This window comes from Pseudomonas serboccidentalis (assembly GCF_028830055.1).
Taxonomy (GTDB): domain Bacteria; phylum Pseudomonadota; class Gammaproteobacteria; order Pseudomonadales; family Pseudomonadaceae; genus Aquipseudomonas; species Aquipseudomonas serboccidentalis.
The window spans coordinates 1,003,145-1,229,544 of the sequence record NZ_CP101655.1; the positions used below are offsets into that span (position 1 = coordinate 1,003,145).

General features: G+C 61.4%; 214 protein-coding genes, 1 other RNA gene and 1 riboswitch (2 of these 216 running past the window's edge). Of the genes, 95 read left to right on the forward strand and 120 right to left on the reverse strand.

Annotated elements, in window-relative coordinates:
* Positions 1-325, reverse strand: partial view of a putative bifunctional diguanylate cyclase/phosphodiesterase gene (locus NN484_RS04580; RefSeq protein ID WP_127647869.1) — the start only. The gene continues 1,799 nt to the left of window position 1, outside the view; the window shows 325 of its 2,124 coding nt (coding positions 1-325); the start codon lies at positions 323-325; its stop codon lies beyond the left edge, outside the window.
* A gap of 319 nt (positions 326-644) precedes the next feature.
* Between NN484_RS04580 and NN484_RS04585 the strand changes: the two genes are divergently transcribed.
* Positions 645-1,313, forward strand: a complete 669-nt coding sequence (locus NN484_RS04585; RefSeq protein WP_127647870.1) for a polysaccharide lyase family 7 protein — start codon at positions 645-647, stop codon at positions 1,311-1,313.
* A 335-nt stretch (positions 1,314-1,648) separates the two neighbouring features.
* Here NN484_RS04585 and fba read toward each other — a convergent pair whose 3' ends face one another.
* The 6 genes from fba to tkt form a co-directional block, all read right to left on the reverse strand.
* Positions 1,649-2,713 (reverse strand): class II fructose-bisphosphate aldolase, encoded by a 1,065-nt coding sequence (gene fba, locus NN484_RS04590; RefSeq protein WP_003229012.1) that lies wholly within the window; start codon positions 2,711-2,713, stop codon positions 1,649-1,651.
* A 269-nt stretch (positions 2,714-2,982) separates the two neighbouring features.
* On the reverse strand, positions 2,983-3,315 hold the full coding sequence (locus NN484_RS04595) for an MliC family protein (RefSeq protein ID WP_274658653.1): 333 nt from the start codon (positions 3,313-3,315) through the stop codon (positions 2,983-2,985).
* 57 nt (positions 3,316-3,372) lie between these two features.
* Positions 3,373-3,594 (reverse strand): hypothetical protein, encoded by a 222-nt coding sequence (locus NN484_RS04600; protein ID WP_274658654.1) that lies wholly within the window; start codon positions 3,592-3,594, stop codon positions 3,373-3,375.
* 34 nt (positions 3,595-3,628) lie between these two features.
* Positions 3,629-4,792: a phosphoglycerate kinase gene (locus NN484_RS04605; protein ID WP_007961877.1), complete on the reverse strand. Its 1,164-nt coding sequence runs from the start codon at positions 4,790-4,792 to the stop codon at positions 3,629-3,631.
* 26 nt (positions 4,793-4,818) lie between these two features.
* Positions 4,819-5,877, reverse strand: coding sequence for an erythrose-4-phosphate dehydrogenase (gene epd, locus NN484_RS04610; RefSeq protein ID WP_127647877.1), 1,059 nt, complete (start codon positions 5,875-5,877; stop codon positions 4,819-4,821).
* A gap of 110 nt (positions 5,878-5,987) precedes the next feature.
* Positions 5,988-7,985 carry a transketolase gene (gene tkt, locus NN484_RS04615; RefSeq protein WP_127647878.1) on the reverse strand — a complete coding sequence of 666 codons (1,998 nt, stop codon included), beginning with the start codon at positions 7,983-7,985 and terminating at the stop codon, positions 5,988-5,990.
* A 257-nt stretch (positions 7,986-8,242) separates the two neighbouring features.
* Between tkt and NN484_RS04620 the strand changes: the two genes are divergently transcribed.
* The 4 genes from NN484_RS04620 (at position 8,243) to NN484_RS04635 (ending at position 12,860) form a co-directional block, all read left to right on the forward strand.
* Positions 8,243-9,238: an ArsR/SmtB family transcription factor gene (locus NN484_RS04620; RefSeq protein ID WP_215500681.1), complete on the forward strand. Its 996-nt coding sequence runs from the start codon at positions 8,243-8,245 to the stop codon at positions 9,236-9,238.
* 18 nt (positions 9,239-9,256) lie between these two features.
* On the forward strand, positions 9,257-10,447 hold the full coding sequence (metK, locus tag NN484_RS04625) for a methionine adenosyltransferase (RefSeq protein WP_095187071.1): 1,191 nt from the start codon (positions 9,257-9,259) through the stop codon (positions 10,445-10,447).
* Positions 10,448-10,690: 243 nt separating this feature from the next.
* A complete protein-coding gene (gene ligB / locus NN484_RS04630) occupies positions 10,691-12,367 on the forward strand; it encodes an NAD-dependent DNA ligase LigB (protein WP_215500680.1) in 1,677 nt (558 codons plus the stop codon).
* 97 nt (positions 12,368-12,464) lie between these two features.
* Positions 12,465-12,860, forward strand: coding sequence for a DUF1090 domain-containing protein (locus tag NN484_RS04635; RefSeq protein WP_215500679.1), 396 nt, complete (start codon positions 12,465-12,467; stop codon positions 12,858-12,860).
* Positions 12,861-13,036: 176 nt separating this feature from the next.
* On the opposite strand, the gene NN484_RS04640 is transcribed toward NN484_RS04635, so the two are convergent.
* Complete coding sequence (locus tag NN484_RS04640; RefSeq protein ID WP_215500678.1) at positions 13,037-13,486, reverse strand: c-type cytochrome; 450 nt, start codon at positions 13,484-13,486, stop codon at positions 13,037-13,039.
* A gap of 128 nt (positions 13,487-13,614) precedes the next feature.
* Between NN484_RS04640 and mltA the strand changes: the two genes are divergently transcribed.
* Positions 13,615-14,787: a murein transglycosylase A gene (mltA, locus tag NN484_RS04645; RefSeq protein WP_215500677.1), complete on the forward strand. Its 1,173-nt coding sequence runs from the start codon at positions 13,615-13,617 to the stop codon at positions 14,785-14,787.
* Positions 14,788-14,884: 97 nt separating this feature from the next.
* Here mltA and NN484_RS04650 read toward each other — a convergent pair whose 3' ends face one another.
* Together NN484_RS04650 and NN484_RS04655 are read right to left on the reverse strand one after the other, a co-directional pair.
* Positions 14,885-15,268 carry an MAPEG family protein gene (locus NN484_RS04650; protein WP_127647884.1) on the reverse strand — a complete coding sequence of 128 codons (384 nt, stop codon included), beginning with the start codon at positions 15,266-15,268 and terminating at the stop codon, positions 14,885-14,887.
* Positions 15,269-15,307: 39 nt separating this feature from the next.
* A complete protein-coding gene (locus NN484_RS04655; protein WP_274658655.1) occupies positions 15,308-16,141 on the reverse strand; it encodes an EamA family transporter in 834 nt (277 codons plus the stop codon).
* Positions 16,142-16,297: 156 nt separating this feature from the next.
* Here NN484_RS04655 and NN484_RS04660 point away from each other — a divergent pair, with 156 nt between their 5' ends.
* The gene (locus tag NN484_RS04660; RefSeq protein ID WP_274658656.1) at positions 16,298-17,563 is read left to right on the forward strand and encodes a cation:proton antiporter; all 1,266 of its coding nucleotides are present in this window, start codon (positions 16,298-16,300) and stop codon (positions 17,561-17,563) included.
* Here the strand turns inward: NN484_RS04660 and NN484_RS04665 are convergent, their stop codons facing one another.
* Positions 17,564-18,469, reverse strand: coding sequence for a formate/nitrite transporter family protein (locus NN484_RS04665; RefSeq protein WP_127647887.1), 906 nt, complete (start codon positions 18,467-18,469; stop codon positions 17,564-17,566). It lies immediately after the preceding gene.
* Positions 18,470-18,586: 117 nt separating this feature from the next.
* Positions 18,587-18,994: an acyl-CoA thioesterase gene (locus NN484_RS04670; RefSeq protein WP_003229043.1), complete on the reverse strand. Its 408-nt coding sequence runs from the start codon at positions 18,992-18,994 to the stop codon at positions 18,587-18,589.
* A 196-nt stretch (positions 18,995-19,190) separates the two neighbouring features.
* A riboswitch (S-adenosyl-L-homocysteine riboswitch) is annotated at positions 19,191-19,289 on the forward strand.
* Between the two features lie 23 nt (positions 19,290-19,312).
* Here NN484_RS04670 and ahcY point away from each other — a divergent pair.
* The 4 genes from ahcY (at position 19,313) to rhlE2 (ending at position 24,825) form a co-directional block, all read left to right on the forward strand.
* Positions 19,313-20,722 (forward strand): adenosylhomocysteinase, encoded by a 1,410-nt coding sequence (gene ahcY, locus NN484_RS04675; protein ID WP_047297109.1) that lies wholly within the window; start codon positions 19,313-19,315, stop codon positions 20,720-20,722.
* 187 nt (positions 20,723-20,909) lie between these two features.
* A complete protein-coding gene (metF, locus tag NN484_RS04680; RefSeq protein ID WP_127648135.1) occupies positions 20,910-21,755 on the forward strand; it encodes a methylenetetrahydrofolate reductase [NAD(P)H] in 846 nt (281 codons plus the stop codon).
* Between the two features lie 169 nt (positions 21,756-21,924).
* Entirely contained in the window at positions 21,925-22,737 is an 813-nt protein-coding gene (locus NN484_RS04685; protein ID WP_127647888.1) for a substrate-binding periplasmic protein, read from the forward strand.
* Between the two features lie 222 nt (positions 22,738-22,959).
* Positions 22,960-24,825 (forward strand): RNA helicase RhlE2, encoded by a 1,866-nt coding sequence (rhlE2, locus tag NN484_RS04690; protein ID WP_274658657.1) that lies wholly within the window; start codon positions 22,960-22,962, stop codon positions 24,823-24,825.
* Between the two features lie 225 nt (positions 24,826-25,050).
* Here the strand turns inward: rhlE2 and NN484_RS04695 are convergent, their stop codons facing one another.
* Genes NN484_RS04695 through NN484_RS04710 form a run of 4 tightly spaced genes read right to left on the reverse strand, consistent with a single transcriptional unit; the run spans position 25,051 to position 28,360 of the window.
* Positions 25,051-25,644, reverse strand: coding sequence for a YceI family protein (locus NN484_RS04695; protein WP_047596554.1), 594 nt, complete (start codon positions 25,642-25,644; stop codon positions 25,051-25,053).
* 31 nt (positions 25,645-25,675) lie between these two features.
* Positions 25,676-26,227, reverse strand: a complete 552-nt coding sequence (locus tag NN484_RS04700; RefSeq protein ID WP_215500671.1) for a cytochrome b — start codon at positions 26,225-26,227, stop codon at positions 25,676-25,678.
* Between the two features lie 44 nt (positions 26,228-26,271).
* Positions 26,272-26,559 carry a hypothetical protein gene (locus tag NN484_RS04705; RefSeq protein ID WP_274658658.1) on the reverse strand — a complete coding sequence of 96 codons (288 nt, stop codon included), beginning with the start codon at positions 26,557-26,559 and terminating at the stop codon, positions 26,272-26,274.
* A gap of 13 nt (positions 26,560-26,572) precedes the next feature.
* The gene (locus NN484_RS04710) at positions 26,573-28,360 is read right to left on the reverse strand and encodes a flavin monoamine oxidase family protein (RefSeq protein ID WP_274658659.1); all 1,788 of its coding nucleotides are present in this window, start codon (positions 28,358-28,360) and stop codon (positions 26,573-26,575) included.
* Between the two features lie 223 nt (positions 28,361-28,583).
* On the opposite strand from NN484_RS04710, the gene NN484_RS04715 reads away from it, so the two are divergent.
* A complete protein-coding gene (locus NN484_RS04715; RefSeq protein WP_215500669.1) occupies positions 28,584-29,990 on the forward strand; it encodes an adenosylmethionine--8-amino-7-oxononanoate transaminase in 1,407 nt (468 codons plus the stop codon).
* A 217-nt stretch (positions 29,991-30,207) separates the two neighbouring features.
* Positions 30,208-30,927, forward strand: coding sequence for a 16S rRNA (uracil(1498)-N(3))-methyltransferase (locus NN484_RS04720; RefSeq protein WP_127647893.1), 720 nt, complete (start codon positions 30,208-30,210; stop codon positions 30,925-30,927).
* 93 nt (positions 30,928-31,020) lie between these two features.
* Here NN484_RS04720 and NN484_RS04725 read toward each other — a convergent pair whose 3' ends face one another.
* Positions 31,021-31,923, reverse strand: a complete 903-nt coding sequence (locus NN484_RS04725) for a transporter substrate-binding domain-containing protein (protein WP_215500668.1) — start codon at positions 31,921-31,923, stop codon at positions 31,021-31,023.
* Positions 31,924-31,970: 47 nt separating this feature from the next.
* The gene (locus NN484_RS04730) at positions 31,971-33,212 is read right to left on the reverse strand and encodes a D-amino acid dehydrogenase (protein WP_215500667.1); all 1,242 of its coding nucleotides are present in this window, start codon (positions 33,210-33,212) and stop codon (positions 31,971-31,973) included.
* Positions 33,213-33,321: 109 nt separating this feature from the next.
* Here NN484_RS04730 and NN484_RS04735 point away from each other — a divergent pair, with 109 nt between their 5' ends.
* Positions 33,322-34,233 (forward strand): LysR family transcriptional regulator, encoded by a 912-nt coding sequence (locus tag NN484_RS04735; RefSeq protein WP_274658660.1) that lies wholly within the window; start codon positions 33,322-33,324, stop codon positions 34,231-34,233.
* Positions 34,234-34,262: 29 nt separating this feature from the next.
* Here NN484_RS04735 and trhA read toward each other — a convergent pair whose 3' ends face one another.
* Entirely contained in the window at positions 34,263-34,880 is a 618-nt protein-coding gene (gene trhA / locus NN484_RS04740) for a PAQR family membrane homeostasis protein TrhA (protein WP_127647897.1), read from the reverse strand.
* A gap of 212 nt (positions 34,881-35,092) precedes the next feature.
* On the opposite strand from trhA, the gene NN484_RS04745 reads away from it, so the two are divergent.
* A complete protein-coding gene (locus NN484_RS04745; RefSeq protein WP_127647898.1) occupies positions 35,093-36,007 on the forward strand; it encodes a LysR family transcriptional regulator in 915 nt (304 codons plus the stop codon).
* Between the two features lie 151 nt (positions 36,008-36,158).
* Here NN484_RS04745 and madM read toward each other — a convergent pair whose 3' ends face one another.
* The 16 genes from madM to pilG form a co-directional block, all read right to left on the reverse strand.
* Positions 36,159-36,923: a malonate transporter subunit MadM gene (madM, locus tag NN484_RS04750; protein ID WP_127647899.1), complete on the reverse strand. Its 765-nt coding sequence runs from the start codon at positions 36,921-36,923 to the stop codon at positions 36,159-36,161.
* Position 36,924: 1 nt separating this feature from the next.
* The gene (madL, locus tag NN484_RS04755; RefSeq protein ID WP_003229065.1) at positions 36,925-37,341 is read right to left on the reverse strand and encodes a malonate transporter subunit MadL; all 417 of its coding nucleotides are present in this window, start codon (positions 37,339-37,341) and stop codon (positions 36,925-36,927) included.
* Between the two features lie 66 nt (positions 37,342-37,407).
* The gene (gene mdcH, locus NN484_RS04760) at positions 37,408-38,328 is read right to left on the reverse strand and encodes a malonate decarboxylase subunit epsilon (RefSeq protein ID WP_274658661.1); all 921 of its coding nucleotides are present in this window, start codon (positions 38,326-38,328) and stop codon (positions 37,408-37,410) included.
* Entirely contained in the window at positions 38,325-38,945 is a 621-nt protein-coding gene (locus tag NN484_RS04765; protein ID WP_274658662.1) for a malonate decarboxylase holo-ACP synthase, read from the reverse strand. The genes mdcH and NN484_RS04765 overlap by 4 nt, the downstream gene beginning before the upstream one ends.
* On the reverse strand, positions 38,939-39,724 hold the full coding sequence (gene mdcE, locus NN484_RS04770) for a biotin-independent malonate decarboxylase subunit gamma (RefSeq protein WP_274658663.1): 786 nt from the start codon (positions 39,722-39,724) through the stop codon (positions 38,939-38,941). The genes NN484_RS04765 and mdcE overlap by 7 nt, the downstream gene beginning before the upstream one ends.
* Complete coding sequence (locus NN484_RS04775) at positions 39,721-40,572, reverse strand: biotin-independent malonate decarboxylase subunit beta (RefSeq protein ID WP_274658664.1); 852 nt, start codon at positions 40,570-40,572, stop codon at positions 39,721-39,723. The genes mdcE and NN484_RS04775 overlap by 4 nt, the downstream gene beginning before the upstream one ends.
* Positions 40,565-40,864 carry a malonate decarboxylase subunit delta gene (locus NN484_RS04780; protein WP_003229075.1) on the reverse strand — a complete coding sequence of 100 codons (300 nt, stop codon included), beginning with the start codon at positions 40,862-40,864 and terminating at the stop codon, positions 40,565-40,567. Before NN484_RS04780 ends, NN484_RS04775 begins: the two co-directional genes overlap by 8 nt.
* Positions 40,864-41,736: a triphosphoribosyl-dephospho-CoA synthase gene (locus NN484_RS04785; protein ID WP_274658665.1), complete on the reverse strand. Its 873-nt coding sequence runs from the start codon at positions 41,734-41,736 to the stop codon at positions 40,864-40,866. The genes NN484_RS04780 and NN484_RS04785 overlap by 1 nt, the downstream gene beginning before the upstream one ends.
* Positions 41,736-43,406: a malonate decarboxylase subunit alpha gene (gene mdcA, locus NN484_RS04790; RefSeq protein ID WP_127647905.1), complete on the reverse strand. Its 1,671-nt coding sequence runs from the start codon at positions 43,404-43,406 to the stop codon at positions 41,736-41,738. Before mdcA ends, NN484_RS04785 begins: the two co-directional genes overlap by 1 nt.
* A gap of 201 nt (positions 43,407-43,607) precedes the next feature.
* Entirely contained in the window at positions 43,608-43,973 is a 366-nt protein-coding gene (locus NN484_RS04795) for a DUF6124 family protein (RefSeq protein WP_274658666.1), read from the reverse strand.
* Between the two features lie 506 nt (positions 43,974-44,479).
* The gene (locus NN484_RS04800; protein ID WP_127647908.1) at positions 44,480-44,950 is read right to left on the reverse strand and encodes a chemotaxis protein CheW; all 471 of its coding nucleotides are present in this window, start codon (positions 44,948-44,950) and stop codon (positions 44,480-44,482) included.
* Positions 44,943-50,855: a hybrid sensor histidine kinase/response regulator gene (locus tag NN484_RS04805; protein WP_274659276.1), complete on the reverse strand. Its 5,913-nt coding sequence runs from the start codon at positions 50,853-50,855 to the stop codon at positions 44,943-44,945. The genes NN484_RS04800 and NN484_RS04805 overlap by 8 nt, the downstream gene beginning before the upstream one ends.
* 11 nt (positions 50,856-50,866) lie before the next feature.
* Entirely contained in the window at positions 50,867-52,921 is a 2,055-nt protein-coding gene (locus NN484_RS04810) for a methyl-accepting chemotaxis protein (protein ID WP_274658667.1), read from the reverse strand.
* A gap of 144 nt (positions 52,922-53,065) precedes the next feature.
* Complete coding sequence (locus tag NN484_RS04815) at positions 53,066-53,605, reverse strand: chemotaxis protein CheW (RefSeq protein ID WP_127647910.1); 540 nt, start codon at positions 53,603-53,605, stop codon at positions 53,066-53,068.
* Positions 53,606-53,615: 10 nt separating this feature from the next.
* The gene (gene pilH / locus NN484_RS04820; RefSeq protein ID WP_025109154.1) at positions 53,616-53,981 is read right to left on the reverse strand and encodes a twitching motility response regulator PilH; all 366 of its coding nucleotides are present in this window, start codon (positions 53,979-53,981) and stop codon (positions 53,616-53,618) included.
* Between the two features lie 60 nt (positions 53,982-54,041).
* A complete protein-coding gene (gene pilG, locus NN484_RS04825; protein WP_007913673.1) occupies positions 54,042-54,446 on the reverse strand; it encodes a twitching motility response regulator PilG in 405 nt (134 codons plus the stop codon).
* A gap of 224 nt (positions 54,447-54,670) precedes the next feature.
* Between pilG and gshB the strand changes: the two genes are divergently transcribed.
* The 9 genes from gshB to NN484_RS04870 all read left to right on the forward strand — a co-directional run bounded on the left by gshB (position 54,671) and on the right by NN484_RS04870 (position 62,456).
* Positions 54,671-55,642, forward strand: a complete 972-nt coding sequence (gshB, locus tag NN484_RS04830) for a glutathione synthase (RefSeq protein ID WP_127647911.1) — start codon at positions 54,671-54,673, stop codon at positions 55,640-55,642.
* A 128-nt stretch (positions 55,643-55,770) separates the two neighbouring features.
* Positions 55,771-56,670, forward strand: coding sequence for an energy transducer TonB (locus NN484_RS04835; protein ID WP_127647912.1), 900 nt, complete (start codon positions 55,771-55,773; stop codon positions 56,668-56,670).
* A gap of 135 nt (positions 56,671-56,805) precedes the next feature.
* Positions 56,806-57,378 carry a YqgE/AlgH family protein gene (locus tag NN484_RS04840; protein WP_127647913.1) on the forward strand — a complete coding sequence of 191 codons (573 nt, stop codon included), beginning with the start codon at positions 56,806-56,808 and terminating at the stop codon, positions 57,376-57,378.
* On the forward strand, positions 57,378-57,815 hold the full coding sequence (ruvX, locus tag NN484_RS04845) for a Holliday junction resolvase RuvX (RefSeq protein WP_003229101.1): 438 nt from the start codon (positions 57,378-57,380) through the stop codon (positions 57,813-57,815). Before NN484_RS04840 ends, ruvX begins: the two co-directional genes overlap by 1 nt.
* Before the next feature lie 80 nt (positions 57,816-57,895).
* A complete protein-coding gene (gene pyrR, locus NN484_RS04850; protein ID WP_127647914.1) occupies positions 57,896-58,402 on the forward strand; it encodes a bifunctional pyr operon transcriptional regulator/uracil phosphoribosyltransferase PyrR in 507 nt (168 codons plus the stop codon).
* Between the two features lie 27 nt (positions 58,403-58,429).
* Positions 58,430-59,434: an aspartate carbamoyltransferase catalytic subunit gene (locus NN484_RS04855; protein ID WP_127647915.1), complete on the forward strand. Its 1,005-nt coding sequence runs from the start codon at positions 58,430-58,432 to the stop codon at positions 59,432-59,434.
* Positions 59,431-60,702, forward strand: coding sequence for a dihydroorotase (locus NN484_RS04860; RefSeq protein ID WP_215500655.1), 1,272 nt, complete (start codon positions 59,431-59,433; stop codon positions 60,700-60,702). The genes NN484_RS04855 and NN484_RS04860 overlap by 4 nt, the downstream gene beginning before the upstream one ends.
* Positions 60,703-61,024: 322 nt before the next feature.
* The gene (locus NN484_RS04865) at positions 61,025-62,011 is read left to right on the forward strand and encodes a lipid II-degrading bacteriocin (RefSeq protein WP_274658668.1); all 987 of its coding nucleotides are present in this window, start codon (positions 61,025-61,027) and stop codon (positions 62,009-62,011) included.
* Between the two features lie 40 nt (positions 62,012-62,051).
* On the forward strand, positions 62,052-62,456 hold the full coding sequence (locus NN484_RS04870; protein WP_215500653.1) for a hypothetical protein: 405 nt from the start codon (positions 62,052-62,054) through the stop codon (positions 62,454-62,456).
* Between the two features lie 79 nt (positions 62,457-62,535).
* Here NN484_RS04870 and NN484_RS04875 read toward each other — a convergent pair whose 3' ends face one another.
* On the reverse strand, positions 62,536-62,967 hold the full coding sequence (locus NN484_RS04875) for an NINE protein (RefSeq protein ID WP_127647919.1): 432 nt from the start codon (positions 62,965-62,967) through the stop codon (positions 62,536-62,538).
* Between the two features lie 250 nt (positions 62,968-63,217).
* Between NN484_RS04875 and NN484_RS04880 the strand changes: the two genes are divergently transcribed.
* Positions 63,218-63,844 carry a C40 family peptidase gene (locus NN484_RS04880; protein ID WP_127647920.1) on the forward strand — a complete coding sequence of 209 codons (627 nt, stop codon included), beginning with the start codon at positions 63,218-63,220 and terminating at the stop codon, positions 63,842-63,844.
* Positions 63,845-63,950: 106 nt separating this feature from the next.
* Here the strand turns inward: NN484_RS04880 and NN484_RS04885 are convergent, their stop codons facing one another.
* Positions 63,951-64,985, reverse strand: coding sequence for a type IV pilus twitching motility protein PilT (locus NN484_RS04885; protein WP_215500652.1), 1,035 nt, complete (start codon positions 64,983-64,985; stop codon positions 63,951-63,953).
* 56 nt (positions 64,986-65,041) lie between these two features.
* Between NN484_RS04885 and NN484_RS04890 the strand changes: the two genes are divergently transcribed.
* The 10 genes from NN484_RS04890 (at position 65,042) to NN484_RS04935 (ending at position 72,036) form a co-directional block, all read left to right on the forward strand.
* Positions 65,042-65,728, forward strand: coding sequence for a YggS family pyridoxal phosphate-dependent enzyme (locus NN484_RS04890; protein WP_274658669.1), 687 nt, complete (start codon positions 65,042-65,044; stop codon positions 65,726-65,728).
* Between the two features lie 33 nt (positions 65,729-65,761).
* On the forward strand, positions 65,762-66,580 hold the full coding sequence (gene proC, locus NN484_RS04895) for a pyrroline-5-carboxylate reductase (protein WP_127647923.1): 819 nt from the start codon (positions 65,762-65,764) through the stop codon (positions 66,578-66,580).
* A gap of 10 nt (positions 66,581-66,590) precedes the next feature.
* On the forward strand, positions 66,591-67,181 hold the full coding sequence (locus NN484_RS04900; RefSeq protein ID WP_064589644.1) for a YggT family protein: 591 nt from the start codon (positions 66,591-66,593) through the stop codon (positions 67,179-67,181).
* Positions 67,178-67,471 (forward strand): DUF167 domain-containing protein, encoded by a 294-nt coding sequence (locus NN484_RS04905; protein ID WP_127647924.1) that lies wholly within the window; start codon positions 67,178-67,180, stop codon positions 67,469-67,471. Before NN484_RS04900 ends, NN484_RS04905 begins: the two co-directional genes overlap by 4 nt.
* Positions 67,472-67,655: 184 nt before the next feature.
* Complete coding sequence (gene metX / locus NN484_RS04910) at positions 67,656-68,795, forward strand: homoserine O-succinyltransferase MetX (RefSeq protein ID WP_127647925.1); 1,140 nt, start codon at positions 67,656-67,658, stop codon at positions 68,793-68,795.
* Between the two features lie 7 nt (positions 68,796-68,802).
* Positions 68,803-69,423 (forward strand): methionine biosynthesis protein MetW, encoded by a 621-nt coding sequence (gene metW / locus NN484_RS04915; protein ID WP_127647926.1) that lies wholly within the window; start codon positions 68,803-68,805, stop codon positions 69,421-69,423.
* 26 nt (positions 69,424-69,449) lie between these two features.
* Positions 69,450-69,884 (forward strand): DUF4426 domain-containing protein, encoded by a 435-nt coding sequence (locus tag NN484_RS04920; protein WP_274658670.1) that lies wholly within the window; start codon positions 69,450-69,452, stop codon positions 69,882-69,884.
* Positions 69,881-70,477: an RdgB/HAM1 family non-canonical purine NTP pyrophosphatase gene (rdgB, locus tag NN484_RS04925; protein ID WP_215500648.1), complete on the forward strand. Its 597-nt coding sequence runs from the start codon at positions 69,881-69,883 to the stop codon at positions 70,475-70,477. The genes NN484_RS04920 and rdgB overlap by 4 nt, the downstream gene beginning before the upstream one ends.
* Positions 70,474-71,679: a radical SAM family heme chaperone HemW gene (gene hemW, locus NN484_RS04930; protein WP_252191509.1), complete on the forward strand. Its 1,206-nt coding sequence runs from the start codon at positions 70,474-70,476 to the stop codon at positions 71,677-71,679. Before rdgB ends, hemW begins: the two co-directional genes overlap by 4 nt.
* A 33-nt stretch (positions 71,680-71,712) precedes the next feature.
* The gene (locus NN484_RS04935) at positions 71,713-72,036 is read left to right on the forward strand and encodes a DUF3392 domain-containing protein (RefSeq protein WP_007913629.1); all 324 of its coding nucleotides are present in this window, start codon (positions 71,713-71,715) and stop codon (positions 72,034-72,036) included.
* 120 nt (positions 72,037-72,156) lie between these two features.
* On the opposite strand, the gene trmB is transcribed toward NN484_RS04935, so the two are convergent.
* The 4 genes from trmB to NN484_RS04955 form a co-directional block, all read right to left on the reverse strand.
* The gene (gene trmB, locus NN484_RS04940; protein WP_274658671.1) at positions 72,157-72,882 is read right to left on the reverse strand and encodes a tRNA (guanosine(46)-N7)-methyltransferase TrmB; all 726 of its coding nucleotides are present in this window, start codon (positions 72,880-72,882) and stop codon (positions 72,157-72,159) included.
* A 9-nt stretch (positions 72,883-72,891) separates the two neighbouring features.
* Complete coding sequence (locus NN484_RS04945) at positions 72,892-73,686, reverse strand: thiazole synthase (RefSeq protein ID WP_110644432.1); 795 nt, start codon at positions 73,684-73,686, stop codon at positions 72,892-72,894.
* 60 nt (positions 73,687-73,746) lie between these two features.
* Positions 73,747-73,947: a sulfur carrier protein ThiS gene (thiS, locus tag NN484_RS04950; protein ID WP_027610571.1), complete on the reverse strand. Its 201-nt coding sequence runs from the start codon at positions 73,945-73,947 to the stop codon at positions 73,747-73,749.
* Positions 73,948-74,126: 179 nt separating this feature from the next.
* Complete coding sequence (locus NN484_RS04955) at positions 74,127-74,498, reverse strand: DUF423 domain-containing protein (protein WP_127647931.1); 372 nt, start codon at positions 74,496-74,498, stop codon at positions 74,127-74,129.
* Positions 74,499-74,572: 74 nt separating this feature from the next.
* On the opposite strand from NN484_RS04955, the gene mtgA reads away from it, so the two are divergent.
* On the forward strand, positions 74,573-75,295 hold the full coding sequence (gene mtgA / locus NN484_RS04960; RefSeq protein ID WP_115985943.1) for a monofunctional biosynthetic peptidoglycan transglycosylase: 723 nt from the start codon (positions 74,573-74,575) through the stop codon (positions 75,293-75,295).
* A 150-nt stretch (positions 75,296-75,445) separates the two neighbouring features.
* Here mtgA and rpoH read toward each other — a convergent pair whose 3' ends face one another.
* From rpoH to ftsY, 4 genes are all read right to left on the reverse strand, one after another.
* On the reverse strand, positions 75,446-76,300 hold the full coding sequence (rpoH, locus tag NN484_RS04965) for an RNA polymerase sigma factor RpoH (protein WP_003229146.1): 855 nt from the start codon (positions 76,298-76,300) through the stop codon (positions 75,446-75,448).
* 115 nt (positions 76,301-76,415) lie between these two features.
* Entirely contained in the window at positions 76,416-77,441 is a 1,026-nt protein-coding gene (gene ftsX / locus NN484_RS04970; protein ID WP_127647932.1) for a permease-like cell division protein FtsX, read from the reverse strand.
* Entirely contained in the window at positions 77,438-78,109 is a 672-nt protein-coding gene (gene ftsE / locus NN484_RS04975; RefSeq protein ID WP_003229148.1) for a cell division ATP-binding protein FtsE, read from the reverse strand. The genes ftsX and ftsE overlap by 4 nt, the downstream gene beginning before the upstream one ends.
* On the reverse strand, positions 78,106-79,596 hold the full coding sequence (ftsY, locus tag NN484_RS04980) for a signal recognition particle-docking protein FtsY (RefSeq protein WP_274658672.1): 1,491 nt from the start codon (positions 79,594-79,596) through the stop codon (positions 78,106-78,108). Before ftsY ends, ftsE begins: the two co-directional genes overlap by 4 nt.
* A gap of 344 nt (positions 79,597-79,940) precedes the next feature.
* On the opposite strand from ftsY, the gene NN484_RS04985 reads away from it, so the two are divergent.
* From NN484_RS04985 to NN484_RS05005, 5 genes are all read left to right on the forward strand, one after another.
* Positions 79,941-81,296, forward strand: a complete 1,356-nt coding sequence (locus NN484_RS04985; protein WP_127647934.1) for a M16 family metallopeptidase — start codon at positions 79,941-79,943, stop codon at positions 81,294-81,296.
* Positions 81,289-82,776, forward strand: coding sequence for a M16 family metallopeptidase (locus NN484_RS04990; protein WP_274658673.1), 1,488 nt, complete (start codon positions 81,289-81,291; stop codon positions 82,774-82,776). The genes NN484_RS04985 and NN484_RS04990 overlap by 8 nt, the downstream gene beginning before the upstream one ends.
* Positions 82,776-83,387, forward strand: a complete 612-nt coding sequence (gene rsmD, locus NN484_RS04995; RefSeq protein ID WP_274658674.1) for a 16S rRNA (guanine(966)-N(2))-methyltransferase RsmD — start codon at positions 82,776-82,778, stop codon at positions 83,385-83,387. Before NN484_RS04990 ends, rsmD begins: the two co-directional genes overlap by 1 nt.
* Positions 83,388-83,549: 162 nt before the next feature.
* Complete coding sequence (locus tag NN484_RS05000; RefSeq protein ID WP_215500643.1) at positions 83,550-84,545, forward strand: hydrolase; 996 nt, start codon at positions 83,550-83,552, stop codon at positions 84,543-84,545.
* Positions 84,542-85,372 (forward strand): AraC family transcriptional regulator, encoded by an 831-nt coding sequence (locus NN484_RS05005; protein WP_274658675.1) that lies wholly within the window; start codon positions 84,542-84,544, stop codon positions 85,370-85,372. Before NN484_RS05000 ends, NN484_RS05005 begins: the two co-directional genes overlap by 4 nt.
* 78 nt (positions 85,373-85,450) lie before the next feature.
* On the opposite strand, the gene NN484_RS05010 is transcribed toward NN484_RS05005, so the two are convergent.
* Entirely contained in the window at positions 85,451-86,305 is an 855-nt protein-coding gene (locus tag NN484_RS05010; protein ID WP_127647938.1) for a sulfurtransferase, read from the reverse strand.
* Between the two features lie 31 nt (positions 86,306-86,336).
* Positions 86,337-87,008: a TetR/AcrR family transcriptional regulator gene (locus tag NN484_RS05015; protein ID WP_127647939.1), complete on the reverse strand. Its 672-nt coding sequence runs from the start codon at positions 87,006-87,008 to the stop codon at positions 86,337-86,339.
* A 145-nt stretch (positions 87,009-87,153) separates the two neighbouring features.
* Here NN484_RS05015 and NN484_RS05020 point away from each other — a divergent pair, with 145 nt between their 5' ends.
* The 5 genes from NN484_RS05020 (at position 87,154) to NN484_RS05040 (ending at position 91,858) form a co-directional block, all read left to right on the forward strand.
* Entirely contained in the window at positions 87,154-88,584 is a 1,431-nt protein-coding gene (locus NN484_RS05020) for a coniferyl aldehyde dehydrogenase (protein ID WP_274658676.1), read from the forward strand.
* Between the two features lie 28 nt (positions 88,585-88,612).
* Positions 88,613-89,158 carry a twin-arginine translocation pathway signal protein gene (locus NN484_RS05025; RefSeq protein ID WP_215500639.1) on the forward strand — a complete coding sequence of 182 codons (546 nt, stop codon included), beginning with the start codon at positions 88,613-88,615 and terminating at the stop codon, positions 89,156-89,158.
* A 111-nt stretch (positions 89,159-89,269) separates the two neighbouring features.
* Positions 89,270-90,865, forward strand: coding sequence for a GMC family oxidoreductase (locus NN484_RS05030; RefSeq protein WP_274658677.1), 1,596 nt, complete (start codon positions 89,270-89,272; stop codon positions 90,863-90,865).
* Positions 90,866-90,980: 115 nt separating this feature from the next.
* The gene (gene coaD, locus NN484_RS05035) at positions 90,981-91,460 is read left to right on the forward strand and encodes a pantetheine-phosphate adenylyltransferase (RefSeq protein WP_003229157.1); all 480 of its coding nucleotides are present in this window, start codon (positions 90,981-90,983) and stop codon (positions 91,458-91,460) included.
* Positions 91,461-91,606: 146 nt separating this feature from the next.
* Positions 91,607-91,858, forward strand: a complete 252-nt coding sequence (locus NN484_RS05040) for a YfhL family 4Fe-4S dicluster ferredoxin (RefSeq protein ID WP_003195146.1) — start codon at positions 91,607-91,609, stop codon at positions 91,856-91,858.
* A gap of 93 nt (positions 91,859-91,951) precedes the next feature.
* On the opposite strand, the gene NN484_RS05045 is transcribed toward NN484_RS05040, so the two are convergent.
* The 3 genes from NN484_RS05045 to NN484_RS05055 all read right to left on the reverse strand — a co-directional run bounded on the left by NN484_RS05045 (position 91,952) and on the right by NN484_RS05055 (position 93,982).
* A complete protein-coding gene (locus NN484_RS05045) occupies positions 91,952-92,275 on the reverse strand; it encodes a multidrug transporter (protein ID WP_274658678.1) in 324 nt (107 codons plus the stop codon).
* 69 nt (positions 92,276-92,344) lie between these two features.
* Positions 92,345-93,157 carry a bifunctional DNA-formamidopyrimidine glycosylase/DNA-(apurinic or apyrimidinic site) lyase gene (mutM, locus tag NN484_RS05050; RefSeq protein WP_003229159.1) on the reverse strand — a complete coding sequence of 271 codons (813 nt, stop codon included), beginning with the start codon at positions 93,155-93,157 and terminating at the stop codon, positions 92,345-92,347.
* Between the two features lie 12 nt (positions 93,158-93,169).
* Entirely contained in the window at positions 93,170-93,982 is an 813-nt protein-coding gene (locus tag NN484_RS05055; protein WP_174823755.1) for an HDOD domain-containing protein, read from the reverse strand.
* 228 nt (positions 93,983-94,210) lie between these two features.
* Here NN484_RS05055 and NN484_RS05060 point away from each other — a divergent pair, with 228 nt between their 5' ends.
* The 6 genes from NN484_RS05060 (at position 94,211) to ilvD (ending at position 101,933) form a co-directional block, all read left to right on the forward strand.
* On the forward strand, positions 94,211-94,750 hold the full coding sequence (locus NN484_RS05060) for a type 1 glutamine amidotransferase domain-containing protein (RefSeq protein WP_127647945.1): 540 nt from the start codon (positions 94,211-94,213) through the stop codon (positions 94,748-94,750).
* Between the two features lie 172 nt (positions 94,751-94,922).
* Entirely contained in the window at positions 94,923-96,119 is a 1,197-nt protein-coding gene (locus NN484_RS05065) for a class I SAM-dependent rRNA methyltransferase (protein WP_102358738.1), read from the forward strand.
* A gap of 442 nt (positions 96,120-96,561) precedes the next feature.
* Positions 96,562-97,635, forward strand: a complete 1,074-nt coding sequence (locus NN484_RS05070) for a SagB family peptide dehydrogenase (RefSeq protein WP_274658679.1) — start codon at positions 96,562-96,564, stop codon at positions 97,633-97,635.
* Positions 97,632-98,609, forward strand: a complete 978-nt coding sequence (locus NN484_RS05075) for a diiron oxygenase (RefSeq protein WP_215500637.1) — start codon at positions 97,632-97,634, stop codon at positions 98,607-98,609. The genes NN484_RS05070 and NN484_RS05075 overlap by 4 nt, the downstream gene beginning before the upstream one ends.
* Entirely contained in the window at positions 98,602-99,834 is a 1,233-nt protein-coding gene (locus NN484_RS05080) for a multidrug effflux MFS transporter (protein WP_274658680.1), read from the forward strand. The genes NN484_RS05075 and NN484_RS05080 overlap by 8 nt, the downstream gene beginning before the upstream one ends.
* 257 nt (positions 99,835-100,091) lie before the next feature.
* The gene (gene ilvD, locus NN484_RS05085; RefSeq protein ID WP_007964170.1) at positions 100,092-101,933 is read left to right on the forward strand and encodes a dihydroxy-acid dehydratase; all 1,842 of its coding nucleotides are present in this window, start codon (positions 100,092-100,094) and stop codon (positions 101,931-101,933) included.
* 168 nt (positions 101,934-102,101) lie between these two features.
* Here the strand turns inward: ilvD and NN484_RS05090 are convergent, their stop codons facing one another.
* Complete coding sequence (locus NN484_RS05090) at positions 102,102-103,163, reverse strand: HAD family hydrolase (RefSeq protein WP_127647950.1); 1,062 nt, start codon at positions 103,161-103,163, stop codon at positions 102,102-102,104.
* Positions 103,164-103,405: 242 nt separating this feature from the next.
* Between NN484_RS05090 and NN484_RS05095 the strand changes: the two genes are divergently transcribed.
* Positions 103,406-104,797, forward strand: coding sequence for an L-cystine transporter (locus tag NN484_RS05095; RefSeq protein ID WP_127647951.1), 1,392 nt, complete (start codon positions 103,406-103,408; stop codon positions 104,795-104,797).
* Between the two features lie 90 nt (positions 104,798-104,887).
* Here the strand turns inward: NN484_RS05095 and NN484_RS05100 are convergent, their stop codons facing one another.
* The gene (locus NN484_RS05100; protein WP_127647952.1) at positions 104,888-105,400 is read right to left on the reverse strand and encodes a dihydrofolate reductase; all 513 of its coding nucleotides are present in this window, start codon (positions 105,398-105,400) and stop codon (positions 104,888-104,890) included.
* A gap of 85 nt (positions 105,401-105,485) precedes the next feature.
* On the opposite strand from NN484_RS05100, the gene NN484_RS05105 reads away from it, so the two are divergent.
* Complete coding sequence (locus NN484_RS05105; RefSeq protein ID WP_215500634.1) at positions 105,486-106,859, forward strand: DUF2868 domain-containing protein; 1,374 nt, start codon at positions 105,486-105,488, stop codon at positions 106,857-106,859.
* Positions 106,852-108,228 (forward strand): GTPase/DUF3482 domain-containing protein, encoded by a 1,377-nt coding sequence (locus NN484_RS05110; protein ID WP_215500633.1) that lies wholly within the window; start codon positions 106,852-106,854, stop codon positions 108,226-108,228. The genes NN484_RS05105 and NN484_RS05110 overlap by 8 nt, the downstream gene beginning before the upstream one ends.
* A 103-nt stretch (positions 108,229-108,331) precedes the next feature.
* Here NN484_RS05110 and NN484_RS05115 read toward each other — a convergent pair whose 3' ends face one another.
* From NN484_RS05115 to NN484_RS05145, 7 genes are all read right to left on the reverse strand, one after another.
* Positions 108,332-108,889 carry a phosphonate degradation HD-domain oxygenase gene (locus NN484_RS05115; protein ID WP_274658681.1) on the reverse strand — a complete coding sequence of 186 codons (558 nt, stop codon included), beginning with the start codon at positions 108,887-108,889 and terminating at the stop codon, positions 108,332-108,334.
* Entirely contained in the window at positions 108,889-110,022 is a 1,134-nt protein-coding gene (locus NN484_RS05120) for a TIGR03364 family FAD-dependent oxidoreductase (protein WP_274658682.1), read from the reverse strand. The genes NN484_RS05115 and NN484_RS05120 overlap by 1 nt, the downstream gene beginning before the upstream one ends.
* A 118-nt stretch (positions 110,023-110,140) precedes the next feature.
* A complete protein-coding gene (locus NN484_RS05125) occupies positions 110,141-111,166 on the reverse strand; it encodes a putative 2-aminoethylphosphonate ABC transporter substrate-binding protein (RefSeq protein WP_127647957.1) in 1,026 nt (341 codons plus the stop codon).
* A gap of 47 nt (positions 111,167-111,213) precedes the next feature.
* Positions 111,214-112,938 (reverse strand): putative 2-aminoethylphosphonate ABC transporter permease subunit, encoded by a 1,725-nt coding sequence (locus NN484_RS05130; protein ID WP_274658683.1) that lies wholly within the window; start codon positions 112,936-112,938, stop codon positions 111,214-111,216.
* Positions 112,938-114,014 carry a putative 2-aminoethylphosphonate ABC transporter ATP-binding protein gene (locus NN484_RS05135; RefSeq protein ID WP_274658684.1) on the reverse strand — a complete coding sequence of 359 codons (1,077 nt, stop codon included), beginning with the start codon at positions 114,012-114,014 and terminating at the stop codon, positions 112,938-112,940. Before NN484_RS05135 ends, NN484_RS05130 begins: the two co-directional genes overlap by 1 nt.
* A gap of 193 nt (positions 114,015-114,207) precedes the next feature.
* Positions 114,208-115,071: a LysR family transcriptional regulator gene (locus NN484_RS05140; RefSeq protein ID WP_274659277.1), complete on the reverse strand. Its 864-nt coding sequence runs from the start codon at positions 115,069-115,071 to the stop codon at positions 114,208-114,210.
* A gap of 16 nt (positions 115,072-115,087) precedes the next feature.
* Entirely contained in the window at positions 115,088-117,355 is a 2,268-nt protein-coding gene (locus tag NN484_RS05145; RefSeq protein ID WP_274658685.1) for a heavy metal translocating P-type ATPase, read from the reverse strand.
* Between the two features lie 84 nt (positions 117,356-117,439).
* Here NN484_RS05145 and cadR point away from each other — a divergent pair, with 84 nt between their 5' ends.
* The gene (cadR, locus tag NN484_RS05150) at positions 117,440-117,889 is read left to right on the forward strand and encodes a Cd(II)/Pb(II)-responsive transcriptional regulator (RefSeq protein WP_127647961.1); all 450 of its coding nucleotides are present in this window, start codon (positions 117,440-117,442) and stop codon (positions 117,887-117,889) included.
* A gap of 120 nt (positions 117,890-118,009) precedes the next feature.
* On the opposite strand, the gene NN484_RS05155 is transcribed toward cadR, so the two are convergent.
* The 3 genes from NN484_RS05155 to NN484_RS05165 all read right to left on the reverse strand — a co-directional run bounded on the left by NN484_RS05155 (position 118,010) and on the right by NN484_RS05165 (position 120,723).
* On the reverse strand, positions 118,010-118,981 hold the full coding sequence (locus NN484_RS05155; RefSeq protein WP_274658686.1) for a thymidylate synthase: 972 nt from the start codon (positions 118,979-118,981) through the stop codon (positions 118,010-118,012).
* 50 nt (positions 118,982-119,031) lie between these two features.
* A complete protein-coding gene (lgt, locus tag NN484_RS05160; protein WP_127647963.1) occupies positions 119,032-119,847 on the reverse strand; it encodes a prolipoprotein diacylglyceryl transferase in 816 nt (271 codons plus the stop codon).
* 93 nt (positions 119,848-119,940) lie between these two features.
* A complete protein-coding gene (locus NN484_RS05165; RefSeq protein WP_127647964.1) occupies positions 119,941-120,723 on the reverse strand; it encodes a sulfite exporter TauE/SafE family protein in 783 nt (260 codons plus the stop codon).
* 130 nt (positions 120,724-120,853) lie between these two features.
* Here NN484_RS05165 and NN484_RS05170 point away from each other — a divergent pair, with 130 nt between their 5' ends.
* On the forward strand, positions 120,854-121,600 hold the full coding sequence (locus NN484_RS05170) for an NRDE family protein (protein ID WP_274658687.1): 747 nt from the start codon (positions 120,854-120,856) through the stop codon (positions 121,598-121,600).
* 137 nt (positions 121,601-121,737) lie between these two features.
* Here the strand turns inward: NN484_RS05170 and ptsP are convergent, their stop codons facing one another.
* Together ptsP and NN484_RS05180 are read right to left on the reverse strand one after the other, a co-directional pair.
* Positions 121,738-124,017 (reverse strand): phosphoenolpyruvate--protein phosphotransferase, encoded by a 2,280-nt coding sequence (gene ptsP / locus NN484_RS05175; protein ID WP_127647966.1) that lies wholly within the window; start codon positions 124,015-124,017, stop codon positions 121,738-121,740.
* 22 nt (positions 124,018-124,039) lie between these two features.
* Positions 124,040-124,519, reverse strand: coding sequence for an RNA pyrophosphohydrolase (locus tag NN484_RS05180; RefSeq protein WP_003229203.1), 480 nt, complete (start codon positions 124,517-124,519; stop codon positions 124,040-124,042).
* A 143-nt stretch (positions 124,520-124,662) separates the two neighbouring features.
* Here NN484_RS05180 and NN484_RS05185 point away from each other — a divergent pair, with 143 nt between their 5' ends.
* Entirely contained in the window at positions 124,663-125,319 is a 657-nt protein-coding gene (locus NN484_RS05185) for a histidinol-phosphatase (RefSeq protein ID WP_274658688.1), read from the forward strand.
* A gap of 111 nt (positions 125,320-125,430) precedes the next feature.
* Here NN484_RS05185 and NN484_RS05190 read toward each other — a convergent pair whose 3' ends face one another.
* Together NN484_RS05190 and ilvA are read right to left on the reverse strand one after the other, a co-directional pair.
* Positions 125,431-125,856: a DUF2269 domain-containing protein gene (locus NN484_RS05190; RefSeq protein WP_127647968.1), complete on the reverse strand. Its 426-nt coding sequence runs from the start codon at positions 125,854-125,856 to the stop codon at positions 125,431-125,433.
* Between the two features lie 39 nt (positions 125,857-125,895).
* Entirely contained in the window at positions 125,896-127,410 is a 1,515-nt protein-coding gene (gene ilvA, locus NN484_RS05195) for a threonine ammonia-lyase, biosynthetic (protein WP_027610533.1), read from the reverse strand.
* Positions 127,411-127,710: 300 nt separating this feature from the next.
* Here ilvA and rpiA point away from each other — a divergent pair, with 300 nt between their 5' ends.
* The gene (gene rpiA / locus NN484_RS05200; RefSeq protein ID WP_007965573.1) at positions 127,711-128,385 is read left to right on the forward strand and encodes a ribose-5-phosphate isomerase RpiA; all 675 of its coding nucleotides are present in this window, start codon (positions 127,711-127,713) and stop codon (positions 128,383-128,385) included.
* A gap of 149 nt (positions 128,386-128,534) precedes the next feature.
* Here rpiA and NN484_RS05205 read toward each other — a convergent pair whose 3' ends face one another.
* From NN484_RS05205 to NN484_RS05220, 4 genes are all read right to left on the reverse strand, one after another.
* Entirely contained in the window at positions 128,535-129,452 is a 918-nt protein-coding gene (locus NN484_RS05205; protein WP_274658689.1) for an SdiA-regulated domain-containing protein, read from the reverse strand.
* Between the two features lie 198 nt (positions 129,453-129,650).
* On the reverse strand, positions 129,651-130,574 hold the full coding sequence (locus tag NN484_RS05210; RefSeq protein WP_274658690.1) for an SdiA-regulated domain-containing protein: 924 nt from the start codon (positions 130,572-130,574) through the stop codon (positions 129,651-129,653).
* Positions 130,575-130,831: 257 nt separating this feature from the next.
* Positions 130,832-131,497, reverse strand: coding sequence for a fumarylacetoacetate hydrolase family protein (locus NN484_RS05215; protein WP_274658691.1), 666 nt, complete (start codon positions 131,495-131,497; stop codon positions 130,832-130,834).
* 39 nt (positions 131,498-131,536) lie between these two features.
* Positions 131,537-132,931 (reverse strand): FAD-binding oxidoreductase, encoded by a 1,395-nt coding sequence (locus NN484_RS05220; RefSeq protein WP_274658692.1) that lies wholly within the window; start codon positions 132,929-132,931, stop codon positions 131,537-131,539.
* Between the two features lie 206 nt (positions 132,932-133,137).
* Between NN484_RS05220 and serA the strand changes: the two genes are divergently transcribed.
* A complete protein-coding gene (gene serA / locus NN484_RS05225; protein WP_127647972.1) occupies positions 133,138-134,367 on the forward strand; it encodes a phosphoglycerate dehydrogenase in 1,230 nt (409 codons plus the stop codon).
* A gap of 105 nt (positions 134,368-134,472) precedes the next feature.
* On the opposite strand, the gene NN484_RS05230 is transcribed toward serA, so the two are convergent.
* Entirely contained in the window at positions 134,473-134,898 is a 426-nt protein-coding gene (locus tag NN484_RS05230) for a DUF4399 domain-containing protein (RefSeq protein WP_274658693.1), read from the reverse strand.
* A gap of 134 nt (positions 134,899-135,032) precedes the next feature.
* Between NN484_RS05230 and NN484_RS05235 the strand changes: the two genes are divergently transcribed.
* Positions 135,033-135,602 (forward strand): transporter substrate-binding domain-containing protein, encoded by a 570-nt coding sequence (locus NN484_RS05235; protein ID WP_215500620.1) that lies wholly within the window; start codon positions 135,033-135,035, stop codon positions 135,600-135,602.
* A gap of 119 nt (positions 135,603-135,721) precedes the next feature.
* On the opposite strand, the gene NN484_RS05240 is transcribed toward NN484_RS05235, so the two are convergent.
* A complete protein-coding gene (locus tag NN484_RS05240; RefSeq protein ID WP_127647975.1) occupies positions 135,722-136,207 on the reverse strand; it encodes a 2-thiouracil desulfurase family protein in 486 nt (161 codons plus the stop codon).
* Between the two features lies 1 nt (position 136,208).
* A complete protein-coding gene (locus tag NN484_RS05245; RefSeq protein ID WP_127647976.1) occupies positions 136,209-136,841 on the reverse strand; it encodes a 2OG-Fe(II) oxygenase in 633 nt (210 codons plus the stop codon).
* Positions 136,842-136,949: 108 nt separating this feature from the next.
* Between NN484_RS05245 and NN484_RS05250 the strand changes: the two genes are divergently transcribed.
* A complete protein-coding gene (locus NN484_RS05250) occupies positions 136,950-137,702 on the forward strand; it encodes a DUF2059 domain-containing protein (protein WP_215500618.1) in 753 nt (250 codons plus the stop codon).
* Positions 137,703-137,802: 100 nt separating this feature from the next.
* On the opposite strand, the gene bipL is transcribed toward NN484_RS05250, so the two are convergent.
* Positions 137,803-138,753: a phospholipase BipL gene (gene bipL / locus NN484_RS05255; protein ID WP_215500617.1), complete on the reverse strand. Its 951-nt coding sequence runs from the start codon at positions 138,751-138,753 to the stop codon at positions 137,803-137,805.
* A gap of 99 nt (positions 138,754-138,852) precedes the next feature.
* Between bipL and NN484_RS05260 the strand changes: the two genes are divergently transcribed.
* Positions 138,853-139,431 carry a DUF6436 domain-containing protein gene (locus NN484_RS05260; protein ID WP_127647979.1) on the forward strand — a complete coding sequence of 193 codons (579 nt, stop codon included), beginning with the start codon at positions 138,853-138,855 and terminating at the stop codon, positions 139,429-139,431.
* 102 nt (positions 139,432-139,533) lie between these two features.
* Positions 139,534-141,945: a penicillin acylase family protein gene (locus NN484_RS05265; RefSeq protein WP_215500616.1), complete on the forward strand. Its 2,412-nt coding sequence runs from the start codon at positions 139,534-139,536 to the stop codon at positions 141,943-141,945.
* 132 nt (positions 141,946-142,077) lie between these two features.
* Here the strand turns inward: NN484_RS05265 and NN484_RS05270 are convergent, their stop codons facing one another.
* Positions 142,078-143,043, reverse strand: a complete 966-nt coding sequence (locus tag NN484_RS05270) for a GlxA family transcriptional regulator (protein ID WP_215500615.1) — start codon at positions 143,041-143,043, stop codon at positions 142,078-142,080.
* 223 nt (positions 143,044-143,266) lie between these two features.
* Here NN484_RS05270 and NN484_RS05275 point away from each other — a divergent pair, with 223 nt between their 5' ends.
* Positions 143,267-143,908, forward strand: coding sequence for an HD domain-containing protein (locus NN484_RS05275; RefSeq protein ID WP_215500614.1), 642 nt, complete (start codon positions 143,267-143,269; stop codon positions 143,906-143,908).
* A gap of 91 nt (positions 143,909-143,999) precedes the next feature.
* On the opposite strand, the gene NN484_RS05280 is transcribed toward NN484_RS05275, so the two are convergent.
* The 7 genes from NN484_RS05280 to NN484_RS05310 form a co-directional block, all read right to left on the reverse strand.
* Positions 144,000-144,890 carry an ABC transporter permease subunit gene (locus tag NN484_RS05280; RefSeq protein WP_095137596.1) on the reverse strand — a complete coding sequence of 297 codons (891 nt, stop codon included), beginning with the start codon at positions 144,888-144,890 and terminating at the stop codon, positions 144,000-144,002.
* Entirely contained in the window at positions 144,887-145,768 is an 882-nt protein-coding gene (locus tag NN484_RS05285) for an ABC transporter permease subunit (RefSeq protein WP_215500771.1), read from the reverse strand. Before NN484_RS05285 ends, NN484_RS05280 begins: the two co-directional genes overlap by 4 nt.
* A gap of 35 nt (positions 145,769-145,803) precedes the next feature.
* On the reverse strand, positions 145,804-146,946 hold the full coding sequence (locus NN484_RS05290) for an ABC transporter ATP-binding protein (RefSeq protein WP_003229245.1): 1,143 nt from the start codon (positions 146,944-146,946) through the stop codon (positions 145,804-145,806).
* Between the two features lie 67 nt (positions 146,947-147,013).
* Positions 147,014-148,111 (reverse strand): polyamine ABC transporter substrate-binding protein, encoded by a 1,098-nt coding sequence (locus NN484_RS05295; protein WP_127647983.1) that lies wholly within the window; start codon positions 148,109-148,111, stop codon positions 147,014-147,016.
* A 187-nt stretch (positions 148,112-148,298) separates the two neighbouring features.
* Positions 148,299-149,408 (reverse strand): polyamine ABC transporter substrate-binding protein, encoded by a 1,110-nt coding sequence (locus NN484_RS05300; protein ID WP_166221641.1) that lies wholly within the window; start codon positions 149,406-149,408, stop codon positions 148,299-148,301.
* Between the two features lie 171 nt (positions 149,409-149,579).
* Entirely contained in the window at positions 149,580-150,944 is a 1,365-nt protein-coding gene (locus tag NN484_RS05305; protein ID WP_127647985.1) for an aspartate aminotransferase family protein, read from the reverse strand.
* Between the two features lie 56 nt (positions 150,945-151,000).
* Positions 151,001-152,359, reverse strand: coding sequence for a glutamine synthetase family protein (locus NN484_RS05310; protein ID WP_007967993.1), 1,359 nt, complete (start codon positions 152,357-152,359; stop codon positions 151,001-151,003).
* A 730-nt stretch (positions 152,360-153,089) separates the two neighbouring features.
* On the opposite strand from NN484_RS05310, the gene NN484_RS05315 reads away from it, so the two are divergent.
* Entirely contained in the window at positions 153,090-154,466 is a 1,377-nt protein-coding gene (locus NN484_RS05315; RefSeq protein ID WP_123454445.1) for a glutamine synthetase family protein, read from the forward strand.
* Positions 154,467-154,740: 274 nt separating this feature from the next.
* Positions 154,741-155,367 (forward strand): TetR/AcrR family transcriptional regulator, encoded by a 627-nt coding sequence (locus NN484_RS05320; RefSeq protein ID WP_102354876.1) that lies wholly within the window; start codon positions 154,741-154,743, stop codon positions 155,365-155,367.
* Between the two features lie 139 nt (positions 155,368-155,506).
* Here the strand turns inward: NN484_RS05320 and NN484_RS05325 are convergent, their stop codons facing one another.
* From NN484_RS05325 to NN484_RS05360, 8 genes are all read right to left on the reverse strand, one after another.
* Complete coding sequence (locus NN484_RS05325) at positions 155,507-155,722, reverse strand: TOBE domain-containing protein (protein WP_007967989.1); 216 nt, start codon at positions 155,720-155,722, stop codon at positions 155,507-155,509.
* A 106-nt stretch (positions 155,723-155,828) separates the two neighbouring features.
* On the reverse strand, positions 155,829-156,635 hold the full coding sequence (ssuB, locus tag NN484_RS05330; protein ID WP_215500613.1) for an aliphatic sulfonates ABC transporter ATP-binding protein: 807 nt from the start codon (positions 156,633-156,635) through the stop codon (positions 155,829-155,831).
* Positions 156,632-157,414 (reverse strand): aliphatic sulfonate ABC transporter permease SsuC, encoded by a 783-nt coding sequence (ssuC, locus tag NN484_RS05335; RefSeq protein ID WP_215500612.1) that lies wholly within the window; start codon positions 157,412-157,414, stop codon positions 156,632-156,634. The genes ssuB and ssuC overlap by 4 nt, the downstream gene beginning before the upstream one ends.
* Positions 157,415-157,422: 8 nt before the next feature.
* A complete protein-coding gene (gene ssuD, locus NN484_RS05340) occupies positions 157,423-158,571 on the reverse strand; it encodes an FMNH2-dependent alkanesulfonate monooxygenase (RefSeq protein WP_011336452.1) in 1,149 nt (382 codons plus the stop codon).
* Positions 158,572-158,596: 25 nt separating this feature from the next.
* Complete coding sequence (locus tag NN484_RS05345) at positions 158,597-159,586, reverse strand: sulfonate ABC transporter substrate-binding protein (RefSeq protein WP_215500611.1); 990 nt, start codon at positions 159,584-159,586, stop codon at positions 158,597-158,599.
* 101 nt (positions 159,587-159,687) lie between these two features.
* The gene (gene ssuE, locus NN484_RS05350) at positions 159,688-160,281 is read right to left on the reverse strand and encodes an NADPH-dependent FMN reductase (protein WP_027610508.1); all 594 of its coding nucleotides are present in this window, start codon (positions 160,279-160,281) and stop codon (positions 159,688-159,690) included.
* A 316-nt stretch (positions 160,282-160,597) separates the two neighbouring features.
* Positions 160,598-161,236 carry a peroxiredoxin gene (locus NN484_RS05355; RefSeq protein WP_274658694.1) on the reverse strand — a complete coding sequence of 213 codons (639 nt, stop codon included), beginning with the start codon at positions 161,234-161,236 and terminating at the stop codon, positions 160,598-160,600.
* Between the two features lie 295 nt (positions 161,237-161,531).
* Positions 161,532-162,857, reverse strand: coding sequence for an OprD family porin (locus NN484_RS05360; protein WP_215500609.1), 1,326 nt, complete (start codon positions 162,855-162,857; stop codon positions 161,532-161,534).
* Between the two features lie 363 nt (positions 162,858-163,220).
* On the opposite strand from NN484_RS05360, the gene tauA reads away from it, so the two are divergent.
* Positions 163,221-164,210: a taurine ABC transporter substrate-binding protein gene (gene tauA, locus NN484_RS05365; protein WP_215500770.1), complete on the forward strand. Its 990-nt coding sequence runs from the start codon at positions 163,221-163,223 to the stop codon at positions 164,208-164,210.
* Positions 164,211-164,323: 113 nt separating this feature from the next.
* On the opposite strand, the gene argA is transcribed toward tauA, so the two are convergent.
* Both argA and argE read right to left on the reverse strand, forming a co-directional pair.
* Positions 164,324-165,622, reverse strand: coding sequence for an amino-acid N-acetyltransferase (gene argA / locus NN484_RS05370; protein WP_215500608.1), 1,299 nt, complete (start codon positions 165,620-165,622; stop codon positions 164,324-164,326).
* 253 nt (positions 165,623-165,875) lie between these two features.
* The gene (argE, locus tag NN484_RS05375) at positions 165,876-167,021 is read right to left on the reverse strand and encodes an acetylornithine deacetylase (protein WP_215500607.1); all 1,146 of its coding nucleotides are present in this window, start codon (positions 167,019-167,021) and stop codon (positions 165,876-165,878) included.
* 156 nt (positions 167,022-167,177) lie between these two features.
* Here argE and NN484_RS05380 point away from each other — a divergent pair, with 156 nt between their 5' ends.
* Entirely contained in the window at positions 167,178-168,548 is a 1,371-nt protein-coding gene (locus NN484_RS05380) for a CYTH domain-containing protein (RefSeq protein WP_127647998.1), read from the forward strand.
* A gap of 88 nt (positions 168,549-168,636) precedes the next feature.
* On the opposite strand, the gene NN484_RS05385 is transcribed toward NN484_RS05380, so the two are convergent.
* Positions 168,637-169,107 carry an Lrp/AsnC family transcriptional regulator gene (locus NN484_RS05385; RefSeq protein WP_127647999.1) on the reverse strand — a complete coding sequence of 157 codons (471 nt, stop codon included), beginning with the start codon at positions 169,105-169,107 and terminating at the stop codon, positions 168,637-168,639.
* 126 nt (positions 169,108-169,233) lie between these two features.
* Between NN484_RS05385 and NN484_RS05390 the strand changes: the two genes are divergently transcribed.
* From NN484_RS05390 to NN484_RS05400, 3 genes are all read left to right on the forward strand, one after another.
* The gene (locus NN484_RS05390; protein ID WP_215500606.1) at positions 169,234-169,572 is read left to right on the forward strand and encodes a hypothetical protein; all 339 of its coding nucleotides are present in this window, start codon (positions 169,234-169,236) and stop codon (positions 169,570-169,572) included.
* Positions 169,573-169,662: 90 nt separating this feature from the next.
* Positions 169,663-171,447: a type IV pilus assembly ATPase TfpB gene (gene tfpB / locus NN484_RS05395; RefSeq protein WP_127648001.1), complete on the forward strand. Its 1,785-nt coding sequence runs from the start codon at positions 169,663-169,665 to the stop codon at positions 171,445-171,447.
* Between the two features lie 65 nt (positions 171,448-171,512).
* The gene (locus NN484_RS05400; protein ID WP_169843014.1) at positions 171,513-171,833 is read left to right on the forward strand and encodes a DUF2388 domain-containing protein; all 321 of its coding nucleotides are present in this window, start codon (positions 171,513-171,515) and stop codon (positions 171,831-171,833) included.
* A 188-nt stretch (positions 171,834-172,021) separates the two neighbouring features.
* Here the strand turns inward: NN484_RS05400 and gcvP are convergent, their stop codons facing one another.
* Positions 172,022-174,895 carry an aminomethyl-transferring glycine dehydrogenase gene (gcvP, locus tag NN484_RS05405; RefSeq protein ID WP_274658695.1) on the reverse strand — a complete coding sequence of 958 codons (2,874 nt, stop codon included), beginning with the start codon at positions 174,893-174,895 and terminating at the stop codon, positions 172,022-172,024.
* 156 nt (positions 174,896-175,051) lie between these two features.
* On the opposite strand from gcvP, the gene NN484_RS05410 reads away from it, so the two are divergent.
* Positions 175,052-176,191, forward strand: coding sequence for a DegT/DnrJ/EryC1/StrS family aminotransferase (locus NN484_RS05410; RefSeq protein ID WP_274658696.1), 1,140 nt, complete (start codon positions 175,052-175,054; stop codon positions 176,189-176,191).
* Positions 176,192-176,290: 99 nt separating this feature from the next.
* Here the strand turns inward: NN484_RS05410 and gcvH are convergent, their stop codons facing one another.
* The 8 genes from gcvH to NN484_RS05450 form a co-directional block, all read right to left on the reverse strand.
* Positions 176,291-176,674: a glycine cleavage system protein GcvH gene (gene gcvH, locus NN484_RS05415; protein ID WP_127648004.1), complete on the reverse strand. Its 384-nt coding sequence runs from the start codon at positions 176,672-176,674 to the stop codon at positions 176,291-176,293.
* Positions 176,675-176,722: 48 nt separating this feature from the next.
* The gene (gene gcvT / locus NN484_RS05420) at positions 176,723-177,805 is read right to left on the reverse strand and encodes a glycine cleavage system aminomethyltransferase GcvT (protein WP_215500602.1); all 1,083 of its coding nucleotides are present in this window, start codon (positions 177,803-177,805) and stop codon (positions 176,723-176,725) included.
* A 156-nt stretch (positions 177,806-177,961) separates the two neighbouring features.
* Positions 177,962-179,578 (reverse strand): ABC transporter permease, encoded by a 1,617-nt coding sequence (locus NN484_RS05425; protein ID WP_274658697.1) that lies wholly within the window; start codon positions 179,576-179,578, stop codon positions 177,962-177,964.
* Between the two features lie 133 nt (positions 179,579-179,711).
* A complete protein-coding gene (locus NN484_RS05430) occupies positions 179,712-180,716 on the reverse strand; it encodes an extracellular solute-binding protein (protein ID WP_274658698.1) in 1,005 nt (334 codons plus the stop codon).
* A 239-nt stretch (positions 180,717-180,955) separates the two neighbouring features.
* A complete protein-coding gene (locus NN484_RS05435; protein WP_164747829.1) occupies positions 180,956-182,173 on the reverse strand; it encodes a 2-octaprenyl-3-methyl-6-methoxy-1,4-benzoquinol hydroxylase in 1,218 nt (405 codons plus the stop codon).
* A 109-nt stretch (positions 182,174-182,282) separates the two neighbouring features.
* The gene (ubiH, locus tag NN484_RS05440) at positions 182,283-183,470 is read right to left on the reverse strand and encodes a 2-octaprenyl-6-methoxyphenyl hydroxylase (protein ID WP_127648009.1); all 1,188 of its coding nucleotides are present in this window, start codon (positions 183,468-183,470) and stop codon (positions 182,283-182,285) included.
* On the reverse strand, positions 183,467-184,801 hold the full coding sequence (gene pepP, locus NN484_RS05445) for a Xaa-Pro aminopeptidase (RefSeq protein WP_274658699.1): 1,335 nt from the start codon (positions 184,799-184,801) through the stop codon (positions 183,467-183,469). The genes ubiH and pepP overlap by 4 nt, the downstream gene beginning before the upstream one ends.
* Positions 184,802-184,828: 27 nt before the next feature.
* Positions 184,829-185,389, reverse strand: coding sequence for a YecA/YgfB family protein (locus tag NN484_RS05450; RefSeq protein ID WP_127648011.1), 561 nt, complete (start codon positions 185,387-185,389; stop codon positions 184,829-184,831).
* 125 nt (positions 185,390-185,514) lie between these two features.
* Here NN484_RS05450 and NN484_RS05455 point away from each other — a divergent pair, with 125 nt between their 5' ends.
* The 4 genes from NN484_RS05455 to NN484_RS05470 all read left to right on the forward strand — a co-directional run bounded on the left by NN484_RS05455 (position 185,515) and on the right by NN484_RS05470 (position 186,934).
* Positions 185,515-185,724: a TIGR02449 family protein gene (locus NN484_RS05455; RefSeq protein WP_025112001.1), complete on the forward strand. Its 210-nt coding sequence runs from the start codon at positions 185,515-185,517 to the stop codon at positions 185,722-185,724.
* Positions 185,721-186,038, forward strand: coding sequence for a cell division protein ZapA (locus NN484_RS05460; RefSeq protein WP_008055229.1), 318 nt, complete (start codon positions 185,721-185,723; stop codon positions 186,036-186,038). Before NN484_RS05455 ends, NN484_RS05460 begins: the two co-directional genes overlap by 4 nt.
* A 30-nt stretch (positions 186,039-186,068) precedes the next feature.
* Positions 186,069-186,247: non-coding RNA, 6S RNA (ssrS, locus tag NN484_RS05465), on the forward strand.
* Positions 186,248-186,328: 81 nt separating this feature from the next.
* A complete protein-coding gene (locus tag NN484_RS05470) occupies positions 186,329-186,934 on the forward strand; it encodes a 5-formyltetrahydrofolate cyclo-ligase (RefSeq protein ID WP_127648012.1) in 606 nt (201 codons plus the stop codon).
* Between the two features lie 35 nt (positions 186,935-186,969).
* On the opposite strand, the gene NN484_RS05475 is transcribed toward NN484_RS05470, so the two are convergent.
* Positions 186,970-187,125: a hypothetical protein gene (locus NN484_RS05475; RefSeq protein ID WP_003229308.1), complete on the reverse strand. Its 156-nt coding sequence runs from the start codon at positions 187,123-187,125 to the stop codon at positions 186,970-186,972.
* 197 nt (positions 187,126-187,322) lie between these two features.
* On the opposite strand from NN484_RS05475, the gene NN484_RS05480 reads away from it, so the two are divergent.
* The 4 genes from NN484_RS05480 to NN484_RS05495 all read left to right on the forward strand — a co-directional run bounded on the left by NN484_RS05480 (position 187,323) and on the right by NN484_RS05495 (position 192,704).
* The gene (locus NN484_RS05480; RefSeq protein WP_127648013.1) at positions 187,323-187,772 is read left to right on the forward strand and encodes an EVE domain-containing protein; all 450 of its coding nucleotides are present in this window, start codon (positions 187,323-187,325) and stop codon (positions 187,770-187,772) included.
* Between the two features lie 122 nt (positions 187,773-187,894).
* Entirely contained in the window at positions 187,895-188,860 is a 966-nt protein-coding gene (locus NN484_RS05485; RefSeq protein ID WP_127648014.1) for an HlyD family secretion protein, read from the forward strand.
* Positions 188,857-191,586 carry a ribosome-associated ATPase/putative transporter RbbA gene (rbbA, locus tag NN484_RS05490; RefSeq protein WP_274658700.1) on the forward strand — a complete coding sequence of 910 codons (2,730 nt, stop codon included), beginning with the start codon at positions 188,857-188,859 and terminating at the stop codon, positions 191,584-191,586. Before NN484_RS05485 ends, rbbA begins: the two co-directional genes overlap by 4 nt.
* The gene (locus tag NN484_RS05495; RefSeq protein ID WP_215500597.1) at positions 191,586-192,704 is read left to right on the forward strand and encodes an ABC transporter permease; all 1,119 of its coding nucleotides are present in this window, start codon (positions 191,586-191,588) and stop codon (positions 192,702-192,704) included. The genes rbbA and NN484_RS05495 overlap by 1 nt, the downstream gene beginning before the upstream one ends.
* A gap of 16 nt (positions 192,705-192,720) precedes the next feature.
* Here NN484_RS05495 and NN484_RS05500 read toward each other — a convergent pair whose 3' ends face one another.
* Positions 192,721-193,128 (reverse strand): flagellar basal body-associated protein FliL, encoded by a 408-nt coding sequence (locus tag NN484_RS05500; protein WP_025113295.1) that lies wholly within the window; start codon positions 193,126-193,128, stop codon positions 192,721-192,723.
* A gap of 150 nt (positions 193,129-193,278) precedes the next feature.
* On the opposite strand from NN484_RS05500, the gene NN484_RS05505 reads away from it, so the two are divergent.
* On the forward strand, positions 193,279-194,256 hold the full coding sequence (locus tag NN484_RS05505; RefSeq protein ID WP_215500596.1) for an NADPH:quinone oxidoreductase family protein: 978 nt from the start codon (positions 193,279-193,281) through the stop codon (positions 194,254-194,256).
* A gap of 14 nt (positions 194,257-194,270) precedes the next feature.
* Here NN484_RS05505 and NN484_RS05510 read toward each other — a convergent pair whose 3' ends face one another.
* A complete protein-coding gene (locus NN484_RS05510; RefSeq protein ID WP_215500595.1) occupies positions 194,271-194,900 on the reverse strand; it encodes a flagellar basal body-associated protein FliL in 630 nt (209 codons plus the stop codon).
* A 226-nt stretch (positions 194,901-195,126) separates the two neighbouring features.
* On the opposite strand from NN484_RS05510, the gene glpT reads away from it, so the two are divergent.
* On the forward strand, positions 195,127-196,476 hold the full coding sequence (gene glpT / locus NN484_RS05515; protein WP_047596691.1) for a glycerol-3-phosphate transporter: 1,350 nt from the start codon (positions 195,127-195,129) through the stop codon (positions 196,474-196,476).
* Here glpT and NN484_RS05520 read toward each other — a convergent pair.
* The 7 genes from NN484_RS05520 to NN484_RS05550 form a co-directional block, all read right to left on the reverse strand.
* The gene (locus NN484_RS05520) at positions 196,452-197,120 is read right to left on the reverse strand and encodes a gamma-glutamylcyclotransferase (RefSeq protein ID WP_127648019.1); all 669 of its coding nucleotides are present in this window, start codon (positions 197,118-197,120) and stop codon (positions 196,452-196,454) included. The genes glpT and NN484_RS05520 overlap by 25 nt on opposite strands.
* A gap of 196 nt (positions 197,121-197,316) precedes the next feature.
* Positions 197,317-198,285: a CDP-6-deoxy-delta-3,4-glucoseen reductase gene (locus tag NN484_RS05525; RefSeq protein ID WP_127648020.1), complete on the reverse strand. Its 969-nt coding sequence runs from the start codon at positions 198,283-198,285 to the stop codon at positions 197,317-197,319.
* Positions 198,285-199,751 (reverse strand): 4-hydroxy-3-polyprenylbenzoate decarboxylase, encoded by a 1,467-nt coding sequence (gene ubiD, locus NN484_RS05530; protein WP_003229330.1) that lies wholly within the window; start codon positions 199,749-199,751, stop codon positions 198,285-198,287. Before ubiD ends, NN484_RS05525 begins: the two co-directional genes overlap by 1 nt.
* Before the next feature lie 69 nt (positions 199,752-199,820).
* A complete protein-coding gene (locus NN484_RS05535; protein WP_215500592.1) occupies positions 199,821-201,821 on the reverse strand; it encodes an acyltransferase family protein in 2,001 nt (666 codons plus the stop codon).
* Positions 201,822-202,018: 197 nt separating this feature from the next.
* Positions 202,019-203,278 (reverse strand): transcription termination factor Rho, encoded by a 1,260-nt coding sequence (rho, locus tag NN484_RS05540; protein ID WP_003229334.1) that lies wholly within the window; start codon positions 203,276-203,278, stop codon positions 202,019-202,021.
* 247 nt (positions 203,279-203,525) lie between these two features.
* Positions 203,526-203,855: a thioredoxin TrxA gene (gene trxA, locus NN484_RS05545; RefSeq protein WP_003177349.1), complete on the reverse strand. Its 330-nt coding sequence runs from the start codon at positions 203,853-203,855 to the stop codon at positions 203,526-203,528.
* Between the two features lie 120 nt (positions 203,856-203,975).
* Positions 203,976-204,683, reverse strand: coding sequence for a FadR/GntR family transcriptional regulator (locus NN484_RS05550; protein ID WP_215500591.1), 708 nt, complete (start codon positions 204,681-204,683; stop codon positions 203,976-203,978).
* Between the two features lie 256 nt (positions 204,684-204,939).
* On the opposite strand from NN484_RS05550, the gene NN484_RS05555 reads away from it, so the two are divergent.
* The 5 genes from NN484_RS05555 (at position 204,940) to ppx (ending at position 209,497) form a co-directional block, all read left to right on the forward strand.
* Positions 204,940-205,725 carry a transporter substrate-binding domain-containing protein gene (locus tag NN484_RS05555; protein ID WP_064589752.1) on the forward strand — a complete coding sequence of 262 codons (786 nt, stop codon included), beginning with the start codon at positions 204,940-204,942 and terminating at the stop codon, positions 205,723-205,725.
* A gap of 22 nt (positions 205,726-205,747) precedes the next feature.
* The gene (locus tag NN484_RS05560; RefSeq protein ID WP_127648025.1) at positions 205,748-206,416 is read left to right on the forward strand and encodes an amino acid ABC transporter permease; all 669 of its coding nucleotides are present in this window, start codon (positions 205,748-205,750) and stop codon (positions 206,414-206,416) included.
* Positions 206,413-207,063: an amino acid ABC transporter permease gene (locus NN484_RS05565; protein ID WP_041072041.1), complete on the forward strand. Its 651-nt coding sequence runs from the start codon at positions 206,413-206,415 to the stop codon at positions 207,061-207,063. Before NN484_RS05560 ends, NN484_RS05565 begins: the two co-directional genes overlap by 4 nt.
* Positions 207,050-207,787 (forward strand): amino acid ABC transporter ATP-binding protein, encoded by a 738-nt coding sequence (locus NN484_RS05570; protein WP_095137640.1) that lies wholly within the window; start codon positions 207,050-207,052, stop codon positions 207,785-207,787. The genes NN484_RS05565 and NN484_RS05570 overlap by 14 nt, the downstream gene beginning before the upstream one ends.
* Before the next feature lie 207 nt (positions 207,788-207,994).
* Positions 207,995-209,497, forward strand: coding sequence for an exopolyphosphatase (gene ppx / locus NN484_RS05575; protein ID WP_274658701.1), 1,503 nt, complete (start codon positions 207,995-207,997; stop codon positions 209,495-209,497).
* Between the two features lie 140 nt (positions 209,498-209,637).
* On the opposite strand, the gene ppk1 is transcribed toward ppx, so the two are convergent.
* The gene (ppk1, locus tag NN484_RS05580) at positions 209,638-211,863 is read right to left on the reverse strand and encodes a polyphosphate kinase 1 (protein ID WP_127648027.1); all 2,226 of its coding nucleotides are present in this window, start codon (positions 211,861-211,863) and stop codon (positions 209,638-209,640) included.
* An 18-nt stretch (positions 211,864-211,881) separates the two neighbouring features.
* The gene (gene hemB, locus NN484_RS05585) at positions 211,882-212,895 is read right to left on the reverse strand and encodes a porphobilinogen synthase (RefSeq protein WP_215500589.1); all 1,014 of its coding nucleotides are present in this window, start codon (positions 212,893-212,895) and stop codon (positions 211,882-211,884) included.
* 208 nt (positions 212,896-213,103) lie between these two features.
* Here hemB and NN484_RS05590 point away from each other — a divergent pair, with 208 nt between their 5' ends.
* Positions 213,104-213,754: a DedA family protein gene (locus NN484_RS05590; RefSeq protein ID WP_127648029.1), complete on the forward strand. Its 651-nt coding sequence runs from the start codon at positions 213,104-213,106 to the stop codon at positions 213,752-213,754.
* Here NN484_RS05590 and NN484_RS05595 read toward each other — a convergent pair.
* Entirely contained in the window at positions 213,735-214,970 is a 1,236-nt protein-coding gene (locus NN484_RS05595; RefSeq protein ID WP_274658702.1) for a sterol desaturase family protein, read from the reverse strand. The genes NN484_RS05590 and NN484_RS05595 overlap by 20 nt on opposite strands.
* Positions 214,971-215,084: 114 nt before the next feature.
* Here NN484_RS05595 and elbB point away from each other — a divergent pair, with 114 nt between their 5' ends.
* Entirely contained in the window at positions 215,085-215,753 is a 669-nt protein-coding gene (elbB, locus tag NN484_RS05600) for an isoprenoid biosynthesis glyoxalase ElbB (protein WP_127648031.1), read from the forward strand.
* A gap of 117 nt (positions 215,754-215,870) precedes the next feature.
* Here the strand turns inward: elbB and NN484_RS05605 are convergent, their stop codons facing one another.
* Positions 215,871-216,326: a YaiI/YqxD family protein gene (locus NN484_RS05605; RefSeq protein ID WP_127648032.1), complete on the reverse strand. Its 456-nt coding sequence runs from the start codon at positions 216,324-216,326 to the stop codon at positions 215,871-215,873.
* 110 nt (positions 216,327-216,436) lie between these two features.
* On the reverse strand, positions 216,437-218,335 hold the full coding sequence (locus NN484_RS05610) for an FTR1 family protein (protein ID WP_274658703.1): 1,899 nt from the start codon (positions 218,333-218,335) through the stop codon (positions 216,437-216,439).
* Between the two features lie 307 nt (positions 218,336-218,642).
* Between NN484_RS05610 and NN484_RS05615 the strand changes: the two genes are divergently transcribed.
* The 5 genes from NN484_RS05615 to NN484_RS05635 all read left to right on the forward strand — a co-directional run bounded on the left by NN484_RS05615 (position 218,643) and on the right by NN484_RS05635 (position 223,417).
* A complete protein-coding gene (locus NN484_RS05615) occupies positions 218,643-220,022 on the forward strand; it encodes a COG3014 family protein (RefSeq protein ID WP_274658704.1) in 1,380 nt (459 codons plus the stop codon).
* Positions 220,023-220,261: 239 nt separating this feature from the next.
* A complete protein-coding gene (locus NN484_RS05620) occupies positions 220,262-221,656 on the forward strand; it encodes a COG3014 family protein (RefSeq protein WP_274658705.1) in 1,395 nt (464 codons plus the stop codon).
* Positions 221,657-221,671: 15 nt separating this feature from the next.
* Entirely contained in the window at positions 221,672-222,046 is a 375-nt protein-coding gene (locus NN484_RS05625; protein WP_025113270.1) for a YcfL family putative periplasmic lipoprotein, read from the forward strand.
* A 36-nt stretch (positions 222,047-222,082) separates the two neighbouring features.
* Positions 222,083-222,670, forward strand: coding sequence for a penicillin-binding protein activator LpoB (gene lpoB, locus NN484_RS05630; RefSeq protein WP_127648035.1), 588 nt, complete (start codon positions 222,083-222,085; stop codon positions 222,668-222,670).
* Between the two features lie 3 nt (positions 222,671-222,673).
* On the forward strand, positions 222,674-223,417 hold the full coding sequence (locus tag NN484_RS05635) for a penicillin-binding protein activator LpoB (RefSeq protein ID WP_215500583.1): 744 nt from the start codon (positions 222,674-222,676) through the stop codon (positions 223,415-223,417).
* 189 nt (positions 223,418-223,606) lie between these two features.
* Here NN484_RS05635 and rhtB read toward each other — a convergent pair whose 3' ends face one another.
* The 3 genes from rhtB to NN484_RS05650 all read right to left on the reverse strand — a co-directional run.
* A complete protein-coding gene (rhtB, locus tag NN484_RS05640) occupies positions 223,607-224,239 on the reverse strand; it encodes a homoserine/homoserine lactone efflux protein (protein WP_215500582.1) in 633 nt (210 codons plus the stop codon).
* A gap of 236 nt (positions 224,240-224,475) precedes the next feature.
* Positions 224,476-225,057 (reverse strand): mechanosensitive ion channel family protein, encoded by a 582-nt coding sequence (locus NN484_RS05645; protein WP_215500581.1) that lies wholly within the window; start codon positions 225,055-225,057, stop codon positions 224,476-224,478.
* Positions 225,057-226,400 carry the 3' portion of an ATP-binding cassette domain-containing protein gene (locus NN484_RS05650; protein WP_003229372.1) on the reverse strand. Its footprint extends 567 nt past the window's final position, so only the last 1,344 of its 1,911 coding nucleotides appear in the window; its start codon lies off the right edge, out of view; it ends in the stop codon at positions 225,057-225,059. Before NN484_RS05650 ends, NN484_RS05645 begins: the two co-directional genes overlap by 1 nt.

Genomic DNA, 226,400 nt, shown 5'->3' on the forward strand with positions numbered 1-226,400 from the left:
CACTGGCATAGCCCTTGATCACCGCATCCTGGGATTGCTCGTTGGCGGTCAGAAAGATAATCGGCGTCAGGCGCGTGCGCTGGCTACCGCGCATCAACCGCGCCACTTCAAAGCCGTCCATGCCCGGCATCTGCACATCCAGCAGCACCAGATCGACGTCGTGGGAAAGCAGAATATTGAGCGCTTCGAAACCGGAAGCCGCAGTGAGGACGTGCCAATCCTGGCGCTGCAGCAACGCGCGCATGCTGATCAGGTTTTCAGGGTAATCATCAACGATCAAAAGGACAGAGCTGCCTTCACCTGGCGGGGGTTGCGCGCATTCCATGCTGCTTCTCTTGTCGGGACTTCAGGGCGATTCCGGTAAAACCGTACACACATCGAGCCTTCACTCTAGTCGTGGATCCGAAAAAGCAGAAGCTGTCATCAGGCCATCATTTAACCAAAGCGTGAGTTTGCCGACTAACGGTCACCGCTGCAGCCCCCGGAAACCGGCAGAGATGGCATTTCGACAGGATGTTGACGTCAATCATCTGCCAAACGGGCATTAACAAAATATCCCTCTACGCTTATAAAGGCCGCCCCAAAAGGCGCGGGCTAGAGCTTCTGGCACCCGCGTTCAGGATGAACTGAGTGGAAGCACCGACATGATCGATCTCGCAACCTGGAACCTCAGCGTTCCCGTTGGCAGTCCGCCATACACCGTCGAAACCGAAAAACTGGTGAACGGCTTCAAAGATCAATACTTCCATTCCGACACCGGCACCCTGTTCTTCTGGTCGCCGGTCACCGGCTCCAAAACCGAAAACGCCATCTACCCGCGCACCGAACTGCGCGAAACCTACAGCAACGGCACCCTGCGCAACTGGTACTACCCGGACGCCGACAACCTGCTGCGTGCCACCCTTGCAGTGAACAAGGTGCCCAGCTCCGGCAAGATCGTCATCGGCCAGATCCACGCCTATGAAAGCCAGCGCCCGATGGTCAAGCTCGAATACCAATACAAGGAAGCAACCCAGACGGGCAACCTGGTAATCAAAGTCCGCATGCACCCCGATGACGCAGAAAGCCGCGTCATCACCCTCGCCACCGGGATCAAACTGAACAACGAATTCAACTACCTCATCCACTTGAGCCCCGGCGGTGCGTTGGGCGTGAGTGCGGCGGGTTATCAGTGGGATTCACAGATCAGCGCCACCTGGCGCGACAAGCCGTTGTACTTCAAGGCCGGGGTGTATGTGCAGGACAACACCGGGTACACCAGTGAGGGGGGGCAGGTGACCTTCTCCAAGCTCGACATCGATCACGACAAATAACCCGCATTCCCCTGTAGGAGCTGCCGAAGGCTCGGGCCGCGATCGGACGATCTTTTGATCTTGTTTTTGATTCTGAAAAGACAAAATCAAAAGATCGCAGCCTTCGGCAGCTCCTACTTTTAAACGGCGTTGTTTAGATCGATCGCCGGTTACTTCCGGATGCCTACAACAGCTTGCGTCGTTGCCTACCACTACGCCAGAATCCGCCGGCTTGTGCGCCTGGCGGGCCCTCGGCAACTTGATTCGCATCACTGATTTCCAGTGATCGGGTTTAAGCCACCCACAAAAAACCCGCCTCTCGGCGGGTTTCTTGAATCAGCGGTTAACGCTCAGGCTTAGTTAACCTTGGCGTTCAACTCACCCTTCAGATAACGCTGGAACATCGCTTCCAACGAGATCGGTTTGATCTTCGAAGCATTACCGGCAGTGCCGAACGCTTCATAACGAGCGATACACACGTCACGCATCGCGGTCACGGTGGCGCCGAAGAATTTACGTGGGTCGAATTCGCTCGGGTTGGTGGCCATCAGGCGACGCATCGCACCGGTGGATGCCAGGCGCAGGTCGGTGTCGATGTTGACCTTGCGCACGCCGTACTTGATGCCTTCGACGATTTCTTCAACCGGTACGCCGTAGGTTTCTTTGATGTCGCCGCCGTACTGGTTGATGATCGCCAGCCACTCTTGTGGCACGGACGAGGAACCGTGCATCACCAAGTGAGTGTTCGGGATGCGCTTGTGGATTTCCTTGATGCGGTCGATCGCCAGCACGTCGCCGGTAGGTGGCTTGGTGAATTTGTAGGCGCCGTGGCTGGTGCCGATGGCGATGGCCAGGGCATCAACTTGTGTCTTCTTGACGAAGTCTGCGGCTTCTTCCGGGTCGGTCAGCATCTGGCTGTGATCCAGAACGCCTTCAGCGCCGATGCCGTCTTCTTCACCGGCCATGCCGGTTTCCAGCGAACCCAGGCAGCCCAGCTCGCCTTCAACCGAAACGCCGCAGGCGTGAGCCATGGCGACGGTCTGCTGAGTCACACGGACGTTGTATTCGTAATCGGTCGGGGTTTTGCCGTCTTCGCCCAGGGAACCGTCCATCATCACCGAGCTGAAGCCCAGTTGGATGGAGCGCTGGCAGACGTCAGGGCTGGTGCCGTGGTCCTGGTGCATGCACACCGGGATGTGCGGGAATTCTTCGATCGCGGCCAGGATCAGGTGACGCAGGAACGGCGCACCAGCGTATTTACGGGCGCCGGCCGAAGCCTGGACGATCACCGGGGAGTCAGTCTTGTCAGCGGCTTCCATGATGGCGCGCATCTGCTCAAGGTTGTTGACGTTGAAGGCTGGAACGCCGTAGCCGAACTCGGCTGCGTGGTCCAACATCTGGCGCATGCTGATAAGTGCCATTGTGTGTGTCTCTCCCGGTTGAGGGTCGTTAATCGTGCCAGCCTGCCGGAGCGGCGGCGGCTATTCAAGTGATTGCAGATCGGGGGTCGAGGCCCGGTCTGGTGATTCGATAAAGCAGATTCTGTTTGTCACTGAAACTCTGTGGCGAGGGGGCTTGCCCCCGTTCGGCTGCGCAGCAGTCGTAAAAAAGCTTTGGGAGCGCTTCGCACTCCAACGGGGGCAAGCCCCCTCACCACAAAAAACCCACATCAGAGCTTTGGGTGTGTCAGTTACTGCGCCTTGCAGCCGCGGCCGATCAAATCATTGGTGGCGACCCAGTACACCAGGCCTTCCTCACCCTTGACGTGAAACGCCAGCATGCCGTCGCTGTACAGCGTGCCCGAAGCGCCCGGCTCTTCTTTCAGGCGATAGACCTGATCACCGCCGCCGAGTCGAACATCGACTTCCTTCTGGCCGGCATCGGTGTAGCGCCACAGCACTTTGGCCTGGCTGTCGCAGGTCCATGTCGTCCAGCTGTCCGCAGGGGCGGACGACTGAAACAGGTTCATCTGCGCGCAACCGCCCAACAATGCCAATGCCGCAATGGCGATCAAGCCTTTCATCCGTGTTCCTCGACTGACAGCCAACGCCGCCAGCCTTGAGTTAAAGAGTCAGACCGGTCAAGGACAACCATGTTCCTTGGCCGGGGTTTGCGTCTCGTATTTGTCCAGACCGTCCGGCCCCGAGCGCTTGTTCAGCACCGGGTTGGTTTCGGCCTGCCAGTCGGCCTGGTAGCAGCCTTTCTGCGCCGCATCCGGCGCAGGCGTCGCCTCGGCCTTCGGGTTACTCCCGCAGGCCGCCAGCGTACCGATCAGCAACAACAGCGCTAACGACTTGACCATGTGAACACTCCTTTGCCTGGCCAAACGGGCGGCCTCAGGCCTTGGCCCGGCTTTCCAGGACTTCAACGGCTGGCAGTACCTTGCCTTCGACGAATTCGAGGAACGCGCCACCACCGGTGGAAATGTAGGAGATTTGCTCGGCCACGCCATATTTATCGATGGCCGCCAGGGTGTCGCCACCGCCGGCGATGGAGAACGCGGCGCTGTCAGCGATGGCCTGGGCCAGCACTTTGGTGCCGTTGCCGAACTGGTCGAATTCGAACACGCCGACCGGACCGTTCCACAGAATGGTTTTCGACGATTTCAGCAGTTCGGCGAAGTTGGCAGCGGTTTGTGGGCCGATGTCCAGGATCATGTCGTCCGCTGCGACGTCAGCGATCAACTTGACGGTCGCTTCGGCGCTTTCGGCGAATTCCTTGGCTACCACGACGTCAACCGGCAGCGGCACGCTGACTTTGGCGGCGATGGCGCGCGCAGTATCCAGCAGGTCTGGCTCGTACAGCGACTTGCCGACCGGGTGACCGGCAGCCGCCAGGAAGGTGTTGGCGATGCCGCCGCCGACGATCAGTTGATCGCAGATCTGGCTCAGGCTGTTGAGTACGTCGAGTTTGGTCGAGACCTTGGAGCCGGCAACGATGGCCGCCATCGGCTTGGCCGGCGCACCCAGCGCCTTGCCCAGTGCGTCCAGTTCAGCGGCCAGCAGCGGGCCTGCAGCGGCGACTTTGGCGAACTTGGCCACGCCGTGGGTCGAACCTTCGGCGCGGTGAGCGGTGCCGAAAGCGTCCATCACGAACACGTCGCACAGGGCAGCGTATTGCTGGGCCAGTTCGTCGGCGTTCTTTTTCTCGCCCTTGTTGAAGCGCACGTTTTCGAACAGCACGATGTCGCCAGCCTTGACGTCAACGCCGCCCAGGTAATCGGCCACCAGCGGCACTTCACGGCCCAGGGCCTTGCTCAGGTAGTCAGCGACCGGCTTGAGGCTGTTCTCGGCGGAGAACTCGCCTTCGGTCGGACGGCCCAGGTGCGAGCAGACCATCACCGCCGCACCTTTTTCCAAGGCCAGCTTGATGGTCGGCAGCGAAGCCAGGATACGCGCATCGCTGGTGACAACACCGTCCTTGACTGGGACGTTGAGGTCTTCGCGGATCAATACGCGCTTACCTTGCAGATCGAGGTCGGACATCTTCAACACGGTCATGGGTCGCACTTCCTGAGTAACTGTTCTTAGAGAGCAGGTTTTTTTGAAATCGCTGTATGCAGATAGTGTTCTGCAACGTCCAGCATTCGGTTGGCAAAACCCCATTCGTTGTCGAACCAGGCCAGGATGTTCACCAGCTTGGGACCGGATACACGGGTCTGACTGGCATCGACGATGGCCGAATGTGGGTCATGGTTGAAATCACAGCTGGCGTGCGGCAACTCGGTGTAAGCCAGCAAGCCTTTGAGCGGGCCATTGGTGGCGGCCTCGCGCAGGATCCGGTTGACCTCGTTGGCGTCGGTCGCCGTGGCGGTCTGCATCGTGATGTCGAGGCAGGACACGTTGACCGTCGGCACGCGTACGGCTTTGGCCTGAATTCGCCCGGCAAGTTCCGGCAGCAGGCGCTCGATGCCTCGCGCCAGACCAGTGGACACCGGGATCACCGACTGGAACGCCGAACGGGTGCGGCGCAGGTCTTCGTGGTGATAGGCGTCGATCACCGGTTGATCGTTCATCGCCGAGTGAATCGTGGTGATCGACACGTAATCCAGGCCGATTGCCTTGTCCAGCAGGCGTAACAGCGGCACGCCGCAGTTGGTGGTGCAGGAGGCGTTGGACACCAGCAGCTCATCGCCGGTCAGGCAATCCTGATTGACGCCGTAGACGATGGTGGCGTCGACATCCGCCTCGCTGGCCATCGGCTGTGAAAACAGCACGCGTGGTGCGCCGGCGTCGAGGAAACGCTGGCCGTCTTCACGGGTGTTATAGGCACCGGAGCATTCGAGCACCAGATCGACGCCCAGCGACGCCCAATCGATGCCTTCGGGGGTGGCACTGCGCAGGACCTTCACGCAGTCGCCATTAATATGCAGACAATCGCCCTCGACCCGCACTTCGCCGGGAAAGCGGCCATGGGTGGAGTCAAAGCGTGTCAGGTATTCGATGCTGGCCATGTCCGCCAGATCGTTGATCGCGACAATTTCAAACCCGGCCTTCTCGCCACGCTCGAACAACGCACGCAAGACGCAACGACCAATCCGGCCGTAGCCGTTGAGTGCAACTTTGTAGGGACGCGGTTGAGGCATGGGGTTCTCGATAGTATTCGCTAACAACACAACCCCATGTAGGAGCGGCCCGAGCCTTCGGCAGCTCCTACAGGGGAACGCGGTAGCCGGGGCCACCGCATTCGTACTGCTTAGTCTTCCAGCAGCTCTTCAGCCTGACCCAGGATGTTTTCCAGGGTGAAGCCGAATTCTTCGAACAGTGCCGACGCCGGAGCCGATTCGCCGTAAGTGGTCATGCCGATCACGCGACCTTCCAGACCCACGTACTTGAACCAGAAGTCGGCGTGGGCCGCTTCGATCGCGATACGCGCGCTGACCTGCAACGGCAGAACCGATTGCTTGTAGCCAGCGTCCTGGGCATCGAACACGCTGGTGCAAGGCATGGAAACCACGCGCACCTTGCGGCCTTGTTCGGTCAGTTTGTCGTAGGCCTGAACGGCCAGACCGACTTCCGAACCGGTCGCGATCAGGATCAGCTCAGGCTCGCCTGCGCAGTCCTTCAACACGTAGCCACCGCGGCTGATATCGGCGATCTGGGCAGCGTCACGCTCTTGGTGCTGCAGGTTCTGACGCGAGAAGATCAGCGCCGACGGGCCGTCTTTACGCTCCAGCGCGTTTTTCCAGGCCACCGCCGATTCAACGGCATCGGCTGGACGCCAGGTGTCGAGGTTCGGCGTGGTACGCAGGCTGGTCAGTTGCTCGATTGGCTGGTGCGTCGGGCCGTCTTCACCCAGACCGATGGAGTCGTGGGTGTAGACGTGGATCACGCGCTGCTTCATCAGTGCGGACATGCGCACCGCGTTGCGAGCGTATTCCATGAACATCAGGAAGGTCGCGCCGTAAGGCACCAGGCCGCCGTGCAGGGTGACGCCGTTCATGATCGCGGTCATGCCGAATTCGCGCACACCGTAGTACATGTAGTTGCCGCTGGCGTCTTCAGCGTTGACGCCTTTGCAACCTTTCCACAGGGTCAGGTTGGAACCGGCCAGGTCAGCCGAACCGCCGAGCAGTTCCGGCAGCAGCGGGCCGAACGCGTTCAGGGTGTTCTGGCTGGCTTTACGGCTGGCGATGGTTTCGCCCTTGGCCGCCACTTCAGCGATGTAGGCCGAGGCTTTTTCCGCGAAGTCAGCCGGCAGCTCGCCGCTCAGACGACGGATCAGCTCGTTGGCTTCGGTCGGGAACGCGGCGGAGTAGGCAGCGAAACGCTGATCCCACTCGGCTTCGGCCGCGCGACCTTTTTCCTTGGCGTCCCACTCGGCATAAATGTCGGCCGGGATTTCGAACGGACCGTAGTTCCAGTTCAGCGCCTGACGGGTCAGGGCGATTTCCGCGTCACCCAGCGGGGCACCGTGGCAGTCTTCTTTGCCCTGCTTGTTCGGCGAACCGAAACCGATGGTGGTCTTGCAGCAGATCAGGGTCGGCAGCGGGCTCTTGCGCGCGGTTTCGATGGCGGTCTTGATCTCTTCCGGATCATGACCGTCGACGTTGCGAATCACCTGCCAGTTGTAGGCTTCGAAACGCTTCGGCGTGTCGTCGGTGAACCAGCCTTCGACTTCGCCATCGATGGAGATGCCGTTGTCATCGTAGAAGGCGATCAGCTTGCCCAGGCCCAGGGTACCGGCCAGGGAAGCGACTTCGTGGGAAATACCTTCCATCATGCAGCCATCACCCAGGAACACGTAGGTGTGGTGGTCGACGATGTTGTGGCCAGGACGGTTGAACTGCGCGCCCATGACTTTTTCTGCCAGCGCGAAACCCACGGCGTTGGCCAGACCCTGACCCAGTGGGCCGGTGGTGGTCTCGACGCCTGGGGTATAGCCGAATTCCGGGTGACCCGGGGTGCGGCTGTGCAGTTGACGGAACTGCTTGAGGTCTTCGATCGACAGGTCGTAACCGGTCAGGTGCAACAGCGAGTAGATCAACATCGAGCCATGGCCGTTGGACAGCACGAAGCGGTCACGGTCGGCGAACGATGGATTGCTCGGGTTGTGCTTGAGGTAGTCGCGCCAAAGCACTTCGGCGATATCTGCCATACCCATAGGGGCACCGGGATGGCCGCTGTTGGCTTTTTGCACGGCATCCATGCTGAGGGCACGAATGGCGTTGGCACGCTCACGACGGCTAGGCATCGCTGATCTCCTGGGTGTGAATAATTGAAACGGAAAAAAGGAGGGCATTTTCCCTCACCGGAGCGCCTCGGGGCAATGACAGATAGTCATACGGAGGCGTTTTTCCCATGGTTAACAGTGGATTCTATTGGTGAAACCTTTCCGCTGTTGGTTTGTAGAGTTAACCAGCCGGTGAGAAGTGCCATCTATCGAGCAATATCAAAACTTTTTGATATTGCCCTTGCAGCGATTTCCTACCGTCACTAGACTGCTGCCCCATGAACTTACGCGTGCCTTCCATTCGCCATGACGACTGCGACGAGCTGGCGGCCCTGTGCAAGGCCGGTGGCGACCCGCTGCGCCTGAATGTATTGCGCGCGCTGGCCAACGATTCGTTCGGTGTACTGGAACTGGCGCAGATTTTTGGCATCGGTCAGTCCGGCATGAGCCACCACCTCAAGGTGCTGGCCCAGGCCGATCTGGTGGCGACTCGGCGCGAAGGCAACGCGATTTTCTATCGCCGCGCCCTGCCCCACACCGAATTGCTGGGTGGCAAGTTGCACGCGGCACTGTTAGAAGAAGTCGACAATCTGGCGCTGCCGGACGACGTGCAGACCCGCATCGCCCAGGTACACGGACAACGTGAGGCGGCCAGCCAGGACTTTTTCGCCCGGGTTGCAGAGAAATTTCGCGCCCAGCAAGACTTGATCGCAGGCCTGCCGCAGTACCGTGACAGCGTGCTGGCCCTGCTCGATAAACTGAACTTCAATGGTGCTGCCACGGCCATTGAAGTCGGCCCCGGCGATGGTGCTTTTCTGCCGGAACTGGCCCGCCGCTTCGGCACCGTAACCGCGCTGGACAACAGCCCGGCGATGCTCGAACTGGCGCGGCAGGTATGTGAACGTGAACAGCTGGCTAACGTCAGCCTGCAATTGGCCGATGCATTGAATGGCACCAGCCTTCAGGCCGACTGCGTGGTACTGAACATGGTGTTGCACCATTTCGCCGCACCGGCCGAAGCGCTCAAGCACATGGCCGGCCTGCTGCAACCGGGCGGTAGCCTGCTCGTGACAGAGTTATGTAGCCACAACCAGAGTTGGGCCAGGGAGGCCTGCGGTGATCTGTGGTTGGGGTTTGAACAGGACGATTTGGCCCGTTGGGCCACCGCTGCGGGACTCGTTCCCGGGGACAGCCTCTATGTAGGCTTACGTAATGGTTTCCAGATCCAGGTTCGCCACTTTCAGCGACCGGCTGGCGACACTCACCATCGGTAAATTCAGGAAAACATCGAGATGAGCGAATACTCCCTCTTCACCTCCGAGTCCGTGTCTGAAGGACATCCGGACAAAATCGCCGACCAGATTTCCGATGCGGTGCTGGACGCCATTATTGCTGAAGACAAGTTCGCCCGTGTGGCGTGCGAGACTCTGGTAAAGACCGGCGTTGCAATCATTGCCGGTGAAGTGACCACGTCGGCCTGGGTCGATCTGGAAGAAATCGTGCGTAACGTCATTCTTGACATCGGCTACAACAGCTCCGATGTCGGCTTCGACGGCGCAACTTGCGGTGTGATGAACATCATCGGCAAGCAGTCCCCTGACATCAACCAGGGTGTTGACCGTGCCAAGCCTGAAGATCAGGGCGCCGGCGACCAGGGCCTGATGTTCGGCTACGCCAGCAACGAAACCGACGTTTTGATGCCAGCGCCAATTACCTTCTCGCACCAGCTGGTGCAGCGCCAGGCCGAAGCCCGTAAATCGGGTCTGCTGCCTTGGCTGCGCCCGGATGCCAAGTCGCAAGTGACTTGCCGCTACGAAGGCGGCAAGGTTGTCGGTATCGACGCTGTTGTTCTGTCGACCCAGCACAACCCTGAAGTGTCGTACAAAGACCTGCGCGAAGGCGTGATGGAGCTGATCGTCAAGCACGTACTGCCTGCCGAACTGCTGAGCAAGGACACCCAGTTCCACATCAACCCGACCGGCCAGTTCATCATTGGCGGCCCGGTAGGTGACTGCGGTCTGACCGGTCGCAAGATCATCGTCGACAGCTACGGCGGCATGGCCCGTCACGGCGGCGGCGCGTTCTCCGGCAAAGATCCATCGAAGGTTGACCGTTCGGCTGCCTACGCTGGCCGCTATGTTGCCAAGAACATCGTCGCCGCCGGCCTGGCCGAGCGTTGCGAGATCCAGGTGTCCTACGCGATCGGTGTCGCTCAGCCGACCTCGATCTCGCTGAACACCTTCGGCACTGGCAAGATCAGCGATGACAAGATCATCAAACTGGTGCGTGAAGTGTTCGACCTGCGTCCGTACGCAATCACCACCATGCTGGATCTGCTGCACCCGATGTACCAGGAAACTGCAGCCTACGGCCACTTCGGTCGTGCTCCGCAGACCAAGACTGTTGGCGAAGACACCTTCACCACCTTCACCTGGGAAAAAACCGACCGCGCCGACGCTCTGCGTTCCGCTGCTGGTCTGTAAGACGCCCTGGCGGTACAAAAAAGCCCCGCACGGTTCGCGCCGTGCGGGGCTTTTTCATGTTTGCAAAGATCAAAGGATCGCAGCCTTCGGCAGATCCTGCATGGGAATGCATTCTGTAGGAGCTGCCGAAGGCTGCGATCTTTTGACTTTAACGCTGCGCAACACCCCGCAAAACACCAAGGCTACCTGACCCGCCATCCTCACCTAGCCTTCAAGCATTCCCCCTGAGCAAGGACGCTCATCATGCTTGCCACGCTGCGCCTGTTTTCAGTTGTTCTGCTGAGTTTCATCCACCTGATCGCTTACGCCGCCTGCCCCGACTGGCCTGCCGCCACCGCGCAAAACGAAATCACCGCCCTGCAAAAACAGATCGACCAATGGGACGACGCCTATCACCGCGAAGGCCGCTCGCTGATTGCCGACGACCTCTATGATCAAGCCCGCTTGCGGCTCAACGAGTGGCGACAGTGTTTCCAGCAGCCAGCAGCGCCCCAACCTTTGCGCAGCGCATCGGGCCCCATCGCGCATCCAGTTGCACACACAGGTCTGGATAAACTTCATGAGGCAGCGGCGGTTCAAGCCTGGCTCCAGGACCGCCGGGACGTCTGGGTCCAACCCAAGGTCGATGGCGTGGCGGTGACGCTGATCTACCGTCGTGGCCTGTTGCAGCAAGCGATCAGTCGCGGTGACGGTATCAGCGGCCAGGACTGGACGGCGTCAGCGCAAAAGATCGCCGCCATTCCTCAACAACTGACGCAGCCCCTTGATCTGCTGGTGCAGGGCGAACTCTACTGGCGTCTGACTCAACATGTGCAGGCCCGCGCCGGCAGCGTCAATGCCCGCGCCACGGTTGCCGGACTGATGAGCCGGAAAACCCTGAGCGCCGAGCAGGCGGCCGGGATCGGTCTGTTCGTCTGGGATTGGCCACGGGGGCCGGCGAGTCTGCCCGAAAGAATAGCGACGCTGGCGACATTGGGTTTCGCCACGACAGCACCGTTCAGTCAGGCCATCGCCAACCTTGAGGACGCACAAAAGTGGCGTGAGCACTGGTATCGATCACCGCTGCCATTCGCCAGCGACGGCATTGTCCTGCGCCAAAGCCAGCGCCCACCGGCCGAGCGCTGGCAGGCGAGCGCGCCCTACTGGGCGGTGGCCTGGAAATACCCGTTTGCCCGGGCGCTGGCCGAGGTGCGCAAAGTGAATTTCAAGGTCGGCCGCACCGGCCGCATCACACCGGTGCTGGAGCTGACGCCGGTCATGCTCGATGACCGGGAGATCAAACGGGTCAGCGCCGGTTCGCTCAAGCGCTGGCAGACGCAGGACATCCGTCCCGGTGACCAGGTGGCAATCAGCCTGGCCGGGCTGACGATTCCACGGCTCGACAGCGTAGTACTGCGTACGACCGAGCGGGCCGCCATCGACATCCCCGACGCCAGTGATTTCCACGCCTTGAGTTGCTGGCAACCGACACCCGGCTGCGAAAGCCAGTTTCTCGCGCGCCTGACCTGGCTCAGCGGCAAACAAGGGCTGGCGATGCCCCATGTGGGCAAAGGCACTTGGGAGAAACTTCTGGAAACAGGCCGCCTGAACAACCTGCTGGATTGGTTGACCCTCGATGAGCCAGAGCTTGCTAACATTGCCGGCTTCGGCGAACGCAGCAGTGCGCGCCTGATACACAGTTTTCACAGCGCCCGCCAAAGACCGTTCACGCAGTGGCTCAAAGCGTTGGGCCTGCCGCCGACCGGTGCCGCCCAATTGGCTGATTCATGGCAGTCGCTGGCACAACGAAATACCGAACAATGGCAGGCTGAAGCCGGAATCGGCCCCGGACGCGCGGCGCAATTGAGTGCATTCTTTCGCGATCCGCAGGTGCTGGCCCTCAGCGAACAATTACACGCCGCCGGAATCGACGGTTTCTGAACATGCAATCCCGGTACGCCGGGGAACCCAACGGCCACCGAGGCGCTCCAACTGCGCAGCGCCCGACTGACCCGATTGCCTTTGCACTGGAGCTTTTATGAAACTTCTTTCACCGCTCGCCCTGCTGACACTTTGCGCCGTCATGGCCGCCCCCGTGATGGCCGACGAAGACGCCCCGGGCCTGACCGGTTGCGCCGCCAAGAAGCAGGGCATCATCAACCAGATCGAACAGGCCAGGTCCCGCGGCAACGCCGATCAACAAGCCGGTCTGCAAACGGCACTGGATGAAGTGACGAAAAACTGCACCGACGCCGGCCTGAAGAAAGAACGCGAGAACAAGGTGCTGGATGCCAAGCACGAAGTCAGCAAGCGTCAGGCCGATCTCGACAAGGCGATGAAAAAAGGCGATCCGGAGAAGATCAACAAACGCAAAGACAAACTGGCCGAGTCGCGCAAAGAGTTGCAGGACGCGCTGGACGAAATCGACAAGTAATCAGCAGAACCTTGTGGCGAGGGAGCTTACTCCCGCTCGACGGCGCAGCCGTTGCAACTCCGGCCGGTCGGTTCTTGCAGATACAACTCGGCTGAAGGGTTTCAGGGCTGCTGCGCAACCCAGCGGAAGCAAGCTCCCTCGCCACAGTTGCTCAGTTGCCCGGTAGCCTCAGACAATCAATGATCCCGAAATTCTTTATGGCAAGCGCTGCAGGCATCTTCAACCTTCTGCACCGCCGGCCCCAGGTTACTGGCCTTGTACGGCTGAACCTTGCTGGTGATCACCAGTTCACCGGTGGCCGCCTCAAGGTTGCGGGCCAGTTCCTGAAAGCGCGCCTGGCGCAGCCAGACATCATCTTTGGCACTGGTGTGATCTTCTTCGCGCACCTGCGGAAAATGCTTCCATGGCTCATGGGACAACGCATCGAGCTTCACCGCACCGTCGGCGAATTTCGGCCCGTCGAACGGAATGCGTCCACGCAACATACCGCCCAGGTCTTCGCCGGTCTTGAGCATCTGCTTGAAGATCGCCTTGCGTTGACCCAGCGGGGAATTCGGGTCGACACCGCCACAGGCGGACAAGGTCAGACAGGCCAGCAATACAACAGAAATTCTTTTAAGAGTCATGGTGGCTTCAGGTCACGGAATTCGGCGGCCAGTATCCTCGCGCCACCGACAAACACCAATAGCCCTATTAAAATTACGGGTTGCCGGAGCGCATGGAGCACTCAGGCAACCGGCACAGGAATCACTCCATGAACAGCCGTTTCAAGGCCTGGCGTCACCCACTGATCGCAACTCTGCCACTGCTGGCAATCCTTGCCGGCTGCACCGGCGGCGACACTGCCAAACCGAAAACCCACGCCTTGGCCACGTATTCCAGCGCCAACTGGGAAGCCTTGCCAGCCGTGTCCGACAGCGATCTGGTCGCCGGTTTCGGCTCGTGGCGCAGCGCCTGCACCCGGCTCAAGGCTGACCCGATCTGGGGCGGCACCTGCGCCGCGGCAGCCAACGTGCCGCAGAGCGCCAACGAGATCCGTGCATTCCTCAAGCAGAATCTCGATGTGTTCGGCCTGCGCGCCGAGCACGACAATCCGAACGGTCTGATCACCGGTTACTACGAACCGGTCTATCCCGGCAGCCTGACGCCCACCGACGCGGCCAACGTGCCGGTGTACGGCGTTCCTGAAGACATGATCATCGTGTCGCTGGACAGCATTTACCCGGAGCTCAAGGGCAAGCGCCTGCGTGGCCGCCTCGAAGGTCGGGTGCTCAAGCCTTACGACGACGCGGCGACCATCGAATCCAAAGGCGTAAAAGCGCCTGTGGTGGCGTACCTGACCGATCCGATGAACCTGCAGTTCCTGCAGATCCAGGGCTCCGGGCGGATTCAGACGGCAGACGGCAAACAATTGCGCATCGCCTACGCCGACCAGAACGGCCACCCGTACCGACCGATCGGTCGCTGGCTGGTGGAACAGGGCGAGCTGAAGAAAGAAGACGTGACCATGAGCGCGATCAGCAACTGGGCCAAGGCCAACCCGTCACGCATTCCGGAACTGCTGGGCAGTAACCCGAGCTATGTGTTTTTCACCCGCAATCCCGACAGCAACGAAGGCCCGCGTGGCTCGCTGAACGTACCGCTGACTGCTGGCTATAGCGCGGCGGTGGACCGCAAGGTGATTCCGCTGGGTAGCTTGCTGTGGCTGTCGACCACCCGCCCCGATGGCACGGCACTGGTACGTCCGGTTGCGGCGCAGGACACCGGTGGTGCGATTGCCGGCGAGGTTCGTGCGGATCTGTTCTGGGGCACTGGCGATGCGGCCGGACAACTGGCCGGGGACATGAAACAGCAGGGGCAGATCTGGATGCTCTGGCCCAAGGGAGCGGCGCTGCCGCAAGTGCCGCAGGTGGCTGACAAACCTTAAAAAGCAAAAAGATCGCAGCCTTCGGCAGCTCCTACAGGGGACATGTATCAACCCTGTAGGAGCTGCCGAAGGCTGCGATCTTTTGATCTTGCTTTATCTATACCGACACAAAGAAGAACGAAGCAATCAACCCCATCCCGACAAACCACACCAGCGACCGCAGAATCGCCCAGTCCGCCAGGTAGCAGATGATGTACAGCAGGCGACTGGTGATAAACAGCACCGCCAGCACATTCACCGTCACCAGCTCTGCCGTGCCCACCAGGTGAGCAACAATCACCGCGATAGCGAACGCCGGCATCACCTCGAAACTGTTCAACTGCGCGGCATGCGCGCGGCGGGCCACGCCGTTCAGGCTTTCCAGAAAGTCCCGGGGATCATGGTTGTCGCTCAGTCGGAAACCACCCACTGCCTTGGCCACGACTGTGCAGACATAGGGCAGGAAAATCGCGATCAACACGCACCACAGAGCTACCGTCATAAAGCCGTCCTTCTTCGAGTTATAGGAAATTGCGGGCGGTCAGAACTTCATCACCAGCATGCCGATCAGCACCAACCCACAGGCTAAGAGCCGCGGTCTGCCGAAAGGTTCTTTCAGGTAACGCATGCCGAACAGCACCACCAGGATCACGCTGATCTCACGCAATGCCGCCGCCTCGGCAATCGATCCCAGCTGCATCGCCCACAGCACCAGAGCGTAGCTGAACAACACGCAGAACCCGACCGCCAGCCCCAGCTTCCATTGCTCGCGCCAGAACACCAGGAACGCCGGGCGTTTGGCCACCCATGCCAGCAACGGAAACGGCCAGGCGCTGAGCAGCGTGACCCAGACCAGGTAATCCAGCGGATGTGACCAGCGCCGCAACGCCTGGCCGTCGATGTAGGTGTAACAACCGATGCACAGCCCGATCAGCGCCACCACCGGCAGCATCGACCACGGCAAATGCTTCCCGCCGCCGCCCTGCCAGAGCAGGCAGGCCATGCCCAGCGGAATCAGCATGATCCCGAAGATCTGCTGCGCCGTGAGCACCTCGCCCGCGAAGATCAGGGTCAGCGCCAGCACCACCAGCGGCGACAAGCCGCGCATCAGCGGATAGACCAGCCCAAGGTCGCCGACCCGATAGGCCTGAATCAGCAGATAGCGATACAGCAGCTCGAATGCCGCCGAAGCGAGAATCCACGGCCAGATGTCCAGCGGCGGCAAGCTGATGAAGGGCGACGCCAGCGCCACGAACAACAGCGCCACCGTGTCCATGCACGCCACCACCAGCAGCCGTTCGGCGCTGAATTTGATCAGGGTATTCCACGCTGCATGCAACAGCGCCGCCACCAACACCAGAACTGTCGCCAGCACGTTCCACTCCTTGGTTTTTATTGTTGACCCTACACCAATGTCTGCGGCCGACCAACCGAGTGGACATCATTGTGTCCCCGCCCCGGATCCGCCCATCCAACCTTTGCGCCGAAGAATCGGGGCGCTGTCTTTCCACCCCCATCCAAAGGAGCCCGGATGCTTGAACTCGTAGCCGCTTTTATCTGCCTCACCACCCTCCTCACCTTCGTCAATTACCGCTTCATCGGCCTGCCGCCGACCATCGGTGTGATGGTCACCGCGCTGATGTTTTCCCTGTTGCTGCAGGGCCTGAGCGTGCTCGGCTACCCCGGCCTTGAAGAACGCGTGCAGCAACTGATCGGCCAGATCGACTTCGGCGATCTGCTGATGAACTGGATGCTGTCGTTCCTGCTGTTCGCCGGCGCTTTGCACGTCAACCTGAACGACCTGCGCAGCTATCGCTGGCCCATCGGCCTGCTGGCGACCTTCGGCGTGCTGATCGCCACCGCCGTGATCGGCAGCCTCGCCTATTACATTTTTGCCCTGTTCGGCTGGCACGTGAGCTTTCTGTACTGCCTGCTGTTCGGCGCGCTGATTTCGCCGACCGACCCGATCGCGGTGCTCGGCGTATTGCGTACGGCCAATGCTTCGAAACCGTTGAAAACCACCATCGTCGGCGAGTCGCTGTTCAACGACGGTACTGCGGTGGTGGTGTTTACCGTGTTGCTGGGCATCGCCCAATTGGGTGAGACGCCGACGATCAGCGCCACGGCCATGCTGTTCGTTCACGAGGCCGTAGGCGGCGTGCTGTTCGGCGGGCTGATCGGTTATCTGGTGTACCGGATGATCAAGAGCGTTCAGCAGCATCAGATCACCGTAATGCTGACCCTGGCGCTGGTAATCGGCGGTTCGGCGATGGCCACCGAGCTGCACGTCTCGGCGCCGATTGCGATGGTGGTGGCCGGTCTGATCATCGGTAACCTGGGGCGCAACCTGGCGATGAACGACATGACCCGCAAGTACCTCGACGGCTTCTGGGAGCTGCTCGATGACATGCTCAACGCCCTGTTGTTCGCGCTGATCGGCTTGGAGCTGTTGCTGCTGCCGTTCAATTGGGCGCACGTAGCGGCGGCCAGCTTGCTGGCGCTGGCGATTCTGCTGTCGCGCCTGCTCACCGTGGCTCCGGCCATCGTCCTGCTGCGCCGCTGGCGCACGGTGCCGCGCGGCACCATCCGCATCCTGACCTGGGGCGGTTTGCGCGGCGGTGTGTCGGTGGCGCTGGCGCTGGCCCTGCCGTTGGGCCCGGAGCGCGATCTGCTGCTGAGCATCACCTACATCGTGGTGCTGTCGTCGATCCTGTTGCAGGGGCTGACCATCGGCAGACTGGTCAAGCACGCCACCCGTGACGAGCCGGCCACAGCTCCAGAGCCTGCGCACCACTGATCATTTCTTGATCTGCTGCGGATCGGGCTTTTCGGCCTGATCCGCAGATCCTTTCGATTTGCCTGACGCCTTTGGAGCACCGCTCTCACTGCGGATCTGCGCATGGCTGATCAGGGCGAAAATGAAACTGCCGCCGATGATGTTCCCCGCCAGCGTGGGCCCGGCAAACACCATCCAGAAATCACTCCACGGCAGCTCGCCGGCAAACACCAGATACGAGACTTCCGCCGAACCGACCACGATGTGGGTGAAGTCACCCAACGCCATCAGGTACGTGATGAGGATGATGATCCACATCTTGGCGCTCTCCATGGACGGAATCATCCAGACCATAGTGGCGATCATCCAGCCGGAGACGATGCCCTTGGCGAACATCTGACTGGCGTGGTTCTCCATGACCTTGCGGCCGATTTCGAGGAAGGCGTGATCGGTCTCGGTGTCGAAAATCGGCAATTCGAGCATCACGTACGCCACCAGAATCGTGCCGCACAAATTGCCGAACAGCACCACGCCCCACAAGCGGATCAGCCGGCCGAAATTCGCCAGAGTCGGTTTGGTCATCACCGGGAGGACGGCGGTCAGGGTGTTTTCCGTGAACAGTTGCTGGCGGGCGAGGATCACCGCGAGAAAACCTGCGCAGTAGCCAAAACTGGCAATCACCTTGAATTCATCGCCCTCGGGCAGGCGCGAATTGAGCAGGCCCATGCCCATCAGCGACAGGCCCATGGTCAGCCCGGCGGCGAGCGCCGACCACCACAATGCGGCGATGCTGCGCTCCAGTTCCTGATCGCCCTGGGTACGGATGATTTCATGCAGAACCGCCGCGCGGGGCGGCTGGCTTTTCTCGACTTCGTGTTGTTCATCGGTCGAGAGGTCGGGGGTCTTGCCGTCTGTTGGCGTGGTCATGGCGTGGGAACCGGTGGGGGCTTTTAGCTACGACCCCCGCCACTTGGCATACGTTCTATAGGATCCAGAGTGAACCCTGTGGGAGCTAACCTGCTAGCGATGGCCATACCACTGACGTCATTTGGTGACCAGTTCATCCTCCTTGAACTGGTCTTTGACGTACTTGATCTCGGTCCGACCGTGCGGTGCCGGCAGGCCGTCTTCGCCGAGGTTGACGAAGACCATCTTCTCGACGGTCAGGATGCTCTTGCGGGTGATCTTGTTGCGCACTTCGCAGGTCAGGGTGATCGAGGTGCGGCCGAACTCGGTAGCGGTGATACCCAGTTCGATGATGTCGCCCTGGCGCGAGGCGCTGACGAAGTTGATCTCGGAAATGTATTTGGTCACCACGCGCTGATTGCCCAGCTGGACGATGGCGTAAATCGCCGCTTCCTCGTCGATCCAGCGCAGCAGGCTGCCGCCGAACAGGGTGCCGTTGGGGTTCAGGTCTTCGGGTTTTACCCATTTGCGGGTGTGGAAATTCATGTTCACTCCTGAGCGTTTGCCGAAAGATGACGCCATCTTGGCAGACCGAGCGGTCAGGCTCCATGAGCCTTCTACTATGGTCGCTATTAGCGATCTTCATTTGGCCGACAGAAACCCTTTGGAAGATCAGTCCAGACGGCTATAATCGCCCCCGTTTCAAAACGGTAACGTTCACTTGCTACCGTTTTCCCGCCACCTGTCCGAGGGGCGCTGCAGCAGGTTCAACCTGTCAGGCTCGGATGGGGCGTTGACTGGCTCACGCCAGACACTAAACGCACAACGGCGCCCATTCGCATACATTACGAATGGAGGCTCTTCATGAGCGCTGTTATCACGCCTGCCGATTTTAACGATTACAAAGTTGCCGACATGTCCCTGGCTGCCTGGGGCCGTCGCGAAACCATCATCGCCGAATCGGAAATGCCTGCCCTGATGGGTCTGCGCCGCAAGTACGCTTCCGAGCAGCCGCTCAAGGGCGCGAAAATCCTCGGCTGCATCCACATGACCATTCAGACTGCCGTGCTGATCGAAACCCTGGTTGCCCTGGGTGCCGAAGTACGCTGGTCGTCCTGCAACATCTTCTCGACTCAGGATCAGGCCGCTGCGTCCATCGCCGCTGCCGGCATCCCGGTGTTCGCCTGGAAAGGCGAAACTGAAGAAGAGTACGAGTGGTGCCTGGAGCAGACCATCCTCAAGGATGGCCAGCCATGGGACGCCAACATGATCCTCGACGACGGCGGCGACCTGACCGAGCTGCTGCACAAGAAATACCCACAAGTGCTGGACCGCGTTCACGGCGTGACCGAAGAAACCACCACCGGCGTACACCGCCTGCTGGACATGCTGGCCAAGGGCGAGCTGAAGATCCCTGCGATCAACGTCAACGACTCGGTGACCAAGTCCAAGAACGACAACAAGTACGGCTGCCGTCACAGCCTGAACGATGCAATCAAGCGCGGTACCGACCACCTGCTGTCCGGCAAGCAAGCGCTGGTCATCGGTTACGGTGACGTGGGCAAGGGCTCGGCTCAGTCCCTGCGTCAGGAAGGCATGATCGTCAAAGTCTCCGAAGTTGACCCGATCTGCGCCATGCAAGCCTGCATGGACGGTTTCGAACTGGTTTCGCCGTTCATCGACGGCATCAACAACGGCACCGAAGCGAGCATCGACAAAGCGCTGCTGGGCAAGATCGACCTGATCGTGACCACCACCGGTAACGTCAACGTTTGCGACGCCAACATGCTCAAAGCGCTGAAGAAGCGTGCTGTTGTCTGCAACATCGGTCACTTCGACAACGAAATCGACACCGCTTTCATGCGCAAGAACTGGGCATGGGAAGAAGTGAAGCCACAGGTACACAAGATCCACCGTACCGGCCCGGGCGCTTTCGACGCACAGAACGACGACTACCTGATCCTGCTGGCCGAAGGCCGTCTGGTGAACCTGGGCAACGCCACCGGTCACCCGAGCCGCATCATGGACGGTTCGTTCGCCAACCAGGTGCTGGCGCAGATCTTCCTGTTCGGCCAGAAGTACGCCGACCTGTCGCCAGCCCAGAAAGCCGAGCGTCTGACCGTTGAAGTACTGCCGAAGAAACTCGACGAAGAAGTGGCCCTGGAAATGGTTCGCGGCTTCGGCGGCGTGGTCACTCAACTGACCAAGCAACAGGCTGACTACATCGGCGTGACCGTCGAAGGCCCGTTCAAGCCGCACGCTTACCGCTACTAAGTAACCGGCTGCTTTATTTGTCGGACTGGCTTGTTGTGGCGAGGGAGCTTGCTCCCGCTGGGCTGCGAAGCGGCCCCAAGATTTTGGGAGCGCTGCGCGCTCCAGCGGGAGCAAGCTCCCTCGCCACATAAGCACGCTCCGACAGATGAAACATACCGTAGGCTTTCGTGTTTCCAAGGGTATGACCATGTCCCAAGACCGTCGCTACAGCTTCGAGTTCTTCCCGACCAAGACCGATGCTGGGCAAGAAAAACTGCTCGCCACTGCCCGTCAGTTGGCCACTTACAACCCCGACTTCTTTTCCTGCACCTATGGCGCTGGTGGTTCGACCCGTGATCGCACCCTCAACACCGTTCTGCAACTGGAAAGCGAAGTCAAAGTACCGGCCGCACCGCACCTGTCGTGCGTCGGCGACAGCAAGGACGACCTGCGCGGCCTGCTGAACGAGTACAAGGCTGCCGGTATCAAGCGCATCGTTGCCCTGCGCGGTGACCTGCCGTCCGGCATGGGCATGACCAGCGGCGAGCTGCGTCACGCCAATGAACTGGTGGAATTCATTCGTGAAGAAACCGGTGATCATTTCCACATCGAAGTCGCCGCCTACCCGGAGATGCATCCGCAAGCGCGCAACTACGAAGACGATCTCGCCAACTTCGTGCGCAAGGCCCGCGCCGGCGCCGACAGCGCGATCACCCAGTACTTCTTCAACGCCGACAGCTACTTCTATTTCGTCGACCGTTTGCAGGCGCTGGGCGTGGACATTCCGGTCGTGCCGGGAATCATGCCGATCACCAACTACAGCAAGCTGGCGCGTTTTTCCGATGCCTGCGGTGCGGAAATCCCGCGCTGGATCCGCAAGCAACTGGAAGCCTACGGCGATGACAGCCAAAGCATTCAGCGCTTTGGCGAGCAGGTCGTCAGCGAAATGTGCGAACGCCTGCTGCAGGGTGGCGCACCGGGGCTGCACTTCTATTCCATGAACCAGGCCGAACCGAGTCTGGCGATCTGGAATAATTTGAAGCTGCCGCGTTGAAGCAGCTGCAAGCTTCAAGCTGAAAGCGACAAGCAACATCAAAAGATCGCAGCCTTCGGCAGCTCCTACAGGGGTGTCGCAGCTGCGATTTTTTGCTTTTGAACCCCCGAATTAGAGCTTGTGCCGCCACTTTCTGGCTCTTTCTCGCTTCTCGTCGTAATCTCAAGCCATGCCTTTGATCGCGCAACTATTCACGCTGCTGGTTTTTGCTTGCCTGAGCTTTGCCGCTCGGGGCGAGAAGTTGCGCATTGTCACCGAGCCGTGGGCGCCTTACGTCTACGAAGAGGGCGGCAAGAACCTCGGGCTGGACTACGAAACCACCGCCATCGTGTTCCAGCGCCTGGGCATCGAGGTCGAGTGGCAGTTTCTGCCGTGGAAGCGCTGCCTGTCGATGCTCGAGACCGGTCAGGCTGACGGCGCACTGGACATCTTTCACAGCGACGAACGCGACGCCACCCTGCTCTACCCCAGCGAACCGCTGTCGGAGGTCGAGTTCGTGATGTTCTACGCCAACGACCGTCCCCATCCGTTTCATAAGCTCGAAGACCTCAAAGGCCTGACCATCGGCACCTCGCCGGGGTATCTGTACAGCCCAGACTTCAGCGAATCGACGCTGTTCACCCGCGAACCGGCACCGACCCACGAGGCCAACTTCGGCAAACTGCTGCGCGGGCGTATCGACCTGCTGATCACCGATCGCCGCGTAGGTCAGCATTTGCTCGATCAGTTGAATATCCGCGATCAGATCACCGAAAACCCTGCCGTCATTAGTCGTCAGAGCCAATATCTGGCGGTTCGACGCAATGCCGGGATGGATCTGCTGGTGCAGCGTTTCGGCGCCGAACTCAAGCGTTTCAAACGCGAACCGGCCTATGCCGAGCTCAGCGCACGCTACGGCGCAGCCCCGATCGACGTCGCGCCGCTGGGTAACGTCTCGGCCCGCAGCAAAACCGTTGAGCAGCAGGAAAGCAGCGCGCACTGATTGCTCTGTTATACTCCGGCGTTCCCGCCAGGCTCACGCCCGGACGCCCGGAACCGTAACAGGCCTCTAGACCCGCTACAGCGCAGCTTTTCAGCCCGCGCGAGCGCTCCTGACGTGCCTTCGAGACCGCAGCAGGACCGGACGGGATCGCGTCCTCTTAAACGCGATTCGCGCCAGGCAAGACTCCCATTGGGCCAAGCCCTAACTAAAACAGGATTACTCATGTCCTTTGCTTCCCTCGGTCTCTCCGAGGCTTTAGTCCGCGCCATCGAAGATGCGGGCTATACCGAGCCTACTCCGGTGCAACAGCGGGCCATTCCCGCCGTGTTGCAAGGTCGCGACCTGATGGTTGCGGCACAGACAGGTACCGGTAAAACCGGCGGTTTCGCCCTTCCGATCCTGGAGCGGTTGTTCCCCAACGGTCACCCGGACAAATCCCAGCGTCATGGCCCGCGCCAACCGCGCGTACTGGTCCTGACCCCGACCCGCGAACTCGCGGCCCAGGTTCACGAGAGCTTCAAGATCTACGCCCGTGACCTGAAATTCGTCAGCGCCTGCATCTTCGGCGGCGTCGGCATGAACCCTCAAGTCCAGGCCATGTCCCGTGGTGTTGACGTACTCGTCGCCTGCCCGGGTCGCCTGCTCGACCTCGCCGGCCAGGGCAGCGTCGATCTGTCCCACGTCGAAATCCTCGTGCTCGACGAAGCCGACCGCATGCTCGACATGGGTTTTGTGCACGACGTGAAGAAAGTCCTCGCACGTCTGCCGGCCAAGCGTCAGAACCTGCTGTTCTCGGCGACTTTCTCCAAAGACATCACCGATCTCGCCGGCAAGCTGCTGCACAACCCGGAACGCATCGAAGTCACGCCGCCGAACACCACAGTCGAGCGCATCGAACAACGCGTCTTCCGTCTGCCGGCCAGCCACAAGCGTGCCCTGCTGGCGCACCTGATCACCGCCGGCGCCTGGGAACAGGTGCTGGTGTTCACCCGCACCAAGCACGGCGCCAACCGTCTGGCCGAGTACCTGGACAAACACGGCCTGCCAGCCGTCGCGATCCACGGCAACAAGAGCCAGAACGCCCGCACCAAAGCCCTGGCCGATTTCAAGGCCGGTGAAGTGCGCATCCTGGTGGCCACCGACATCGCCGCTCGCGGCCTGGACATCGACCAGTTGCCACACGTGGTCAACTTCGAACTGCCGAACGTCGATGAAGACTACGTGCACCGTATCGGCCGTACTGGCCGCGCCGGTCGTTCGGGCGAGGCCATCTCGCTGGTGGCTCCGGACGAAGAAAAACTGCTGAAAAGCATCGAACGCATGACCAAGCAGAAAATCGCCGACGGCGATCTGATGGGCTTCGATGCCAGCACCATCGAGGCCGAGAAGCCTGAAGTGCGTGAGCGTCCGGACATGCGCAACCCGCGCAATTCCCGTGGCCCGCGTGGTGATGGTCCGAATGGCGGCGGCGGTGGCGGCGGTCGCAAGGACAAAGGCAAGGACAAGGGCAAGGAAAAACCCGCCGGTGAACGCGGCGAGCGCCCTGCCCGTCAGCAGAAACCACGTGAAGGCACGCCGGCCCGCGAACAGCGTCCGAGCCAGCCGCCACGTGCCGCGGCGGATCGTGCACCGGACGAGTTCCTCGACGACGATATCGATAACTTCGGTAACCGCGTCGACTACGTGCCGGAAGCCGCTCCGGCCGGTGGCCGTGGTCGCCGTCCAGGCGCGCCAGGTCAAGGCGTCGGTTCGGGCGCACCCCGTGGAGGTCAACCGCAGGGTCGCCAGAACGGTCCGCGCAACAGCAACGGTTCGAGCACCGGCACTCCACCGGCCAAGCGCAACGGTCCACGTAATGGTGCCCCGCGTGACGGCCAGGGCCGTCGTGACGAGTCCTCGCGCAACCGCCGCCCGGCTCGCGACGATCAGCAACGCGCCGAACCGGCCGTGCAGAACCCGCGCAGCACCGGGCCGAAGATCATGCACAAGGAGTCCAAGGCCGACCGCTTTCCGACACCTGAGCAGCTCGATCAACTGCCGACCCGTCCGCGCGGCGAAAAACCAGCCTTGCTGACCCGCAATCGCTGAGTTATCGCTGCAATGAAAAATGCCCCGACTCGAAAGAGCCGGGGCATTTTTTATGGAAGCCCCCTGTAGGAGCTGCCGCAGGCTGCGATCTTTTGATCTTGATCTGCAAAAAACAACAGCAAAAGATCGCAGCCTGCGGCAGCTCCTACAGGGGATGTGTGTATAGCAGACAATAAAAAACGCCCCCGGCCTTGCGACCGGGGGCGTTTTGCATGGCGGCGAAAATTATTTCGCTTTCACACCTTCGAACGAGATGTACAGGTCGACGTTGTCGGACTGTGGACCCAGGTCCATCATCTTGCCGAAATCAGAGCGCTTGATGCTGGTGGTGCCTTCGAAGCCGGCACGGTAGCCGCCCCATGGATCCTTGCCTTCACCCAGGAACACAGCCTTGACCACGATCGGCTTGGTTACGCCGTGCAGGGTCAGGTCGCCGGTCACGTCAGCCGTGTCTTTGCCAGCAGCGTTCTTGCCAGTGGATTTGACGCTGGTGGAGACGAACTTGGCGTCAGCGTATTTGCCCACGTCCAGGAAGTCCTTGCTGGAGATGTGCTTGTCGCGCTCGGCGTGGTTGGTGAACACGCTGGCGGTTTTCACGTTGAATTCGATTTTGCTGTCTTCAGGCTTGGCAGCGTCAAAGCTGAACTTGCCGTCGATGTCCTTGAAGGTACCGGTGATGTAGCTGTAGCCCAGGTGGCTGATCTTGAAGTCGACGAAAGCGTGCTGGCCTTCCTTGTCGACGGTGTAATCAGCAGCCATCACGTTCGCGGACAGTACGGCCGAACCGATTGCCAGAGCGGCCAGAGTCTTTTTCAACATGCTTTCTTTTCCTTTGAGTCGAGGTTGAATTTCAGGCTTTGCGACCGAGCATTCGCGTCAGGGTCGCATCACGATCAATAAAGTGGTGCTTCAATGCTGCCAACGCATGGAGACCGGAAAAAATTACCAGCGCCCACGCCAGCCAGAGATGAATCACCCCAGCGGTATCTGCCTGATCCGGTAGCCCGGAGACCAGTGCAGGAACTTCAAACAGGCCAAACACCGGGATCCCGACACCGTCTGCGGTGGAAATCAGGTAACCGGCAATCATCACAGAGAAGAGCCCGAGATACAGAAACCCGTGGCCGAATTTGGCGCCGATGCGGGTCATCCGGCTGTAGCTTTGCAGTGTTGGCGGCGGTGGGCTGATAAAGCGCCAGAGCACCCGCAACACCATCACACCCAACAACACCAGACCGATGCTCTTGTGCAGATCCGGCGCGTCTTTGCGCCAGCTGCTGTAGTAATCCAGCCCCACCATCCACAGACCCAGCGCGAACAGCCCGAAGACCGCCAGCGCCACGCCCCAGTGCATGAAGATGCTGACCCAACCATAGCGTGAAGAAGAGTTACGTAGCTGCATTGCCCAAATCCTGTGAGAACTGCGAACCAAGACTAGCGAGTTATCTATCGAATTAAAGCGGAAAAATTTGCTTTGAAATATCGAGAAATACGATCAAGAGTCTTGAGCATGGTGGTTAAGGAAAGATTAAAGGGGGAAAGTGCGGGGCAGGATACTGGGTACAGATCCAGATTTTGTGCTGCCTGAACCGGCCTCTTCGCGAGCAGGCTCGCTCCCACAGGGGATTGCATTCCAGCTGAGGGACCATTGTCGAATAATGTGGGAACGAGCTTGCTCGCGAAGGCGGTTTGGCAGGCAAAAAAAAGCGCGGCCTGCAAGCCGCGCTTTTTCATTCACCGCAAAGCCTTACTGCGCTTTGCTGTCGGTGCTTGCTGCCGGAGCCGGAGCGGCCGCCGGTTTAGCCGCTGGCTTCTTCGCCGGTTCAGCCTTTTTCGCCGCTGGTTTGGCCGCAGTTTTTTTCGTTTCGGCTTTCGCAGCGGGCTTCTTCGCCGCAGGCTTGGCCGCCGCTTTCTTCGCCGGCTCGGCTTTCACCGGAGCGGCTGGCTTCGGCGCTTCCACCGGGGCTGGCGCAGGGGCTGGAGCCGGAGCAGGCGCTGGGGCCGCCGGAGCTGGAGCTGGCTCAGGTGCCTTCACAGGCTCTGGCTTCTTCTCGTCATCCGAGCCGCCGAACAGGTTGGTGAAGAAATTGCCCTTCTTCGCTGCCGCGGCACCCGCCGCGCCTGCCGCTGCTGCGGCCGGAACCACTTTGACCGGTTCAAACGACTTGCCGGCTGCCAGGTCTTCAACCTGACTGGCCGCACGCTGACCGGTGCGCAGCGCGCCTTCCAGAGTGCCCGGGTACAGGGTGTCGGTGTGTTCGCCGGCAAACGTTACGCGTTGCAGCGGGCGCTCCCACAGGCGCCAGAACTTGCTGATCTGGCCCGGGCCGTAAGCCAGGTAGGCGCCGCCCATCGACGGGTCGGTGCTGTAACGACGGATTTCATAACCGGTGAACGAGCCACGGGCCTGTGGATAAAACGCGTGCAGACGGATCAGCACCTGGTCGACCATCTGCTTGTCGCCAAACGCCTGCATCACGCGAGCGTTATCGCCGGACAGGTTGATCACCACGTTGGCGCCGCCCTTCAGTGCCGGTTCGATCCAGAGCATGCCGAGGCCGGCGTTGCTGTAGATCTCGCCGGACATGCGCGCCTTGCTTTCCCACACGGGCGTCTTGAACTTGAGCATGATCTGGTCGCGCCAGCCGTAGTTGGTGCCCTTGATCGCTGCCAGGTGCTGAGCATCCAGTGCCGGAGTCAGGGCAATCTTGTTCAGCGCGCGCAGTGGCACGGCCAGCACCACGTAGTCCGCCTGGTAGCCAACACTGCCGACCTTGACGGTCACGCCGTCCTTGTCCTGAATGATCGCGGAAACCGGCGAGTTGGTCTTGATCGTCTTGATCTGCTTGACGAAGGCCTGGGCCAGCACCTGGCTGCCGCCGACCAGACGCGAGGCGCGCAGGTCACGGTCGGAGACGCCGCGATACACGCGGTTCTGCTGGGCGAAATACAGCAGCGACAGACGCGACGGCTCGTCGTAGTGGGTGCGGATGTCCTGGTTGATCAACTGACGCGCCGTGGCGGGCAGGTTCTGCTTGTCGAGCCAGCTCGACACGTTGATCTGATCCAGTGCGTGCAGGGTGCTGGTCGCCGCCGGGTTCTGCGGGTCGTCGATCGAGCGCGCCAGATCGTCGAGGGTTTTCTGGTAGCGCTTCAAGGCGTCGGCGGTGGCTGGCTGCCTGGTCGCCAGATCGGCAGCGGAAAAATACTCGCCGTCGATCAGATAACCCGGTGTACGCACGAATTCAGGGGCTGGCGTGGTGCCCAGCTTGAAGGTCGAGACATACTTGTTCAGCACTGGCTGCGTCTTGTCGTTGCCGATCCACTCGCTGGTGGCCATGCCCGAGCGCCCACCCAGGCTCGGCTTGGCTTCCAGCAGGGTGACCTGCCAGCCTTTGTTTTGCAGTTCATAAGCGGCAGTCAGGCCCGACAGGCCGCCGCCGATCACGATTGCGGTTTTATCCTTGGCCAGCGCCGTAACGCTGAACAGCCCCAACATCACCAGCGCACAGGCGCGCAGCCAACCGACAGACATTCAGCGAACTCCGGAAATACACGTAGGAAAAAGCAGTTTTGCGGGTCAGACGACCCAAAGAACCGCGAAGAATACGTCAGCCATCAAAACGCCGCCAGCGACGTCTATCGGCCTATACAAAGTAGCTCAATCGACACAATGGGTTGTCCCGGCGCGATGCATCTCATAGGCTTGCGCGATTGTTTGCCCGCGCCTGACGCGAGCCGCCTCGAGGAGACTGTAAATGGGCCTGAATAACCAGTGGATGCAACGCGACCTCGCGGTGCTGTGGCATCCCTGCACCCAGATGAAAGACCACGAACAGCTGCCGCTGATCCCGATCAAACGCGGTGAAGGCGTCTGGCTCGAAGACTTCGAAGGCAAGCGCTACCTCGACGCGGTCAGCTCCTGGTGGGTCAACGTGTTCGGCCATGCCAACCCGCGCATCAACCAGCGCATCAAGGATCAGGTCGATCAGCTGGAACACGTGATCCTCGCCGGTTTCAGCCATCAACCGGTGATCGAGCTGTCCGAGCGTCTGGTGAAGATGACCCCGGAAGGCCTGAACCGGGTGTTCTACGCCGATAACGGTTCGTCCTGCATCGAAGTCGCGCTGAAAATGAGCTTTCACTACTGGCTCAATCGCGGTCAACCGAACAAGAAGCGCTTCGTCACCCTGACCAACAGCTACCACGGCGAAACCATGGCGGCGATGGCGGTCGGCGACGTGCCGCTGTTCACCGAAACCTATAAAGCCCTGCTGATGGACACCATCAAGGTGCCAAGCCCGGATTGCTACTTGCGCCCCGAAGGCATGAGCTGGGAGGAACATTCGCGCAACATGTTCGCGGCCATGGAACAGACCTTGGCCGAGAACCATGACAGCGTCGCGGCAGTGATCGTCGAACCGCTGATTCAGGGCGCCGGCGGCATGCGCATGTATCACCCGGTGTACCTCAAACTGCTGCGCGAGGCCTGCGACCGCTACGGCGTGCACCTGATCCACGACGAAATCGCCGTCGGCTTCGGTCGCACCGGGACCATGTTTGCCTGCGAGCAGGCCGGCATCCGCCCGGACTTCCTCTGCCTGTCCAAGGCCCTGACCGGCGGCTACCTGCCGCTGGCGGCGTGCCTGACCACCGACGAGGTCTACAGCGCGTTCTACGACGACTACCCGACCCTGCGCGCCTTCCTCCATTCGCACAGCTACACCGGCAACCCGCTGGCCTGTGCAGCGGCGCTGGCGACGCTGGATATCTTCGAACAGGACAACGTGATCGAGAACAACAAGGCCCTGGCCCAGCGCATGGCCTCGGCCACCGCGCACCTGGTCGATCACCCGAACGTGTCCGAGGTGCGCCAGACCGGCATGGTGCTGGCAATCGAGATGGTCAAGGATAAAGCCACGAAAGAGGCCTACCCTTGGCAGGAGCGACGCGGCCTGAAGGTGTTCCAGCATGCGCTGGAGCGCGGCGCCTTGCTGCGGCCGCTGGGCAGCGTGGTGTATTTCCTGCCGCCGTACGTGATCACTCCGGAGCAGATCGACTTCCTCGCCGAAGTCGCCAGCGAAGGCATCGACATCGCCACCCGTGACAGCGTCAGCGTGGCGGTGCCGAAGGATTTCCACCCGGGGTTCCGTGATCCGGGCTGACAGGTCACCATAGAACTATTGTGGCGAGGGGCTTGTGTGGCGAGGGGGCTTGCCCCCGTTGGGGCGCGCAGCGGCCCCCAAAAACCCGAATCGAAAAACATCTGTCAAAGCCAGTTCAGCGAATTTGCGACTGCTTCGCAGCCGAACGGGGGCAAGCCCCCTCGCCACAAAAAGCCTAGCCACAGCACTGCATGCACCCATTTTTTAGAGACCCGAAATGAGACTGTCCCGCTTCTTTATCGACGCCCCCCTGAGCACCGGTGAACACGAACTGCCGGAAGCCCAGGCGCATTACATCAGCCGCGTGCTGCGCATGGCCGAGGGCGATGCGGTGCAGTTGTTCGACGGCTCCGGCCATGAGTTCCGTGGCTCCCTGGTGGAAGTGGGCAAGAAACGCGTGGTGGTGCAGATCGACGAGCAACTGGCCGGCCAGGTCGAATCGCCGTTGCAGATCCACCTCGGCCAGGGCCTGTCCCGGGGCGAGCGCATGGACTGGGCGATCCAGAAAGCCACCGAGCTGGGCGTGACCGAAATCACCCCGATCTTCAGCGAGCGCTGCGAAGTCCGCCTCAAGGACGAACGCGCCGACAAACGCCTGCTGCACTGGCGTCAGGTGGCGATCAGCGCCTGTGAGCAGTGCGGTCGTTCGCGGGTGCCGGTGATTCATCCGCCGGTGCTGCTGGCTGACTGGCTGAAGCAGACGCAGGCCGAGCTGAAACTGGTGCTGCATCCAGTGGCGGAGCCGCTGGTGAGTCATGCCAAACCGGCGACCCTGGCGTTCCTGATCGGGCCGGAGGGTGGGTTATCGGATGCTGAGGTCGAGCAGGCCAAGGGCAATGGTTTCCACGCGGCTCGGCTTGGGCCGCGGGTGTTGCGTACCGAGACCGCTCCGGTCGTGGCGTTGGCGGTGGCTCAGCAACTTTGGGGCGACTTCTAAGCCCCTATCGCGAGCAGGCTCACTCCTACACATTGGAATGCGTTCCCCTGTAGGAGTGAGCCTGCTCGCGATCGCTTCACCTCGGTGTAACGGTCACTCCACCGGATCACTCACGGGCTTGGCAATAATCGCCTTCAGCTCGCTGGTCATCGGAAACTCCAGGTTCAAGCCCTTCGGCGGGATCGGCTGCTCAAACCAGCGCTTGTAAATCCCATTGATCTCCCCCGAGCGATACAGATCAGCCAACGCCCCGTTGACCAGCGCGAGGAACTGCGGATCGTCCTTGCGCACCATGCAGCTGTAAATCTCCCGCGACTGCTCCTTCCCGACCACCACCCAGTGATGCGGATCGCGCGCCTTGGCCCGTTCGCCGTACAGCAGCGCATCGTCCATGTAGAACGCCGCTGCACGCCCCGACTCCAGCATCTGGAATGCCTCGCCATGATCCTTGGCGCTGATCACGGACATATCGAGCTTGTGATCGTGGTTGTAGCTCTTGAGGTAGCGCTCGTTAGTGGTGCCGGCGGTGGTCACCACGTTTTTCCCGCGCAGGTCTTCGAAGCTGTTGATCCCGCTGTCCTTGGCCGTCAGCAACTGGCCTTTGACGTAGATGAAGCCGTAGGAGAACGCCACCTGCTTCTGCCGTTCGGCGGTGACACCGGTGGAGCCGCACTCCAGGTCCACGGTGCCGTTCTGCACCAACGGAATACGTGTCTGCGAGGTGACGAGGTTGTACTTCACCTTCAGCTCCGGCAGCGCCAGTTGCTGCTTGATCCGCTCGACAATCTTGCCCGCCAGATCTACTGAGTAGCCCATCGGCTGCCCCGTGTGATCGCCCACGTAGGAGAACGGTACCGAGGCATCGCGATAGCCCAGCGTGATGCTGCTGGCGCTGGCGATTTTTCCGAGAGTGCCGGTCAGCGGCGCCTCACTGGCCTGAGCCTGACTGCCGATCAGCAGCCCCAAAGTACAGGCAAGCAACGTGATTTTTTGCATTGTTATTCTCCGTTGTGGGCATTGTTGTTTGAGCGGTGAAGCATCAATCACGCTGCACGGGGGTTGAAGCCGTGCAGGTCGATGGAAGTGCGTTGCTGGCCGATCAGTTCGCTGAGCAACTGCCCGCTGCCACAGGCCAGGGTAAAACCCAGTGCGCCATGGCCGAGGTTGAGCCACAGATTGCGATACGCCGTGGCGCCCAACAGCGGCACGCCGGTGGGCGTCGCCGGGCGCATGCCGGCCCACTCCACGGCGGCGTCATAGTTGCCGGCATCGGGGAAAGTGTCACGGGCCTGACGCTTGATCAACGCCAGCCGCTGGGGATCGACCGCCGGATCGAAACCAACAATGTCGACCATCGCCGCTACCCGCAATTGCTCGCCGATGCGCGCGTAGACGATCTTGCGGTCATAGTCGGTGATGCTCACGTCCGGCGCCCGATGTTCAGCACCGATCGGCACCGTCAGGCTGTAGCCCTTGAGCGGATACAGCGGCAAATGCAGGCCGGGCAACGCCAGCAAAGGGCTGCGATGACCGGCGGCGATCACCAGTTGTTCGACCGGCAGCACGTCGCTGCCCAGTTCGACAGCGCTGACTGCGCCGTTGCTGTGGCGAATCCCGCTCACTGCCTGACCAAGGCGAAACTCGCAGCGCCCGGAGGCGCGCAAACGCGCGGCCAGTTGCTGGCAAAACCCGTGGCAGTCGCCCACTTCTTCGTCCGGCGTGTAGATCGCCCCGACAAACGCGGCGTCGGCCAGTGCGGGTTCCAGCTGCGCGCACTCAGCGGCGGACAAGACCTGCTGTTGCTGCGGGTCGGCCAGACCCTTGCGCGCATGTGCAAAACTGCCGGCGCTGCGGAAGGTCACCAGTTTGCCGTTGCGCCGCCAGTGGAATCCGCTCAGGCCATCGTCCTCGCGCCAGTGCTTCAACGTGCGCTGGCTGAGCAGTGCCAAACGCAACAGATGCGCCGCGTTCTCGCGGTTGACCGAGGTGCGGCAGGCGGCGAGGAACGCGGCCATCCAGCGCCACTGCGCCGGATCCAGACGCGGGCGCAGCTTGAGCGGTGAGTCGCCGCGCAGCATCCAGCCCAGCGCCTGCAACGGCACCCCGGCATCGGCCAGCGGCGCGACATAGCGATAGGACAACTGGCCGCCGTTGGCGAAACTGGTTTCGACGCCGAGCGAATCCCGCGCCTCGATCACCGTCACCTCAAAGCCGTCGCGCACCAGCGCATACGCCGTTGCCAGACCGATCACCCCACCACCGATGATGCATACACGCTGAGCCATGTCTGTCCCTGAAACCGTTGTGAAGACGAGGCCGAGGTTAGGGCCAGGTGACAGGCGCCGAACAATGAATAAAGATGTTCCCCCCATAAACAAAGGTTATGGACTCATCATGCGCTTGCGTCACATCGAGATTTTCCAGGCCATCCGCCAGACCGGTTCGATCAGCGCGGCCGCGCAGTTGCTGCACGTCTCGCAACCGGCGGTGACCAAGGTCTTGCAGCACGCCGAGCAGCAACTGGGCTTTCCGTTGTTTTTACGGGTGCGCGGCAAGTTGCAGGCCACCCCGGAAGCACTGGAGCTGGAGCGCGAAGTCGATAAAGTCACGGAGAGCCTGCAAGGGGTGCGACGTCTGGCCCAGAGCCTGCGCCGCGAGCCGGGGCACAGCCTGCGCATCGGCGCGACCCCGGCGCTGGCCTTGTCGTTGCTGCCGCCGGCGATTCATGAGTGGACCAGGCGCTATCCGGACAGCGCCTGCGAGCTGTCCAGCGCCCACAGCCGCGAGTTGATGCAGAACCTGCTGATGCGCGAAGTGGACGTGGCCCTGACCCTGCAACTGCCGGATCACCCGGGGCTGCAAGCGCAGCCGTTGGCGGCGGGTGTGCTGGTGGCGTTGGCGCCGAAGGATTTCTGGCCGCTGGCAGACGTCGGCAAACCGCTGCCCCTGATGGCGCTTGCGGGTGCGCCGCTGATTGGTTTGTCCAGTGCCGATCCATTGGCGGCAAGGCTGGACAGTTACCTGGAAGCGGTCGAACCGCCACCCCGGGTGCGGATTGCCGTGCAGACCTATTCGCTGGCGCGGGCGATGGTCGAGTCCGGCGCCGGCGTCGCGGTGATCGACCCGTTCACGGCGTTGGGTGCCTCATCGGCCACCACCACGATCCGCCCCCTCGCCCCGCCGCTGCCGATCACGCTTTACGCCGTGACCCGCGCCACTGAGCCACCGCCGCATACCTTGAATGACTTGCTGCAGATCTTCAGCCTGCGCGCTCAGGAACAACTCAATGCCCTCGTCCCTTTGTAGGCCTTCGCCTGCTCGCGATAGCGGTGTAGCTACAGGACATAAAACAGAATCGCCACAAAGTGCAGCAGGCTCCCGGCGATCACGAACAAATGCCAGATCCCATGCGCATGCCGCAACCGGTGGTCCAGCGCAAAAAAGATAATCCCCACCGTGTACAACACACCGCCCGAGGCCAACCAGGCAAACCCGGTCGTGCCCAGTGCCGCAATCAACGGTTTGACCGCCACCAGCACAATCCAGCCCATCACCGCGTAGATCACGATCGACAGAATCCGCGCCTCCGAGCGTGGTTTGATCTCCTGCAAAATGCCGATCAGCGCCAGCCCCCAGACAATCCCGAACAACGTCCAGCCCCACGGCCCCCGCAGCGTCACCAGGCAAAACGGCGTGTAACTGCCGGCGATCAGCAGGTAGATCGAAAAGTGATCGACCTTCTTCATGATCGCCTTCTTGCGCCCGCGCACGCTGTGGTACACGGTCGAGGCGCTGTAGAGCACCAGCAAGGTAAACGCGTAGATCGCCACGCTGACAATCTTCCACGGACTGCCGTCCATGCTGGCAATCACCAGCATCCACACACCACCGATAAACGCTGCCACTGCCCCGACCAGATGTGTCCAGGCGTTGAGTCTTTCCCCGTGATACATGTGTCGCTCACCTCAAGATTCGTTACTGCAGCGCGCAAGGCTCGGGCCTTGAGCGTAAAAGCGCAATGTTTCCATTCAACACGATCCCTGTAGGAGCTGCCGAAGGCTGCGATCTTTGCTTTTCAAGATCAAAAGATCGCAGCCTTCGGCAGCTCCTACAAAGAGCGGTGCACACCGTGCACAATCGGTCGATACCAAAAAGAGTCCGCGCCATGCTGATCGACGAAGAATTGACCCTGAAAAAACTCGAGGTGTTCCTCGCCTTCATGCGTACCGGCAATCTGGCGCGCGCTGCTGCCGAGCTGCAGACCAGCAATGTCAGCGTGCACCGGGCGATCCATTCGCTGGAAAGCGCCCTGCGCTGCCCGTTGTTCAAGCACGAAGGCCGCAACCTGACGCCGCTGGAAAGCGCCTATGTGCTCGAAGAGCGGGCGCAGAAGCTGATTCAGGACGTGGTCGAAAGCGTACGCCTGACCCGCGAAGCCGCCGGGTTCTCGGCTGAACGCTTCAAGCTCGGCTCGCTGTATTCGCTGACCGTGAAGACCGTGCCGCAGCTGATCATGGGCCTGAAGATTCGTCGCAGCGAGCTCAACATCGACCTGATCCTTGGCTCCAACATCGACCTGCTCTACAAGCTGAAGAACATGGAAGTCGACGCGATCCTGGTGTCGCTGGACGACAGCGTCAGCGACCCGGACTGCGAGCAGATTCCACTGTTCTCCGACGACATTTTCCTCGCCACGCCGGCGGATTCAAGATTCGCCCAGCGCCAGGAAGTCGATCTGGCCGAGGTCCGCGATGAAACGTTCATCACCCTGACCCAGGGCTTCGCCACCCATCAGGACGGCAACCGGGTGTTCAAGCAGGCAGGATTCGAGCCGAAGGTGGCGATGCAGGTCAACGACATCTTCACCCTGCTGAGCATGGTCAGCTCCGGGGTGGGTTATGCGTTGCTGCCGGGGCGGATTGCGGCGGTGTACGAGAATCGGGTGAAGCTGATTCCGTTGCAGGAGAAGTACCGCTTGCAGCAGCACATTGGCGTGGTGTTCTTGAAGGCCAAGGAGCGCGATCCGAACTTGTTGGCGTTGCTGGCGGAGTGTCGGATGTATGCCAATCGCCAAGCCTGAAACCGTGTGGCGAGGGAGCTTGCTCCCGCTCGGGTGCGCAGCGCCCGCAAATCAGGCCACCGGGTCTATCTGATACACCTCGGTGGTAGAGGTTGGGGATGCTGCGCAGTCCAGCGGGAGCAAGCTCCCTCGCCACAAAAGCACTCAGCGATCAGCCAACAATCCCGCGAACAATGAAGAACAGCAACGAAGGCCCAAGCAGGCACCCAAGCCCGGTGTGGAACGTCGCCGTCAACGCCCCATAAGGCACCAACCGCCGATCCGTCGCCGCCAGCCCGGCGGTCACCCCACTCACCGTCCCGGCCAGACCACCAAACACCATCGCCGAACGCGGGTTATCCAGGCCCATCCAGCGTGCTGCGACCGGCGTGCCGACCATCACCAGAATCGCCTTGATCAACCCGGTGGCAATCGACAGCGCCATTACATCCGAGGTCGCGCCAATCGCCGCACCGGTCACCGGGCCGACGATGTAAGTCACCGCGCCCGCGCCAATGGTGGTCATGCTCACTGCATCGCGATAGCCGAAGGCCCAGGCCATGCTCGCGCCGACAATGAACGGCAGGATCGTGCCCAGCAGCAGCGCGATTACGCCGATCAAACCGGCCTTCTTCGCTTCGGTCGCCTGCACTTCGAACGCGGTGGCGACGATCGCGAAATCACGCAGCATCGCCCCACCCATCAGGCCGATACCGGAGAACAACGACAGGTCCGCCAGGCCCTTCTGTCCGCCGGTCATGGTACCGCCGACCCAGGCCAGCACCAGGCCGATGACGATGGCAATCGCCGAGCCGTGAATGCGCCCGAACGTCAGGCGTTTGGAGAGAATCACCGAGACCCACATGATCACACCGACGAAAGCGAAGGCCGTGACCAGACCGTTATGTTCCAGACCGTTTTCAATGAGTGCCCACATGTCAGCGACCTCCTACTGGCGTGCCGACAGGAGTGACTTCCACCGGTTCATCGGGTAACGGTTCGCCCTTGTGGGTTCGGCTGATCAAGGCAATCGTGCAGCCACACACCACTACGGAGCCAATTGCCGCCAGTACCGCCACCGGGCCGCCGTGCAGGGCGGTGACGACGTTCTGTTGCGCGGCCATCGCCACCACCACCGGAATGTACATCGCGCCCCAGAAGCCGACGCCCATCTCGCAATCCTTGGTCATGCCACCGCGTTTCTGCATCCACAACCGCGCGCAGATCAACAGGATCATGGCGATGCCGACCCCGCCGACGTTGGATTTGACGCCCAGTAACACACCGAGCATGTCACCCATGATCACCCCTGCCAGCGTACAGATCGCCAACAGCGCCACACCGTAAATAATCATTGTTGTAGTCCTCAAAGTGCATCGTCGAATGTTGTTTTTGTTGTTCGAAGCCTGAGTCGCGGCGGTTTATGGTCGGCGGCCACCCTCCTCTCGCAACAGCGCCTGCAGAGTGTCGAGCCGCGCACTGTCGAAGGCAGTGACAGTGCCTGATTCGAACACCCGGCGCGCCAGCCCGGTCAGCACCGCACCGGGCGGCAGTTCGATCTGTAACCGTACGCCGCGCTCATAAGCGCTTTGCACGGTGCCACGCCAGTCCACCACGCGGCACATGTTGAAGGCGAGGTCGTCGCGCAGGGCCTCAGGCTTGATCACCGGACGCGCGCGACTGCCGCTCAGGTAAGCGATTTTCGGAGTCTTCAATTCAACCTTGGCGAAGACCTCGGCGAGGGTTTGCGCGGGCGCCTCCAGCAGCGGACAGTGCGACGGCACACTCACCGCCAGGCGTTTCGCCAGACCGGCGCCCCGACTGCGCGCCAGTTCGGCCACCGCTTGCATGGCCTTGTCGCTGCCGGCAATCACCACCTGGTTATCGGCGTTGATGTTGGCCAGATAAACCGGCGACTCCGCGCTGTGCACCTGCGCCAGCAGCGTTTCGACGGTGGATAATTGCAGACCGATGATTGCGGTCATGCCAAAGCCCTGTGGATAAGCCTGCTGCATCAACTCGCCGCGCAGGCTGACCAGATGCAGCGCATCGCTGAAGTTCAAGGCCCCGGCGACCACCGCGGCCGGGTAGGCACCGATGGACAGGCCGGCGACGTAATCCGCCATCAGACCGTCCTGCAGCAATTGTCGTGAGGCTGCGACCCCGGCGATCAACAGGCACAGCTGAACGGCTCGGGTGGTGCGCAACGCTTCGGACGAATCGAGCAGCGACACATCTTCACCGAGCACATCGCTGGCCTCGATCAACGTTTCCCGTGGCAAACGCTGAAGCATGCCCGCTTGCTGCGCGCCCTGGCCGGGGAACACCAACAGGCTGCTCACGCTGCCTGCTCCTGTGGGGTCCACGGATCAGCCACCAGACAGGCCTGATGCTGGTTTTTCAGCAGCACGCGTGCAGACCCGCTGGCCCATTCGCGCAATGCGACGGCACCGAATGGCGTCTGCAATTGCATGTCGACCCGGCACACGGCCTGATCGAACAGTGCGACCAGTTTGCGTGCCTGATGACGGGTGATCCGTTGCGGTGTACGCAGAATCAGGTCGAGATCGCTGGCCCCGTGCATCGCTTCAAAGCCACTGGCCAATTCAAATCCGACACTGCCGCTGACGCCCCAGATCCAACCGCAATCATCGAGCCCAGGTCGCAGTTGTTTAAGTGCCTGCATCACCGGTAAATCACGCTCGCAATCGACATGACACAGCGCCTCTGGACTGACCCGACAGGCAATCGAATCGACCGGCATAAACACCGCCAGCCGCTGCTCACGCAACACACCGCGCACGCCCACCGCCACCAAACCTTCAGCGCTCACCGCCCGCCGCATCACCACCGGCTGCCCGGCCGCCAGCGACTCAACCGCCCACTGCGGCGCATCCGCCGGCAGCTGCGCAGGCGTCATGCCCCACAGCAGGTCGTGGGCCAGTGGCATGTTCACCACTGCGCCCTCAGCAGTTCGCGCACGCGGCTGGACGCTTCGCGATTTTTCGCGCCGAGACGATTGCTCAAGTCAGTCGCGGTGATATCGCCGATGGCTTGCTTCAGGCATTCGCTGACCCGCGCCAGATCCTCCGCTGTTGGCTGCTCGATCTGCTGCACCGACAAGGTTTCCCATAGCAGCCCGAGACTCGCATAACTGTCGATGTCATAAGCCATCGGCGGCACGCTGGCGGCCAGTGCTTCCAGCTCTTCAACGCTGCGCAAGGTCACCCGCGCCGCCGAAGCCTTACCCATCGCATGCACCATCACGCCGGGGTCGCGCAGAGCGATCAAGCGATTGGCCTGGTAACCGTGAGCGAGAAACGCCCCGGACATCGCCTTACCCACCAGCAGCGCAATCACCGGATGCCCCGCCAGCCGGGCGCGGGCATAGCTGTCCGCCGCACCGGCCAAAGCCTGATGAATGCCGAGCGCTTCTTCGCGGCGGCCATAAGCCTGGCTCGGTACATCGACGATGGCGATGATCGGGCGCTTCTGTGCTTTGTCGCGGTCAGCGCTGATCGCGTCATCCACAGCCTTGGCCAGACCCCAACCTTCGAGCAGCCCGACTTCGCCGTTGCGAGCGCGTGGAAAACGGTTGTCCGGGTCAGCCACCACAGCGATAAACCGCCCGAGCTCGCCATCGGCCACCTGCAGCGACGGTGGCAGCCCTTCGACCGCTTGCGCACCCGCGCTCAAGGCGTTGAACCAGTTCAAACCGCGCACGGAATAACCGCTCATGAGCGCTCTCCTTGATACAGATCGCGAACCACCGAAGGCTCGATTTGCTTGTCAGTGTTCAGGCTCGCCAGACGTTGCAGGAACCATGCGGCACGCTGACTGCGCGGCTGTGCTGGCAAACCCTGTTGCAGCAACTCGCCCACCTGTTGACGAATCTGCGCCACATCATCGGCGACATAACGATCCACCAGACCACTGGCGAAACGTTGCTCGCCACCGGTCAGGCTCCAGATGAAGGGCCGATCTCGTGAGTCGTATTCTTCGATCCCGGCTTCTTGCTCGATCACCTGCGGGCCGTTCAAGCCGAGGCGCGCTTCCTGGGTCACCAGCAAATAGCTGCACAGCGCAGCGGCAATCGACATGCCGCCGAAACAGCCAACGCTGCCCGCCACCACACCGACCACCGGTTGGTACTGCTGCAAATCGACAATCGCCGCATGAATATCGGCAATCGCCGCCAGCCCGAGGTTGGCTTCCTGCAAGCGCACGCCACCGGTTTCCAGCAGCAACACGGCGCGGGTCGGGATGCCCTTGCGGTTGTCTTCAGCGGCCAGTTCCAGCGCGCCGGCAATCTTCGCCCCGCCGACTTCGCCGAGGCTGCCGCCCTGGAACGCGCCTTCAATCGCCGCGATCACCACCGGCACACCGTCGAGGCTGCCCTTGGCGATCACCACGCCGTCATCGGCTTGCGGCACCACACCCTGGCGTTCGAGCCACGGCGACATGACGCGCTGAAACGGGTCGAGCAGTTCACGAAAGGACCCGGCATCGAGCAAGGCTTTCGCCCGTTGCCGCGCACCGAGTTCGACGAAGCTGTGTTTGTTGAGCAGCGCTGCGCTGTCAGTCATGGCCGATCTCCTCGAAACCCTGTTCCAGACGTAAACGCACTACCCCCGGCGTCGCGCCGAAGTCGTGGATATCGATCGCCATCGCCGGCGGCGTGGTGCCGTCGAACATCCGCGCAAACAGATGCTGCCAGCGCTGCTGCGCACCGTTGACCGAGGTCTGCACATTGATCGTCAGCTTGCCGGCCAGCCCCGGTTCGATCAGCACTTCCAGATCACCCGAACCGACACAACCGACCAGTGCGCGACCGCGTGGCGGCTGCCCGGCGGGGAATTCAAACGATAGGGTTTCCATCAAAACGCTCCCTGAAGGATGCCGTCGCGCTCGATGCGATCGAGCAGCAGCGTGGCGGCGAACAAGTCGGCGGCGCCACCGGGCGAGGCATTCAATGCGATGAGTTGTTGATCCAGTTCGTGCAGGCGCCGACGCCCGCCGAGGCTGGCGCTGCCACCGGCGTCGAGCACGGCTTGCGCGCCGCTTTGCATGGCGTGCAGACCCTGTTCACCGGCGCGGTAGAGCACGCAGGTATCAGCGAGGTCAGTCATGATCGCCAGCAAGGCGTCGAGTCGGGCGTTCTGTTCGCCGTGGCTGTTGGCTCGGCTGCGTTTGAGCTGCGGCAAACCGCGTTGCAGCACGGACGGGAAGCCGAGTTGCGCTTGTTCGCGAGCACCGCGTGCGCCGTAACGCAAAGCGACCTGGGCGCCATGGCTGAGTGGGCGCGGTGCGTAGCGGTCGTCGAGCAATGCCAGACGCGCAGCACGCACAGAGACGGCGCTGGAGCCGCTGGATTGCGGTTCCAGTGCCGCGGCGGTGATCAAAAGCCCCAAGGCCCAGATCGCCCCGCGATGGGTGTTCACGCCGTTGGTGGTCGAGAGCATCGCTTGCTCGCCTTCACGGCCGATGCGGCCAATGGCTTCGCGCAGTGGTAAACCGGCCTCTCCGATTTCAACCGCCGCTTCAGCCATTTCCTTGAACGCCGGCCACAACGACAACGCCGACGCGTGCATCAGGCCCAGGTGCAAATCGGTGTGCGCGCCATTGCCACGCCGGTCGACCAGCGCCGGTTTCGGCGACAGATCGGCTTCGTCGATCAGCGCATCCACCGCCAGATCGGCCAGGCGTTCGCTCAGGCTGAGGGGTTTCGCTTGCAGGTTGAGTGCGTGCATTACCAGCTCCTGAACTTGGCGGGCGGGTTGTACAGGCCGCCGGACCACTCGACCAGATCAGCCACGCTTTTCGCCGCCAGCAGTTCGCGGGTGGCGTCGGTGCGGCGGATGCCGAGGTCTTCGGGCAAGGCGATCAGGCCTTCGCGGCGCATGCGTTCGGTGTCTTTCGGGTTGTGGCGCAGGCCGATGGCGGTGACACCCGCGACGGCAGCGATCATCGCCTGACGTTCTTCCAGCGAGCGCGCCTTGTACAGGTAGGCGATGCCCTCTTCGGTGAGCAGATGAGTGACGTCGTCGCCGTAGATCATGATTGGCGCCAGCGGCATGCCGCTTTTCTTCGCCACTTCCACCGCGTCGAGGGTTTCGACAAAGGTCGGTTTGCCGCCCTCCTGGAAGGTCTCGACCATTTGCACCACGAGTTTCTTGCCGCGTTCGAGCATCGGTTGCTGCGAGTCGTCGTGACGCATGTCGAGCCACGCCGGGGTGCCGTGACGCCGGCCACGCGGGTCGTGGCCCATGTTCGGCGCACCGCCGAACCCGGCGAGGCGACCACGGGTTACGGTGGAGGAATGGCCATCGCCATCGACCTGCAACGTCGCGCCGATAAACAGATCCACCGCGTACTGCCCCGCCAGTTGGCAGAACATCCGGTTGGAACGCAGCGAGCCGTCGCGCCCGGTAAAGAACACGTCGGGGCGTGCGGCGATGTAGTTTTCCATGCCCAGTTCGGTGCCGAAGCAATGCACGCTTTCAACCCAACCGCTCTCGATCGCCGGGATCAATGTTGGGTGCGGGTTGAGCGTCCAGTTGCGGCAAATCTTGCCTTTGAGGCCGAGGGACTCGCCGTAGGTCGGCAGGATCAGCTCGATGGCGGCGGTGTTGAAACCGATGCCGTGGTTGAGCGACTGCACATTGTGTTTTTCGTAGATGCCACGGATCGCCATCATCGCCATCAACACGTGCACAGGCTTGATGTGCCGTGGGTCGCGGGTGAACAGCGGTTCGATGTAGAACGGCTTGTCGGCCACTACGACAAAATCGACCCACGAGGCGGGAATGTCCACGCGGGGCAGTTCGCTGACGTCGTCGACCAACTGATTGACCTGGACGATGACGATGCCGTCGCTGAACGCCGCCGGTTCGATCAGCGCGGGAGTGTCTTCGGTGCTCGGACCGGTGTAGATATTGCCGGCGCGGTCAGCCATGAAACCGGCCGAGAGCACGACGTTGGGGATCAGATCCACCACCAGCCGTGCGTAGAGTTCGATGTAGGTGTGGATCGCGCCGACTTCCAGCAGGCCGTCTTCGAGCAACTGGCTGATGCGCAGGCTCTGGGTGCCGGCGAAAGAGAAATCGAGCTTGCGGGCGATGCCGCGCTCGAACAGGTCCAGATGCTCGGAGCGGCCGACACTGGGCATGATCATGTGCAGGTCGTGGAGCTTGGCCGGGTCAGCCTTGGCCAGCGAACGGGAAAGGAAATCCGCCTGCTTCTGGTTGTTGCCCTCCAACACCACGCGGTCGCCGGGATGGATCAGCGCTTCGAGCGCGGCGACGATCTTGTCGGTGGGCAACACCACACCGTCGGCCAGCCCGCGCACCTTGTCGAGGCGCCGCTGCTTCTCGTCACGCCGCCGCGTCCAGCGCGAGTCGGGGGAAATTGTTGTTGTCATGCTCACTCCACGGGGTTCGCTGTCGTGGAGCCAAGGTAGGCGTGTGGGTGAGGCGCATCAATCAAGCGCGGCGGTGAATCATTACGCTGAGCGTAACGGTTTAGATAGCTATCGCGAGCAGGCTCACTCCTACAAGGGAACGCATTCCAAATGTAGGAGTGAGCCTGCTCGCGATGGCGTCAGAGGCCTCACCGCAATTCTTCAGTCCGTGGGCACCAACTTGTCCAACACCCGGTTGACCGCCATCTCCGCCACCATCACCACCTGAGCAATGCCTTGCAGGGTCTTACGGTGCGTGCCTTGTACCAGCGCCGCATGGTTGTTGAGCATGACCGTGGCCGAGCCGAGTGATTCACTGGCGTCGGCCAGCAGGGATTCGCTGTCGGCTTCGGGGTTAACCATGTAGAGCGTGTTGGGGGTGTAGGGCGCGGCCATGAGGTCGGGTGACGGCGGGCCGAGGTAGTGGTCGAGGGCGCGTTCGGCGGCTTCGTGGAATTTCTTGGAGTCGGGGGCTTCGTAGGGGGAGGCCGCATCTGTTGGCGGCGGACTTGGTGTCGGTTTAATCATTTTCAGGTTCCGAAATAAAGCTGGAACCGCTTCTCTGCTAAAAGAAGGGGTGGCAGCTGAACGCAGGTTAGCAGACCGGGGAACCTAAGGAAGCCGGCGCGCCGAAGCGCCCTGCGCACAGCCGCCATCGAATGCAGGCACTGAGCCCGACGATGATGTATGTGCACCCTTAGATTATCCACGAGCTGCTAAACCCGATCACTGGGAATCAGTGACGGGATCAAGTTACGCAGCCTGCCGAGGGCGCACAAGCCGGCGGATTCTGGTGCATGCGTAGGCAGCGGCGCAAGGATTTGTAGGCTGGTGAGCCGTAACACTGAGTGTCTTTAAACGGGTGTACTGGAAGGTGTTTATTGCGCGACGGGAATTGAGGATTTGTCTGTCGGATTCTAGGTGATGCATAGGACGCTATCGCGAGCAGGCTCACTCCTACAGGGGGAACGCATTCCAATTGTAGGAGTGAGCCTGCTCGCGATGAGGCCAGTCAGGCCACTGAAGATTCCGGATCAGTGAATAAGGCCAGCCTCCACCAACAACTGCTCCAACCCCAACAAATCCGGCACCTTCGCCACCTGTTCCCCGACCTGCACCGCCGCCTGCTCCAGCGCACACAGCGGCACATCGACATAACTCAACTGACTGTCGAGCTTGTACGAACGCGGAATTCCCTGCACCAGCAGCGCAATGAATTTCAGCTGCGGCAACCCTCCGAGGGCGTTGAGGATGACGATCCGTGCACGCTCGCCGATGACGACTTTCTGCCCGCAGGCCGACTCGAAACTCAGCAGCGGAATCTGCCGCTCACGCCAGCTCACCCGCCCCAAATACCACGGCGGTGTGTCGAGGTCGAAGGCGCTGGCCTGGTAGTCGATCAGCTCGGCCACCGCGACGTTGGGCAGGATCAGGTTGCGGTCGGCCAGCGGCAGCAGCAGGCCGGTGAGTTGGCTGGTGCGCGCGTTGTGGCGGCGCTCATGCATGTTTCTTGCTCCAGTGGGCAATGCTTTCGAGCAGCACCGACTCCTGATACGGCTTGCCGAGGTAGTCGTTGACGCCGATGGCCATCGCGCGGTCGCGGTGTTTCTGCCCGGTGCGCGAGGTGATCATGATGATCGGCAGGTGTTGCAGGCGTTCGTCGTGGCGCACCTGAGTGGCGACTTCGAAGCCGTCCATGCGCGGCATTTCGATGTCGAGCAGCATCAGGTCGGGCATGTGTTCTTCGAGCAGCAACATCGCATCGACGCCGTCCTTGGCGGTCAGCACGTTCATGCCGTGGCGTTCGAGCAAACGGCTGGTGACCTTGCGCACGGTGACCGAGTCGTCGACCACCAGCACCAGCAGCGGCTTCTGTGGCTCGCTGTCGATTTCCGCATGGGCCGGACGCTGCGCGACCCGCGCCTGCATCGCGCGGATCGGCGCCAGCAGGTCGAGAATCAGCACCACCCGGCCATCGCCGAGAATCGTCGCCCCGGACACGCCCTGCACCGCCGCGAACTGCGGGCCGAGGCTCTTGACCACGATCTCGCGGGTGCCGGCCATCGCGTCGACCTGCACCGCGATGTGCCGGTCATTGCACTGCACCAGCAGCACCGGCAATGGCAGGCTCTGGCCGAGCAGTTTCGGCCGTGGCGCGGTTTTCAGCAGCTCACCCAGGTAGCACAACTCATAGCGTTGCCCGCCGTAGTGGTAGCTCGGCGGATCGTTGCGAAAGTGCCCTTCCAGATCATTCGGCAGGACGCGCACGATGCCTTCGATGGTGTTCAGCGGAATCGCGTATTGATCCTCGCCGCACTGCACCATCAACGCCCGATTGACCGACACGGTGAATGGCAAGCGAATGCGGAAATGCACGCCCTGCCCCGGCACCGAGTCGATGCTCATGGTGCCGCCGAGCTGGCGGACTTCTTCGTGGACCACGTCCATGCCGACGCCGCGCCCGGAAATCTGGGTGATTTTTTCAGCGGTGGAAAAGCCCGGCTGCAGGATGAACTGCAGCACATCGCGGTCACTGATCTCGGCGTCCGGCGCCAGCAAACCGCGCTTGATCGCCTTGCGCCGCACCGCATCCAGCGGCACCCCGGCGCCGTCGTCGCGGATATCGAAAACGATGTCGCCCCCCTCTCGCAAGAGGTCCAGGCTGATCGTGCCTTGCGCCGGTTTGCCCGCCGCCAGCCGCACCTCGGCGGACTCCAGGCCATGATCGACGGCGTTGCGCAGCATGTGTTCCAGCGGCGCGGCCATGCGCTCCAGCACGTTGCGATCCATCTCGCCTTCGGCGTTGTCGATGATGAACGCGACGTCCTTGTTCAGCTCTTCGGCGACCTGACGCACGATGCGTTTGAGCCGTGGCAGCATGCGATCGAACGGCACCATGCGCGTGCGCATCAGGCCTTCCTGCAACTCGGTGTTGATCCGCCCTTGTTGCTGCAACAGGTTCTCGGCGTCGTGGTTGCGGCGGTCGAGGGTTTCCTTGAGGTCGAGCAGGTCCGAGGCGGATTCGAACAGCGCCCGCGACAGTTGCTGCAACTGCGAATGGCGGTCCATTTCCAGCGGGTCGAATTCTTCGTAACCGAGGCGTTCGGCATCGACTTGCTGGCGGCTGAGAATCTGCCCCTGGGTTTCGGTGTCGAGCCGGCGCAATTGATCGCGCATGCGCTCGATGGTGGTTTCCATCTCGTTCAGCGCAACCTGCGCATCGTTGACCTGCTGTTCGATACGGCCACGGAAAATCGAGGTTTCCCCGGCCAGGTTGACCAGTTCATCGAGCAGTTCGGCTGAGACCTTGACCATGTCCGCGCCGGCATCGGCGGCCGGTGCGGCGGGTTCGGTCTTGACCGCCAGCGGCACCGGCGGCGGTGTGTCGGGGGTCGCCGGGTGACTGAAATTCTGGATCGCGCTGATCAGCCGATCCGCAGGCGGGCACGGCTGCCCGGCGCGCACGCCGTCGAGCATTTGCGCCAGGCGGTCATGCCCGCGTTGCACCAGCGCAAACAGTTCGGCGGACGGTTGCAGCACGCCGGTGGCGAGGCTTTCGTAAAGGTACTCCAGCTCATGGGCCAGGTCGCCGATCGGGCCGATCTCGACCATCCGCGCGCCGCCCTTGAGGGTGTGCAGGTCGCGCAGCAGGGTTTCCACTTCCTGCCGATTGCCCGGCTCGGCCTGCCAGCGCAGCAACGCCGCGCCAGAGTTTTCGATGATGTCGAAACCTTCTTCGAGGAAGATCTCCAGCAGCTCCGGGTCATGTGCGGCGCTGTCGTGTTCGGCGGTCGGCTGCGCCGTTTCGGCAGTGCCGGAGGCGCCCTGACGGAACTGGCGGATCGCCTCGATCAGATCCAGCGCCGGGGTCAGCGGTTGACGCGCCTGCAACTGCTCCAGCAACAACGCCAAGCGGTCATGGCTCTTGTGCAGTAAATGCCCCAGGGTCTCGCTGTGACTGTAGCGACGGTCCACCAGCCCTTCGTAAAGACCTTCCAGTTCATGCGCCAGATCGCCGATGGCATCGACCTCGGCCATCCGCGCGCCACCCTTGAGCGTGTGCAAGTCGCGCTGCAACGACGACAGTGGCGCGGCGTTGTCCGGGTCGCTCAACCAGCGCTGCAAGGCCTGGCCGGCACTGTCGAGAATGTCCACCGCCTCTTCGAGGAAGATCTCGACGATCTCGTCGTCCGGTGCGGTTGCGCTATTGGCTTGAGCGAGTTCGGCGGTCGCGGCGCCCAGTTCATGGATGCTCAAGGTGCGGCTGCCGTCGCTGCGGATCAGCCCCATGGACGTCGGGTCGAGGCTTTCGTCGAGCAGTTCGTGCAGGGCACGAATACGCTGCGGCTGCGGCGTGACTTCCTGGCCGGCAGCCAGTTCGTCGAGCATGTTGATCAGCGCTTCGTGGGCGTTCTGCGCCTCCTGGAAAAACCGCTCGCTGACCGCCAGGCTGCTTTCCTCCACCGCGCCGTAGAGGTCGAGCAAGGCTTCGCACAACACGTCCACCGGCAGCAGATCGGCCAGATGCGCGCCTTCGCCGAGGGTGGTCAGTTCATCCAGCAGCGCGCTGAGTTCCTGGCGCTCGCCGGGGTGCTGCTGCCAACGCTGCAGCAGGCTTTCGGCATCGAGCAGGATGTCCATGCCCTGGGCGAGGAAGTTGTTGATCAGTTGCGGATCGCGCTTGACCCGCAGGCCTGTATTCGGCGAATTGAGGATGGCTTCCAGACGTTCGGCGAGTAGCGCACCGGTGCGTTTGATCAGCGACTGCGCACCGACGATCGGCGCCAGCGGATCGTGCTTGAGCTGACGCAGGCCAACCCTGAACAGGCCCTCGGCTTCGAGCAGCAGTTCCACTTCGTCCAGGTCGAGCGGCAACTGATGCGCCTTGAACTCGCGGGCCAGTTGATCCAGCGGCGCCGCCAGTTCGGCAATCGGCAGCACACCGGCCATCGACGCACTGCCCTTGAGGGTGTGCAAGGCGCGCTGCAATTCGTCGCTGGCCTGCAGCGGTACATGCTCGGCGGCCTGATCGAGGAACCGGTTGAGGCTGGCGAGGTGGGTTTCGGCCTCGTTGCGGAAAATCTCCAGCAACAGCGGATCCAGCGCGGCAACGTCGGCGACGTCTTCATCGGCCAATGCCGCGTCACCTTTGGCCAGTGCGTGAGCGCGGGCCGCAAGTTGATCGACGTCACTGCGCTGACGCTGGCGCTGAGTGGCGAATTCGTTGATCAGCTCCGGCAGCAACAGCACGCTGTCCTGGAGCAACTGCTGTACCTGCGGGCCGGGTTCGACGCTGTGTTCCAGCACGCGGTTGAGCAGGTTTTCCACCGCCCACGCCAGCTCACCCAGGATCAAGGCACGAACCATACGCCCGCTGCCCTTCAGGGTGTGAAAGGCGCGACGCAGTTCGGTCAGTGCGGCGCGGTCATGGGTGTCGGCCGTCCAGCGCGGCAGGTATTCGTGCAGAACCTCGAGCACTTCGTCGGTCTCTTCGAGGAACACTTCGCGCAGTTCATCGTCCACCGGTTCTTCATCGGCGGGCGGCGGCATCAGGCTGCCGGGGGTGATCAGGGCCGGCGGGTTGACCGCCGAGACCGGGCTGGCCAGTACATCGGCCAGCGACTGCACGGTCTCGGGATCATCCAGCGCTTGCAGGTCCTGCATCACCCGCGCTTCGCTGGGGCTGAGCACGTCGTCGAGCAGCGGCACGTATGGTTCGTTGGGCTGTTCGTCTGGAAAGAACCCAAGGCTGGCGAGGCTCTTCTGCGCGACGTCCAGCAGTTGCTCATTCGGCGCTTGCGGGTCGTCGCCGAGGCGTTCGAGGTAATACTCAAGGCTGGTGATGACGTCGGCCAGATTATCCAGTTGCTGCCAGCCCGGCTCGTGGGGATCAAGCAGCAAATGCTCGCGGATGAAGCTGTTGCAGGCCTCGACCAGACTGGCCGCCCGGCTCAGCGGAATCATCGCCAGCGCGCCGCGCACCTGGGTCAGCAGCTCCGGCAACGGTTGCAGGTGCTGGCGATCCCAGTCGGCGTCGATGTAGTCGACGATCATGTCCTTGGCCTGTTGCAGGCAGATGCGCGCTTCCTTGATCACGATCTGGTGGATCTGCGTCAGGTCGGTAGTCGGCAAGCGCGAGTCTTCGGGGCTTTCCGGCTCCACCGTGCCGACCATCCCGGCCAGGTTCGCTTCGACGTAGAGCAAGGCGCCGGCGACGTCCATCAGCGTCGCGTCGTTCGGTTCGCGCTGGCCCTGGGCGAGGCTGAGGACCACCGCCAGTTGATCGATGATAACCTTGCGCGGCTGGCCGAAACCGAGCACCGCCAGGGTGTCGGCGATCTGCCGCAGCGGCGCCAGCAGGCTTTCCAGATCGGCGATGTGCTGACGGTCGCTGCGCACGAACAGGTCGAGGCGTTCCTTGACCCGCACCAGTTCTTCGCACAACGCCGCCAGCACCGAGCGCATCGCATCGCGGTCGGGGCCGGCCAGGCGCACGCGTTCTTCGTCGACCATCGCGCTGTCGGGCAACGCGTCGTCCAGGGAGTAGCGATCTTTCATGGTCAGCATCTGCCCGGTGGGATGTTCGGCTTTGGCAATATAGAACAGCAGGCTTTTCAGCAGCTCCGCAGGGGGCGGCTGATTGAGGCCGCGCATGCCCTGTTCGAGCAGGCGCTTGAGTTCCTTGTCGGCGTCCTTGAACAGGCTGCGCAGCGCCGGGCTGTGGGCGATGGCGCCTTCGCGCATGCCTTCGACCAGCGCCGATGCCACTTGCCACAACGGGCTCAACGGCGCGTCGCCGCTGAGCGCTTCGAGGCGAGTGAAGACTTTCGCCAGGTACTCCAGATGCGTCTGGTCATCCTGCTCGCGCAACAGCCCGACCAGCGCCATTTGCAGCATCTGGCGCAACTTGCGCAGCACGTTCGGCAGATCTGGCGGCTCCAGTGTCGCCAGCGCTTCATCGCTGAGCGGCGGCAGCTCGGGCAATTGCGGGCTGAACAAGCTGGTTTCCGAGAGCAGGCTTTCGCCCCGGGCGCTGCGCAGGTCGTTGATCAGCGGCAGCACCACCAGTGGCAGGTCGCGGCGGGCGTTCTGTACGCGGTCGAGGTAGATCGGCAATTGCCCGAGGGCTTGCAGCAGCAGGTGCAGGGCTTCGTCGCGATGGCTGACGCGTTCATGTTGCAAGGCCTCGACCAGATGCTCCATCTCTTCGGCGAGCAACGCTGCGCCGTAGAACTCGACCATCTGCAGACTGCCGTGGACCTGATGGATGTAATCCAGGCACTCGTCCAGCCCGGGAAAGGCCTGCGGATCATCGAGCACGGCTTCAATCGCCTGATGCGCCTGTTTCAGCGTTTCGGCAATTTCGCCCTTGACCCATTCGAGGGCCACGTAGTCGTGCCGGTCACCCATAACCACTCCACTCACGCCTTGTCCGTCGCGGATGCCGACGGCAAGGTGAAACCGGATACCGAACGGCGCAGCTGACTGGCCATCTTCGCCAGGTTGCCGATGCTTTCGGCGGTGGCGGTGGAGCCGGACGAGGTCTGCGTGGTGATCTGCTGGATCACGTTCATCGTCAGGGAAATCTGCCCGGCCGACGAGGTCTGTTGCTGCGCCGCGTTGGAAATGCTCTGGATCAGGGCCGCGAGGGTCTTCGATACGCCTTCGATTTCTTCCAGGGCCACACCGGCATCCTGCGCCAGCCGCGCGCCGCGTACCACCTCGGTGGTGGTCTGTTCCATGGAGATCACCGCTTCGTTGGTGTCGGTCTGGATCGCCCGCACCAGGGTTTCGATCTGCCGGGTGGCGGCGGACGAGCGTTCGGCCAGACGCTGCACTTCGTCGGCAACCACCGCGAAACCGCGCCCGGCATCCCCGGCCATCGAGGCCTGAATCGCTGCGTTGAGGGCGAGTATGTTGGTCTGGTCGGCAATGTCGTCGATCAGGCTGACGATGTCGCCAATCTCCTGAGAGGACTCGCCCAGACGCTTGATGCGCTTGGCGGTGTCCTGAATCTGTTCGCGGATGTTGTCCATGCCGTGGATGGTGTTGTGCACCACCTCGTTGCCCTTGTTGGCGATCTCCACCGAACGCTCGGCCACCGCCGAGGATTCAGCGGCGTTGGCCGACACCTGATCGATCGACTGGGCCATGTCGCTGATCGCCGTGGAGGCTTCGGAAATCTGCTGCGCCTGATGCTCCGAGGCCTGGGCCAGGTGCATCGCGGTGGCCTGGGTTTCCTGCACGGCGGCGGCGACCTGGCCGGCGGTGAGGTTGATGGTCGCCACCAGATCGCGCAGTTGGTCGACGGAATAGTTGATTGAGTCGGCGATGGTCCCGGTGAAGTCTTCGGTCACCGAGGCGGTCACGGTGAGGTCGCCATCAGCAAGGTCTTCGATCTCGTCGAGCAGACGCATGATCGCGTTCTGGTTGCGCTCGTTCTTCTCGGCGGTCTCGCGCAACTGGCGATTGGTTTCGCGAACCATGACCATGCCGATCAGGATGATCGAGGCCAGCGCCAGCAACCCGAGCACGTAGCCGCCGATGGTGTCGGTATTGCGCCCGCCAGCGAGGTTTTCGAAACCGGTGGCCAGGTGCGAGGCTTCGTCGAGCAGAGTTTGTGACAGGTTGAAGATGTTGCCGGCCGACTCACGAACCTTGAACAGTTCCGGCGAGGTTTCGAGGATTTCATCCACGGAGCCGGAGACGAACTGGAACAGCTCGGAAATTTCACTCAGGCGCGCACGGGCATCGCGGTCTTCGACCTGGCTGATTTTCAGCGTCGGGTTGCCCTGCAGCATGCCGTTGAGCACCTGGCCAAAACGCGTGGCATCGCGACCGAAGGCATCGGCGGCCTGCTGCGAATTCTCGTCACCGGCCAGCACAGTGTTGACCGCGCCGAGGATACGTTCGGCCAGCAACGATTGGCGCTGGGCCATCGCCACTTGCGCCGCCGGTGCGCCACGTTGCAGGAGAATCTCGACGACTTTTTCGTATTCGATCTGCAACTGCGGCACGGTTTCGGCCAGCGTCGCGGCGACCTGATGCAGCGACAGCACGGTCTGCTCGCTGGAGAGAATCGCGTCGGTGTTTTTCAGCAGGCGTTCCCAGTCCAACTGCACGGCGCGCATTTCCGGGCGCACGGTGGCCGGGGCAGGTGGCAGGCCGGTGGTCGGGTCGCCCTTCTTCAGGTAGCCCCAGCGCTGGGCAAAATCGTTGCGCGCATCGCTCAGCAGCTTGAACGCGGCAGCCTTGCCGGCGGCGGCTTCGGTGGCGTTCTTGGCGATGCGTTGCGACAGCACGCGCAGCTCACCGGCGTGGCCGATGTACTGTTTGTCGTAGTTGGCCTGGGTGTTGAGGTACGCGAAGTTGGCGAACAGCAGCATGATGAACACGATCAGTGCGATGAACAGCACGATGATCTGCGAGCGACTGCGCGACCCTTCTGCCGACTTGCCTGTTTTTGCTTTTGTCATCGGTCCTCGCCTGTTTGAAGCTCACCCGTAGAACCTGTAGGAGTGAGCCTGCTCGCGATTGAACGATAACGCGGTGTGTTTGATACACCGCGGTGCCTGAATCGCGAGCAGGCTCACTCCTACAAGGGATCTTTGTTGTTACGGTTATATCGCGACGCTCATGAACACCGGCGATTTGGCCAGTGCAAAAAGGCTGAACACCCGCCAGTTCTGCTCGCGCCGGAAATAGCCTTTGACGAACTCGGCCTTGGAGCCCTGGCGCTTGCTGATCGAGATCGGCTCGAAGCTGTCCTGCTCGAAGTGCTGCAAGCCGAACACCTCATCAACCAGCAGCCCGGCGAACACGTCCTGATGCTCCACCACCAACACCCGTCGGTGTTTGCGCAGCGGCGACAGTTCGTGACCGAAGAATCCGCACAGATCCATGATCGGCAGCAGGCGCCCACGCAGGTTAGCCACCCCTTTGACCCACGGTTTGACCCCGGGCAACTGAGTGAAGCGCGGCTCGTGCAGCACTTCGCTGACTTCGCCCATCGGCGTCACGTACCAGTGCTCGCCAAGGCGAAAACCGATGCCGCTCCAGCGATCCTGGCGACCGGGCTGCGACGGCAGGTCCGCCGCCAGCAGGCGACAGCGCTGGTCGATCTGCCACAGCAGTTCGAACGCGGTCAGCGATTCGCTCATGGCCGCACGATCAACCGGCCAGCACGTTGTTCAGGGTCTTGATCAGCATGTCTTCTTCGACCGGTTTGGTCAGGTAATCCTTCGCGCCCTGACGGGTGCCCCAGACCTTGTCGGTTTCCTGATCCTTGGTGGTGATGATGATCACCGGGATATGGCTGGTCTCGGCATCCTTGGTCAGTTGCCGGGTGGCCTGGAAGCCGTTGAGGCCGGGCATGACGATGTCCATCAGCACGGCGTCGGGTTTTTCCTGACGGGCCAGGGCCACGCCGTCGGCACCGTTTTCGGCCTTGAGCACTTCATGACCGTGCTTTTCCAGCATGCCGGTGAGTTTGTACATTTCAGTCGGCGAATCATCGACGATCAGGATACGTGCCATGGTCTTCCCCATTTTTCTTGTCGACATCCGGCCCGCTGGCCGAGCGTCACTGTACGTGTCTTACTGCGGCAAAACGGCAGCGAAGCCCGGAACGTGGGCCTGAATCGCGTTGAGCAGTTCTTCCTTGCTGAAAGGCTTGGTCAAAAATTGATCAGAACCGACAATCCGTCCCTTGGCCTTGTCGAACAGCCCGTCCCGCGACGACAGCATGATCACCGGCGTGGCCTTGAACGCACTGTTGTTTTTGATTAAAGCGCAGGTCTGATAACCATCCAGACGCGGCATCATGATGTCGACAAAAATGATTCCGGGGTGGTTGTCGGCGATCTTGGCCAGGGCGTCGAAACCGTCGATGGCCGTGATGACCTCGCAGCCCACATTCTTCAACAGCGTTTCGGCGGTGCGACGAATCGTTTTCGAGTCATCGATCACCATGACCTTCAAGGCGCTGGACTGCTGTTCCATAAGGGGCTCTACCGTCGCCTTTGCGAATCAAATTGTCCGTTTTGCGATGAGTAATGGCTGGAAACCCTTGATACTCAAGGGCCAGCACGCTATGCCAGCCTTTTTAGCACAGTCTCCAGATGCAATCTATCGACGGGTTTTTCCTTGACCGAAAACCCGCCCGGCGCCACTCTGGCGGCACTTTTTCAATACCGATCCGGTAGCCAATTTTCGAGGAAAATCCAATGAGCGTTCGCGTCGGGATTGTCATGGACCCTATCGCCAGCATTTCCTATAAAAAGGATAGCTCGCTGGCCATGCTGCTGGCCGCGCAGAAACGTGGCTGGGAACTGTTCTACATGGAACAGCGCGACCTGTATCAGGCCGAAGGTCAGGCCCGGGCGCGCATGAAGCCGCTGAAAGTCTTCGCCAACCCGGAAAAATGGTTCGAACTGGACGCCGAGCAGGACAACCTGCTGAGTGATCTGGACGTGATCCTGATGCGCAAGGATCCGCCGTTCGACATGGAGTTCGTCTACTCCACCTACCTGCTGGAACAGGCCGAAGCCGCTGGCGTGCTGGTGGTCAACAAGCCGCAGAGCCTGCGCGACTGCAACGAAAAGCTGTTCGCCACGCTGTTCCCGCAGTGCACGCCGCCGACCATCGTCAGCCGTCGCCCGGACGTGCTGCGCGAATTCGCCGATCACCACGGTGACGTGATCCTCAAGCCGCTGGACGGCATGGGCGGTTCGTCGATCTTCCGTCACACCGCCGGTCACCCGAACCTGTCGGTGATCCTCGAAACCCTGACGCTGCACGGCAAGCAGCAGATCATGATTCAGGGTTACCTGCCGGCCATCGTCGATGGTGACAAGCGCATCCTGATGATCGACGGCGAACCGGTGGATTACTGCCTGGCGCGGATTCCGGCCCAGGGCGAAACCCGTGGCAACCTCGCCGCCGGTGGTCGTGGTGAAGCGCGTCCGCTGACCGACAAGGATCGCTGGATCGCCGCGCAAGTCGGCCCGACCCTGCGCGAGAAAGGCCTGCTGTTCGTGGGTCTGGACGTGATTGGCGAGCACCTGACCGAAATCAACGTCACCAGCCCGACCTGCATCCGCGAAATCGACAACGCGTTCGGCACCGACATCGGCGGCATGCTGATGGACGCGATCGAAAAGAAGCTGCAAGCTTTAAGCTCCAAGCCGCAAGCTTGAAGCCGGCCCGCGTCAGCTTGAAGCTTGAAGCTTGCGGCTCGTCGCTTGTTTCTATGTAGCTTGCAGCTAAAAACCAACATTGCGTTATCATGCCGAGCCCGTAAAAACGCGATGTTGGTTTTTCTGTCATGACCCTCCCGTCCGATCTGCCCGTTGAACTCGCCCATCGTGGCGTGCGCCCGGCCGATCGCCTCGGATTTACCCTGTTTCTCGCGGCGCTGATTCATTTGGCGCTGCTGCTGGGCGTCGGCTTCACCATGGTCGAGCCCAAGCAGATCAGCAAAACCCTGGAAATCACCCTCGCCACCTTCAAGAGCGAAACCAAGCCGAAAAAGGCCGATTTCCTCGCTCAGGAAAACCAGGAAGGCAGCGGCACCCTGGACAAGAAGGCGATCCCCAAGACCACCGAGGTCGCGCCGTTCCAGGACAATCAGGTCAAGAAGGTCACCCCGCCTCCGGCCGCCAAGCCGGAAGTCCGCGAAGCGGCGCCCAAGGCTGCGGTGACCACGGTGGCGCCGAAACAGCAAAAGGCGCCGACCAAGAAAGAAGAAACCAAAACCGAGACCAAGCCAGCGGTCAACGCACCGACGTTCGACAGCTCGCAGCTGTCCAGCGACATCGCCAGCCTCGAAGCGGAACTGGCCAACGAACAACAGCTGTACGCCAAGCGCCCGCGCATTCACCGCCTGAGCGCCGCCTCGACCATGCGCGACAAGGGCGCCTGGTACAAGGATGAGTGGCGCAAGAAGGTCGAGCGCATCGGCAACCTCAACTACCCGGAAGAAGCCCGACGCAAGCAGATTTACGGCAACCTGCGCCTGATGGTTTCGATCAACCGCGACGGCTCGCTGTATGAAGTGCTGGTGCTCGAATCCTCCGGCCAGCCGCTGCTGGATCAGGCGGCGCAGCGCATCGTCCGGCTGGCGGCGCCATTTGCACCGTTTACCGGTGATCTGTCGGACATTGATCGACTGGAAATCATCCGCACCTGGAAATTCGCCCGGGGCGACAAACTGTCCAGCAATTAAAGGCAAGATCAAAAGATCGCAGCCTTCGGCAGCTCCTACAGGGGAATGCAGGTCAAGTGTAGGAGCTGCCGAAGGCTGCGATCTTTTGGCGGCTTCAGCTTGTCAGTTCGCCCCCTGAACGCCACACTATCGCTCATGAAAAACGTCAGCCCCAGCTACCTCAAGCATCACTTCCTGATCGCCATGCCGCACATGGCCGACCCGAACTTTGCCCACACCTTGACCTACATCGTCGAGCACACGGCCAGTGGCGCCATGGGGCTGGTGGTCAATCGACCGCAAGAGCTGAATCTGGCTGACATTCTCGAACAACTGCGCCCGGACATCGACCCGCCAGCACTGTGCCAGCATGTGCCGATCTTCATTGGCGGTCCGGTGCAGACCGATCGCGGTTTCGTCCTGCACCCGGCGGGCAAGACCTTTCAGGCCACCGTCGAGCTGGACGGTGATCTGGCGCTGTCCACCTCGCAGGACGTGCTGTTCGCCATCGCCGACGGCGTGGGCCCGGCGAAAAGCCTGATCACCCTCGGCTACGCCGGTTGGGAAGCCGGGCAACTGGAGGCTGAACTGGCCGACAACGCCTGGCTGACCTGCCCGTACGACGCCGATATCCTGTTCAACACCAGCAGCGAACTGCGTCTGGAAGCGGCGGCACGGCACCTGGGGATCAACCTCAGCCTGCTGACCAGCCAGGCGGGGCACGCCTGATGGCCCTGCGCCTGATTCTCGGCTTCGACTACGGCACCAAACAGATCGGCGTTGCGGTCGGCCAGGTGATTACCGGCCAGGCCCGCGAGCTGTGCACCCTGAAAGCGCAGAACGGGGTGCCGGACTGGAACCAGGTCGAAGCCCTGTTCAAGGAATGGAAACCCGATGCTGTGGTGGTCGGCCTGCCGCTGAATATGGACGGCACGCCCAGCGAAATGTGCCTGCGCGCCGAGAAATTCGCCCGGCGCCTCAACGGCCGCTTCAATGTGCCCTTCTATACCCACGACGAACGCCTGACCACCTTTGAAGCCAAGGGTGAACGCCTGGTGCGTGGCGGGCAGAAAGGCAGTTACCGCGATAACCCGGTGGACGCCATCGCCGCCGCCCTGCTGCTGCAGGGCTGGCTCGATGAAAACACTGCATTGTTTGAATCCTGACAAGCGCTTCGGCGCTTTTCTTTTGAGCTACGACCCGAGCCGCGTCCAAGGACCCGGCTCGACCCCAAGAAGGAGCAACCATGAGCCTGCCAAATCCCGCCGATCTGATCAGCCAGATGGCAATCCGCCTCAAGGCGCATCTGGCCCAGCGCGGCATCAGCGAACCGCGCTACATCGGCATCCGCACCGGCGGTATCTGGGTGGCGCAGGCCCTGCTCAAGGAGCTGGGCAGCGATGCGCCGCTGGGCACGCTGGATGTTTCCTTCTACCGCGACGACTTCAGCCAGAACGGCCTGCACCCGCAAGTGCGCCCCTCGGCCCTGCCCTTCGAGATCGAAGGCCAGCATCTGGTGCTGATCGACGACGTACTGATGAGCGGTCGCACCATCCGCGCCGCCATGAACGAACTGTTCGACTACGGCCGTCCGGCCAGCGTGACCCTGGTCTGCCTGCTGGACCTGGACGCTGGCGAACTGCCGATCCGCCCGAACGTGGTCGGTGCGACGCTGTCGCTGGCCGCCCACGAGCGGGTCAAGCTGTCCGGCCCTGAGCCGTTGGCGCTCGAACTGCAAGACCTGAACCCTTAATCCGCCCTATTGAGAGTCCCCCTCGCGATGACGCCTCTAGATACCAAGCGCCCGCTGCAGCTCAATGATCAGGGCCAGCTGCGCCACTTCCTCTCGCTCGACGGCCTGCGCCGCGAGTTGCTGACGGAAATCCTCGACACTGCCGACTCGTTCCTCGAAGTCGGTGCCCGGGCGGTGAAGAAGGTCCCGTTGCTGCGCGGCAAGACCGTGTGCAACGTGTTCTTCGAAAACTCCACGCGCACCCGCACCACCTTCGAACTGGCGGCCCAGCGGCTGTCGGCGGACGTGATCACCCTGAACGTGTCGACCTCCTCGGCCAGTAAGGGTGAAACCCTGCTCGACACCCTGCGCAACCTCGAAGCCATGGCCGCCGACATGTTCGTCGTGCGCCACGGCGATTCCGGCGCCGCGCACTTCATCGCCGAGCATGTCTGCCCGCAAGTGGCGATCATCAACGGCGGCGACGGCCGGCACGCGCACCCGACCCAGGGCATGCTCGACATGCTGACCATCCGTCGGCACAAGGGCGGTTTCGAAAACCTCTCGGTAGCGATTGTCGGCGACATCCTGCACTCGCGGGTGGCGCGCTCGAACATGCTCGCCCTGAAGACCCTCGGCTGCCAGGACATCCGCGTGATCGCGCCGAAGACCCTGCTGCCGATCGGCATCGAGCAGTACGGCGTCAAGGTCTACACCGACATGAACGAAGGCCTGAAAGACGTCGACGTGGTGATCATGCTGCGCCTGCAACGTGAGCGCATGACCGGCGGCCTGCTGCCCAGCGAAGGCGAGTTTTACCGCTTGTTCGGCCTGACCACCGCGCGTCTGGCCGGCGCCAAACCCGATTGCATCGTCATGCACCCGGGGCCGATCAACCGGGGTGTAGAGATCGAATCGGCAGTGGCCGACGGCCCGCATTCGGTGATCCTCAATCAAGTTACCTACGGCATCGCGATCCGTATGGCCGTGCTGTCGATGGCCATGAGCGGACAAACAGCCCAGCGCCAATTCGAGCAGGAGAACGCCCAGTGAAGCTCAGCATTCTCGGCGCCCGCGTCATCGATCCAAGCAGCGGCCTGGATCAAATCACCGATATCCACGTTGAAGCCTGCAAGATCGTCGCCCTCGGCGCCGCGCCGGCCGGTTTCACTGCCGTTGAAACCATCGACGCCCAAGGCCTGGTCGCTGCGCCAGGGCTGGTCGATCTGAACGTCGCCCTGCGCGAGCCGGGCTACAGCCGCAAAGGCAGCATTGCCAGCGAAACCCGCGCGGCGGCGGCCGGTGGCGTGACCAGCCTGTGCTGCCCGCCGAAGACCAAACCGGTGCTCGACACCTCTGCAGTGGCCGAACTGATCCTCGACCGTGCCCGCGAAGCCGGCAACACCAAGGTGTTCCCGATTGGCGCGCTGAGCAAAGGGCTGGACGGTGAACAGCTTGCAGAGCTCGTTGCTCTGCGTGACGCCGGGTGCGTGGCATTCGGCAATGGTCTGGAGAGTTTCCGCAACACCCGCACCCTGTGCCGGGCGCTGGACTACGCGGCCACCTTCGACCTGACAGTGATTTTCAATTCGCAGGATCACGATCTGGCCGATGGCGGCCTGGCCCACGAAGGCGCGGTCGCCAGCTTCCTCGGTCTGCCGGGCATTCCGGAAACCGCAGAGACCGTGGCCCTGGCCCGCGATCTGCTGCTGGTCGAGCAGACCGGCGTGCGTGCGCACTTCAGTCAACTGACCAGCGCTCGCGGTGTGGCCCTGATCGCCCAGGCCCAGGCCCGTGGCTTGAAGGTCACGGCGGATGTCGCGCTGTACCAGTTGATCCTCACCGATGAAGCGCTGATCGACTTCAGCAGCCTGTATCACGTGCAACCGCCGCTGCGCACCCGCGCCGACCGCGATGGCCTGCGCGAGGCGGTGAAGTCCGGCGTGGTGTCGGCGATCTCCAGCCATCACCAGCCGCACGAACGCGACGCCAAACTGGCGCCATTCGGCGCAACCGAGCCGGGCATCAGCAGTGTTGAACTGCTGCTGCCGCTGGCGATGACGCTGGTCGAGGATGGTCTCCTGGACCTGCCAACCCTGCTCGCGCGCCTGAGCGCCGGCCCTGCGGATGCGCTGCGTCTGCCGGCGGGCAAACTGGCGGTGGGCGGTGCGGCGGATATCGTGCTGTTCGATCCGAAAGCGTCCACCGTGGCCGGTGAAGGCTGGCTGTCGAAGGGCGAGAACTGCCCGTTCCTCGGTCACAGCCTGCCGGGCGTAGTGCGTTACACCCTGGTGGATGGGCGGATCAGCCACCAGGCCTGAAGATCAGAGATAGCAGGCTGTAGTGGCCTGCTATCTCTTGATAGTTTGTTCGATAGCGACAAACATCCTTACTGGGAAATTTCGCTTAAATTCATTGTTCGCAATATCCATCTCCCTCTAGCCACTTCAGCCGTTAAATCTACACCAAGCGGCGTAGGAAAGCGGCCGCCTGCCATAAAGAAATATCCGACGCTTTACACGCCCGTAAAAACAGCTTCGACACAATCAGAAATAGCCTACAAAGTTCTCGTAGGCGAAACTTTCGCACAGCCATTAATATAAAACTGCTAGAGGGATAACCAACACCCACAAGGATGAACATATGAAAAATGGACTTACGCTCCCCCCTATTATCACCAGAGGCACAACAGGAAACTCTGGCGGCTTTACAGTCGACTCCGGTTTCAGATGGGGGACCTACGCAACAGCAGATTGGCAGGGCGCAGGAGAGGCCATCGTAACCAATGACGGTCAAACCTATTCACTACCACTGAGCAATGGCCCAGCAATAACCTCAGCAGAAATGGATATGTTTCATGCCTGGCTTGAAATGAAATCCGGAATTAAAGCCTTCACCTATGAACTGCAAATGGTGAACAAAGCAATTAATAACGACGCCCTAGGTGGAATTCGTGACCTCTGGAGAATCACAGAAAGCGACAACTATTTACTAAGCAACTCCGCCACTATCAGCCATGGTTATTTCAAGAACAAAGTCATCAACTTCAGTTTGGCTGATTCATTTGCGGCGCAGCAAAAACTTAGCGCCATAGAAGCATTGATCAAAGTTTCCGCGACTGCTCCGTACAATCTGAATTACGAAACACTCACAACCGAGCTTTCTGGAGGTACTTTCAGCCCGATCAAAGCCTTTGCTCATTACCTCTGGGGAAATGGTGAGAGGATGAGGGTCAACATCAACAATATTGGCCTGAGTGTCAGGGCCAACAAACTGCCCTTACTTGCAAGCTCTATCGCGAGCACTCGAGAAGCCGGCACTTATTACTTATCTGACCCGAAGATCCCTTACGCCACCATTAATGACAGCAATGTCACCGGAGCTTATCTAGGAAGAATAACGTTAAAGATGGACGGAAACTTCACGCGGGACAAAACAGGATCCTGGGTTTTCGATGGCGTTATCAGAGCCTATACTGATACTTACGACTTCGACGCAAGCAACAGATCAACTGCCCTTGAGTTATTAACGACAGCAGGCAGAGTATTTTCCGGAACACATTATGAAATCGACATTTTCGGCGAGCATAAAATAAGGCTAAGCGGAACTGGATTTCACCCTACCCCGTGACCATCAATAACTCTACAGACATCTGCACAACGGAGAGCGAATGAGAAGAACTTACAGACTAATAAGTTATTTGTACCCGATCGTTCTCGCACTTACATCTGGCGCAGGAGTACTCATACTAATAAAAAATCTCAAAGCAGGAACATATGACGTAAGCCAGGATTCAATCGGCCTGCCCATTGGTGTAACGCTGATGGTTTTTCTGATACTGGCACTAACGCACCTACTGCAGATTCTCTTATTACGCTGGGCATGCGCCAACTCGTTTGCGGCTTTATTACTGAAAATATCAGCATACTTGATTGCAACAGTATCGCTACTGATTTTGGTGGACAGGATTGTGTATTGGTCCATACCCAATCACGCCGTCATCGCAATACTTTATGGCGTCACTGCCATTACATTTGTCGTTTTCCAAATGCAAACCATCGCACAATTGAAATAACATAAATGCAAGACAGGATGTCGAGGGGGTTGCCTGCCAGCGCGCGAAGTGCGTCGACGATCTGCCCCCTCGCCATCGCTTACTGAAAGGCGCCGCGCCCTTCGGCGTTACGCACCGAGACCTGATCGTTCAGCGTCCAGAAGTCATACAACACGCCGATAAAGAACAAGCCGCCGGTCAGCAGATACAGCAAACCGCTGATCCACTTGCCCTGGTACATCCGGTGCACACCGAACACCCCCAGAAACGTCAGCAGAATCCACGCCACGTTGTACTCGATCGGTCCTGCGGTGAAACGCAGATCCGCCTCGCGATCCATCGCCGGGATCAGAAACACGTCGATCAGCCAGCCAATGCCCAGCAAACCGAAGGTGAAAAACCAGATCGTCCCGGTCACCGGCTTGCCGTAATAAAAACGGTGAGCGCCGGTAAAGCCGAAAATCCACAGCAGATAACCGATCACTTTGCTGTGCGTATCCTGGGGTTGAGCAACCTGCTGATAGCGGTTCATGAATGGCCTCTTTAGCGTCGATAGATAAATTTTTTCTGCATCTGTGTGACTTTTTTGTGTCGAGCCGACAAGTGGTTCGCGGGCGTTACACCTTGCTCAAAGCCTTGTGGGGCCTGGGTTCTGTCCGACAATTGCACCTGATTGCTGCTTGTTGGGCGAAATTGACCCCCGGGTTGAATCGACAAACGGCCTCGGAAGGGACAAAAAAGCTGTTATAAAGTTGCGCGCTACCACCTAAGAGCCACGCCTAATGCGACCATTTTTCAAGACATGGCTAACTATTTGCCTATTAATGCCACTGGCCGCCCACGCCACCAATCGTGAGCAACGTCTTCCCAACGTTAACGGTTTTACCCCTAAATCCCATGCTTCGGCTCCTTCGAGCAAGAGCAGCAAACAAACGAAACACACCACGCTCGCCAGCAACAATCACGGCAAGCTGGTTCCGCCGATGGCGAACAAGGAAAGCAGCAACGTCCTGAGCCGTGCGGTGAACGTCCTCGGTACTCCTTATCGTTGGGGCGGCAGCAGCCCAAGTAAAGGCTTCGACTGCAGCGGCCTGGTGAAATATGCGTTCAACGACGCCACCTTCGACCTGCCGCGCACCTCCAACGCCATGGCCAGCGGTCATGGCGAGAAAGTCGAGCGCAAGGATCTGAAGCCGGGCGACCTGATTTTCTTCAACATCAAGAGCCGTCGGGTCAACCACGTTGCCATCTACCTGGGCAACGACCGCTTCATCCATGCACCGCGTCGTGGCAAAGCGGTGAGCATCGATACGCTGAACAAGCCGTATTGGGAGCAGCACTACGTGGTTGCCAAGCGTGTGTTGCCGAAAGAGCCTGGCGGCAAGCAGATGCGCGTGGTTCAACGTTAAGCTTTCGAAGCAAGATCAAAAGATCGCAGCGTTCGGCAGCTCCTACATTGGGATCAGCATTTCCCTGTAGGAGCTGCCGAAGGCTGCGATCTTTTGCTTTTGGCATTTAGAAATTATCCGGTGTACGCGCCTTCTCCCGCGCATGCTCGCGACTGATCAAGCCCTTGGTCACCAGCTCCTTCAGGCACATGTCGAGTGTCTGCATCCCCAACGACCCACCGGTCTGAATCGCCGAATACATCTGCGCCACCTTGTCCTCGCGGATCAGGTTACGGATCGCCGACGTTCCCAGCATGATCTCGTGCGCCGCCACCCGCCCACCGCCGATCTTCTTGATCAGGGTCTGCGAGACCACCGCCAGCAACGATTCCGACAGCATCGAACGCACCATCGACTTCTCGTCCCCCGGGAACACATCCACCACCCGGTCGATGGTTTTCGCCGCCGAGGTGGTGTGCAGGGTGCCGAACACCAGGTGCCCCGTCTCGGCGGCGGTCAGGGCCAGGCGAATGGTTTCCAGGTCGCGCATCTCGCCCACCAGAATCACGTCCGGGTCTTCGCGCAGCGCCGAACGCAACGCAGTGGCGAAGCTGCGGGTGTCGCGGTGCACCTCGCGCTGGTTGATCAGGCATTTGCGCGATTCGTGAACGAACTCGATCGGGTCTTCGATGGTGAGGATATGGTGATGCCGATGGGTGTTGAGGTAATCGATCATCGCCGCCAGCGTGGTCGACTTGCCGGAACCGGTCGGCCCGGTCACCAGCACCAGCCCGCGCGGCGCGTCGGTGATCTTGCGAAAGACATCGCCCATGGCGAGGTCTTCCATGCTCAGCACTTTCGAGGGAATGGTGCGGAACACCGCGCCGGCGCCGCGGTTCTGGTTGAACGCATTGACCCGAAAGCGCGCCACACCGGGGACTTCGAACGAGAAATCCGTTTCCAGGTGTTTCTCGAAGTCGACCCGCTGGATGTCGTTCATGATGTCGTAGATCAATTCATGCACTTGCTTGTGATCCAGCGCCGGCAGATTGATCCGCCGCACATCACCGTCGACGCGGATCATCGGCGGCAGGCCGGCCGACAGGTGCAGGTCGGAAGCGCCCTGTTTGGCGCTGAACGCCAGCAGTTCAGTGATATCCATTGCGTCCCTCAATTCCAGTAGAATGCCGCGAACCTTCAGACCGCCGGCGCCTCTTGATGTCCACGATAGCAGACAACATCCTTCAGGTTAGTTCGCGTATCCAGGCAGCGGCCAAAGCTGCAAACCGCGATCAACACAGCATCCAGTTGCTGGCCGTCAGCAAGACCAAACCGGCGCAGGCCCTGCGTGAAGCCTACGCCGCCGGCCTGCGTGATTTCGGCGAGAACTATCTGCAGGAAGCCCTGGGCAAACAGCTCGAACTGGCCGACCTGCCCTTGATCTGGCACTTCATCGGCCCCATTCAATCGAACAAGACTCGCGCCATTGCCGAGCATTTCGACTGGGTGCACTCCGTGGATCGCCTGAAAATTGCCCAACGCCTGTCCGAACAGCGCCCGGCCGAGCTGCCGCCGTTGAACATCTGCATTCAGGTCAACGTCAGCGGTGAAGCCAGCAAGTCCGGCTGCACCCCGGCCGACCTGCCGGCGCTGGCCGAGGCCATCAGCGCCCTGCCCCGACTGAAATTGCGCGGGCTGATGGCGATTCCCGAGCCGACCGAAGATCGCGCCGAACAGGACGCCGCTTTCGCTGCCGTGCAACGTTTGCAGGCCAGCCTGAATCTGCCGCTCGACACACTTTCCATGGGCATGAGCCACGACCTCGAGTCGGCCATCGCCCAAGGCGCCACCTGGGTGCGGATCGGTACCGCCCTGTTTGGTGCTCGCGACTACGGCCAGCCATGACATGGCTGACATATCTCTGAATAAGGACCTGACATGAGCAACACACGTATTGCCTTTATCGGTGCCGGCAACATGGCCGCCAGCCTGATCGGCGGCCTGCGCGCCAAGGGTCTGCAAGCCAGCCACATCCGCGCCAGCGATCCGGGCGAAGAGACCCGCAAACGCGTCAGCGCCGAACACGGCATCGAAACCTTCGCCGACAATGCTCAGGCCATCGATGGCGTCGACGTGATCGTGCTGGCGGTCAAGCCACAGGCCATGAAAGCCGTGTGCGAAGCCATCCGCCCAAGCCTGAAACCGCATCAGTTGGTGGTCTCGATCGCTGCCGGCATCACCTGCGCGAGCATGACCGCCTGGCTCGGCGAGCAGCCGATCGTGCGCTGCATGCCGAACACCCCGGCGCTGCTGCGTCAGGGCGTCAGTGGCCTGTACGCCACCAGCGAAGTGACCGCCGAGCAGCGTCAGCAGGCCGAAGAGCTGCTGTCCGCCGTGGGCATCGCGCTGTGGCTGAACGAAGAACAGCAACTCGATGCGGTCACCGCCGTCTCCGGTTCCGGCCCGGCGTATTTCTTCCTGCTGATCGAAGCGATGACCGCCGCTGGCGTCAAACTCGGCCTGCCGAAGGAAATCGCTGAGCAACTGACCCTGCAAACGGCTCTGGGCGCCGCGCACATGGCGGTCTCCAGCGATGTAGACGCTGCCGAGCTGCGCCGCCGCGTGACTTCGCCAAATGGCACCACAGAGGCCGCAATCAAATCGTTCCAGGCCGGCGGCTTCGAAGCCCTGGTCGAAACAGCACTCGGCGCCGCCGCGCACCGCTCGGCCGAAATGGCCGAACAACTGGGCAAATAAGGAGCCTTACATGATTGGATTGAACACCGCAGCGGTTTACGTGCTGCAAACCCTCGGCAGCCTGTACCTGCTGATCGTGCTGCTGCGCTTCGTCCTGCAACTGGTGCGGGCGAACTTCTACAACCCGCTGTGCCAGTTCGTGGTCAAGGCCACCCAGCCGCTGCTCAAGCCACTGCGCCGGATCATCCCGAGCCTGTTCGGCCTGGACATGTCGTCGCTGGTCCTGGCGATTCTGGTGCAACTGGCACTGATGGCCCTGACCCTGCTGCTGACCTACGGCACCACCGGCAACCCGCTGCAGCTGTTTATCTGGGCGATCATCGGCGTGACCGCGCTGTTCCTGAAGATCTTCTTCTTCGCCCTGATCATCAGCGTGATCCTGTCGTGGGTCGCCCCGGGCAGCCACAATCCGGGCGCAGAACTGGTGAACCAGATCTGCGAGCCGGCGCTGGCACCGTTCCGCAAGATTCTGCCTAACCTCGGCGGTCTGGACCTGTCGCCGATCTTCGCGTTTCTGGCGCTGAAGCTGATCGACATGCTGGTGATCAATAACCTCGCGGCGATGACGATGATGCCGGAAATCCTGCGCCTGCTGATGTGAGCTGGTTTCGCTGGGACGGGGACGACCTGATCCTCGAATGTCATCTGCAACCGGCAGCCCGCAGCGATGATTTCGCCGGGCTGCACGGTGATCGCCTGAAGATCCGCCTCACCGCGCCGCCGGTCGAGGGCAAGGCCAATGCTTATCTGATGGGCTTTCTGGCCAAGGCGTTTGGGGTGTCCAAGAGCCAGGTCAGTTTGCTCAGCGGCGAGCTGAACCGGCAGAAACGGGTGAAGATCTGCTCGCCGAAGAAGCTGCCGGATTTGCCGGGGCTGGCGCGTCCGGTCTGATCCACCCAGTCGCCCCATTCGCGAGCAAGCTCGCTCCCACAGGGGATCGCATTCCAATGGGGGAGCGAGCTTGCTCGCGAAGGCTTCACCTCGGTCTCGCTGAATGAAATCAGGCCCGATCGTTGCTTGCCGCTAACCCCACCGGTCTTTAGACTTACGCCTCATTTCAACGAGAGCAGGGTCGATGCCAGCTGCCTTTCCCCCCGATTCTGTTGGTCTGGTGACGCCGCAAACGGCGCACTTCAGTGAACCCCTGGCCTTGGCCTGTGGCCGTTCGCTGCCCGCCTACGACCTGATCTACGAAACCTACGGCACGCTGAACGCACAGGCGAGCAACGCCGTGCTGATCTGCCACGCCTTGTCCGGGCATCACCATGCCGCCGGCTATCACAGCCCCGACGACCGCAAGCCCGGTTGGTGGGACAGCTGCATCGGCCCGGGCAAACCGATCGACACCCACAAATTCTTTGTGGTCAGCCTGAACAATCTGGGCGGCTGCAACGGCTCTACCGGCCCAAGCAGCATCAACCCGGACACCGGCAAGCCGTTCGGTGCCGACTTCCCGGTGCTCACCGTGGAAGACTGGGTGCACAGCCAGGCACGTCTGGCTGACCTGCTCGGCATCCGCCAGTTCGCCGCGGTGATCGGCGGCAGCCTCGGTGGCATGCAGGCCCTGCAGTGGACCATCACCTACCCGGATCGCGTGCGGCACTGCCTGGCCATCGCCTCGGCGCCAAAACTGTCGGCGCAGAACATCGCCTTCAACGAGGTGGCGCGCCAGGCCATCCTCACCGACCCGGAATTCCATGGCGGCTCGTTCCAGGAACACGGTGTGATCCCCAAGCGCGGGCTGATGCTGGCGCGGATGGTCGGGCACATCACCTACCTGTCCGACGACTCCATGGGCGAGAAATTCGGTCGCGGCCTGAAGAGCGAAAAGCTCAACTACGATTTCCACAGCGTCGAGTTCCAGGTCGAAAGCTACCTGCGTTATCAGGGCGAAGAGTTCTCCGGCCGTTTCGACGCCAACACCTATCTGTTGATGACCAAGGCGCTGGATTACTTCGATCCGGCGGCGAACTTCGACGATAACCTGGCGAAAACCTTCGAGAACGCCACGGCCAGGTTCTGCGTGATGTCGTTCACCACCGACTGGCGCTTCTCCCCGGCCCGCTCGCGGGAGCTGGTGGACGCGTTGATGGCGGCACGCAAAGACGTCAGCTATCTGGAAATCGACGCCCCGCAGGGCCACGACGCCTTCCTGATTCCGATCCCGCGCTATTTGCAGGCGTTCGGCAATTACATGAACCGAATTACGGTGTGAACAAGCCATGAGAGCTGATCTGGAAATCATCCAGGAATGGATCCCCGCCGGCAGCCGCGTGCTCGACCTCGGTTGCGGCGACGGCGAACTGTTGACCTGGCTGCGCGACCACAAGCAGGTCACCGGTTATGGCCTGGAAAACGACGCGGACAACATCGCCGAGTGCGTGGCCAAAGGCGTCAATGTCATCGAGCAGGACCTGGACAAGGGCCTTGGCAACTTCGCCAGCAACAGCTTCGACATCGTGGTGATGACCCAGGCGCTGCAGGCCGTGCATTACCCGGACAAGATCCTCGACGAAATGCTGCGGGTCGGTCGCCAGTGCATCATCACCTTCCCCAACTTCGGTCACTGGCGCTGCCGCTGGTACCTGGCGAGCAAGGGCCGCATGCCGGTGTCGGAGTTTCTGCCGTACACCTGGTACAACACGCCGAATATCCACTTCTGCACCTTCGAAGACTTTGAAGAACTTTGTCGCGAACGTGATGCGAAGGTCATTGATCGGCTTGCCGTGGATCAACAGCACCGGCACGGGTGGGCCAGTAAGCTATGGCCTAATCTGTTAGGTGAGATTGGTATCTACCGCGTCAGCAGCCCGGTGCTTGCAGATCATCGGGTCGCGGTCTGAACCACGACAATTCGAGGAGAACGATCATGGGTCGCTTGATTACTGTGCTATTGGCCGCCTGCCTGAGTCTGTCGGCGGTGGCCGCCGATGCCATCAAGGGCGAACGCAAGGAAGTGTTCGGTGACGTTACCGTGCACTACAACACCTTCAATTCCACCTTCCTGACGCCCGACATCGCCAAGGCGGCGGAACTTGTCCGCAGCAAGAACCAGGGCGTGATCAACGTCTCGGTGATCAAGGACGGCAAACCGTTGAGCGCCACCGTTACCGGCACGGTCAAAGACCTGACCAGCCAGAGCGTGCCGCTGAACTTCCGCCAGGTCACCGAACAGGGCGCGATCTACTACATCGCCCAGTACCCGGTGGAGCAGCAGGAAACCCGCACCTTTGAAATCAAGGTGCAGAACGGCGACAAGATCAACACCATCAATTTCAACCAAGAGCTTTTCCCCGGCGAATGATGAACCTCAAGCAACTCGTACTGGCCAGCCATAACGCCGGCAAACTCAAGGAACTCCAGGCCATGCTCGGCGATTCGGTGCAACTGCGCTCGATCGGCGAATGGAGCAAGGTCGAGCCGGAAGAAACCGGCCTGTCGTTCGTCGAGAACGCGATCCTCAAGGCCCGCAATGCCTCGCGCATCTCCGGGTTGCCGGCGCTGGCCGACGATTCCGGTCTGGCGGTGGATTTCCTTGGCGGTGCACCGGGCATCTATTCGGCGCGCTACGCCGACGGCAAGGGCGATGCGGCGAACAACGCCAAACTGCTCGACGCCCTCAAAGACGTGCCGCAAGCCGAGCGCGGCGCGCAGTTTGTCTGCGTGCTGGCACTGGTGCGGCATGCCGACGATCCGCTGCCGATCCTTTGCGAAGGCCTGTGGCACGGGCGCATCCTGACCGCGGCCAGCGGCGAGCACGGTTTCGGCTATGACCCGTTGTTCTGGGTGCCGGAGCGTGAGGTGTCCAGCGCCGAACTGAGCCCGGTCGACAAGAACCAGATCAGCCACCGCGCCCGTGCAATGGATCTGCTGCGCCAGCGTCTGGGCCTGAAATGACCGACAGCCCCTCTGCGTCGTCGCTGATCATCGGCGGCGCCGCCTCTTCGCCTCGGGCGCCGCTGCCAACGTTGCCGCCCCTGGCGCTGTATATCCACATCCCGTGGTGTGTGCGCAAATGCCCGTATTGCGATTTCAACTCGCACACCGCCAGCCCCGTACTGCCGGAACAGGAATACGTCGACGCGTTGCTGGCCGATCTCGATCAGGACCTGCACGCCGTTTACGGCCGTGAAATCAGCTCGATTTTCTTCGGGGGCGGCACGCCGAGCCTGTTCAGTGCCGAGGCGCTTGGGCGTTTGCTCAAAGGCGTCGAGCAACGCATTCCGTTCGCCCACGACATCGAGATCACCCTGGAAGCCAACCCCGGCACCTTCGAACAAGAGAAGTTCGTCGCGTATCGCAAACTGGGGATCAATCGCCTGTCGATCGGCATCCAGAGTTTTCAGCAGCAGAAACTTGAAGCCCTTGGGCGCATTCACAACGGTGACGAAGCCGTGCGCGCGGCCGGCATGGCGCGACAGGCCGGGTTCGATAACTTCAACCTCGACTTGATGCATGGCTTGCCCGATCAGTCGCTGGAAGACGCCTTGAGCGACCTGCGCCAGGCCATCGAGCTGAAACCGACGCACATTTCCTGGTATCAGCTGACACTGGAGCCGAACACGGTGTTCTGGAACCAGCCGCCGGTACTGCCGGAAGACGACACGCTGTGGGACATTCAGGAAGCCGGGCAGGCGTTGTTAGCCGAGCACGGTTACGCGCAATACGAAGTATCCGCCTACGCCCAGCCCGGACGCCCGGCGCGGCATAACCTCAATTACTGGAGTTTCGGCGACTTCATCGGCATCGGTGCCGGCGCTCACGGCAAGCTCAGCCACCCGGACGGGCGCATTGTGCGCACCTGGAAGACGCGCCTGCCGAAGGACTATCTCAACCCGGCCAAGAGCTTCCAGGCCGGCGAAAAAGCCCTGAACAATGACGAGATGCCGTTCGAGTTCCTGATGAATGCCCTGCGCCTGACCGCCGGGGTGGAATCGCACCTGTATCCGGAGCGCACCGGCCTGCCACTGGAAAGTCTCGCTGAACACCGCCGCGAGGCCGAACAAAGCGGCCTGATGCAGGTCGAACCGTCACGTCTGGCGGCCACCGAGCGCGGACAACTGTTCCTCAACGACTTGCTGCAGAAATTTCTGAGCTGAGCCCACCTCAACGGCTGCCCTAAGGAAAAACGCATGGATTTGATACTCGACCTGCTCGCCACCGTGTCCCGCTGGAGCCGCAGCAACCTCTCGGAAATCGCCCTGGCCCTGGTGGGCTGCCTGCTGGTGCTGTTCGGCGCCGACTTCAAAGGCTGGGTCGAGCAACGCCTGGGCAGCATCGCCGGCGCCCTGCGCGTACCGCTGATGGCGCTGCTGTGCGTGATCGGCAGCGGCGCAGCGCTGATTTACGCCACGCCGTGGGTTATCAAGGGTTTGAGCCAGTTCAACAACTACAGCCTGGCGCCGGTGTTGTTGGTGGTGCTCGTCCTGATCGGCGTCGTAGCCGACCGCCGCTGATCTTTCGGCCTACCCAAAACAACTGTAGGAGCTGCGGCACGCTGCGATCTTTTGATCTTAACAATCAAGATCAAAAGATCGCAGCGTGCCGCAGCTCCTACATTGGAAAGTCCGCGGGACTCAGGACAGTTTTTCGAACTTCAGATCCCACACGCCATGCCCAAGACGTTCGCCGCGGCGTTCGAACTTGGTGATCGGGCGTTCGGCCGGGCGTGGCACGCACTTGCCGTCTTCGGCGAGGTTGCGGTAGCCCGGGGCGACGTTCATCACTTCCAGCATGTATTCGGCGTACGGTTCCCAGTCGGTGGCCATGTGCAGGATGCCGCCAACCTTCAGTTTGCTGCGCACCAGTTCGGCGAAGGACGCCTGAACGATACGCCGCTTGTGGTGACGACTCTTGTGCCACGGGTCCGGGAAGAACAGCATCAGGCGATCGAGGCTGTTGTCGGCGATGCAACGGTTTAGCACTTCGATCGCGTCGCAATCGTAGACCCGCAGGTTGGTCAGGCCTTGGGTCAGCACGCCATTGAGCAGCGCGCCGACACCCGGACGGTGAACCTCAACGCCGATGAAATCCTGCTCTGGCGCGGCCGCAGCCATTTCCAGCAGCGAGTGGCCCATGCCGAAACCGATCTCCAGCGAGCGCGGCGCCGAACGGCCGAACACTTGATCGTAATCCACCGGCGCGTCGGCCAGCGGCAGCACGTACAGCGGCGCGCCTTGGTCCAGACCACGCTGCTGGCCTTCGGTCATGCGCCCGGCGCGCATCACGAAACTCTTGATGCGGCGGTGTTGGCGCTCGTCGCCTTCTTCCGTCTGGATAGGCGTGTCGTTCGATTCAGTCATCAATGGCTCTTACTTGATCAGACCATCCAGCGGCGAAGAGGCGCTGGCATAGAGTTTTTTCGGCATGCGCCCGGCGAGGTAGGCCAGACGGCCCGCGACGATCGCGTGTTGCATGGCTTGGGCCATCATCACCGGCTGCTGAGCGTGGGCGATGGCCGAGTTCATCAGCACCGCATCACAGCCCAGTTCCATGGCGATGGTGGCGTCGGAAGCCGTCCCGACACCGGCATCCACCAGCACCGGGATCTTGGCTTCTTCAAGGATGATCTGCAGGTTGTACGGGTTGCAGATCCCCAGGCCGGAACCGATCAGACCGGCCAGCGGCATGACCGCGATGCAGCCGATTTCCGCCAGTTGACGGGCAATGATCGGGTCATCGCTGGTGTAAACCATCACGTCGAAGCCTTCCTTGACCAGTGTTTCCGCGGCCTTGAGGGTTTCGATCACGTTGGGGAACAGGGTTTTCTGGTCGGCCAGCACTTCCAGCTTCACCAGGTTGTGGCCGTCGAGCAGCTCACGGGCCAGGCGGCAGGTGCGCACGGCTTCGATGGCGTCGTAGCAACCGGCGGTGTTCGGCAGGAAGGTGTAGCGCTCCGGCGACAGTACTTCGAGCAGGTTCGGCTCGCCTTCGATCTGGCCCAGGTTGGTGCGGCGCACAGCGAAGGTAACGATCTCGGCACCCGAGGCTTCGATGGCCTGGCGGGTTTCTTCCATGTCACGGTACTTGCCGGTACCGACCAGCAAACGCGACTGGTAAGTACGACCGGCCAGGACGAAAGGCTTGTCGCTACGAACGATGCTCATGGGGAATCCTCTTTAGGGGTGAGGGTCTTGCAGAATTCTGTGCCCTTGCGAACCGGGCGACTAGCCGCCGCCGATGGCGTGCACCACTTCGACGTTATCGCCGTCGTTGAGAACGGTGTCGGCATGCTGGCTGCGCGGGACGATATCCAGATTGAGTTCGACTGCCACCCGGCGACCGGTCAGGTCCATACGGGCGATCAGGGCCGCAACGGTTTCACCGTCGGGCAGTTCAAGGGATTCGCCGTTCAACTGAATGCGCATGCGCTAGGCCGCCATCATTTTTAGGGGGTGGCATTCTAGCCCGATCAGTCAGGCTGACCCAAGCCATTCGTCTTGAAACCGGTCCCCGTAGGAGCTGCCGAAGGCTGCGATCTTTTGATCTTGAAAGACAACGGCAAAAGATCGCAGCCTGCGGCAGCTCCTACAAGTTGGTGCCAGGCTCAGGTCAGGCGCCAGGCGGCCAGCCCCAGGCACAGCCAACCGATCAAGAACGCCAGACCGCCGAACGGCGTGATGATACCGAGCTTGCTGATACCGGTCATGGTCAGCACGTACAGGCTGCCGGAGAACAGCAGAATGCCCACTGCGAAGGAAAAGCCGGCCCACGCGACCAGTCGCCCCTGAATTTGCGTGGCCAGCAGCGCCACACCGAACAAGGCCAAGGTGTGCACCAGTTGATAGGTCACGCCGGTGTGGAAGATCGCCAGGTACTCGGGGGTCAGGCGGTTTTTCAGGCCGTGGGCGGCGAATGCGCCAAGCGCAACACCGGTAAAACCAAAGAAAGCGGCCAGCATCAGAAAGCCACGCAGCATGTGGAACTCCAGTCAGACTCGTTCGGCAGGGTCTGTATAATGGCCCGCTCTATCGGTTCGGCCAAGCCATCTCTATGCTGCGTTCACTTTTGCGTCGTCTCACGAAGGCCCTGCTCTGGTTCGCGGGCGGCAGCGTATTGCTGGTCTTGCTGTTTCGTTTTGTGCCGCCACCGGGGACGGCGCTGATGGTCGAGCGCAAGATCGAGTCCTGGGTCGACGGCGAACCGATCGACCTGCAGCGCACCTGGAAACCATGGGACGAGATTTCCGACGACCTCAAGGTCGCGGTCATGGCCGGTGAAGATCAGAAGTTTCCCGAACACTGGGGCTTTGACTTCGGTGCGATCCAGGCTGCGCTGGCTCACAACGAACTCGGCGGCTCGATTCGCGGCGCCAGCACTTTGAGTCAGCAAGTGTCGAAAAACCTGTTCCTGTGGTCGGGCCGCAGCTATCTGCGCAAAGGCCTGGAAGCCTGGTTTACCGCACTGATCGAGGTGCTCTGGCCCAAGCAGCGGATTCTTGAGGTGTACCTGAACAGCGTCGAGTGGGACGACGGTGTGTTTGGCGCCGAAGCGGCCGCGCGCCATCACTTCGGCGTGAGCGCCAAATCGCTGTCGCGTCAGCAGGCGAGTTATCTGGCGGCAGTCTTGCCTAATCCTCGGGTATGGAGCGCCAGCCATCCGACGGCGTATGTGTCGCGTCGGGCCGGGTGGATTCGGCAGCAGATGAGCCAGCTGGGTGGGACCAGTTATTTGCTGGGGCTGGATGATTCGCGTCGGGCGCCTTGGGCGCAGTGATTAAAAGCAAAAGATCGCAGCCTTCGGCAGCTCCTACAGGTGAAATGCAATCCCATGTAGGAGCTGCCGAAGGCTGCGATCTTTTGATCTTCTAAATGAAAACGCCCCGATCATCGCTGATCGGGGCGTTTTTTGTTGCCTGAGCGCCGGTTATGCGGCGATCGACAACTTGAGCTTGTTCATCGCGCTCTTCTCGAGCTGACGGATCCGCTCGGCCGACACGTTGTACTTCTGCGCCAGGTCGTGCAGCGTGGCTTTCTCTTCTGCCAGCCAGCGCTGGTAGAGGATGTCGCGGCTACGTTCGTCCAGCACTTCCAGCGCTTCGTGCAGGTTGTGGTTGGAGTTGTCGCTCCAGTCGGCATCTTCCAGTTGACGCGCCGGGTCGTACCGGTGGTCTTCCAGGTAGTTGGCCGGCGACTGGAAAGCACTGTCGTCGTCCGCTTCCGCGGCCGGGTCGAAGGCCATGTCATGGCCGGTCAGGCGACTTTCCATCTCGCGCACTTCCCGCGGCTCGACGCCGAGGCTTTCCGCCACACGGTGGACTTCCTCGTTGTTCAACCATGCCAGACGTTTTTTCTGGCTGCGCAGGTTGAAGAACAGCTTGCGCTGGGCCTTGGTGGTCGCGACTTTCACAATGCGCCAGTTGCGCAGGATGAACTCGTGGATTTCCGCCTTGATCCAGTGCACGGCGAACGACACCAGACGCACACCCATTTCCGGGTTGAAGCGCTTCACGGCCTTCATCAGGCCGACGTTACCTTCCTGGATCAGGTCAGCCTGAGCCAGGCCGTAGCCGGAATAGCTACGGGCAATGTGAACAACAAATCGCAGGTGGGCGAGCACCATCTGCCGAGCCGCCCCCAAATCCTGCTCATAGTAGAGACTCTCGGCCAGTTCACGCTCCTGCTCCGGCGTCAGCAATGGAATGCTGTTGACGGTGTGCACATAGGCTTCCAGGTTCGCACCCGGAACCAACGCGTACGCAGGTTGCAAAGAATTGGTCATGCGAAAAAACCTCCCACTTACATACTCGTGCCTCTCGGCACTGCGAAAAATTGACCGGGAATTCAAGTACAAGTTCCCAAAAAAACCGCAAGGTCAATCACGCGCAAAAAAGATTCTACTTCGGCGCCAGCTCCCTGAGATGACGTGCGACTGCAATCCATGCACCGATATAACCCAACAGCACCGCGCCAAGCAAGAGCGACAGACCGTCGGCAACTGGCACTCCGGCCAGCGCGAAATCACTGCCGTACAAGCCGGCCAGTCCAACCACCGCATCGTTCAGCCAGTTCAGGCCGAACGCCAGCACACCCCAGGACAGAACCCCCGCACCGAAACCATACAACGCGCCCATATAAAGGAAGGGACGACGCACATAACTGTCGGTGCCGCCGACGAGTTTAATCACTTCTATCTCTGTGCGGCGGTTTTCAATATGAAGACGAATGGTATTGCCTATCACCAAAAGTAATGCAGAAACCAAAAGCACCGTCAGACCGAAGACAAACCGGTCACCGAGCTTGAGGATGGCAGCCAGACGCTCGACCCAGACTAGATCAAGTTGCGCCTGTTGTACCTTGGGCAGCTCGGAAAGTTTTTGTCTTAATGCTTCCAGGGTCGGCTTGTCGACTTCGTTAGGAGTCACCAGCACCACACCCGGCAGCGGGTTCTCCGGCAGTTCGCGCAGGGCTTCGCCCAGACCCGACTGCTGCTGGAACTCTTCCAGCGCCTGATCGCGACCGACATATTCAGCCTCAGCCACGCCGGGCATGCCTTTGATCTGCTCGCGCAACGACTCGCCCTGCTCCGGCGTGGCGTCCAGTTGCAGATACAGCGAAATCTGCGCCGCACGCTGCCACGAACCGCCGAGACGCTCGACGTTGTTGATCAGCAGCGACAGCCCCATTGGCAGGCTCAACGCCACGGCCATCACCATGCAGGTGAAGAAGCTGCCGATCGGCTGCTTGCCGAGGCGACGCAGGCTGTCGAGCAAGCTGGCGCGGTGACTTTCGATCCACGAATGCAACAGCGTGGAAAAGTCCGGGCCGTCGTCATCGTCGTGTTTTTTCTTCTTCGGCGGTTGCGGGTCGGCGGCCTTCGGGGCCACGCGCTCGGAAACCTTCGGACTGCGTGTCGCACTCATACGCCGGCCTCCCCGTCGCCGATCAAGCGGCCGCGTTGCAGGGTCAGCATGCGGTGACGCATGCGCGCAATCAGGGCCAGGTCGTGACTGGCGATCAGCACGCTGGTGCCCAGCCGGTTGATATCTTCGAACACGCCCATGATCTCGGCCGCCAGACGCGGGTCGAGGTTACCGGTCGGTTCGTCCGCCAGCAGCAGGGCCGGACGGTGAACGATGGCGCGGGCAATGCCGACGCGCTGTTGCTGACCGGTGGACAGGTCGCCCGGGTACAAATCGGTTTTATCCGACAGCGCCACGCGCTCCAGCGCCGAATCGACGCGCTTGGCGATCTCGGCCTTGGACAGCCCGAGAATCTGCAGCGGCAGCGCGACGTTGTTGAACACCGTGCGATCGAACAGCAACTGGTGGTTCTGGAACACCACGCCGATCTGCCGGCGCAGGAACGGGATCTGGGCGTTGCTGATGGTGCTCAGATCCTGTCCGGCCAGCAGCAATTTGCCGCTGGTCGGACGCTCCATCGCCAGCAACAGGCGCAATAGCGTGGATTTACCGGCACCGGAGTGACCGGTGACAAACAGAAACTCGCCACGACGGACTCGAAAGCTCAGCTCATGCAAGCCGACGTGACCGTTCGGGTAGCGTTTACCGACCTGTTCGAAACGAATCATGAACGCTCCCGCTCGGCAAACAGTGCCTGGACAAAGGGTTCGGCTTCAAAGGTACGCAGATCGTCGATGCCCTCACCGACGCCGATGTAGCGGATCGGCAGGCCAAACTGCTTGGCCAGGGCGAAAATCACCCCGCCCTTGGCGGTGCCGTCGAGCTTGGTCAGCGCCAGGCCGGTCAGTTCGACGGTCTGGTTGAATTGCTTGGCCTGGTTGATGGCGTTCTGACCGGTGCCAGCGTCGAGCACCAGCAGCACTTCGTGCGGCGCGTCGGCGTCGAGCTTGCCGATTACCCGGCGAACCTTCTTCAGTTCTTCCATCAGGTTGTCTTTGGTGTGCAGACGACCGGCGGTGTCGGCGATCAGCACGTCGATGCCACGGGCCTTGGCGGCCTGCACGGCGTCGAAGATCACCGAAGCGGAGTCGGCACCGGTGTGCTGGGCGATCACCGGGATCTTGTTGCGCTCGCCCCAGACCTGCAGCTGCTCGACGGCAGCGGCGCGGAAGGTGTCACCGGCAGCCAGCATGACTTTCTTGCCTTCCAGTTGCAGCTTCTTCGCCAGTTTGCCGATGGTGGTGGTCTTGCCGGCGCCGTTGACGCCCACCACCAGAATCACGAACGGCTTGTTCTGCGAGGCGATTTTCAGCGGTTGTTCGACCGGTTTGAGCATCGCGGCCAGCTCGGCCTGCAACGATTTGTACAGCGCGTCAGAGTCCGCCAGCTCCTTGCGCGCAACCTTCTGGGTCAGGCGCTGGATGATTTGCGTAGTGGCTTCGACGCCAACGTCAGCGGTCAGCAGACGGGTTTCCAGATCATCGAGCAGCTCGTCATCGATGGCTTTCTTGCCGAGGAACAGGCTGGCCATGCCCTCGCCAATGCTGGCGCTGGTTTTCGACAAGCCTTGCTTGAGGCGGGCAAAGAAGCCGGCCTTGGTTTCTTCGGTGCGCGGGGCCTCGACCGGGGTTTCAGCGACCACGGCAACCGGCGCGACTGGAGCAGCGACAACCGGTGCTGGGGCAGGCTGCGGAGCAACCGGAGCAACGAATACCGGCGCAGCGGGTTCAGGGATAACCGGCGCTGGCTCGACAACCGGTTCCACCAACGGCGCCGGAGCGACTTCAGGGACGAACGCAGCAGGCGCTGGAATCGGCGGCGTCACGTGCGGCGCGGCCTCTTCGACCAATGCCACCGGCTCTTCCGCCACTGGCAAAGTCAGCCACGGCTGGGCAGCCGGGGTCAGTGGCAACTCGGCAGCCAACGGGATTTCAGGCTCAGGCTCGACCGCCGGTTGCAGCACGGGCTCGGCAATCGGCAGAACGATCGGCGCCGGCTCTTCTTCCAGGGCTGGCGCCGGCGCAGGGGCTGGCTCAGGCATCGCGAGCGGCTGTTCGACGACGGGTTCCTGCGGTTTCTTACGCAGCCATCCGAACAGGCTTTTCTTCTCGCCAGCCGCAGCTGGGGTCTTCTTGTCGTCGTTGGAACCAAACATGGAGGACGGCTATCTCACGGTAGCGAAGCGCCATAAGGGCGCCCCGGCAAATAAATATTCGATGCAGAACAGACTGTGTTTCATCCAGCTTGTTCACGCGCAACATTTTGTCGAGGCGCCAGCGGCACCTCAAAGATTCGTAGTAACGAAGGACTAAACCGGAAAAATCGGCGAAAAAGCGAAGTCTAGTCGATAAACCGCAGCTTTCTGCCGCCAACCTATACAGCCGTATCGGGCCTGAAAACCTGATAGGCGTGGTCGCCGGTAAAACGGATCAGTATCCTAGCACCTCCTCGCCCGCCTAGGCTAAGACCAAGCGGGCAGCCCAACAGGTTAAAAAACGAATGAATGCTCTAGCCCGCCGCGCTGCAGGCCTGCTGCTCAGCACAGTCTGCCTGCCCCTTTCGGCCCTGGCGGCCGACCCGCAACCGACCCACGAATTCACCCTCGACAACGGCCTCAAGGTCGTCGTGCGCGAAGATCATCGCGCGCCAGTGGTGGTGTCGCAGGTCTGGTACAAGGTCGGTTCCAGTTACGAAACCCCGGGCCAGACCGGTCTGTCCCACGCGCTTGAGCACATGATGTTCAAGGGCAGTGAGAAAGTCGGCCCCGGCGAAGCCTCGTTGATCCTGCGTGACCTGGGCGCCGAAGAGAACGCTTTCACCAGCGACGATTACACCGCTTATTACCAGGTGCTGGCCCGCGATCGTCTGGGCGTAGCGTTTGAACTGGAAGCCGACCGCATGGCCAATCTGCGCCTGCCGGCCGACGAGTTCGCCAAGGAAATCGAAGTCATCAAGGAAGAGCGCCGCCTGCGCACCGACGACAAGCCGATGTCCAAGGCCTACGAGCGCTACAAGGCAATGGCTTACCCGGCCAGCGGCTACCACACGCCGACCATCGGCTGGATGGCGGACCTGGACCGGATGAAGGTCGAGGAGCTGCGGCATTGGTATCAGTCCTGGTATGTGCCGAACAATGCCACATTGGTGGTGGTCGGCGACGTCACCCCGGACGAAGTGAAGGCCCTCGCCCAGCGCTATTTCGGGCCGATTGCCAAACGCGACGTACCTGCGGCGAAGAAGCCGCTGGAACTGGCCGAACCCGGCGAACGCCAGATCACTCTGCATGTGCAGACCCAACTGCCCAGCTTGATGCTCGGTTTCAACGTGCCAAGCATCGCCACCGCTGAAGACAAGCGCTCGGTCAACGCCCTGCGTCTGATCTCGGCGTTGCTCGACGGCGGCTACAGCGGGCGCATCCCGACGCAACTGGAGCGCGGCGAAGAGCTGGTGTCCGGCGGCTCGTCGAGCTACGACGCCTACACCCGTGGCGACAGCCTGTTCACCCTGTCGGCGACGCCGAATACCCAGAAGAAAAAGACCATGGCGCAAGCTGAAGCCGGTCTGTGGAAACTGCTGGAACAGCTGAAAACCACCGCACCGTCCGCCGAAGAGCTGGAGCGCGTGCGGGCACAGGTCATCGCCGGCCTGGTGTTCGAGCGTGACTCGATCACCAGCCAGGCCACCGCCATCGGCCAGTTGGAGACCGTCGGTCTGTCGTGGAAATTGATGGACACCGAACTGGCCGATCTGGAAAGCGTGACCCCGCAAGACATCCAGAACGCCGCCAAGCTGTATTTCACCCGCGAACGTCTCAGCGTCGCCCACGTCCTGCCACTGGAGACGACTCATGAGTGAGCGCAAATCCCCACGCCTGCTGCTCGGCCTGATCGCCGTGGCGGTGATCGGCTCCGCCGCGTTTTATCTGATGCCCGGCGCCAAAACCGGCGCCAGCGAAGCGCTGGATAACGCCAAGACCACCCAAAAGCTGCAATCGCTGGCCGAACTCGACGGCAAGGCCCCGGCCAGCCGCAAGCTCGACGTGCAGACCTGGAACACCGCCGAAGGCGCCAAGGTGCTGTTCGTCGAAGCCCATGAGCTGCCGATGTTCGACATGCGCCTGATCTTCGCCGCCGGCAGCAGCCAGGACGGCAACGCGCCGGGCCTGGCGATCCTGACCAATGCCATGCTCAACGAAGGCGTGGCCGGCAAGGACGTCGGCGCCATCGCCCAAGGCTTCGAAAGCCTCGGTGCGGACTTCGGCAACGGCGCCTACAAGGACATGGCGCTGGCTTCGCTGCGCAGCCTGAGTGCCGCCGAGCAACGTGAGCCGGCGCTCAAGCTGTTCTGCGAAGTGGTGGGCAAACCGACGTTCCCGGCCGATTCCTTTGCGCGCATCAAAAACCAGATACTCGCCGGTTTCGAATACCAGAAACAGAACCCCGGCAAACTCGCCAGCCTCGAGCTGATGAAGCGTTTGTACGGCGACCACCCGTATGCGCACTCCAGCGACGGCAATGCGCAAAGCGTGCCGAAGATCACCCTGGCGCAACTGCGTGAGTTCCACACCAAGGCTTATGCAGCCGGCAACGTGGTGATCGCGCTGGTCGGCGACCTGTCTCGCGCCGAGGCCGAGGCGATTGCCAATCAGGTCTCCGGCGCCCTGCCCAAAGGCCCCGCGCTGGCGAAGATCGCCCAGCCGCAGGAACCCAAGGCGAGCATCGGCCACATCGAGTTCCCGTCCAAGCAGACCAACCTGTTGCTCGCGCAATTGGGTATCGACCGGGACGACCCCGATTACGCAGCGCTGTCGATGGGCAACCAGATCCTCGGTGGCGGTGGCTTCGGCACCCGTCTGATGAGCGAAGTGCGCGAGAAGCGCGGCCTGACCTATGGCGTGTACTCCGGGTTCAGCCCGATGCAGGCCCGTGGCCCGTTCATGATCAACCTGCAGACCCGCGCAGAAATGAGCGAAGGCACCCTGAAACTGGTGCAGGACGTGCTCGCCGACTACCTCAAGACCGGCCCGACCCAGAAAGAACTCGACGACGCCAAACGCGAACTGGCCGGCAGCTTCCCGCTGTCCACCGCGAGTAACGCCGATATCGTCGGCCAACTGGGCGCCATGGGCTTCTATAATCTGCCGCTGAGCTATCTGGATGACTTCATGCGTCAGTCCCAGAGCCTGACCGTCGAGCAGGTCAAGGACGCGATGAACAAACACCTGAGCACGGACAAAATGGTCATCGTCAGCGCTGGCCCGACCGTGCCGCAAAAGCCGTTACCGGCCCCATCTGATAAACCTGCCGAGCAACCGCTCGGGGTACCGGAGCATTAATGGCTACTCGTCCTAAAAAAACTGCGCAGAACGTCCACAACGGTGTGAACCAGCTGCGCATCATCGGCGGCGAATGGCGCAGCCGCAAACTGAGCTTCCCCGATGCGCCGGGCCTGCGCCCGACGCCGGACCGCGTGCGTGAAACCCTGTTCAACTGGCTCGCACCCTATGTGGCCGGGGCCAAGGTACTCGACCCGTTCGCCGGCAGCGGCGCGCTGTTTCTGGAGGCATTGTCCCGTGGCGCGGCCATGGGTCAGGCGCTGGATGCCAGCCACGTCGCCGTGTCGAGCCTGAAGGAACACCTCGGCACCCTGCGCTGCACCAACGGTCAGGTGCAAACCGCTGACGCGCTGCGTTATCTGGAAACCCAGGTCGCCACGCCGTTCGATCTGGTGTTTCTCGATCCACCGTTCAACCAGAACCTGCTGCCGGCCGTCTGCACCTTGCTGGAAGAACGCCAATGGCTCGCACCCGATTCGTGGATCTACACTGAAAGCGAGACCGCGCCTTCGACGCTGGGCTTGCCGGGCAACTGGCGCCTGCACCGTGAGCAGAAATCCGGGCGGGTGTACTACGCGCTATGGCAACGTATGGCAGAGATCGCCGGTTAACTGAAAGTTTGCGCTAAATCTGTGGCGAGGGAGCTTGCTCCCGCTGGGTCGCGAAGCGGCCCCTTTTGCAGAAGCGAGGCCTGCTGCGCAGTCCAGCGGGAGCAAGCTCCCTCGCCACAAAAGCGTGCGTACTCTGCCCCCAAAGCTGCATCGAGAACCATCGTGCCCGCTTCTTCAGAACGCTTCACCCCCGCCTTCGGCCTGGGCAATCCGCACCTGCAAACCTTGTGGGGGCCGCTGTGGCGCAAAACCGTACACCTTGATCGCCAACGCGAGCGCCTGTGGCTGGACGACGGTGACTTCCTCGATCTCGACTGGCATGGCCCGCACAGCGCCGAGGCACCTTTGGTGCTGGTGCTGCATGGGCTGACCGGTTCATCCAATTCGCCCTACGTCGCCGGGATCCAGGCCGCGCTCGCCGCACAGGGCTGGGCCAGTGTCGCGCTGAACTGGCGCGGCTGCTCCGGTGAACCGAATCTGCTGCCGCGCAGTTACCACTCCGGTGCCAGCGAAGACCTCGCCGAAGCCATCAGACACCTGCGCGCCAAGCGACCACTGGCGCCGCTGTATGCGGTCGGTTATTCCCTCGGTGGCAACGTGTTGCTCAAGCATCTGGGGGAAACCGGCAGCGACAGCGGCGTGCTCGGCGCGGTGGCGGTCTCGGTGCCGTTTCGCCTTGATCAATGCGCCGACCGGATCGGCCAGGGGTTCTCCAAGGTCTATCAGGCGCACTTCATGCGCGAGATGGTCGCCTACATCAAGAACAAGCAACGTCAGTTCCAGCATGACGGGCGCGAAGATGGCCTGGCGGCACTGGCAGCGCTCGGTTCGCTGGAGAACATGCGCACCTTCTGGGACTTCGATGGCCGGATCACCGCGCCGTTGCATGGTTTCACCGATGCCGAGGATTACTATCGGCGGGCGTCGAGTCGCTATTTTCTCGGCGAAATCCGTACGCCGACCCTGATCATTCAAGCCGCTGACGATCCGTTCGTATTCCCCCACAGTCTGCCGACGGCCGAAGAACTGTCCGCTACCACACAGTTCGAGCTGCAGGCCAAGGGTGGGCATGTCGGTTTTGTCGATGGCACGTTTCACCAGCCCGGTTATTACCTGGAACGACGTATCCCGCACTGGCTGGCCGGCGTGAAGTCATGAGTGATCAGGGCGAGTCGATCCGCTTCTGGCAAACCGCGCCACTGGCCGGAATCGAGTTGCTGTCGGCGCGCTACATCGACCATTGCTTCGCCCCGCATGTCCACGACGGGTATGTGATCGGTATGATCATGGCCGGCGCCCAGCGTTACCGTTATCGCGGCGTCGAACACCTGGCGGGCAGCGGCACCCTGGTGCTGATCAACCCGGACGAATTGCACAACGGCCACAAAGGCACTGAGGACGGCTGGCGGTACCGGGCGTTTTACCCCGATACCGCGCAAATCGTTTCGCTGCTGGATGAACTGGAACTGTCCACCACGAACCTGCCGGCGTTCGGCGCCACGCTGTATCGCGATGCGGATCTGGTCAACGGGTTTTCCCAGTTGCACCGTTTGCTCGAAAGCCCGGCTACCGCGCTGCAACAGCAGACGGTGTGGCGCGAGATGATGTTGCGGCTGTTGCAGCGCCACGCGGCAGTGCCGGTGCCCGGACGAGCCGGCAAGGAACACCGCGCGGTGCTGTTGGGCAAAGAACTGTTGCACGCACAACTGGCAGCGCCACCGTCACTGGAAGAACTGGCGGCGGCGGTCAATCTGTCGCCGTTCCATTTCGCCCGGGTGTTTCGCCGCGCTACTGGTATGCCGCCGCACACCTGGCTGATGCAACAGCGCATCGCCCAGGCTCGCGCACTCCTGCAGCACGGCGGCTTGCCGGTGGAAGTCGCCACGCAACTGGGGTTCGCCGATCAGAGCCATTTGAGCCGGCAGTTCAAGCAGGCTTATGGTGTCGGACCCGCCGCCTACCGTAGCGCCCGGATGGAAAGCTAAAAGATCGCAGCCTTCGGTAGCTCCGACAGGGAAATGCATTCCAATGCAGGAGCTGCCGAAGGCTGCGATCTTTTGATCTTATTCGCCGGTGGCGATACCGCGCGAAGGCTCGTTGATCCACTCACTCCACGACCCGGCATACAGCGACCCCAGCGGATACCCCGCCAGACACAGCGCAAACAGGTTGTGACACGCCGTCACCCCGGAACCGCAATACGCGACCAGGTCCGCTGGCGCACGATCACCGAGCTTCGCGGCAAAACGCTGTTTGAGCTGATCGGCCGGCAGGAAGCGTCCGTCGCTGCCGAGGTTCTCGGTAAACGCCGCGCATTGCGCGCCGGGAATGTGCCCGGCAATCGGGTCGATCGGCTCCACCTCCCCCTTGAAGCGCGGCAAGGCCCGGGCGTCGAGCAATGTCAGCGATGGCTGAGCGAGGCGTTTCTGCAGTTGTTCGGCGCTCAGCAGCAGTTTCATGTCCGGTTGCCCGCTGAAGTTGCCCCGGCTGACCGATGGCGCATCCAGGCTCAGCGGGAGGCCGGCCGCGTGCCAGGCCTTGAGCCCGCCGTCGAGAATGAACACACCGTCGCGCTTGCCCAGCCACGCCAGCAGCCACCAGGCGCGGGCCGCATAGGCACCGGGGCCATCGTCGTAGAGAACCACATCGCTGTCGGCATTGATGCCCCACGCTTGCAGGCGTTCGATCAACGCCGCCGGCTCCGGCAGCGGATGACGCCCGGTCACGCCTTTGATCACCTTGCCACTGAGGTCACGCTCAAGGTCGGCGAAACGGGCACCGGCAATGTGCCCTTCGGCGTAGCTGCGCTGCCCGTAGTCCGGGTCTTCGAGGGCAAAACGACAATCGAGAATCACCAGCCCCGGTTGCTCCTTGCGGGCATCCAGTGCGTTCGGGCTGATCAGTTGCGCAATCGGCATAACGGACTCCTGTGAGCGACTTCGAAAATGATTAATGCCCTTCCTCCAGGGCCTGGGCCAGCGGCACGTAGAATTCGTCGAACAAGGCATTCACCTCTTCGCGGGCCTGATCGGTGACGAACCCGGCTTCCAGCACCAGCACCTGATACACGCCACGCTTGATGGCCTGCTCGCTGAGGTGGTTGGAGTTTTCCCGGGTGGTGCACAGAAAGCGCACCCAGGAAGTGAGGATGATCCAGGCATTGATCGTCAGGGATTCGATTTGCACCCGATCCATCTTGAGAATGCCGGCCGCGACGAACCCCTCGTAGATCGCCATGCCCTGGATCACGCAGCGCTGGGAGAAACGCCGGTAGCGCGCGGCGAGGTCCGGGTCGCTGTCGAGCAGATGTTCCAGATCGCGATGCAAAAAGCGGTAGCCCCACATCGCCGACAGCAGTTCCTTGAGGTAATAGCGCTTGTCTTCAACCGTGGCGGCACGACCCTGCGGCGGGCGCAGAAAGCTGTCCACAAGGCTTTCGTACTCACTGAACAGCACGGCGATGATCGCCTGCTTGTTGGGGAAGTGGTAGTACAGGTTGCCCGGAGAAATCTCCATGTGCGCGGCAATGTGGTTGGTGCTGATGCTGCGCTCGCCCTGCTGATTGAACAGTTCGAGGCTGTTCTGCACGATGCGCTCGCTGGTTTTTATTCGTGGGGCCATGGCTTGAGCTTTAATTCAGAGTGCGGTGAGGGGCATCTTACGACCTAACCGGAAATGGATAAAACAAAGCTGTGTCGGGAAGTCATTTGACTTTCTAGAGCATAGACTCTAAAAAGTCCTCACTATAATAAATCCGGAGCAGACGATGACTGCCGACATTGCTTACCTGCAAACGCTGCAACAGCCACTGGATGAGCTTGATCGGTTGTTCGCGGCACAGCGCGCCGCCTATGCCGCCAACCCGATGCCACCGGCGGCGCAGCGTCAGCAATGGCTCAAGGCGTTGCGCAACTTGCTCAGCGATGAGCGTCAGGCCTTGATCGACGCTATCAGTGCGGATTTCAGTCATCGCAGCGCCGATGAAACCCTGCTCGCCGAACTGATGCCCAGCCTGCACGGCATTCATTACGCCAGCCGGCATCTCAAGGGCTGGATGAAGTCCTCGCGGCGCAAAGTCGGCATGGCCTTTCAGCCGGCGTCGGCGAAAGTGGTGTATCAGCCGCTCGGCGTGGTCGGCATCATCGTCCCGTGGAACTACCCGTTGTATCTGGCCATCGGCCCGCTGGTCGGCGCACTGGCGGCAGGCAACCGGGTAATGCTCAAGCTCAGTGAATCGACCCCCGCCACCGGGCTGCTGCTCAAAGCCTTGCTGGCGCGAATTTTCCCCGAAGACCTGGTGTGCGTAGTGCTCGGCGAGTCGGACGTCGGCGTGGCGTTTTCCCGTCTGCGCTTTGATCACCTGCTGTTCACCGGCGCCACCAGCATCGGCAAACATGTGATGCGCGCCGCCGCGGAAAACCTGACCCCGGTGACCCTCGAACTGGGCGGAAAATCCCCGGCCATCGTCTCCCGCGACGTGCCGCTCAAGGACGCCGCCGAGCGTATCGCTTTCGGTAAAACCCTGAATGCCGGGCAGACCTGCGTCGCACCCGACTATGTGCTGGTGCCGCAAGACCGCGTCGGCGCGTTCGTCGAAGCCTATCGTCAGGTGGTCAACAGTTTCTATCCGACCCTCGCCGACAACCCGGACTACACCGCGATCATCAACGAGCGCCAACTGGCCCGGCTCAACAGTTATGTCAGCGACGCCACCAGCAAGGGCGCGCTGCTGATCCCGCTGTTCGAACAGGGTCAGGGCCGGCGCATGCCACACAGCCTGCTACTGAACGTCAGTGACGAGATGATCGTGATGCAGGACGAAATCTTCGGCCCGCTGCTGCCGATCGTGCCGTATCAGGACCTCGATCAGGCGTTTGCCTACATCAATCAGCGGCCTCGTCCTCTGGCCCTTTACTACTTCGGCTACGACAAGCGCGAACAGAACCGCGTGCTGCACGAAACCCACTCCGGCGGTGTGTGCCTGAACGACACCCTGCTGCATGTGGCGCAGGACGACATGCCGTTCGGCGGCATCGGCCCGTCGGGCATGGGCCACTATCACGGCCACGAAGGCTTCCTGACCTTCAGCAAGGCCAAAGGCGTGCTGATCAAGCAACGCTTCAACGCGGCGAAGCTGATCTACCCGCCGTACGGCAAATCGATTCAGAAACTGATCCAGAAGCTGTTCATCCGCTAATCGTTGTCACCGCCGGGTAATAACAACAATGCACCCAAGCCTGACCGAAACACCTGCCCTGTCGCGCCGTGGCCTGCTGAAATTCAGCCTCGGCGCCACCGCGTTCCTCGCCACTGCCGGCCTTGGCGCCAGCCTCAGTGGCTGTTCATCGAGTGTCGCGGCCAACGGCTTCGTCACCTTGCGCGACGGCGACCTGTTATTCCTGCGCGCGTTGATTCCGATCATGCTCGACGGCGCCGTGGCAGCTGAAAAAATGCCTGGTGCCGTCGATGGCACGCTCAAGTCGCTGGACTACAGCCTCGATCACTTGTCGCCGGAGATGCTCAAACTCACCCGGCAACTGTTCGACGTGCTCGGCATGGCCGTCACGCGCGGGCCGCTCACCGGCATCTGGGGCAGTTGGGAAAACGCCAGTCCCGAGGCCATGCGCCACTTCCTCGAACGCTGGCAGAACAGCTCATTGAGCCTGTTGCGCATGGGCCACAGCTCCCTGCAGCAAATGGTGATGATGGCCTGGTACACCCGGGCCGAGTCCTGGGCGCACTGCGGCTACCCCGGCCCGCCTACCGTTTGAAACCGAGGCTCGCTCCCACAAGGGAATGCATTTCAATGTGGAAGCGAGCTTGCTCGCGAAGGCGCCATCCGCCTCACCACCACACCCAGAATAATAAAGAGAACCTGATCGATGCCCGTACCCGACCCGTTCCGCGAAGGCCTCGCCCGTGGCTGGAAAACCTATAACGGCGCACAACTGACCGACGACCTGACGCTGCAAGCCGACGTCGCCATCATCGGCAGCGGCGCCGGTGGCGGCACCACGGCGGAAATCCTCAGCGCCGCCGGCTACAAAGTGCTGCTGATCGAAGAAGGCCCGCTCAAGACCAGTTCCGACTTCAAGATGCTCGAAGACCAGGCCTACAGCAGCCTCTATCAGGAAGGCATCGGCCGCATGAGCAAGGACGGCGCGATCACCATCCTGCAGGGCCGTGCAGTGGGCGGCACCACCCTGATCAACTGGACATCGAGCTTCCGCACCCCGGAGCCGACCCTTGAACACTGGGCCAAAGAACACAACGTCAAAGGTCACAGCCCGGCCGAGATGGCGCCATGGTTCGAGAAAATGGAGCAGCGCCTGGGCGTCGCGCCATGGATGGTCCCGCCCAATGCCAACAATGACGTAATCCGCAAGGGCTGCGAGCGGCTCGGCTACAGCTGGCACGTGATCCCGCGCAACGTGCGCGGCTGCTGGAACCTCGGTTACTGCGGCATGGGCTGCCCGACCAACGCCAAACAGTCGATGATGGTCACCACCATCCCGGCAACCCTGGAAAAGGGCGGCGAACTGCTCTATCTGGCCCGCGCGGAAAAACTGCTGATCAACGGCGACAAGATCTCCGGCCTGCAGTGCGTGGCGATGGATCAGCGCTGCGTCGCACCGACCGGGCGCACGATTACGGTCAAGGCGCGGCATTACGTGCTGGCCGGCGGCGGCATCAACAGCCCGGCCCTGCTCTTGCGGTCGGACGCGCCAGACCCGCATCAGCGTCTTGGCAAACGTACGTTCCTGCACCTGGTGAACATGTCCGCCGGGCGCTTCGACGAAGTGATCAACCCGTTCTACGGCGCACCGCAGTCCATCTACTCGGATTATTTCCAGTGGAAGGACGGCACCAGCGGACCGATGGGCTACAAACTCGAAGTGCCACCGCTGCACCCGGCGCTGGCGGCAACGCTGCTGGGCGGCTTCGGCACGCAGAACGCCGAACATATGGCTGATCTGCCGCACACCCACGCGATGCTGGCGCTGCTGCGCGACGGTTTCCACCCGGACAGCCCCGGCGGCAGTGTCGAGTTGCGCGGCGATGGCTCGCCGGTGCTCGACTACCAGGTCTCGCCTTACGCCTGGGAAGGCTTGCGCCGAGCCTTTCACAGCATGGCCGAGATCCAGTTTGCCGGCGGCGCGAAATCGGTGATGCCGATGCACGCCGATGCGCGTTACGTGAAAACCCTGACCGAAGCCCGCACGCTGATCGACGATCTGAGCCTTGAGCTGTATCGCACGCGCCTGGGCAGTGCCCACGTGATGGGCGGTTGTGCGATGGGCGAAGACCCGAAAAACGCGGTCACCGACAGCCTCGGCCGGCACCATCAACTGAGCAATCTGTCGATTCACGACGGCTCGCTGTTCCCCACCAGCATTGGCGCCAACCCGCAATTGTCGGTGTACGGGCTGACCGCACAGTTGGCAACTGCCCTCGCCGATCGGCTGAGAAATCCGTGAAAAAAACGATTAATCGCGTCGTCTATAGTGCTTTCTTACCCAACAGGCGACTTGGCCGACCGGGACGGCTGCGATACCATCCGACTCCCCAACGGACTCCCGCCAGGACGACGCGATGAACCGAGTGTTGTACCCAGGTACCTTCGACCCTATTACCAAGGGCCATGGCGATCTGGTCGAACGCGCCTCGCGCCTGTTCGATCACGTGATCATTGCGGTCGCCGCCAGCCCGAAGAAAAACCCGCTGTTCCCGCTGGAACAACGGGTCGAACTGGCTCGCGAGGTCACCAAACACCTGCCGAACGTGGAAGTGGTCGGCTTCTCGACGCTGCTGGCGCATTTCGCCAAAGAGCAGAACGCCAATGTGTTCCTGCGTGGTCTGCGTGCGGTGTCGGACTTCGAATACGAATTCCAGCTGGCCAACATGAACCGCCAGTTGGCCCCGGACGTAGAGAGCCTGTTTCTCACCCCGTCCGAGCGTTATTCGTTCATTTCCTCGACCCTGGTGCGGGAAATCGCGGCACTGGGCGGCGATATCAGCAAGTTCGTGCACCCAGCCGTGGCCGATGCCCTGACCCTGCGCTTCAAAAAGTAGGAGCTGCCGCAGGCTGCGATCTTTTGCTTTTAAAGATTGCAGTCTCGTGCCCTTGATCGCAGCCGCGTGCACTGCGCTCGCCAATGCGGCACAATTGCGCGCATTGATTTATTGCGCCCGGGCCTGCCGCCCCGGCTGGAGTTAGCATGTCCCTGATCATCACCGACGATTGCATCAACTGCGACGTCTGCGAACCCGAGTGCCCGAACGCCGCGATTTCCCAAGGCGAAGAGATCTACGTGATCGACCCGAACCTGTGCACCCAGTGCGTCGGCCACTACGACGAGCCGCAGTGCCAGCAGGTCTGCCCGGTGGATTGCATTCCACTGGACGAAGCCCATCCGGAGACTGAAGAACAGTTGATGGAGAAATACCGCAAGATTACCGGCAAGGCCTGACTCGCTAAAAAAGATCGCAGCCTTCGGCAGCTCTACATGGATCGCATTCCTCTGTAGGAGCTGCCGAAGGCTGCGATCTTTTGATCTTGCCCTTCACTCGCGCTGCTCAAACCCTTCCCCCGTACACCCCAGACAGCGCACGAACGCCGCTTTCGCCGGGTCGACCACCAACGCCTGCCCCGCATCGCCCACCCCGCCACCCAGCGCGGTAAACGGCAACGACACCATAAACACCCCGGCACCCAACACCGTCGCCACCACCAGCAACGGGCGGGCGATCAGCAAGTCACCGATCATGGCGTAGGCGGGTGGATTCTGGATGGTGTAGCGCGGATCGCCGCTGCCGCTTTCCGTGGCCTGAACCGCCAGACTGGAACACAGCAACAGCGCGAAAACGAGGACTTGCAGGGATTTCATGGCACGATCCTTCGGGCTGAACAGTGAGACAACTCACTATAGACCGTAGGACTTTTTCAGCCTTTTGCTTCAGGTCTGGCAGCGCGGGCAGAACACACTGGCCCGCTGACCGAGCTTCACTTCGCGCAGACCGGTGCCGCAGACCTTGCAGTGTTCACCGCCACGGCCATAGACAAACAGTTCCTGCTGGAAATATCCCGGCTGCCCGTCACCGCCGATGAAATCGCGCAACGTGGTGCCGCCACGTTCGATGGCGGCGGCGAGGATGCGTTTGATCTCGATCGCCAGCTTCAGATAACGCGCCCGGGAAATGCTCTTGGCCTCGCGGCGCGGATCGATTCCGGCGGCGAACAGCGCTTCGGTCGCATAAATGTTACCGACGCCGACCACCACCGCGTTGTCCATGATGAACGGCTTGACCGCCATCGAGCGCCCGCGCGACAGCTGGAACAGGCGCTCGCCGTCGAACAGATCGGTCAACGGTTCCGGCCCGAGACGAATCAACAGTTCGTGATTGAGCGGATCGGTGCTCCACAACATCGCGCCAAAGCGACGCGGATCGGTGTAGCGCAGGGCCAGCCCGGATTCCAGCTCGATATCGACGTGCTCGTGCTTCAACGCCGGCAGCCCGACCTCCACCAGACGCAGGTTGCCCGACATCCCCAGGTGACTGATCAGCGTGCCGACCTCGGCGTTGATCAACAGGTACTTGGCCCGCCGTTCGACCAGCACGATGCGCTGCCCGGACAGACGCACATCAAGGTCTTCGGGGATCGGCCAGCGCAGCCGGCGATCACGCACGATTACCCGGCTGACGCGCTGGCCTTCCAGGTGTGGGGCAATGCCCCGGCGGGTGGTTTCGACTTCCGGCAGTTCAGGCATGGCGTCCTCGAATCAATGCGCGCCGAGGTCGCGGATCGTTTGTTTGAGGGTTTCGAAATCGTAGTCCGACAGGCCCACGTAATCGAGAATCAGCGCCCCGATGCTGTTCCACTCATGGTCTTCGGTCTGATTGCCCAAGACCCGATAAGACGCACAGATGTGTTCGGACATCTTGAGAATCGCCAGCAGATTCTTCATCTGGCTGTTACGCGAGGACTCGTCGCTGAAAATCGCCAGCGCGTTGTGGTGATTGGCGATGGCGGCGCTGACGTGTTCCGGCAGGCGCCACGACTTGGCGGTGTAGTAACCGACCACCGAGTGGTTGGTGTTGAACTCGGCGTTCTCGGTGTCCACCACCCGGCACTCGGCGCTGGCATTGGCGTAAGCCGTTTCCAGCACCGACATGTAGTTGGGGAACCGTTGCAGCATCAACGGCACGCCACAATCGTGGAACAGGCCCAGTGCATAAGCTTCGTCGCCAGCCTGGGTGCCGATGCGCTTGGCCAGGGTCAGACAGGTCATCGCCACGTCCTGGGCGGTGTCCCAGAAACGGTTGAGGGTGACGATGGTGTCGTCGTTCATCTCGCCCTTGATCGACTGCGCATTGATCAGGTTGATGATCGAACGGCTGCCCAACAGATTCACCGCACGCTGGATCGAAGTGATCTTGTTGCTCAGGCCGTAATAAGGCGAATTGACGATTTTCAGCAGAGAACCGGACAGGCCGGGATCCTGGGAGATCAGCTTGGCGATCACCTCCAGGTCCGGGTCGGGCATGTACTGCTCCATTTGCAGATCCACCATGATCTGCGGCTGCGCGGGCACGCTGATGCCCTGCAGGGATTGTTGAATCTGTTCGGTGGTCAGCTCTTGGGACATAAGTACACACTCTGGGACAGGCGGCGATTCTAACCTCTAAAAACCGCACGACGACACACCAGTGGGCAATTGTCAGGAACTTTCATTCACGCCCTGGCTTCGGATTTTGTAATGCCGATCGGACAATCGAGCACCGGCTCGGCGGCAAATTCCCACAGACTCAGGAGCTTATCGATGGCCACTCCCCTCAACGGCAAACGCGTCGCCATTTTGGTAACAGACGGTTTCGAACAGGTCGAATTGACCGGTCCCAAGCAAGCACTGGAGCAGGCCGGCGCCCAGGTCGACATTCTTTCCGCCGAGGCCGGTAAGGTCAAAGGCTGGAACCACGACAAACCGGCGGACGACTTCAAGGTCGACCAGACCTTTCAAGGCGCCAGCAGCGAGCAGTACGACGCGATCGTCCTGCCGGGCGGCGTGCAGAACTCCGACACCATCCGCATCGACCAGGACGCCCAGCATCTGGTCAAGACCGGCGCCTCTGCCGGCAAACCGATTGCGGTGATCTGCCACGGCGGCTGGTTGCTGATTTCCGCCGGGCTGGTCAACGGCAAGACCATCACCAGTTACAAGACGCTCAAGGATGACCTGGTGAATGCCGGGGCCAACTGGGTCGATAAAGAAGTGGTCAAGGACGGTATCCTGATCAGCAGCCGTCAGCCGGATGATATACCGGCATTCAACAAGGAGTTGATCGACGCGCTGTCTGCGTAGTTCTCAGGACTGCCTTCGCGAGCAAGCTCGCTCCCACACTGGTCTGTGCCGGTCACAAATCCCCTGTGGGAGCGAGCTTGCACGCGAAGAGGCCATCTGCGTTTCATCGCACTCCAATCCCGGCACCAGCCCCAACACGGTATACTCCCGCTCTTTTTTCCGGAGCGACGTCATGTCCCTGCCTAGCCTGCGCCTCAAAGCCAATGCCGACCGTCGCCTGCGCAACGGCCACTTGTGGGTCTACAGCAACGAAATCGATGTGGCCGCCACGCCACTGCACGGCTTCAAGGCCGGCGATCAGGCGATCCTCGAAGCTGCTGGCGGCAAGCCGCTGGGCATCGTCGCCATGAGCCCGAACAACCTGATCTGCGCTCGCCTGCTGTCACGCGACATCAAACTGCCGCTGGACAAATCGCTGCTGGTGCATCGCCTGAACGTCGCCCTGTCGCTGCGCGAACGCCTGTTCGACAAGCCGTTCTACCGCCTGGTCTACGGCGACTCCGACCTGCTGCCGGGTCTGGTGGTCGACCGTTTCGGCGACATCCTCGTGGTCCAGATCGCCTCGGCGACCATGGAAGCGCATAAAGATGACGTGATCGCCGCTCTGACCCAAGTGCTCAAGCCAAGCGGCATTCTGTTCAAGAACGATTCCGCTGCCCGTGATGCCGAAGGCCTCAACCGCTACGTCGAAACCGTGTTCGGCCTGGTGCCGGAGTGGGTCGCCCTGGAAGAAAACGGCGTGAAGTTCGAAGCGCCAGTGATCGAAGGCCAGAAAACCGGCTGGTTCTACGACCACCGCATGAACCGCGCCCGCCTGGCTCCGTACGCCAAAGGCAAACGCGTCCTTGACCTCTATAGCTACATCGGTGGCTGGGGCGTGCAGGCGGCGGCGTTCGGCGCCAGTGAAGTGTTCTGCGTCGACGCGTCGGGCTTCGCCCTCGACGGCGTTGAGCGCAACGCTGCGCTGAACGGCTTCGCCGACAAGATGACCTGCATCGAAGGCGACGTGTTCGAAGCCCTGAAAGAGCTCAAGGCCAGCGAAGAACGTTTCGACGTGATCGTCGCCGACCCACCGGCGTTCATCAAGCGCAAGAAAGACATGAAAAACGGTGAAGGCGCCTACCGTCGTCTGAACGAGCAAGCCATGCGCCTGCTCACCAAGGACGGCATCCTGGTCAGTGCTTCGTGCTCGATGCACCTGCCGGAAGACGATCTGCAGAACATCCTGCTGACCAGCGCCCGCCACCTGGACCGCAACATCCAGATGCTCGAGCGCGGCGGTCAGGGCCCGGACCACCCGGTCCACCCGGCCATCGCCGAAACCCGCTACATCAAGAGCATCACCTGCCGCCTGCTGCCTAACAGCTGATTGGCAAACAAAACGGGGAGCCCAAGGGCTCCCCGCTTGCTGTCTGGCGATGCAACGTCGCCGAATATCTGCTCTCTCTATGCCGTCCTACCTATAACTTCCCAAACAAGTGAAGGAAATTTCCCTGCGCACTTGATTTACCACCCTATAACTTACAAATATTCTTTAGTCGTGCGACCACTCCGACAAAATTACTGGAATTTTCCTACTTAATAATCACTTGCCAATAACTCATTACAAACTATGATTAAGTTGTCACCACGAGGTGGCACTCACTATCACTGAACATGGAGTTCACACTATGAAAGCAATTACTCTGGAAGCTAACAAAATCGCAAACCTGGCTTTTCTGGTTGCCCCTAAAACCCGCTAAGTAAGGTGGACGCTGGGGAGTGCCGGCACCCCAGCGTCCTTTCGACTTTGTCCAGAGCGAAGAGCTAACATGCACATCAATCCTTATTTATTCATACTGCCGCGCACGCCCGGACTTATTGTCTGGAACTACAAAGAACACATTCAATATGAGCTCGATATCGACTACTCATCGAGACTCGCCAAACTTATTCACGACCCGAACCAGTTTGACAGCCGGAACACCATAGACATACAACTATTAAACACCAACATACTGACCATTACTAAAATAGACAGTCCCGAATGGGGCTGGGATGAACTATCGAAGATTTATCATATCGGCACACAGAACATTCCCTGTGAACAAGTGCCGCAGAATATCCATGAGTGGTCCCGACAATACCTGGATCACTGCAACGAAGTACTGGCCGCAGAAGCGCCTGACACGGAGCGCCCGGCTCAGAGCGTCGAACGGCGCATCATGCTGCCTGCCCCCATCACATTGACCGAAAGCAGCCTGGGCAATGCACTGCTGCAGCGAAAGACCTGCCGCTCCTTTACCGGTGAAGCCATCACCCTCGAAACCGTTGCCACGTTGCTGTACCTCTCGCTCGGTTATCTCGACGAACGGGAAAATGATCGCGATGCGAGCATCGTCCCAGGCCTCGGCGCCCGGCGTAGCAGCCCCTCGGGTGGCGGGTTGAACGCCTGCGAAGGTTTTGTTCTGGCGCAGAACGTCAGCGGCCTGGAACCCGGCATTTACGCCTATCACCCGGCCGAGCATGCCTTGACGCCGGTCGGCCCTCTGCCCGAGCCGGCGCTGGGTCATCTGCTGGCCGGGCAACACTTCATCAACAACTTGCCGTTGGGGCTGTTCATCACAGCGCGCTTCGACAAGCTCTGGTGGAAGTACCAACACTCGCGGGCCTACCGCATGGCCTTCGTCGAAGCCGGCCACCTTTCACAGTCATTCCAGCTGGTGGCCACGGCCCTGGGCCTCAACACCTGGCTGACAGGGGCATTCGGTGATCATCAGGTCGAAACCCTGCTGGGTATCGAAGGCAGCGCCGAACAACCGCTGTTCTTTGTCGGCTGTGGCGCGAGCGAAGGCCAGGCGATGTGTCAGGAAATGCAGGATCTGCTCCGGGAGACGCAAGCATGACGGCACCACTGGCAGATCCATCTCCGGCACCCGTTTCCTGGGCGCACCGATTTACCCTCGGCGACTGGAACAGCCACGCCTCGGTACGCGCCAGCCACCACGACTACCTGTTGCCACCCGACGTGCAGCAACAGCTGCAAACCCGTTTCTGGTTCCCGCCGGCCTTTCTGCCGTACTTGGCGCACCCTGCCATCCAGGCCGCAGGTGCAACTGTCATGCACCGCCTGACCGCTAATCATCTGGTGCATTTTCTCGACTACACCACCCTGCTCGAACACCGCATCGTCAACCGGGCGGTGGAAACCATCGTCCACGGCGAATTGCCTGTCTACGTCCCGCCACGGATGAAAACTGCAGCGCTGCAGCTCTATACGGATGAGGGCTACCACGCACTGTTTTCTGATCGACTCGCCAGCCAGATCGCTGACTTGCACGGTTTCAGCGCACGTCCGGTGATGCCTTTGCGAATCACCCGAATGAACGCCCTGATTGCCCGCACTGCCGAAAACAACCGCCCGCTGGCATGGTTTCTGCTCGGCTTCGTCTCGGAAACCATCATCGCCCGGGAGCTGCTGGAGGTCTGCCGCGAAACGCTGGTCACCAGCGTGAACGACATGCTGCGCGATCACCTGAGTGATGAGGCCCGCCACAGTCGCTACTTTTGCGAGGTGTTCCATTATCTGTGGCTGACCCTGAACAGCCGCCAGCGCACCTTCACCGCCCGAACCCTGGTGGATGTCATCGGGATTTTCTTCGAAGTCGATGAACGCTGGCTGCGGCAGAGCCTGCGGGACGCCGGCATTGCCGACGTCGACGTGGCGCAGATCGTCGGCGGTCTGGCGACCGCGCAGGCCAACCGGCAACGAGCACGATCAGGTGCCGGCGCCACGCTGCAGGCACTGGAGAAGGCAGGTTTCTTTGCGCTGCCACATAACCGCAAACTTTTTGCCAAGGCAGGACTGATCGATGAATAACCGAGCGCACACAGGCAATGCCCGACAACGCCGCGGCGCCGTCAGTCTGCTGCTGGCCATGGTCCTGCTTGGGGTGTTCCCGCTGGACGTGCTGCTGCCCTCGTTCCCTGCATTGGCCGAACACTTTCGCAGCACCCCGTCGGACATTGCGCTGTCGATCAGCCTGTTCGCCGTGGGGATTGCGTTTGCACAGCTGTTGATCGGGCCACTCTCCGATGTGATCGGGCGCAAAGGCCTGCTGCTCGCAGGCATGGGGGTGTCGATGCTGGGAGCACTCGGCTGCACCATGACCCGCGACTACACCCTGTTCCTGGCCTTCAGGTTGTTGCAGGCACTGGGTTGCGGCTGCTTCGTGCTGTCTCAGGCGCTGGTCCAGGACCTGTTCGACGGCGAGGAGCGCGATCGCTTGCGCATCCTGATGGTGACCGCGACGGGGATCTTCATTTCAGTGTCGCCGCTGGCCGGCACCTTTCTGCAGGCCACTCTCGGCTGGCGTGGCAGTTTCTGGGTGTTCACCGCACTGGCAGCGGCGGTGCTGATCAAGGCCTGGTTTTTTCTGGATGACAGTCATCGCGTCGTCCGCAACACGCCCCTGAACTTCCTCAATGCGTATCGCCGGGTGCTGGGCGATTTCGAGTTCGTCGGTTACTGGCTCATTTCCGCGTTTGCGTTTGCCTGCCACTTCTCCTTCATCGTCATCTCACCGCTGATTTTCATGGATCAACTGCAGCTGTCGGCCTATGAGTTCTCGCTGATTCTGCTGGTCTATGGTGCGGCCTATATCGTTGGCGGTATTGCCGCTGCGCTGTTGAGCCGACGTATCAGCTCCGTGCAACAGATCGTCGCGGGGTTGAGCCTGATCCTGCTGGCGGGGCTGGTGATGCTGTTCATGACACAGCACTTCGCGCTCTCGCCAGCCACGGTGCTGATTCCGATGCTGATCTGTACCGCCGGCACCACTATTGCGCGGCCGGCCGCCACCTCTCGAGCCATGGGCCTGTTCCCGGAAAACGCCGGTACTTGCGCCTCGGCCGGCAGCACGATCATTTTCATCTGCGGCGGATTGATCAGCGCGCTGATCAGCCTGAGCCCGAGCAACCTGCAAGCGACCCTCGGGTACTGCTTTGTCCTGCTCAGTTGCATCGCACTGGCCTTGAACAAGCGAATCAGCCAGCGCGCCAGAGTCCTCGAAAGCAGCGCCAACGCCACCACGACCGGCGATTGAGCCTGCCGGTCGTCATGCCACACGCACCGTCGGCACTGGAACAATGCTTTGCGCCATTCCCTCCAGACGCCAGCGGTGTAGAATCGGCTGATTCATCGCCATTCATCCCCCGGCGGGTTTATGAGCTCAGGCTGAGGCAAGCGGCGATCCCGCAAAGTCATCGGCCACTTCCGGACACACGGCCATTTCTGAGTGTTCCAGACGTCAATAGAAGCTCACTTCCCTTTTGATACCTGATTAGCCGCCCGGAGTGCTCCATGCCAGATTACCGTTCGAAAACATCCACCCACGGCCGCAACATGGCCGGCGCCCGCGCACTGTGGCGCGCCACCGGGATGAAAGATGACGACTTCAAGAAGCCGATCATCGCCATTGCCAACTCCTTCACCCAGTTCGTTCCGGGCCACGTGCACCTCAAAGACCTCGGTCAACTGGTGGCCCGTGAAATCGAACGCGCCGGTGGCGTCGCGAAAGAATTCAACACCATTGCCGTGGACGACGGCATCGCCATGGGCCACGACGGCATGCTCTATTCGCTGCCGAGCCGCGAGATCATCGCCGACTCCGTCGAGTACATGGTCAACGCCCACTGCGCCGACGCCATCGTCTGCATTTCCAACTGCGACAAGATCACCCCGGGCATGCTGATGGCGGCTCTGCGCCTGAATATTCCGGTGATCTTCGTGTCCGGCGGTCCGATGGAAGCCGGCAAGACCAAACTCGCTTCCCACGGCCTCGACCTCGTCGACGCCATGGTGATCGCCGCCGACTCCAGCGCTTCTGACGAGAAAGTCGCCGAGTACGAGCGCAGCGCCTGCCCGACCTGCGGTTCGTGCTCCGGCATGTTCACCGCCAACTCGATGAACTGCCTGACCGAAGCCCTGGGCCTCGCCCTGCCAGGCAACGGTTCGACCCTGGCCACCCACAGCGACCGCGAACAGCTGTTCCTGCAGGCCGGCCGCACCATCGTCGAGCTGTGCAAGCGTTACTACGGCGAGAACGACGAATCGGTGCTGCCACGCAACATCGCCAACTTCAAGGCGTTCGAAAACGCGATGATGCTCGACATCGCCATGGGCGGTTCGACCAACACCATCCTGCACTTGCTGGCTGCCGCCCAGGAAGCCGAGATCGATTTCGACCTGCGCGACATCGACCGTCTTTCGCGCAGCGTGCCGCAACTGTGCAAGGTCGCGCCGAACATCCAGAAGTACCACATGGAAGACGTGCACCGCGCCGGCGGCATCTTCAGCATTCTCGGTTCGCTGGCCCGTGGCGGCCTGCTGCACACCGACCTGCCGACCGTGCACAGCCGCAGCATGGAAGAAGCCATCGCCAAGTGGGACATCACCCAGACTACCGATGAAGCGGTGCACCACTTCTTCAAGGCAGGCCCTGCCGGCATCCCGACCCAGACGGCGTTCAGCCAGTCGACCCGTTGGGAAACCCTGGACGATGACCGTGAAAACGGCTGCATCCGCAGCTTCGAACACGCTTACTCGAAAGAAGGTGGCCTGGCCGTGCTGTACGGCAACATCGCCCTCGACGGCTGCGTGGTGAAAACCGCCGGCGTCGACGAGTCGATCCACGTCTTCGAAGGCAACGCGAAGATCTTCGAAAGCCAGGACAGCGCCGTGCGCGGCATCCTCGCCGACGAAGTGAAGGAAGGCGACATCGTCATCATTCGCTACGAGGGTCCGAAAGGCGGCCCGGGCATGCAGGAAATGCTCTACCCGACGTCGTACCTGAAATCCAAAGGTCTGGGCAAAGCTTGCGCACTGCTCACCGACGGTCGTTTCTCCGGCGGTACTTCGGGCCTGTCCATCGGTCACGCTTCGCCAGAGGCTGCGGCCGGCGGCGCAATCGGTCTGGTGCAGGACGGCGACAAAGTGCTGATCGACATTCCGAACCGCTCGATCAACCTGTTGGTCAGCGATGAAGAACTGGCTGCACGCCGGGTCGAGCAGGACAAGAAAGGCTGGAAACCGGTCGAGCAGCGTCCACGCAAAGTGACCACCGCCCTCAAGGCCTACGCCCTGCTGGCGACCAGCGCCGACAAGGGTGCCGTGCGTAACAAGGCGATGCTCGACGGGCTGTAAGCCTTAAGCGTCGAACACAAAAATGCCCCGCCAATGTGCGGGGCATTTTTTTGCCTGATGATTGAAACTCAATCCCCTGTAGGAGCTGCCGAAGGCTGCGATCTTTTGATCTTGATCTGTAAAGGCAAAAGATCGCAGCCTTCGGCAGCTCCTACAGGGATGGGGGTGTTACTGAATCTCTTCAGGCTTGACGATCACCCAGTTCTTGTCCGCCGTCACCGGCAAACCTTCCTTGGCCTGCGCCGCCGCGTGCTTGGCCATCATGCCGTTGAGCTGAGTCATGTATTTGTCCTTGCGGTTGACCCACAAGTGAATACCGCCCTTGGCCACATCCACATCGTGGAACAGCATGTAACCGTCGCTGCTCGGGGTGTCGCCGCCCACCAGTACCGGTTTTTTCCACTCGTCGATGTAGGTCAGGATCGCCGCGTGCTTGCCAGCCATCCAGGTCGCCGGGGTCCACAGGTACGGGGTCAGTTCGAGGCCGAGGTTGGCCTTCTCGTCATACTTGCCCGCCGTGATCTGCTTGCGCGCAGTGGTCAGCTCGCCGGTTTCGCGGTTCTTCAGCAACGTGGTCACGCCGATCACGTTTTGCGGTTTGACGTTGTAGCCGTACTTCGGATCAGCCGCGACCATGCGCACCAGCTCTTCGGAGGCGGCGGTCATCACGTAGACCTCGATGCCGTTCTCCATCAGCTTGTTGTACAGCTCGGCCTGGCCGGTGAAGACTTTCGGTGGCTGCACGTCGAGATTCTTCACCACATCGCCATCGTAATAAGTCGCCGGCACCGGTTTACCCGACGCCATCAACTCATCGACGTAGCCTTTGAGTTCCTTGAGGGTGAAGCCGGAGAACACCTGCGCCACCCACGGGTAGCAGACCATGTCGTCGACTTCACACAGGCGATAGTAGTAGCTGAACAGGCTTTCCTTGTGGTCGGCGGTGTCCTTGAATGGCATCAGTTTCAGGGAGGGATCGAGCTTGTCGCGGGTGATCAGACCCTTGTTTTCCATGAACGGCAGCAACGACTCTTCGAGGTCGTAGCGGTAACTGGTGTTGTCCATGTCGAACACCGCGTAGTTACCCTTGTTGGCGTTGGCCGCGATCATCGCGTCCAGTGCCTTGGCCTGATCCGCCGGCCAGTGTTTCAGGTCGGTGGCGAACGCCTGACCCGCCAGACCCAACCCTAACGTCAGTGCGACAGCGAGAAACTTCGGTGCAAACTTCATTGGCGCTTTCTCCCCTGATGTAAAGACATCGACGCTAACAAATAAGTGTGACAGTCCTCGTCTGTCAGCGACCGCTCGCGTCCCTATCGCGCCATTTGCATTCCTGAGAACGACTCGCGCTTATTCCAAAAGCGACTATCACCATGCGTTTTCGGTATTAATTCATTGGAAATCAAGCTGTTAGGCTTACCGGTTCGCAGTTGCCCCAGAAGGCGACTGGCACAAGTCTTATCGGAGTGTTCATGAATCTGCCGCTGATCCTCAATCTGCTGGTGTTCCTTGCCCTGCTCTTCGGTCTGGCGCAAACCCGCCACACCACCTGGAGCCTGGCGAAAAAAGTCCTGCTCGCGCTGGGTCTGGGCGTGGCGTTCGGTGTGGCCCTGCACAGCATCTATGGTGCCGGCAATCCGGTACTGAAAGCCTCGATCGGCTGGTTCGATCTGGTCGGCAACGGCTACGTGCAATTACTGCAAATGATCGTCATCCCGCTGGTGTTCGCCTCGATCCTCAGCGCGGTCGCGCGCCTGCACAATGCCTCGTCGCTGGGCAAGATCAGCTTCCTGACCATCGGCACCCTGCTGTTCACCACTGCGATTGCGGCGCTGATCGGCATCGGCCTGACCAACCTGTTCGGCCTGACCGCCGAAGGCCTGGTCGCCGGCACTCAGGAAATGGCCCGCCTGCAAACCATTCAGACCGACTACGCCGGCAAGGTCGCCGACCTGAATGTGCCGCAGCTGCTGCTGTCGTTCATCCCGCAGAACCCGTTTGCTGACCTGGCCCGGGCCAAACCGACCTCGATCATCAGCGTGGTGATTTTCGCCGCGTTCCTGGGGGTTGCTGCGCTGCAGCTGCTCAAGGATGACGTCGAAAAAGGTCAGAAAGTGATCAACGCCATCGACACCCTGCAAGCCTGGGTGATGCGTCTGGTGCGTCTGGTGATGAAGCTGACCCCGTACGGCGTGCTGGCACTGATGACCAAAGTGGTCGCCGGTTCCAACCTGCAGGACATCATCAAGCTTGGCAGTTTCGTCGTGGTCTCGTACCTCGGCCTGGGCCTGATGTTCGTGGTGCATGGCCTGCTGGTGTCGGTGGCCGGGATCAACCCGCTGCGTTTCTTCCGCAAGATCTGGCCGGTGCTGACCTTCGCGTTCACCAGCCGCTCCAGCGCGGCGAGCATTCCGCTGAGCATCGAAGCGCAGACCCGTCGGCTGGGGATTCCGCAGTCGGTGGCGAGTTTCGCCGCTTCGTTCGGCGCGACTATCGGACAAAACGGCTGCGCCGGCCTGTACCCGGCGATGTTGGCGGTGATGGTTGCGCCAACGGTGGGCATCAACCCGCTGGATCCGCTGTGGATCGCGACGCTGGTGGCGATTGTGACCTTGAGTTCGGCCGGTGTGGCCGGTGTCGGTGGCGGCGCGACGTTTGCCGCACTGATCGTACTGCCGGCGATGGGTTTGCCGGTGTCACTGGTGGCGTTGCTGATTTCGGTGGAGCCGCTGATCGACATGGGTCGTACGGCGTTGAACGTGAGTGGTTCGATCACGGCGGGCGCGATTACCAGTCAAGTGATGCAGCAGACGGATAAAGAACTGCTGGATGCGGATGAGCATGCGGAGCTTGCTCAGGCTTGATGTAAAGCAAGATCAAAAGATCGCAGGCTTCGCCAGCTCCTACAGGGGAAATGCGTAAACCTTGTAGGAGCTGCCGCAGGCTGCGATCTTTTAAGCTTTTTCCCAGACTTCGAAGTTGTACGCAGGCTTGTCGCCCTCAGCCGGATTCGGCACGTTCGACACCAGTTTCCACTGGTTCAGATCAAACTCCGGAAACCACGCATCGCCCTCCGGGCTCAGCGCCACACGAGTCAGGTACAGACGATCGGCCTGCGCCAGCCCTTGCGCATACAACTGCGCGCCACCAATCAGCATCAGCTCATCGACACCCTGCGCTTTCGCCCATTCCTCGGCGCGAATCACGGCGGCTTCCAGTGACGGATACACCTGCGCCCCTTCCAGCACCAGGTCTGGCTGACGGCTGACCACGATGTTCAAACGGCCCGGCAACGGACGACCGAGGGAATCCCAGGTCTTGCGGCCCATGATGATCGGCTTGCCGAGGGTCGTGGCCTTGAAGTATTTGAAGTCCCCCGGCAGGTGCCAGGGCATGCTGTTGTCGACGCCGATCACCCGGTTTTCACCGAGGGCTGCGATCAGGCTGAGGGGGAGTGATTTAGTCATGCCGGCGAGGATACCAGAGCCTCGCTTGACCCGATAAGCGCCACAGCGGTTATGCTCACGGCTCAATTGAGCAACGGAATAGCGCGTGACTGAACTGACTCCACTGCAAAACCTCTGGCTGACCGAAACCATTCGCCTGCGCGAAGAACACGCCGGGCCGCTGGAGGACCTGGAAGCCAATCGTCTGGCCCGCGCGGCCGGCGGCGATCTGCCGAGCCGCATTCAACGCCGGGCGACATGGCTGGCCGAGCGCGACGGACTGAGCGCTGCGCTGACTCACTGGCTCCAAGGCGCACGTCTGGCGCTGGTGCTGCTGATGGCCTTCGCGGTACTGAGCGGCGCCGGACTGGCCTTCGCCGCACTGAGTCAGACACCGGTCAATGTGTTCTGGGCCTTGGGCAGCCTGCTCGGGCTGAATCTGATTCTGCTGCTGAGCTGGGCGCTGGGACTGATCTTCGCCGGCGAACACGGCGCCACTCTTGGCCGCTTGTGGCTGTGGCTCAGCGAAAAATTCGCCCGTGACACCAAAGCCGCACAACTGGCACCGACCCTGCTGTTGATGCTGCAACGCAAAAAACTCAACCGCTGGGCGCTCGGCACACTGGTCAACGGTTTGTGGCTGCTGGCGATGCTCAGCGCGCTGGTGTTGCTGCTGACGCTGATGGCGACCCGGCGCTACGGCTTCGTCTGGGAAACCACCATTCTCAGCGCCGACACCTTCATCAACATGACCCAGGCCCTCGGCACGTTGCCGACGCTGCTCGGGTTCAACGTGCCGACTGTGGAGATGATCCGCGCCAGTGGCGACGCCGCGCTGGGCATCGAAAGTGCGCGTCAGGCCTGGGCGACCTGGCTGGTCGGCGTGCTGGTGGTCTACGGCGTATTGCCGCGCCTGCTGCTGGCCGTGTTGTGTTTCTGGCGCTGGCGTCGCGGCAAAGCCGCGCTGAGCCTGGACCTGAACCTGCCCGGCTACGCCCAGTTGCGCGAACGACTGATGCCGACCAGCGAACGCCTCGGCATCAACGACGCGGCGCCGGAACAGTTGCATCGAGTCGAAAGCCACGTCAGCGAACATGCGAGCGACGGCGCCCTGCTGGTGGCCATCGAACTCGACGACCAGCGCCCATGGCCACCGGCCCTGCCGAAAACCGTGAGCAACGCCGGGATTCTCGACAGCCGCGAATCGCGCAACAAACTGCTCGAACAACTCAGCCGCTTCCCTGCGGCGCGCCTGTTGATCGCCTGCGATCCTCGGCGCTCGCCGGATCGCGGCAGCCTCGCGCTGATCGCCGAACTGGCGCGCAACGCCAGCGCCACCCGTGTCTGGCTGCTGCAAGCGCCGCCCGGTGAAGCGCTGGACAGCGCCCGCCTCGGCGACTGGCATGTGGCGCTGCAACAGCTTGAGCTGGAGTTTGCCGATTGCGCGCCGTTGAACTGGCTGGAGAGCGGTCATGACTGATGCCCGTAAAGCGCCGCTGAAACTTGCGGTGGTCGGCCACACCAACGTCGGCAAGACCTCGCTGCTGCGCACCCTGACCCGCGATGTCGGTTTCGGCGAAGTCTCGCATCGCCCGAGCACCACCCGGCATGTCGAGGGTGCGCGATTGTCGGTGGACGGCGAGCCGTTGCTCGATCTCTACGACACGCCCGGGCTGGAAGACGCCATCGCTCTGCTGGATTTCCTGGAGCGTCTGGAGCGCCCCGGCGAACGCCTCGACGGCCCGGCGCGACTGGCACGGTTTCTCGACGGCAGCGAGGCGCGCCAGCGTTTCGAACAGGAAGCGAAAGTGCTGCGGCAACTGCTCGCCTCTGACGCCGGACTCTATGTGATCGACGCCCGCGAACCGGTGCTGGCCAAGTACCGCGACGAACTCGAAGTGCTCGCCAGTTGCGGTAAACCACTGCTGCCGGTGCTCAATTTTGTCAGCAGCGCCAGCCATCGCGAACCGGATTGGCGCGAAGCGTTGGCGCGGCTCGGCCTGCATGCGCTGGTGCGCTTCGACAGCGTTGCACCGCCGGAGGACGGCGAGCGGCGCCTGTACGAAAGCCTCGCGTTGCTGCTGGAAAACGCCCGGCCGCAACTGGAGCGGCTGATCGCCGATCAACAGGCCCAGCGTCTGGCGCGCCAGCAAAGTGCGGCACGCTTGATCGCCGAACTGCTGATCGATTGCGCCGCGTGCCGGCGCAGTGTGGTCAGCGACGCCGAACAGGAACAGCAAGCAATCAGCGAACTGCGCAAAGCCGTGCGTCAACGTGAACAGAAATGCGTCGAGGCATTGCTCAAGCTCTATGCGTTTCGCCCGCAAGATGCGGCAGCCAGTGATCTGCCGTTGCTCGACGGGCGTTGGGGCGATGATTTGTTCAACCCGGAGACCTTGAAGCAACTGGGAGTGCGCGTCGGCGGCGGGATTGCGGCAGGCGCCGCCGCCGGGGCTGGCGTGGATTTGCTGGTGGGCGGCATTACCCTCGGCGCTGCGGCTTTGGCCGGTGCAATCGCTGGCGGCGCGCTGCAGACCGCGCGCAGTTATGGCAGCCGCTTGCTGGGCAAGATCAAGGGCCAGCGGGAATTGACCGTAGATGACGGCGTGTTGCGGTTGTTGGCATTGCGTCAGCGGCAGCTGTTACTGGCGCTCGATCAGCGCGGGCATGCGGCGATGGACGCGGTTCAGGTGGCAACACCGCAGGACAAGACCTGGCGCGAGGGCAAGTTGCCGGATGCGCTGAGCAAGGCGCGGGCGCATCCGCAGTGGTCTTCGCTCAATCCGCATGCGAAGTTGAATCAGGCGGAGCGGCAGGAGCAGATTGATTTGCTGGCAGCAGATTTGTAGCGTCTGATCTGGCGCCATCGCGAGCAGGCTCACTCCTACAATGGATCGCGTTCACCTTGTAGGAGTGAGCCTGCTCGCGATAGCCGTAACTCGGTCCAGAGACTCAAACTACCAGCAGCCGCGCCGCTTTCTCCTTCAATACCCCAAGATCCATCACCGGCACCCCCATCTCCTTGGCCAACTCATCCCACTGCCGCATACGCAAACTCACGGCACAAAGCGGATCACGCTCAAACGCATCCGCCTCGGCCTCAGTCATCACCCCGCCCTGATACTCCAGCGTGCGACGACTGGCTTCACTCAACCGCTCAAAGTACCCAGGCTCGCGCAAGGTCAGATAGCGCTTGGCCTGCACGTGATATTCCACCAGCCGCGCCAGGCGCTCGCTGAAACCCGCCTCACGCAAATAATCCGCCCCCAGCCGCTCATGGCTGACCACGCCATAACCGCCCATGTTCTGCGCGCCCTCGGCACACAAATGGCCGATGTCATGGAAGAACGCCGCCAGTACCACTTCGTCGTCGAAGCCTTCGGCGATCGCCAGTTCGGCGGCCTGGGACATGTGTTCGATCTGCGACACCGGTTCGCCGATGTAATCGCGGGTGCCGAAGCGCTCATACAACCCGAATACCCAGGCGACGACTTGTTGGTGATCTGCCATCAGATTTCCTCCAGCAGCTGCGCGATGTTGCGCTCGGCCAGCGCCGGGCCGACGCTCATGCCGACGCCGGTGTGCATCAACGCCACACTCAGCCCCGGCGCCGGGCGTAGGAACGAAAACGGCCCCGGCCCCCGTGCACCATAGACGCCCTGCCAGCGCTCGAGCACTTGCACCTTGCAGCCCAATGTCTGCTCGGCCAGTTCCAGCATCCAGTTGTCGACCTGCTCTGCATTGAACGGTGACGGATCGCTGCCGTAATGGTGCGAGTCGCCGATGATCAGTTCGCCATAAGGCGTCGGGCTGATCAGCAAGTGAATGCCATTGTCATGCAGGTGCGGTTGCTCGCGCAGGATCTGCGCCTGCACCGCCGCCGCTTCCGGCAAATCGGCAAAGGCGCCGTAGTGCACGCAGCTCAAACCGGTGAGCAAGGCGTGTTGCAGATTCAGCTCGACTTGCGGTTTGGCGCGGAGCATTTGCAGGCGGCAGATCTGCGGGTCGAGCGCGGCAATCGGCTCGGCCAGCAGGGTCTGATAATCGTGGCCCGAGCAGACGATGATCTGCTGAGCCGTGAAGCTGCCGGCGGTACTGTGCAGACGCCCCGGTTCAACGTCGCGCACCAGCGTCGAGAAGTGAAATTCGACGCCGAGGTCGCGGCGCAGATAGTCGATCAGCGCCGGGATGGCTTCGCGCGAGTACAGCTGTTGATCGTCCATACCGTGCAACGCAGCGCGGTGGTGGCCGAACTGGCCGTGGTACAGATCACACAGGGCAGCGCCGCGCAGCAGCTGGATGTTGTAACCGTGTTCCACGGCGCGACCATTGCAGAAGGCTTCCAGCAGATGCTCTTCAGCTTCGGTGCGGGCGAACAGGTAGGAACCGTTGCGCTTGATCTGCAAACCGGCGAGTTGCGCCCAGTCGCCCCAGATGTCGCGGCTGGCCTTCGCCAGTTCGAGCATCGGGCCGGGTGGCTGACCGGTGACCAGCGCCTGACCGAAGTTACGCACCGAGGCGCCGAGGGGCGTGGCGGTGCGTTCGAATACGCTGACCGTGAGGCCGCGCCTGGCGGCGGCGTAAGCGTGGGACAGGCCGAGGATGCCGGCGCCGACGATGAGCAGGTCTTTGTGTTGGGTCATCTGGATTTTTCCTGAATTCAGAACCGCCATCGCGAGCAGGCTCACTCCTACAGGGGAACGCATTCCAATTGTAGGAGTGAGCCTGCTCGCGATGAGGCCCTGTCAGTCGATAGAGATCTTACTTGGCGGCGACCTTCTCGGACTTGCCGTCATAACGCTTGCGCCACTCGGTCAGGATCTCGTCGCGGTTCTTCGAGGCCCAGGCAAAGTCGTTCTTGATCAGGCGCTGCTCGTAGTCGGCCGGCAGTTCGGTCTGCGGCTTGGCGATGCCCGGCTGGGCGAGGACGGCGAAGTTTTCCTTGTACAGGTCCATCGCCTCGGCGCTGGCAGAGAAGTCCGCGAGTTTCTTCGCCGCTTCTTCATGCGGCGTGCCTTTGATCACGGCAGTGGCTTCGATCTCCCAGCCCAGGCCTTCCTTCGGCAGGATGATGTCCAGCGGCGCGCCCTGGCGTTTGAGCTGTACAGCCGGGTATTCGAAGGAAATGCCAATCGGGAACTCGCCCGCAGCGGCCAGTTTGCAAGGCTTGGAACCGGAGTGAACGTACTGGCCGATGTTCTGATGCAAGCCATCCATGTAGGCCCAGCCCTGCTTCTCGCCAAAGGTTTGCAGCCAGGCGCTGACGTCGAGGAAACCGGTGCCGGACGACGCCGGGTTGGGCATGACGATCTTGCCTTTGTACTCAGGCTTGGTCAGGTCCTGCCAGCTCACGGGTTTGCTCAGGCCCTGCTTCTCGGCCTCGACGGTGTTGAAGCAAATGGTCGCGGCCCACACGTCCATGCCGACCCAGGCTGGCGGGTTGGCGGCGTCGCGGTAGTTCGCGCCGATCTTGCCCAGATCCTTCGGCGCGTAGCTTTGCAGCATGCCCTGCTGATCGAGGATCGCCAGGCTCGATGCGGCCAGGCCCCACACCGCGTCAGCCTGCGGACGCGCCTTCTCGGCCAGCAGTTTGGCGGTGATGATCCCGGTGGAATCGCGCACCCACTTGATCTCGACATCCGGGTTGGCCTTCTCGAAAGCGGCCTTGTAAGCGGTCAGTTGCTCGGCTTCGAGGGCGGTGTACACCGTCAACTCGGTTTTTGCCGCAAAGGCATTCAGGCTGAAAGTAGCGAGCACAGCAGCGGCCAGGGCCATAGGCTTGAACATGATCGTTTTCCTGTAGGTGAGTTGAGGCTGTGGGGATAAGTCGTCAATCAGTGACCGGGCGCGGTTTGCCGCCAGGCCTGGGAACGGCGCAGCAAGCCGCGCGAAGCCCACGCCAGCAGCAAGGACACGCCTGCCGAGGTGAACAGAATCAGGGTCGACATCGCTGCCGCGCCGCCGACGTTGCCGGCGTCATCCATGTTCAGCACCGCCACCGCCGCGAGGATGGTGTCGGGGCTGTAGAGGAAAATCGCCGCCGACACCGTGGTCATCGCCGAGACGAACAGGTAGCGCACGATGTCCAGCAGCGCCGGCAGGCAGATCGGCACGGTGACGCGCAGGTAGTGCCGGTACAGCGGCGCCTTGAGCGACAGCGCGGCGGCTTCGAACTCGGCGTCGAGCTGGCGCAGCGCGGTGGTCGCGGTCATTTGCGCAGTAGTCAGGTAGTGCGCAATGGTGCAGACAATCAGCAGGGTCATCGTGCCGTAGAGCACGTGCAGCGGGTTGCCGGTGAGGTTGAAGAAGAAGACGTAACCCAAGCCGAGCACCAGCCCCGGCACCGCCATCGGGATGAAACTGAGCATGCGCAATGTCAGATTGAGGCCGCGTTGCGTGCGGGTCTTTTCCATCAGATACGCGCCAGTGAAGATCAGCACACTGCCGATCAGCGCCGTGCCCAGCGCCATCTTCAAGCTGTTGCCGTAGGCCAGCCAGCCGCCGCCGGCGGTTTCGTTGAACTGGTAATGGTTGAGCGACAGCGCCAGGTTGTACGGCCAGAACTTCACCAGCGAGGAGAACACCGCCATGCCGAACACCAGAATCAACGCGGCGCTGATCAGCAGGACAATTGCCAGATAGCAGGCATCACGCCGCTTCGACGGCGTCGGTTTGAACACCTGGGCGCGACCACTCATGGAGTCGCCGTGACGCCGACGCAACCAGGCATCGACAGCGAAGCTGAACAGCGCCGGCAGCAACAGCACCATGCCGATCAGCGCCCCACGACCGAATTGCTGCTGGCCGACCACGGCTTTGTAGGCCTCCAGCGCCAGCACCTGATAGTCGCCACCGACCACCACTGGCACGCCAAAATCGGTGATGGTCAGGGTGAACACCAGACAGAACGCGGCGAACACCGCCTGCCGGGTCGCCGGCCAGGTGATGCTGCGAAAGGCTTTCGCCGGACTCGCGCCCATGCTCGACGCGGCATCAAACAGGCGCGCATCCGCCAGCGACAGCGCCGACAGCAGAATCATCAACGCATGCGGAAAGGTGTAGATCACCTCACCGAGCACAATCCCCCAAAACCCGTAGATGTTGTCCGACAGCAGCCCACGCAACATGCCCTGGTTGCCGAACAGATAGACCAGCGCAATCCCCGGCAGCATCGATGGCGCCATCAATGGCAGCAGGGAAATCCCGCGCCAGATGCCCTTGGCCGGGATCAGTGTGCGTTGCAGGGCGTAGGCAAACAGGTAGGCCAGCGGTACGACGATGGCCGCGACGCTGAGGGAAACTTTCAGGCTGTTGCCGAGCAGCCAGTGGAAATTGTCACTGGTCACCAGCTCTTTCGCCGCTAGCCAGCCACCGCCCTGCCCGGCCTCGCTGCTGAAGCCGCGCCAGAAGATCGCCAGCAAGGGCAACAGCACCGCGACACCGAGCAGCAATAGCAGCAGGAGTTTGCCGCCGAGGACGAAGATCCGGTCACCGACCTCGGCACCGGACACCTGCCGCGCCTGCTTGTGCGGTAGCGGCAGTGCGATGTTCGCGCTCATCAGGCGAATACCTGCAGGCTGCGCGGTGGCAAGGCGACCATGATCTGCTGGGCGCCAAGGCGCGGCATGGCTTCCGGCGCCAGTTCGGCGAGCAGTGCGTGGCCCGGCAGTTGATCGAGTTCGAAGCTCATGCGGCAGCGGTTGCCGAGGAAGGTGATCTCGCGAACCTTGGCCGGGAACAGGTTCTCTTCGTGCACCACGGGATTGACGTTGATCGCTTCCGGGCGGCAGAACAAACGGCCCGAGGCGCTGTGTACGCTGCCATCGGCCAGGCGCAGGTTCATCCCGCCGACCTGTGCATGGCTGGCGCTGCTGCGCTGGAACGGCAGCCAGTTGCCCTGACCGACGAACTCGGCCACGAACGGCGTGGCCGGGCGGTTGTAGATTTCCTGCGGGGTGGCGTACTGCTCGACCCGGCCGTTGTTCATCACGGCGATGCGGTCGGCCATCAGCATGGCTTCGTCCTGATTGTGGGTGACCATCAGGGTGGTGATGCCGAGGTTGCGCTGCAGTTGGCGCAGCTCGGTGCACAGATGCTCCCGCACCCGGGCATCGAGGGCCGACATCGGCTCATCGAGCAACAACAGCGACGGCGCCGGGGCCAGGGCGCGAGCCAGTGCGACTCGCTGCTGCTGGCCGCCGGACAACTGGCCCGGGTACTTTTTCTCACTGCCGGTGAGGCCGACCAGCTCCAGCATCTGACCGACACGACGGCGCACTTCGTCGCGACCACTGCCGGCGAGTCCGTAGGCGATGTTCGCCTCGACCGTCAGATTGGGGAACAGCGCGTAGGACTGAAACAGAATGCCGTAGTCCCGGGCCTGCGGCGCCAGGTGCGAAACGTCGCGATCACCGAGGTACAACTCGCCACTGTCCTGCTTCTCCAGCCCGGCGATGCAACGCAGCAGCGTGGTCTTGCCGCAGCCCGACGGGCCGAGCAGGCACACCAGCTCACCGGCCGCGACATCGAGGGAGACGTTATCCAGCGCGGTGAACGCGCCGAAGCGCTTCTGCACGCCGCGCACTTTCATCGGCGCACCGGGGTTGGTCAGGGCAGTTGCGATGGCAGGATTCATGGACAGACCTCATCAAGCAGATGGGGCCAATCCTAGAGTTGTAATGCGTCCGTCATGTGGCAGTGAGGCAAAAACGGCCGATAGTGGTATTCGGGGATTTTGGTTGGAGATCAAAAGATCGCAGCCTTCGGCAGCTCCGACATTGGAATGCGTCCCCCTGTAGGAGCTGCCGAAGGCTGCGATCTTTTGGTCTTCAAGCCGGAGACATTTCCTGGGCCAACCCCAGAAACGCCGCCGGCAACCGCGCGCCCTTGCGCTCCTTGAGGCAATACAGATACTCGGGAATCTGCGGCGCGTTCTCGATGGTCAGCACCCGCAATTGCGGATCGTGCGGCACTTCCTGACGGGCAATGATGCTGATGCCGATGTTGCGCAGCACTGCCTCACGGATCGACTCGCGGCTGCCGATCTCCAGCAATGGGCCGAAACTGACCCCGGCGCTGGCCAGCAACGCCTCGGTCAGACGCCGGGTGGTCGAGCCGGTTTCACGCATCAGCAAGGTATGCCCGGCCAATGCGCTCAACGCCACATGCTCCTGGGCCGCCAGCGGGTGGTTGCGATGCACCGCCAGCACCAGCGGGTCCGTGCCCAGCACCCGGCGAATCAGCCGCGCATCCTCAAGCAACTGCGACGACGCCGCAACGTCCACCCGGTAATCTTCCAGCGCTTCGAGTACCTGTTGCGAGTTGCCGATTTCCACCGACACTTCCACCTGCGGCAGGCGCTCGCGGAAGGTCTTCACCAGATCGAGAATGTAATACGGCGCAGTGGCGGCGATGCGCAACGTGCCCTGCACCTGCCCGCTGTTGCGCAGGAAGAACTCGATGTCCGCCTCCTGCTGCAACAGCGCCTTGACCATCGGCAGCAACCGCGCGCCTTCGTCGCTGACACTCAGACGCCGACCGCCACGGTAGAACAGTTCCACCGAATACTGGCTTTCCAGATTGCGGATCTGCGTGGTCACGGTCGGTTGGCTGAGGCCGAGCTTTTTCGCCGCCAGCGTAATGCTGCCCAGACGGGCGACCATATAAAACGCTTTCAGCTCGGCACTCAGCACAACCACCCCTCATCGTTTACTTGCGCAACAGGCGCAAGCCGTTGAACACCACCAACAGGCTCACGCCCATGTCGGCGAACACCGCCATCCACATGGTGGCGAGCCCGGCGAAGGTTACCCCAAGAAAGATAGCCTTGATCACCAGGGCCAACGCGATGTTCTGTTTCAGGATGCTGGCGGTGTTGCGCGACAGGCTGATGAACGCAGGAATCTTGCGCAGATCGTCGTCCATCAGGGCGACATCGGCGGTTTCAATCGCGGTGTCGGTGCCGGCCGCCGCCATGGCGAAACCGATCTCGGCGCGGGCCAGTGCCGGGGCGTCATTGATGCCGTCGCCGACCATGCCCACGCGATGCCCCTGTGCATAAAGCTCTTCGATGGCTTGCAGTTTGTCGGTAGGGAGCAAGTCGCCCTTGGCCTGGTCGATACCGACCTGCGCGGCAATCGCCTGCGCGGTGTGTACGTTGTCGCCGGTGAGCATCAGGGTTTTCACGCCCAAGGCATGCAACTGGCGGATCGCTTCGCGGCTGGTTTCCTTGACCGTGTCGGCCACAGCAAACAGCGCCAACGGGCCAGAGCTGTCGAGCAGCAGCACCACGGACTTGCCCTGCTTCTCCAGGGCGAACAGTTTTTCTTCCAGTTGCGCCGAGCACAGACCCAGCTCTTCAACCAGACGGTGATTACCCAAGTGATAGGTCTGGCCGTTGACTTGCCCCTTCACGCCACGCCCGGCCAGTGCTTCGAAGTTATCCACACTCAGCACGGCGAGGTTTTTATCCACAGCCGCATTGGCGATCGCCAGCGACACCGGGTGATCGGAACGCCCGGCCAGCGCGGCGGCAATCGCCGGAGCCATGGCATCGGCGGTCGGGTCCAGCGACAGGTAATCGGTCTGCACCGGTTTGCCGTGGGTGATGGTCCCGGTCTTGTCCAGCGCCAGATAGTCGAGCTTGAAACCGCCCTCCAGGTACACGCCGCCCTTGACCAGAATGCCTTTGCGCGCCGCTGCCGCGAGGCCGCTGACGATGGTCACCGGGGTGGAAATCACCAGTGCACACGGGCACGCGACCACCAGCAGCACCAGCGCACGGTAGATCCAGTCGAACCACACCGCGCCCATGAACAGCGGCGGGATGATCGCCACGGCCAGCGCCAGGACAAACACCACCGGGGTGTAGATTTTCGAGAACTGATCGACGAAGCGTTGGGTCGGAGCGCGAGCACCCTGAGCCTGCTCGACGGCGTGGATAATCCGCGCCAGGGTCGAGTTGTTCGCTGCGGCGGTCACAGTGTATTCCAGCGAACCTGCCTGGTTGATGGTGCCGGCGAAGACTTTGTCACCGACGGTCTTCTCCACCGGTAGACTTTCGCCAGTGATCGGTGCCTGGTCGATGGTCGAACTGCCGCTGACCACTTCGCCGTCCAGCGCGATACGCTCGCCGGGTTTTACCCGCACGCGGGCGCCGAGTTCAACGCTTTTAACCTCTTGTTCGATCCAGTTGCCGTCGGCTTGCTGCACGGTGGCCTGTTCCGGGGTCATCTGCATCAGGCCGCTGATCGCGTTACGGGCGCGATCCAGCGAGCGCGCCTCGATCAGCTCGGCCACGGTGAACAGGAACATCACCATCGCCGCTTCCGGCCACTGTCCGATCAACACCGCACCGGTTACAGCGATGCTCATCAGCGCGTTGATGTTGAGGTTGCGGTTCTTCAGGGCGATCCAGCCCTTTTTATAGGTGGTCAGGCCACCGCTGAGGATCGAGATCAGCGCAATGATCGCCACCACCCAGGTTGGCGCGGCGTTAGTGAAGTGGATCACTTCGGCGGCGAGCGCACCGACACCGGACAGCGCCAGCGGCCACCAGTGTTTTTTCACTGGCGCCGGGGCTGGCGCTTCGACGCCCGCCTCCAGCGGTTCGGCGTGCATGCCCAGGGACGTGATCGCTTCGGTGATCGGCGCGGTGTCCGGCAGATTGTGGGTGACGCCGAGCACGCGGTTGATCAGGTTGAATTCCAGTTGCTGCACGCCGGCCAGTTTGCCGAGCTTGTTCTGGATCAGCGTCTGCTCGGTCGGGCAGTCCATCGCTTCGATGCGGAAGCTGCTCAACCGGGCGTCAGCGCTGGTCTTTTCGCTCAGTTGCACCAACGCAGGCGCAGCGGCTTTAGACGAGCAGCAGGAGTCGCCGCCATGTGAATGCTTATGCACAGGCTGCAATTTGTGGCTGTGATCGTGCCCGTCGCCCGGCTTGTGGGAGTGGGGGTGGTTGTGCTGGGAATCGCTCATTGGTCGCGTCCATGAAGGTGCCTGTTGCCAAGTAAAGACCCTGTAGCCACTATAGGGTCAAGCACCCTTTTGGAGATTGCCGTCATGAAGATCGGAGAACTGGCCAAGCTGACCGATTGCGCCGTGGAAACCATCCGCTACTACGAGCGCGAGAACCTGCTGCCGGAACCGGCGCGCAGCGACGGCAACTACCGCGTCTACACCCAGGCCCACGCCGAACGCCTGACCTTTATCCGCAACTGCCGCACCCTCGACATGACCCTCGAAGAGATCCGCAGCCTGCTGACCTTGCGCGACAGCCCGCAGGATCAATGCGAAAGCGTCAATGCGCTGATCGACGAACACATCCAGCATGTGAAGGCGCGAATCGACGGGTTACTGGCCTTGCAGACACAACTGCTCGACCTGCGCCAACGTTGTAGCGAAGGGCCGGGGGCGGATCAGTGCGGGATCTTGCAGCGGCTGGAGGTGAGTGGCGGGGTTGTGGCGACGGAGGTGGAACATTCACATGTGGGCCGTAGCCACGGCCATTGAGAACACCCCAAACCTAATGTAGGAGCTGCCGAAGGCTGCGATCTTTTGATCTTGCTGTTTATAAGATCAAAAGATCGCAGCCTTCGGCAGCTCATACATAGGGGTACTGCGTATTGCTTGTCAGACCGCCATCGGCGCGGTCATTGGCGCATGGTGCTCGTAACCTTCCAGCGAGAAATCGCTTGGCTCCACCAGCTCCAGCCATTCCGGCTGATACACACCCGTCTTGGCAAACTCCGGCACGCGGTCGGAGATTTTCAGCTTCGGCATGGCGAACGGCTCGCGCTTGAGCTGTTCGTTGAGCATGTCCAGGTGGTTCTCGTAGACGTGCGCATCACCGATGAAATAGGTGAACCAGCGCGGCGTGTAGCCGGTCAGGCGACCGATCAGGCTCAGCAGCGCAGCGCCTTCGGTGAGGTTGAACGGCGTACCCAGACCCAGATCGTTGGAACGGATGTAGAGGGTCAGGGAGATCTCTTTGGTCTCGACATTCGGGTGGAACTGGTACAGCAGGTGGCACGGCGGCAACGCCATTTCATCGAGCTGGGCGACGTTCCAGCCGTGGAACAGAATACGGCGGCTGCCCGGGTCCTTGATGATCGTGTCGACGCACTGGCGCACCTGATCGATGGCTTTGTACAGCACCACGTAGGCCTGGCCATCTTCTTCGCCCTGGGCGATCTGCTTGTAGCCGTTGCTCAAGGTTTGTTCGATGGCCGCCAGGTTGCTCAGCGGGATCTGCTTGTACGCCGGCCACTTGCGCCATTGCACGCCGTAGATTTCGCCGAGGTCGTCCTCGCCCTGACGGAACGGGTTGGCCAGCCACTGCGCGTTTTCGTTGGCGTTCTGGTCCCAGACCTTGCAGCCCAGCGCACGGAATTCAGCGGCGTTGTTCACGCCCCGCAGAAACCCGCACATCTCACCGATGGCTGATTTGAAGGCCATTTTGCGGGTGGTGATCGCCGGGAAACCTTCCTGCAGATCGAAACGCAGCATCGCCCCCGGGAAACTGATGGTGTTGATGCCGGTACGGTTGGCCTGTTTGGTGCCGTTCTGGATGACGTGCGAGACCAGTTCGAGATATTGCTTCATGAGTTACCTGTGTCCTTTGAGCCCCGGCGTCGCGCGCCGGGGTTCGTAGTTTAAGCGGTCGGCGCAACCGGCGCTGCCGGCGCACGACGATAGGCCAGCCAGATCAGGAACAGTCCGCCGACGATCATCGGCACGCACAGCACTTGCCCCATGGTCAGCCAGTTCCAGGCCAGATAGCCCAGTTGCGCGTCCGGTACACGGACGAACTCGACGATGAAACGGAAGATGCCGTAGAACAGCGCGAACATGCCCGATACCGCCATGGTCGGACGCGGCTTGCGCGAGAACAACCACAGGATCAGGAACAGCGCGACGCCTTCGAGCGCGAACTGATACAGCTGCGAGGGGTGACGCGGCAGCTGCGCCGGATCGCTGAACGGCGGGAAGACCATGGCCCACGGCACGTCGGTGGCTTTACCCCACAACTCGGCGTTGATGAAGTTACCGATGCGCCCGGCGCCCAGGCCAATCGGCACCATCGGCGCAACGAAGTCCATCAGTTGGAAGAACGACTTGCCGTTACGCTTGCCGAACCACAACGCGGCCAGCATCACGCCGATGAATCCGCCGTGGAACGACATGCCGCCCTTCCACACCTCGAAAATCAGCGTCGGGTTGGCGATGTAGGCGCTCAGGTCATAGAACAGCACGTAACCCAGACGTCCACCGACAATCACCCCCATCGACAGCCAGAACACCAGGTCGGAGAGTTTCTCCCTGGTCCAGGTCGGGTCGAAACGGTTGAGCCGGCTCGACGCCAGCAGCCATGCGCCGCCGATGCCGACGAGGTACATCAGGCCGTACCAGTGGATTTTCAGCGGACCGATGGCCAGAGCCACCGGGTCGATCTGCGGGTAAGGCAGCATTGCGACTCCTCGTTAGAGTTGAAACCAAAATTCCCGGGCGACGCTGCCACCTCAGGATTAAGCCAGGATTGCGGCCCGTTCCGACCCAGAAAATCAGAGCAGGAAATTCAGGCCCACGCAGAACAGCAAAGCGGCGAACAGCCGTTTCAGCAAGCGCGGTGACAACTTGTGCGCCAGACGCGCGCCGAGGCGGGCGAAGACCATGCTGGTCAGGGCGATGCCCAGCAGCGCCGGTAAATAGACAAAACCGAGACTATGCGGTGGCAACAACGGATCATGCCAGCCCAGAATCATGAAACTTGATGCACTGGCCACGGCAATCGGCAAGCCGCAGGCCGACGAGGTCGCCACTGCTTGCTGCATCGGCACGCTGCGCCAGGTCAGGAACGGCACGGTCAGCGAACCGCCGCCAATCCCGAAAATCGCCGAGGCCCAGCCAATCACACTGCCGGCCACGGTCAGACCGAGTTTACCCGGCACCGTTCGACTGGCCTTGGGTTTGACCTCCAGCGCCAGCTGCACGGCGATCACCAGGGCGAACACACCGATGATCTTCTGCAGGTGGGGCCCGGAGATCGCCTCAGCCGTCAGCGCACCGAAACCGGCGCCGAGCAGAATGCCCACGGTCATCCACATGAAAATCGGCCAGCGCACCGCACCGCGTCGATGGTGCTCGCGCACGGCATTGACCGAAGTGAAGATGATGGTGGCCAGCGATGTCCCTACCGCCAGGTGCGTGAGGATCGACTGATCGAATCCCTGCAAGGTAAAACTGAACACCAGCACCGGGACAATGATGATCCCGCCGCCAACCCCGAACAGCCCGGCCAGCACGCCCGCACAGGCGCCCAACGCCAGATAGAGCAGAAATTCCATGACCGTCTCCCAGACGCATCCCCAAAACCGGAGCGGCATGGTAACGGATGCATGCCCTCCGGCGGAACTGGCGATGGATGCACGGGCGACGACTGCGTAGAGTGAGCAGAAAACACACAAGGATCACCTTATGTGCCTGATTGTTTTTGCCTGGCGCCCGGGCCATGCCCAGCCGCTGATCGTCGCGGCCAACCGTGACGAGTTCTATGCCCGGCCCAGCCTGCCGCTGGCGCAATGGCCGCAAGCGCCGCACGTGCACGCCGGTCGCGATCTGGAAGCGGGCGGCACGTGGCTGGGGATCGGCGCCAACGGGCGTTTTGCCGCGCTGACCAATATCCGCGATCCGCACCAGCCGCCGGCGCGCAAGTCGCGGGGAGAATTGGTGGCGCGGTTTCTCGCGGGCAATGCGTCACTGGATGATTATTTGCGCGATGTGGTCGATCGATCACCGGAGTACGCCGGGTTCAACCTGCTGCTGGGCAATGCCCACGAGCTGTGGCACTTCAATGCGCGCACGTCCGAGCCGGTAATGCTGGCGTCCGGGGTCTACGGGCTATCGAATGCCGGGCTGGACACACCGTGGCCGAAACTGCTCAAGGCGAAGGCGGCGCTAAGCGCGGTGCTGGATGATCCGCAGCCGGCGCGACTGCTGGAGTTACTGGGCGATGCGCAGACCGCGCCGTTTGCCGAGCTGCCGGACACCGGGGTCGGGCTGGCGACTGAATCACTGTTGTCGAGTGTGTTTATTGCCAGCCAGAGTTACGGGACGCGGGCGAGTACGGCGTTGATCGTACAGGCGGACGGGACGCGGCGGATGGTTGAGCGCAGCTTTGGGCCGTATGGCGGGCATTTGGGGGAAGTTGAGATCAATACCTGAAGCGACAACCCATGTGGCGAGGGTGCGAAGCAGCCGCATCCAGCCAATGCGATTTCTCTGAAGAACCTCATTGACCGAATTGGGAGCGCTCCGCGCCCAGCGGGAGCAAGCTCCCTCGCCACAGGGCCTGCAGCCTTTTAGAGAGCCTTGTTGACCGCTGGCGGATTCATCTTCGTCAACCCGAGATTCTTCAGCGCCAGTTGCAGCGAGCTGTGGATAACTTGCGGGTTATCGATGGTCATCAGTTCCGCCAGCAGATCCTTGGCCTTGCTCAGGTTGATCTGACGCAACATCCACTTGACCTTCGGCAAGTTGGTGGCGTTCATCGACAGGCTGTCGAAGCCCATTGCCATCAACAGCACCGCCGCCGCAGGATCACCGGCCATTTCACCGCAGATGCTCACCGGTTTGCCTTCGGCATGCGCATCGCGCACCACGGTTTGCAGGGCTTGCAGCACCGCCGGGTGCAAGTAGTCGTAGAGATCGGCTACCCGCGGGTTGTTGCGGTCTACCGCCAGCAGGTACTGGGTCAGGTCGTTGGAGCCGACCGACAGGAAGTCCACCTGCCGCGCCAGTTCCTTGGTCTGGTACACCGCTGCCGGAATCTCGATCATCACGCCGATGGGCGGCATCGGAACGTCGGTGCCCTCGTCGCGCACTTCGCCCCAGGCCCGGTGGATCAGGTGCAGGGCTTCTTCGAGTTCGTGGGTGCCGGAGATCATCGGCAGCAGGATCCGCAGGTTGTTCAAGCCTTCACTGGCCTTGAGCATGGCGCGGGTCTGCACCAGGAAGATTTCCGGGTGGTCGAGGGTCACGCGAATCCCGCGCCAGCCGAGGAACGGGTTGTCTTCCTTGATCGGGAAGTACGACAGCGACTTGTCACCGCCGATGTCCAGGCTGCGCATGGTTACCGGTTGCGGGTGGAAAGCGGCGAGCTGCTCGCGGTAGATCGCCAGTTGTTCCTTTTCGCTCGGGAAGCGCTGGTTGATCATGAACGGCACTTCGGTGCGGTACAGGCCGACACCTTCGGCGCCGCGCTTCTGTGCGCGCGCCACATCGGCCAGCAGGCCGGTGTTGACCCACAGCGGCATGCGGTGACCGTCGAGGGTCACGCACGGCAGATCGCGCAGGGAGTCGAGACCCAGCGCCAGTTGTTTCTCTTCTTCCACCACCTCGGCGAACTGCTTGCGCAGCACGTCGCTGGGGTTGGTGTAGACCTCGCCGCGATGCCCGTCGACGATCATCTCGATGCCGTCGACCTTGGCGTACGGCAGGTCGACCAGGCCCATCACCGTCGGGATGCCCATGGCCCGGGCCAGGATCGCGACGTGGGAGTTACCCGAACCGAGTACCGAAACCAGACCGACCAGCGTGCCTTCCGGCACCTCGCCGAGCATCGCCGGCGTCAGCTCTTCGCTGACCAGAATGGTTTTTTCCGGGTAGACCAGGTTCTGCTGCCGCTCTTCCTGCAGGTACGCCAAGAGGCGGCGGCCGAGGTCTTTGACGTCTGACGCACGTTCGCGCAGGTAGGCGTCGTCCATCAGTTCGAAACGATTGACGTGATCGGTAACCACTTGGCGCAGCGCGCCCTGGGCCCATTGGCCGGTCTTGATCACGGTGGTGACTTCGCTGCCCAGCGAGGCATCGTCGAGCATCATCAGGTAAACGTCGAACAGCGCGCGCTCTTCCGGGCGCAGCTGGGTCGCCAGTTTGGCCGACAACGCGCGCATATCGGCACGCACGCCTTCGATGGCAGTCTTGAACAGCGCCAGTTCGGCGTCGATGTCGGTGATGTGCTTGTCCGGGACGACGTCCAGGTCCGCCGGCGGCAACATCACCACCGCCGTACCGACGGCGGCACCCGGCGAACCCGGCACACCGACGAACTTGGCCTCCTGAATGCCCTTGCCCTGACGGCCCAGGCCACGGATCGAACCGGTGGCCTCGGCATGGGCGATAACCCCGGCAAGCTGCGCACTCATGGTCACGAGGAAGGCTTCTTCACCTTCATCGAACTGGCGGCGTTCTTTCTGCTGGATGACCAACACGCCGACGACGCGGCGATGGTGAATGATCGGCGCCCCGAGGAAGGAGGCGTAGCGCTCCTCACCGGTCTCGGCGAAGTAGCGGTAGCGCGGGTGATCCGCGGCGTTTTCGAGGTTCAGGGGTTCTTCACGCGTGCCGACCAGACCCACCAGACCTTCGTTGGGTGCCATGCTGACCTTGCCGATCGAGCGCTTGTTCAAGCCCTCGGTGGCCATCAGGACGAAGCGGTTGGTCTCGGGATCAAGCAGGTAGACCGAGCAGACCTGGCTGCCCATGGCCTCTTTGACGCGCAACACAATAATCCCCAACGCCGCCTTGAGATCCTTGGCGGAGTTAACTTCCTGGACGATCTTGCGCAGCGTATTGAGCATGGCTCGGGGTCGAACTCCGTCGTCAGTCGCGCGCTAAAAGGCGCGGGGCAAGCTCTTTGAGGGCGCGTCGATACACCTCGCGCTTGAATGTCACCACCTGGCCCAACGGATACCAATAACTGACCCAGCGCCAGCCATCGAACTCCGGTTTACCGGTCAAATCCATCCGCACCCGCTGCTCGTTGGAGATCAGGCGCAGGAGAAACCATTTCTGCTTCTGGCCGATGCACAGCGGTTGGCTGTGAGTACGCACCAGACGTTGCGGCAAACGATAGCGCAACCAGCCCCGGGTACAGGCCAGTATTTCAACATCTTCACGTTCCAGGCCAACTTCTTCGTTCAGCTCGCGGTACAAGGCGTCTTCCGGCGTCTCCTCGGGATTGATTCCCCCCTGCGGAAACTGCCAGGCATCTTGATTGATACGGCGAGCCCATAGCACCTGGCCGGCGTCATTCGTCAGAATGATCCCGACATTGGGGCGGAAACCATCGGGGTCGATCACGGCAACAACCTCGCAAACGCATGTCGCCGCATTGTTCCACAAAGGTTGATAAGGCGGCAACGAAGGTTCCTACCTTATGTGCACTCTTGTGAAAAGACCGTATTCTTGTCGCCTTTTTACTGACTTTTCAGCGGGTAACTGCAATGCGCCTGGCTCTATTCGATTTGGACAACACCCTTCTGGGCGGCGACAGTGATCACGCCTGGGGCGATTATCTGTGCGAACGCGGCTTCCTCGATCCGGTGGCGTACAAGGCGCGCAACGACGAGTTCTACCAGGATTACCTGGCCGGCAAGCTGGATAACGCCGCGTACCTGAACTTCTGCCTGGAAATCCTCGGCCGCACCGAAATGGCCGTGCTCGATCAGTGGCACAACGATTACATGCGCGACTGCATCGAGCCGATCGTGCTGCCCAAGGCCCTGGACCTGCTGAAACAGCACCGTGACGCCGGCGACAAACTGGTGATCATCACCGCCACCAACCGCTTCGTGACGGGACCGATTGCCATGCGTCTGGGCGTCGAAACCCTGATCGCCACCGAATGCGAAATGATCGACGGCCGCTACAGTGGGCGCAGCACCGACATTCCGTGCTTCCGCGAAGGCAAGGTGACACGCCTCAATCGCTGGCTGGATGAGACCGGGCATTCGCTGGATGACAGCTATTTCTACAGCGATTCGATGAATGACCTGCCGCTGCTGGAGCAGGTGGCGAACCCGGTCGCTGTCGATCCGGACCCGAATCTGCGCGCTGAAGCCGAGAAGCGTGGCTGGCCGGTTATCTCGCTGCGGAGCTGATATCGCTATCGCGAGCAGGCTCACTCCGACAATTGACCGAGTTCCAACTCTGGAATGCGGTCACTGCAGGAGTGAGCCTGCTCGCGAATGGGGTCAACGCGGTCTCCAGCCTTAAACAGGCTTGGCCCCCATCAACCCGGCAATGGCGATAAAGCAGACAAAACTGAACAACGCCAAGGCAAAGCTGAACCGCCCCACCCCACCCGGCGCCTTGCGCAGGCGATTCAAACGCACCAGCAGCCAGAACCACGCCAGCGCCGCCACGGTGTACAGCACGCTGGAGGCCAGCAGCCAGGTCTGCCCCAGCGGCCAGCCCACCAGATGCACCATCCCCCAGCCGGTGAACGGCATGCTCAACAGCGCCAGCCCCATCAACAGCCAGATGAACACCCGGGGCCGTTGCAAGGTACGGCTTCCCGCTGTTGCATCACCTTTGCGCTTCGCCAGAAAAACCCAGATCCCCAGACCCAGTGCACTGGCCAGCAACACCACCGTCGCCACCATGTGCGCCACTTTCAGGGCGGTTAACGTTTCCATTGTTCGATTTCCTTATGGCCTGCCCATCAGCGTAGCCGCTCAGCCAAGAAACAGCTGATAGGCCGGGTTCTCGCTTTCATCCCAGTACGGGTAGCCGATTTCTTCAAGCGCCGCCGGTACCAGATGACGCTCGTCGTGCGGTACTTGCAGACCGGCAACCACCCGGCCATCCGCCGCGCCGTGGTTACGGTAATGGAACATCGAAATGTTCCAGCGCCCGCCGAGTTTGTTGAGGAAGTTGAACAGCGCACCCGGGCGCTCCGGGAACTCGAAACGGAACACCACTTCATCGATGACATGCGCCGCATGCCCGCCGACCATGTGCCGAATGTGCAATTTGGCCAACTCGTTGTCGGTCAGATCGAGCACCGGGAAACCTTGCTCGGTCAGGCTTGCCAGCAACGCGCTGCGCGGGTCGTTTTCCGGGTGAGTCTGCACACCGACGAAGATGTGCGCTTCGCTGCCGGTGTTGTAGCGGTAGTTGAATTCGGTGATCTGGCGTTTGCCAATGGCTTCGCAGAACGCCTTGAAGCTGCCGGCCTGCTCAGGAATGGTCACAGCGATGATCGCTTCGCGGCCCTCGCCCAGCTCGGCGCGTTCGGCGACGTGGCGCAAACGGTCAAAATTGACGTTGGCCCCGGAGTCGATGGCCACGAAAGTCTGGCCGCTGACACCGCGCAACTCGACGTACTTCTTGATCCCGGCTACGCCCAAGGCGCCGGCAGGTTCGGTGATCGAGCGGGTATCGTCGTAGATATCCTTGATTGCCGCGCAGATCTCGTCAGTGCTGACGGTGATCACTTCGTCGACGTAGTCCTTACAGATGTCGAAGGTGTGCTGGCCGATCTGCGCCACTGCCACGCCGTCGGCAAAGATGCCCACGGTTGGCAGCACCACGCGCTCACCGGCAGCCATGGCCGCTTGCAGGCAGTTGGAGTCGTCCGGCTCGACGCCGATGACCTTGATGTCCGGGCGCAGGTATTTCACATACGCCGCGATACCGGCAATCAGACCGCCGCCACCGACCGGCACGAAGATCGCGTCCAGCGGTTGCGGGTGCTGACGCAGAATTTCCATCGCCACGGTGCCCTGCCCGGCAATGGTGTGCGGATCATCGTACGGGTGGATGTAGACGTAGCCCTTTTCATCGACCAGTTTCAGCGAGTAGGCCAGCGCTTCCGGGAACGAATCGCCGTGCAGTACCACTTTGCCGCCGCGCGAACGCACGCCCTCGACCTTGATCTCCGGGGTGGTCTTGGGCATCACGATGGTCGCTTTCACGCCCAGCACTTTCGCCGCCAGCGCCAGCCCCTGCGCATGGTTGCCCGCCGACGCGGTGACCACGCCACGGGCGCGCTCTTCGTCGGTCAGTTGGGTCAACTTGTTGTAGGCGCCACGAATCTTGAACGAGAACACCGGCTGCAAGTCTTCACGCTTGAGCCAGATGTCATTGCCCAGCCGCTCGGAGAGCTGGCGAGCGTTCTGCAGCGGGGTTTCTACGGCAACGTCATAAACGCGCGAGGTGAGGATCTTTTTGACGTACTGTTCGAGCATCGGAAAGCATCACTGAGCGGTTGGGCAGGGCCAAGGAGTCTAACCCGGCTTTCAGCCGGACGACCACACTAAACAGGTGGTTTTAGCCCGTGGAACGCCATTGTGGCGAGGGAGCTTGCTCCCGCTCGGCTGCGCAGCAGTCGTAAACCTGAGCATGGGATGTGCCTGGAAGAATGCAAAGGACCGCTTCGCGCTCCAACGGGGGCAAGCCCCCTCACCACAGGGTGTTTCCCCCTGCACTGCTGCGCGGCCTATAATGCCGGCCTTTCGTTCCCCCCTCTTCGGCACCTCGGAGCCCGCATGACCCAGGATCAACTCAAACAGGCAGTGGCTCAGGCCGCCGTCGACTTCATCCTTCCGAAACTCGACGACAAGAGCATCGTCGGGGTCGGCACCGGCTCCACCGCCAACTGCTTCATCGATGCACTGGCCCAGCACAAGGGCGCGTTCGATGGCGCGGTCGCCAGCTCCGAAGCCACCGCTGCGCGCCTCAAGGGCCACGGCATTCCGGTGTATGAACTGAACACCGTCAGCGACCTGGAGTTCTACGTCGACGGCGCCGATGAAAGCGATGAGCACCTGAACCTGATCAAGGGCGGCGGCGCGGCCCTGACCCGCGAGAAGATCGTCGCGGCGGTGGCCAAGACCTTCATCTGCATCGCCGACGCCAGCAAACTGGTACCGGTGTTGGGCGAATTCCCCCTGCCGGTCGAAGTGATCCCGATGGCCCGCAGCCACGTGGCCCGTCAGCTGGTGAAACTGGGCGGCGACCCGGTGTACCGCGAAGGCGTGCTGACCGACAACGGCAACATCATCCTCGACGTGCACAACCTGCAGATCACCAACCCGGTGGAACTGGAAGCGCAGATCAACGCGATCGTCGGCGTGGTCACCAACGGCCTGTTCGCGGCGCGTCCGGCGGATCTGCTGTTGCTGGGCACCAGCGAAGGCGTGAAAACCCTTAAGGCTGAGTAAGCCAAGACTGCCCCCACCTTATGGGCAGATGAAATCCCCCCTGTAGGCGTGAGCCTGCTCGCGATAGCGGCCTGTCAGTTGATATTGATGTCGACTGACACACCGCTATCGCGAGCAGGCACACGCCTACATTGGTTTTTGGGTGCTGGTTAGTTTTGCGCAGGCTTCTTGAAGACGTAAAACAGGTTCGGCTCACTCACCAGATACAGCGTCCCGTCATCATCCATTGCAATGCCCTCAGCCTGCGGCACGCGTTTCTGCAAGCCCTGCCGACCCTTGTTCAGGGACAAGGTACTCAGCGGGCGCCCGTCCACGTCCAGTTCCAGAATCAGCCCCGACTCGTCAGACAGCGCCAGCAAATGACCGCTGCGCTCGTCGTATTGCAGGCTCGACAGATCGCGCACGAACATCCCGGCATCGCGCTTGGGGTTGTTGATCACGTGTACCGCGTAGGACTTTTCCGGATTGAAGTGCGGGAAACCGTGCACTTCATAAATCAGCATCGGGTCACGCTCCTTGGCCACGAACAGACGCTTGCCCACCGAATCATACGCCAGGCCTTCGAAGCCCTTGTTGCCGCTCATGTGCACGCCGAGGGTCATTTGCTCAGCGTCCGCCGCATCGAGGAAAGCGGTGTCCTGCTCCAGATGGACCTTGATCAGACGTTGCTGGCGCTCGTCGGTGATCACGTATGTGTCGGCGCTGATGAACTCCACCGCTTCCGGATCGCCGAAACCGATCAGCGCGATACGCCGCAGGATCTTGCCTTCGAGCGACAGTTCGACCAGTTCGGCATTCTTGTTGGTCACGGTGAACAAGCTGTGGCGCACCGGGTCGTAGGTCAGCGCCGAGACATCGTCGTTCAGACCATCGATGACCCTGGCTTCGACCTCAACCCGGTACTGATCCAGGCCGATGGCCTGGCTGCTCAACGGCTGCCACAGGGTGTGCAAATTGAACCAGGCGCGCTCGAACAGGCGCAGGCATTGGCCGATCGCGATCAACGCGATCAGGGCCATCACTGACAGGATGACAAACAGGGGCTTGGGACGGGCAAGTCGACGCATTCGGGCAGGCTCGGGATCAAAACAGGCGGATGAAATATCACGCCTGTCTGAACTGAAGCTTAATGGCCACTTGCCCTTCGCCACAACAGAACCGTGTAGGAGCTGCCGAAGGCTGCGATCTTTTGACGTTGATTCTAAAAACAAAATCAAAAGATCGCAGCCTGCGGCAGCTCCTACATGAGGACCGGTGAAAGGCTTTTATTTCTGCTTTTCGAAGCGGTAGAACAGGTTCGGCTCGCTGACCATGTACAGCGTACCTGCGTCGTCCATGGTCACGCCTTCGGCGCGGGGAATGGTGCTCTTCAAACCATTGAAGCCGCCGAGCAGGGTCATGAAGCTGACCTGATCGCCCTTCTCGTCCAGCTCCAGCAGCAGGTGCGAGTCGGCGGACAGCACCAGGGTGTGGCCCGTACGCGGGTCGATTGCCAGCGCCGAGAGGTTGCGGATATCCAGTTCATCACTGGCCAGCTTCTGCTTGTCGCCCTTGAGCGTCTGGCTGCCGTCGCTTTTCCAGGTGAACAGTGCCGGGGGCCGCTCTTCGCCCAGCAGCAACTGCTGGTTAAGCGGATCCCAAGTGATCGCTTCGAACGCCTTGTTCTGGTTCTTCGACGGGCCGAGGTCGTATTTGGGGAAGTCGGCGATATTCAGTTCACGGGTGTTGGCATCGACCTTGACGATGGTCAGCAGGTGTTCGCGCTCATCGACGATCGCCAGCAGGCCATTTTCCATCACGGTCACGCCTTCCGGGTTGCTCCAGCCCACCAGCGGCATCTTGCGCAGCACATCACCCTGGAGGGTCAGCTCGACCAGGAACGGATTCTTGCCCATCACTGAAAACAGGGTTTTGGTCTGCGGGTTGTAGGACAGGTCCGAAGCCTCGTCCTTTTCCATGCCCGGCAGCAATTTGCCGTCGATGACCGCCCGATAATCCGGCAACCAGATGCTCGCCTTCTGCTCGGTCTGGCTCTCGAAACGCTCACGCACCCAGAGCAGGCCACGGTCATCCCAATGCATGGCAAACGCCAGGCCATAAGCGGCGGCGAGCACCAGCAACAGCCAGACATACCAGCGCAGGGCAAAACGTGAGCGACGAGGAGGATTGAGCTGAGTTTGAGCTGACATCAGGGACGCGTTCCGAAAATTCAGGCTATGGGTAATAGCACAAAGAGGCCGGCTCAGACGCCAGAATGAGAGGAATTATCCGGACAGGATGTGAAAAAAACGGCAAATGGCGGGATTGTCGTGCGGCTTTGCGAGCCGCGACACAGAACAACTGCAGGAGTGAGCCTGCTCGCGATGGCGTCGGGTCAGTCGACATTTTCGTTGACTGACAGACCGCTATCGCGAGCAGGCTCACTCCTACAGGGGTATTACGTGAATCAGCGTACGCTGCTGGTGAAGCTGCTCGCGCCAACCAGTTCGAGGACGATGTCATCGCCCACGTTCAGCGGCCCGACGCCCACCGGCGTACCGGTGAGGATCACGTCGCCGGCCTGCAGCGAGAAGCAGCCGGCCATGTGCTGGATCATCGGCACGATCGGGTTGAGCATCGCGCTGCTGTTGCCGTCCTGACGCACTTCGCCGTTGATGGTCAGGCGGATACCAATGTCGGCCAGGTCGGCGAAGGTGCTGCCGACCACGAACGGTGCAATCACCGCCGCGCCGTCGAACGATTTGGCGATTTCCCACGGCAGGCCCTTGGACTTGAGCTCGGCCTGTTTGTCGCGCAGGGTCAGGTCCAGCGCCGGGGCAAAACCGGAGATCGCGTCCAGCACTTCTTCGCGGCTCGGCTTGGTCGACAGTGGCTTGCCGATCAATACGGCGATTTCCGCCTCGTAATGCACCGAACCGCGCGCGGTCGGAATGCTGAAACCACCTTCCAGCGGCACCACACAACTGCCCGGTTTGATGAACAGCAACGGCTCGGTAGGCACCGGATTGTCCAGTTCCTTGGCGTGTTCGGCGTAATTACGGCCAATGCACACCACTTTCCCGATCGGGAAGTGAATGCGCGTGCCGTCGACATACTGGTGCTGATAGCTCATTTACCGACTCCTGCCTTCATTGATTCAAGTGATTGCCAATCAAACCGCGAAAATCTTGCCCGGGTTCATGATGCCGTTCGGGTCGAACACCGCTTTGACGGCTTTCATGTATTCGATCTCGACCGGCGAGCGGCTGTAGGTCAAGTAATCGCGCTTGGTCATGCCCACGCCATGCTCGGCGGAGATCGAACCGTTGTACTTCTCGACGGTTTCGAACACCCACTTGTTGACGGTCGCGCACTTGGCGAAGAACTCGTCCTTGCTCAGGTTATCCGGCTTGAGGATGTTCAAGTGCAGGTTGCCGTCGCCAATGTGGCCGAACCAGACAATTTCGAAGTCTGGATAGTATTCGCCGACGATCGCGTCGATTTCCTGCAGGAATGCTGGCACTTTCGACACGGTGACCGAGATGTCGTTCTTGTACGGTGTCCAGTGCGAGATGGTTTCGGAGATGTACTCGCGCAGCTTCCACAGGTTCTGCAGCTGGGTTTCGCTCTGGCTCATCACACCGTCCAGCACCCAGCCCTGCTCGACGCAGTGCTCGAAGGTTTCCAAGGCGCTGTTGGCCACTTCTTCGGTGGTCGCTTCGAACTCCAGCAGCGCGTAGAACGGGCAGTCGGTTTCGAACGGCGCCGGCACATCGCCACGGCCCAGCACTTTGGCCAGGGCCTTGTCGGAGAAGAATTCGAACGCGGTCAGGTCGAGCTTGCCCTGGAACGCATGCAGCACCGGCATGATCGAGTCGAAATCGGTGGTGCCGAGGACCATCGCAGTGAGGTTTTTCGGTGCGCGATCAAGACGCATGGTCGCTTCAACCACGAAACCGAGGGTGCCTTCGGCGCCGATGAACAACTGGCGCAAGTCGTAACCGGTGGCGTTCTTGATCAGGTCCTTGTTCAATTCCAGCACATCGCCCTTGCCGGTGACCACTTTCATGCCGGCCACCCAGTTACGGGTCATGCCGTAGCGAATCACCTTGATTCCGCCGGCATTGGTGCCGATATTGCCGCCAATCTGGCTGGAACCGGCCGAAGCGAAATCCACCGGGTAGTACAGGCCGTTTTCCTCGGCGACGTTCTGCAAGTGCTCGGTGACCACACCCGGCTGACAAACGGCGGTGCGGTCGGTGAGGTTAACGTCGAGAATCTGGTTCATGTAGTCGAACGACACCACCACTTCGCCATTGGCGGCCACGGCGGCGGCAGAAAGCCCGGTTCGCCCGCCGGATGGCACCAGCGCCACCTTGTGGGTGTTGGCCCAACGGACGATGGCCTGCACCTGTTCGATGGTCTTGGGAAACACGATGGCGCTCGGCGCGGGGGCGAAGTGCTTGGTCCAATCCTTGCCGTACGCATTCAGGGAGTCGGCGTCGGTCAGGACCTTGCCAGGCTCGACCAGGGTCTTCAGTTCATCAATCAGGACAGGATTGGTCATCGACAGAACTCTCGAACTATTCATGGTCATCCTGAAGACGCTTCACGTCGCAGGAATGAGTGTTTCGCGGGGTGGCTATGCTAGCATACCGACCCCGCAGGCCAGTGCCCAAGGCCAGTTCTGCGGTGACGACATTCTTGTCGTCCGGGTCAGCTCCAGGCTGCTCCCCTCCCTGCCATTTTTCTCCGGGATACAGGTTTACGCAGATGAGCAAGACTTCTCTCGATAAGAGCAAGATCAAGTTCCTTCTTCTCGAAGGCGTCCACCAATCGGCTGTCGACGTCCTCAAGGCGGCGGGCTACACCAGCATCGAATACCTGACAGGCTCCCTGCCGGAAGCCCAGCTCAAGGAAAAGATCGCTGACGCTCACTTCATCGGCATTCGATCGCGCACCCAACTGACCGAAGAGATCTTCGATCACGCGAAGAAGCTGGTAGCGGTCGGTTGTTTCTGCATCGGCACCAACCAGGTTGACCTGAGTGCTGCCCGCGAGCGCGGTATCGCCGTGTTCAACGCGCCGTACTCCAACACCCGTTCCGTAGCGGAACTGGTGCTGGCCGAAGCCATCCTGCTGCTGCGCGGCATCCCTGAGAAAAACGCTTCCTGCCACCGTGGCGGCTGGATCAAGTCCGCAGCCAACTCCTTCGAGATCCGTGGCAAGAAACTGGGCATCGTCGGCTACGGCTCGATCGGTACGCAGCTGTCGGTTCTGGCTGAAGGCCTGGGCATGCAGGTGTTCTTCTATGACACCGTGACCAAGCTGCCGCTGGGCAACGCCACTCAGGTCGGCAACCTGCACGAGCTGCTGGCCATGTCCGACATCGTTACCCTGCACGTTCCGGAAACCGCTGCCACTCAGTGGATGATCGGCGAGAAGGAAATCCGCGCCATCAAGAAGGGCGGCATCCTGATCAACGCCGCGCGCGGTACCGTGGTCGAGCTGGACGCCCTGGCGGACGCGATCAAGGACAAGCACCTGATCGGCGCGGCCATCGACGTGTTCCCGGTGGAGCCACGCTCCAACGACGAAGAGTTCGAAAGCCCGCTGCGTGGCCTGGACAACGTGATCCTGACCCCGCACATCGGTGGCTCGACCGCCGAAGCGCAAGCCAACATCGGTCTGGAAGTGGCGGAAAAACTGGTCAAGTACAGCGACAACGGTACCTCCGTTTCGTCGGTGAACTTCCCGGAAGTGGCCCTGCCGGCTCACCCTGGCAAGCACCGCCTGCTGCACATCCACGAGAACATCCCGGGTGTGATGAGCGAGATCAACAAGGTCTTCGCCGAAAACGGAATCAACATCTCCGGTCAGTTCCTGCAGACCAACGAGAAAGTCGGTTACGTGGTGATCGACGTCGACGCCGAGTACTCGGAGCTGGCGCAAGAGAAGCTGCAACACGTCAACGGTACTATCCGTAGCCGTGTACTCTTCTAAGAGCAGCTACAAGCCTCAAGTTACTAGCGGCAAGTGTTTAACTTGAGGCTGGCAGCTTGAAGCTTGCAGCGATAAAAAAGGGAGCCCCGAAAGGGCTCCCTTTTTTTATTCGACGTTGACGGTGACTTTCTTCGAGACGATTGGCGGATCGAACGGCATGTGACCACTGTCGCCCAGCTCCAGCTGCAGGGTGTGCTTGCCCGGTGCCAGTTTGATCGTGGCCTCGGTCTGCGCCTTGCCGAAGTGCATGTGGTTCGCGTCATTCGGGATCGGCGCACTCGCCGCCGGCAGCTTGTCGACGTCGATCAGCAAGTGGTGGTGGCCGGTGTTTTTGGTGACATCACCGGCCGGTGCCAGCGCGATGTCCTTGACGCCGAACTTGACCTTGAACTCCTGAGACACCGTGGCCCCATCCTCGGGAGAAACGATGAACACTTCGGCGCCTTTCGGGGCCGGTGTGGCGGCACTGGCCAACACCGAAACACCCATCAGCACACCCGCCAACGCTGCACGTGACATAAAGCTTTTCATTTTCTTCTCCAGTTTTTCCGTAAAATCCGCGTGGTCATGACAACTTCATGACCATTCGTTGTCGAAGGCACTCGTCAACCATAGCAAAGCGCGCCAGAAAAACCGGCCGCCATAATGATTTCAAAGGAGTGACCATGCGTTTTCTGCCTGGCCTGATCTGCCTGCTACCCCTTTTGAGCCCTTTGGCTCACGCCGAACTGATTGATGACGTCAACGACCGTGGCGAGTTGCGCATTGCCCTTGAGGCTAATACACCGCCCTTCAATTTCAAGGATGGCGACACACTCACGGGGTTCGAGGTCGAGCTGGGGCAACAATTGGCCAACGAACTGGATGTGCGTGCCGACTTCATCGTCACTGACGAAGCAGACTTGCTCCAGGGCGTTGAAAGCGGCAAGTACGACGTTGCGCTCAATCACATAGCACTGACACCTGAACTCAAGGATCGTTTCGATTTCAGCGAGGCGTACGGCAAGGTCGACTCACAGCTGCTGGCGAAAAAGGACGAGCAGCCACGACCTATGGTGCTGGTGCAGGCGTTGACGCAAGAGAAGCCGAAAGAGAGTACGCCAGTGGAGTTGGCGATTCCGTTTCAGAAGGGTAATCCGGCGTTTCAGGCCAGCCTTGCGGGTGCGTTGCAGCGGATCAAGGCCGACGGACGCCTGGCGGCGTTGTCGGAGAAGTGGCTCACCAAACCCGAGTGAACTCAACACCTGTAGGAGTGAGCCTGCTCGCGATGGCGTCAGGTCAGTCGACATAATCGTTAACTGACACACCGCCATCGCGAGCAGGCTCACTCCTACATGAGATTTGCGGTGGGCTTTTAGTCGAGTTGCGTCAGGGCCCGTGCGGCTTGCAGTAACTCCAGTTCGCTGAAGACTTGCACCCCATGGCGTTTGAGCAGCGCCGCCGTCACGCCCTCACCGGAGACCTTCACCCCACTGAACGTCCCGTCATAGGTCAACAAATTCCCGCAAGAGGGACTGTTGGCCTTGAGCACCGCAACCCGAATGCCGTGCTTCTGCACCAACGCCAGCGCCTGCCGCGCGCCATCGAGAAACTGTGCGCTGACGTCTTCACCCTCGGTGGTGATCACCGCTGCCTTGCCATCAAGCACTTCAGCGCCCTGCCCGCCCGGGATTTCCGCCGCTGCACGTGGGGTTGGCAGACCACCGGCGACTTCCGGGCACAGCGGCACCACGCGCCCTTCGCCGATCCACTGTTCGAGCAGATCGAACGGCCCGCTGGCCCCGCCGTCGTAACGCACGCGGTGGCCCAGCAGGCAGCGGCTGACCAGAATCTTCTGCATCTCAGAACGGCTCGTTGCCACGGCGACGGAACCAGCCGGTCAGCGACAGGCGTTCGCGGTTCGCCGGCAGCACTTCATGCGGCACTTCGCCAGAGAGGAACACCACCAGACAGCCGCCGGTGGGTTGCACGTCATGGACCCGGTCTTCGCCCAGATACATGCGCAACTGGCCACCGTCTTCCGGCAGCCAGCCGTCATTGAGGTAGATCACCGCCGAGACCATGCGCCGATCGTCGTCGCGGAAGCGGTCGACGTGTTTGCGGTAAAACGCGCCCGGCGGATAGAGGGCGAAATGGCACTCGAAATCCTCAAGCCCCAGGAACAACCCGCGATTGAGCGCCTCGCGCAGGCTGTCCATGAGGTTCAGATAACGGTCGCTGGCTTCGGCCTGCCCCGGGTCGATCCACTGGATGTGGTCGCCACGAATCCCCTCGCGAATCTCCGAAAACGGCCCACGGCCCACCGCCGCCGGTGCCAGCTCACCCTCGGCCTCACGTTTGCGGCACTCGGCCGCCAGCTCACGGGTCAAACCCGCGGGCAGGAAAATGTTCTGCTGCGACCAGCCATGTTCGGCCAGGTCGTCGACGATGCGTAACAGCAGCGGGTGTTCAGAGGATATTTGCATGGCGCGCATAGTATGCCCGCGGCAAGAAATCCGACAGAGCCACGCAGCGGCTTGCTACGAATTCTCGACAAGTACCGGCACCGCACGGAGAATAGTCCGCTGCTGACAGGAGTCCCTATGCGCCGTTTGCTTTTTTCACTGTTGATGTTCTGCGTTTTGCCCGCCTGGGCGGACGGCCACGATCAGCTGTACAAGATCGCCGGCTGGCCAGATCAACGTGCGCATTTCAATGATGCCCTGAGCGCCGCGCAACAGCGCTACCAGAACAACCTGCCGCCTGCGGTGTTTCAAGCCCTGGTCAACAACAGCAACCAGCGCTTCGCCCCCCAGGCCATGGATCAGCGTGCCGAAGCGCAGCTGCGCCAGCACCTTGCCGATCCACAACCGGCGCTGACCTTCTTCCAGTCACCGCTGGGCCGCAAGATCGTCGCTGCCGAGCTGCTGGCAACCCGGCGCGATCAGTTGGCGAAAAACGCCAAAGGCCTGCCGAAGATGCAAGCCAGCGACAGCCGCCTGCTGATCATCGGCCATCTGGCGCAAGCGCTGCCGGCGCGCGAGGCCGGCGCCGAAGTCAGCCTGGCGATTGCCGGCGTGGCGGCGGACAGTTTGAGTTCGATGATTCCCGGCCTGCTCGGCGGTGGTCAGGCGCAAGGCATGCTGAACGGTCAGCGTCAGCGCCTGATGGATCAGATCGGCGCTGACATGAACAACACTTTGCTCTACGTTTATCGTGATCTGTCGGATGACGAACTCGAGCAGTTCGCGACATTTGCCGAGTCCACCGAGGGCAAGGCTTATTATCAGGCGGCGCTGGCGGCGATTCGGGCGGGACTGGCGGTGGGGCAAAGCTCTTCGAGCCTGGGTCAGTGATCTTTATCGCCTGACAGGGCCCTATCGCGAGCAGGCTCACTCCTACATTTGATCGCGGTCTCCTGTGGGCGCGAGCTTGCTCGCGAAGAGGCCCTCGGAATCACTGAAGATTCCGCCCTCTGATCCGCTTGTTCAGAAACTCGAAATACTCTTCACGCATCTCCAGCGTCTCGTTCGCCAGATGATGTCGCGCCTGCGGCAGCAACAGAATCTGTGGCCGGTCGAACTTCCATTTCATCACCTGCAAATTGTGCTGCCAGTCCACGGTCATGTCCGCCTGCCCCTGAATGATCAGTGGCCGTCGCGGACTTTTTTTCGCGTGTTCCACACGGATGATCCACCGCGACAGTGCGCCGACCCACGCCGTCGGCAAGCGTTTGGGCTGCAACGGATCGGCCTGCAGGAACGGCAGGAAGGCCGGGTCGTTGGAGTTTTCGCTGAAGCGCCGGGTGACGCCCCGCACGAAAGGTCTCAGCAGGTAATAACTGAGCTGCGACCAACCCCACGCACGCGGACGCACCAGCGGCGCCAACAGAATCAAATGACCTTGCGCCGGACTGTGCTCGCCATGGTTGAGCACATGGTCGACAACGATCGCACCACCGGTGCTTTGCCCGCACAGGTGCCAGGGTTGCGGCAGGGCAATCGAGTTGGCCTCGGCGAACAACGCCTGCAGCGCGTCCTGATATTCGGAGAAATCGCGAATGCTCGCCCGCGCTCCGCTCGACAGGCCATGCCCCGGCAAATCGCAGGCGATCACGGCAAAATCCTGATCCAGCGCCCACTCGATCACATGCCGATAGAGCCCGGTATGGTCGTAAAAACCGTGCAGCAGAAACAGTGTGCCCTTGACCTTTTCCGGCCACCAGCAATGGCTGACCAGTTCATAACCGTCCACCTCGAAACGGCCCATGCCGCGCCAGACATCACGCTCGGGGAAGTCGGTCTGGTAGAACCGCTGATACGCCTTCGCCTCGTCCGACAACGGCTGCCACTGGGCCAAAGGCTTGAGGCTGGCGCGTAAATGATCGGCATCGAAAGTGTCAGGCATGCGGGTATTCCAGAGCGGTAAACAGACTTTATCGGTCTGCGATATTCATCTGTTGCGGCAAGCATGGCAAGCTAGCCCACCTCTTCGGGATCGAAAACCATGCGCTCGCCCTACCGCACCGCACTGTTTGCCAGCCTGCTCGCGCTTGTGTGTGCCGGGGTGCTGTGGGCGGCGTACGACTGGTTTCAAGGGCGTTATCTGCGCGCGTTCAGTCAGCACACGGCGGTGTTTTCCGGTGATCCGTTGCGCCTGCCCGATGAACTGGCCGGCCCTGGCAAAATCCGTCTCGTGCACTTCTGGGACCCGGCCTGCCCGTGCAACGTCGGCAATCAACAGCACCTGACGGAAATGGTCGAGCAGTTCGGCCCGCGCGGCGTGGAATTCTTCGCGGTGCAAAGGGCTGGCAGCCACGGCCAGTTGCCCGCCCCCCTGAGCAACCTGAAAACCATCGCCGTGCTGCCTGGCGCCGAGCAAGTGCCGGCGAGCCCCGCCGTGGCGATCTGGGACCGCAGCGGCAAACTGGCGTACTTCGGCCCCTACAGCGAAGGCCTGACCTGTAACTCCAGCAACAGTTTTATCGAACCGATCCTCAACGCGCTGATGGATGATCGCCCGGTCAACGCCACGCACACCCTGGCGGTCGGTTGCTATTGTCCGTGGCCGGTGGTGGTGCAGTAAGGCATTCCAGACTTTTCAAGGACAGCGATGCACGGCACGCAAAGTCTGTGCTAATTGTTTGCAGCCCGACGGGCGGCAATCCCGCATGCACAAGGAGTCACCATGAAACGCGTCTTCACCGTTCTTGCCTTGCTCATCGTTGTCCTGCTCGCTGGCGTCGGCTGGTACGTCTACAGCAAACAGCCAACGCGTCAGGGCCAGGTGGAGCTGCGCAACCTGCAAGGTTCGGTGACCGTGCGTTACGACGAGCGTGGCGTACCGCACATTCGCGCCGAAAACGAAACCGACCTCTATCGCGCCCTGGGCTACGTGCATGCCCAGGACCGCCTGTTCCAGATGGAAGCCATGCGCCGTCTCGCGCGCGGCGAACTGGCCGAAGTGCTCGGGCCGAAGCTGCTCGACACCGACAAACTGTTCCGCAGCCTGCGCATCCGCGAACGCGCCGTCAGTTATGTCGCCAGTCTCGATAAGCAGTCACCGGCGTGGAAGGCCCTGCAAGCCTATCTGGACGGCATCAACCAATATCAGGACAGCCACGCTGCACCGGTCGAGTTCGACGTGCTGGGCATCCCCAAGCGGCCGTTCACGGCTGAGGACAGCATCAGCGTCGCCGGTTACATGGCCTACAGCTTTGCCGCCGCGTTTCGCACCGAACCGCTGCTGACCTACGTGCGTGATCAACTCGGTGCCGATTACCTCAACGTCTTCGACCTCGACTGGCAGCCCAAGGGCGTGCTCGCCAAAGGTCGCGCCAACCCGACACCAGCCCTCGCCGCCGGCGACTGGAAAGACCTCAACGCCCTCGCCCGCCTCAGCGAGCAGGCGCTGATCGAAAACGGCCTGCCGCAATTCGAAGGCAGCAACGCCTGGGTGATCGCCGGCAGCCGCAGCCAGAGCGGCAAACCGTTGCTGGCCGGCGACCCGCACATTCGCTTCTCGGTGCCTTCGGTGTGGTACGAGGCGCAACTGTCGGCGCCGGGCTTTGAACTGTACGGCCACCATCAGGCGCTGGTGCCATTCGCATTTCTCGGGCACAACCTGGATTTCGGCTGGAGCCTGACCATGTTCCAGAACGACGATCTGGATCTGATCGCCGAGAAGGTCAACCCGGACAACCCCAATCAGGTCTGGTACCACGGCCAGTGGACCGATCTGGTCAGCACCGAGCAGCAGATCGCGGTGAAGGGCCAGGCACCGGTGACACTCACCCTGCGCCAGTCGCCCCACGGCCCGATCGTCAACGACGCGCTGGGCACCGCTGCCGGCAAAACACCGATCGCGATGTGGTGGGCGTTCCTCGAAACGCCGAACCCGATCCTCGAAGGTTTCTATCAGCTCAACCGCGCCGACACGCTGGCCAAGGCCCGCGCGGCAGCGGCCAAGGTGCAGGCACCGGGGCTGAACATCGTCTACGCCAATGCCAAGGGCGACATCGCCTGGTGGGCCTCGGCGTTGCTGCCCAAACGCCCTGCCGGGGTGAAGCCGGCCTTCATTCTCGACGGCAGCAGCAATCAGGCGGACAAGGACGGCTACTACCCGTTCAGCGCCAACCCGCAGGAAGAAAACCCGGCGCGCGGCTACATCGTCTCAGCCAACTTCCAGCCGCTGTCGCCGACCGGGATGGAGATTCCCGGTTACTACAACCTGGCCGATCGCGGTCAGCAGCTCAACCGCCAGCTCAGCGACAAGAATGTGAAGTGGAGCAACGAGGCCAACCAGAAGCTGCAACTGGGCACCACCACCGCTTACGGCCCGCGCACGCTGGCGCCGTTGCTGCCGGTGCTACGGGAAGTGGTGAGCGATCCGGCACAACTGAAACTGGTCGAGCAACTGGCACAGTGGCAAGGCGACTATCCGCTGGATTCGGTCAGCGCCACAGTGTTCAACCAGTTCCTCTACGACCTCGCCGATGCGGCCATGCGCGATGAGCTGGGCAACGACTTCTTCGAAACGCTACTGCCGACCCGGGTGATCGATGCCGCCCTGCCGCGCCTGGCAGCGAACGCCGATTCGCCGTGGTGGGACAACCGCGACACACCGAACAAGGAGACCCGTGCCGACATCGTCAAAGCGGCGTGGCAGGCAAGCATGACGCACCTGAAACAGACCCTCGGTGACACCCCGTCCGCCTGGCAATGGGGCACGGCGCACACCCTGACCCACGGTCATCCACTGGGGCAACAGAAGCCACTGGACCGCATCGTCAACGTCGGGCCATTCGCCGCGCCAGGCAGCCATGAAGTACCGAACAACCTCTCGGCCAAGCTCGGCCCGGCGCCATGGCCGGTGACTTACGGACCTTCGACGCGGCGCCTGGTGGACTTCGCCGACCCGGCGCACAGCCTGACCATCAACCCGGTCGGCCAGAGCGGCGTGCCGTTCGACAGCCACTATGACGATCAGGCCGAGGCGTACGTCGAGGGGATGTATGTGCAGGCGCACTTCAGCGAGGAAGAAGTGACGGCCAACACCCGCAGTACCTTGAAGCTGTTGCCGGCAAGGGCTGCCCAGTAGTTTTGTGCTGGCCGGTCTGGCCCTATCGCGAGCAGGCTCGCTCCTACAGTTGATCGCATTTTTTCAGAGGGAACGCGGTTAATTGTAGGAGTGAGCCTGCTCGCGATGAGGCCCTTCAACCCAATACATCTCTCAGAGCACCAGCGCAAAATTCAGCCGAAACTGCTGCGGTGTCACGCCCAGCCGGCGGTTGAACACACTGCGCATGTGCTGCGCATCACGAAACCCGCACTGATACGCCACGGTCTTCAACGGCGCCGTGGTGCTTTCAAGCATCACCCGCGCCGCATCCACCCGCGCCTGTTCGACGAACTCCGCCGGAGTGACCCGGGCTTCGCGGGCAAACACCCGGGAGAAGTTACGCGCGCTCATGTTCGCCGCATTCGCCAGATCGGCAATCGCCAGATCGCCGGTGAGATTGGCCAACACGTACAACTGCACCATCGCCACCGCCGACGTCGGCTCCGCATGCGGCGTGAGGAACGGGCTGAACTGCGACTGCCCGCCCGAGCGCTGAGTGAACACCACCAGGCGCCTGGCCACGCTCAGCGCCACCTCGGCGCCGTGATCACAGGCCAGCAGGTACAGCGACAGATCGATCCCCGCCGTGACCCCGGCCGAGGTGTAGAGCGCGCCGTCCTCGACATACAAGCGATCGACCTCGACCCGGGTTGATGGACACAACTGCGCCAAGGCTTCGGCATCATTCCAGTGGGTGGTGACGGTGCGCCCTTCCAGCAGCCCCGCCCGCGCCAGCATGAACGCACCGTTGCAGATCGAACCGAAACGCCGCGCACGGGCGCTGGCTTCGCGCAGCCAGGCATCGAACACGCGGCCAAAATCCATGAACGGCAACTGCGACCCACCGGCCACCAACAGCAAGTCCCAGGCGTCGAGCGCCTCGCTGAAATGCCGATGGGCACTGAGGTTCAAACCGTTGGAACAGGCCATCGGGCCCTGCTCGACACCAATCACCTCCAGCCGATAGTGATCCTCGGGCGGCAGAAACCGATTGGCCTCGGCGAACACATCCATCGGCCCACTGACATCCAGCGCCTGCACGCCGGGGAACACCACGATGGCGACGGTTTTGTTCATGACTGTGGATTCCCTTTCAAGAGCAAAAGATCGCAGCCTGCGGCTCCTACAGGGGAATGTGGACAACTGTAGGAGCTGTCGAAGGCTGCGATCTTTTTAGCTTGGCACGATTTGCAGGTCGATTGGCAAGGATCGCAGCCATGCGTTGATTGTCCGCTTACGGCCTCGGGGAACAGACTTTGTCCATCGGCGCCACAACGGCGTTTTCGACGAGGACTCTCAGATGAGCACGACCATTGCCGGCATCAAAATTCCTGACAGCGCGTTGGCCCGGGCTACCACCGAGTACATTCGCGACATCGAATCCGACCTGCTCTACCACCACTCGCGCCGGGTGTTTCTGTTCGGTGCGTTGAGCGGCGAGCGCCAGCAACTGGCCTACAACCCGGAGTTGCTGTACGTCGGCGCGATGTTCCACGACCTCGGGCTGGTCGAAGGCTATCGCAGCGCTGACGAGCGTTTTGAAGTGGATGGCGCCAATGCGGCAGCGGCGTTCCTCAAGCCGTACGGTTTGAGCGATGACGATATCGAACAGGTCTGGCTGTCGATTGCCCTGCACACTACGCCGGGGGTGCCCAAGCATCTGCGGCCGACCGTAGCGCTGGTGACTGCCGGGGTCGAGATGGACGTGCTGGGCATGGACTACGCGGCGTTCAGCAGCACCCAGCGCGAGGCGGTGGTGCATGCACATCCACGCGGGGAAGGTTTCAAGGAATGCATCATCTGCGCGTTTGCCGACGGCTTGCGCCATCGCCCGCACACGACGTTCGGCAATGTGAAGGCCGATGTGCTGGTGGATCAGGAGCCGGGGTTCAAGCCGATGAACTTCGTTGAGGTCATCCGTAAATCTCCGTGGATTTCCTGAGCCCAAAAGCAAAAGATCGCAGCCTGCGGCAGCTCCTACATTGGAATGCAATCCCTGTAGGAGCTGCCGCAGGCTGCGATCTTTTTGCCTGTTAAGCCGCTTCCGGCGCAGGCGCGCGGCGCACGTCCGGTTGCTTCCACGAATCGGCAGCGCCTTCTTCGATGGCTTGCTGGATGGCTTTCTTGCGCGCTTCTTCGGCACGGCGGCTGAAGAACCACACCAGGAACGTCACCAGCGATACCGCCAGCAAAATCAGACTGGCCACGGCGTTGATCTCCGGCTTCACGCCCAGACGCACCGCCGAGAACACCTCCATCGGCAGGGTGGTAGAACCCGGGCCGGAGACGAAGCTCGCCAGCACCAGGTCGTCCAGCGACAGGGCGAACGACATCATGCCGCCCGCTGCCAGCGATGGCGCGATCATCGGGATGGTGATCAGGAAGAACACCTTCCACGGCCGTGCACCGAGGTCCATGGCTGCCTCTTCGATCGACAGGTCCAGCTCACGCAGACGCGCCGACACCACCACGGCCACATACGCGGCACAGAACGTCGTGTGGGCGATCCAGATGGTGACGATGCCACGTTCCTGCGGCCAGCCGATCATCTGCGCCATCGCCACGAACAGCAGCAACAGCGACAGACCGGTGATCACCTCAGGCATGACCAGCGGCGCGGTGACCAGACCACCGAATAGCGTGCGGCCCTTGAAGTGGGTGATGCGGGTCAGCACGAAGGCTGCCAGCGTACCCAGCGCCACCGCCGCGACAGCGGTGTAGCAGGCGATTTCCAGCGAGCGCAGCACCGAGCCCATCAGTTGCGTGTTGTCGAGCAGGCCGACGTACCACTTGATCGACCAGCCGCCCCACACCGTCACCAGTTTCGAGGCGTTGAACGAGTAGATCACCAGGATCAGCATCGGCGCGTAGATGAACAACAGACCCAGTACCAGCATCAGGCTGGAGAAACGGAAGTTCTTCATTCTTTGCCCTCCATTTCCTTGGCCTGACTGCGGTTGAACAGAATGATCGGCACAATCAGGATCGCCAGCATCACCACCGCCAGGGCGGACGCTACCGGCCAGTCGCGGTTGTTGAAGAACTCTTGCCAGAGCACTTTACCGATCATCAGGGTTTCCGGACCGCCGAGCAGTTCCGGGATCACGAACTCGCCCACCACCGGGATGAACACCAGCATGCAGCCGGCAATGATCCCGTTCTTGGACAGCGGAATGGTGATTTTCCAGAAGCTGTTGAAGGTGCTCGACCCGAGGTCGGAAGCGGCTTCCAGCAGGCTGTGGTCGTGCTTCACCAGGTTGGCGTACAACGGCAGGATCATGAACGGCAGGTACGAATAGACCACGCCGATATAGACCGCCAGGTTGGTGTTGAGGATCTGCAGCGGCTCATCGATAAAGCCCATGCTCATCAGGAAACCATTGAGCAGGCCGTTGTTGCTGAGGATGCCCATCCACGCATACACGCGGATCAGGATTGCAGTCCAGGTCGGCATCATGATCAGCAGCACCAGCACCGTCTGCAGCTCTTTGCGGGCGCTGGCGATGGCGTAGGCCATCGGGTAGCCGATCAGCAGGCACAACAGCGTGCTGAAAAAGGCCATCTTCAGCGAGCCGAGGTACGCGGCGATGTACAACTCGTCGTCGCCCAGCATCGCGTAGTTGCCGAGGTTCAGCAGCAGTTGCAGCTTCTGCTCGGCAAAGGTGTAGATCTCGGTGTACGGCGGGATGGCCACGTCGGCTTCGGCAAAGCTGATCTTCAGGACGATGAAGAACGGCAGCATGAAGAACAGGAACAGCCAGATGAAGGGAACACCGATGACCATCTGGCGGCCACCGGGAATTATTCGATTGAGGCGGCGTTTGAATTTGCGCATGTTCATGAGCGAAGTACCACGCCGCTGTCGTCTTCCCACCACACGTAAACCTGGTCGCCCCAGGTCGGACGCTGGCCGCGACGCTCGGCGTTGGCGACGAACGACTGCACCAGCTTGCCGCTCGGCAGTTCAACGTAGAACACCGAGTGACCGCCGAGGTAGGCGATGTCATGCACCTTGCCGCTCGACCAGTTGTACTCGCAGGTCGGCATTTCGGCGGTGACCAGCAGCTTCTCCGGGCGAATCGCGTAGGTGACCGACTTGTCCTGCACCGAGGTGCTGATGCCGTGGCCGACGTAGATCTGCCGGTCGAGGTCTTTGCAGGTGATGGTCGCGTGACCTTCGGCATCGTCGATCACTTCGCCTTCGAAGATGTTCACGTTACCGATGAATTCGCAGACCAGACGACTGGTCGGGGTTTCGTAGATGTCGATCGGGCTGCCGATCTGGGCGATCCAGCCCAGGTGCATGATCGCGATGCGCTCGGCCATGGTCATGGCCTCTTCCTGGTCGTGGGTCACCATCACGCAGGTCACGCCGACGCGCTCGATGATCTCTACCAGCTCAAGTTGCATCTGCGAACGCAGTTTCTTGTCCAGTGCGCCCATCGGTTCGTCGAGCAGCAGCAGTTTCGGCCGCTTGGCCAGCGAACGCGCCAGTGCCACACGCTGACGCTGACCGCCCGACAGTTGATGCGGCTTGCGCTTGGCGTACTGGCTCATCTGTACCAGTTTGAGCATCTCGGCCACGCGGGCGTCGATCTCGGCGTTGGGGATCTTGTCCTGTTTGAGGCCGAAGGCGATGTTCTGCGCCACGGTCATGTGCGGGAACAAGGCGTACGACTGGAACATCATGTTGATCGGTCGCTCGTACGGCGGCATGTCGGTGATGTCGACGCCGTCGAGGAAAATGCGCCCCTCCGTGGGCCGTTCGAACCCTGCCAGCATCCGCAGCAGCGTGGATTTGCCCGATCCCGAACCGCCGAGCAGGGCGAAGATCTCGCCTTTCTTGATTTCCAGGGACACATCGTCCACGGCAATCGTCTCGTCGAACTTCTTCGTGACCCGGTCGATTTTGACCAACACCTGTTTAGGTGTCTGGTCGCCCTCGAGGGCTTTCTTATAGGCGCCGGAGGCAACTGCCATTTACGAAACTCCCAGAAAAAAAGAGTGCAGTTCGCCCAACGCGGACGAACCCAGGATAGTTTGTGCCTTACTTGCCCGACTTGACCTTGGTCCAGCTACGGGTCATCAAACGCTGAATATTGGCTGGCAACTCGACCGACACGTATGTCTTGTCGAGGACTGCCTGCGGCGGATAAACCGCTTCATCGGTGCGGATGGACTGTTCCATCAGCTTGTCCGAACCCGGGTTGGGGTTGGCGTAACCGACGTAATCACTGACCTGGGCGATCACCTCAGGTTTCAGCAAATAGTTGATAAAGGCGTGGGCTTCCTTGACGTTGGACGAGTCTTTCGGAATCGCCAGCATGTCGAACCACAGCGCGCCGCCCTCTTTCGGAATCGAGTAGGCGATGTTCACGCCTTTCTTGGCTTCTTCGGCACGGTGCTTGGCCTGGAAGATGTCACCGGAGAAACCGATGGCCACGCAGATGTCGCCGTTGGCCAGATCGCCGATGTATTTCGAGGAGTGGAAGTAGGTCACGTAAGGGCGCACGGCAAGCAGTTTGTCGGTGGCCTTGGCGTAGTCCTTGGGATTGGTGCTGTTGGCGTTCAGGCCCATGTAGTTGAGCACGGTCGGCATCATTTCATCCGCCGAGTCGAGGAACGCTACGCCGCAGCTGTGCAGCTTCTTGATGTTTTCAGGCTCGAACAACACGCTCCAGGAATCGATCTTGTCGATACCGAGCACGGCTTTGACCTTGTCGACGTTGTAGCCGATGCCGTTGGTGCCCCACAGGTACGGCACGGCGTAGAGGTTGCCCGGGTCGTTCTGCTCCAGGCGCTTGAGCAGCACCGGATCGAGATTCGAATAGTTCGGCAACTGCGCCTTGTCGAGCTTCTGGAACGCGCCCGCCTTGATCTGCTTGCCGAGGAAGTGGTTCGACGGCACGACCACGTCGTAACCGGTACGCCCGGCCAGCAGCTTGCCTTCCAGGGTTTCGTTGGAATCGAACACGTCGTAAACCGGTTTGATCCCGGTTTCTTTCTGGAAGTCGGCCAGGGTGGTCTCGCCGATGTAATCCGACCAGTTATAAATATGCACCGTACCGGCGGCCTGGGCTCCGACAGCGATCGTCAGGCCGGCAGTGGCCAGCAGGGCTTTGCGCAAAGAAGAAAAAATAGGCAAGTGGAGGTCCTCTAAATTAGTTGGGCCCAAGTTGCCCCGCGTTACATGACAGCCATGGCTGCCCGGCAACAAAACCGGCGCGCAACTTACCCTCGAAAAACCGTTCCTGCAAAACTTCCTGACATTTAATTGATCCGCTGGCCGCCTTCGCGGGGACGACGGCCAGCGGTTGCTGCTTCAAACCGGCTTATTTACCGGATTTGATCTTGGTCCAGCTGCGGGTCATTTCACGCTGGGTAGCCGCTGGCAGATCGGCGATGGCATACAGCTTGGCCTGCACGTCGGCTGGCGGGTAGATGCCTGGATCGCTGGTGATGTCTTTCTCTACCAGAGGTGTTGCAGCGGCGTTACCGTTCGGGAAGCGTACGGCGTTGGTGATGCCGGCCATGACTTCAGGCTTCTGCAGGAAGGTCATGAACTTGTAGGCGCCTTCAACGTTTTCGGCATCTTTAGGGATGGCGACCATGTCGAAGAAGCTGCCAGCGCCTTCTTTCGGAATGGCGTAGCTGACTTTGACCTTGTCACCAGCCTCGGCGGCACGGGACTTGGCCTGCTGCACGTCACCCGAGTAGCCGACCGCTACGCAGATGTTGCCGTTGGCCAGGTCCGAGATGTACTTGGAGGAGTGGAAGTAGGTGATCGAAGGACGAATCTTGAGGAACAGCTCCTCGGCTTTCTTGATGTCTTCTTTCTTCTGGCTGTCGGTAGGCAGGCCCAGGTAATGCAGCGCGACCGGGAGCATTTCGGTCGGCGAATCGAGGAAGCTCACGCCGCAGCCCTTGAGCTTGGCGATGTTTTCCGGCTTGAGCAGCACGTCCCACGAGTCGATGGTGTCGACGCCCAGCGCAGCCTTGACCTTCTCCGGGTTGTAACCGATGCCGATCGAGCCCCACATGTACGGGAAGGCGTGCTTGTTGCCCGGGTCGCTGACCGACACGGCCTTGAGCAGGTCCTGGTTCAGGTTCTTCCAGTTAGGCAGCTTGGACTGGTCCAGCTCCTGGTAAACGCCAGCCTTGATCTGCTTGGCCAGGAAGTTGTTCGACGGCACAACGACGTCGTAACCGGACTTGCCCGCCAGCAGTTTGGCTTCCAGGGTTTCGTTGCTGTCGAATACGTCGTAGACGACTTTGATCCCGGACTCTTTCTCGAAGTTGGCGATGGTGTCCGGCGCGATGTAGTCGGACCAGTTGTAAACGTGCAGCACTTTGTCATCCGCGTGAACCGCACCCGCCATCATGCCCGCTACGGACAGCGCGAGAAGAGTCTTGCCAGCAAGCTTTTTACCTAATGCCTTCATGCGTCATGCTCCAAATTTTTCTTTTTTGAACCACTTTGTTCAGCGGCCGAACCCCGACAACTGGAACCGCGGCTAGTCTGGCAAGATCGGAGGCGGTCTTTCAAGAAAAGGCCCACCTTTCTGACACCTTCGAGCGAGAGCGCCGCAGCTTCCCCGCTCGAAGCCTAGCACTTAGGCCTGCAACGCACTGAGAGTCAGATCCAGACACTTGCGTGCCTTTGTAACCAGCTCATCAATCTCCGCCTTGCTGATCACCAGCGGCGGCGCAATGATCATGGTGTCGCCCACGGCGCGCATGATCAGGCCGTTATCGAAGCAGAACTGCCGGCAGATCATGCCCACACCCCGGCCTTCGTAACGCTTGCGAGTGGCCTTGTCCTGCACCAGCTCGATCGCCCCCAGCAGACCGACTCCGCGTACTTCACCCACCAACGGGTGATCGTTGAGTTCGCGCAGACGTTTCTGCAAATACGGTGCCGTTTCGTTGCGTACGTTCTCGATAATTTTCTCGTCGCGCAGAATCCGGATGTTTTCCAGACCCACCGCCGCCGCCACCGGGTGCCCCGAGTAGGTGAAGCCGTGGTTGAAGTCGCCGCCTTCATTGAGCACTTTCACCACTTCGTCGCGCACGATCAGGCCACCCATCGGGATGTAGCCGGACGTCAGGCCTTTGGCGATGGTCATCATGTCTGGCTTCAGATCGTAGAAATCCGAACCGAACCATTGACCGGTACGGCCGAAACCACAGATCACTTCGTCCGCCACGAACAGGATGTCGTACTTGGCGAGGATTTCCTTGATGCGCGGCCAGTAGGTGTCTGGCGGAATGATCACGCCGCCGGCGCCCTGGATCGGCTCGGCAATGAAGGCGCCGACGTTATCCACGCCGACTTCGAGAATCTTCTCTTCCAGCTGATTGGCCGCCCAGATGCCGAACTCTTCCGGCGACATGTCGCCGCCCTCGGCGAACCAGTACGGCTGCGCGATGTGAACGATGCCCGGAATCGGCAAATCGCCCTGTTCGTGCATATAAGTCATGCCGCCCAGGCTCGCGCCGGCCACGGTGGAACCGTGATAACCGTTCTTGCGGCTGATGATGACTTTCTTGTTCGGCTGGCCCTTGATCGCCCAGTAGTGACGAACCATGCGCAGCATGGTGTCGTTGCCTTCGGAGCCGGAGCCGGTGAAGAACACGTGGTTCATGCCTTGCGGCGCTACGTCGGCGATGGCCTTGGCCAGTTCCAGTGCCGGCGGGTGCGCGGTCTGGAAGAACAGGTTGTAGTAAGGCAGTTCGCGCATTTGCTTCGCGGCTGCGTCAGCCAGTTCATCGCGGCCATAACCGATCGCCACGCACCACAGACCCGCCATGCCATCGAGGATCTTGTTGCCTTCGCTGTCCCACAGGTACACGCCCTTGGCGTTGGTGATGATCCGTGGGCCCTTCTCTTTCAGCTGCTTGAAGTCGCTGAACGGGGCCAGGTGGTGATCGCTGCTCAGGGCTTGCCACTCACGGGTTTGCGGGTTGTTGCTGGTCATGCCAATTCTCCTTGTTATCGGTGAAGGCACGGCTGCTGCCAGCCGCGCCCGGCGTATCAGACGGCGAAGAGCAGGTACTCACGCTCCCAGGAACTGATCACGCGCTTGAAGTTTTCATGCTCGGCCCGTTTTACCGCGACGTAGCCGGTGATGAAGGTCTTGCCCAGGTATTTCTCGATGGTCGCGCTGTTTTCCATGCGCTCCAGTGCGTCCTCGATGGTCAGCGGCAGGCGCAGATTGCGACGTTCATAGCCACGGCCAACGACCGGCGCGCTCGGGTTGAGGCCCTCGACCATGCCGATGTAGCCGCAGAGCAGGCTCGCGGCAATCGCCAGGTACGGGTTGGCGTCGGCGCCCGGCAGGCGGTTTTCCACGCGACGGTTCTGCGGGCCGGCATCCGGTACACGCAGGCCCACGGTGCGGTTCTCTTCGCCCCACTCCACGTTCACCGGCGCCGAGGTGTCCGGCAGGAAGCGGCGGAACGAGTTGACGTTCGGCGCGAACAGCGGCAGCAGTTCGGGGATCAGTTTCTGCAGGCCACCAATGTGGTGCAGGAACAGCTGGCTCATGGTCCCGTCTTCATTGGAGAACACGTTCTTGCCGGTCTCGATGTCGATGATGCTCTGGTGCAGGTGCATGGCGCTGCCCGGCTCACCGGTCATCGGCTTGGCCATGAAGGTCGCAGCCACGTCGTGCTTGAGCGCCGCCTCACGCATGGTGCGCTTGAACACCAGGATCTGGTCGGCCAGCGACAGTGCGTCGCCGTGACGGAAGTTGATCTCCATCTGCGCCGTGCCGTCTTCGTGGATCAGCGTGTCGAGGTCCAGTTCCTGCAGTTCGCACCAGTCGTAGACGTCTTCGAACAACGGGTCGAATTCGTTCGCCGCTTCGATGGAGAACGACTGACGACCGATTTCCGGACGGCCCGAGCGACCAATCGGCGGCTGCAACGGATAGTCAGGGTCGTCACTGCGCTTGGTCAGGTAGAACTCCATTTCCGGCGCCACGATCGGCTGCCAGCCCTTGTCGGCATAGAGTTTCAGGACTTTCTTGAGCACGTTGCGTGGCGACAGCTCGATCGGGTTGCCTTGCTTGTCGTAGGTGTCGTGAATCACCTGGGCGGTCGGCTCGATGGCCCACGGCACCAGATACACGGCGTTCTGGTCGGGGCGGCAGATCATGTCGATGTCGGCCGGGTCGAGCAGTTCGTAATAGATGTCGTCTTCGACGTAATCGCCAGTCACGGTCTGCAGCAGCACACTCTCTGGCAGGCGCATGCCCTTTTCGGCGATGAACTTGTTGGTCGGCGAGATCTTGCCCCGGGTGATACCGGTCAAGTCGCCGATCATGCATTCGACTTCTGTGATCTTGTGGTCTTTCAACCAATCGGTGAGCTGGTCGAGGTTGTTACTCATAAATGCCTCTGGGCTGAGTCTCCTGACATCGTGTCAGGCAAAGTTTGACGCCGTGGCGTCGCGTTAAAGGGGGCTTGCTTGCGCGCAGTGCCGGCTTACGCCCGGCACCGCGCATCGACAATGAAAGAGGAGCTTACCTGCCCTTTACGCTGGCGTTGCATTTCCTGTGCACATTCAAGGCGTGCAGAATCATGAGCACGGCTTGGGAAGCGGCACAGGCTTTGAGACTCAAAGAGATCTATATTGGAAGGAGACGCCATAAACAGGATGCTTGGCCGTACGTCCAGAATAACGGACGCTGCCGTTCTGGCTGCTGCCGACGAGAACCTTGTCGACAGACCGCGAGCCTTGTTGGCTGCGCTACGGACGGATTTGTCGCCACTGATGTGTTGAGCATGCAGACCGGACTGTTGCGAGCAGTCGGTGATGCCGATTAACGGCAGGCGAGACATGAAGCACCCCGGTATTATTGCTGTTATGGGTTTGATCCGAGCTTAGCCTTGTTCATTTTTTTACACAACACCCCCGTAAAAAATACAACACGGCCTGCTCAAGCCCGCGGGTGCCAAGCGTCCCAAGGACAAAAAATCGCCCCAAAGTGCCCCATAAATGCCCTCGTAGCGCTTTTTTAGGGCAAAAAAGGCCTCGCTTGACTTCGGCATGCCGTTCGGGTTGACTGAAACCAGAAAAGATCAATGATTGATATTTTTAACAACAAAGGTGTTGCATCATGTCGGTACCCCCGCGTGCCGTTCAGCTTAACGAAGCGAACGCGTTCCTTAAGGAACATCCTGAGGTTCTGTACGTTGACCTTCTGATTGCGGATATGAATGGTGTGGTGCGCGGCAAGCGCATCGAACGCACCAGCCTCCACAAGGTTTACGAGAAAGGCATCAACCTGCCGGCCTCTCTATTTGCTCTGGATATCAATGGCTCTACGGTGGAAAGCACCGGCCTGGGTCTGGACATCGGCGACGCCGACCGGATCTGCTATCCAATCCCCGATACCCTGTGCAACGAGCCATGGCAGAAGCGCCCGACCGCGCAACTGTTGATGACCATGCACGAACTCGAAGGTGACCCGTTTTTCGCCGATCCACGCGAAGTGCTCCGTCAAGTTGTTGCAAAGTTTGACGAGCTGGGCTTGACCATCTGCGCAGCCTTCGAGCTGGAGTTCTACCTGATCGACCAGGAGAACGTGAACGGCCGTCCACAGCCGCCACGCTCGCCGATCTCCGGCAAACGCCCGCACTCGACTCAGGTCTACCTGATCGACGACCTCGACGAATACGTCGACTGCCTCCAGGACATTCTGGAAGGCGCCAAAGAGCAAGGCATCCCGGCCGACGCCATCGTCAAGGAAAGTGCCCCGGCGCAGTTCGAAGTGAACCTGCACCACGTCGCCGACCCGATCAAGGCGTGCGACTACGCGGTCCTGCTCAAGCGTCTGATCAAGAACATCGCCTACGACCATGAAATGGACACCACCTTCATGGCCAAGCCTTATCCAGGCCAGGCAGGCAACGGTTTGCACGTACACATTTCGATCCTGGACAAGGCCGGCAAGAATATCTTTGCCAGCGAGGATCCCGAGCAGAACGCCGCATTGCGTCACGCGATCGGCGGTGTGCTCGAGACCCTGCCCGCCCAAATGGCGTTCCTGTGCCCTAACGTCAACTCGTACCGTCGTTTCGGCGCACAGTTCTACGTGCCGAACTCGCCATGCTGGGGCCTGGACAACCGCACCGTGGCGATCCGCGTACCGACCGGCTCTGCCGATGCCGTGCGTATCGAACACCGCGTGGCCGGCGCCGACGCCAACCCGTACCTGCTGATGGCTTCGGTTCTGGCGGGCGTGCATCACGGCCTGACCAACAAGATCGAGCCGGGCGCTCCGGTCGAAGGCAACAGCTACGAGCAGAACGAACAAAGCCTGCCGAACAACTTGCGCGATGCCCTGCGCGAGCTGGACGACAGCGAGGTGATGGCCAAGTACATCGATCCGAAATACATCGATATCTTCGTCGCCTGTAAAGAGAGCGAGCTGGAGGAGTTCGAACACTCCATCTCCGACCTCGAGTACAACTGGTACCTGCATACCGTTTAAGCGGTTGCAGCGCCAAAAGGAACGCCGTTGGCTCTCGCAGCCAGCGGCGTTTTTTTATGGCCGAACATAATCCCCTTGTGGCGAGGGAGCTTGCTCCCGCTGGGTTGCGCAGCAGCCCCAAGCCCCTGCGACTCGGTATGTCAGGAAAAACAGGTCGTCTGGTTTTACGACTGCTGCGCAGCCGAGCGGGAGCAAGCTCCCTCGCCACAAGGACTGTGTTGCACTCGGGGCAGGCGCTCCGCGTACAATGCCCGCTGCCCCGCAGGAGACTTCCATGACGCGTCCCGCCCCCGTCCGCAAACCCCGTGCCCGCAGCCAGGCGCGAATCGATTCGATACTCGATGCCGCACGCACGCTGCTGGCCGCCGAGGGTGTGGCCAGCCTGTCGATTTACAGTGTGGCCGAACGCGCGCAGATTCCGCCCTCCTCCGTGTACCACTTCTTCGCCAGCGTGCCGGCGCTGCTCGAAGCGCTGACCGCCGATGTGCACGCGGCCTTTCGCGCCTGCCTGCAAGCACCGATCGACCACGATGCCCTGCGCGACTGGCGCGACCTGTCACGACTGGTCGAGGAGCGGATGCTGGAGATCTACGACGAAGACGCCGCCGCCCGCCAGTTGATTCTCGCTCAGCACGGCCTGACCGAAGTGACCCAGGCCGACCGTCAGCACGACATCGAACTGGGCGACCTGATGCACAAGCTGTTCGACCACCACTTCGAATTGCCGCGACTGCCGAGCGATGTCGACGTGTTTGCCCTGGCGATGGAACTGGGCGACCGCGTGTATGCGCGCTCGGTGCAGCAGCATGGGCAGATTACGCCGCGCATGGCCGAGGAAGGAATGCGGGTGTTTGATGCCTATATCGGCCTGTATCTGCCGCCTTATCTGCCTAAACGCTAAAAGATCGCAGCCTCCGGCAGTTCCTACAGGAGCACGCACTCCCTTGTAGGAGCTACACCGAAGGCTGCGATCTTTTGATCTTCAAAAAGAAAAACCCCGAAGGGCTCACGCCTTTCGGGGTTGTTTTTTACTCACTGACTTACAACTTGGCGATCGACACCTCGGTGGATTTCACGAAGGCGATCACCTCGCTGCCCACCGCCAGTTCCAGCTCCTTGACCGAACGGGTGGTGATCACTGAAGTGACAATGCCGGAGGCGGTCTGCACGTCGATTTCCGACAGCACGTCGCCGAGAACGATCTCCTTGATCGAGCCTTTGAACTGGTTGCGCACGTTGATGGCTTTGATAGTCATGATATTTCTCCTGGGGTCGAAATAAGCTGCAAGTTGCGAGTTTCAAGCGGCAAGCAAAAGCACAGCGCTTTTACTTGAGGCTTGTAGCTTGCCGCTTGAAGCTGCTTCATTGCGCCCAACGCAATTGCGTAGGCAGGGGTGAAACGGGTTCCGGCTCCGGCGGTTCGCCGGGCAGGGAGAGAACACGGTTGAGCACTTCGGTTTCCAGCGTCGCCAGTCGATGCGAACCACGCACCCGAGGTCGCGGCAACTCCACTTGCAGATCGAGACCGACTTCGCCGTCCTCGATCAGAATCACTCGGTCGGCAATCGCTACCGCCTCGCTGACGTCGTGGGTCACCAGCAGCACCGTGAAGCCGTGCTGCTGCCACAGGCGTTCGATCAGTTGCTGCATCTCGATCCGGGTCAGGGCGTCCAGCGCACCGAGCGGCTCGTCGAGCAGCAGCAGGCGCGGTTGGTGGATCAGCGCCCGGGCCAGAGCTACACGCTGCTTCTGGCCGCCGGACAAGGCGGCCGGCCACTCGTTGGCGCGATCGGCCAGACCGACCGCTTCCAGCGCTGCCAGTGCCTGTGGGCGCCAGTTGCCCTTGAGGCCAAGACCGACGTTGTCGATGATCTTTTTCCACGGCAGCAGCCGTGCTTCCTGAAACATCAGCCGGGTGTCTTCGCGCGCATCGCTCAGCGGTGCGGCGCCGGCCAGCAGCTCGCCGCCAGTCGGTTGATCGAGGCCGGCGAGCAAGCGCAGCAAGGTGCTCTTGCCGCAACCGCTGCGCCCGACCACGGCGACGAATTGCCCCGCCGGAATGTGCAGGTCGATGTCGCGCAGCACCTGCCGCGCACCGAAGGTTTTCTGCAGGTTGCGCACCACCAGCGGAATCCCGCGCAGCAGGCGTGGAGGCTGTTGAGCGGTCATGCCGCACCTCCCTTGGCAACCTGATAGGCCGGATGCCAGCGCAGCCACACGCGCTCAAGTCCACGGGCAGCGAGGTCGGCCAGTTTGCCGAGCACCGCGTAAAGCAGGATCGCCAGCACCACCACGTCGGTCTGCAAAAACTCGCGGGCATTCATCGCCAGATAGCCGATGCCGGAGCTGGCGGAAATGGTTTCCGCCACGATCAGCGTCAGCCACATGAAGCCCAGCGCGAAGCGCACACCGACCAGAATCGACGGCAGCGCCCCCGGCAGAATTACCTGCCAGAACAGGCTGAAACCGCTCAAACCATAACTGCGCGCCATCTCCACCAGCGCCGGATCGACGTTGCGGATGCCGTGGTAGGTGTTGAGGTAAATCGGGAACAACGTGCCCAACGCCACCAGGAAAATCTTCGCCGACTCGTCGATGCCGAACCACAGGATCACCAGCGGAATCAGCGCCAGGTGCGGCACGTTGCGGATCATCTGTACCGAACTATCGAGCAGGCGTTCGCCCCACTGCGACAGGCCGGTGATAAAGCCCAGTACCAGACCGATGCTGCCGCCGATGGTGAAGCCCAGCGCCGCACGCCAGCCGCTGATTGCCAGGTGGGTCCAGATCTCGCCGCTGCGTACCAGACTGACGCCGGCCTCGATCACCGCCACCGGCGCCGGCAGGATCCGCGTCGACAACCAACCGGCCGACACCGACAACTGCCACACCGCCAGCAAGAGCACCGGCAACGCCCAGGGTGCGAGGCTGTGGATGAGTTTCTTCATGGCGCGCCTCAGCTCTGCGACGCGGCTTTGGGAAGAATGTCGTTGGCGACCATCTCGCCAAACGGGCTGACGTACCCGGCGCTTTTCGGCAGTTCCGGGCGCTCGACGTCGAGGTGCGGGAACAGCAGTTCGGCGACACGGTACGACTCTTCGAGATGTGGATAACCAGAGAAGATAAAGGTGTCGATACCCAGATCCGCGTACTCCTTCACCCGCGCCGCCACGGTCGGGCCGTCGCCGACCAGCGCAGTACCGGCCCCACCGCGCACCAGTCCGACGCCGGCCCACAGATTCGGGCTGACTTCGAGGTTGTCGCGACTGCCACCGTGCAGCGCGGCCATGCGTTGCTGACCAACCGAATCGAAACGCGCCAGCGAGGCCTGCGCACGTTTGATGGTGTCGTCGTCCAGATGGGAGATCAGGCGGTCTGCCGCTTGCCAGGCTTCAGCGTTGGTTTCCCGCACGATCACGTGCAGACGAATGCCGAAGCGCACGGTGCGTCCGAGCTTGGCGGCTTTGGCGCGCACTTGTTCGATCTTCTCGGCCACCGCTGCTGGTGGCTCGCCCCAGGTCAGGACCATCTCGACCTGTTCGGCGGCCAGGTCCTGCGCCGCTTCCGACGAACCACCAAAGTACAGCGGCGGGCGCGGTTGCTGGATCGGCGGATAGAGCAATTTCGCGCCTTTCACGCTGATGTGTTCGCCGTCGTAATCGACGGTTTCACCTTCCAGCACCCGACGCCAGATGCGGGTGAACTCCACCGAGGCCTGATAGCGCGCCTCGTGATCGAGGAACAGCCCGTCGCCGGCCAACTCTTCCGGGTCACCACCGGTCACCAGGTTGAACAGCGCACGACCGCCAGACAAGCGATCCAGCGTGGCTGCCTGCCGCGCCGCGACCGTCGGGGAAATGATCCCGGGGCGCAGGGCGACCAGGAACTTCAGGCGCTGAGTCACCGGGATCAGCGACGCGGCCACCAGCCACGAGTCTTCGCAGGAGCGGCCGGTGGGAATCAGCACGCCGCCAAAACCCAGGCGATCCGCCGCTTGCGCAACCTGTTGCAAATAACCGTGATCAACGGCGCGGGCGCCTTCGGCGGTGCCAAGGTAATGGCCGTCGCCGTGAGTAGGCAGGAACCAGAAGATGTTGAGGCTCATGGAGTGGTCTCCTTGGGGATTCGAATTACCGGGCTTGGGAGCTTTGGGCCACAGCGGCCGGTGGTGTCCAGATCACATTCTGGATGCTCAACGGCTTGGGAATCAGCTTGAGCTGGTAGAAGGTGTCGGCGATTTTCTGCTGCGCGGCGACCACTTCCGGGGTCAGGAACAGCGCACCGTAGCCCTGGCGTTTCACCGAGGTCAGGGTGATGTCCGCCGGCAGACCGAGCAGCGGCGCGACTTGTTGAGTCACGTCTTCAGGGTTGGCTTTGGACCACTCGCCGACAGCGCGCACTTCTTCAACGAGGGTCTTGATCACCTCGGGATTTTTCTGGGCGTAAGGCTTGGTCGCGAGATAGAACTGGTGGTTGTCGACAATGCCTTTGCCGTCACGCAGGGTGTGCGCTTGCAACTGCTTCTCGGCAGCGGCCTGGTACGGATCCCAGATGACCCAGGCGTCGACGCTGCCACGTTCGAACGCAGCGCGGGCATCGGCCGGCGGCAGAAATACGGTCTGAATGTCGGAGTATCTGAGGCCGGCGTCTTCCAGCGCGCGCACCAACAGGTAGTGCACGTTGGAACCTTTGTTCAGCACGACTTTCTTGCCCTTGAGATCGGCCACCGATTTGATCGGCGAGTCCTTCGGCACGAGGATCGCTTCGCTGTTCGGCGCCGGTGGCTCGTAGGCCACGTAGAGCAAATCAGCACCAGCCGCCTGGGCGAACACCGGTGGGGTTTCGCCGGTCACGCCGAAGTCGATCGAGCCGACGTTCAGGCCTTCGAGCAGTTGCGGGCCACCGGGGAACTCAGTCCATTGCACGTCCACGCCTTGAGCGGCCAGACGCTTTTCCAGCGTGCCTTTGGCTTTGAGCAGCACCAGCGTGCCGTACTTCTGATAACCGATCCGAAGCACGCCTTCATGGGTAGAAAGCGCCTGAGCTTGAGTGATAGCGCCGAAGGACACAGCCGCAGCAAACAGAGCGACCAGACCACGACGCAAAAATACAGTGCGCATCGCGCTCTCCTTTTTGCTGTTGGGTGTTGGCTGCACCTGCTTGGCCGTTGACGGCTGAGTAAGGTGAGTACTTCAAATTCCGATGTGCCTGGAGCGCAGGCTTAAATGCTCCAGCGAGCACTCAACAAACGTTCATTCAACAAGCCTGGCTCCAGCGGTTTCGGCCGGCGGGCCATGGCACTGACAAACTGATCCAGCGCTTCATGCAGACGCTGCTCCAGCGCCGGCGCCAGTTGCGCCTGGGCACTGCCTTCGCCGTAAGCGATCTGGCTGTCCTCGGCGAAAATCCCTTGCAGCATTTCCTGGGCCTTCAACGCCGACAGCACTGGCTTGAGTGCGTAATCGACCACCAGCATGTGGGCGATGCTGCCGCCGGTGGCCATCGGCAGAACAATCTTGTGATTCAGGGCGCGCTCCGGCAGCAGATCCAGCACGGTCTTCAGGGCGCCGGAAAACGACGCTTTGTAGACCGGCGTGGCGATGAGCAGGCCGTCGGCGTTTTCAATCTGCGCCAGCAGGTCGAGCACCTTCGGGCTGTCGAAGCGGGCGTGGAGCAGGTCTTCGGCCGGGAAGTCCCGCACCTGATAACTCACCACTTCCACCCCTTGCTCCTGCAACCAGCGTTGCGAGCGCTCCAGCAACACCCCGGAGCGGGAGCGTTGGCTGGGACTGCCACCGAGTGAGACGACCAGCATTCAGACGATTCCTTGCGCGTTACAGGCGATTCGCGGGTTGCGATCTCGCGTCGATGGAGTGACCTTACCAGCTGATTTATATATCCATAAATCATATTTATTCATTTGGTTATGCGTTTAAGAGATATACGTTTCGGCGAACTGCGGACGAAAAAAAGGCCGTCGAAACGGCCTGAAATCCCCTGCTTTGTGGTTCCATGGTGACTGGACTAACGCCATCGCGAGCAGGCTCACTCCTACAGGGGGAATGCATTCCAAATGTAGGAGTGAGCCTGCTCGCGATGGCGGTGGCGGCCACACCGCAAATCTCACTGACTCACTTGTTCGGCTGCGGCGTCAGGCGCAGGTACGGCTTCACCGTGCGATAGCCTTTCGGGAAGCGCCGCTTGATCTCGTCTTCATCCTTGAGCGACGGCACGATCACCACATCTTCACCGTCCTGCCAGTTGGCCGGGGTGGCCACCTTGTAGTTATCGGTGAGTTGCAGCGAATCGATCACCCGCAGGATCTCGTGGAAGTTGCGCCCGGTGCTCGCCGGGTAGGTGATGGTCAGACGAATCTTTTTGTTCGGATCGATCACGAACAGCGAACGCACGGTCAGCGTGTCGCTGGCGTTCGGGTGGATCAGATCATAGAGATCGGAGACCTTGCGATCGGCATCGGCCAGGATCGGGAAATTGACGATCGTGTTCTGGGTTTCGTTGATGTCTTCGATCCACTTGTGGTGCGAGTCCACCGGGTCGACCGACAGCGCGATGGCTTTGACACCGCGCTTGCTGAACTCATCCTTGAGCTTGGCGGTGAAGCCCAGCTCGGTGGTGCACACCGGGGTGAAGTCGGCCGGGTGGGAGAACAGCACGCCCCAGCTATCGCCCAGCCACTCGTGAAAACGAATCTTGCCGGCGCTGGAGTCCTGTTCGAAATCGGGGGCGATGTCGCCGAGTCTGAGGCTCATGGTGCTGCTCCTGATGAGTTGTTCGAGACCTCAACTGTAGCTCGGGATTCGCAATCATGAAAAAGAATAAATAACTAGATATCTAGAATCTAAAGGAATATTAAACATCGTTCACTGGACGCTCGCCGACAACGCGACGAACATCGCCCTCAAGGTTCGAGAAGGCCTTGAGTAGCTGCAAAAGAGGGGAATTTCGGGAAGGGCTTACGGGGGTGAGTCTGACTCGAAATGCAAAAGCCCCGTCCGGCACGGTGCCGGACGGGGCTTTTTTTACATCAGCCGCTTGAGCGCGCTATTACAGCAGCGGGATCGAGTAGCTGACGATCAGGCGGTTTTCGTCCTGGGAACGGGTGTTCGCCAGGTCGGTACGCCACATCGCGTTTTTCCAGGCAACGCCGAGGTTTTTCAGCGGGCCTTCCGGAATCACATAACCGATGGTCAGGTCACGTTCCCACTCGGTTTTTTCGCCCAGTGGAGTGTCGATGTTGTTACCACGCAGGTAGATCAGGTTGGCGGTCAGGCCAGGAACGCCGATCTTGGCGAAATCGTAGCCGTAGCGAGCCTGCCAGGTACGCTCGCCAGCACGGGCGAACTTCTGGATCTGCATGTCGGTGATGGTGCTGTTGGACGAGCCGTCACCCTGGTTCAGCCAAGGGAAGTCGCTGTCGCCTTTGGTGTACTGGTAGCCGGCACCGAAGGTGTGACCTTCAACCGAGTACAGCGCCAGGTAGCTGTACAGATCGTTGTCGACCTTGCCCTTGACGGTTTTGCCACCGTAGTAACCGCTGGTGTAGTAGGCAGCGGTATCGCCGTTGGCACCGTTGTCACGGCTGCGGTAGTAACGCAGGTCGCTTTTCAGTACGCCCGGGCCGATGCCCCAGTTGTGTACCAGACCCAGGAAGTTCTGCGAGTAGAAGTCTTTCAGCTCGCCGTAGTAGTACGAAGCGGTCAGGTCTTTAGTGACCTTGTAGTCTGCACCACCGTAGTAGAACTTGTTGCTGAACACGCCCTTGTCGTAGTTCGAACCGGCGTTCGCACCGGCAATCGACATGTTCTCGTTGTTGCTGGAGTTACGACCCTTGACGGCCTCAACCTGACCGGCAGTCAGCGTCAGATCCTTGAACTCGTTCGAGGTGATCGCTTCGCCCTGGAAGGTTTGTGGCAGCAGGCGACCGTCGTTGTACTTGATGACCGGGTTGTTCGGCATCAGGGTACCGACCTTCAGTTCGGTCTGGGAGATCTTGACCTTGCCGGTCACGCCCAGGCTGGCGAAGTCATGCACGGCACGGTTGCCATCGCTTGGGAACACGGTGCCGCCGGAAGCGGTACCGGAGGAGTTGCCGCTGGTGGCCGGGCTGGAGTCCAGACGCACGCCGTACAGGCCGATCGCGTCAACACCGAACTGCACGGTGCCTTGGGTGTAGCCGGAGATGAAACGCAGATCGAAGCCTTGGCCCCACTCTTCGTTCTTGTTCGCGCCAGCGCCATCACGGTTGTCGGTGTTGATGTAGAAGTTGCGCAGACCCAGAGTGGCCTTGCTGTCTTCGATGAAACCGGCGGCGCCTGCCTGCTGCGCCAAAACCCCTACGGCCACAGCCAGGGCCAAGGTGGACTTGTTCATGTAAAGCTCCTCTCGTTTCTAATTCTTGTGTTCCTGGTCCTGGTCGAATGCCCGGATCCGTAGGTTCGCGATTAGCGCCAGAGCGTGACTGACAAGTCAATCGTAACCTTGTGTGTCTACGACCAAGGTCTAATCGCAGTATTTGGGTCCCTGCACAGTACTGACTTTCCTGATAACCCCAAAAAGAATTATTTCATTCTTTTTTATACCATTCAGGCATATGGCTAATTAATGGCCGCCTGCAGCGCAACACAGGGTATCGGCTACTAAGCTAATTACTAAATGGTATTTGTTTGCCTTTTTTTAGATCGATTAGCGTTGACGCATCTAAAACACGTCAAACCCTATCCAAAAGGCGACGCCATCATGGTCAAACGTGCACTATCTAGTCAAATTGTTACAGTTTGTGTGTCAGCAATAATTTCTTTCTCCGCCCACGCCGCCAACCTCACCATCGGCTACCAAACCGGTATCGACCCGAGCAAAGTCCCCCAGGCCGATGGCACCTACGAGAGCACCATCGGCCAGCCCATCGACTGGCGCCGCTTCAACAGTGGTCCGGAAGTTGTGACAGCCATCGCATCAGGCGATGTGCAGATCGGCAACCTTGGCTCCAGCCCTTTGGCAGCAGCCGCCTCGCGCAATCTGCCGATCGTCGCATTCATCGTTTCAGCGCAGATCAATGCCGCCGAGGCGCTGGTCGTGCGCAACGGTAGCGGGATCAACACTCCGCAGGACCTGGTCGGCAAGACCATCGCCACGCCCTTCGTTTCCACCTCCCACTACAGCCTGCTCGGCGCACTCAAGCACTGGGGCCTGGACACCAGCAAAGTCAAAGTGGTGAACCTGCAGCCAGCGGAAATCGCTGCCGCGTGGAAGCGCGGAGACATCGACGGTGCGTTTGTCTGGTCGCCGGCGCTGGGAGAAATCCGCAAGACCGGCAAAACCCTGACCGATGCCGCACAAGTCGGCCAATGGGGCGCGCCGACCTTCGAAGTCTGGGTCGCCCGCAAGGACTACGCCGAGAAGCACCCTGAAGTGGTGGCCAAGTTTGCCAAGGTCACTCTAGACGCGTTTGCCGATTACGCCAGCCATAAAGACAGCTGGACGGCCGACTCGGTGCCGGTACAGAAAATCGCCAAATTGACCGGTGCCAATGCGGCCGACGTTCCGGAGCTGCTCGCAGGTTCAGCCTTCCCGGATGCCAAGGCACAGCAAACCACCGCGCTGCTGGACGGCGGCACGGCCAAGGCGATTGGTGAGACGGCGAAGTTTTTGAAGGAACAGGGCAAGGTTGAAACGGTGCTGCCGGACTATTCGCCTTACGTCAGCGCGAAGTACATCACTGAGTAATCACAAAACCCTGTAAGAGCTGCCGCGGGCTGCGATCTTTTGATTCACTGAAAACAAGATCAAAGGATCGCAGCCTGCGGCAGCTCCTACAGGGAGCTCATGCAGCCCCAGAGTTACAGGGTTTTTTCGAAGATCTTCGAGTTGCGCTGATAGTTGTACAGCGACGCCCGTGCCGCCGGCAGGCGCTCGACGCTGCTGGGCTCGAAACCGCGTTCGCGGAACCAGTGCGCGGTACGGGTGGTGAGGACGAACAGGGTTTTCAGGCCTTGTTCCCGGGCGCGGGTCTCGATGCGCTCCAGCAGCTCATCACCGCGACCGCCGTGACGGTACTCGGGGTTCACCGCCAGGCACGCCAGCTCACCGGCATCCGAATCGGCGATCTGATACAGCGCCGCGCAGGCGATGATCATGCCTTCACGCTCGACCACGCTGAACTGTTCGATCTCGCGCTCCAGCACTTCACGCGAGCGACGCACCAGAATCCCCTGCTCTTCCAGCGGACTGATCAGGTCGAGCAAACCGCCGACGTCTTCAATCGCCGCCTCGCGCACCAGTTCGAATTGCTCCTGGGCCACCAGCGTACCGCCACCGTCACGGGTGAACAGCTCGGTCAGCAGCGCGCCGTCTTCGGCGTAACTGACGATATGACTGCGCGCGACACCGCCACGGCAGGCTTCGGCAGCGGCATCCAGCAGTTCGGCCTGATAGTTGTTGCCCAGACGCGCCAGATGCGCCGGCACCTGCTGCGGACGCAGTTCGCGCACCAGTTTGCCGCTTTCGTCGATCAGACCCAGGTCAGCGCCGAACAGCAGCAGTTTGTCTGCGCCCAGGTCGATGGCGGCGCGAGTGGCGACGTCTTCGCAAGCCAGGTTGAAGATTTCACCGGTCGGCGAGTAGCCCAGCGGCGACAGCAGCACGATGGAGCGCTCGTCGAGCAGACGATTGATGCCCTTGCGGTCGACCCGGCGCACTTCACCAGTGTGGTGATAATCAACGCCTTCGAGCACGCCGATCGGCCGCGCGGTAACAAGGTTGCCGCTGGCCACCCGCAGACGCGAGCCCTGCATCGGCGACGAAGCCATGTCCATCGACAGCCGCGCTTCGATGGCGATGCGTAACTGACCGACCGCGTCGATCACGCACTCCAGCGTTGCCGCATCGGTGATGCGCATGCCGTGGTGGTAGTGCGGGGTCAGGCCGCGGGCGGCGAGACGGGTTTCAATTTGCGGGCGCGAACCGTGGACCAGCACCAGACGTACGCCGAGGCTGTGCAGCAGCACGAGGTCGTGAACGATGTTGCCGAAGTTCGGATGCTCCACGCCGTCGCCGGGCAGCATGACGACGAAGGTGCAATCGCGGTGGGCATTGATGTAAGGGGACGCGTGGCGAAGCCAATTGACGTATTCGGGCATGAACCTGGGCCTGTAATAAATAGCAGCCAGAAAAAAGGGCGAAACGAAAAACGCACAGCGGGCTGATGGTTATCGTCGGAACAGGCTTGGCGACACGCGCGCTCTCCTCATGAATACGGGGTGGATTACCACTAATTTAACGGCTCACCCCTGTAGGAGCTGCCGCAGGCTGCGATCTTTTGATCTTCAAAACAAAATCAAAAGATCGTCCGATCGCGGCCCGAGCCTTCGGCAGCTCCTACAAGGGATGCGTTCAACTCTTCAGGCAGTAATGTTCAATCAACTGCCGTAATAGATGCACGGTAGGCTGCAAACGTGACATTTCAAGGTACTCGCCGGGCTGGTGCGCACAGGCGATGTCGCCGGGGCCGAGCACGATGGTTTCGCAGCCAAGGCGCTGAAGATAAGGCGCTTCGGTGCCGAACGCTACTGCTTCGGCACTGTGACCGGTGAGCTTCTCGGCGATGCGCACCAGTTCGGCGTCTTCGGCCTGCTCGAACGGCGGCACTTCCGGGAACAGCGGCTTGTAGTCGATCTTAACCTGATGCCGCTCGGCCACCGGATTGAGCTTGCGCAGAATCTCCGCACGCAGGACTTTCGGGTCCATGCCCGGCAGCGGGCGCAGGTCGAACTCCAGCGAACACTGGCCGCAAATGCGGTTGGGGTTGTCACCACCATGGATGCAGCCGAAGTTCATGGTCGGTTGCGGCACGCTGAACTGCGGGTTACTGAATTCGCGCTGCCACAACAGGCGCAAGCCGCGTAGCTCGCCGATGGCGTCGTGCATCGCTTCGAGGGCGCTGTGGCCCAGACGCGGATCCGACGAGTGGCCGCTCTGCCCGAGGATGTCGATGCGCTCCATCATGATGCCTTTGTGCATGCGGATCGGTTTGAGCCCGGTCGGCTCGCCGATCACCGCCGCGCGCCCGATGGGACGCCCGGCCTCGGCCAGCGCCCGGGCGCCGGACATCGAGCTTTCTTCATCACAAGTGGCGAGAATCAGCAGCGGTTGCTTGAACGGTTGATCGAGCAGCGGTTGCACGGCTTCTATGATCAGGGCGAAAAAGCCCTTCATGTCACAGCTGCCAAGCCCGACCCAGCGGCCGTCGACTTCGGTGAGTTTCAGCGGATCGGTCTGCCACAACGCCTCGTCGTAAGGCACCGTGTCGCTGTGCCCGGCCAGGACCAGGCCACCGGGGCCGCTGCCGAAACTGGCGAGCAGGTTGAATTTACCAGGGCTGACCTGTTGGATATCGCAACTGAAGCCCAGATCACCCAGCCATCCGGCGAGCAAGTCGATCACCGCCCGGTTGGACTGATCCAGGCTCGGTTGGGTGCAACTGACCGATGGTGCGGCGATCAGTGCAGCGAACTGGTCTTGCATGGACGGCAAAGGCATCGCTGACTCCAACTCCCGGTTTGAAGTCCATCATAGAGCCATCCGGCGCCAGGAATAAACCGCCGCAGGGCGTAGGACGTATCAGTCCTGTACACTGCACGGCCTTGGCAGCCACACATTCCCCCGGCTGCGCTCCCGATCCTGGATTTTCCGGCCATGCAGAAAGAAACCGAAATCAAACTCCGCGTCAGCCGCGAAACCCTCGCCGCCCTGCGCGAGCACCCGCTACTGAAAAAACGCAACAAAAATGGCTGGGAACGCCGTGAGTTGATGAACCAGTACTTCGACACCCCCGAGCGCGATCTGGCCCAGGCCAAAGTCGCCCTGCGCCTGCGCAAGGACGGTGACGAAGTGATTCAGACCCTCAAGACCCGCGGCCAGAGCGTTGCCGGTCTGTCCGAGCGTAACGAGTACGACTGGAAGTTGCCCAAAGCCAAGCTCGACGTGAAGAAACTCGACGGCGAATGCTGGCCCGAGTCGCTGGCCGAGCTGGACAAGAAAACCCTGAAGCCGATCTTCACCACCGATTTCGTCCGCGAGCGCGCAGAAATCGCCTGGGGCCGCGGCAAGGCCAAAGTGGTCATCGAAGCCGCACTGGACCTCGGTCACGTGGTGGTCGGCAAGCAGAAAGAAGAGATCTGCGAGCTGGAACTGGAACTGCGCGAAGGCGAGCCGGCCGCGCTGCTGGAACTGGCTGCCGAACTGGCCGAGACCCTGGCCCTGATGCCGTGCGACATCAGCAAGGCTGAACGCGGCTACCGTCTGTACGACGCCAACAGCTACTCGCTGAGCCTGCCGGCGCCACAACTGACCCCGGAAACTCAACTGGACGATGCTTTCGCCGCCCTTGGCTGGCACTTGCTCGGCAGCAGTCAGCGTCTGGCTGAACAGTACCGTTTCAACGGTCACTGGCGCCTGCTGCAGGACTGGGTCGAAAACCTCGCGGAAATGCGCGCCCTGCTCAGCAGCCTCGGCCAGGCCGCACCGCGTCCGGCGACTCACGACTTGCGCGTGGCACTCGATGCATTGCTCGAAGACTGGCGCCCGCTGGTTCAGGTCGGCATCGAGGACGAAGACGTGCGCAAAGCTGCGCCGGAGCAATTCCTCGAAGAGCTGGAAGATCCACGCTGGGGCCTGTTCTCGCTGACCGCGTCGCGCTGGCTGCTGGCCCGCACCTGGACCGCCGAGCGCAACACCCGCGGCAATCGCCAGGGCGCCGCGCAGCTGCACAGCTGGTTGCCGCGGCTGTTGGGCGAAGAAGCCACGTCCCTGCAATTGCAGCGCTATCAGCAGCAACCGGAAGATCTGGCCGAGCAACTGCCACGCATCGAACGCATCCAGGTCTGGCTGCACCACGCGCGCAACGTGCTGGAGATCCCGGAAATGGACCGCCTGTACGGCGAGCTGAACAAACTGGCGCAACTGGCCAACGAACCGACGATCACTGACGAACTGCTCGATGCACGCAAGCAGCAGGCGATTGCGGTTTACCAGAACCGTGCCTGGAAAATGCTCCTGCGTATGTAATACCGCTAAAAGATCGCAGCCTTCGGCAGCTCCTGCAGGGTGTACGCCTGTCTCATGTAGGCGCTGCCGAAGGCTGCGATCTTTTGCTTTAGCGCATGACCGGCAAACTGGTCGTGGATTTGATCTCCGACAACGCCACAATCGAGTTCACTTCCTGAATCCCCGGCACCAGCGACAGCTTCTCGAAGAAGAATCGCTCATACGCCTCGATGTCCGCCGCGACAATGCGCAACAGAAAGTCCACCGCGCCCATCAGCACATAACACTCCAGCACCTCCGGAAAGCCGCGAATCGCCTCGGTGAATTCGGTGAAATTCGAACGCCCGTGGGCGTTGAGTTTGATTTCGGCGAAGATCTGCGTGTTCAGGCCGATCTTCTTGCGATCGAGCAAGGTCACCTGACCACGAATGATCCCCTCCTCCTTCATCCGCTGAATTCGCCGCCAGCACGGCGATTGCGACAAACCCACCTGCTCGGCGATCTGTGCGCTGGACAGCGATGCGTCCTCTTGCAGCAGGGCGAGTATCCTGCGGTCGTAGGCGTCCAGTTCGCTATGCATAGAAAAACCTCAAATATAAGATCCTGCGAATTGTTCCAGTCGATCAACCGCCAATAACACCGATCTTAGCCAAGAAATGCCCGACACCGAATGTAAAAATTTCTCCAGTGATTTTGGAGACTTGCCATGCCGCACCTTGAAGCCGTGAACAGCGCCCCGACCCGCGCCGATGTCTGGAACGTCAGCAACGCCCATTGCCTGGCGCAGTATCAGATTCTTGCCGAAGCTGAACCGGATCTGTTGGTGCGGGTGTTGAACCTGTTCGCCTTGCAGTTCCTCACACCGGAGCAGGTCAATGCGCAACGGCTCGACGATCTGCTGTCGATCGACATTGTCATGGGTGGCCTGAGCTGGCATCGCGCCCAGGTGATCGCGGAAAAACTTCGTAACCTGATCAGCGTCTGCTCGGTAACTCTGCAAAACGCCGACGCGGCGTGGGATGCGCCCGCGCAAGCGGCTGGCTGACAAATCCGGCAACGGCTTCGTCGGGTAGTGGCCCAACGGTCTGCGGGGCCACGACTATCCTTTGCGAACTGTCGTTCAAAAGGAGCCCGCATGTCCGTTCAACTCGCCACTCAGGACCGCTGGCTGGATCTCAACGATGTGTTGCGTGAACTGGTCGCCCAGGGCTTCATCAGCCAGGACTCGGCGGAGCAGGCGCTCAACGCCCGCCGCCGCCACGCGACCCACGGCCAGCAGCATCCGCTGGAGTTCATCGCCAGCCAGCAACTGGACGACCTCAGCCGTCCGGGCAAACACCTGGACCTGGAAAGCCTGACCCTGTGGCTGGCCCAGCAGGCCGGCCAGCCGTACCTGCGCATCGACCCGTTGAAGATCAACGTCGCCGCGATCACTCCGCTGATGTCTTACGCCTTTGCCCAGCGGCACAAGATTCTCGCAGTGGCGGTCGACCGCGACGCCGTGGTCGTGGCCAGCGCCCAGCCCTACGTCACCGGTTGGGAGGCTGACCTGACCCATGTGCTCAAGCTGCCGATCAAACGAGTCGTCGCCAACCCGGTGGACATCCAGCGTTTCAGCGTCGAATTCTTCCGTCTCGCCAAATCGGTCAGCGGTGCCAACAATGCCGATCAGCAAAGCGGCAACCTCGGCAACTTCGAACAACTGCTCAACCTCGGCGCCAGCGATCAGGAGCCGGATGCCAACGATGCGCACATCGTCAACATCGTCGATTGGCTGTTCCAGTACGCCTTCCAGCAGCGCGCCAGCGATATCCACATCGAACCGCGCCGCGAACAGGGCACGGTGCGCTTTCGCATCGACGGCGTGCTGCACAACGTCTATCAATTTCCGCCGCAGGTGACCATGGCGATCGTCAGCCGCCTGAAAAGCCTCGGGCGGATGAACGTCGCCGAAAAGCGCAAACCCCAGGACGGCCGGGTCAAGACCAAGACCCCCGACGGCGGCGAGGTGGAGCTGCGGCTATCTACGCTGCCCACCGCGTTTGGCGAAAAAATGGTCATGCGTATTTTTGACCCGGAAGTGCTGCTCAAGGACTTCGATCAGTTAGGCTTCTCCGCCGACGACCTGCGCCGCTGGCAGGACATGACCCGCCAGCCCAACGGCATCATTCTGGTCACCGGACCGACCGGTTCGGGCAAGACCACCACGCTCTACACCACCCTGAAGAAGCTGGCGACGCCGGAGATCAACCTCTGCACCATCGAAGATCCGATCGAAATGGTCGAGCCGGCGTTCAACCAGATGCAGGTCCAGCACAACATCGACCTGAGCTTCGCCGCCGGGGTGCGCGCGCTGATGCGACAGGACCCTGACATCATCATGATCGGCGAGATCCGCGATCTGGAGACCGCCGAAATGGCGATTCAGGCCGCACTCACCGGCCACCTGGTGCTGTCGACCCTGCACACCAACGATGCGCCCAGCGCCATCAGCCGTCTGCTGGAACTCGGCGTGCCGCACTATCTGATCAAGGCCACGGTGCTCGGGGTCATGGCCCAGCGTCTGGTGCGCACGCTGTGCCCGCACTGCAAGGCCCCGCTGACGCTGGAAGAGGAAGACTGGCAAACCCTGACACGCCCGTGGCAAGCGCCACTGCCGGGCAACGCGCAACGGGCGATCGGTTGCCTGGAGTGCCGCGACACCGGTTATCACGGGCGCGCCGGGGTTTACGAAATCATGCAGTTGAGCGACAGCCTCAAAGCGCTCATCTCCCCGGACACCGACCTCACCGCCATCCGCCGGCAAGCCTTCAAGGAAGGCATGCGCAGCCTGCGCCTGTCGGGTGCGCAGAAGGTCGCGGCGGGGCTGACAACCCTTGAAGAAGTGCTGCGGGTAACACCGCAAAGCGAGCAGAAATAGGCCACTACGGAACCGGATCGGGGAAATCGCAATCCAAGGCCGTAGTTAACCCCAGGAGTCATTCAATCATGCGTCTCAAACTTGCTGTCGCCACCCTTGCCTTGCTGTCCCTTCCCGTTGGTTCAGCGATGGCCGACAGCTTTTGGCGTAACGTCATTTCGTCCGGCGCCACCACCGGCTCGACCTACCTGACCTTCAAGGATCACAAGCTGATCGTTGCCGCACAGGACGATGCCGGCAGCTTCGTCGCCAGCGATGGCGGCATCCGTGGGCCGTACCTGGAAGCAGCGATGCAGAAAGTCCGCGCCGACAACCCGGGCCTGCAGGCCACGGACATGGAACTGGCGAATGCGATTCTGGCGAAGAACGCGGTAGCGTCCGAGTAAGCCTTCTGTACACAAAAATGCCGCTCAGATGAGCGGCATTTTTTTACCCGTGATTCCTGACTCACTAAGGTCCCTCTGTAGGAGTGAGCCTGCTCGCGATAGCCGTACTCCAGACAACGGATTCGGTGACTGATGCACCGCTATCGCGAGCAGGCTCACTCCTACAATGAATCGGGTGTACAGGGAGATCAGCGGTAATCATCCACCGGCACACACGCGCAAAACAGATTGCGATCCCCATAGACGTTATCCACCCGGTTCACTGCCGGCCAGTATTTATGCGCCTTGGTGTGCGCATCCGGGGTGACGCCCTGTTCGATGCTGTACGGCCGCTCCCAGACCCCGGTGACATCCGCCAAGGTATGCGGCGCACGCTTGAGCGGGTTGTCTTCCGCCGGCCAGTTGCCGTTCTGCACTTCGGTGATCTCTGCGCGGATGCTCAGCATGGCGCCAATAAAGCGGTCCAGTTCAGCCTTGGACTCGCTTTCGGTCGGCTCGACCATCAATGTCCCCGGCACCGGGAATGACATGGTCGGCGCGTGGAAGCCGTAGTCCATCAGACGCTTGGCGACGTCCTCTTCGCTGATCCCGGTCTGCGCCTTCAACGGCCGCAGGTCGAGAATGCATTCATGGGCCACCCGCCCATTGCGCCCGGTGTACAGCACCGGGAATGCACCGGATAAGTGCTGGGCCAGATAGTTGGCCGCCAGGATTGCCACCTCGCTGGCATCCGCCAATTGCGGCCCCATCATCGCGATGTACATCCAGCTGATCGGCAAGATGCTCGCGCTGCCCCACGGCGCCGCGCTGACCGCGCCGTTCTGCGGCAACGGGCCGTCGATCGGCACCACCGGGTGATTGGCGACGAACGGCGCCAGGTGTGCGCGAATGCCGATCGGCCCCATACCCGGCCCGCCGCCACCATGGGGAATGCAGAAAGTCTTGTGCAGGTTCATGTGCGATACGTCGGCGCCGATGTCCGCCGGCCGCGCCAGCCCGACTTGCGCATTGAGGTTGGCGCCGTCCATGTACACCTGCCCGCCGTGCTTGTGGATAACTTCGCAGATGTCGCTGATACCCTCCTCGTATACACCGTGAGTCGATGGATAGGTCGCCATCAGGCACGACAACTTGTCCCCCGCCTCGGCGGCCTTGGTTTTCAGGTCATCCAGATCGACGTTGCCGGCTTCGTCGCATTCGACGATCACCACGCGCATCCCGGCCATCTGCGCCGAGGCCGGGTTGGTGCCGTGGGCCGAGGACGGAATCAGGCAAATGTCCCGCGCGCCCTGATGCCGGCTCTCGTGATATTTGCGAATCGCCAGCAGCCCGGCGTACTCGCCCTGGGCTCCGGAGTTGGGCTGCATGCAGATCGCATCGAACCCGGTGATCGCGCACAACCAGCGCTCCAGCTCTTCGATCATCAAGGTGTAACCGAGCGCCTGCTCCCGCGGCGCGAACGGGTGCAGATTGGCGAACTGCGGCCAGGTGATAGGGAGCATCTCGCTGGTGGCGTTGAGTTTCATGGTGCAGGAGCCCAGCGGGATCATCGACTGGTTGAGCGCCAGATCCTTGTTCTCCAGCTGCTTGAGGTAGCGCAGCATCTCGGTTTCGCTGTGATGGGCATTGAACACCGGATGGCGCAGGTAAGGCGTCTTGCGCTGGAGGTTATCGGGGATGCCTGACACCAGTGCTTCCGCATCGAGTTGCTCGACGTTCAAACCGTGATCGGCACCCAGCAACACGTCAAACAACCTGGCCACTGTGCTTTCATCGCTGGTTTCATCGAGGCTAAGCCCCACTCGACCGCGCCCGAGAATACGCAGGTTGATCTGCGCGGCCTTGGCGCTGTCGATGATCGCGCTCTGCGCGCCACCGACGTCGAGGGTCAGGGTGTCGAAAAACTGTCCGTTGGCCCGCTGGATACCATGGCGCTCAAGGCCCGTCGCCAGAATGCAGGTCAACCGGTGCACCCGCTGCGCTATCCGTTTCAAGCCTTCCGGCCCGTGGTACACCGCGTAGAAACTGGCGATGTTGGCCAACAGCACCTGGGCGGTGCAGATGTTCGAGTTGGCCTTCTCCCGACGAATGTGTTGCTCGCGGGTTTGCAGGGCCATGCGCAACGCGACGTTGCCGCGGGCATCTTTCGACACGCCGATGATCCGCCCGGGAATCGCCCGTTTGTATTCGTCACGGCTGGCAAAAAACGCTGCGTGCGGGCCGCCGTATCCCATGGGCACGCCGAAGCGCTGCGACGAACCAAACACCACATCCGCGCCCAGTTCACCCGGCGGCGTCAGCAACAACAGGCTCAACAGATCCGCCGCCACACAGGCCAGCGCCTGCTGCGCGTGCAGTTGATCAATGACCGGTCGCAGATCACGGATCTCGCCGTGGGTGTCGGGATACTGCAGCAGTGCGCCGAACACCTGATGATGCTTCAAGTTATCCACAGCGTCGATGATCAGCTCAAAACCGAAACCTTCGGCGCGGGTCTGCACCACGGAAATGGTTTGCGGATGACAGTTCTCGTCGACGAAAAACAGATTGCTCTTCGACTTTGCCACGCGTTTGGCCAGCGCCATGGCTTCCGCCGCAGCGGTGGCTTCGTCGAGCAACGAGGCGTTGGCCAGCTCAAGCCCGGTGAGGTCGATGGTCAATTGCTGGAAGTTGAGCAGCGCTTCGAGACGGCCTTGGGCGATCTCCGGTTGATACGGGGTGTAAGCGGTGTACCAGCCAGGATTTTCCAGCACGTTGCGCAGGATGACGGTCGGCGTGAGCGTGCCGTGGTAGCCCATGCCGATCAGGCTGGTCCACAGCTGATTCTGCTCGGCATAACCGCGCAGCTTGGCCAGCGCCGCCTGTTCGTCGAGGGCCGGCGGCAGATCCAGCGCCCGGTTCAGGCGAATGCCCGGAGGTACCGTCTGCTCGATCAGTTCGACCCGGCTGCCGAGACCGAGGCTGTCGAGCATCGCCTGCTGTTCGGCGGCGTCGGGGCCCAAATGGCGGCGCAGGAAGGCTTCGGGGTCGCGTAACTGGCTCAAGGATGGCAACTGGGACATGACGGGCTCTCTTTTGACTGGCGCTCGGCGTCAATGCAACACGGTCAAACCAGCATAGCAGCCGATACCGACGCGCACGGCTTGGCGGCACAGGACGTTCCGGGGCATGCTGTAGCGCCTGCATCAGGCGCCCAACTTTCGGATGATCGAATCCTCATGAGCCAACTGCCGTTCCTGCCGTTTTCCAAACCTGTCATCGATGAAGCCACGATTGCCGCCGTCGGCGATGTGCTGCGCTCCGGCTGGATCACCAGCGGGCCGAAGGTCCAGGCCTTTGAAGCACAGCTGTCGGAATACTTTGGCGGGCGCCCGGTGCGCACGTTCAACTCCGGCACCTGCACCATGGAAATCGCCTTGCGCATCGCCGGCATCGGGCCAGATGACGAAGTGATCACCACGCCAATCTCCTGGGTCGCCACCGCCAACGTGATTCTCGAAGTCGGCGCCACCCCGGTGTTCGCCGACATCGATCCGGTGACCCGCAACATCGACCTGGACCAACTGGAAGCGGCGATCACCCCGCGCACCAAAGCGGTGATTCCGGTGTACCTCGCCGGCCTGCCGGTGGACATGGATCGGCTGTACGCCATCGCGCGCAAACACAATCTGCGCATTGTCGAAGACGCCGCCCAAGCGCTGGGTTCAAGCTGGAACGGCCAGCGCATCGGCGCCACCGGTGATTTCGTGTCGTTCAGCTTCCAGGCCAACAAGAACGTGACCTGCTCCGAGGGCGGTTGCCTGGTGCTGAACACCCCGGAAGAAGCACGGCTGGCGGAGAAGTATCGTCTGCAAGGCGTGACCCGCAACGGCTTCGATGGGCTGGACGTTGATGTGCTCGGCGGCAAGTTCAACATGACCGACGTCGCCGCGACCATCGGCTTGGGGCAATTTGCCCACATCGAAGCGCTGACTGCCCATCGCCAGGAACTGGCCCGTCACTACTTCAAATGTTTTGGCGATGACTTTGAAGCGACCTATGGTGCCCAGCTGCCGCCAGCGGATTTCACCAACAGCAACTGGCATCTGTTCCAGTTGGTACTGCCGGAGCGCAAGGACGGTTTGCCAGCGCGGGCCACGTTCATGGAGCAGATGCAGGCCAAAGGCATCGGCATCGGCTATCACTACCCGCCGATCCATTTACTCAGTCTGTACCGCGAGCGCGGTTTCAAGGAAGGCATGCTGCCGGTGGCTGAGCGCGTTGGACGCTTGATCGTGTCGCTGCCGATGTTCACCACCATGACCAAGGACGACGTCGAGCGTTCAGTGGCGGCAGTCAAAGCCGTATTGAAGCCCTGATCAATGCAGGAGCTGCCGCAGGCTGCGATCTTTTGACTTTGCCCTTAAAGACAAGAACAAAAGATCGCAGCCTGCGGCAGCTCCTACAGAGAGCGAGGATTACTCGCCGATGCTTTTCTGGTAGGCGGTAGCGTCGAGCAGCGTGTCCAGATCAGCAGCGTTGGCTGGTTTGAGCTTGAAGATCCACGCACCGTACGGGTCGGAGTTCAGCAGTTCCGGCGAACCGCTCAGCTCTTCGTTGACGGCGATCACTTCACCGGCAATCGGGGAGTAGATGTCGGACGCCGCTTTCACCGACTCGACCACACCAGCCGCCTCATTGGCCGCAAACACCTTGCCCACTTCAGTCAACTCGACGAACACCACATCGCCCAGCGCTTCCTGCGCGTGATCACTGATGCCCACGGTAACGGTGCCGTCGGCTTCCAGACGCGCCCACTCATGACTTTCGGCAAAACGCAGTTCAGCGGGGATATTGCTCATGCTCGGTGTCCTCAAGAAATTGTCAGCGGTCACGCCCGCCGGAAAAGGTTAGATCAAGGTTTTGCCATGGCGCACGAAGGTCGGTTTGACCACTCGTACCGGATACCACTTGCCTCGGATTTCCACTTCAGCGCGGTCGGCTGTGGCCATCGGTACACGCGCCAGGGCAATCGATTTGCTTAGCGTAGGAGAGAAACTACCACTGGTGATCTCTCCTTCGCCAACATCGGCGATACGAACCACCTGATGGGCACGTAAAACACCCCGTTCCTCAAGCACCAGGCCCACCAGTTTGTGCGCAACGCCGGCGGCTTTTTCCGCTTCCAGCGCTGCACGACCGATGAACTGGCGCGAGGCCGGTTCCCAGGCAATGCTCCAGGCCATATTGGACGCCAGCGGCGAGACATCTTGATGAATGTCCTGGCCGTAGAGGTTCATCCCGGCTTCAACCCGCAGCGTGTCGCGGGCGCCGAGGCCGATCGGCGAAATGCCGGCGCCCACCAGATCGTTGAAGAAACCCGGAGCCTGATCGGCCGGCAGGGCGATTTCCAGACCGTCCTCGCCGGTGTAACCGGTGCGGGCGATGAACCAGTCGCCATCGACTTCGGCTTCGAACGGTTTGAGGTGCTGGATCAGCGTGGCGCGGGACTGGGTCACCAGCTCGGCGATCTTGTGCCGGGCCTGCGGGCCTTGAATGGCGAGCATCGCCAGATCCTGACGCTCGTGCAGTTGCACGTCGTAACCGGCGACATGCGCCTGCATCCACGCCAGATCCTGATCACGGGTGGAGGCGTTGAACACCAGCCGATAACGGTCTTCGAGGCGATAGACGATCATGTCATCGACGATGCCGCCGCGCTCGTTGAGCATCGTGCTGTAGAGCGCGCGGCCAGGGCGGTGCAGACGCTCGACGTCATTGGCCAGCAAATGCTGAAGCCAGGCCTTGGCCTGGGCACCGGTGACATCGATCACGGTCATGTGGGAAACATCGAAGATCCCGCAATCGCGACGCACCTCGTGGTGTTCCTCGACCTGCGAACCGTAATGCAGTGGCATGTCCCAACCGCCAAAATCGACCATCTTCGCGCCGAGGGCGAGATGCAGGTCATACAGAGGCGTACGCTGTCCCATGGGTTTCTCCTTCCGGGCGTGGCGAAGGTGCGGACAGCCGCTGTACGGGGTGAAAGCCGCGAAATAGAAGGCTTTCAGCCGATTTCAGCGAACGGGTCTGTCAGACGAACCGCACCGAATGCCGCGCATTGTAGCCGCATGATTCAGGACTCACTACTAAGTGTTTCGATGCGCCGAGCGGCGGATCAGGCCGATGACCGGCAATAAACCGACCAACACCAGGGTCAGCGCCGGTAGCGACGCCCGCGCCCACTCGCCCTCGCTGGTCATTTCAAAGATCCGCACCGCCAGCGTGTCCCAGCCAAACGGGCGCATCAGCAGGGTCGCGGGCATTTCCTTGAGCACATCGACGAACACCAGCAACGCCGCGCTCAGCGTGCCGGGCAGCAACAGCGGCAGATACACTTTGAAAAACAGTCGCGGCCCACTGACACCCAGGCTACGTGCCGCTTCAGGCAAAGACGGCCGTATACGCGCCAGACTGTTTTCCAGCGGCCCGTAGGCCACGGCAATGAAGCGCACCAGATAGGCCATCAGCAACGCCGCCAGACTGCCCAGCAGCAGCGGCTTGCCGGCGCCCCCGAGCGAGCCCGACAGCGGGATCACCAGTTCGCGGTCGAGATAGCTGAAGGCAAGCATGATCGACACCGCCAGCACCGAGCCCGGCAATGCATAACCGAGATTGGCCAGGCTGACGCCGGAACGGATCGCCCGGGTCGGCGCCAGACGTCGGGCGAAGGCCAGCAGCAACGCGACGCTGACGGTGATCAACGCCGCCATGCCCCCCAGATACAGGGTGTGCAGAATCAGCCCGGCATAACGCTCATCGAGATCGAAGCGCCCGCGCTGCCAGAACCATACGATCAACTGCAGCAGCGGAATCACGAACGCACAGGCGAACACCAATGCGCACCAGCCAGTCGCCGCGAACGCCTTGAACCCGCGCAGGTGATACAGCGCCTTGACCCGTGGTCGCTCGTTGCTCGCCCGGTTGGCACCGCGCGCACGCCGTTCGCCATAGAGCACCAGCATCACCACCAGCAGCAACAGACTCGCCAGTTGCGCGGCGCTGGGCAGACTGAAGAAGCCGTACCAGGTCTTGTAGATCGCGGTGGTGAAGGTGTCGAAATTGAACACCGACACCGCGCCGAAATCCGCCAGGGTCTCCATCAGTGCCAGCGCCACACCGGCGCCAATCGCCGGACGCGCCATTGGCAACGCCACCCGCCAGAACGCTTGCCATGGCGATTGCCCGAGCACCCGCGCCGCTTCCATCAGGCCTTTGCCCTGCGCGAGAAACGCGGTGCGTGCCAGCAGGTAGACGTAGGGATAAAACACCAGCACCAGCACCACAATCACCCCGCCGGTGGAGCGCACTCGCGGCAGACGCAGGCCGCTGCCGAACCACTCACGCAACAGGGTTTGCACGGGGCCGGCAAAGTCCAGCAGACCGACGAAGACGAACGCCAGCACATAGGCCGGAATCGCAAAGGGCAACATCAGCGCCCAGTCGAGCCAACGCCGCCCGGGGAACTCGCAGAGACTGGTGAGCCACGCCAGACTGACGCCGAGCAGCGTCACACCAACGCCCACACCCAGCACCAGCGTGAGTGTGTTGCCCAGCAGACGCGGCATCTGGGTTTCCCACAGGTGCGACCAGATCTGCTGATCGATGGCTTGCCATGACAGCAACAGCACGCTCAGGGGCAACAGCACCAACGCGGCAATGGCGAAGACGATGGGGTACCAGCGGCGTTGGGCGGGGTGAGCCACTTCGAAGGTCTCGCGGAAAAATCGTGGAGTTTAGGAAAAAAGCAAAAAGATCGCAGCCTTCGGCAGCTCCTACAAGTGATCTCATGCAGGAGCTGCCGAAGGCTGCGATCTTTTGCGCTCTACAGCAGCAGCCTCAGTTCCAGCCCGCCCGATCCATCATCCGAATGGCTTCGGCCTGACGCTTGCCCGCCACTTCCACCGGCAAGGTGTCGGCCACGAACGTGCCCCACGCGGCCACTTCCTCGGAAGGTTTCACCGCCGGGTTGGCCGGGAACTCCTGGTTCACGTCGGCGAAGATCTTCTGCGCCTCAGGCGTGGTCATCCACTCGACCAGTGCCTTGGCGGCTTCCGGGTGAGGAGCGTGTTTGGTCAGGCCGATGCCCGACAGGTTCACGTGTACGCCGCGATCGGCCTGATTCGGCCAGAACAGTTTCACCGGCAGGTCCGGCTTCTGCTTGTGCAGGCGACCGTAGTAGTAGGTGTTGACGATGCCGACATCGCACTGGCCGGCATTGATCGCCTCCAGCACTGCAACGTCGTCGGAGAACACGTCGGTGGACAAGTTGTTGACCCAGCCCTTGAGGATCTTCTCGGTCTTCTCGGCGCCATGCACTTCGATCATGGTCGCGGTCAGCGACTGGTTGTAGACCTTCTTCGCCGTGCGCAGGCACAGGCGCCCTTCCCAATTCTTGTCGGCCAGCGCCTCGTAGGTGGTCAGCTCGCCCGGTTTCACCCGTTCGGTGGAATAGGCGATGGTCCGCGCGCGCAGGCTCAGGCCGGTCCAGGCGTGGGTCGAGGAGCGGTATTGCGCGGGAATGTTGCTGTCGATGGTCTTCGAGGTGAACGGCTGCAGGATGCCCATCTGCTCGGCCTGCCAAAGGTTGCCGGCGTCGACGGTGAGCAGCAGGTCGGCAGTCGCGTTTTCGCCCTCGGCCTTGATGCGCTGCATCAGCGGCGCTTCCTTGTCGGTGATGAACTTGATCTTCACCCCGGTTTTTGCGGTGTAGGCGTCGAACACCGGTTTGATCAGTTCATCGATACGCGAGGAGTAGACCACCACCTCGTCGGCGGCCTGGGCGGTGGTGCTGCCGATCAGGGTCAGGGCCAGTGCGGTCAGGAGACGCTTGGGTGCCAACATGGAGTGATCTCTCGGTCGGAAAATGTGGGCCAAATGATAAGGACTCACATTTAGGTTCTCAATCGATCACTTTTCCAAGGAGTTACCAGATGTTGCATGAGCTGAATTCACCGACTCCTGTGGTGAGGGAGCTTGCTCCCGCTGGAGGCCGAAGGACTCCCGTTTCGGCAAACACCGAATTTAGGGCCGCTTCGCAGCCCAGCGGGAGCAAGCTCCCTCGCCACAAGGCCATCTCAATCTCAGGGCTTGGCGAGCGCCGGCAGATCCCCGGTCAACCCCAGCGCCTCACGCACAAACAGCGCCTTGGCCTCCGGCATCTGCTCCACCAGCTTCAACCCGGCATTGCGCAACCAGCGCACCGGCAGCGGGTCGGCCTGGAACAGCCGCTCGAAGCCCTCCATCGCCGCCATCAGCGCCAGGTTGTGCGGCATGCGCCGACGCTCATAGCGGCTCAGCACCTTCACGTCCGCCAGCCGCTCGCCGCGTTCTGCCGCCTGCAGCAGCACTTCAGCCAGCACCGCCGCATCGAGGAAGCCGAGGTTCACGCCCTGCCCGGCCAACGGGTGAATGGTGTGTGCCGCATCGCCGATCAATGCCAGCCCTTCGGCCACGTAGCGCTTGGCATGCCGTTGACGCAGCGGCACGCACAGCCGTGGATCGGCACTGATGACGTCGCCCAGACAGCCTTCGAACGCACGCTCCAGCTCACGGCAGAACGTCGCTTCATCCAGCGCCATCAGGCGTTCGGCTTCACTCGGGGTGGTCGACCAGACGATCGAGCACCAGTCCTGCTGCCCGTCACGTTCCAGTGGCAGGAACGCCAACGGTCCGTGATCGGTGAAGCGTTGCCACGCCGTCATCCGGTGCGGCTTGCTGCTGCGCACACTGGTGACGATGGCGTGGTGCAGGTAATCCCACTCGCGGGTCGCGACACCGGTCAGGCGGCGCACCGCCGAGTTGGCGCCGTCCGCGGCAATCACCAGTGGCGCACGCAACTGACGACCATCGGCCAGCGTCAGCAGCCAGTCATCGCCGGAGCGGCGCATTTGCTCCAGTCGCGCGTTGGCCAGCATGCCCAGATCGCAGTCGTGCAAACGATCGAGCAAGGCATCCTGAACCACGCGGTTTTCGACGATATGCCCCAGCACATCGGCGTGCACACTGCTCGCCGAGAAATGGATCTGGCCGGTGCCGCTGCCATCCCACACATGCATGTCGGTGTAGGGACTGCTGCGGCGTCTGGCGATGCCATCCCACACGCCGAGGCGTTCGAGAATCCGCTGGCTGGCCGCCGACAAGGCGCTGACGCGTGGCTCGAACGGCGCGTCGACATCGAACGGTTTGACACTCAGCGGGCTGCCATCGAGCAGCAGCACTTCCAGGCCGCTGTCCTGCAACGCCAGCGCGAGGGCGCTGCCGACCATTCCGGCTCCGACAATCAGCAGATCTGCGCGCATTTCCATGCTTTAAGCCTGTCTCGCTGGCGGCGTGCGCCGCCCGTAAAGGGTTTTACCGAGCGCACCAGTTTGCGGTGCGCTCCTGAAAGTGAAAGTGCCGGCCCGCCGCTCAAGCATCCGGCCGCGTCCCCAGCCCCATGGCCTGACGGGCGAACCAGCGTTTAGCCGGCGGCAACAGATCAAGGCCGAGCAAGCCGATGTTGCGGCCCAGCGAGACCAGCGGCTGGGTGCTGCCGAACAGCCGCGTGACCTGATCGGAGAAGCCCACGGTGAGATCCTGGTCCAGACGCTGACGCTCGCGATAGGCCTGCAACGTGGCGAAGTCGCCCAGCGGCTTGTCACTGGCGAGCAGTGCAGCGGCCAAGGCATCGGCGTCACGCAGGGACAGGTTGAAACCCTGCCCGGCAATCGGGTGCAGGCTGTGTGCGGCGTTGCCGAGCACGGCCAGATGCGAGCGCACTTGCTCCTCGGCCTCGACCAGCGACAGCGGGTACAGATGCCGCGCACCGACCTGCTTCAAAGTGCCGAGACGGTAGCCGAACACGCCCTGCAACTCGCTGAGGAAATCGCGTTCGCTCAAGTCTGCCAAACGCTGTGCGTCCATGCCCAGACGGGTCCAGACCAGCGCGCAGCGATTCTCCGGCAATGGCAGCAGCGCCATCGGCCCTTCGTCGGTGAAGCGCTCGAAGGCCATGCCGTTATGCGCTTCGCTCGGGGTGATGTTGGCGATCAGCGCGCTCTGGTTGTACGGACGCTTGCGCACGTTGATGCCCAGTTGCTCGCGCAGACCGGAACGGCCGCCATCGGCAAGCACCGCCAGATCACACTCAACGGTGGTTTCATCGTTGAGGGTCAGGCGATAACCGTCGGATAGCGGCTCCATGCGCGTGACTTCCGCCGGGCAACGCCAGCTGATCACGTCTTTATCCAGGTGCTGCCACAGGCACTGGCCGAGCCAGGCGTTTTCCACCACGTAGCCGAGCGCCGGCACGCCCTCTTCCATCGCCGACAGACGGGCGGTGGAGAAGCGGCCACGGTCGGACACGTGGATCTGTTTGATCGGCTCGGCGCGGCGGGAAATTTCCTGCCACACGCCCAACCGCTGATAGATCTGCCGCGAACCAAAGGACAGCGCCGACGAACGGGCGTCGTAGCTCGGCTGCCAGCTGTCGCCGGGAGCGAACGGTTCGATCAGGATGATTTTCCAGCCGCGGGCCTTGGCCCCGGCCTGCAGGGCCAAGGCCAGACTGGCGCCGACCAGGCCGCCACCGATGATTGCCAGATTGACTCGACTCATGCCGCGTGTGTCCGTGCTTGCGCCATCAACGCTTCGATCTCGGCGACGGTTTTCGGTACGCCGCGGGTCAGGATTTCACAACCGGTCTTGGTCACTACCACGTCATCCTCGATGCGCACGCCAATGCCGCGCCATTTCTTCGCTACGTTCTGGTTGTCCGGGGCAATGTAGATGCCCGGCTCCACGGTCAGCGCCATGCCGACCTCCAGCACGCGCCATTCGCCGCCGACCTTGTATTCGCCGACGTCGTGTACATCCATGCCCAGCCAGTGGCCGGCACGGTGCATGTAAAACGCTTTATAGGCTTCAGACGCGATCAGCTCGTCGACCTCGCCTTGCAGTATTCCGAGCTTGACCAGGCCGGTGATAATGACCCTGACCGTGGCTTCGTGCGCCTGATTCCAGTTTTTGTTCGGGGCGATTTCGGCAAACGCGGCTTCCTGCGAGGCCAGCACTAACTCGTAAATCGCTTTCTGCTCGGCGGAAAACTTGCCGTTGACCGGCCAGGTGCGGGTGATATCGCTGGCGTAGCAGTCGATTTCGCAACCGGCGTCGATCAACACCAGATCGCCATCCTTGAGCAGCGCGTCATTCTGCTGGTAATGCAGGATGCAGCTGTTGCGCCCGGCAGCGACGATCGATCCGTAGGCCGGCATCTTCGCCCCGCCCTTGCGGAATTCGTAATCGAGCTCGGCTTCGAGACTGTATTCGTACAGTCCCGGCCGACTGGCCTGCATCGCCCGGATATGCGCCTGAGCGGATATCCGCGCGGCTTCGCGCATCACCTTCACTTCTGCCGCCGATTTATACAGGCGCATGTCGTGCAGCAGGTGATCCAGGGCAACGAATTCGTTCGGTGGCTGGGCGCCGAGGTGCGCCTTGGAGCGGATCACGTTGATCCAGTCCATCAGGTGGCGATCGAATTCAGGGTTGCTGCCCATCGCCGAATACACCCGGTCGCGGCCTTCGATCAGGCCCGGCAGGATGTCGTCGATGTCGGTAATCGGGAATGCGTCGTCAGCGCCGTAATCACGGATCGCGCCTTCCTGCCCTGCGCGCAGGCCGTCCCACAACTCGCGTTCGGCGTTACGCTCACGGCAGAACAACACGTACTCGCCGTGCTCGCGACCCGGCATCAAGACAATGACGGCTTGCGGCTCGGGGAATCCGCTGAGGTACTGGAAGTCGCTGTCCTGACGGTAGACGTGCTCGACGTCGCGGTTGCGGATCGCTACCGCGGCGGCGGGCAGGATCGCGATGCTGTTGGGTTCCATCTGCGCCATCAGGGCCTTGCGGCGACGGCTGTATTCCGCTTTGGGGATATGGGTCATGGGCAGATGGCTTTCCCTGGCACGCGATTAATGCAGCGACGGCTTGGCGGCTGGCGGCACGTCGGCTTTTCTGGTTTCCGAGAACAGCAGCAGCGGTGCAACGCGCAGGTACTCCATGACTTCCATGTAGTCGGATTCGCCGTCATCGGATTCTTCCAGAGCATCTTGCACCTGGGAGATCGCTGCGAGATCCTGCAGCACTTCGGTGGCTTCAGTGCTGAGCATGCTGCTGTCACGGCAGTTCAAGCCGAAACCGCTGAGGAAGCCCTGGCACCATTGGCCCAGTGCAGCGGCGCGGTCAGCCAGTGGTGCATCATCGGTCGGCAGCAGCAGAACGACGGTGACGTCGTCGCCGGTCAGCTCGCCTTTGACCATCTCTTGCAGACCGATCAGGGCGTTGCGGACGTTGTCCTGGATGTCGCCTTCGAGCAGTTCGGCGGCGTCGATCAGCCAGCCTTCGTTATCGAAGCCGGCGCCGGCGCAGCTGCGGCCGAGCAGGACGCCATGCAGTTCGGCAGGCGAGACGTTGTGGCCGCTGGCAGTCAGCAGGGTGGCAAAGGCTTGGTACGGGGAATTCGCAATGGTCATGGGCAGCTAGGCGCCAGACGGCGCTATGTCTAGAATGAAGGCCTTGTATCCTACATCGACAGACTCGCCAAGACTATTAAAGGCTGTCCGCCAGCTACCACCCATCAGACGAACACGTGGACACAATGGAAGACACCGACCTGCAAGCGCTGATGGCCAGACTCGAACTGCTGATTAGTCGAGTGGAGCAACTTAAGAGTCAAAACGCACTCTTACTAGCTCAGGAAAAGACCTGGCGCGAGGAACGCGCTCACCTCATTGAAAAAAACGAAATCGCCCGGCGTAAGGTCGAATCGATGATTTCGCGCCTCAAGGCCCTGGAGCAAGACTCATGAGTTCAAGCAATAGCGTTACCGTGCAGATCCTCGACAAAGAATATTCGATCATCTGCCCGCAGGAAGAACGCAGCAATCTGGTCAGTGCCGCACGCTACCTGGACGGCAAGATGCGCGAGATCCGCAGCAGCGGCAAAGTCATCGGCGCCGACCGTATCGCCGTGATGGCCGCGCTGAACATCACCCACGACCTCTTGCACAAAGAAGAGCGCCCGGATATCCAGGCCAGCGGCTCGACCCGTGAACAGGTGCGCGACTTGCTCGATCGTGTCGATCTGGTGCTGGCGACCGATCCGGACGTCACCAAGGGCTGATTCGCCAGGCCGCTTGAGGTATACTCGCGGCACTCCCTGGGGTGCTTGCCAGTTGACGATGTCCCTGAGCCGATTTGCACTACCCTGGAGGTTGCACGTTGGGCTGGTGTGCATGTCCGCCAGACGGAAAGCCTTAAAGTCTACTGCATCCTCCACCTTGAACTTTCGGGTTCAAGGGCTAAGTTGACAGCGGTTCATCCGGGGAGCCTGATTCGAATCCGATGCCGGTTTTTTGCCGGCATCGGATTTTTTATGCGTGCGTTTTCGCCCTCAACTGCCGAAGCCGAACCATGACCGAACCTGCGCTGCTGCCCCGCCCGCAACTCCGCCGCCTGCTACGCAAGGCGCGCCGCGCGCTGACGCCGAGTGAGCAACGCCAGGCCGCCAAAGGCCTGTTCCGCCAACTGGCGCAAGACCCGCACTTCCGCCGGGCTCGACACATCTCTCTGTATCTACCCACCGACGGTGAAATCGATCCGCGCCTGCTGCTGCGCGAAGCCCAGCGGCGCGGCAAGGCCACCTACCTGCCGGTGCTCAGTGCCTGGCCGCGAACCAAAATGGTGTTCCAGCGCATTCGCCCCGGCGACAAGCTCAAGCCCAATCGCTTCCGCATTCTCGAACCACGCGCCAACCTGGCCCATCAACGCAGGATCTGGACGCTGGATCTGGTGTTGTTGCCATTGGTGGGGTTTGACGATGTTGGCGGACGCCTGGGGATGGGCGGCGGTTTCTACGACCGCAGCCTGGCGTACCTGGCCCGGCGCAAAAACTGGCGCAAGCCGACGCTGCTGGGGCTGGCCCATGAATGTCAGAAGGTCGAACGCCTGGCGCAGGCAAGTTGGGATGTACCGTTGCAGGGCACGGTGACAGACAAGGCGTGGTATTTCGCAGACTAGACGCCGCGCAGATCAGCGGCGTCGGGGAGGCAGTTTCAGCGTTTGAAGGCTGTCGACTGTTGGACCTGTTGCGCGACTTCAACCGGAGCATCGGTCTTGCTTGTCCACAGACTTTGCGCATAACCGGTGGTCACGACGCCCAGGCCGAACAAAATAACCAAAGTCCATAGCAAATCCGGTTTGCGTTTCATCGATTGCCCCCCTCAAGGCACATCATCACGATGACAGCAGCGGTTTCCGTTCGTAGGCCGTGCAGCAGCGTCAAGCTTTAAAGGCCGGCATTTTGCGACAACGTGAACCCGGGCGCAAATGCTGACGTCAACCGACCGTCGGTTTGTCATAAAATTGCCCGACAACCTGCCCAATGACCGCTTGAGGAGCAAAAGACATGGCCTATTGGCTGATGAAATCCGAGCCCGACGAACTCTCGATCAAAGGTCTGGAGAAGCTCGGCTCAGCGCGCTGGGACGGGGTTCGCAACTATCAGGCACGCAACTTCCTGCGCGCGATGGCGGTGGGGGATGAGTTCTTTTTCTACCATTCCAGCTGCCCGGAGCCGGGGATTGCCGGAATCGGCAGAATTAGCCTGGCGGCGTACCCGGATCCCACCGCACTCGAGCCGCAGAGCCATTATTTCGACCCCAAGGCCACACCAGAGAAAAACCCCTGGAGCGCGATCGATGTTGCGCACGTCGAGACATTTGCCCGGGTCCTGAAGCTCGATTACCTGAAACAGCAGACCGCGCTGGCCGAAATGCCGCTGGTGCAAAAAGGCAGTCGCCTGTCGGTGATGCCCGTGACGGCCGAACAGTGGGCCGCCGTGCTCGGCTTGCGCTGAGAACTCCCCGGTCACGGTTTTTTACCCGAAAAAGGGGCTAGGCTTGGCGCTCATTTGATTGACATCAAGCGACTCGAACGCTTGAACCGTCAGACTGGACGCCACAGCCGCAGGATGCCCCCATGTCGACGCACAGCCGCTCTTCACTTTTATATGCCGGTTCGCTTTTGGTGTTACTCGCCGCCGCCGGCGGATTCGGTTACTGGCTGTCGATCAGCAGCCGTCTGGTCGAAGGACTGTCGATGGGCAACGGGCGGCTGGAAGCCACCGAAGTACAAATCGCCAGCAAGACACCCGGACGTCTGGCCGAGGTACGGGTGGATGAAGGCGACAAGGTCAACAAGGGCCAACTGCTCGCCCGCATGGACACCCGCACGCTCGAAGCGCAGCGCACTCAGGCCGAAGCCGAAGTCTTGCGCGCCCGGGAAAACCTCAATGCTGCCCAGGCCAATGTGCAATTGCGCCAGAGTGAACTGCTGCTGGCCCAGCAAGAGCTCGGGCGTTCGCAATCGCTGTTCAAGCACGGTTACGTCAGCGCCCAGACCATCGATCAGTTGCAGTCGCGCATTGGCACCGGCAACGCTGCCGTAACGGCGGCCCGCGCCCAGGTATCTGCCGTCAGTGCGGCGATTGGTGCGGCACAGGCCCAGGTCGCGCAACTGACCAGTGAGATCGACGACAGCCAGTTGCGCGCACCGATTGACGGGGTGATCCAGTTGCGCATGGCCGAACCCGGCGAAGTGCTGGGGGCCGGCGGTCGGGTGTTACTGCTGATCGATCCCAACGATCAGTACATGAACCTCTACCTTTCCGCCTCCGTGGCCGGACGTCTGGCGGTGGGCGATGAAGCCCGGGTGCTGCTCGATGCCCTGCCCGACAAGCCCTTGCCGGCGAAGATCAGTTTCGTCGCCGGCAAATCGCAGTTCACCCCCAAAGAAGTCGAGACCCGCGACGAGCGGCAAAAGCTGGTGTTCCGCGTCAAGTTGCGCCTGACCCAACCCAGCGCCGTCCCGCAGGCCAAACCCGGCATGCCCGGCGCCGGTTATGTGCGCACCGCGCCGATTGTCTGGCCGGCCAACTTGCAATGAACAGCCTCGCGGTTCAGGCGAACGCTATCGCGCACCGCTACGGCAAACAGCCAGCGCTGAGCGATATCACCTTCAGCCTGCCCGCCGGTACCCGTTGCGGGCTGATCGGCCCCGATGGCGCGGGCAAGTCCAGCCTGCTGGGGCTGATCGCCGGGGTTAAGGCCTTGCAGCAGGGGCAACTGGACGTCCTCGGCGGGCCGATCCAGCAGCGCCGTCACCGCGACACGCTGTATGCGCGCATCGCCTTCATGCCCCAGGGATTGGGCGGCAACCTGTATCCCGAGCTGTCGATCCGCGAAAACATTCAGTTCTTCGCCACGCTGTTCGGCCTGTCGAAGGCCGACAGCGAACAACGCATGCACAATCTGCTGCTCGCCACCGATCTGCTGAAGTTCGCCGAGCGCCCCGCCGGCAAGTTGTCCGGCGGCATGAAACAGAAACTCGGGCTGTGCTGCGCGCTGATCCATGAGCCGGATCTGTTGATCCTCGATGAGCCAACCACCGGCGTCGACCCGCTCTCACGCCGGCGTTTCTGGGAGTTGATCGACGATGTGCGGCGCGAGCGCCCGCAACTGACCCTGCTGGTCGCCACCGCTTATATGGAGGAAGCCGAACAGTTCGAGCATTGCCTGATGCTCGACAACGGCAAGTTGATCGCCACCGGTTTGAGCCGCGAGCTGGCGGCCGTCACCCCCAGCGGCAAACTCGATGAAGCCTTCACGCACTTCCAGGGCGACAGCCATCACGACGCTCAGCCGCTGGTCATTCCGCCGCGTACTGGCGGCACTACAGACATTGCCATCGAGGCCCACGACCTGACGCTGCGCTTCGGCGACTTCACGGCGGTGGATCACGTCAGCTTCGCCATCGGTCGCGGCGAGATCTTCGGTTTTCTGGGTTCCAACGGCTGCGGCAAAACCACCACCATGAAAGTTCTGACCGGACTGATGCCGGCCAGCGAGGGCAGCGCGACACTGCTGGGCAATCCGGTGGACGCCAAGGATCTGGCCACGCGCAAGCGGGTCGGGTTCATGTCCCAGAGCTTTTCGCTGTATGGCGAACTCAGTGTGCGGCAGAACCTGGACCTGCACGCCCGGCTGTTCGACTTGCCCAAGGCCGAGAGCGCGCAACGCATCGATGCATTGATTCAACGCTTCAACCTGCTCAGCGTTGCCGATCAGCCGTCCGGTGCCCTGCCTCTCGGGCTGCGTCAACGCCTGTCGCTAGCGGTGGCGGTGTTGCATCGCCCGGAAGTGCTGATCCTTGATGAGCCGACGTCCGGCGTCGACCCGGCAGCCCGTGATGACTTCTGGCGACTGTTGATCGAACTGTCCCGCGAGCAAGGCGTGACGATTTTCCTCTCCACTCACTTTATGAACGAAGCCCAGCGCTGCGACCGCATCTCGCTGATGCACGCCGGCAAAGTCCTGGCGTGCGACACCCCGGCGGCGTTGCAACGCCAGTTCGCCGGAGAGACGCTGGAAGCCGCTTTCGTGACATGTCTGGAACAGGCCCAGGGCACTGCCGAATCACCTCCCGCGAGTGCATCGCCAACCGCGCCACCAGCGCCAGCTGCCGCGCCGCCGATCCAGCAGCGCGGGTTCAGCCTCGGTCGCCTGCTGGCGGTGGCCAGTCGCGAAGGCAAGGAGCTGCTGCGCGACAAGGTACGCATGGCCTTTGCGCTGGCGGGGGCGATTTTCATGATGGTGATCTTCGGCTACGGGATTTCCCTGGACGTGGAGAACCTCGCGTTCGCCGTGTACGACCAGGACCAGACACCGCAGAGCCGAACCTATCTGGAAGCCTTTCGCGGCTCGCGCTACTTCGATGAACGGCCGGCCATCCACGATGCTCAGGAGCTGCACCGCCGCCTGCAGCGCTCGGAAATCAAACTCGCCCTGGAGATCCCGCCCGGATTCGGCCGCGACCTGTACGCCGGGCGTCAGCCTGCGGTGGCGGCATGGCTGGATGGCGGCATGCCGTTTCGCGCCGAAACCAGCCGCAATTATGTCGAAGCCGTGCACTTGGCCAACCTGCAACAGTTGGTTGAGCAGAGCAGCCCCGCCGTGAACCATCAGGCGAGCGCCAGCCTGGAAACCCGCTTTCGCTACAACCAGGATGTGGTCAGCGTCAACGCCATCGGCCCCGGGGTCATGGCGCTGATTCTGGCGTTCATTCCGGCGATGCTGACCGCACTCGGCATCGTGCGCGAAAAGGAGCTGGGTTCGATCACCAACTTCTACGCCACGCCCCTGACCCGCCTGGAGTTTCTGCTGGGCAAGCAGGCGCCGTACCTGCTGGTCAGCCTGGTCAATCTCGCAGTGCTGGTGGCGATGAACCGCTGGCTGTTCGGTGTGCCGTTCAAGGGCAGCCTGCTGACGCTGGCATTCGGCGGCCTGCTGTACGTGCTGGCGACCACCAGCATGGGTCTGCTGATCTCGGCGTTCACCCGCACGCAAATTGCCGCGATCCTCGGCACGATGATCATCACCAGCCTGCCGACCATCCAGTTCTCCGGGCTGATCGTGCCGCGTTCTTCGCTGGAAGGTGCCGCAGCGGTGATGGGCATGCTGTTTCCGGCGGGGCACTTCCTCGACATTGCGGTGGGTACGTTCACCAAAGCGCTGGACTTGCGGCAACTGTGGCCGCAGTGCCTGGCGCTGTTCGGGTTCTTTGTCGGGTTCACCGGGCTGAGCCTGGTCATGCTGAAAAAGCAGGAGGCCTGATGCACAAGTTCGCGCACATCCTGCGCCTGGGACTCAAGGAACTGACCAGCCTGCGCCACGACAGCGTGTTGCTGCTGTTTCTGTTCTACGCCTTCACCGTGGCGATCTACATGCCTGCCGCCGGCTCGGTGATCGGCGTGCACAACGCCAGCGTGGCGATCGTCGACGAAGACCACAGCGCCCTCTCGCGCCAGTTGGCCCAGGCCCTGCAACCGCCGGAGTTCCAGACACCGGTGCTGCTGCCCTACCCGCAACTGGATCAGGTGATGGACAGCGGCCAATACACCTTCGTGATCAACATTCCGGCAGGCTTTCAAACCGATCTGCTGGCGGCACGGCAACCGGCCATTCAGGTCAACGTCGACGCCACCGCCATGAGCCAGGCGTTCATGGGCGCCGGCTACATCGGCCGGATCTTCCAGCGCGAATTGCAGGCCTATGGCGGCCAAAGCGATGCCGCGACCCAGGCACCGATTCAACTGACCACCCGCGCGCTGTTCAACACTAATCTGGAAGGTGGCTGGTTTCTGGCGGTGATTCAGATCGTCAACAACATCACCATTCTGGCGATCATCCTCACCGGCACGGCGTTGCTGCGCGAACGCGAACACGGCACGCTCGACCATTTACTGGTGCTGCCGCTGACGGCGCTGGAAATCATGCTGGCAAAAATCTGGAGCAACCTGCTGGTGGTGGTGCTGTGCACCTGGCTGTCGCTGGAGGTGGTGGTCAAAGGCCTGCTGGGGGTGCCGCTGGCCGGCTCGATGAGCCTGTTTTTGCTGGTGACCGCAGTTTATCTGTTTGCCAGTACCGCGCTGGGGATTTTTCTGGCGACACTGGCACGCTCGACGCCACAGTTCGGCCTGCTGGCGATTCCAGTGATCATCCCGATGTTGCTGCTGTCTGGCGGCAGCACACCGTTGGACAGCATGCCGCAATGGCTGCAGTGGGTCATGCAGGGCTCGCCATCCACGCACTTTGTCAGCCTCAGCGCCGCGATTCTGTTCCGCGACGCCGGGCTGAGCGTGGTCTGGCCGGACTTGCTGGCGCTGACGGCCATCGGCCTGCTGTTCTTCCTCATCGCCCTGGCGCGCTTTCGCAAAAGCCTGGCGTCCTGAACAGCGGCCAGCGTGCTTACTGAATGATCAGGTTGTTGAACAGCAAGTCTTCAACCACCGGCTTGCCGGTTTCGTCATTCATTACTTGCTGGGTCTGCTTCAGGGCTTCCTGACGCAGCTTTTCCTTGCCTTCGATGCTGCTCATCGCCTCGGCGGTCTGCTGGGTGAACAGCGCCACCAGTTGGTTGCGGATCAGCGGCTCGTTGGCCTTGACCAGTTTGGTCGCCTCGTCCCCGGTCACGCGCAGCGCCACATCGGCCTTGTAGACCTTCAGCTTTGGCGTGCCGTCCAGCCCGTAGTTGCCCACGAACGGCGGGCTCAGGGTGATGTAGTTGACCTTCGGCGCCTCGCCTTCTTTGGCTTCTTCGGCCAGCGCTGCCACAGGCAGAGACAGGGCCAGCAACAACATGATCCACGCTTTCACAATTCGCTCCTTATCCGGTTTGCGGCCTAGCATAACGACCCGCCGCGCAAGCACAAGCTTATGGCTGACTATCAGGGCCGGGCATGCTCGTTGACCCGTTGACTGACACACCTACACTTATCGGCCATCACTCCCAAAGGAATAGCCCTGATGAAAGCCGTGCTGTGCAAAGCCTTCGGCCCCGCCGAATCGCTGGTGCTGGAAGACGTCGCCAGTCCTGCCCTGAAGAAGAACGAAATCCTGCTGGAGGTGCACGCCGCCGGAGTCAACTTCCCGGACACGCTGATCATTGAGGGCAAATACCAGTTCAAGCCGCCCTTCCCGTTTTCCCCGGGGGGTGAAGCGGCCGGCGTGGTCAGCGCCGTGGGCGAAAAGGTCAGCCACCTGAAGGTCGGCGACCGGGTCATGGCCCTGACCGGTTGGGGCAGCTTTGCCGAGCAGGTCGCGGTGCCGGGCTACAACGTCCTGCCGATCCCGCCATCGATGGATTTCAACACCGCCGCCGCCTTCAGCATGACCTACGGCACCTCGATGCACGCCCTTAAACAGCGGGCCAACCTGCAACCGGGCGAAACCTTGCTGGTGCTCGGCGCTTCCGGTGGCGTCGGCCTGGCGGCGGTGGAAATCGGCAAGGCCATGGGCGCCCGGGTCATCGCCGCCGCCAGCAGCGCGGAGAAACTCGCCGTGGCCAAGGCCGCCGGCGCCGACGAACTGATCAACTACAGCGAAACCAGCCTCAAGGACGAAATCAAACGCCTCACCGACGGCCAGGGCGCCGACGTGATCTACGACCCGGTGGGTGGCGATCTGTTTGACCAGGCCATCCGCGCCATCGCCTGGAACGGCCGCTTGCTGGTGGTCGGTTTCGCCAGCGGGCGCATCCCCGAACTGCCGGTCAACCTCGCCCTGCTCAAAGGCGCAGCGGTACTCGGCGTGTTCTGGGGCTCCTTCGCCCAGCGCCAGCCGCAGGACAACGCAGCGAACTTCCAGCAACTGTTCGGCTGGTTTGCCGAAGGCAAACTGAAGCCACTGGTGTCACAGGTGTATCCGCTGAGCCATGCGGCGCAGGCGATCAATGATCTGGGGCAGCGCAAGGCAGTGGGCAAGGTGGTGGTGCAGGTGCGCTGAAGTCGCGACTTGCCTCAGCCGCCGGGCGATGGCGCCGCGTCGCCCGGCAACAGATGTTCCTGCACTTTCAGGCTGCGAGACGGAATCAGCCGCCCCTTGTCATCGAAGCGCAAGACAATCAGCCAGTCGAAGACGTCATCCGGCCATTTTTCCTGCCCCATCAGAGCTGTGGCGTCGCCGCCAAAGGCTTTGATCAGTTTGTTGATGTGCCCGTGGTGCCAGGCGATCAGCACCGTTTGCGCCTGATTGCTCTTGCGCAACAGTTTGACCAGTTGATGAAGATCGCCATTGACGTAGGGCTGCTCAATCGCAAGGTCCAGACGCTGGGCCAGCGGGGTCAGGGTCAGGCGCGAGCGCGAACTCTCCGGGGTGTCGCCGGCAGCGATCAAGCGCTGGGGGGTAAGGGTCTGGCCGTCGAGTTTCAGCGGGTTGAAATAGTCGACGTAGGCCGCCGCTCGCTGTTCGCCTCGGGCATTGAGCACCGATCCCTCAGTCGGTTTTTCCGCGTGCCGAATGATCAGCACGGTCGTGTTGCGCAGCCCGGAATGGCCGGGATGGTCGACGACAATCAAGCCCAGCATGACCACGGCGAGCCCCGCCGCCACCAAAAACCTCGGCAACAATCTGCGAACCTTCAGTGGCATTTCCTATCTCTGCTGATCAATCGGCTGAACGGGCCGCGAGTCTAAGCCACCCCATGTTCAAAAGTGGTGAAAACGCCCTGTTCTTACAGCTGAGCGACAGGTTCGTAAAAGAACATGCGACTTCCAACATTTTCCGCTGTTTTGCCGATGCGAACCGGTGCTATTTTCGGTAACGAAACTGTAACATTCGCATCCGCAGTCAAAACAAGAAATCTGGAGCTCTTGAATGTTTGCTTTCTTTCGTCCTGCCGCACATCAGGCTCCATTGCCTGAAGAAAAAATAGACAGCACTTACCGACGTCTGCGCTGGCAGATCTTCGCCGGTATCTTCTTTGGTTATGCGGGTTACTACCTGCTGCGCAAAAACTTCTCTCTGGCCATGCCGTACCTGATCGACGAAGGCTACAGCCGTGGCGATCTGGGCCTGGCGATGTCGGCCATCGCGATTGCCTACGGTCTTTCCAAGTTCCTCATGGGCCTGGTGTCCGACCGTTCCAACCCGCGCTACTTCCTGCCGTTCGGCCTGCTGGTCTCAGCCGGGGTGATGTTCATTTTCGGTTTCGCGCCCTGGGCGACATCCAGCGTGACCATGATGTTCATCCTGCTGTTCATCAACGGCTGGGCTCAAGGCATGGGCTGGCCACCAAGCGGACGCACCATGGTGCACTGGTGGTCGCAGAAAGAACGTGGCGGCGTGGTGTCGGTGTGGAACGTGGCGCATAACGTCGGCGGCGGTCTGATCGGTCCGCTGTTCCTGATCGGCATGGGCCTGTTCAACGACTGGCACGCGGCGTTCTACGTGCCGGCAGCGGTGGCGCTGGGCGTGGCGGTGTTTGCCTTCATCACCATGCGCGACACCCCGCAATCGGTCGGCCTGCCGCCGATCGAGAAGTACAAGAACGATTACCCGGAAGGCTACGACGCCAGCCACGAAGACGAATTCAGCGCCAAGGAAATCTTCGTCAAATACGTGCTGCGCAACAAAATGCTCTGGTACATCGCCATGGCCAACGTCTTCGTCTACCTGCTGCGCTACGGCGTACTGGACTGGGCGCCGACCTATCTCAAGGAAGCCAAGGGTTTCACCGTGGATAAAACCTCGTGGGCCTATTTCTTCTACGAGTGGGCGGGTATTCCGGGCACGCTGCTGTGCGGCTGGATGTCGGACAAGATCTTCCGTGGCAACCGTGGCCTGACCGGCATGGTGTTCATGGCGCTGGTGACCGTCGCGACACTGGTGTACTGGCTGAACCCGGCCGGCAACCCGACCGTGGACATGATCGCGCTGTTCTCGATCGGCTTCCTGATCTACGGCCCGGTGATGCTGATCGGTCTGCAGGCGCTGGAGCTGGCACCGAAGAAAGCCGCCGGTACGGCAGCAGGCTTCACCGGTCTGTTCGGTTACTTGGGTGGTTCGGTCGCGGCGAGTGCGGCGATGGGTTACACCGTTGACCACTTTGGCTGGGACGGTGGTTTTGTGCTGCTGGTGGGCGCTTGCCTGCTGTCGATGGCCTTTCTGGCCCCGACGCTATGGCACAAGCAAGTCGCCAGTCAGAGCCGCGAAGCTGTCGCCTGATCGGCCTTTGCCTGACAGCGCTTGAGCCGCGCCTCCAGATTCCGGTCTGGCATGGCGTGGCTGCGCAGGGCGTGGGCGGTCTGCTCGACATAATCGCGAGTCGTACCGTAGCGCCCGCAAGCGCTTTCAAACACCTGGCTCAGCACATGATCCGGCAAGTTGCCGGCATAGCTGGGCAGGTGTCGCTCCAAAACAAACCCTAACGCCTGAACCTGACTGCCATCTTCGAGCCGGCAGTTGAGCCAGTGTGGGCGATAGGACGGGAACGGCATTTCGCGTTTCCACAGCGCGTACAGCGCACTGTCGAGATTCTCTTCCGGCAGCCGATAGGCGAAGCCGCTGCACGAACCGCCACGATCCAGACCAAACACCAGCCCGGGCATTTCCGGCGTCCCGCGATGCTCGTGCGACCACAAATACAGGCCGCGATGGTAGCCGTGGACTCGCCCGCGCACCCGCTCGACCGCCGAACACTCCGGACGCCAGATCAGCGAACCGTAGGCGAACAGCCACACCGGCCCGCCCTTGTGGCGCGCCATGGTCGATTGCATGGAAGCGAGAAGTTGTTCGTGCGTCAGCTGCGGCCCAAGATCGAGCCGCGGAGGGTAAGCCAGGTTCAGAAAAGCGTTTTCAATGGCGCTCATGGCGAATAGCGTTCAGCTCCCCGCGGGTGAAGAATTACTTTATAGAACGCACCGCTGTAACAATAAGGCACATATGTTTTAAGGCAATTTGAGTGCCATGGCACAGTTGTCAATTAATTGCCTGATGCATATATAACCTACCGATATTTATGCAATTACATAAATACCGATCGGCTATATGGAGAGTTATAAAGAATTACGACCGCGGCGCGTAAGCGAACACATCTGCGCGCATTTGATGAGCATCCATTCCCGCCTCGACCAGTGCGTCCAGCGTGCCGTAGACCATGGCCGGCGAGCCGCTGGCATAGACGTGCAGCGGTTTCAGATCGGGGAAATCCTCACACACCGCTTCGTGCAGCATGCCGCAGCGTCCTTCCCAACCGCACTGGTCGCTGACCACTTTGTGCAGGAACAGATTGGGCAGCTTCAGCCACTCATCCCAATGCTCGATTTCGTAGAAGTCTTCCGGACGACGCACGCCCCAGTACAGATGCACCGGATGCTTGAAGCCGGTGGCGCGGCAGTGCTCGATCAGGCTGTGTATCTGACCCATGCCGGTACCGGCGGCAATCAGTACCAGCGGTCCGTCAGGCAGTTCGGCCAGATGCGTATCGCCAAATGGCAGCTCAACACGCACCATTGCGTTGCGTTGCAGCTGTTCGATCAGGCTCAGCGCACTGGCTTCGCGCGCCAGTACGTGGATTTCCAGATCACGCCCGCCGTGCGGCGCCGAGGCCATGGAGAACGCCGACTTCTCGCCGTTCTCACGCTCGATCATCAGATACTGCCCGGCGTGATAGCGCGGCGGCTTGCCGGCCGGCGCCCGCAGGCGCACGCGCCAGGTGTCGCCGCCGACATCCCGGCATTCGATGACCTGACACGACAGGCTGCGCACCGGCAGTTCTCCCAGCGCGAGCACGCCATCCCACAGCAGGATGCAGTCTTCCAGCGGCTCGGCTATGCAAGTGTAGAACTCGCCGTGGTCATGCACCTTGCCGGCCTGCTCGACCCGGCCTTCCACCAGCAGCGCCGCACACACATGGCAATTGCCGTTGCGACAGCTTTGCGGGCAGTCGTAGCCCAGGCGCCGCGCGCCATCGAGAATCCGCTCGCCGGGCCGTATCTCAAGCACCGCTCCGGAGGGCTGCAGGGTTACACGCATCAATCTATTCCTAACTGATTCCAGATGGCATCGATCCGCTGGGTGACGGCGTCGTCCTTGACGATCACGCGGCCCCACTCGCGAGTGGTTTCGCCCGGCCACTTGTGGGTGGCATCCAGGCCCATTTTCGACCCCAGGCCGGAGACCGGCGAGGCAAAGTCGAGGTAGTCGATCGGCGTGTTGTCGATCATCACCGTGTCGCGCTTGGGGTCCATGCGCGTGGTGATGGCCCAGATCACGTCGTTCCAGTCCCGGGCGTTGATATCGTCGTCAGTGACGATAACGAACTTGGTGTACATGAACTGTCGCAAAAACGACCAGACGCCGAGCATCACGCGCTTGGCGTGCCCCGGATACGACTTCTTCATCGTCACCACGGCCATGCGGTACGAGCAGCCTTCCGGTGGCAGGTAGAAGTCGGTGATCTCCGGGAACTGCTTCTGCAGGATCGGCACGAACACTTCGTTCAGTGCCACGCCAAGGATCGCCGGCTCATCCGGCGGCCGGCCGGTGTAGGTGCTGTGGTAGATCGGTTTGATCCGGTGGGTGATGCGCTCGACGGTAAACACCGGGAAGCTGTCGACTTCGTTGTAGTAGCCGGTGTGGTCGCCGTACGGGCCTTCGTCGGCCATCTCGCCCGGGTGGATCACGCCTTCGAGGATGATCTCGGCGGTGGCTGGCACTTGCAGGTCGTTGCCGCGGCACTTGACCAGTTCGGTGCGGTTACCGCGCAGCAGACCGGCGAAAGCGTATTCGGAAAGGCTGTCCGGCACTGGCGTCACGGCACCGAGGATGGTCGCCGGGTCAGCGCCCAACGCTACAGACACCGGGAACGGCTGGCCCGGGTGCTTCTCGCACCATTCGCGGAAATCGAGAGCGCCGCCACGGTGGCTGAGCCAGCGCATGATCACCTTGTTGCGGCCGATCACTTGCTGACGGTAGATGCCGAGGTTCTGGCGATCCTTGTTCGGGCCTTTGGTGACGGTCAGGCCCCAGGTGATCAGCGGGCCGACGTCGCCGGGCCAGCAGGTCTGCACCGGCAGCATCGCCAGGTCGACATCGTCGCCTTCGATGACCACTTCCTGGCACACCGCGTCTTTGACGACTTTCGGCGCCATCGAGATGATCTTGCGGAAGATCGGCAGTTTCGACCACGCGTCCTTCAAGCCCTTCGGCGGCTCCGGCTCCTTGAGGAAGGCCAGCAGCTTGCCGATCTCGCGCAGTTCGCTGACCGACTCGGCGCCCATGCCCATGGCCACCCGCTCGGGAGTGCCGAACAGGTTGCCGAGCACCGGAATATCGTAGCCGGTCGGTTTTTCGAACAGCAGCGCCGGGCCCTTGGCCCGCAGTGTGCGATCGCACACCTCGGTCATCTCCAGCACCGGCGAGACGGGAATCTGGATGCGTTTCAACTCTCCGCGCTGCTCAAGCTGCTGCACGAAATCCCGAAGATCCTTGAATTTCATTGACGATGGCACCCTCAAAATAGGCGTACATCCTACCTGCTATGCTGGCCTGTGGCAGCCTGTCGCTGCTTACTTGGCTGCATTCGTCTGCGCTTTTCCAAGGTTTTCCCGGGCTTGCAGGCCGATAAACAGTGGCTCGAGGATCGGCGCGACAAAGCGCGCACCGACTTCGGACAAGTGATTGTCATCGGTGTACAGCGAATAACCGCCGAGTTCGGCGTGACACAGGCCCTTGTCATCACACAGCCGCGGCGCCGGATCGACCACCCGCACCGCCGGATCATCCTGCGCCAGCTGCGCGAACAACTGACTGATGAACACCTGACGCTTGTGGTGCGCCTCGACGTCCAGCCCGACGTCATCCACCGGGCGATCGAGCATCGCCAGACGCGTCAGCCGATACGGCGGACTGAAGGCTTGCAACGGCGCCTCTTTGACCAACCACACGCGATGGCCGCCGGCACGCAATTGCACCACCCGGGCATGCAGGCCTTCAGCCAGACGTCGTTCGGCGTCGGCGCGGTCGTAACGGCCATCAGGTGTTCTCAAGACGTGACCCAGATCGCCTTTGGCGTCGCCGTACAGGTACAGGCTCCAACGCGCGACCAGCACCACATCGCTGACGGATTGCGCCTTCAACCCCTGCTCGACCCGCTTGTTGAAGCGCGCACAAACACCGTCATGCTCCAGTCCATCGACCGGAATACAGCCGGGAGAGCTGGCCAGGATCACACTGACGCCATGGGCTCTGGCACCGTCATCGAACACCGGGATCAGCGCGGTGGCGTGACTGTCACCCCAGACCATCGCCCGGGTCGGCAGATCCGTCACGCCGTAATGGCAGAACAGCTTGTCGTCCGGGGTCTTGTCGTCCGCCAGACACGCCATCAGCTCCGGCCGCCACTCGCGGCCCTTGGCGTATTGCAGTGCCTGCTCGGACAGGCGCCATGGCAGGCCATCGGTCCAGCGCAGGGATTGCCCGGCCAGACCGAGCACCAGAATGCCGCAAAAACCTGCCAGCAATACCTGACGACGCCCGGCCAGCAAACGCCGCTCACGGAACGGGGTTTCGATGAATTTCCACGACAGATAACCGAGCACCAGCGTCAGCAGGATCAAGCCAGCCGTGTCGAGCGCGCCCGGCTCATCGACACTGGCGTAGCTGGAAAACACGAACACCGGCCAGTGCCATAGGTACCAGGAATAGGAAATCAGACCGAGGCCGACCATCACCCGGCTGCTCAACAATTGACCAATCACGGTTTCACGATGACCGTTGGCCAGAATCAACAGCACCACGCCCAGCACCGGCAACAACGCGGTGGCCCCCGGGAACGGCGTCGACTTGTCGTAGACGAATACCGCCAGCAGAATCAGCCCCATGCCCAGCAGGCTCAAGGCCTGGGCGGCCAGCGGTTTCAAGCGCCAGGCGTGTTTCGGCGCAATCGCCAGCATGGCGCCGGCCAGCAACTCCCAGGCGCGCATTGGCAGCAGGAAGAAGGCTTTTTCCGGGTGATGATTGATCGCCCACACACTCAGCCCGAACGACACCAGCAGCACGCCGAACAGCGTCAGCCGCCAGTGTTTCAACCGGCTCGAGAGCAACGTCAGCAGCAGCGGGAAAACGATGTAGAACTGTTCCTCCACTGCCAGCGACCAGGTGTGCAGCAGCGGTTTGAGGTCCGAGGCGACGTCGAAGTAGCCGTCCTGGCGCATGAACAGGATGTTCGAGACGAACGTCACCTGATAGCGCACCGAGCGCCCCAGCTCTTCATAATCCTTGGGTGCCAGCAGGAACCAGCCCACCGCCAGTACCGCGATGATCATCGCAAACAGTGCCGGCAGAATCCGCCGCGCACGCCGCGCCCAGAACTCGACGAAACTGAAACGCCCCGCCTGACGCTGGTTCCAGATGATCGAGGTGATGAGGTAGCCGGAGATCACGAAGAACACGTCCACGCCGACAAAACCGCCGGTAAACCCCGGAACGCCAAAGTGGAACAGCACCACGGCGATCACTGCGACTGCGCGCAGGCCGTCGATATCCCTTCGATAAGCGAGTGTGCTCATAAAATCTTTAATGCCAATCAGGTGGTTGTTTTTATACAGGCCGAGCCTCTGACGCAGAGACGCTCACCCATGTTGCTTGTTGTTTTGCCCAGGCACAGACCTTACCAGATCACGAACCTCCCATAATCCGGACAAAATTCAGACAAAAAAATGGCGCCCCGCGAGGGACGCCATTTTTGTCGGTTCAACCGGCGATGTTACTTGCGCTTCATCGACAGGAAGAACTCGTCGTTGGTCTTGGTCGTTTTCAGCTTGTCGACCAGGAACTCGATGGCCGCCACTTCGTCCATCGGGTGCAGCAGCTTGCGCAGAATCCACATGCGCTGCAGTTCGTCGTCGGCGGTCAGCAACTCTTCGCGGCGGGTGCCGGAACGGTTGATGTTGATGGCCGGGAACACGCGCTTCTCGGCGATCTTGCGATCCAGAGGCAGTTCCATGTTGCCGGTACCCTTGAACTCTTCGTAGATCACTTCGTCCATCTTCGAGCCGGTTTCAACCAGCGCGGTGGCGATAATGGTCAGCGAGCCGCCTTCTTCGATGTTGCGCGCGGCGCCGAAGAAACGCTTCGGCTTCTCCAGGGCGTGAGCATCGACACCACCGGTCAGCACCTTGCCGGAGCTCGGGATCACAGTGTTGTAGGCACGGGCCAGACGGGTGATGGAGTCGAGCAGGATCACCACGTCCTTCTTGTGTTCGACCAGGCGCTTGGCCTTCTCGATCACCATTTCGGCAACCTGCACGTGGCGGGTCGGCGGCTCGTCGAAAGTCGAGGCAACCACTTCGCCGCGCACGGTGCGCTGCATTTCGGTCACTTCTTCCGGACGTTCGTCGATCAACAGCACGATCAGGTGAACTTCAGGGTTGTTACGGGCGATGTTCGCGGCGATGTTCTGCAGCATGATCGTTTTACCGGCTTTCGGCGGTGCAACGATCAGACCACGCTGGCCTTTGCCGATCGGTGCGCACAGGTCGATCACACGACCGGTCAAGTCTTCGGTGGAACCGTTACCGGCTTCCATCTTCATGCGCACGGTTGGGAACAGCGGTGTCAGGTTCTCGAAGAGAATCTTGTTCTTCGCGTTCTCCGGACGATCGAAGTTGATCGTGTCGACCTTGAGCAGGGCGAAGTAACGCTCGCCTTCCTTCGGCGGTCGGATCTTGCCAACGATGGTGTCACCGGTGCGCAAGTTGAAACGGCGGATCTGGCTCGGCGAGACGTAGATATCGTCCGGGCCGGCGAGGTAGGAAGCGTCAGCGGAGCGCAGGAAGCCGAAGCCGTCCTGGAGAATCTCCAGCACGCCATCACCGGAGATTTCCTCGCCGCTTTTCGCGTGCTTTTTCAGCAGGGAGAAAATCACGTCCTGCTTGCGCGAACGGGCCATATTTTCTATGCCCATCTGTTCGGCCAATTCGAGCAGTTCGGTAATCGGCTTTTGCTTGAGTTCAGTCAGATTCATATAGGAATGACGTAATCATTTATGGAGGGGGGAAATTAAGCTTTTGGCTTAATGAGGCCGCGCCGCGGAGAAGGCGACAGGATCGCGAACTTGTTCGAAAAGGAGTGCGTCGGCGACGGCTAGCAGGGGGCAGTGGAGAAACCAGTGCGGGGCCGAATGTACCACCTGAGTTTCGGAGCGTCTAGCCCTGAATACGCAAAAAGCCCCGCAATTTGCGAGGCTTTTTTTCGGCGTTTTACAGCGACGCTTAGATGTTGGCGTCGAGGAAAGCCGCCAGTTGCGACTTCGACAGGGCGCCGACTTTGGTCGCTTCAACGTTGCCGTTCTTGAACAGCATCAGCGTCGGGATACCACGCACGCCGTGCTTGGCCGGAGTTTCCTGGTTCTCGTCGATGTTCAGTTTGGCAATGGTCAGCTTGCCTTTGTAGGTCTCGGCAATCTCGTCCAGAACCGGAGCGATCATTTTGCAAGGGCCGCACCATTCAGCCCAGTAGTCGACCAGTACAGCGCCTTCGGCCTTGAGTACGTCGGCTTCGAAGCTGGCGTCGCTAACGTGTTTGATCAGATCGCTGCTCATGGAATTCTCCAGGTTGTAAGCAAAAAAACGTGGCCCATCATATCCGCCCTTCCCTTGTTCAGGAAGCCGCAGTTGATTGAGTCTTGCTATGGCGGCCCATGAGTCTGGGTATAGCTCAAGTCACGCCGTGGCGGGGGCGATGAAGGCGATCCCGGTACGCAGTGCCGCGTTGCGCACGTGCTCCTGCATGGCTTTCTGGGCGGCGGCGGACGCCCGGCGGGCCAGGGCACGGAGGATCTTGCGGTGTTCCTGCCAGGTTTCCATCGCCCGTTCGGCGCGGATGAACGGTAGCTTCTGGCTTTCCAGAAAGATCTCGGCGCTGGCGGTGAGGATGCTGAGCATCGCCTGATTGCCGCTGGCCAGCAGAATGCGCCGGTGGAATTCGAAGTCGAGTTTCGCCGCCGCCTCGAAATCGCCGGCCTTCAACTGCTCGCGCATCGCCGCGACGTTGTCCTCCAGCGCATCCAGATCGAACGTGCTCAAGGTGACTGCCGCCAAACCGGCCGCAAACCCTTCCAGGGCATAGCGCAGCTGAAAGATGTCCAGCGGCGAGGCCTGCGCCGCAAACGGCCAGCCCGGCGCATTTTCACCGTGCGCAATCTCCACAGGAGCCTGCACGAACACCCCTTTGCCCGGCTGGATGCTGACCACGCCCAGCGCACTGAGCGACGACAGCGCCTCACGCAACGACGCCCGACTGACCCCCAACTGCACGGCCAGATCCCGTTGCGAGGGCAACGCATCGCCCGCACCGAAACCCTGCTCGGTGATCAGTTTGCGAATCGCTTGCAGCGCCACTTCAGGTACGGCGCGAGAGATCGAGTTCATGGTTTTTCAGACGAGCCAGGCCAAGGTGCGGCTAGTTGTAAAGCTATTCGCCGGATCCGGCAAGTCGTGCCCCAGCGGGGTTCGGCGTCCTGCCGCAATGCGCTATCGGGGTGCGAAAAACAACCTGACTGTTCAGACCAGTAAGACCGAACGAACACGCAGAATCCGCGGCTTGCGGGGCATTTGGCGCGATGTTGGCATGGCCCGTGCTCTGTCCGCTTGCAGAAATCACTTCCCGCCGATCCGGAGATTTGCCATGACCCTGCGTTACCGAGCCCTCCTCGCCGCTCTGTTTTCCAGCCTGTTGCTCAGCCAGATCCCGGCTCACGCCGACGGTCTGGACGACGTGGTCAAACGCGGCACGCTGAAAGTCGCCGTGCCCCAGGACTTCCCGCCGTTCGGCTCGGTCGGCCCGGACATGAAACCCCGTGGGCTGGACATTGACACGGCGAAACTGCTGGCCGAACAGCTCAAGGTCAAACTCGAACTGACCCCGGTCAACAGCACCAACCGCATCCCGTTTCTCACCACCGGCAAGGTCGATCTGGTGATCTCCAGCCTCGGCAAGAACCCGGAGCGCGAGAAAGTCATCGACTTTTCCCACGCCTACGCGCCGTTCTACCTCGCCGTGTTCGGCCCGCCGGATGCGGCGATCGCCACGCTCGACGACCTCAAGGGCAAAACCATCAGCGTCACCCGTGGCGCCATCGAAGACATTGAGCTGACCAAGGTCGCCCCCGAAGGCGTGACCATCAAGCGCTTCGAAGACAACAACTCGACCATCGCGGCCTACCTCGCAGGCCAGGTCGACCTCATCGCCAGCGGCAACGTGGTAATGGTCGCAATCAGCGAGAAGAACCCGAAACGCGTGCCGGCGCTGAAAGTGAAGCTCAAGGATTCACCAGTCTATGTCGGCGTGAACAAGAACGAGCCGGCGCTGCTGGGTAAGGTCAACGAGATCCTCGCCACCGCCAAGGCTGACGGCGCGCTGGAGAAAAACTCGCAGACCTGGCTTAAAGAGCCGCTGCCGGCCGATCTCTGATCGGTCGCGCGGGAGACAATCGATGGCTTATCAGTTCGATTTCATGCCGGTGGTGCAAAACACCGACCTGTTGCTGCGCGGCGCCTTGTTCACCCTGGAACTGACGGCCATTGGCGCATTGTTCGGGGTCGGCGTAGGCATCGTCGGCGCGCTGGTACGGGCGTGGAACATCCGCCCGTTCTCGGCAATCTTCGGCGTCTACGTCGAGTTGATCCGCAACACGCCGTTTCTGGTGCAACTGTTCTTCATCTTCTTCGGCCTGCCCTCGCTCGGAGTGCAGATTTCCGAATGGCAGGCGGCGGTGCTGGCGATGGTGATCAACCTGGGGGCGTATTCGACCGAGATCATCCGCGCCGGCATCCAGGCGATCCCGCGCGGACAACTGGAAGCGGCGGCCGCGCTGGCGATGAGCCGGTTCGAAGCGTTCCGCCATGTGGTGCTGCTGCCGGCGCTGGGCAAGGTCTGGCCGGCCCTGAGCAGCCAGATCATCATCGTCATGCTCGGGTCGGCGGTGTGTTCGCAGATCGCCACCGAGGAGCTGAGCTTCGCCGCCAACTTCATTCAGTCGCGCAACTTCCGTGCCTTTGAAACCTATGCGCTGACCACGCTGATCTACCTGTGCATGGCGCTGCTGATCCGGCAATTGCTGAACTGGGTCGGTCGCCGCTATATCGCGAGGAACAGCCGATGAGCGACTTCACCTTCTGGGACATCCTGCGCAACCTGCTCACCGGCCTGCAATGGACGCTGGCGCTGTCGCTGGTGGCCTTCATTGGTGGCGGGATCGTCGGGCTGCTGATTCTGGTCATGCGCATCTCGAAAAATCCCTTGCCGAGCAACATCGCCCGCACCTGGATCGAGCTGTTCCAGGGCACACCGCTGCTGATGCAGCTGTTTCTGGTGTTCTTCGGTGTGGCGCTGGCCGGGATCGAAATCTCGCCGTGGATGGCGGCGGCGATTGCCCTGACGCTGTTTACCAGCGCTTATCTGGCGGAGATCTGGCGCGGTTGCGTCGAAGCGATTCCTCACGGTCAGTGGGAAGCCTCTTCAAGCCTGGCGCTGAATCCGCTGGAGCAACTGCGCTACGTGATCCTGCCACAAGCGCTGCGGATTGCCGTGGCGCCGACCGTGGGCTTCTCGGTGCAAGTGGTCAAAGGCACCGCCGTGACGTCGATCATCGGCTTCACCGAGCTGACCAAGACCGGCGGCATGCTCGCCAACGCCACCTTCGAACCGTTCATGGTCTACGGCCTCGTCGCCCTCGGCTACTTCCTGCTTTGCTACCCCTTGTCGCTCAGTGCGCGCTACCTGGAAAGGAGACTGCATGCCTCTGCTTAGAATTTCCGCCCTGCATAAATACTACGGCGATCACCACGTGCTCAAAGGCATCGACCTGAGCGTCGAAGAAGGCCAGGTGGTGGCGATCATCGGCCGCAGCGGCTCGGGCAAATCGACCCTGCTGCGCACCCTCAACGGCCTGGAGTCGATCAACGACGGGGTGATCGAAGTCGACGGCGAATACCTCGACGCTGCCCGCGCCGACCTGCGCAGTCTGCGGCAGAAAGTCGGCATGGTGTTCCAGCAGTTCAACCTGTTCCCGCACCTGACGGTGGGCGAAAACGTGATGCTCGCCCCGCAAGTGGTGCAGAAGGTGCCGAAGGCCAAGGCTGCCGAACTGGCGCGCAAGATGCTCGAACGCGTGGGCCTGGGGGAGAAATTCGATGCGTTCCCGGATCGCCTCTCCGGCGGCCAGCAGCAACGCGTGGCGATTGCCCGGGCGTTGGCGATGTCGCCGAAAGTGTTGCTGTGCGACGAGATCACCTCGGCGCTGGACCCGGAACTGGTCAACGAAGTGCTGGCCGTGGTGCGCCAATTGGCCAAGGAAGGCATGACGCTGATCATGGTCACCCATGAGATGCGCTTCGCCCGGGAGGTCGGCGACAAACTGGTGTTCATGCACCACGGCAAGGTGCATGAGGTGGGCGATCCGAAGGTGCTGTTTGCCAATCCGCAGACGGCGGAATTGGCGAACTTCATTGGTACGGTTGAAGCGACAGCCTGAAAAATCTCTGGGCCAGTGGTGACCTCTTCGCGAGCAAGCTCGCTCCCACATTGGAATGCGTTCACCTGTGGGAGCGAGCTTGCTCGCGAATGGTCGCGCCGCAGTCCCAAGACTTTATGCACAGGATCAAGGGTTTGAGTTGTGCGCGTTGGCGTCAGCGTTTGATCGTGGCACGATGTCGGGGTTATCGACCGAGACCCCCTGACCATGCCGCAATCCAAAGCCAAGAATCTGTCCCTGATCGCCGCAATCGACCTGGGCTCCAACAGCTTCCACATGGTCGTGGCCAAGGCCCAGAACGGTGAAATCCGTATTCTGGAACGCCTCGGAGAGAAGGTTCAGCTCGCCGCCGGCATCGACGATGAGCGCCATCTCAACGAAGAATCCATGCAGCGCGGGCTTGATTGCCTCAAGCGCTTCGCCCAACTGATCAACGGCATGCCACTGGGCGCCGTGCGGATCGTCGGCACCAACGCCCTGCGCGAAGCGCGCAATCGTCTGGAATTCATCCACCGCGCCGAAGAAATCCTCGGCCACCCGGTGGAAGTCATCTCCGGCCGTGAAGAGGCGCGCCTGATCTACCTGGGCGTTTCGCACACCCTCGCCGACACCCCGGGCAAGCGTCTGGTGGCCGACATCGGCGGCGGCAGTACCGAATTCATCATTGGCCAGCGCTTCGAGCCGCTGTTGCGCGAAAGCCTGCAAATGGGCTGCGTCAGCTTCACCCAGCGCTATTTCAAGGACGGCAAGATCACCCCGGCCCGCTACGCCCAGGCCTACACGGCGGCGCGGCTGGAGATCATGAGCATCGAGCACGCCCTGCACCGCCTGACCTGGGATGAAGCCATCGGCTCCTCGGGCACCATCCGTGCCATCGGCCTGGCGCTGAAGGCCGGCGGGCATGGCACCGGCGAAGTCAACGCCGAAGGCCTGGCGTGGCTCAAGCGTCGCCTGTTCAAGCTCGGTGACGTCGACAAGATCGACTTCGAAGGCATCAAGCCTGACCGTCGAGCGATTTTCCCGGCGGGCCTGGCGATTCTCGAAGCGATCTTCGACGCCCTCGAACTGCAACGCATGGATCACTGCGAAGGCGCGCTGCGTGAAGGCGTGCTTTATGACCTGCTCGGCCGTCATCACCACGAAGACGTACGCGAACGCACCCTGACCTCGCTGATGGAGCGTTATCACGTCGACCTGGAACAAGCGGCGCGGGTCGAGCGCAAGGCGCTGCACGCCTTCGATCAGGTCGCGGCCGACTGGGAACTGGATGACGGTATCTGGCGCGAACTGCTGGGCTGGGCGGCGAAAGTGCACGAAGTCGGGCTCGACATCGCGCACTACCACTACCACAAGCATGGCGCTTACCTGATCGAACACTCGGACCTCGCCGGGTTCTCCCGCGAAGACCAGCAGATGCTCGCCCTGCTGGTGCGCGGCCACCGCCGCAACATCCCCAAGGACAAGTTCGCCGAGTTCGGTGACGACGGCAACAAGCTGATCCGCCTGTGCGTGCTGCTGCGCTTCGCGATCCTGTTCCACCACATCCGTGGCACCCAGGCGATGCCGCAAGTGGTGCTGCACGCCAAGGGCAACAACCTCGACGTGGAATTCCCGGAGCACTGGCTGGATGAAAACCAGCTGACTCAGGCGGATTTCGGTCTTGAAGCCGAGTGGCTGACACGGGTTGGTATCGTCCTCACCGTGCACTGACAGTCCCCTGTAGGAGCTGCCGCAGGCTGCGATCTTTTAAAGATCAAAAGATCGCAGCCTTCGGCAGCTCCTACAGGTTGGTAAATGACAGATACAAAAAGGCGATCCCGAGGGATCGCCTTTTTTATTGCGCTTGAGGCTTAGCTGCTCACCGGCAGAATCGGGCTGCCCAGACGTTCCAGCAACGTCGCCTGCGCGCTGCGCGGGTTCTGGTTGCCGGTTGGTGTGTTGCGGATGTAACGGCCATCCGACTGCAGGCTCCAGCTGTGGGTGTTGTCGGTCAGGTACAGCTCCAGCTCTTTCTTGACGCGGGTCAGCAGCTTCTTGCCCTCCACCGGGAAGCAAGTCTCGACGCGCTTGTCGAGGTTGCGCTCCATCCAGTCGGCGCTGGAAAGGAACATCTGCTCCTCGCCGCCGTTGAGGAAGTAGAACACCCGGGTGTGCTCCAGGAAGCGGCCGATGATCGAGCGCACGTGGATGTTGTGCGAAACCCCGGCAATCCCCGGACGCAGGCAGCACATGCCACGCACCACCAGATCGATGCGCACGCCAGACTGGCTGGCCTTGTACAGCGCGCGGATGATCTTCGGATCGGTCAGCGAGTTGAACTTGGCGATGATGTGCGCCGGTTTGCCGTCGAGGGCGAACTGGGTTTCCCGGGCAATCATGTCGAGCATGCCCTTCTTCAGGGTGAATGGCGCATGCAGCAGCTTCTTCATGCGCAGGGTTTTACCCATGCCGATCAACTGGCTGAACAGTTTGCCGACGTCTTCGCACAAGGCGTCGTCGGAGGTCAGCAGGCTGTAGTCGGTGTACAGACGAGCATTGGCGGCGTGGTAGTTACCGGTGCCGAGGTGTGCGTAACGCACAATCTCGCCGGCCTCGCGACGCAGGATCAACATCATCTTGGCGTGAGTCTTGAAGCCGACCACGCCGTAAATCACCACCGCACCGGCCGCTTGCAGGCGGCTGGCCAGTTGCAGGTTGGACTCTTCGTCGAAGCGTGCACGCAGCTCGATGACCGCGGTCACTTCCTTGCCGTTACGTGCGGCGTCCACCAGCGCATCGACGATCTCGGAGTTGGCGCCGGAGCGGTACAGGGTCTGGCGCACCGCCAGAACATGCGGGTCTTTCGCCGCCTGACGCAACAGGTCGACCACCGGGGTGAACGACTCGAACGGGTGCAGCAACAGGATGTCCTGCTTGCTGACGACGCTGAAAATGTTCTCGCTGTTCTGCAGCAGTTTCGGGATCTGCGGGGTGAACGGCGTGTATTGCAGCTCCGGATGGCTGTCCAGACCGGTGATGCTGAACAGACGGGTCAGGTTGACCGGGCCGTTGACCTGATACAGCTCGCTCTCGCTCAGGTTGAACTGCTTGAGCAGGTAGTCCGACAGGTGTTTCGGGCAGGTGTCGGCGACTTCCAGACGCACCGCATCACCATAGCGACGCGAGAACAGCTCGCCACGCAGGGCGCGCGCAAGGTCTTCGACGTCTTCGGAATCGAGCGACAGGTCGGCGTTTCGGGTCAGGCGGAACTGGTAGCAGCCCTTGACCTTCATGCCCTGGAACAGGTCGTCGGCGTGGGCGTGGATCATCGACGACAGGAACACATAGTTGTCGCCCGGGCCGCCGACTTCTTCCGGGACCTTGATGATCCGTGGCAGCAGACGCGGTGCGGGGATGATCGCCAGACCGGAGTCGCGACCGAAGGCGTCGATGCCTTCGAGTTCGACGATGAAGTTCAGGCTCTTGTTCACCAGCAACGGGAACGGGTGCGTTGGGTCGAGGCCGATCGGGGTGATGATCGGTGCGATTTCGTCGCGGAAATAGCGGCGCACCCAGGTCTTGAGTTTGGTCGTCCAGTAACGGCGACGGATGAAGCGCACCTGATGCTTTTCCAGCTCCGGCAACAGGATGTCGTTGAGGATCGCGTACTGGCGGTCAACGTGACCGTGCACCAGTTCGCTGATCCGCGCCAGCGCCTGATGCGGCTGCAGCCCGTCGGCACCGGCCTGTTCCCGGGCGAAGGTGATCTGTTTCTTCAGGCCGGCGACGCGGATTTCGAAGAATTCGTCGAGGTTGCTGGAGAAGATCAGCAGGAACTTCAGCCTTTCCAGCAACGGATAGGACTCGTCCAGCGCCTGTTCCAGCACGCGGATGTTGAATTGCAGTTGCGAGAGCTCGCGGTGGATGTACAGACTGCTGTCATCCAGGCCGGGAATCGCGATCACCGGGGCCGCCGCGGCGGCTTCGACAACCGGCGCGGGTGGCGCAGGCTCCAGTTCCGGCGGGGTTTCGGTGATTTGTTCCACCACCGGCTGAGCTTCTTTTACTGCAACTTCTGTGAGTCCTTCGGTATTCATCGAATGTTCCTGGGAGGGCTATTTCTGCTCTCGTAACAATTGAGCGGCACGGACAGCAAAGTAAGTCAGGATGCCATCAGCGCCGGCACGTTTAAAGGCGGTCAGTGATTCGAGAATCACCGCCTCGCTCAACCAGCCATTCTGGATCGCCGCCATGTGCATGGCGTATTCGCCGCTAACCTGATAGACGAAGGTCGGCACTTTGAAGGCATCTTTTACCCGCAAAAGAATGTCCAGGTACGGCATGCCGGGTTTGACCATGACCATGTCCGCGCCTTCAGACAAGTCCGCACCGACTTCGTGCAGCGCTTCGTCGCTGTTGGCCGGGTCCATCTGATAGGAGGCCTTGTTGGCCTTGCCCAGATTCGCCGCCGACCCCACCGCATCGCGGAACGGCCCATAATAGGCGCTGGCGTACTTGGCCGAGTAGGCCATGATCCGCACATTGACGTGACCGGCAATCTCCAGCGCTTCACGGATCGCCTGAATGCGACCGTCCATCATGTCCGACGGTGCCACGACCTGAGCGCCGGCTTCGGCATGGGACAGCGCCTGTTTGACCAGTGCGTCGACGGTGATGTCGTTCTGCACGTAGCCTTCTTCGTCGAGAATGCCGTCCTGCCCGTGGGTGGTGAACGGATCAAGCGCGACATCGGTGATCACGCCAAGCTCCGGAAAACGCTCGCGCAGCGCACGGGTGGCGCGCTGGGCAATGCCTTCAGGATTCCACGCTTCGGCGGCATCGAGGGATTTGAGTTCTAAAGGAGTCACCGGGAACAGGGCCAGCGCCGGGATGCCCAGATCGACCCATTTCGCCGCTTCTTCGAGTAGCAGATCGATGGTCAGACGCTCGACACCGGGCATCGAGGCCACGGCTTCGCGACGGTTTTCACCGTCGAGCACGAACACCGGCAGGATCAGGTCATCGACCGTCAGCACATTTTCCCGTACCAGCCGACGCGAAAAATCATCGCGGCGATTGCGGCGCAAACGGGTGGCGGGGAACAAACGGTTGGCAGGGGTAAAGCTCACGGCAGACTCCTGAGCCCGCGCAAACGGGCGAGCGTGACAGTTATAAGCGGCCATTATGACGGTCGTATTACAGTTATGTGCACCCCTGTGACAGGTCGTCGCAATCCATTGTCCTTGTAGGAAATGTTCACGTCGAGACACATTTGGACACTTTCCTGAATGTGTCCGAAGGGTTAGGCTGCGCGTTCATTTCGCCAGCACCCAGACAATGCTCCAACAATTTCTGCATGACTTCGGCTACTTTGCCTTGTTTCTCGGCACGTTCTTCGAAGGCGAAACCATCCTGGTGCTCGCGGGCTTCCTCGCGTTCCGTGGATACATGGATATCAACCTGGTGGTGGTCGTGGCGTTCTTCGGCAGTTATGCCGGCGATCAGCTGTGGTACTTCCTGGGGCGCAAGCACGGGCGCAAATTGCTGGCGCGCAAACCGCGCTGGCAGATGATGGGCGACCGCGCGCTGGAACACATCCGCAAGCATCCGGATATCTGGGTCCTGAGCTTCCGCTTCGTTTATGGCCTGCGCACGGTGATGCCGGTGGCGATCGGCCTGTCGGGCTACCCGCCGGGGCGTTATCTGCTGCTGAACGGCATCGGTGCGGCGATCTGGGCCACGGCCCTGGCAGCCGCCGCCTACCATTTTGGTGCAGTGCTCGAAGGCATGCTCGGCAGCATCAAGAAGTACGAACTGTGGGTGCTCGGCGCGCTGCTGGTGCTGGGTGTCGGCTTGTGGCTGCGTCGCCGGTTCAAGAATGCGCGACTGGCCAGGCAGGTGTATGCCGACGAGCAAGCCGCAAAAGCCGCCCATCTGCTTCAAGCAGAACAAGCCAGCCTCGCCGAACCTAAGAAGCCAGCCGAGTAACGCGCTGGCGACAGCCATACAGCCCGATGCCACTGAGCAGGCTGTAACCGAGCAGGCCAGCCCAGGCCAACGGGCTGGCCGGCCATAGCCCGAGCGGTGGCGCCAACCACACCAGCGGCAGATTCGACGCCAGCCGCAGCAGCTCCACCCTCATCGCCCACGGGCGATTCTCCAGGGCCACGCCCAACACAAACAATCCCCACGCCACGGCGCCCCAGCCCAGCAGCAGCGCGGTGATCGGCAGATGCTGCGCCTCGCCCATCAGGTAACTGCCCAGCGCGATATAGACGCAGAACTGCAGCGCCACGTACCCCTGTCGACGGCTGTCGAGCGGCACCTCGAACTTGCGAAAGCGGCTCAGATCCGGCTTGTTCAGCGGGTACTTCGCCGCCACGTCTACCGGTCGCCAACCCGTGCGCATGAACCAGATCCGCAACTTGTCCCACGGGCTTTCGGCGCGGCGCGCGTCATTCCACAACTGCGCATAGAACTGCACATTGGCCCACAGCGGATTCCAGCTCTCCAGCGGCGTGGTCACGCCGAAAATCACCGGTTCGTTGTCGTCCTCTTCCTGGAATGTACCGAACAGCCGATCCCAAAGAATGAACACCCCGCCGTAGTTGCGATCCATGTAGAGAGCGTTCTGTGCATGGTGGGCCCGATGATTGGATGGCGTGACAAAGAACCACTCGAACCAGCCAAGCCTGGGAATGTGCCGGGTGTGGACCCAGAACTGATACAGCAGATTCATCGCCGCGACGCTGACGAACACTGGCAGCGGTACCCCGAGCACCGCCATCGGCAGGTAGAAGATCCAGCCCAGCAGAAACCCGGTACTGGTCTGGCGCAACGCGGTGGAGAGGTTGTATTCCTCGCTCTGGTGATGCACCGAATGCGCGGCCCAGAGGATGTTGCGCTCGTGGCCCATACGATGCAGCCAGTAATAGCAGAAGTCATAGAACACAAAGGCCAACACCCAGACCCAAATACTGTCCGCCGGCAGCCTGAGCAGCGCCAGGTGCTCCAGGGCAAACGCATAGGTCAGCAGCCCCACACCCTTGGTCAGCAGCCCGGTGGTGGTCGACAACACCCCGGCGCTGAGGCTGTTCACCGAGTCGGCGAGGCGATAGTGGCTGACCCCGCGCCAGCGGTCGGCGAGCAGTTCGGCGGCGATCAGCACGAAGAAAAACGGCACTGCATACAGAATGAAGTCCATGGCGCGCCCCGGTCGGATTCTATGGACAGATCCTAGGTGTAGACGCCCAATCCCCCTATGGCAACGCACGACAAATTAGTGGACATTTAGCGCCATGAATCTGGAGAGAAAACCATGAGCAAAAAAGTTGCAGTGATCCTGTCCGGCAGCGGCGTGTACGACGGCGCCGAGATCCACGAGAGCGTCATCACCCTGCTGCGCCTGGATCAACGCGGCGCGCAGGTGCAGTGCTTCGCCCCGAACATCGCGCAATTGCATGTGATCAATCACCTGACCGGCGAAGAAATGCCCGAAACGCGCAATGTCCTGGTGGAGTCGGCGCGCATTGCCCGCGGCAACATCAAGGATCTCCGCGAGGCCGACGTCGAAGATTTCGACGCGCTGATCGTGCCCGGCGGCTTTGGCGCGGCGAAAAACCTCTCGAACTTTGCCGTCGAAGGCGCCGGCTGCACGGTGCAGCCTGAAGTGCTGGCCTTGGCGGAAGCGTTTGCCGAAGCGGGCAAACCGGTAGGCCTGATGTGCATCTCGCCGGCGCTGGCGGCGAAGATCTACGGCCCGGGCGTGACCTGCACCATCGGCAACGACACCGACACCGCGACCGCCATGAACAAGATGGGCGCCACCCACGAAGACTGCGCGGTGAGCGACATCATCGAAGACAAGGCACGCAAACTGGTGACCACCCCGGCTTACATGCTGGCGCAGAACATCAGTGAGGCGGCTTCCGGGATCAACAAGCTGGTCGACCGCGTTCTGGAATTGACCCACGAGAACGATGCCTGACGCGTTCTAATGTAGGAGTGAGCCTGCTCGCGATGGCGGCGGTACAGGCAACAGTTTTGTTGAATGTTCTATCGCTATCGCGAGCAGGCTCACTCCTACAAGGGATCTTTGTTTGTCTCAGGGTTTGCGGGTCAACCGGGTGAGAATGCGGTCCAGCGCATTGGCAAACGCCTGTTTCTCGCGCTCGCCGAACGGCGCCGGGCCGCCGCTGATCTGGCCCTGCTCGCGCAGGTCGGTGAACAGATTGCGCACCGCCAGCCGTTCGCCCATGTTCTGCGCGTCGAACTCCTTGCCTCGCGGGTCCAGCGCCGCCACGCCCTTCTTCACCAGACGATCGGCCAGCGGGATGTCGCTGCAGATCACCAGTTCCCCCGGCACCGCGTGCTCGACCAGATAATCGTCTGCCGCATCCGGGCCGCTGGGTACCACGATCAGTTTAACGATCGCCAGCCCCGGCTTGATCTGCGGCTGCCCCGCCACCAGCACCACCTCGAACCTGCGCTTGAGGGCGAACTTCACCACCAGATCCTTGGCGGCCCGGGGGCAGGCATCGGCATCGATCCATACACGCATCTTGATAACCTCTTAAAAGCAAAAGATCGCAGCCTTCGGCAGCTCCTACAGGTATATAACGCACCCCTGTAGGAGCTGCCGAAGGCTGCGATCTTTTAACGATAACCCGATCAGGCAGCCGTCACCCGCTTTCTCTCGGCCATCCGGCTACGCCCGTACAACACAACAATCGCCAGAATCGCCACCGCCTGCGCCGTCAGCGAATAGGCGTCGGCATGGATGCCCAGCCAGTCGAAGTCGAAGAACGCCACCGGCCGCGTGCCGAAGATCCCGGCTTCCTGCAACGCCTTCACGCCATGCCCGGCAAACACCACCGACAACGCACACAGCAGACCGGCGTTGATGCTGAAGAACAGCGCCAGCGGCAGTTTCGCCGAGCCGCGCAGGATCACCCAGGCCAGACCGACCAGCAGCACCAGCGCCGTGGCGCCACCGGCCAGCACCGCGTCATGCCCGGCCGGGCCTGCCTGCAGCCACAGGGTTTCGTAGAACAGGATCACTTCGAACAGCTCGCGATACACCGAGAAGAACGCCAGGATCGCGAAGCCGAAACGCCCGCCGCCGCCCACCAGACTCTGCTTGATGTAATCCTGCCAGGCCGCCGCGTGGCGTCGGTCGTGCATCCACACGCCGAGCCACAGCACCATGACACTGGCAAACAGCGCCGTCGCGCCTTCAAGCAGTTCACGCTGCGAGCCACTGACGTCGATCACATACGCCGCCAGCGCCCAGGTACCGAGACCGGCCACCAGCGCCAGGCCCCAACCGATGTTGACGCTGCGCACCGCAGACTGCTGGCCAGTGTTACGCAGGAACGCGAGAATCGCCGCCAGCACCAGAATCGCTTCCAGGCCTTCGCGCAGCAGAATCAGCAGGCCGGAAATGAAACTCAGCGACCAGCTCAGGCCATCGCTGCCGAGCAGTTCGGCGGAGGCTTTCAATTTGCCCTTGGCCGCGTCCAGACGCTGCTCGGCCTGCGCCACCGGCAGACCGTCCTGCAACGACTGACGGTAGGCCATCAGCGATTTTTCGGTGTCCTTGCGCACGTTGGCATCGACGTTATCCAGCGAGCTCTCGACCAGCTCGAAGCCTTCCAGATACGCCGCCACCGACAGGTCATAGGCCTGATCGCGATCACCGTCGCGATACGCAGCCAGGCTCTTGTCCAGCGTGGCGGCGGTGTAATCGAGCAACTGCGCCGGGCCACGTTTGACCTGCGGCGGCTGCGCGCGCTGGGCACGGAAGGTTGCGGCGACTTGCGCGCCTTCGGCAACCTGCACTTCGGCCGGGGTCTGGCGGGCCAGATCGGCGATGTTGTAGGTCTTGTCGGACTTGGCCGCTGCCGGGTCGGCACTGAAACCGGCGATGTAGGTCGCCAGGTCCCAGCGCTGACGGTCGTCCAGTTGATCAGCGAAGGCCGGCATGTCGGTGCCTTCGACGCCCTGACCGAGAGTGCTGTAGATCGCGTACAGACTCAGGTGGTCCATCCGTGCGGCATCACGCAGATTGGCCGGGGCCGGCGCCATGCCGAGCCCCGCCGGACCGTCACCGGCCCCCGCTTCACCGTGGCATACCGAGCAGTTCTGCGCATACAGCGGCGCACCCCGGGTCGGATCCGGCGTAATGATCGGTGCCTGGCTGACTTCATACGCCACCGCCAGTTTCGCCCCCAGTTGCCGGGCCTGACGGGCGACTTCGGCGCCGTCCTGTTTCGCGCTGATGGCGGCGTGCAGAGCCACGACGCCCTGCTCCAGCGCCGCCTTCTCCGGCTTGGCCGGCATACCAGCGATCAGGCCTTGCAGCACCTGGGTGAATTCCAGTTGCTCGCGGTATTCGCCGTCGTCGACGACCTTGCCCGCCGCGACCGTCGGCGGGTAGTCGGCGCTGATGTAATCGAGCAGGTGCAGCGCCTGCGGGGCGCCTTCCACGGTGTCGGCCAGCAGGTTGAAACTGCTCAGGGCAAACAACGGGAACACCAGCCAGGCCAGGAATCGGGACGAGGCAGTCATGAATGAGTCTCAAATGGAAATGCGAAGTTACATATTGTTCACTTCCAACGCCTTTCGCTCAAGCTTTGTCGACGTACAACCGCTTTAGCGCAATGGCAGCGGCACCTTGCGGGAGTGCTCAGCCATGAAGTCGACAAATACCCGTACCTTCAGCGCGAATGGCCCGCTGATGCGCAGCACACCACCGGGCTTTCGTGGGCCCGTCCCACTGCCAGCGCGGGGCAATCCTTGCCCACCCGGCAGCAGCAAAGCGCCCTTATAATGCGTCACCTCCGTGCTTTTGCCGTTCAAGGAAGAACCCGTCTCCATGCGCCATTGTCTGCCGTTCTGCCTGCTGCTCAGCGTCATCGTGCAACTGAGCGGGTGCGCCGCCTACCGCAATTACGATCAGGAAATGCAGCAGACCATCGATCAGATGGCGCAGGGCAATCTCAACGAAGCGCTCTATCTGATGGAGCTGCACAATCCCTGGGAAGACAAGGATCTGCTGTATTACCTGGAGCGCGGCGCGATTCTCAGCGCCGGCACCAACCTGCCAAAAAGCCAGGAAGCCTGGCGCAGTGCTGACCGGATGATTTTTCAGCGCGAAGAAGCCGTGCCCTCCGCAGGCATGAAGTTGCTGACCCGTTTCGGCAATGAAATGGGCACCATGCTGGTCAACGACAAGCTGCAGCGTTACGAAGGCTACGACCACGAAAAAGTCATGCTGACCACCGAGATGGCCCTCAACCAACTGGCAGAAAGCGATTTCGACGGGGCCCGCGCCGACATCAAGAAAACCCACGAGCGCGAAACCCTGATCGCCCGCCAGCGCGAAAGGCAATACGAAGAAGCTGAAGAGCAAGCCAAAAGCCAAGGGATCACGCTGCATTACAAAGATTTGCAGGGCTATCCGGTGACCATCCTCGACGCTCCGCAAGTCATCGCACTGAAGAATGGCTACCAGAGTGCGTTCAGTCATTATCTGGCTGGCTTCACCTACGAAGCCTTGGGCGAGCGTACGCTCGCGGCACCCGGCTATCGACAGGCGATCGAGTTGCGCCCGGGCCTGCGGTTTCTCGAAAACGCTCTTCGCAATCTGGACAAACCCGGGCCGGCAGGCGATGAAAGCGAGATTCTGATCGTGGTCCAGGTCGGCTTCGCACCGGCACGCAGTTCGGTGCAAGTGCCGATCCCGGTGCGGCTGAACGAAAACCTGACGATTATCGCCCCGATTTCGTTCCCGGTGATGGTGCCCGACACTCTCACACCTCCGGTTCCGAGTGTGCTCGTCGATGGTAAACAATACCCGCTGACGATGATCAACAGCGTCACGGACATGGCCATGCGCACCCTGCGCGATGACATGCCGGCGATCATCTCCCGTGCCATGTTCCGCGCCAACATGGCCGCCATCAGCCAGGCGCAAAAGAACGAACGCGATCCGTCCAAGGTGTCGCTGGTGGTGACCGATCACGATCCTTTCGAAGAGGCTGACACACGAACCTGGCGCACACTGCCGGATAAAACCCTGGTCGCCCGTCTGCGCCTGAAAAAAGGCCTGCACCGCGTGCGCTTTCCGTATTTTCGTGCAGAAGACGGGTTCACGGTACGCGTCGATCAGAATCACCAAGTGTTCAACCTGCGGGTGTTCATGGGCAAAAACTATTTCGTGGGTTCCGCACTGGTCCTGCCTGAAACGCCATGAACGCAGGACGATTGATATGCTTAGAATGGTGGCACCAAACTAACAAGTGCGATTAAAAAGCTATTACATGGCCAGCATCGCCCGCTTATAATGCCGCGCCCGCGCTATCGCGATGCGGCATAAAAGCTCCTCTGGTTATGAGGAATTGGCAGGAGGCCAGCGCCACTGCCGATGGGTCATATCAGCCCGACCGGCACAGGTGGCTGCTGCTGTTTCAAGCTCAGGGAAGAAGTACCCCCATGGCATTCCGCGCCCCCACCTTGATCGCGCTCAGCGCCGTCACTCTGCTGTCCGGTTGTTCAGCGTTTCGCAACTACGATTCGGAACTGGCCCAGACCAATCAGCAACTGGCTACCGGCAACGTCGACGCCGCACTGACCCTGCTGGAAAAGAACAACACCGGCCCGGACAAAGACCTGCTCTATTACTTCGAGAAAGGTGAGTTGCTGCGCGCCAAGGGCGACCTGTCCGGTAGCCAGAACGCCTGGACCAGCGCCGATCAGGTAGTCGGTCAGTGGGAAGACGCGGTCAAGCTCGACTCCGGCAAATACCTGGCCCAGTTCGGCAGCTTCATCGTCAACGACAAGGTCCGTCGCTACGAAGGCTACGACTATGAAAAAGTCATGCTGACCACGCAGATGGCCCTCAACCTGCTGGCAGTCAATGACTTCGACGGCGCCCGCACCGCGATCAAGAGGACGCATGAACGTGAAGCGGTGATCGCCGACCTGCGCGACAAGGAATACCTCAAGAGCGAGGAAGAGGCCGAGAAAGAAGGGATCAAGACCCAGTACAAGGATCTGCAGGGTTATCCGGTCGCCAGCCTTGATGCGCCGGAAGTGGTCAGCCTGAAAAACAGCTACCAGAGTGCGTTCAGCCACTACCTGGCCGGCTTCGTCTACGAAGCCCTGGGGGAGAAGGATCTGGCTGCACCAGGTTACCGCAAGGCCGCCGAACTGCGGCCGAACACCCCGCTGCTGGAACAGGCGCTGGTCAATCTCGACAAGCCGAGCAAGTCCGACGACAGCGATATCCTGATCGTGGTGCAAAGCGGTCTGGCGCCATCGCGTGACTCGATCCGCGTACCGCTGCCCTTGCCGATTTCCAACAACGTGGTGATCACCCCGCTGTCGTTCCCGATCATCAAGCCTGACACCTCCACCGCGCCGTTCGCGCAGATTGGTGTCGATGGCCAGCAAGTCAACCTGACTGCTCTCAACAGCACCACCGCCATGTCGCGCCGCGCCCTGCGCGATGACATGCCGGGGATCATCGTGCGCACCACCGTGCGCGCAATCACCAAAGGCGTGGCGCAGAAAAAGATCAACGAAACCAATCCGCTGGCCGGTCTGGCCGTGGGTATCTCTTCAGCTGTGCTGGAAGGTGCCGATACCCGTACGTGGCGTACCCTGCCGGACAACACCCAAGTGGTGCGTCTGCGCTTGAAGAAAGGCGAGTACCAAGTCAGTCTGCCGAGCGCCGTCGGCGGTTCGGTGGTCAAGGTCACCGTCGATCAGCGTTACCAGGTGATCAGCCTGCGCGCCGTGGGCAACCAGGTGTTCGCTGCGGGCGTCGCCGCCCACGTCATCCCGAGCGCCGGCGCGACTAACGTCGCCAGCCTCAAACAACCTTAAGAACGGAGTCTTTGCATGCGCTTCAAACTCATCGCCGTTGCCGCCCTCGCCGTCCTGGCCAGCGGCTGCGCCACCCCGCCACCGCCGGAGCCGGGCAGCGCCGCGAGCAAGGTCGTGGCCATGGGCCCGCAGAAACACATCGCGGTCGGCGCCATGCGCGTGGCCCGCGAGAACGGCTTCATGACCGTCAATGTGCAGTTGACCAACACCCTCAACAGCAACAAGACGTTCTACTACCGCTTCGCCTGGCTCGGTCCGGAAGGTTTCCCGATCGCCGAGGAGGAAGTCTGGAAAAGCCAGATGATGTACGGCGCCCAGACCAGCTTCATCCAGGGCATCGCCCCGACCCCGAAAGCCGTGGACTTCCGCCTGGAACTCAAGACGCCTTAAGCCCGCCACCCTATTCCTGTTTTAGAGAGCATTCCCATGTTTGCACGCTTTTCCTTGATCGCTGTCCTCGCCCTGCTGGCTGCCGGTTGCGCCAACACTTCACCGACTCTGGGCAGCAAGAACATCAGCTACGGCGACACCAAAGCGGTTGAAACCGTGACCAACGAATTCGGTTCGACCGACCTGCAAATGATCGCCGAGTCGATGACCCGCTCCCTGGCCCAGTCCGGCATCCTGCAGGGCCGCCCGGTGGTGCAGGTCTACGACGTGAAGAACAAGACCAGCGAGTACATCGACACTCGTGAGATCACCACCAGCATCAAGACCCAGCTGATGAAGTCTGGCACCGCCCGCTTCGCCAGCGACAACACCGCGATGCAGAGCCAGGTTGATCAGCTCAAGCTGCAAAACCAGAGTGGCCTGTACAAGAAGAGCACCGTGGCCAAGACCGGAAACATGATCGCCGCCAAATACCGTCTGGAAGGTTCGATCAGCTCGATCGTCAAGCGCAGCAGCGACTACAAGGACGTCTTCTACAAATTCAGCCTGCAACTGATCGACGTCGAAAGCGGTCTGGCCGAGTGGATGGACGAAAAAGAGATCCGCAAAACCACGGAGCGTTAATCAATGCGCGCATGGATTGGCATGATGGCCCTGGCTTGCGTGTTCAGCGTGCAAGCGGCCCCGAAAGTCGCGGTGACGGATCTGGCGTATCAGGAACGTGTGGAGCAATACATCCACATCGTTTCGGCGCAGAACAATTACCGCGAGGGTTACTACAGCTCCAGCGGCTCTTCGAGCTATAACGAGCTGGAAGCGACCACCAGCTACATCGAACAGGGTGAGCTGCGTAAATTCACTGGCGACATCAAGGGTGAAATCCTGCGTACCGGCATGTTCCAGCTGGTGCAGGGCACGCCGTACACCGCGTCGTCCAAAGGTGACGTCTATGACGTGATCAAACGCATCAAGGCCGGCAACTTCAAGGGCGCCGACTATGTGCTGTTCGGCACCGTGTCGGACATCGACTTCACCCAGGACATGAACGAGCTGGCGCACACCGACAGCTATTCGGCAGTGCTGGGCCTGACGCTGGTGGCGGATTTCAGCCTGATCAACACCAAGACCTACGAGATCACCTCGGCCTTCACGGCGATGGGTGAGGCGCAGGACACCAAACTGGTGAACGGCCGCGACATCAAGATCTCGCTGAACCGCCCTCGGGTGGTGCGTGAGGTGTCCAAGGCTCTGGGCGAGGACGTCGCCGGGCAACTGAGCCAACAGCTCGGTGGTGGCGGTTACGAGCAGCCGCGTGAGCCGCAGCAGCGCAACAACCTGCCGCGTGATACTGCGCCGGTGATTTTGCACTGATTTGCGGATGCGTTACCTGTGGCGAGGGAGCTTGCTCCCGCTTGAGTGCGCAGCGCTCACAAGCTTTTTGGGGCCGCTTCGCAGCCCAGCGGGAGCAAGCTCCCTCGCCACAGTTGGATGTATCCCATATGTATCGTCAGAAACGAAAAAGGCGACCTCATCAGGTCGCCTTTTTTGCGCCCGCAGGCGTTACACCACCGCTTTACGCAACGTCGCCATGAACGCCGCCGCACCGATGAACAGCCCGGCAAACGTACGGTTCATGCGCTTCTGCTGCTTCGGCGTGCGCAACAGGCGCAGCACCTTCGATGCCAGGCCGGTGTAGCCAGCCATGACGATCAGATCAACGCAGATCATGGTCACGCCGATCACCAGGTACTGCATCAGCAGCGGTGCATGCGGATTGATGAACTGCGGCAGCACCGCCAGCATGAACACCAGGGCCTTGGGGTTGCTGATGTTCACCAGAAAGCCACGGAACACCAGTGCCAGCGGCCTGCCGATCGGCCGTACCGCGGCGTCATCGCTCATGTCCATGGGCAGCGCACGCCATTGCTTGACCGCCAGATAGACTAGGTAGGCCACACCAAACCACTTGATCGCATAGAACGCGGTGGCCGACGCCGTGAGAATCGCGCCAACACCGGCGCCGACAATCGCAATCTGTACCGCCAGGCCGACTTGCAGGCCCAGCGCGTTCCAGTAGCCGCGCCAGAAACCGTATTGCAAACCGCTGGACATCGACGCAATGGCGCCGGCGCCCGGGGACAGACTGATCACCCAGCAGGCGGCGAAAAACGCCAGCCATGTTTGTAGCTCCATCGCACACCTCGACTCGGACTGGTACCAAACATCCAAATTAATGTGCTTTCAGGCGGATGACTATTGTTTTTTTGTAGGACGTTGCGGACGCAACCCCGTATTTGCGGGCCAACGCCCCCTTCGCGAGCAGGCTCGCACACAGTTGATCCTCTGTGGACACAAAATTTGCGAGCACTGAAGATCCATTGTGGGAGCGAGCCTGCTCGCGAAGGCGTCAGATCAGACGCCCGGGAAATCTACTTTTCGAAACCGCTGGAAGGAAACACATCGTTGCCGCGCCAGCGCCGCACCGAGCGCTGGAAGAACAGGCTGTTCGGCACTTGCACCATGGCGCTGCCGGTACCCAGTTCCTCAGCCTCGATCAACGTGGTGTAGAGCAGATTGATCGCCACCACCCGGCCTTTGACGCCAGGTTTGTCGGTGGTGTCCACCAGCTCGACCACATCCCCCAGACGGAACGGGCCGACGGTGAAGATCAGAATCGCGCAGAGCAGGTTCGACAGCACACTCCACATCGCGAAGAACGCCACCGCCGCCACCGCGACGAAACCCGACAGCGCGGTCCACAACACCGTGGCCGAGACCCCGAGGCGCTCCAGCACAAAGATCAGTGCACTGCCCATGATCAGCCAGCGCAGACCGCCACGCAGCGGCATCAGCAACTGCGGCGGGAACGGGTAGCGATCACCCAGACGGGTCAGGCCTTTGGCGACAAAACGCTGGGTGAGATAACCGGCCAGCAGGATCAGCAGAATCTGTACGCCGAGCCAGATCGGCTCGACCCACACCGCCGGCAATGGCAGCTTGAACGCGTCCATCAGGACAGTGCCTCCAGCTCCGCCTGCATGCTTTCCAGGGTTTCCAGCGCTTCCATCCAGGCCTCTTCCAGCTCGGCTTCGCGCACCTTCAGTTTGGCCTGTTCGGCCAGCAGATCACGCAGCTCATTCTTGCGCGCCGGCTCGTAGATGTCGCTGTCACCGAGGCTGGCATCAACCTTGGCCAGTTTCTCGTGGAGCTTGCCCAGCTCGGCTTCGAGCTTGTCGGCTTCACGCTTGTGCGGTGCCAGTTGCTGACGCAACGCAGCGGCGGCCTGACGCTGGGCCTTCTTGTCGGTCTTGTCCGGGTTGACCGGGGTGTTGCTGACCGGGGCGTTGCGCTGACGGTATTCCACCAGCCAGCGGGCGTAGTCTTCGAGGTCGCCATCGAACTCTTCGACCTTGCCGTCAGCGACCAGATAGAAGTTGTCGGTGGTGCTCTTGAGCAAATGCCGATCGTGAGACACCACCAGGACCGCGCCGCTGAATTCCTGCAGAGCCATGGTCAACGCCAGGCGCATTTCCAGGTCGAGGTGGTTGGTCGGTTCGTCGAGCAGCAACAGGTTCGGCCGCTCCCAGGCGATCAACGCCAGGGCCAGACGTGCCTTCTCGCCACCGGAGAAATTCAGCACCGGTTCATCGATACGTGCACCACGGAAGTCGAAACCGCCGAGGAAGTCGCGCAGTGTCTGCTCGCGCTCGGTCGGCGCCAGACGCTGCAGGTGCAGCAGCGGGCTGGCCTTGGCGTCGAGCGAATCGAGCTGATGCTGGGCGAAGTAGCCGACTACGGTGTTTTCGCCACGGGTCAGGCGCCCGGCCAGCGGCTCAAGCTCACCGGCGAGGTTCTTGATCAGGGTCGACTTACCGGCGCCGTTCGGCCCGAGCAGGCCGATCCGCGCACCCGGGGTCAGCTGCAGCTTGACCTTCTCCAGGATGGTTTTATCGCCATAACCCAGACGCGCATCGGACAGATCGATCAGCGGGCTGGAGATCTTGGTCGATTCGCGGAACACGAAATCGAACGGCGAATCGACGTGGGCCGCCGACAGCTCTTCCATACGCTCCAGCGCCTTGATCCGGCTCTGCGCCTGACGGGCCTTGGTGGCCTGAGCCTTGAAGCGAGCGATGTAGCTTTCCATGTGCGCCCGTTGCGCCTGCTGCTTCTCGTAAGCCTGTTGCTGCTGGGCCAGACGTTCGGCACGCGCGCGTTCGAACGCGGTGTAGCCGCCCCGGTACAGGGTCAGTTTGCGCTGATCGACGTGGGCCACGTGATCGACCACTTCATCGAGGAAGTCGCGGTCGTGGGAAATCAGCAGCAAGGTGCCCGGGTAGCTTTTCAGCCACTC

Coding starts and splice junctions, on each gene's coding strand:
- NN484_RS05235 (WP_215500620.1), top strand. CDS start 135,033: ATGCGTTTTCTGCCTGGCCTGATCTGCCTGCTACCCCTTTTGAGCCCT.
- NN484_RS04735 (WP_274658660.1), top strand. CDS start 33,322: ATGCGCTTGCGTCACATCGAGATTTTCCAGGCCATCCGCCAGACCGGT.
- NN484_RS05220 (WP_274658692.1), bottom strand. CDS start 132,931: ATGACCAATCCTGTCCTGATTGATGAACTGAAGACCCTGGTCGAGCCT.
- NN484_RS05080 (WP_274658680.1), top strand. CDS start 98,602: ATGAATAACCGAGCGCACACAGGCAATGCCCGACAACGCCGCGGCGCC.
- NN484_RS04660 (WP_274658656.1), top strand. CDS start 16,298: ATGCTTGAACTCGTAGCCGCTTTTATCTGCCTCACCACCCTCCTCACC.
- NN484_RS04815 (WP_127647910.1), bottom strand. CDS start 53,605: ATGAGCGAATCGCTGACCGCGTTCGAACTGCTGTGGCAGATCGACCAG.
- NN484_RS05045 (WP_274658678.1), bottom strand. CDS start 92,275: ATGAAATCCCTGCAAGTCCTCGTTTTCGCGCTGTTGCTGTGTTCCAGT.
- fba (WP_003229012.1), bottom strand. CDS start 2,713: ATGGCACTTATCAGCATGCGCCAGATGTTGGACCACGCAGCCGAGTTC.
- NN484_RS04840 (WP_127647913.1), top strand. CDS start 56,806: ATGAAAAACGTCAGCCCCAGCTACCTCAAGCATCACTTCCTGATCGCC.
- ilvA (WP_027610533.1), bottom strand. CDS start 127,410: ATGCTCGAACAGTACGTCAAAAAGATCCTCACCTCGCGCGTTTATGAC.
- NN484_RS05100 (WP_127647952.1), bottom strand. CDS start 105,400: ATGACTAAATCACTCCCCCTCAGCCTGATCGCAGCCCTCGGTGAAAAC.
- NN484_RS05430 (WP_274658698.1), bottom strand. CDS start 180,716: ATGTTGGCACCCAAGCGTCTCCTGACCGCACTGGCCCTGACCCTGATC.
- NN484_RS05025 (WP_215500639.1), top strand. CDS start 88,613: ATGCACCCAAGCCTGACCGAAACACCTGCCCTGTCGCGCCGTGGCCTG.
- NN484_RS05570 (WP_095137640.1), top strand. CDS start 207,050: ATGCCTCTGCTTAGAATTTCCGCCCTGCATAAATACTACGGCGATCAC.
- trhA (WP_127647897.1), bottom strand. CDS start 34,880: ATGTATCACGGGGAAAGACTCAACGCCTGGACACATCTGGTCGGGGCA.
- NN484_RS05155 (WP_274658686.1), bottom strand. CDS start 118,981: ATGAAGCAATATCTCGAACTGGTCTCGCACGTCATCCAGAACGGCACC.
- lpoB (WP_127648035.1), top strand. CDS start 222,083: ATGTTTGCACGCTTTTCCTTGATCGCTGTCCTCGCCCTGCTGGCTGCC.
- NN484_RS04640 (WP_215500678.1), bottom strand. CDS start 13,486: ATGACTCTTAAAAGAATTTCTGTTGTATTGCTGGCCTGTCTGACCTTG.
- NN484_RS05310 (WP_007967993.1), bottom strand. CDS start 152,359: ATGAGTAACAACCTCGACCAGCTCACCGATTGGTTGAAAGACCACAAG.
- NN484_RS05625 (WP_025113270.1), top strand. CDS start 221,672: ATGCGCTTCAAACTCATCGCCGTTGCCGCCCTCGCCGTCCTGGCCAGC.
- gcvP (WP_274658695.1), bottom strand. CDS start 174,895: ATGTCCCAGTTGCCATCCTTGAGCCAGTTACGCGACCCCGAAGCCTTC.
- ptsP (WP_127647966.1), bottom strand. CDS start 124,017: ATGCTCAATACGCTGCGCAAGATCGTCCAGGAAGTTAACTCCGCCAAG.
- pyrR (WP_127647914.1), top strand. CDS start 57,896: ATGAGCCTGCCAAATCCCGCCGATCTGATCAGCCAGATGGCAATCCGC.
- madM (WP_127647899.1), bottom strand. CDS start 36,923: ATGTGGGCACTCATTGAAAACGGTCTGGAACATAACGGTCTGGTCACG.
- pepP (WP_274658699.1), bottom strand. CDS start 184,801: ATGACCCATATCCCCAAAGCGGAATACAGCCGTCGCCGCAAGGCCCTG.
- mdcE (WP_274658663.1), bottom strand. CDS start 39,724: ATGAGCGGTTATTCCGTGCGCGGTTTGAACTGGTTCAACGCCTTGAGC.
- gcvT (WP_215500602.1), bottom strand. CDS start 177,805: ATGGGACAGCGTACGCCTCTGTATGACCTGCATCTCGCCCTCGGCGCG.
- NN484_RS05280 (WP_095137596.1), bottom strand. CDS start 144,890: ATGAAGAACTTCCGTTTCTCCAGCCTGATGCTGGTACTGGGTCTGTTG.
- NN484_RS05115 (WP_274658681.1), bottom strand. CDS start 108,889: ATGGCAGATCACCAACAAGTCGTCGCCTGGGTATTCGGGTTGTATGAG.
- gshB (WP_127647911.1), top strand. CDS start 54,671: ATGAGCGTTCGCGTCGGGATTGTCATGGACCCTATCGCCAGCATTTCC.
- hemW (WP_252191509.1), top strand. CDS start 70,474: ATGACCGACAGCCCCTCTGCGTCGTCGCTGATCATCGGCGGCGCCGCC.
- NN484_RS04700 (WP_215500671.1), bottom strand. CDS start 26,227: ATGCAGCTACGTAACTCTTCTTCACGCTATGGTTGGGTCAGCATCTTC.
- mltA (WP_215500677.1), top strand. CDS start 13,615: ATGAACAGCCGTTTCAAGGCCTGGCGTCACCCACTGATCGCAACTCTG.
- NN484_RS05485 (WP_127648014.1), top strand. CDS start 187,895: ATGTCGACGCACAGCCGCTCTTCACTTTTATATGCCGGTTCGCTTTTG.
- NN484_RS05385 (WP_127647999.1), bottom strand. CDS start 169,107: ATGCATAGCGAACTGGACGCCTACGACCGCAGGATACTCGCCCTGCTG.
- NN484_RS05270 (WP_215500615.1), bottom strand. CDS start 143,043: ATGAACAAAACCGTCGCCATCGTGGTGTTCCCCGGCGTGCAGGCGCTG.
- NN484_RS05060 (WP_127647945.1), top strand. CDS start 94,211: ATGGCCACTCCCCTCAACGGCAAACGCGTCGCCATTTTGGTAACAGAC.
- NN484_RS04595 (WP_274658653.1), bottom strand. CDS start 3,315: ATGAAAGGCTTGATCGCCATTGCGGCATTGGCATTGTTGGGCGGTTGC.
- NN484_RS05205 (WP_274658689.1), bottom strand. CDS start 129,452: ATGCGTCGACTTGCCCGTCCCAAGCCCCTGTTTGTCATCCTGTCAGTG.
- NN484_RS05560 (WP_127648025.1), top strand. CDS start 205,748: ATGGCTTATCAGTTCGATTTCATGCCGGTGGTGCAAAACACCGACCTG.
- NN484_RS05010 (WP_127647938.1), bottom strand. CDS start 86,305: ATGCCGATTGCGCAACTGATCAGCCCGAACGCACTGGATGCCCGCAAG.
- NN484_RS05535 (WP_215500592.1), bottom strand. CDS start 201,821: ATGAGCACACTCGCTTATCGAAGGGATATCGACGGCCTGCGCGCAGTC.
- NN484_RS05070 (WP_274658679.1), top strand. CDS start 96,562: ATGCACATCAATCCTTATTTATTCATACTGCCGCGCACGCCCGGACTT.
- epd (WP_127647877.1), bottom strand. CDS start 5,877: ATGCCTCAACCGCGTCCCTACAAAGTTGCACTCAACGGCTACGGCCGG.
- NN484_RS05505 (WP_215500596.1), top strand. CDS start 193,279: ATGAAAGCCGTGCTGTGCAAAGCCTTCGGCCCCGCCGAATCGCTGGTG.
- NN484_RS04880 (WP_127647920.1), top strand. CDS start 63,218: ATGCGACCATTTTTCAAGACATGGCTAACTATTTGCCTATTAATGCCA.
- NN484_RS04785 (WP_274658665.1), bottom strand. CDS start 41,736: ATGCACGCACTCAACCTGCAAGCGAAACCCCTCAGCCTGAGCGAACGC.
- NN484_RS05145 (WP_274658685.1), bottom strand. CDS start 117,355: ATGAGCGATTCCCAGCACAACCACCCCCACTCCCACAAGCCGGGCGAC.
- NN484_RS04955 (WP_127647931.1), bottom strand. CDS start 74,498: ATGCTGCGTGGCTTTCTGATGCTGGCCGCTTTCTTTGGTTTTACCGGT.
- rpiA (WP_007965573.1), top strand. CDS start 127,711: ATGACCCAGGATCAACTCAAACAGGCAGTGGCTCAGGCCGCCGTCGAC.
- thiS (WP_027610571.1), bottom strand. CDS start 73,947: ATGCGCATTCAGTTGAACGGCGAATCCCTTGAACTGCCCGACGGTGAA.
- metW (WP_127647926.1), top strand. CDS start 68,803: ATGAGAGCTGATCTGGAAATCATCCAGGAATGGATCCCCGCCGGCAGC.
- NN484_RS04620 (WP_215500681.1), top strand. CDS start 8,243: ATGAACTTACGCGTGCCTTCCATTCGCCATGACGACTGCGACGAGCTG.
- NN484_RS04600 (WP_274658654.1), bottom strand. CDS start 3,594: ATGGTCAAGTCGTTAGCGCTGTTGTTGCTGATCGGTACGCTGGCGGCC.
- NN484_RS05215 (WP_274658691.1), bottom strand. CDS start 131,497: ATGAGCTATCAGCACCAGTATGTCGACGGCACGCGCATTCACTTCCCG.
- ssuD (WP_011336452.1), bottom strand. CDS start 158,571: ATGAGCCTCAACATCTTCTGGTTCCTGCCTACTCACGGCGACGGCCAT.
- NN484_RS04685 (WP_127647888.1), top strand. CDS start 21,925: ATGCCTTTGATCGCGCAACTATTCACGCTGCTGGTTTTTGCTTGCCTG.
- NN484_RS05480 (WP_127648013.1), top strand. CDS start 187,323: ATGGCCTATTGGCTGATGAAATCCGAGCCCGACGAACTCTCGATCAAA.
- ssuB (WP_215500613.1), bottom strand. CDS start 156,635: ATGACCGCTCAACAGCCTCCACGCCTGCTGCGCGGGATTCCGCTGGTG.
- argA (WP_215500608.1), bottom strand. CDS start 165,622: ATGCCCGAATACGTCAATTGGCTTCGCCACGCGTCCCCTTACATCAAT.
- mutM (WP_003229159.1), bottom strand. CDS start 93,157: ATGCCTGAACTGCCGGAAGTCGAAACCACCCGCCGGGGCATTGCCCCA.
- bipL (WP_215500617.1), bottom strand. CDS start 138,753: ATGCCTGACACTTTCGATGCCGATCATTTACGCGCCAGCCTCAAGCCT.
- NN484_RS05495 (WP_215500597.1), top strand. CDS start 191,586: ATGCACAAGTTCGCGCACATCCTGCGCCTGGGACTCAAGGAACTGACC.
- NN484_RS04870 (WP_215500653.1), top strand. CDS start 62,052: ATGAGAAGAACTTACAGACTAATAAGTTATTTGTACCCGATCGTTCTC.
- NN484_RS04705 (WP_274658658.1), bottom strand. CDS start 26,559: ATGAAAAAGCGCGGCTTGCAGGCCGCGCTTTTTTTTGCCTGCCAAACC.
- NN484_RS04710 (WP_274658659.1), bottom strand. CDS start 28,360: ATGTCTGTCGGTTGGCTGCGCGCCTGTGCGCTGGTGATGTTGGGGCTG.
- NN484_RS05065 (WP_102358738.1), top strand. CDS start 94,923: ATGTCCCTGCCTAGCCTGCGCCTCAAAGCCAATGCCGACCGTCGCCTG.
- NN484_RS05360 (WP_215500609.1), bottom strand. CDS start 162,857: ATGAACAAGTCCACCTTGGCCCTGGCTGTGGCCGTAGGGGTTTTGGCG.
- rpoH (WP_003229146.1), bottom strand. CDS start 76,300: ATGACCAATTCTTTGCAACCTGCGTACGCGTTGGTTCCGGGTGCGAAC.
- ahcY (WP_047297109.1), top strand. CDS start 19,313: ATGAGCGCTGTTATCACGCCTGCCGATTTTAACGATTACAAAGTTGCC.
- NN484_RS05325 (WP_007967989.1), bottom strand. CDS start 155,722: ATGACTATCAAAGCCATCAACGTGCGCAACCAGTTCAAAGGCTCGATC.
- NN484_RS04855 (WP_127647915.1), top strand. CDS start 58,430: ATGACGCCTCTAGATACCAAGCGCCCGCTGCAGCTCAATGATCAGGGC.
- NN484_RS05590 (WP_127648029.1), top strand. CDS start 213,104: ATGCTCCAACAATTTCTGCATGACTTCGGCTACTTTGCCTTGTTTCTC.
- rho (WP_003229334.1), bottom strand. CDS start 203,278: ATGAATCTGACTGAACTCAAGCAAAAGCCGATTACCGAACTGCTCGAA.
- NN484_RS05090 (WP_127647950.1), bottom strand. CDS start 103,163: ATGAAGTTTGCACCGAAGTTTCTCGCTGTCGCACTGACGTTAGGGTTG.
- NN484_RS05015 (WP_127647939.1), bottom strand. CDS start 87,008: ATGGCCCCACGAATAAAAACCAGCGAGCGCATCGTGCAGAACAGCCTC.
- NN484_RS05125 (WP_127647957.1), bottom strand. CDS start 111,166: ATGTTCAAGCCTATGGCCCTGGCCGCTGCTGTGCTCGCTACTTTCAGC.
- glpT (WP_047596691.1), top strand. CDS start 195,127: ATGTTTGCTTTCTTTCGTCCTGCCGCACATCAGGCTCCATTGCCTGAA.
- NN484_RS05240 (WP_127647975.1), bottom strand. CDS start 136,207: ATGCAGAAGATTCTGGTCAGCCGCTGCCTGCTGGGCCACCGCGTGCGT.
- NN484_RS05190 (WP_127647968.1), bottom strand. CDS start 125,856: ATGGAAACGTTAACCGCCCTGAAAGTGGCGCACATGGTGGCGACGGTG.
- NN484_RS05290 (WP_003229245.1), bottom strand. CDS start 146,946: ATGGCAGTTGCCTCCGGCGCCTATAAGAAAGCCCTCGAGGGCGACCAG.
- NN484_RS05555 (WP_064589752.1), top strand. CDS start 204,940: ATGACCCTGCGTTACCGAGCCCTCCTCGCCGCTCTGTTTTCCAGCCTG.
- NN484_RS04875 (WP_127647919.1), bottom strand. CDS start 62,967: ATGAACCGCTATCAGCAGGTTGCTCAACCCCAGGATACGCACAGCAAA.
- NN484_RS05230 (WP_274658693.1), bottom strand. CDS start 134,898: ATGAAAAGCTTTATGTCACGTGCAGCGTTGGCGGGTGTGCTGATGGGT.
- ssuC (WP_215500612.1), bottom strand. CDS start 157,414: ATGAAGAAACTCATCCACAGCCTCGCACCCTGGGCGTTGCCGGTGCTC.
- NN484_RS05130 (WP_274658683.1), bottom strand. CDS start 112,938: ATGAGCGCGAACATCGCACTGCCGCTACCGCACAAGCAGGCGCGGCAG.
- ilvD (WP_007964170.1), top strand. CDS start 100,092: ATGCCAGATTACCGTTCGAAAACATCCACCCACGGCCGCAACATGGCC.
- rdgB (WP_215500648.1), top strand. CDS start 69,881: ATGATGAACCTCAAGCAACTCGTACTGGCCAGCCATAACGCCGGCAAA.
- NN484_RS05355 (WP_274658694.1), bottom strand. CDS start 161,236: ATGAGCCTCAGACTCGGCGACATCGCCCCCGATTTCGAACAGGACTCC.
- NN484_RS04725 (WP_215500668.1), bottom strand. CDS start 31,923: ATGCAAAAAATCACGTTGCTTGCCTGTACTTTGGGGCTGCTGATCGGC.
- NN484_RS05525 (WP_127648020.1), bottom strand. CDS start 198,285: ATGCGTGTAACCCTGCAGCCCTCCGGAGCGGTGCTTGAGATACGGCCC.
- NN484_RS04795 (WP_274658666.1), bottom strand. CDS start 43,973: ATGATTAAACCGACACCAAGTCCGCCGCCAACAGATGCGGCCTCCCCC.
- NN484_RS04650 (WP_127647884.1), bottom strand. CDS start 15,268: ATGACGGTAGCTCTGTGGTGCGTGTTGATCGCGATTTTCCTGCCCTAT.
- metX (WP_127647925.1), top strand. CDS start 67,656: ATGCCAGCTGCCTTTCCCCCCGATTCTGTTGGTCTGGTGACGCCGCAA.
- rhtB (WP_215500582.1), bottom strand. CDS start 224,239: ATGGAGCTACAAACATGGCTGGCGTTTTTCGCCGCCTGCTGGGTGATC.
- elbB (WP_127648031.1), top strand. CDS start 215,085: ATGAGCAAAAAAGTTGCAGTGATCCTGTCCGGCAGCGGCGTGTACGAC.
- ftsE (WP_003229148.1), bottom strand. CDS start 78,109: ATGATTCGTTTCGAACAGGTCGGTAAACGCTACCCGAACGGTCACGTC.
- NN484_RS05380 (WP_127647998.1), top strand. CDS start 167,178: ATGCAGAAAGAAACCGAAATCAAACTCCGCGTCAGCCGCGAAACCCTC.
- NN484_RS04635 (WP_215500679.1), top strand. CDS start 12,465: ATGAAACTTCTTTCACCGCTCGCCCTGCTGACACTTTGCGCCGTCATG.
- NN484_RS05040 (WP_003195146.1), top strand. CDS start 91,607: ATGTCCCTGATCATCACCGACGATTGCATCAACTGCGACGTCTGCGAA.
- madL (WP_003229065.1), bottom strand. CDS start 37,341: ATGATTATTTACGGTGTGGCGCTGTTGGCGATCTGTACGCTGGCAGGG.
- NN484_RS04800 (WP_127647908.1), bottom strand. CDS start 44,950: ATGCATGAGCGCCGCCACAACGCGCGCACCAGCCAACTCACCGGCCTG.
- ftsX (WP_127647932.1), bottom strand. CDS start 77,441: ATGAGTGCGACACGCAGTCCGAAGGTTTCCGAGCGCGTGGCCCCGAAG.
- NN484_RS05075 (WP_215500637.1), top strand. CDS start 97,632: ATGACGGCACCACTGGCAGATCCATCTCCGGCACCCGTTTCCTGGGCG.
- NN484_RS05275 (WP_215500614.1), top strand. CDS start 143,267: ATGAGCACGACCATTGCCGGCATCAAAATTCCTGACAGCGCGTTGGCC.
- NN484_RS05315 (WP_123454445.1), top strand. CDS start 153,090: ATGTCGGTACCCCCGCGTGCCGTTCAGCTTAACGAAGCGAACGCGTTC.
- ruvX (WP_003229101.1), top strand. CDS start 57,378: ATGGCCCTGCGCCTGATTCTCGGCTTCGACTACGGCACCAAACAGATC.
- NN484_RS04665 (WP_127647887.1), bottom strand. CDS start 18,469: ATGACCACGCCAACAGACGGCAAGACCCCCGACCTCTCGACCGATGAA.
- ssuE (WP_027610508.1), bottom strand. CDS start 160,281: ATGCTGGTCGTCTCACTCGGTGGCAGTCCCAGCCAACGCTCCCGCTCC.
- NN484_RS05005 (WP_274658675.1), top strand. CDS start 84,542: ATGAGTGATCAGGGCGAGTCGATCCGCTTCTGGCAAACCGCGCCACTG.
- NN484_RS05550 (WP_215500591.1), bottom strand. CDS start 204,683: ATGAACTCGATCTCTCGCGCCGTACCTGAAGTGGCGCTGCAAGCGATT.
- NN484_RS04835 (WP_127647912.1), top strand. CDS start 55,771: ATGACCCTCCCGTCCGATCTGCCCGTTGAACTCGCCCATCGTGGCGTG.
- tkt (WP_127647878.1), bottom strand. CDS start 7,985: ATGCCTAGCCGTCGTGAGCGTGCCAACGCCATTCGTGCCCTCAGCATG.
- NN484_RS04900 (WP_064589644.1), top strand. CDS start 66,591: ATGATTGGATTGAACACCGCAGCGGTTTACGTGCTGCAAACCCTCGGC.
- proC (WP_127647923.1), top strand. CDS start 65,762: ATGAGCAACACACGTATTGCCTTTATCGGTGCCGGCAACATGGCCGCC.
- ftsY (WP_274658672.1), bottom strand. CDS start 79,596: ATGTTTGGTTCCAACGACGACAAGAAGACCCCAGCTGCGGCTGGCGAG.
- metK (WP_095187071.1), top strand. CDS start 9,257: ATGAGCGAATACTCCCTCTTCACCTCCGAGTCCGTGTCTGAAGGACAT.
- gcvH (WP_127648004.1), bottom strand. CDS start 176,674: ATGAGCAATATCCCCGCTGAACTGCGTTTTGCCGAAAGTCATGAGTGG.
- NN484_RS04890 (WP_274658669.1), top strand. CDS start 65,042: ATGTCCACGATAGCAGACAACATCCTTCAGGTTAGTTCGCGTATCCAG.
- NN484_RS05030 (WP_274658677.1), top strand. CDS start 89,270: ATGCCCGTACCCGACCCGTTCCGCGAAGGCCTCGCCCGTGGCTGGAAA.
- NN484_RS05635 (WP_215500583.1), top strand. CDS start 222,674: ATGCGCGCATGGATTGGCATGATGGCCCTGGCTTGCGTGTTCAGCGTG.
- NN484_RS04745 (WP_127647898.1), top strand. CDS start 35,093: ATGCTGATCGACGAAGAATTGACCCTGAAAAAACTCGAGGTGTTCCTC.
- pilH (WP_025109154.1), bottom strand. CDS start 53,981: ATGGCACGTATCCTGATCGTCGATGATTCGCCGACTGAAATGTACAAA.
- ubiD (WP_003229330.1), bottom strand. CDS start 199,751: ATGAAATTCAAGGATCTTCGGGATTTCGTGCAGCAGCTTGAGCAGCGC.
- pilG (WP_007913673.1), bottom strand. CDS start 54,446: ATGGAACAGCAGTCCAGCGCCTTGAAGGTCATGGTGATCGATGACTCG.
- NN484_RS05300 (WP_166221641.1), bottom strand. CDS start 149,408: ATGAAGGCATTAGGTAAAAAGCTTGCTGGCAAGACTCTTCTCGCGCTG.
- NN484_RS05170 (WP_274658687.1), top strand. CDS start 120,854: ATGTGCCTGATTGTTTTTGCCTGGCGCCCGGGCCATGCCCAGCCGCTG.
- NN484_RS05410 (WP_274658696.1), top strand. CDS start 175,052: ATGAGCCAACTGCCGTTCCTGCCGTTTTCCAAACCTGTCATCGATGAA.
- NN484_RS04720 (WP_127647893.1), top strand. CDS start 30,208: ATGAGACTGTCCCGCTTCTTTATCGACGCCCCCCTGAGCACCGGTGAA.
- NN484_RS05250 (WP_215500618.1), top strand. CDS start 136,950: ATGCGCCGTTTGCTTTTTTCACTGTTGATGTTCTGCGTTTTGCCCGCC.
- NN484_RS05135 (WP_274658684.1), bottom strand. CDS start 114,014: ATGAATCCTGCCATCGCAACTGCCCTGACCAACCCCGGTGCGCCGATG.
- ubiH (WP_127648009.1), bottom strand. CDS start 183,470: ATGAGTCGAGTCAATCTGGCAATCATCGGTGGCGGCCTGGTCGGCGCC.
- NN484_RS05510 (WP_215500595.1), bottom strand. CDS start 194,900: ATGCCACTGAAGGTTCGCAGATTGTTGCCGAGGTTTTTGGTGGCGGCG.
- NN484_RS05245 (WP_127647976.1), bottom strand. CDS start 136,841: ATGCGCGCCATGCAAATATCCTCTGAACACCCGCTGCTGTTACGCATC.
- cadR (WP_127647961.1), top strand. CDS start 117,440: ATGAAGATCGGAGAACTGGCCAAGCTGACCGATTGCGCCGTGGAAACC.
- NN484_RS04990 (WP_274658673.1), top strand. CDS start 81,289: ATGAGTGAGCGCAAATCCCCACGCCTGCTGCTCGGCCTGATCGCCGTG.
- NN484_RS04780 (WP_003229075.1), bottom strand. CDS start 40,864: ATGGAAACCCTATCGTTTGAATTCCCCGCCGGGCAGCCGCCACGCGGT.
- NN484_RS05435 (WP_164747829.1), bottom strand. CDS start 182,173: ATGCGCGCAGATCTGCTGATTGTCGGAGCCGGAATGGTCGGCAGCGCC.
- NN484_RS04670 (WP_003229043.1), bottom strand. CDS start 18,994: ATGAATTTCCACACCCGCAAATGGGTAAAACCCGAAGACCTGAACCCC.
- NN484_RS05615 (WP_274658704.1), top strand. CDS start 218,643: ATGCGCCATTGTCTGCCGTTCTGCCTGCTGCTCAGCGTCATCGTGCAA.
- NN484_RS05470 (WP_127648012.1), top strand. CDS start 186,329: ATGACCGAACCTGCGCTGCTGCCCCGCCCGCAACTCCGCCGCCTGCTA.
- NN484_RS04985 (WP_127647934.1), top strand. CDS start 79,941: ATGAATGCTCTAGCCCGCCGCGCTGCAGGCCTGCTGCTCAGCACAGTC.
- NN484_RS05565 (WP_041072041.1), top strand. CDS start 206,413: ATGAGCGACTTCACCTTCTGGGACATCCTGCGCAACCTGCTCACCGGC.
- NN484_RS04585 (WP_127647870.1), top strand. CDS start 645: ATGATCGATCTCGCAACCTGGAACCTCAGCGTTCCCGTTGGCAGTCCG.
- NN484_RS05305 (WP_127647985.1), bottom strand. CDS start 150,944: ATGACCAGCAACAACCCGCAAACCCGTGAGTGGCAAGCCCTGAGCAGC.
- NN484_RS04605 (WP_007961877.1), bottom strand. CDS start 4,792: ATGACCGTGTTGAAGATGTCCGACCTCGATCTGCAAGGTAAGCGCGTA.
- NN484_RS05520 (WP_127648019.1), bottom strand. CDS start 197,120: ATGAGCGCCATTGAAAACGCTTTTCTGAACCTGGCTTACCCTCCGCGG.
- NN484_RS04805 (WP_274659276.1), bottom strand. CDS start 50,855: ATGGGTGACCGGCACGACTACGTGGCCCTCGAATGGGTCAAGGGCGAA.
- rbbA (WP_274658700.1), top strand. CDS start 188,857: ATGAACAGCCTCGCGGTTCAGGCGAACGCTATCGCGCACCGCTACGGC.
- NN484_RS05265 (WP_215500616.1), top strand. CDS start 139,534: ATGAAACGCGTCTTCACCGTTCTTGCCTTGCTCATCGTTGTCCTGCTC.
- NN484_RS05645 (WP_215500581.1), bottom strand. CDS start 225,057: ATGGACGCGTTCAAGCTGCCATTGCCGGCGGTGTGGGTCGAGCCGATC.
- NN484_RS04945 (WP_110644432.1), bottom strand. CDS start 73,686: ATGAGCATCGTTCGTAGCGACAAGCCTTTCGTCCTGGCCGGTCGTACT.
- NN484_RS05345 (WP_215500611.1), bottom strand. CDS start 159,586: ATGCGCACTGTATTTTTGCGTCGTGGTCTGGTCGCTCTGTTTGCTGCG.
- NN484_RS05020 (WP_274658676.1), top strand. CDS start 87,154: ATGACTGCCGACATTGCTTACCTGCAAACGCTGCAACAGCCACTGGAT.
- NN484_RS04695 (WP_047596554.1), bottom strand. CDS start 25,644: ATGTTGAAAAAGACTCTGGCCGCTCTGGCAATCGGTTCGGCCGTACTG.
- NN484_RS05455 (WP_025112001.1), top strand. CDS start 185,515: ATGGAAGACACCGACCTGCAAGCGCTGATGGCCAGACTCGAACTGCTG.
- trmB (WP_274658671.1), bottom strand. CDS start 72,882: ATGACTGAATCGAACGACACGCCTATCCAGACGGAAGAAGGCGACGAG.
- serA (WP_127647972.1), top strand. CDS start 133,138: ATGAGCAAGACTTCTCTCGATAAGAGCAAGATCAAGTTCCTTCTTCTC.
- NN484_RS05210 (WP_274658690.1), bottom strand. CDS start 130,574: ATGTCAGCTCAAACTCAGCTCAATCCTCCTCGTCGCTCACGTTTTGCC.
- NN484_RS05260 (WP_127647979.1), top strand. CDS start 138,853: ATGCGCTCGCCCTACCGCACCGCACTGTTTGCCAGCCTGCTCGCGCTT.
- lgt (WP_127647963.1), bottom strand. CDS start 119,847: ATGCTGCCTTACCCGCAGATCGACCCGGTGGCTCTGGCCATCGGTCCG.
- NN484_RS04715 (WP_215500669.1), top strand. CDS start 28,584: ATGGGCCTGAATAACCAGTGGATGCAACGCGACCTCGCGGTGCTGTGG.
- NN484_RS05185 (WP_274658688.1), top strand. CDS start 124,663: ATGCGCCTGGCTCTATTCGATTTGGACAACACCCTTCTGGGCGGCGAC.
- NN484_RS05320 (WP_102354876.1), top strand. CDS start 154,741: ATGACGCGTCCCGCCCCCGTCCGCAAACCCCGTGCCCGCAGCCAGGCG.
- NN484_RS04885 (WP_215500652.1), bottom strand. CDS start 64,985: ATGGATATCACTGAACTGCTGGCGTTCAGCGCCAAACAGGGCGCTTCC.
- coaD (WP_003229157.1), top strand. CDS start 90,981: ATGAACCGAGTGTTGTACCCAGGTACCTTCGACCCTATTACCAAGGGC.
- NN484_RS05450 (WP_127648011.1), bottom strand. CDS start 185,389: ATGACCATTGCGAATTCCCCGTACCAAGCCTTTGCCACCCTGCTGACT.
- tfpB (WP_127648001.1), top strand. CDS start 169,663: ATGTCCGTTCAACTCGCCACTCAGGACCGCTGGCTGGATCTCAACGAT.
- NN484_RS05610 (WP_274658703.1), bottom strand. CDS start 218,335: ATGACTGCCTCGTCCCGATTCCTGGCCTGGCTGGTGTTCCCGTTGTTT.
- NN484_RS04775 (WP_274658664.1), bottom strand. CDS start 40,572: ATGACTGACAGCGCAGCGCTGCTCAACAAACACAGCTTCGTCGAACTC.
- mdcA (WP_127647905.1), bottom strand. CDS start 43,406: ATGACAACAACAATTTCCCCCGACTCGCGCTGGACGCGGCGGCGTGAC.
- NN484_RS05120 (WP_274658682.1), bottom strand. CDS start 110,022: ATGACCCAACACAAAGACCTGCTCATCGTCGGCGCCGGCATCCTCGGC.
- trxA (WP_003177349.1), bottom strand. CDS start 203,855: ATGAGCAGCGATCTGATCAAACACGTTAGCGACGCCAGCTTCGAAGCC.
- ppx (WP_274658701.1), top strand. CDS start 207,995: ATGCCGCAATCCAAAGCCAAGAATCTGTCCCTGATCGCCGCAATCGAC.
- NN484_RS05475 (WP_003229308.1), bottom strand. CDS start 187,125: ATGAAACGCAAACCGGATTTGCTATGGACTTTGGTTATTTTGTTCGGC.
- argE (WP_215500607.1), bottom strand. CDS start 167,021: ATGCCTTTGCCGTCCATGCAAGACCAGTTCGCTGCACTGATCGCCGCA.
- mtgA (WP_115985943.1), top strand. CDS start 74,573: ATGCTGCGTTCACTTTTGCGTCGTCTCACGAAGGCCCTGCTCTGGTTC.
- NN484_RS04935 (WP_007913629.1), top strand. CDS start 71,713: ATGGATTTGATACTCGACCTGCTCGCCACCGTGTCCCGCTGGAGCCGC.
- rhlE2 (WP_274658657.1), top strand. CDS start 22,960: ATGTCCTTTGCTTCCCTCGGTCTCTCCGAGGCTTTAGTCCGCGCCATC.
- NN484_RS05605 (WP_127648032.1), bottom strand. CDS start 216,326: ATGCGTGTATGGATCGATGCCGATGCCTGCCCCCGGGCCGCCAAGGAT.
- NN484_RS05595 (WP_274658702.1), bottom strand. CDS start 214,970: ATGGACTTCATTCTGTATGCAGTGCCGTTTTTCTTCGTGCTGATCGCC.
- ppk1 (WP_127648027.1), bottom strand. CDS start 211,863: ATGAATACCGAAGGACTCACAGAAGTTGCAGTAAAAGAAGCTCAGCCG.
- rsmD (WP_274658674.1), top strand. CDS start 82,776: ATGGCTACTCGTCCTAAAAAAACTGCGCAGAACGTCCACAACGGTGTG.
- NN484_RS05165 (WP_127647964.1), bottom strand. CDS start 120,723: ATGGAATTTCTGCTCTATCTGGCGTTGGGCGCCTGTGCGGGCGTGCTG.
- NN484_RS04865 (WP_274658668.1), top strand. CDS start 61,025: ATGAAAAATGGACTTACGCTCCCCCCTATTATCACCAGAGGCACAACA.
- NN484_RS04810 (WP_274658667.1), bottom strand. CDS start 52,921: ATGACAAAAGCAAAAACAGGCAAGTCGGCAGAAGGGTCGCGCAGTCGC.
- NN484_RS05460 (WP_008055229.1), top strand. CDS start 185,721: ATGAGTTCAAGCAATAGCGTTACCGTGCAGATCCTCGACAAAGAATAT.
- metF (WP_127648135.1), top strand. CDS start 20,910: ATGTCCCAAGACCGTCGCTACAGCTTCGAGTTCTTCCCGACCAAGACC.
- NN484_RS05620 (WP_274658705.1), top strand. CDS start 220,262: ATGGCATTCCGCGCCCCCACCTTGATCGCGCTCAGCGCCGTCACTCTG.
- ligB (WP_215500680.1), top strand. CDS start 10,691: ATGCTTGCCACGCTGCGCCTGTTTTCAGTTGTTCTGCTGAGTTTCATC.
- NN484_RS04730 (WP_215500667.1), bottom strand. CDS start 33,212: ATGGCTCAGCGTGTATGCATCATCGGTGGTGGGGTGATCGGTCTGGCA.
- NN484_RS04920 (WP_274658670.1), top strand. CDS start 69,450: ATGGGTCGCTTGATTACTGTGCTATTGGCCGCCTGCCTGAGTCTGTCG.
- NN484_RS05095 (WP_127647951.1), top strand. CDS start 103,406: ATGAATCTGCCGCTGATCCTCAATCTGCTGGTGTTCCTTGCCCTGCTC.
- NN484_RS05110 (WP_215500633.1), top strand. CDS start 106,852: ATGACTGATGCCCGTAAAGCGCCGCTGAAACTTGCGGTGGTCGGCCAC.
- NN484_RS05390 (WP_215500606.1), top strand. CDS start 169,234: ATGCCGCACCTTGAAGCCGTGAACAGCGCCCCGACCCGCGCCGATGTC.